The sequence below is a fragment of the Robbsia betulipollinis genome (assembly GCF_026624755.1).
Taxonomy (GTDB): Bacteria; Pseudomonadota; Gammaproteobacteria; order Burkholderiales; family Burkholderiaceae; genus Robbsia; species Robbsia betulipollinis.
This window is the reverse complement of sequence record NZ_JAPMXC010000005.1, coordinates 55,897-266,334: the sequence shown is the minus strand read 5'-3', so window position 1 is coordinate 266,334 and position 210,438 is coordinate 55,897. Positions and strand designations below refer to the sequence as shown.

Annotated in this window: 192 protein-coding genes, 11 tRNA genes, 1 other RNA gene and 3 pseudogenes; 123 read left to right on the top strand and 84 right to left on the bottom strand. The window is 65.8% G+C overall.

Going from position 1 to position 210,438, the window contains the following annotated elements; translation table 11 throughout:
* The 5 genes from OVY01_RS16060 to OVY01_RS16040 form a co-directional block, all read right to left on the bottom strand.
* On the bottom strand, window positions 1-248 hold a 248-nt coding region (locus OVY01_RS16060; RefSeq protein ID WP_267848568.1), incomplete at its 3' end, for a transposase.
* A gap of 192 nt (window positions 249-440) precedes the next feature.
* A tRNA-Met gene (locus tag OVY01_RS16055) sits at window positions 441-517 on the bottom strand.
* Window positions 518-649: 132 nt separating this feature from the next.
* The gene (locus tag OVY01_RS16050; protein ID WP_267848567.1) at window positions 650-2,308 is read right to left on the bottom strand and encodes an MFS transporter; all 1,659 of its coding nucleotides are present in this window, start codon (window positions 2,306-2,308) and stop codon (window positions 650-652) included.
* Between the two features lie 86 nt (window positions 2,309-2,394).
* A complete protein-coding gene (locus tag OVY01_RS16045) occupies window positions 2,395-3,981 on the bottom strand; it encodes a sensor histidine kinase (RefSeq protein ID WP_267848566.1) in 1,587 nt (528 codons plus the stop codon).
* Window positions 3,978-4,739, bottom strand: a complete 762-nt coding sequence (locus OVY01_RS16040) for a response regulator (protein ID WP_267848565.1) — start codon at window positions 4,737-4,739, stop codon at window positions 3,978-3,980. The genes OVY01_RS16045 and OVY01_RS16040 overlap by 4 nt, the downstream gene beginning before the upstream one ends.
* A 185-nt stretch (window positions 4,740-4,924) precedes the next feature.
* On the opposite strand from OVY01_RS16040, the gene recA reads away from it, so the two are divergent.
* From recA to OVY01_RS16010, 6 genes are all read left to right on the top strand, one after another.
* Window positions 4,925-6,016, top strand: a complete 1,092-nt coding sequence (recA, locus tag OVY01_RS16035; protein WP_284700904.1) for a recombinase RecA — start codon at window positions 4,925-4,927, stop codon at window positions 6,014-6,016.
* Between the two features lie 489 nt (window positions 6,017-6,505).
* A complete protein-coding gene (gene recX / locus OVY01_RS16030; RefSeq protein ID WP_432422259.1) occupies window positions 6,506-7,054 on the top strand; it encodes a recombination regulator RecX in 549 nt (182 codons plus the stop codon).
* Between the two features lie 511 nt (window positions 7,055-7,565).
* Complete coding sequence (sucC, locus tag OVY01_RS16025; RefSeq protein ID WP_267848564.1) at window positions 7,566-8,732, top strand: ADP-forming succinate--CoA ligase subunit beta; 1,167 nt, start codon at window positions 7,566-7,568, stop codon at window positions 8,730-8,732.
* 195 nt (window positions 8,733-8,927) lie between these two features.
* Window positions 8,928-9,809, top strand: a complete 882-nt coding sequence (sucD, locus tag OVY01_RS16020; RefSeq protein ID WP_267848563.1) for a succinate--CoA ligase subunit alpha — start codon at window positions 8,928-8,930, stop codon at window positions 9,807-9,809.
* 266 nt (window positions 9,810-10,075) lie between these two features.
* Window positions 10,076-10,774: a TerC family protein gene (locus OVY01_RS16015; protein WP_267848562.1), complete on the top strand. Its 699-nt coding sequence runs from the start codon at window positions 10,076-10,078 to the stop codon at window positions 10,772-10,774.
* Between the two features lie 116 nt (window positions 10,775-10,890).
* Complete coding sequence (locus OVY01_RS16010) at window positions 10,891-11,427, top strand: pilin (RefSeq protein WP_432422258.1); 537 nt, start codon at window positions 10,891-10,893, stop codon at window positions 11,425-11,427.
* Between the two features lie 163 nt (window positions 11,428-11,590).
* On the opposite strand, the gene OVY01_RS16005 is transcribed toward OVY01_RS16010, so the two are convergent.
* Both OVY01_RS16005 and OVY01_RS16000 read right to left on the bottom strand, forming a co-directional pair.
* Window positions 11,591-11,794, bottom strand: coding sequence for a cold-shock protein (locus OVY01_RS16005; protein WP_267848560.1), 204 nt, complete (start codon window positions 11,792-11,794; stop codon window positions 11,591-11,593).
* A 223-nt stretch (window positions 11,795-12,017) separates the two neighbouring features.
* A tRNA-Ser gene (locus tag OVY01_RS16000) sits at window positions 12,018-12,107 on the bottom strand.
* A gap of 164 nt (window positions 12,108-12,271) precedes the next feature.
* Here OVY01_RS16000 and OVY01_RS15995 point away from each other — a divergent pair.
* Complete coding sequence (locus OVY01_RS15995) at window positions 12,272-12,688, top strand: CesT family type III secretion system chaperone (RefSeq protein WP_267848559.1); 417 nt, start codon at window positions 12,272-12,274, stop codon at window positions 12,686-12,688.
* Window positions 12,689-12,787: 99 nt separating this feature from the next.
* Here OVY01_RS15995 and hemW read toward each other — a convergent pair whose 3' ends face one another.
* From hemW to rph, 3 genes are all read right to left on the bottom strand, one after another.
* On the bottom strand, window positions 12,788-13,960 hold the full coding sequence (gene hemW / locus OVY01_RS15990; protein WP_267848584.1) for a radical SAM family heme chaperone HemW: 1,173 nt from the start codon (window positions 13,958-13,960) through the stop codon (window positions 12,788-12,790).
* A 128-nt stretch (window positions 13,961-14,088) separates the two neighbouring features.
* Entirely contained in the window at window positions 14,089-14,736 is a 648-nt protein-coding gene (gene rdgB, locus OVY01_RS15985) for an RdgB/HAM1 family non-canonical purine NTP pyrophosphatase (RefSeq protein WP_267848558.1), read from the bottom strand.
* Entirely contained in the window at window positions 14,729-15,490 is a 762-nt protein-coding gene (gene rph / locus OVY01_RS15980) for a ribonuclease PH (protein ID WP_267848583.1), read from the bottom strand. Before rph ends, rdgB begins: the two co-directional genes overlap by 8 nt.
* A 220-nt stretch (window positions 15,491-15,710) precedes the next feature.
* On the opposite strand from rph, the gene OVY01_RS15975 reads away from it, so the two are divergent.
* The 4 genes from OVY01_RS15975 to OVY01_RS15960 all read left to right on the top strand — a co-directional run bounded on the left by OVY01_RS15975 (window position 15,711) and on the right by OVY01_RS15960 (window position 20,230).
* Window positions 15,711-16,649, top strand: a complete 939-nt coding sequence (locus OVY01_RS15975) for a YicC/YloC family endoribonuclease (RefSeq protein ID WP_267848557.1) — start codon at window positions 15,711-15,713, stop codon at window positions 16,647-16,649.
* A gap of 104 nt (window positions 16,650-16,753) precedes the next feature.
* Window positions 16,754-17,365, top strand: a complete 612-nt coding sequence (gene gmk, locus OVY01_RS15970) for a guanylate kinase (protein WP_267848582.1) — start codon at window positions 16,754-16,756, stop codon at window positions 17,363-17,365.
* 48 nt (window positions 17,366-17,413) lie between these two features.
* Window positions 17,414-17,620 carry a DNA-directed RNA polymerase subunit omega gene (gene rpoZ / locus OVY01_RS15965; RefSeq protein WP_267848556.1) on the top strand — a complete coding sequence of 69 codons (207 nt, stop codon included), beginning with the start codon at window positions 17,414-17,416 and terminating at the stop codon, window positions 17,618-17,620.
* 105 nt (window positions 17,621-17,725) lie between these two features.
* Window positions 17,726-20,230 carry a RelA/SpoT family protein gene (locus OVY01_RS15960; protein WP_267848581.1) on the top strand — a complete coding sequence of 835 codons (2,505 nt, stop codon included), beginning with the start codon at window positions 17,726-17,728 and terminating at the stop codon, window positions 20,228-20,230.
* Window positions 20,231-20,242: 12 nt separating this feature from the next.
* On the opposite strand, the gene greB is transcribed toward OVY01_RS15960, so the two are convergent.
* Entirely contained in the window at window positions 20,243-20,809 is a 567-nt protein-coding gene (gene greB, locus OVY01_RS15955; RefSeq protein ID WP_267848555.1) for a transcription elongation factor GreB, read from the bottom strand.
* A gap of 155 nt (window positions 20,810-20,964) precedes the next feature.
* Here greB and OVY01_RS15950 point away from each other — a divergent pair.
* From OVY01_RS15950 to OVY01_RS15930, 5 genes are all read left to right on the top strand, one after another.
* Window positions 20,965-21,041 (top strand) — tRNA-Arg (locus OVY01_RS15950).
* 76 nt (window positions 21,042-21,117) lie between these two features.
* The gene (locus tag OVY01_RS15945; RefSeq protein WP_267848554.1) at window positions 21,118-21,411 is read left to right on the top strand and encodes a hypothetical protein; all 294 of its coding nucleotides are present in this window, start codon (window positions 21,118-21,120) and stop codon (window positions 21,409-21,411) included.
* Window positions 21,412-21,435: 24 nt separating this feature from the next.
* Window positions 21,436-21,512: transfer RNA gene (locus OVY01_RS15940), tRNA-Arg, on the top strand.
* A gap of 413 nt (window positions 21,513-21,925) precedes the next feature.
* Window positions 21,926-22,252, top strand: a complete 327-nt coding sequence (locus OVY01_RS15935) for a hypothetical protein (RefSeq protein WP_267848553.1) — start codon at window positions 21,926-21,928, stop codon at window positions 22,250-22,252.
* A 116-nt stretch (window positions 22,253-22,368) separates the two neighbouring features.
* Window positions 22,369-22,542, top strand: a complete 174-nt coding sequence (locus OVY01_RS15930; protein WP_267848552.1) for a hypothetical protein — start codon at window positions 22,369-22,371, stop codon at window positions 22,540-22,542.
* A 127-nt stretch (window positions 22,543-22,669) separates the two neighbouring features.
* On the opposite strand, the gene OVY01_RS15925 is transcribed toward OVY01_RS15930, so the two are convergent.
* Window positions 22,670-23,833 (bottom strand): porin, encoded by a 1,164-nt coding sequence (locus tag OVY01_RS15925; RefSeq protein WP_267848551.1) that lies wholly within the window; start codon window positions 23,831-23,833, stop codon window positions 22,670-22,672.
* 454 nt (window positions 23,834-24,287) lie between these two features.
* On the bottom strand, window positions 24,288-24,551 hold the full coding sequence (locus OVY01_RS15920) for a hypothetical protein (protein WP_267848550.1): 264 nt from the start codon (window positions 24,549-24,551) through the stop codon (window positions 24,288-24,290).
* A gap of 377 nt (window positions 24,552-24,928) precedes the next feature.
* Between OVY01_RS15920 and OVY01_RS15915 the strand changes: the two genes are divergently transcribed.
* Window positions 24,929-25,060 (top strand): hypothetical protein, encoded by a 132-nt coding sequence (locus OVY01_RS15915; protein ID WP_267848549.1) that lies wholly within the window; start codon window positions 24,929-24,931, stop codon window positions 25,058-25,060.
* Window positions 25,061-25,105: 45 nt separating this feature from the next.
* Complete coding sequence (locus tag OVY01_RS15910) at window positions 25,106-25,429, top strand: hypothetical protein (protein ID WP_267848548.1); 324 nt, start codon at window positions 25,106-25,108, stop codon at window positions 25,427-25,429.
* A gap of 69 nt (window positions 25,430-25,498) precedes the next feature.
* Here the strand turns inward: OVY01_RS15910 and OVY01_RS15905 are convergent, their stop codons facing one another.
* From OVY01_RS15905 to pepN, 6 genes are all read right to left on the bottom strand, one after another.
* Complete coding sequence (locus OVY01_RS15905) at window positions 25,499-25,885, bottom strand: hypothetical protein (protein WP_267848547.1); 387 nt, start codon at window positions 25,883-25,885, stop codon at window positions 25,499-25,501.
* 133 nt (window positions 25,886-26,018) lie between these two features.
* The gene (locus OVY01_RS15900) at window positions 26,019-26,519 is read right to left on the bottom strand and encodes a chorismate mutase family protein (RefSeq protein WP_267848546.1); all 501 of its coding nucleotides are present in this window, start codon (window positions 26,517-26,519) and stop codon (window positions 26,019-26,021) included.
* Window positions 26,520-26,863: 344 nt separating this feature from the next.
* Window positions 26,864-27,013 (bottom strand): hypothetical protein, encoded by a 150-nt coding sequence (locus OVY01_RS15895; RefSeq protein WP_267848545.1) that lies wholly within the window; start codon window positions 27,011-27,013, stop codon window positions 26,864-26,866.
* Window positions 27,014-27,341: 328 nt separating this feature from the next.
* Window positions 27,342-27,417, bottom strand: a tRNA-Thr gene (locus tag OVY01_RS15890).
* Window positions 27,418-27,492: 75 nt separating this feature from the next.
* Window positions 27,493-28,497, bottom strand: coding sequence for a class 1 fructose-bisphosphatase (locus tag OVY01_RS15885; RefSeq protein WP_267848544.1), 1,005 nt, complete (start codon window positions 28,495-28,497; stop codon window positions 27,493-27,495).
* A gap of 121 nt (window positions 28,498-28,618) precedes the next feature.
* Window positions 28,619-31,351 carry an aminopeptidase N gene (gene pepN, locus OVY01_RS15880; RefSeq protein ID WP_267848543.1) on the bottom strand — a complete coding sequence of 911 codons (2,733 nt, stop codon included), beginning with the start codon at window positions 31,349-31,351 and terminating at the stop codon, window positions 28,619-28,621.
* 242 nt (window positions 31,352-31,593) lie between these two features.
* On the opposite strand from pepN, the gene OVY01_RS15875 reads away from it, so the two are divergent.
* Window positions 31,594-32,325 (top strand): DUF4136 domain-containing protein, encoded by a 732-nt coding sequence (locus OVY01_RS15875; protein WP_267848542.1) that lies wholly within the window; start codon window positions 31,594-31,596, stop codon window positions 32,323-32,325.
* A gap of 70 nt (window positions 32,326-32,395) precedes the next feature.
* Here the strand turns inward: OVY01_RS15875 and OVY01_RS15870 are convergent, their stop codons facing one another.
* The 3 genes from OVY01_RS15870 to OVY01_RS15860 form a co-directional block, all read right to left on the bottom strand.
* Window positions 32,396-33,427: an adenosine deaminase gene (locus OVY01_RS15870; protein ID WP_267848541.1), complete on the bottom strand. Its 1,032-nt coding sequence runs from the start codon at window positions 33,425-33,427 to the stop codon at window positions 32,396-32,398.
* Between the two features lie 82 nt (window positions 33,428-33,509).
* Window positions 33,510-34,574 carry a xanthine dehydrogenase accessory protein XdhC gene (xdhC, locus tag OVY01_RS15865; protein ID WP_267848540.1) on the bottom strand — a complete coding sequence of 355 codons (1,065 nt, stop codon included), beginning with the start codon at window positions 34,572-34,574 and terminating at the stop codon, window positions 33,510-33,512.
* Between the two features lie 10 nt (window positions 34,575-34,584).
* Window positions 34,585-35,106: a disulfide bond formation protein B gene (locus OVY01_RS15860; protein WP_267848539.1), complete on the bottom strand. Its 522-nt coding sequence runs from the start codon at window positions 35,104-35,106 to the stop codon at window positions 34,585-34,587.
* 205 nt (window positions 35,107-35,311) lie between these two features.
* Between OVY01_RS15860 and OVY01_RS15855 the strand changes: the two genes are divergently transcribed.
* The 3 genes from OVY01_RS15855 (at window position 35,312) to OVY01_RS15845 (ending at window position 39,970) form a co-directional block, all read left to right on the top strand.
* Window positions 35,312-37,072: a cation:proton antiporter gene (locus OVY01_RS15855; RefSeq protein WP_267848538.1), complete on the top strand. Its 1,761-nt coding sequence runs from the start codon at window positions 35,312-35,314 to the stop codon at window positions 37,070-37,072.
* Window positions 37,073-37,238: 166 nt separating this feature from the next.
* Window positions 37,239-38,537, top strand: coding sequence for a gamma-glutamyl-gamma-aminobutyrate hydrolase family protein (locus OVY01_RS15850; RefSeq protein ID WP_267848537.1), 1,299 nt, complete (start codon window positions 37,239-37,241; stop codon window positions 38,535-38,537).
* Window positions 38,538-38,680: 143 nt separating this feature from the next.
* Complete coding sequence (locus OVY01_RS15845; protein ID WP_267848536.1) at window positions 38,681-39,970, top strand: MFS transporter; 1,290 nt, start codon at window positions 38,681-38,683, stop codon at window positions 39,968-39,970.
* A 66-nt stretch (window positions 39,971-40,036) separates the two neighbouring features.
* Here OVY01_RS15845 and OVY01_RS15840 read toward each other — a convergent pair whose 3' ends face one another.
* The 5 genes from OVY01_RS15840 to ompA all read right to left on the bottom strand — a co-directional run bounded on the left by OVY01_RS15840 (window position 40,037) and on the right by ompA (window position 44,789).
* The gene (locus OVY01_RS15840; protein ID WP_267848535.1) at window positions 40,037-42,166 is read right to left on the bottom strand and encodes a tetratricopeptide repeat protein; all 2,130 of its coding nucleotides are present in this window, start codon (window positions 42,164-42,166) and stop codon (window positions 40,037-40,039) included.
* 21 nt (window positions 42,167-42,187) lie between these two features.
* Window positions 42,188-42,517: a transfer-messenger RNA gene (gene ssrA / locus OVY01_RS15835) on the bottom strand.
* The gene (locus tag OVY01_RS15830) at window positions 42,492-43,208 is read right to left on the bottom strand and encodes an HAD-IA family hydrolase (RefSeq protein ID WP_267848580.1); all 717 of its coding nucleotides are present in this window, start codon (window positions 43,206-43,208) and stop codon (window positions 42,492-42,494) included. Before OVY01_RS15830 ends, ssrA begins: the two co-directional genes overlap by 26 nt.
* 19 nt (window positions 43,209-43,227) lie before the next feature.
* Complete coding sequence (gene ubiG / locus OVY01_RS15825) at window positions 43,228-43,923, bottom strand: bifunctional 2-polyprenyl-6-hydroxyphenol methylase/3-demethylubiquinol 3-O-methyltransferase UbiG (protein ID WP_267848534.1); 696 nt, start codon at window positions 43,921-43,923, stop codon at window positions 43,228-43,230.
* A 188-nt stretch (window positions 43,924-44,111) separates the two neighbouring features.
* Window positions 44,112-44,789: an outer membrane protein OmpA gene (ompA, locus tag OVY01_RS15820; protein ID WP_267848533.1), complete on the bottom strand. Its 678-nt coding sequence runs from the start codon at window positions 44,787-44,789 to the stop codon at window positions 44,112-44,114.
* Between the two features lie 461 nt (window positions 44,790-45,250).
* On the opposite strand from ompA, the gene gyrA reads away from it, so the two are divergent.
* From gyrA to cysM, 15 genes are all read left to right on the top strand, one after another.
* Entirely contained in the window at window positions 45,251-47,869 is a 2,619-nt protein-coding gene (gene gyrA, locus OVY01_RS15815) for a DNA gyrase subunit A (protein ID WP_267848532.1), read from the top strand.
* A 116-nt stretch (window positions 47,870-47,985) separates the two neighbouring features.
* Window positions 47,986-48,594, top strand: a complete 609-nt coding sequence (locus tag OVY01_RS15810; RefSeq protein WP_267848531.1) for a DUF2059 domain-containing protein — start codon at window positions 47,986-47,988, stop codon at window positions 48,592-48,594.
* 201 nt (window positions 48,595-48,795) lie between these two features.
* Window positions 48,796-49,875: a 3-phosphoserine/phosphohydroxythreonine transaminase gene (gene serC / locus OVY01_RS15805; RefSeq protein ID WP_267848530.1), complete on the top strand. Its 1,080-nt coding sequence runs from the start codon at window positions 48,796-48,798 to the stop codon at window positions 49,873-49,875.
* Window positions 49,875-50,972, top strand: a complete 1,098-nt coding sequence (gene pheA, locus OVY01_RS15800) for a prephenate dehydratase (RefSeq protein ID WP_267848529.1) — start codon at window positions 49,875-49,877, stop codon at window positions 50,970-50,972. The genes serC and pheA overlap by 1 nt, the downstream gene beginning before the upstream one ends.
* Complete coding sequence (locus OVY01_RS15795; RefSeq protein ID WP_267848528.1) at window positions 50,962-52,107, top strand: prephenate dehydrogenase; 1,146 nt, start codon at window positions 50,962-50,964, stop codon at window positions 52,105-52,107. The genes pheA and OVY01_RS15795 overlap by 11 nt, the downstream gene beginning before the upstream one ends.
* Window positions 52,104-53,468 carry a 3-phosphoshikimate 1-carboxyvinyltransferase gene (aroA, locus tag OVY01_RS15790; protein ID WP_267848527.1) on the top strand — a complete coding sequence of 455 codons (1,365 nt, stop codon included), beginning with the start codon at window positions 52,104-52,106 and terminating at the stop codon, window positions 53,466-53,468. Before OVY01_RS15795 ends, aroA begins: the two co-directional genes overlap by 4 nt.
* A complete protein-coding gene (gene cmk, locus OVY01_RS15785) occupies window positions 53,465-54,133 on the top strand; it encodes a (d)CMP kinase (RefSeq protein WP_267848526.1) in 669 nt (222 codons plus the stop codon). The genes aroA and cmk overlap by 4 nt, the downstream gene beginning before the upstream one ends.
* 240 nt (window positions 54,134-54,373) lie before the next feature.
* Window positions 54,374-56,083 carry a 30S ribosomal protein S1 gene (gene rpsA / locus OVY01_RS15780; RefSeq protein WP_267848525.1) on the top strand — a complete coding sequence of 570 codons (1,710 nt, stop codon included), beginning with the start codon at window positions 54,374-54,376 and terminating at the stop codon, window positions 56,081-56,083.
* Window positions 56,084-56,093: 10 nt separating this feature from the next.
* The gene (locus OVY01_RS15775; protein WP_267848524.1) at window positions 56,094-56,417 is read left to right on the top strand and encodes an integration host factor subunit beta; all 324 of its coding nucleotides are present in this window, start codon (window positions 56,094-56,096) and stop codon (window positions 56,415-56,417) included.
* Between the two features lie 222 nt (window positions 56,418-56,639).
* The gene (locus OVY01_RS15770; protein ID WP_267848523.1) at window positions 56,640-56,933 is read left to right on the top strand and encodes a LapA family protein; all 294 of its coding nucleotides are present in this window, start codon (window positions 56,640-56,642) and stop codon (window positions 56,931-56,933) included.
* A 33-nt stretch (window positions 56,934-56,966) separates the two neighbouring features.
* On the top strand, window positions 56,967-58,142 hold the full coding sequence (lapB, locus tag OVY01_RS15765; protein ID WP_267848522.1) for a lipopolysaccharide assembly protein LapB: 1,176 nt from the start codon (window positions 56,967-56,969) through the stop codon (window positions 58,140-58,142).
* A 23-nt stretch (window positions 58,143-58,165) separates the two neighbouring features.
* Window positions 58,166-59,188 carry a D-glycero-beta-D-manno-heptose-7-phosphate kinase gene (rfaE1, locus tag OVY01_RS15760; RefSeq protein WP_267848521.1) on the top strand — a complete coding sequence of 341 codons (1,023 nt, stop codon included), beginning with the start codon at window positions 58,166-58,168 and terminating at the stop codon, window positions 59,186-59,188.
* An 89-nt stretch (window positions 59,189-59,277) separates the two neighbouring features.
* Window positions 59,278-60,270 carry an ADP-glyceromanno-heptose 6-epimerase gene (rfaD, locus tag OVY01_RS15755; protein ID WP_267848520.1) on the top strand — a complete coding sequence of 331 codons (993 nt, stop codon included), beginning with the start codon at window positions 59,278-59,280 and terminating at the stop codon, window positions 60,268-60,270.
* A gap of 129 nt (window positions 60,271-60,399) precedes the next feature.
* Window positions 60,400-60,666, top strand: a complete 267-nt coding sequence (locus OVY01_RS15750) for a ComEA family DNA-binding protein (RefSeq protein ID WP_267848519.1) — start codon at window positions 60,400-60,402, stop codon at window positions 60,664-60,666.
* A gap of 175 nt (window positions 60,667-60,841) precedes the next feature.
* Entirely contained in the window at window positions 60,842-61,744 is a 903-nt protein-coding gene (gene cysM, locus OVY01_RS15745) for a cysteine synthase CysM (RefSeq protein ID WP_267848518.1), read from the top strand.
* Window positions 61,745-61,882: 138 nt separating this feature from the next.
* Here the strand turns inward: cysM and mltB are convergent, their stop codons facing one another.
* Window positions 61,883-63,112, bottom strand: coding sequence for a lytic murein transglycosylase B (gene mltB, locus OVY01_RS15740; protein ID WP_432422257.1), 1,230 nt, complete (start codon window positions 63,110-63,112; stop codon window positions 61,883-61,885).
* A gap of 114 nt (window positions 63,113-63,226) precedes the next feature.
* On the opposite strand from mltB, the gene OVY01_RS15735 reads away from it, so the two are divergent.
* The 7 genes from OVY01_RS15735 (at window position 63,227) to OVY01_RS15705 (ending at window position 70,821) form a co-directional block, all read left to right on the top strand.
* Window positions 63,227-64,150 carry a histone deacetylase family protein gene (locus OVY01_RS15735; protein ID WP_267848517.1) on the top strand — a complete coding sequence of 308 codons (924 nt, stop codon included), beginning with the start codon at window positions 63,227-63,229 and terminating at the stop codon, window positions 64,148-64,150.
* 184 nt (window positions 64,151-64,334) lie between these two features.
* On the top strand, window positions 64,335-65,366 hold the full coding sequence (locus tag OVY01_RS15730) for a methionine ABC transporter ATP-binding protein (RefSeq protein WP_267848516.1): 1,032 nt from the start codon (window positions 64,335-64,337) through the stop codon (window positions 65,364-65,366).
* Window position 65,367: 1 nt separating this feature from the next.
* A complete protein-coding gene (locus tag OVY01_RS15725; RefSeq protein ID WP_267848578.1) occupies window positions 65,368-66,021 on the top strand; it encodes a methionine ABC transporter permease in 654 nt (217 codons plus the stop codon).
* A gap of 9 nt (window positions 66,022-66,030) precedes the next feature.
* Window positions 66,031-66,843 carry a MetQ/NlpA family ABC transporter substrate-binding protein gene (locus OVY01_RS15720; RefSeq protein WP_432422256.1) on the top strand — a complete coding sequence of 271 codons (813 nt, stop codon included), beginning with the start codon at window positions 66,031-66,033 and terminating at the stop codon, window positions 66,841-66,843.
* Between the two features lie 164 nt (window positions 66,844-67,007).
* Complete coding sequence (locus OVY01_RS15715; RefSeq protein ID WP_267848515.1) at window positions 67,008-67,760, top strand: electron transfer flavoprotein subunit beta/FixA family protein; 753 nt, start codon at window positions 67,008-67,010, stop codon at window positions 67,758-67,760.
* On the top strand, window positions 67,760-68,707 hold the full coding sequence (locus OVY01_RS15710; RefSeq protein WP_267848514.1) for an electron transfer flavoprotein subunit alpha/FixB family protein: 948 nt from the start codon (window positions 67,760-67,762) through the stop codon (window positions 68,705-68,707). Before OVY01_RS15715 ends, OVY01_RS15710 begins: the two co-directional genes overlap by 1 nt.
* A 158-nt stretch (window positions 68,708-68,865) precedes the next feature.
* The gene (locus OVY01_RS15705; RefSeq protein ID WP_267848513.1) at window positions 68,866-70,821 is read left to right on the top strand and encodes an acyl-CoA dehydrogenase; all 1,956 of its coding nucleotides are present in this window, start codon (window positions 68,866-68,868) and stop codon (window positions 70,819-70,821) included.
* A 24-nt stretch (window positions 70,822-70,845) separates the two neighbouring features.
* Here OVY01_RS15705 and OVY01_RS15700 read toward each other — a convergent pair whose 3' ends face one another.
* Window positions 70,846-72,138, bottom strand: a complete 1,293-nt coding sequence (locus OVY01_RS15700) for a D-amino acid dehydrogenase (protein ID WP_267848512.1) — start codon at window positions 72,136-72,138, stop codon at window positions 70,846-70,848.
* Between the two features lie 154 nt (window positions 72,139-72,292).
* On the opposite strand from OVY01_RS15700, the gene OVY01_RS15695 reads away from it, so the two are divergent.
* On the top strand, window positions 72,293-72,784 hold the full coding sequence (locus OVY01_RS15695; protein ID WP_284700902.1) for an Lrp/AsnC ligand binding domain-containing protein: 492 nt from the start codon (window positions 72,293-72,295) through the stop codon (window positions 72,782-72,784).
* Between the two features lie 36 nt (window positions 72,785-72,820).
* The gene (locus OVY01_RS15690; RefSeq protein ID WP_267848510.1) at window positions 72,821-74,026 is read left to right on the top strand and encodes a PA0069 family radical SAM protein; all 1,206 of its coding nucleotides are present in this window, start codon (window positions 72,821-72,823) and stop codon (window positions 74,024-74,026) included.
* 36 nt (window positions 74,027-74,062) lie between these two features.
* Here the strand turns inward: OVY01_RS15690 and OVY01_RS15685 are convergent, their stop codons facing one another.
* On the bottom strand, window positions 74,063-74,530 hold the full coding sequence (locus OVY01_RS15685; RefSeq protein WP_267848509.1) for a TM2 domain-containing protein: 468 nt from the start codon (window positions 74,528-74,530) through the stop codon (window positions 74,063-74,065).
* 334 nt (window positions 74,531-74,864) lie between these two features.
* Between OVY01_RS15685 and rpsP the strand changes: the two genes are divergently transcribed.
* The 6 genes from rpsP (at window position 74,865) to OVY01_RS15655 (ending at window position 79,090) form a co-directional block, all read left to right on the top strand.
* The gene (gene rpsP / locus OVY01_RS15680; protein ID WP_267848508.1) at window positions 74,865-75,131 is read left to right on the top strand and encodes a 30S ribosomal protein S16; all 267 of its coding nucleotides are present in this window, start codon (window positions 74,865-74,867) and stop codon (window positions 75,129-75,131) included.
* Entirely contained in the window at window positions 75,128-75,973 is an 846-nt protein-coding gene (gene rimM, locus OVY01_RS15675) for a ribosome maturation factor RimM (protein WP_349293529.1), read from the top strand. Before rpsP ends, rimM begins: the two co-directional genes overlap by 4 nt.
* Window positions 75,974-75,995: 22 nt before the next feature.
* Window positions 75,996-76,754: a tRNA (guanosine(37)-N1)-methyltransferase TrmD gene (gene trmD, locus OVY01_RS15670; protein ID WP_284700910.1), complete on the top strand. Its 759-nt coding sequence runs from the start codon at window positions 75,996-75,998 to the stop codon at window positions 76,752-76,754.
* 131 nt (window positions 76,755-76,885) lie between these two features.
* Window positions 76,886-77,269 (top strand): 50S ribosomal protein L19, encoded by a 384-nt coding sequence (gene rplS, locus OVY01_RS15665; RefSeq protein ID WP_267848507.1) that lies wholly within the window; start codon window positions 76,886-76,888, stop codon window positions 77,267-77,269.
* A gap of 54 nt (window positions 77,270-77,323) precedes the next feature.
* On the top strand, window positions 77,324-78,013 hold the full coding sequence (locus OVY01_RS15660; RefSeq protein ID WP_267848506.1) for a CoA pyrophosphatase: 690 nt from the start codon (window positions 77,324-77,326) through the stop codon (window positions 78,011-78,013).
* Between the two features lie 114 nt (window positions 78,014-78,127).
* Window positions 78,128-79,090 carry a CobD/CbiB family protein gene (locus tag OVY01_RS15655; RefSeq protein WP_267848505.1) on the top strand — a complete coding sequence of 321 codons (963 nt, stop codon included), beginning with the start codon at window positions 78,128-78,130 and terminating at the stop codon, window positions 79,088-79,090.
* A 50-nt stretch (window positions 79,091-79,140) separates the two neighbouring features.
* Here OVY01_RS15655 and rsgA read toward each other — a convergent pair whose 3' ends face one another.
* Together rsgA and OVY01_RS15645 are read right to left on the bottom strand one after the other, a co-directional pair.
* Window positions 79,141-80,208 (bottom strand): ribosome small subunit-dependent GTPase A, encoded by a 1,068-nt coding sequence (gene rsgA / locus OVY01_RS15650; protein ID WP_267848504.1) that lies wholly within the window; start codon window positions 80,206-80,208, stop codon window positions 79,141-79,143.
* Window positions 80,205-81,479 carry a M48 family metallopeptidase gene (locus OVY01_RS15645; RefSeq protein ID WP_267848503.1) on the bottom strand — a complete coding sequence of 425 codons (1,275 nt, stop codon included), beginning with the start codon at window positions 81,477-81,479 and terminating at the stop codon, window positions 80,205-80,207. Before OVY01_RS15645 ends, rsgA begins: the two co-directional genes overlap by 4 nt.
* Before the next feature lie 66 nt (window positions 81,480-81,545).
* On the opposite strand from OVY01_RS15645, the gene orn reads away from it, so the two are divergent.
* Window positions 81,546-82,202: an oligoribonuclease gene (gene orn, locus OVY01_RS15640; protein ID WP_267848502.1), complete on the top strand. Its 657-nt coding sequence runs from the start codon at window positions 81,546-81,548 to the stop codon at window positions 82,200-82,202.
* On the opposite strand, the gene mog is transcribed toward orn, so the two are convergent.
* A complete protein-coding gene (gene mog, locus OVY01_RS15635) occupies window positions 82,199-82,807 on the bottom strand; it encodes a molybdopterin adenylyltransferase (RefSeq protein ID WP_267848501.1) in 609 nt (202 codons plus the stop codon). The two genes, orn and mog, sit on opposite strands and share 4 nt — an antisense overlap.
* Entirely contained in the window at window positions 82,788-83,432 is a 645-nt protein-coding gene (gene yjgA / locus OVY01_RS15630) for a ribosome biogenesis factor YjgA (protein ID WP_267848500.1), read from the bottom strand. Before yjgA ends, mog begins: the two co-directional genes overlap by 20 nt.
* A 125-nt stretch (window positions 83,433-83,557) precedes the next feature.
* Between yjgA and pmbA the strand changes: the two genes are divergently transcribed.
* On the top strand, window positions 83,558-84,919 hold the full coding sequence (gene pmbA / locus OVY01_RS15625) for a metalloprotease PmbA (protein WP_267848499.1): 1,362 nt from the start codon (window positions 83,558-83,560) through the stop codon (window positions 84,917-84,919).
* A gap of 24 nt (window positions 84,920-84,943) precedes the next feature.
* Here the strand turns inward: pmbA and OVY01_RS15620 are convergent, their stop codons facing one another.
* Window positions 84,944-85,468 carry a dihydrofolate reductase gene (locus OVY01_RS15620; protein ID WP_267848498.1) on the bottom strand — a complete coding sequence of 175 codons (525 nt, stop codon included), beginning with the start codon at window positions 85,466-85,468 and terminating at the stop codon, window positions 84,944-84,946.
* 230 nt (window positions 85,469-85,698) lie between these two features.
* Between OVY01_RS15620 and OVY01_RS15615 the strand changes: the two genes are divergently transcribed.
* The 3 genes from OVY01_RS15615 (at window position 85,699) to OVY01_RS15605 (ending at window position 87,323) form a co-directional block, all read left to right on the top strand.
* Entirely contained in the window at window positions 85,699-86,535 is an 837-nt protein-coding gene (locus tag OVY01_RS15615; RefSeq protein ID WP_267848497.1) for a thymidylate synthase, read from the top strand.
* 77 nt (window positions 86,536-86,612) lie between these two features.
* On the top strand, window positions 86,613-86,771 hold the full coding sequence (locus tag OVY01_RS15610; RefSeq protein WP_267848496.1) for a hypothetical protein: 159 nt from the start codon (window positions 86,613-86,615) through the stop codon (window positions 86,769-86,771).
* Window positions 86,772-86,888: 117 nt separating this feature from the next.
* Window positions 86,889-87,323 (top strand): hypothetical protein, encoded by a 435-nt coding sequence (locus OVY01_RS15605; RefSeq protein WP_267848495.1) that lies wholly within the window; start codon window positions 86,889-86,891, stop codon window positions 87,321-87,323.
* Between the two features lie 58 nt (window positions 87,324-87,381).
* On the opposite strand, the gene fumC is transcribed toward OVY01_RS15605, so the two are convergent.
* A complete protein-coding gene (fumC, locus tag OVY01_RS15600; RefSeq protein ID WP_267848494.1) occupies window positions 87,382-88,791 on the bottom strand; it encodes a class II fumarate hydratase in 1,410 nt (469 codons plus the stop codon).
* Window positions 88,792-88,889: 98 nt separating this feature from the next.
* Window positions 88,890-90,554 (bottom strand): phospholipase D family protein, encoded by a 1,665-nt coding sequence (locus OVY01_RS15595; protein WP_284700901.1) that lies wholly within the window; start codon window positions 90,552-90,554, stop codon window positions 88,890-88,892.
* Window positions 90,555-90,916: 362 nt separating this feature from the next.
* Between OVY01_RS15595 and OVY01_RS15590 the strand changes: the two genes are divergently transcribed.
* Both OVY01_RS15590 and OVY01_RS15585 read left to right on the top strand, forming a co-directional pair.
* Window positions 90,917-90,991 (top strand) — tRNA-Arg (locus OVY01_RS15590).
* 277 nt (window positions 90,992-91,268) lie between these two features.
* Window positions 91,269-91,397: a hypothetical protein gene (locus OVY01_RS15585; protein WP_267848492.1), complete on the top strand. Its 129-nt coding sequence runs from the start codon at window positions 91,269-91,271 to the stop codon at window positions 91,395-91,397.
* 23 nt (window positions 91,398-91,420) lie between these two features.
* Here OVY01_RS15585 and OVY01_RS15580 read toward each other — a convergent pair whose 3' ends face one another.
* Window positions 91,421-91,603, bottom strand: coding sequence for a rubredoxin (locus OVY01_RS15580; protein ID WP_267848491.1), 183 nt, complete (start codon window positions 91,601-91,603; stop codon window positions 91,421-91,423).
* A 267-nt stretch (window positions 91,604-91,870) separates the two neighbouring features.
* On the opposite strand from OVY01_RS15580, the gene OVY01_RS15575 reads away from it, so the two are divergent.
* The 4 genes from OVY01_RS15575 to OVY01_RS15560 all read left to right on the top strand — a co-directional run bounded on the left by OVY01_RS15575 (window position 91,871) and on the right by OVY01_RS15560 (window position 99,094).
* Complete coding sequence (locus OVY01_RS15575; protein ID WP_267848490.1) at window positions 91,871-93,826, top strand: ATP-binding cassette domain-containing protein; 1,956 nt, start codon at window positions 91,871-91,873, stop codon at window positions 93,824-93,826.
* 428 nt (window positions 93,827-94,254) lie between these two features.
* Window positions 94,255-96,240 carry a DNA topoisomerase IV subunit B gene (locus tag OVY01_RS15570; protein ID WP_267848489.1) on the top strand — a complete coding sequence of 662 codons (1,986 nt, stop codon included), beginning with the start codon at window positions 94,255-94,257 and terminating at the stop codon, window positions 96,238-96,240.
* A 16-nt stretch (window positions 96,241-96,256) separates the two neighbouring features.
* The gene (parC, locus tag OVY01_RS15565; protein WP_267848488.1) at window positions 96,257-98,548 is read left to right on the top strand and encodes a DNA topoisomerase IV subunit A; all 2,292 of its coding nucleotides are present in this window, start codon (window positions 96,257-96,259) and stop codon (window positions 98,546-98,548) included.
* 90 nt (window positions 98,549-98,638) lie between these two features.
* Window positions 98,639-99,094, top strand: coding sequence for a CopD family protein (locus OVY01_RS15560; protein ID WP_267848487.1), 456 nt, complete (start codon window positions 98,639-98,641; stop codon window positions 99,092-99,094).
* 94 nt (window positions 99,095-99,188) lie between these two features.
* Here the strand turns inward: OVY01_RS15560 and OVY01_RS15555 are convergent, their stop codons facing one another.
* The 5 genes from OVY01_RS15555 to OVY01_RS15535 form a co-directional block, all read right to left on the bottom strand.
* Window positions 99,189-101,603, bottom strand: coding sequence for a bifunctional diguanylate cyclase/phosphodiesterase (locus OVY01_RS15555; protein ID WP_432422264.1), 2,415 nt, complete (start codon window positions 101,601-101,603; stop codon window positions 99,189-99,191).
* Between the two features lie 389 nt (window positions 101,604-101,992).
* Entirely contained in the window at window positions 101,993-102,463 is a 471-nt protein-coding gene (locus OVY01_RS15550; protein WP_267848485.1) for a RidA family protein, read from the bottom strand.
* A gap of 36 nt (window positions 102,464-102,499) precedes the next feature.
* On the bottom strand, window positions 102,500-103,699 hold the full coding sequence (locus OVY01_RS15545; protein ID WP_267848484.1) for an aminotransferase-like domain-containing protein: 1,200 nt from the start codon (window positions 103,697-103,699) through the stop codon (window positions 102,500-102,502).
* Between the two features lie 85 nt (window positions 103,700-103,784).
* Window positions 103,785-104,459 (bottom strand): VOC family protein, encoded by a 675-nt coding sequence (locus tag OVY01_RS15540; RefSeq protein WP_267848483.1) that lies wholly within the window; start codon window positions 104,457-104,459, stop codon window positions 103,785-103,787.
* Between the two features lie 89 nt (window positions 104,460-104,548).
* Window positions 104,549-104,890, bottom strand: a complete 342-nt coding sequence (locus OVY01_RS15535; protein ID WP_267848482.1) for a DUF2917 domain-containing protein — start codon at window positions 104,888-104,890, stop codon at window positions 104,549-104,551.
* 185 nt (window positions 104,891-105,075) lie between these two features.
* Between OVY01_RS15535 and OVY01_RS15530 the strand changes: the two genes are divergently transcribed.
* The 7 genes from OVY01_RS15530 to mctP all read left to right on the top strand — a co-directional run bounded on the left by OVY01_RS15530 (window position 105,076) and on the right by mctP (window position 112,970).
* A complete protein-coding gene (locus tag OVY01_RS15530; protein WP_267848481.1) occupies window positions 105,076-106,539 on the top strand; it encodes an aminotransferase-like domain-containing protein in 1,464 nt (487 codons plus the stop codon).
* 147 nt (window positions 106,540-106,686) lie between these two features.
* Window positions 106,687-108,573: a molecular chaperone HtpG gene (gene htpG, locus OVY01_RS15525; protein ID WP_267848480.1), complete on the top strand. Its 1,887-nt coding sequence runs from the start codon at window positions 106,687-106,689 to the stop codon at window positions 108,571-108,573.
* A gap of 8 nt (window positions 108,574-108,581) precedes the next feature.
* Complete coding sequence (locus OVY01_RS15520) at window positions 108,582-109,343, top strand: chorismate--pyruvate lyase family protein (RefSeq protein WP_432422255.1); 762 nt, start codon at window positions 108,582-108,584, stop codon at window positions 109,341-109,343.
* Window positions 109,307-109,852: a DNA-deoxyinosine glycosylase gene (locus OVY01_RS15515; protein WP_267848479.1), complete on the top strand. Its 546-nt coding sequence runs from the start codon at window positions 109,307-109,309 to the stop codon at window positions 109,850-109,852. The genes OVY01_RS15520 and OVY01_RS15515 overlap by 37 nt, the downstream gene beginning before the upstream one ends.
* A gap of 122 nt (window positions 109,853-109,974) precedes the next feature.
* Complete coding sequence (locus OVY01_RS15510; RefSeq protein ID WP_267848478.1) at window positions 109,975-110,949, top strand: class I SAM-dependent methyltransferase; 975 nt, start codon at window positions 109,975-109,977, stop codon at window positions 110,947-110,949.
* Window positions 110,950-111,180: 231 nt separating this feature from the next.
* Entirely contained in the window at window positions 111,181-111,423 is a 243-nt protein-coding gene (locus OVY01_RS15505; RefSeq protein ID WP_267848477.1) for a DUF3311 domain-containing protein, read from the top strand.
* Window positions 111,420-112,970, top strand: coding sequence for a monocarboxylate uptake permease MctP (mctP, locus tag OVY01_RS15500; protein WP_267848476.1), 1,551 nt, complete (start codon window positions 111,420-111,422; stop codon window positions 112,968-112,970). The genes OVY01_RS15505 and mctP overlap by 4 nt, the downstream gene beginning before the upstream one ends.
* A gap of 201 nt (window positions 112,971-113,171) precedes the next feature.
* Here the strand turns inward: mctP and tal are convergent, their stop codons facing one another.
* On the bottom strand, window positions 113,172-114,128 hold the full coding sequence (gene tal / locus OVY01_RS15495; RefSeq protein WP_267848573.1) for a transaldolase: 957 nt from the start codon (window positions 114,126-114,128) through the stop codon (window positions 113,172-113,174).
* A 241-nt stretch (window positions 114,129-114,369) separates the two neighbouring features.
* Between tal and OVY01_RS15490 the strand changes: the two genes are divergently transcribed.
* Both OVY01_RS15490 and OVY01_RS15485 read left to right on the top strand, forming a co-directional pair.
* Complete coding sequence (locus OVY01_RS15490) at window positions 114,370-114,723, top strand: c-type cytochrome (RefSeq protein ID WP_267848475.1); 354 nt, start codon at window positions 114,370-114,372, stop codon at window positions 114,721-114,723.
* A 46-nt stretch (window positions 114,724-114,769) separates the two neighbouring features.
* On the top strand, window positions 114,770-115,132 hold the full coding sequence (locus tag OVY01_RS15485) for a c-type cytochrome (RefSeq protein ID WP_267848474.1): 363 nt from the start codon (window positions 114,770-114,772) through the stop codon (window positions 115,130-115,132).
* 19 nt (window positions 115,133-115,151) lie between these two features.
* Here OVY01_RS15485 and OVY01_RS15480 read toward each other — a convergent pair whose 3' ends face one another.
* The 3 genes and pseudogenes from OVY01_RS15480 to rsxB all read right to left on the bottom strand — a co-directional run bounded on the left by OVY01_RS15480 (window position 115,152) and on the right by rsxB (window position 117,239).
* Complete coding sequence (locus tag OVY01_RS15480) at window positions 115,152-115,586, bottom strand: DUF1841 family protein (RefSeq protein ID WP_267848473.1); 435 nt, start codon at window positions 115,584-115,586, stop codon at window positions 115,152-115,154.
* Window positions 115,587-115,815: 229 nt separating this feature from the next.
* Window positions 115,816-116,451 (bottom strand): annotated as a pseudogene (nth, locus tag OVY01_RS15475) (endonuclease III); the annotation flags it as partial.
* On the bottom strand, window positions 116,448-117,239 hold the full coding sequence (gene rsxB / locus OVY01_RS15470; protein ID WP_267848472.1) for an electron transport complex subunit RsxB: 792 nt from the start codon (window positions 117,237-117,239) through the stop codon (window positions 116,448-116,450). The gene rsxB and the pseudogene nth, both read right to left, overlap by 4 nt.
* Window positions 117,240-117,322: 83 nt before the next feature.
* Here rsxB and OVY01_RS15465 point away from each other — a divergent pair, with 83 nt between their 5' ends.
* On the top strand, window positions 117,323-117,973 hold the full coding sequence (locus tag OVY01_RS15465) for a TetR/AcrR family transcriptional regulator (RefSeq protein ID WP_267848471.1): 651 nt from the start codon (window positions 117,323-117,325) through the stop codon (window positions 117,971-117,973).
* Window positions 117,974-118,045: 72 nt separating this feature from the next.
* Here OVY01_RS15465 and OVY01_RS15460 read toward each other — a convergent pair whose 3' ends face one another.
* Window positions 118,046-119,965: a glycoside hydrolase family 15 protein gene (locus OVY01_RS15460; protein WP_267848470.1), complete on the bottom strand. Its 1,920-nt coding sequence runs from the start codon at window positions 119,963-119,965 to the stop codon at window positions 118,046-118,048.
* Between the two features lie 763 nt (window positions 119,966-120,728).
* On the opposite strand from OVY01_RS15460, the gene OVY01_RS15455 reads away from it, so the two are divergent.
* The gene (locus OVY01_RS15455; protein ID WP_267848469.1) at window positions 120,729-121,769 is read left to right on the top strand and encodes a CorA family divalent cation transporter; all 1,041 of its coding nucleotides are present in this window, start codon (window positions 120,729-120,731) and stop codon (window positions 121,767-121,769) included.
* 158 nt (window positions 121,770-121,927) lie between these two features.
* Here the strand turns inward: OVY01_RS15455 and OVY01_RS15450 are convergent.
* Both OVY01_RS15450 and fdxA read right to left on the bottom strand, forming a co-directional pair.
* Window positions 121,928-122,003 (bottom strand) — tRNA-Asn (locus OVY01_RS15450).
* A 120-nt stretch (window positions 122,004-122,123) separates the two neighbouring features.
* Window positions 122,124-122,447: a ferredoxin FdxA gene (gene fdxA, locus OVY01_RS15445; protein ID WP_267848468.1), complete on the bottom strand. Its 324-nt coding sequence runs from the start codon at window positions 122,445-122,447 to the stop codon at window positions 122,124-122,126.
* Between the two features lie 312 nt (window positions 122,448-122,759).
* Between fdxA and pncB the strand changes: the two genes are divergently transcribed.
* The 4 genes from pncB (at window position 122,760) to OVY01_RS15425 (ending at window position 128,155) form a co-directional block, all read left to right on the top strand.
* Window positions 122,760-123,938 (top strand): nicotinate phosphoribosyltransferase, encoded by a 1,179-nt coding sequence (gene pncB / locus OVY01_RS15440; RefSeq protein WP_267848467.1) that lies wholly within the window; start codon window positions 122,760-122,762, stop codon window positions 123,936-123,938.
* A 112-nt stretch (window positions 123,939-124,050) separates the two neighbouring features.
* Window positions 124,051-125,571 carry a sodium:proton antiporter gene (locus OVY01_RS15435; RefSeq protein ID WP_267848466.1) on the top strand — a complete coding sequence of 507 codons (1,521 nt, stop codon included), beginning with the start codon at window positions 124,051-124,053 and terminating at the stop codon, window positions 125,569-125,571.
* A 17-nt stretch (window positions 125,572-125,588) separates the two neighbouring features.
* Window positions 125,589-126,578 carry a 2-hydroxyacid dehydrogenase gene (locus OVY01_RS15430; protein WP_267848465.1) on the top strand — a complete coding sequence of 330 codons (990 nt, stop codon included), beginning with the start codon at window positions 125,589-125,591 and terminating at the stop codon, window positions 126,576-126,578.
* Window positions 126,575-128,155: a DNA recombination protein RmuC gene (locus tag OVY01_RS15425; protein WP_267848464.1), complete on the top strand. Its 1,581-nt coding sequence runs from the start codon at window positions 126,575-126,577 to the stop codon at window positions 128,153-128,155. The genes OVY01_RS15430 and OVY01_RS15425 overlap by 4 nt, the downstream gene beginning before the upstream one ends.
* A 22-nt stretch (window positions 128,156-128,177) precedes the next feature.
* On the opposite strand, the gene OVY01_RS15420 is transcribed toward OVY01_RS15425, so the two are convergent.
* The 6 genes from OVY01_RS15420 to OVY01_RS15395 all read right to left on the bottom strand — a co-directional run bounded on the left by OVY01_RS15420 (window position 128,178) and on the right by OVY01_RS15395 (window position 136,404).
* Window positions 128,178-128,681, bottom strand: a complete 504-nt coding sequence (locus OVY01_RS15420) for a GNAT family N-acetyltransferase (RefSeq protein ID WP_267848463.1) — start codon at window positions 128,679-128,681, stop codon at window positions 128,178-128,180.
* An 8-nt stretch (window positions 128,682-128,689) separates the two neighbouring features.
* On the bottom strand, window positions 128,690-128,977 hold the full coding sequence (locus tag OVY01_RS15415; protein WP_267848572.1) for a hypothetical protein: 288 nt from the start codon (window positions 128,975-128,977) through the stop codon (window positions 128,690-128,692).
* 164 nt (window positions 128,978-129,141) lie between these two features.
* Complete coding sequence (moeA, locus tag OVY01_RS15410; protein ID WP_267848462.1) at window positions 129,142-130,458, bottom strand: molybdopterin molybdotransferase MoeA; 1,317 nt, start codon at window positions 130,456-130,458, stop codon at window positions 129,142-129,144.
* Window positions 130,459-130,861: 403 nt separating this feature from the next.
* Window positions 130,862-131,473, bottom strand: a complete 612-nt coding sequence (gene mobA / locus OVY01_RS15405) for a molybdenum cofactor guanylyltransferase MobA (RefSeq protein WP_267848461.1) — start codon at window positions 131,471-131,473, stop codon at window positions 130,862-130,864.
* On the bottom strand, window positions 131,473-132,594 hold the full coding sequence (gene moaA, locus OVY01_RS15400; protein WP_267848460.1) for a GTP 3',8-cyclase MoaA: 1,122 nt from the start codon (window positions 132,592-132,594) through the stop codon (window positions 131,473-131,475). The genes mobA and moaA overlap by 1 nt, the downstream gene beginning before the upstream one ends.
* A 294-nt stretch (window positions 132,595-132,888) precedes the next feature.
* Window positions 132,889-136,404: an Rne/Rng family ribonuclease gene (locus tag OVY01_RS15395; RefSeq protein ID WP_267848459.1), complete on the bottom strand. Its 3,516-nt coding sequence runs from the start codon at window positions 136,402-136,404 to the stop codon at window positions 132,889-132,891.
* Between the two features lie 648 nt (window positions 136,405-137,052).
* Here OVY01_RS15395 and OVY01_RS15390 point away from each other — a divergent pair.
* The 3 genes from OVY01_RS15390 to OVY01_RS15380 all read left to right on the top strand — a co-directional run bounded on the left by OVY01_RS15390 (window position 137,053) and on the right by OVY01_RS15380 (window position 139,811).
* Complete coding sequence (locus OVY01_RS15390; protein ID WP_267848458.1) at window positions 137,053-138,078, top strand: RluA family pseudouridine synthase; 1,026 nt, start codon at window positions 137,053-137,055, stop codon at window positions 138,076-138,078.
* Window positions 138,059-138,718 carry an HAD-IA family hydrolase gene (locus OVY01_RS15385; RefSeq protein WP_267848457.1) on the top strand — a complete coding sequence of 220 codons (660 nt, stop codon included), beginning with the start codon at window positions 138,059-138,061 and terminating at the stop codon, window positions 138,716-138,718. Before OVY01_RS15390 ends, OVY01_RS15385 begins: the two co-directional genes overlap by 20 nt.
* 85 nt (window positions 138,719-138,803) lie before the next feature.
* Window positions 138,804-139,811, top strand: a complete 1,008-nt coding sequence (locus tag OVY01_RS15380) for a S49 family peptidase (RefSeq protein ID WP_432422254.1) — start codon at window positions 138,804-138,806, stop codon at window positions 139,809-139,811.
* A gap of 18 nt (window positions 139,812-139,829) precedes the next feature.
* On the opposite strand, the gene OVY01_RS15375 is transcribed toward OVY01_RS15380, so the two are convergent.
* Together OVY01_RS15375 and OVY01_RS15370 are read right to left on the bottom strand one after the other, a co-directional pair.
* Window positions 139,830-140,555: an SAM-dependent methyltransferase gene (locus OVY01_RS15375; RefSeq protein WP_267848456.1), complete on the bottom strand. Its 726-nt coding sequence runs from the start codon at window positions 140,553-140,555 to the stop codon at window positions 139,830-139,832.
* Window positions 140,552-141,169: a Maf-like protein gene (locus tag OVY01_RS15370; RefSeq protein ID WP_267848455.1), complete on the bottom strand. Its 618-nt coding sequence runs from the start codon at window positions 141,167-141,169 to the stop codon at window positions 140,552-140,554. Before OVY01_RS15370 ends, OVY01_RS15375 begins: the two co-directional genes overlap by 4 nt.
* A 223-nt stretch (window positions 141,170-141,392) precedes the next feature.
* On the opposite strand from OVY01_RS15370, the gene OVY01_RS15365 reads away from it, so the two are divergent.
* From OVY01_RS15365 to fabD, 5 genes and pseudogenes are all read left to right on the top strand, one after another.
* A complete protein-coding gene (locus tag OVY01_RS15365) occupies window positions 141,393-142,232 on the top strand; it encodes a DUF177 domain-containing protein (protein WP_267848454.1) in 840 nt (279 codons plus the stop codon).
* A gap of 102 nt (window positions 142,233-142,334) precedes the next feature.
* Window positions 142,335-142,514 carry a 50S ribosomal protein L32 gene (rpmF, locus tag OVY01_RS15360; RefSeq protein WP_267848453.1) on the top strand — a complete coding sequence of 60 codons (180 nt, stop codon included), beginning with the start codon at window positions 142,335-142,337 and terminating at the stop codon, window positions 142,512-142,514.
* Between the two features lie 173 nt (window positions 142,515-142,687).
* Window positions 142,688-143,719 (top strand): annotated as a pseudogene (gene plsX, locus OVY01_RS15355) (phosphate acyltransferase PlsX); the annotation flags it as partial.
* A 68-nt stretch (window positions 143,720-143,787) separates the two neighbouring features.
* Window positions 143,788-144,777: a beta-ketoacyl-ACP synthase III gene (locus tag OVY01_RS15350; protein WP_267848452.1), complete on the top strand. Its 990-nt coding sequence runs from the start codon at window positions 143,788-143,790 to the stop codon at window positions 144,775-144,777.
* Window positions 144,778-144,878: 101 nt separating this feature from the next.
* Window positions 144,879-145,817, top strand: a complete 939-nt coding sequence (gene fabD / locus OVY01_RS15345; RefSeq protein WP_267848451.1) for an ACP S-malonyltransferase — start codon at window positions 144,879-144,881, stop codon at window positions 145,815-145,817.
* Here the strand turns inward: fabD and OVY01_RS15340 are convergent.
* Window positions 145,814-145,948, bottom strand: a complete 135-nt coding sequence (locus tag OVY01_RS15340; RefSeq protein WP_267848450.1) for a hypothetical protein — start codon at window positions 145,946-145,948, stop codon at window positions 145,814-145,816. The two genes, fabD and OVY01_RS15340, sit on opposite strands and share 4 nt — an antisense overlap.
* A gap of 16 nt (window positions 145,949-145,964) precedes the next feature.
* Here OVY01_RS15340 and fabG point away from each other — a divergent pair, with 16 nt between their 5' ends.
* From fabG to nagZ, 16 genes and pseudogenes are all read left to right on the top strand, one after another.
* Window positions 145,965-146,708 carry a 3-oxoacyl-ACP reductase FabG gene (fabG, locus tag OVY01_RS15335; RefSeq protein WP_267848449.1) on the top strand — a complete coding sequence of 248 codons (744 nt, stop codon included), beginning with the start codon at window positions 145,965-145,967 and terminating at the stop codon, window positions 146,706-146,708.
* Between the two features lie 115 nt (window positions 146,709-146,823).
* Window positions 146,824-147,063, top strand: a complete 240-nt coding sequence (gene acpP / locus OVY01_RS15330; RefSeq protein WP_041754094.1) for an acyl carrier protein — start codon at window positions 146,824-146,826, stop codon at window positions 147,061-147,063.
* 94 nt (window positions 147,064-147,157) lie between these two features.
* Window positions 147,158-148,417 (top strand): beta-ketoacyl-ACP synthase II, encoded by a 1,260-nt coding sequence (gene fabF / locus OVY01_RS15325; protein ID WP_267848448.1) that lies wholly within the window; start codon window positions 147,158-147,160, stop codon window positions 148,415-148,417.
* Window positions 148,418-148,571: 154 nt separating this feature from the next.
* The gene (locus OVY01_RS15320; RefSeq protein WP_267848447.1) at window positions 148,572-149,060 is read left to right on the top strand and encodes a hypothetical protein; all 489 of its coding nucleotides are present in this window, start codon (window positions 148,572-148,574) and stop codon (window positions 149,058-149,060) included.
* Window positions 149,061-149,133: 73 nt separating this feature from the next.
* Window positions 149,134-149,733 carry an RNA polymerase sigma factor RpoE gene (gene rpoE / locus OVY01_RS15315; RefSeq protein ID WP_267848446.1) on the top strand — a complete coding sequence of 200 codons (600 nt, stop codon included), beginning with the start codon at window positions 149,134-149,136 and terminating at the stop codon, window positions 149,731-149,733.
* Window positions 149,734-149,792: 59 nt separating this feature from the next.
* On the top strand, window positions 149,793-150,413 hold the full coding sequence (locus OVY01_RS15310) for a sigma-E factor negative regulatory protein (protein ID WP_267848445.1): 621 nt from the start codon (window positions 149,793-149,795) through the stop codon (window positions 150,411-150,413).
* A gap of 136 nt (window positions 150,414-150,549) precedes the next feature.
* Window positions 150,550-151,632, top strand: a complete 1,083-nt coding sequence (locus OVY01_RS15305; RefSeq protein ID WP_432422263.1) for a MucB/RseB C-terminal domain-containing protein — start codon at window positions 150,550-150,552, stop codon at window positions 151,630-151,632.
* Between the two features lie 29 nt (window positions 151,633-151,661).
* Window positions 151,662-153,392 (top strand): DegQ family serine endoprotease, encoded by a 1,731-nt coding sequence (locus tag OVY01_RS15300; protein WP_267848443.1) that lies wholly within the window; start codon window positions 151,662-151,664, stop codon window positions 153,390-153,392.
* Between the two features lie 328 nt (window positions 153,393-153,720).
* The gene (lepA, locus tag OVY01_RS15295; protein ID WP_267848442.1) at window positions 153,721-155,514 is read left to right on the top strand and encodes a translation elongation factor 4; all 1,794 of its coding nucleotides are present in this window, start codon (window positions 153,721-153,723) and stop codon (window positions 155,512-155,514) included.
* Between the two features lie 31 nt (window positions 155,515-155,545).
* Window positions 155,546-156,469: a signal peptidase I gene (lepB, locus tag OVY01_RS15290; protein WP_267848441.1), complete on the top strand. Its 924-nt coding sequence runs from the start codon at window positions 155,546-155,548 to the stop codon at window positions 156,467-156,469.
* 21 nt (window positions 156,470-156,490) lie between these two features.
* Window positions 156,491-157,207, top strand: a pseudogene (gene rnc, locus OVY01_RS15285) (ribonuclease III); the annotation flags it as partial.
* Window positions 157,208-157,472: 265 nt separating this feature from the next.
* Window positions 157,473-158,372, top strand: coding sequence for a GTPase Era (gene era / locus OVY01_RS15280; RefSeq protein WP_267848440.1), 900 nt, complete (start codon window positions 157,473-157,475; stop codon window positions 158,370-158,372).
* Complete coding sequence (gene recO / locus OVY01_RS15275) at window positions 158,359-159,150, top strand: DNA repair protein RecO (RefSeq protein ID WP_267848439.1); 792 nt, start codon at window positions 158,359-158,361, stop codon at window positions 159,148-159,150. The genes era and recO overlap by 14 nt, the downstream gene beginning before the upstream one ends.
* 106 nt (window positions 159,151-159,256) lie before the next feature.
* Window positions 159,257-160,027: a pyridoxine 5'-phosphate synthase gene (gene pdxJ / locus OVY01_RS15270; protein WP_267848438.1), complete on the top strand. Its 771-nt coding sequence runs from the start codon at window positions 159,257-159,259 to the stop codon at window positions 160,025-160,027.
* Window positions 160,024-160,482: a holo-ACP synthase gene (gene acpS / locus OVY01_RS15265; RefSeq protein ID WP_267848437.1), complete on the top strand. Its 459-nt coding sequence runs from the start codon at window positions 160,024-160,026 to the stop codon at window positions 160,480-160,482. Before pdxJ ends, acpS begins: the two co-directional genes overlap by 4 nt.
* Window positions 160,469-161,557, top strand: coding sequence for a beta-N-acetylhexosaminidase (nagZ, locus tag OVY01_RS15260; protein ID WP_267848436.1), 1,089 nt, complete (start codon window positions 160,469-160,471; stop codon window positions 161,555-161,557). Before acpS ends, nagZ begins: the two co-directional genes overlap by 14 nt.
* 50 nt (window positions 161,558-161,607) lie before the next feature.
* On the opposite strand, the gene OVY01_RS15255 is transcribed toward nagZ, so the two are convergent.
* The 4 genes from OVY01_RS15255 to earP all read right to left on the bottom strand — a co-directional run bounded on the left by OVY01_RS15255 (window position 161,608) and on the right by earP (window position 165,876).
* Window positions 161,608-162,969, bottom strand: a complete 1,362-nt coding sequence (locus tag OVY01_RS15255) for a sigma-54-dependent transcriptional regulator (protein WP_267848435.1) — start codon at window positions 162,967-162,969, stop codon at window positions 161,608-161,610.
* Between the two features lie 8 nt (window positions 162,970-162,977).
* The gene (locus OVY01_RS15250) at window positions 162,978-163,337 is read right to left on the bottom strand and encodes a BON domain-containing protein (RefSeq protein WP_267848434.1); all 360 of its coding nucleotides are present in this window, start codon (window positions 163,335-163,337) and stop codon (window positions 162,978-162,980) included.
* 650 nt (window positions 163,338-163,987) lie between these two features.
* A complete protein-coding gene (gene efp, locus OVY01_RS15245) occupies window positions 163,988-164,545 on the bottom strand; it encodes an elongation factor P (protein ID WP_267848433.1) in 558 nt (185 codons plus the stop codon).
* 89 nt (window positions 164,546-164,634) lie between these two features.
* Complete coding sequence (earP, locus tag OVY01_RS15240; RefSeq protein WP_267848432.1) at window positions 164,635-165,876, bottom strand: elongation factor P maturation arginine rhamnosyltransferase EarP; 1,242 nt, start codon at window positions 165,874-165,876, stop codon at window positions 164,635-164,637.
* Between the two features lie 56 nt (window positions 165,877-165,932).
* Between earP and uvrC the strand changes: the two genes are divergently transcribed.
* The 6 genes from uvrC (at window position 165,933) to OVY01_RS15210 (ending at window position 170,981) form a co-directional block, all read left to right on the top strand.
* Window positions 165,933-168,254, top strand: coding sequence for an excinuclease ABC subunit UvrC (gene uvrC, locus OVY01_RS15235; RefSeq protein ID WP_267848431.1), 2,322 nt, complete (start codon window positions 165,933-165,935; stop codon window positions 168,252-168,254).
* A gap of 147 nt (window positions 168,255-168,401) precedes the next feature.
* Window positions 168,402-169,013 carry a CDP-diacylglycerol--glycerol-3-phosphate 3-phosphatidyltransferase gene (gene pgsA, locus OVY01_RS15230; protein ID WP_267848430.1) on the top strand — a complete coding sequence of 204 codons (612 nt, stop codon included), beginning with the start codon at window positions 168,402-168,404 and terminating at the stop codon, window positions 169,011-169,013.
* 201 nt (window positions 169,014-169,214) lie between these two features.
* Window positions 169,215-169,290 (top strand) — tRNA-Gly (locus OVY01_RS15225).
* A 101-nt stretch (window positions 169,291-169,391) separates the two neighbouring features.
* Window positions 169,392-169,467: transfer RNA gene (locus OVY01_RS15220), tRNA-Gly, on the top strand.
* Between the two features lie 95 nt (window positions 169,468-169,562).
* A tRNA-Cys gene (locus OVY01_RS15215) sits at window positions 169,563-169,636 on the top strand.
* Between the two features lie 298 nt (window positions 169,637-169,934).
* The gene (locus OVY01_RS15210) at window positions 169,935-170,981 is read left to right on the top strand and encodes a site-specific integrase (protein WP_267848429.1); all 1,047 of its coding nucleotides are present in this window, start codon (window positions 169,935-169,937) and stop codon (window positions 170,979-170,981) included.
* Between the two features lie 86 nt (window positions 170,982-171,067).
* On the opposite strand, the gene OVY01_RS15205 is transcribed toward OVY01_RS15210, so the two are convergent.
* The 3 genes from OVY01_RS15205 to OVY01_RS15200 form a co-directional block, all read right to left on the bottom strand.
* Window positions 171,068-171,697 carry an NMCC_0638 family (lipo)protein gene (locus tag OVY01_RS15205; protein WP_267848428.1) on the bottom strand — a complete coding sequence of 210 codons (630 nt, stop codon included), beginning with the start codon at window positions 171,695-171,697 and terminating at the stop codon, window positions 171,068-171,070.
* Between the two features lie 71 nt (window positions 171,698-171,768).
* Window positions 171,769-172,038, bottom strand: a complete 270-nt coding sequence (locus OVY01_RS23335; protein WP_432422262.1) for a hypothetical protein — start codon at window positions 172,036-172,038, stop codon at window positions 171,769-171,771.
* Complete coding sequence (locus tag OVY01_RS15200) at window positions 171,951-172,475, bottom strand: hypothetical protein (RefSeq protein ID WP_267848427.1); 525 nt, start codon at window positions 172,473-172,475, stop codon at window positions 171,951-171,953. Before OVY01_RS15200 ends, OVY01_RS23335 begins: the two co-directional genes overlap by 88 nt.
* A 78-nt stretch (window positions 172,476-172,553) precedes the next feature.
* Here OVY01_RS15200 and OVY01_RS15195 point away from each other — a divergent pair, with 78 nt between their 5' ends.
* Together OVY01_RS15195 and OVY01_RS15190 are read left to right on the top strand one after the other, a co-directional pair.
* Window positions 172,554-172,913 carry a hypothetical protein gene (locus OVY01_RS15195; protein ID WP_267848426.1) on the top strand — a complete coding sequence of 120 codons (360 nt, stop codon included), beginning with the start codon at window positions 172,554-172,556 and terminating at the stop codon, window positions 172,911-172,913.
* A gap of 476 nt (window positions 172,914-173,389) precedes the next feature.
* Window positions 173,390-174,088, top strand: a complete 699-nt coding sequence (locus OVY01_RS15190; protein ID WP_267848425.1) for a hypothetical protein — start codon at window positions 173,390-173,392, stop codon at window positions 174,086-174,088.
* A 618-nt stretch (window positions 174,089-174,706) separates the two neighbouring features.
* Here the strand turns inward: OVY01_RS15190 and OVY01_RS15185 are convergent.
* Together OVY01_RS15185 and OVY01_RS23095 are read right to left on the bottom strand one after the other, a co-directional pair.
* Window positions 174,707-175,030 carry an addiction module antidote protein gene (locus tag OVY01_RS15185; protein WP_267848424.1) on the bottom strand — a complete coding sequence of 108 codons (324 nt, stop codon included), beginning with the start codon at window positions 175,028-175,030 and terminating at the stop codon, window positions 174,707-174,709.
* A 59-nt stretch (window positions 175,031-175,089) separates the two neighbouring features.
* Window positions 175,090-175,314, bottom strand: a complete 225-nt coding sequence (locus OVY01_RS23095) for a type II toxin-antitoxin system RelE/ParE family toxin (protein WP_349293530.1) — start codon at window positions 175,312-175,314, stop codon at window positions 175,090-175,092.
* A 166-nt stretch (window positions 175,315-175,480) separates the two neighbouring features.
* On the opposite strand from OVY01_RS23095, the gene OVY01_RS15175 reads away from it, so the two are divergent.
* Window positions 175,481-175,936, top strand: a complete 456-nt coding sequence (locus OVY01_RS15175; RefSeq protein ID WP_267848423.1) for a GNAT family N-acetyltransferase — start codon at window positions 175,481-175,483, stop codon at window positions 175,934-175,936.
* Here the strand turns inward: OVY01_RS15175 and OVY01_RS15170 are convergent.
* From OVY01_RS15170 to OVY01_RS15160, 3 genes are all read right to left on the bottom strand, one after another.
* Window positions 175,891-176,766, bottom strand: coding sequence for a cytochrome c oxidase assembly protein (locus OVY01_RS15170; protein ID WP_267848422.1), 876 nt, complete (start codon window positions 176,764-176,766; stop codon window positions 175,891-175,893). The two genes, OVY01_RS15175 and OVY01_RS15170, sit on opposite strands and share 46 nt — an antisense overlap.
* Before the next feature lie 79 nt (window positions 176,767-176,845).
* On the bottom strand, window positions 176,846-177,433 hold the full coding sequence (locus tag OVY01_RS15165) for a copper chaperone PCu(A)C (protein ID WP_267848421.1): 588 nt from the start codon (window positions 177,431-177,433) through the stop codon (window positions 176,846-176,848).
* Between the two features lie 11 nt (window positions 177,434-177,444).
* On the bottom strand, window positions 177,445-178,065 hold the full coding sequence (locus tag OVY01_RS15160) for an SCO family protein (protein WP_267848420.1): 621 nt from the start codon (window positions 178,063-178,065) through the stop codon (window positions 177,445-177,447).
* Between the two features lie 255 nt (window positions 178,066-178,320).
* Here OVY01_RS15160 and otsB point away from each other — a divergent pair, with 255 nt between their 5' ends.
* Window positions 178,321-179,067 carry a trehalose-phosphatase gene (gene otsB, locus OVY01_RS15155; protein ID WP_267848419.1) on the top strand — a complete coding sequence of 249 codons (747 nt, stop codon included), beginning with the start codon at window positions 178,321-178,323 and terminating at the stop codon, window positions 179,065-179,067.
* A gap of 53 nt (window positions 179,068-179,120) precedes the next feature.
* The gene (gene otsA / locus OVY01_RS15150) at window positions 179,121-180,497 is read left to right on the top strand and encodes an alpha,alpha-trehalose-phosphate synthase (UDP-forming) (protein ID WP_267848418.1); all 1,377 of its coding nucleotides are present in this window, start codon (window positions 179,121-179,123) and stop codon (window positions 180,495-180,497) included.
* Between the two features lie 93 nt (window positions 180,498-180,590).
* Here otsA and OVY01_RS15145 read toward each other — a convergent pair whose 3' ends face one another.
* Window positions 180,591-182,468, bottom strand: a complete 1,878-nt coding sequence (locus OVY01_RS15145) for an ABC transporter ATP-binding protein (protein WP_267848417.1) — start codon at window positions 182,466-182,468, stop codon at window positions 180,591-180,593.
* 436 nt (window positions 182,469-182,904) lie between these two features.
* Between OVY01_RS15145 and OVY01_RS15140 the strand changes: the two genes are divergently transcribed.
* Window positions 182,905-183,966, top strand: coding sequence for a glycosyltransferase family 4 protein (locus OVY01_RS15140; RefSeq protein WP_267848416.1), 1,062 nt, complete (start codon window positions 182,905-182,907; stop codon window positions 183,964-183,966).
* Window positions 183,967-184,225: 259 nt separating this feature from the next.
* Window positions 184,226-184,957 carry a hypothetical protein gene (locus OVY01_RS15135; RefSeq protein ID WP_267848415.1) on the top strand — a complete coding sequence of 244 codons (732 nt, stop codon included), beginning with the start codon at window positions 184,226-184,228 and terminating at the stop codon, window positions 184,955-184,957.
* 7 nt (window positions 184,958-184,964) lie between these two features.
* On the opposite strand, the gene OVY01_RS15130 is transcribed toward OVY01_RS15135, so the two are convergent.
* The 3 genes from OVY01_RS15130 to alkB form a co-directional block, all read right to left on the bottom strand.
* Window positions 184,965-186,773: an ArnT family glycosyltransferase gene (locus OVY01_RS15130; RefSeq protein WP_267848414.1), complete on the bottom strand. Its 1,809-nt coding sequence runs from the start codon at window positions 186,771-186,773 to the stop codon at window positions 184,965-184,967.
* 88 nt (window positions 186,774-186,861) lie between these two features.
* Window positions 186,862-188,031 (bottom strand): bifunctional DNA-binding transcriptional regulator/O6-methylguanine-DNA methyltransferase Ada, encoded by a 1,170-nt coding sequence (ada, locus tag OVY01_RS15125; protein WP_267848413.1) that lies wholly within the window; start codon window positions 188,029-188,031, stop codon window positions 186,862-186,864.
* Between the two features lie 161 nt (window positions 188,032-188,192).
* Entirely contained in the window at window positions 188,193-188,849 is a 657-nt protein-coding gene (gene alkB, locus OVY01_RS15120) for a DNA oxidative demethylase AlkB (protein WP_267848412.1), read from the bottom strand.
* 135 nt (window positions 188,850-188,984) lie between these two features.
* Here alkB and OVY01_RS15115 point away from each other — a divergent pair, with 135 nt between their 5' ends.
* Window positions 188,985-190,157, top strand: coding sequence for a GAF domain-containing protein (locus OVY01_RS15115; protein ID WP_267848411.1), 1,173 nt, complete (start codon window positions 188,985-188,987; stop codon window positions 190,155-190,157).
* Window positions 190,158-190,244: 87 nt separating this feature from the next.
* On the opposite strand, the gene OVY01_RS15110 is transcribed toward OVY01_RS15115, so the two are convergent.
* From OVY01_RS15110 to OVY01_RS15075, 8 genes are all read right to left on the bottom strand, one after another.
* The gene (locus OVY01_RS15110; protein WP_267848410.1) at window positions 190,245-191,390 is read right to left on the bottom strand and encodes an alpha/beta hydrolase; all 1,146 of its coding nucleotides are present in this window, start codon (window positions 191,388-191,390) and stop codon (window positions 190,245-190,247) included.
* A 208-nt stretch (window positions 191,391-191,598) separates the two neighbouring features.
* Window positions 191,599-192,501: a bestrophin family protein gene (locus OVY01_RS15105; RefSeq protein WP_267848409.1), complete on the bottom strand. Its 903-nt coding sequence runs from the start codon at window positions 192,499-192,501 to the stop codon at window positions 191,599-191,601.
* 11 nt (window positions 192,502-192,512) lie between these two features.
* Window positions 192,513-193,229: a carbonic anhydrase gene (locus OVY01_RS15100; RefSeq protein ID WP_267848408.1), complete on the bottom strand. Its 717-nt coding sequence runs from the start codon at window positions 193,227-193,229 to the stop codon at window positions 192,513-192,515.
* A 235-nt stretch (window positions 193,230-193,464) separates the two neighbouring features.
* Window positions 193,465-195,501, bottom strand: a complete 2,037-nt coding sequence (locus tag OVY01_RS15095) for a hybrid sensor histidine kinase/response regulator (protein ID WP_267848407.1) — start codon at window positions 195,499-195,501, stop codon at window positions 193,465-193,467.
* Window positions 195,502-195,782: 281 nt separating this feature from the next.
* Window positions 195,783-195,857, bottom strand: a tRNA-Val gene (locus OVY01_RS15090).
* Window positions 195,858-195,904: 47 nt separating this feature from the next.
* Window positions 195,905-196,657 (bottom strand): DNA polymerase III subunit epsilon, encoded by a 753-nt coding sequence (dnaQ, locus tag OVY01_RS15085; RefSeq protein ID WP_267848406.1) that lies wholly within the window; start codon window positions 196,655-196,657, stop codon window positions 195,905-195,907.
* Window positions 196,658-196,762: 105 nt separating this feature from the next.
* Complete coding sequence (gene rnhA, locus OVY01_RS15080) at window positions 196,763-197,215, bottom strand: ribonuclease HI (protein ID WP_267848405.1); 453 nt, start codon at window positions 197,213-197,215, stop codon at window positions 196,763-196,765.
* Window positions 197,215-198,096 carry a class I SAM-dependent methyltransferase gene (locus tag OVY01_RS15075; RefSeq protein ID WP_267848404.1) on the bottom strand — a complete coding sequence of 294 codons (882 nt, stop codon included), beginning with the start codon at window positions 198,094-198,096 and terminating at the stop codon, window positions 197,215-197,217. Before OVY01_RS15075 ends, rnhA begins: the two co-directional genes overlap by 1 nt.
* Before the next feature lie 149 nt (window positions 198,097-198,245).
* Between OVY01_RS15075 and gloB the strand changes: the two genes are divergently transcribed.
* The 5 genes from gloB (at window position 198,246) to greA (ending at window position 206,631) form a co-directional block, all read left to right on the top strand.
* A complete protein-coding gene (gloB, locus tag OVY01_RS15070) occupies window positions 198,246-199,088 on the top strand; it encodes a hydroxyacylglutathione hydrolase (RefSeq protein ID WP_267848403.1) in 843 nt (280 codons plus the stop codon).
* A 179-nt stretch (window positions 199,089-199,267) separates the two neighbouring features.
* A complete protein-coding gene (locus tag OVY01_RS15065; RefSeq protein ID WP_267848402.1) occupies window positions 199,268-201,130 on the top strand; it encodes a transglycosylase SLT domain-containing protein in 1,863 nt (620 codons plus the stop codon).
* Window positions 201,131-201,505: 375 nt separating this feature from the next.
* Window positions 201,506-202,660, top strand: coding sequence for a glutamine-hydrolyzing carbamoyl-phosphate synthase small subunit (gene carA / locus OVY01_RS15060; protein WP_267848401.1), 1,155 nt, complete (start codon window positions 201,506-201,508; stop codon window positions 202,658-202,660).
* Between the two features lie 105 nt (window positions 202,661-202,765).
* On the top strand, window positions 202,766-206,020 hold the full coding sequence (carB, locus tag OVY01_RS15055) for a carbamoyl-phosphate synthase large subunit (protein ID WP_267848400.1): 3,255 nt from the start codon (window positions 202,766-202,768) through the stop codon (window positions 206,018-206,020).
* Between the two features lie 134 nt (window positions 206,021-206,154).
* The gene (greA, locus tag OVY01_RS15050; RefSeq protein WP_267848399.1) at window positions 206,155-206,631 is read left to right on the top strand and encodes a transcription elongation factor GreA; all 477 of its coding nucleotides are present in this window, start codon (window positions 206,155-206,157) and stop codon (window positions 206,629-206,631) included.
* A 168-nt stretch (window positions 206,632-206,799) separates the two neighbouring features.
* On the opposite strand, the gene OVY01_RS23330 is transcribed toward greA, so the two are convergent.
* Window positions 206,800-207,549: a YhbY family RNA-binding protein gene (locus OVY01_RS23330; RefSeq protein ID WP_432422253.1), complete on the bottom strand. Its 750-nt coding sequence runs from the start codon at window positions 207,547-207,549 to the stop codon at window positions 206,800-206,802.
* Between the two features lie 84 nt (window positions 207,550-207,633).
* On the opposite strand from OVY01_RS23330, the gene OVY01_RS15040 reads away from it, so the two are divergent.
* Complete coding sequence (locus tag OVY01_RS15040) at window positions 207,634-208,314, top strand: RlmE family RNA methyltransferase (protein WP_267848398.1); 681 nt, start codon at window positions 207,634-207,636, stop codon at window positions 208,312-208,314.
* Window positions 208,315-208,537: 223 nt separating this feature from the next.
* Window positions 208,538-210,427: an ATP-dependent zinc metalloprotease FtsH gene (gene ftsH, locus OVY01_RS15035; protein ID WP_267848397.1), complete on the top strand. Its 1,890-nt coding sequence runs from the start codon at window positions 208,538-208,540 to the stop codon at window positions 210,425-210,427.
* The last annotated feature ends 11 nt before the right edge of the window (window positions 210,428-210,438 follow it).

Genomic DNA, 210,438 nt, shown 5'->3' with positions numbered 1-210,438 from the left:
CGTAGTTCCTTGACCTCGCGCTCCAGCGCCTTCAGGCGCTCTCGTTCGTCGCTTGACAGGCCTTCGCGCTGCCCCTTACCAACCTCGTCGCGCTTCACCCAATCCAACAGCGTCTGCGGCACGCAGCCTATCTTCGGCGCGATGGACTCGACCGCTGCCCACAATGACGGGTACTCACCACGGTGTTCCTGCACCATGCGCACGGCCCGCTCGCGCATCTCTGGGGAAAATTTGTTTGTCTTCGTCATGACACCATTCTCTCAAGAATTGGTGCCTCCTCAAAATCCGGGGCGATTCAGTCAGACGAAGATAGTAAACACCGAAACGATTGCGATAAAGATGGGGCAGCTTGTGCATGTGACTGGCTCACAAACCGGCTCACCGCACGGACAAAAGCAAAAGCCGCAGACCCGTGAAGGAATGCGGCTTTGCGGTGATGCTGGTGGCGAATCAGGGACTCGAACCCCGGACCCGCGGATTATGATTCCGTTGCTCTAACCAACTGAGCTAATTCGCCAGAAGCAGAATTATGCCGAGTCCCCAATGCCCTGTCAAGTCCCTTTTTGGGGACGATCAAGATCGCGCATCTTCTCCCGCGCACCCGGCCGCAAATCCCCGCAGCCTGGCCCGCGCCAGAACCGCCCCGTGGTCAATCCTCCGCGTAGATATCCCGATCCTTCGTCTCTTTGACGAACAGCATCCCGATGATGAAGGTCGCGACCGCTACCACAATCGGATACCACAGCCCCGAATAGATATTGCCGTTCGCGGCCACGATCGCGAAGGCGGTCGCCGGCAGGAAGCCGCCGAACCAGCCATTGCCGATGTGATAGGGCAGCGACATCGACGTATAGCGGATCCGCGTCGGAAACATCTCCACCAGCATCGCCGCGATCGGTCCATACACCATCGCGACATAGATCACCAGGATCGCGAGAATGACCACGGTCATCGGTTTGTTGATCTGTGCCGGGTCGGCCTTGAGCGGATAACCGTCGGCCTGCAGCGTGGTTCCCATGCGCTGCTCGAATGCCGCCGCCGTCGTTTTCGCGTCGGGCCTGCGCGCATCGTAGGCGGTGATCGTTTCATCGCCGATGCGGATCTGCGCGGGCATGCCGATCGGCCCGGCGACATTCCGATAGTTGAATCCGGCCTTCGACAGATAACTCTTCGCGACGTCGCAGGAAGACGTGAATTTCGACGTGCCCACCGGATTGAACTGGAACGAGCATTCGGCCGGGTCGGCGGTGACGGTGATCGGCGCACGCGCCTGCGCGGACTCGAGCGCGGGGTTCGCGTAATGCGTCAGCGCATGGAACAGCGGGAAGTAGGTCAGCGCGGCGATCAGGCAACCCGCCATGATGATGGGCTTGCGGCCGATGCGATCCGACAGGGAGCCGAAGATGACGAAGAACGGCGTGCCGATCAACAGGCCCAGCGCCATCAGGATGTTCGCCGTCGTGCCGTCGACTTTCAGCGTCTGCGTGAGGAAGAACAGCGCGTAGAACTGCCCCGTGTACCAGACCACGGCCTGCCCGGCGGTGATGCCGATCAGCGCGAGGATGACGATCTTCAGGTTCTTCCACTCGCCGAACGATTCGCGCAGCGGCGCCTTCGACGCCTTGCCTTCGTCCTTCATCTTCTGGAAGGCCGGCGATTCGTGCAGTTGCAGGCGGATCCAGACCGAGATCGCCAGCAGCAGGATCGACACCAGGAAGGGAACGCGCCAGCCCCATGCGGCGAAGGCGGTCTCGCCCACGGCGGTGCGCACGCCCAGGATGACGAGCAGGGACAGAAACAGCCCCAGGGTCGCGGTGGTCTGGATCCACGACGTGTAGGCGCCACGACGGTTCGCCGGCGCATGTTCGGCGACATAGGTGGCCGCGCCGCCGTACTCGCCGCCGAGCGCGAGACCCTGCAGCAGGCGCATCAGGATGAAGAGGACCGGGGCGGCGATTCCCATCGTCGCATAGCCCGGCAGCAGGCCGACGAAGAAGGTCGACGCGCCCATGATGAGGATCGTGACGAGAAAGGTGTATTTGCGTCCGACCAGATCGCCCAGACGGCCGAACACCAGGGCGCCGAAGGGCCGCACCGCGAAGCCGGCGGCGAAGCTGAGCAGCGTGAAGATGAAGCCGGCCGTCGGGTTGACGCCGGAGAAAAAGCTCTTGCTGATGAAGACGGCGAGCGAGCCCGCCAGATAGAAGTCGTACCACTCGAAGACCGTGCCGAGCGACGACGCGAAAATGACGCGCCGCTCCGCTCCGGTCATCGGCGCGTGTGAAACCTGCGTGCCCATGACAGCCATGTTTTGTCTCCTGCTTATTGGAATCATTGTGTGCGGATCGCGTTCCGGCCGGAACACGTCCGTGCAGCCATTATTGGCGTCGAAACTTACCGCTCGCTGACGCCGGGCGGCAGTGCGATCGCTGCCGGATCGGGCGGGGAGACGGGCAGCACGAGCCGGATCAGCGTGCCCGGGGACAGGGGATCTGCGGGGCACGCCGGTGTATCGATGGTCATGGATCCGCCATGCAGCGCGACGGTCTCGTCGACGATGGCCAGCCCCAGCCCGCTGCCGTCGCCTTCGCGCCCGAGAATCCGGTAGAACCGTTCCCGCACCTTGGCGCGTTCGCCCGCGGGAATGCCGGGGCCGGTGTCCTCGACCTCGATCACGACCGCCGGGAACAGGCGCGCGGTGGCGTGCACGCCGCTTTCGTGCGCGTCCCCGCGCGCGGCGTCGGCGTGGACGCGCACGGTGATGCGGCCGCCCGCGGACGTATAGCGAATCGCGTTGTCGACCAGATTGGCCAGCATTTCGCGCAGCATCACGGGCTGGGCGCGCATGACGCGGCCCGGGGGCGTGCCCGGCTCGGCGTCCTGTCCCTCGTAGCCCAGGTCCATGCGCTTGTCGAGCGCCCAGGGTGCCCAGTCCCGGACGACCTCGCGCGCCAACCGGTCGATATCCACCGCCTGCATGTCGTGCGCGGCCCCGTCGTTCTCGGCGCGGGCCAACGCCAGCAACTGCGTGACGAGACGGGCGGCCTGGCGCGAACCGCTGGCCATCTGTTCGAGGGAATGCCGTACGTCCGCGCCCATTGGCTGGCGCAAGGCCAGCTCGGCCTGCATGCGCAACCCCGCGAGGGGCGTCTTCATCTGGTGCGCGGCCTGCGCGATGAAGCGTTTCTGAACGAGCGCGTTCTCGTCGAGCCGGGCCAGCAGGGTGTTGAACGCCGCGAGGAGCGGTGCGATTTCGAGTGGCGCCTGCGCGGTCTCCAGCGGCGAGCGGTCGTGCGGGCGCCGTTCGCGGATGCGCTTTTGCAGGGTGTGCAGCGGCGCCAGCCCGCGTGAAAGCCCGAGCCAGACCAGCATGACCACCAGCGGCAGGATCACGAGCTGGGGCAGGAGGACGCCCTTGAGGATGTCGTTCGCGAGGTCCGCGCGTTTGTGCCGCGTCTCCGCGACCTGCACGAGCGCGAGGCGGACGTCGGCGCCGAGGGCGGGGTTGGCGTCGGCGAGCGCGACATGGGTATAGGCGATACGCCACACCTGCCCATCGAGGGTGGCGTCGCGAAAGCGAATGACGCCCGGCTGCGGCGGGTCGGGCGGCAGGGGGAGCGTCGCGCTGCCTTCCAGCAGGCGGGCGTCGGGTGCGCGCACCTGGAACAGCCGGATGTCTTCCGGATCGTGCAGCAGCCAGTCGCGCAGGGCGACGCTCAGCTGCAGGGTTGCGGCGCCGCGCGTGTCGATCTGACGGGCGAGGGCGTAGGCATGGTTGCCGAGCGCATGGTCGAACGGGGCGCTCGCGATCGCCTGCGCGACCAGATAGGTAACCGCGAAGCTCACCGGCCAAAGCAGTACCAGCGGGGCGAGCATCCAGCGAAGGATTTCACCGAACAGGGAGCGCGCGTCCGGGCCGGGCGGGGGCGCCGTCGTGACGGCCGCGTCGACCGGCAATTCGGGCGGTGCCGACGGGTTCATCGATGCGAGTCGGCGCGGTCGGTGCGACGGGGGGCGGCAGTCCCGGCAGTCCCGGCAGTCCCGGCGGGCGGCGCGTGATCGGGGGGAGGGAGCGTGGGACGATCCAGGCAATAGCCGATGCCGCGCACCGTCGTTACGCGGATGCCGCCGGGTTCGATTTTCTTGCGCAGGCGGTGCATATAGACTTCGATCGCATTGGTGCTGACTTCCTCGCCCCACGCGCACAGGTGATCGACCAGCTGTTCTTTCGAGACGAGGCGCCCGACGCGTTGCAGCAGCACTTCCAGCAATTCCAGTTCGCGGGCGGACAGATCGAGCGCGCGGTCGCCGAGCGTGGCGGTCCGGCCGACCTGATCGAAGCAGAGGGCGCCGTGGCGGATGATCGCCGCGCCGCCGCTCGCGCCGCGTCGCGTCAATGCACGGATGCGCGCCTCCAGTTCGGACAGCGCGAACGGCTTGGCCATATAGTCGTCCGCTCCCAGGTCGAGACCGGTGACGCGGGCCTCGATGCTGTCGGCGGCGGTCAGGATCAGCACCGGAACGGCCGTGCCCCGGCCGCGCAGGCGCCGCAGGACATCGAGACCGGACAGCTTCGGCAAACCGAGGTCGAGGATCAGCAGATCGTAGGTCTGCAGGGCGAGCGCACTGTCCGCCGCGCTGCCGTTGTCCACGCGATCCACCGCGTAACCCGTCTGGCGGAGGGAACGGATCAGGCCGTCGGCGAGTATGCTGTCATCCTCGGCAATGAGAATTCGCATCGGACATCCCTGTTGCCCTGCGCCCAACGCTGCAATGCCGGGCCGTCTCCGGGGTGTGCAAGAAAAGTAGCGGATTTACTTGCCACGCACACTGTTTTTTTATACAGTACTGTTTATATCGACGCTTGCAGGGAATGCCATGTTTTCGGCGCCCCACGCGGCCCCATCATAGCAAAGGACGATTCATGGAAGATAGCAAGAAAGGCCCGAGCGGAATGACTGCCGAGAAAGGCAAGGCGCTCTCGGCTGCGCTGGCCCAGATCGAAAAGCAGTTCGGCAAAGGGTCGATCATGCGGATGGGCGACAACGACAAGTTCGACGATATCCAGGTGGTGTCGACGGGCTCGCTCGGGCTCGACATCGCGCTGGGCGTCGGGGGCTTGCCGCGTGGTCGCGTCGTCGAGATCTATGGTCCGGAATCGTCGGGCAAGACCACGCTGACCCTGCAGGTCATCGCCGAGATGCAGAAGTCGGGAGGAACGTGCGCGTTCATCGACGCCGAGCACGCGCTCGACGTCCAGTACGCGAGCAAGCTGGGCGTCAAGGTGTCCGATCTGCTGATTTCGCAGCCGGACACGGGCGAGCAGGCGCTCGAAATCACCGATGCGCTGGTGCGCTCGAACTCGATCGACCTGATCGTCATCGACTCGGTCGCGGCGCTGGTGCCGAAGGCCGAAATCGAAGGCGAAATGGGCGACTCGCTGCCGGGTCTCCAGGCACGGTTGATGTCGCAGGCGCTGCGCAAGTTGACCGCCCTGATCCAGCGCGCGAACTGCACGGTGATCTTCATCAATCAGATCCGGATGAAGATCGGTGTGATGTTCGGCAGCCCCGAGACGACCACGGGCGGCAACGCGCTGAAGTTCTACGCCTCGGTCCGGCTGGATATCCGCCGCATTGGCTCGATCAAGAAGAATGACGAGGTGGTAGGTTCCGAAACGCGCGTCAAGGTGGTGAAGAACAAGGTCGCGCCGCCGTTCCGCGAGACGATCTTCGACATCCTGTACGGGGAGGGGATTTCCCGCGAAGGCGAAATCATCGACCTGGGCGTCCAGCACAAGATCGTCGAGAAGGCGGGTGCGTGGTACAGCTACAAGGGTGACCGTGTCGGTCAGGGCAAGGACAACGCACGGGAATTCCTGCGCGAGAATCCGGCCATCGCGCGCGAGATCGAAAACCGCGTGCGCGAGACCCTTGGCATCGCGGCGATGCCGTCGACTCCGGGCGCGGCACCGGCCGCACCCGCGGCGGCGGAAGAGCCGGGCAGCGACGACTGAGCAGCACGAACGTACGCGTCGCGGGGAGGCCCGTCCGGCAATGATGTCTGACAGCTCAAACCCTTGGCTGGCTTTCCCGACCGGCGCGTTGCCCGTCGTGTTGTTGACGGGATTTTCGGATGGCATGCCGCCATGAGTGGTAACCGTCCTTTCGGGCGTCCTTCGGGACGCCCTTTTAGCAAGCGGTCGTCGTTCGATGATGATGACGACGAGCCGTTCGAATCCGATCCGCGTGAGGCGGAAGCCGCCCGGCTGCGCGAACGGACTGCGTCCGAGGGCGTGAAAGCCAGACCCAGGCCGGGTGCCGAATCGGACTCCGAGCCTGGCTCCGAAGCGGGCTCCGAAGCAGAAAGCCTCTCCTACAGTCGCAACACGCGTCGCGCGTGGGGCGGCGGCGGTGGCCGCCGCGTTTCCCCGCGGGAAGAACGGCGTGCCGACCCATCCGTCGCTGAATCGGGCGGCGCCGTTCCGGCAGGCCTTCCATCGGCGGTGGCGGGCGCCGACGGCGCGCATACGACCACGCGTTCGCCACGACGCTCGGAACGGCAGGCCGCACGCGACGCGGCATTGGGTTTCAAACGCAGCCTGCGCGGCCGGGCACTGGGCTATCTATCCCGCCGCGAACACAGCCGCAGTGAGCTGGCGCGCAAGCTCGCGCCTTTCGTCGAGGAAAGCGACGGCGAGCAGGCCGTCGAACGGTTGCTCGATGCGCTCGCGCGGGAAGGCTGGCTCTCCGACAATCGTTTCGCCGAGAGCGTCGTCAACCGGCGCGCGGCGCGTTTCGGTGCCGCGCGTATCGTCGGTGAGCTGAAGCGGCACAAGCTCGATGGTGAACTCGTACAGGAACTGGGTGCGACGCTCCGGGAAACCGAATGGACGCGCATCCAGGACGTCTGGCGCAAGAAATTCGGCAGTCTCGCCACCACGCCCCAGGAGCGCGCGAAGCAGGCACGCTTTCTCGCCGCGCGCGGTTTCTCGCGCGACCTGATCATGCGGATCCTGAAAGTGGGCAACGACGCGTTGCCCGAGGAAGAGTAGGGCCGCGCTGCACGCCACCCGGATTCAGCGGCGGTTTGCCGCAGAGGCGGCGCGCGTGACCTATGTCAAAATTCGATTCTCGTCGAAGTTGTGAAATACAGGTCCAGTCCATCGGCCAGTATCGTCACGCCCGGATCCGGAAAATCCCTATGCTAGAATAGAGTTCTTCTGAACCCGGCGCCTGCCTTCGCATGCCGTTTTATATTCCTGTTGCAAGAATGCCACGCCATGGCCGGGGGGTCGCTACCGCCCAGGGCCGTCGCTCGCGAGAAAAAGCGCGCGGCGTGGCGGCATTTCCGACAGGTCCCGGATGCGCGATCCCCACGCCGCTGCCGTTCAGCCTTTCACCGTCGCCTTGTTGCGTGGCGCCGGTCGATCCAGGCACATCATCATCTGATTCACCATCCTCTTCGCGATGTGATGCAGGTCGGGCAGGCGCCTCTGGCGCCGGTCACGCGCCGTCCTTCGCGAACGCTTTTCAATTCCACTCTCAGACGGAAGGAAATCTCGCATGAAGATCCACGAGTATCAGGGGAAGGACATCCTGCGCAAGTTCGGGGTCGCCGTGCCGCGCGGCACGGCTGTCTTTAGCGTCGACGAAGCGGTCAAGGCCGCCGAGGAACTGGGCGGCCCGGTATGGGTGGTCAAGGCGCAGATTCATGCAGGCGGCCGCGGCAAGGGTGGCGGCGTGAAGGTCGCGAAGTCGATCGATCAGGTCCGCGAATACGCCGGCCAGATCCTCGGCATGCAACTGATCACGCATCAGACCAGCGAGGCAGGCCAGAAGGTCAGCCGCCTGCTGATCGAGGAAGGCGCCGACATCAAGAAGGAACTGTATATCGGCCTCGTCGTCGACCGCGTCACGCAGCGCGTGGTCGTCATGGCGTCGAGCGAAGGCGGCATGGAAATCGAGGAAGTCTCGGAAAAGACCCCGGAACTGATTCACAAGGTTGCCGTCGACCCGGTCTTGGGGTTGACCGATGCCGACGCCGACGACCTGTCGAAGAAAATCGGCATTCCCGACGGCTCGATCTCGCAGGCGCGCGCGATTCTCAAGGGCCTGTATCAGGCATTCTGGCAAACCGATGCATCGCTGGCGGAAATCAACCCGCTGGTGATCACCGGCAGCGGCGACGTGATCGCACTCGACGCGAAGTTCAATTTCGATTCGAACGCGCTGTTCCGTCATCCGGAGATCGTCGAGTACCGCGATCTGGCCGAAGAGGACGCCGCCGAGATCGAGGCATCGAAGTTCGACCTCGCCTACATTTCGCTCGACGGCAATATCGGCTGCCTGGTGAACGGCGCCGGTCTCGCGATGGCGACGATGGACACGATCAAGCTGTTCGGCGGCGAGCCGGCGAACTTCCTCGACGTGGGCGGCGGCGCGACGACGGAGAAGGTCACCGAAGCGTTCAAGATCATGTTGAAGAACCCGGAACTGCAGGCGATTCTGGTCAACATCTTCGGCGGCATCATGCGTTGCGACGTGATTGCCGAAGGCGTGATCGCGGCATCGAAGGCAGTGTCCCTGAAAGTGCCGCTGGTCGTGCGGATGAAAGGCACGAACGAGGAACTCGGCAAGAAGCTGCTGGCCGAATCGGGTCTGCCGATCATCGCCGCGGACAGCATGGAAGAAGCGGCCCAGAAGGTCGTGGACGCCGCCAAGGGCAAGTAACGGGTATCGGCGGGCCCTGACAGGTACCCACGTGCGTCGCCAGGCGCCGGAGGGTGCGCTCGGAGGCTCCCGAACGCCTGTCACTGCTCCTGAGCACCGGATCGAAAAACGTTGCCGACATCCCGCGCCCGGGCATGCGCTGCGCGAAACGCGCGCGCCCCGGGGGAGGGATGCATACACAGACAGAGGTCAAGCATGTCGATTCTGATCAATAAAGATACAAAGGTCATCACCCAGGGCATCACCGGCAAGACCGGTCAGTTCCATACGCGCACCTGCCGCGAATACGCGAACGGCCGCGAAGCCTACGTCGCGGGCGTCAACCCGAAGCGCGCGGGCGAGGACTTCGAAGGCATTCCGATCTTCGGCAATGTCCGCGAGGCGAAAGAGCAGACCGGCGCCACGGTGTCGGTCATCTACGTGCCGCCCGCGGGCGCTGCCGCCGCGATCTGGGAGGCCGTCGAGGCCGATCTGGATCTGGCGATCTGCATCACCGAAGGCATTCCGGTACGCGACATGATGGAAGTGCGCGACCGCATGCGCCGCGAGAATCGCAAGACGCTGCTACTCGGGCCGAACTGCCCGGGCGTCATCACGCCCGATGAGTTGAAGATCGGCATCATGCCGGGGCATATTCACCGCAAGGGCCGGATTGGCGTCGTGTCGCGCTCCGGCACGCTGACGTACGAGGCGGTCGGGCAACTCACGGCGCTGGGCCTGGGTCAGTCGTCGGCGGTGGGTATCGGCGGCGACCCGGTCAACGGTCTGAAGCACATCGACGTGCTGCGCCTGTTCAACGACGATCCCGACACCGATGCCGTGGTCATGATCGGCGAGATCGGCGGCTCGGACGAAGAGGAAGCGGCGGAGTGGGCGAAGGCCAATATGAAGAAGCCGGTCGTCGGTTTCATCGCCGGCGTGACCGCGCCTCCGGGAAAGCGCATGGGCCATGCCGGCGCGATCATCTCCGGCGGCAAGGGTACGGCCGACGAGAAGCTGGCGGTGATGGAAGCCTGCGGCATCAAGGTCACGCGCAACCCGTCGGAAATGGGTCGTCTGCTCAAGTCGGTGCTGTAAGGGAATGCCGGAATAGCGGGACGGGGCCACGATGCCGCCGAAAATGGCGTGTCGCCTGATTTGCGGCGCGATGAATTCGGAGGGAGAGTCGGCCTTCTGTTAATATCCTGAAATCATTCCGTAAGGCAGGGTAGTCGAGAGAGCGTCTGCGAAGCGCTCTCTTTTTTTTGCTTTTCGAGAAAGGGTGCGCCTGCATGCGAGGCGCGGCGCCACGACTCGCCGGCCTGGGTGCCGCCATGCCACCGCTTCACTCCTGACCCGACTCTATGCCAGAATTCCTGACGAGCATCCATTGGGGTGCCGTGTTCCAGATCGTCATCATCGATATCCTGCTAGGTGGCGACAATGCCGTGGTCATCGCGCTGGCATGCCGCAACCTGCCCCCGCAACAGCGTACGCGTGGCGTGCTGTGGGGGACCGCGGGCGCGATCCTGCTGCGGCTCGTGCTCGTGTCGTTCGCGGTTTTCCTGTTGGAAATTCCGTTCATCAAGCTCGCCGGCGGTCTGTTGCTGTTCTGGATCGGCATCCGCCTGGTGCTGCCGGAGCCGGAGAGTCACAAGGACATCACCGCGTCCCACCAGCTCTGGTCCGCGGTCAGGACGATCATCGTCGCCGATCTGGTGATGAGCCTCGACAACGTCATCGCGATCGCCGGCGCCGCGCAGGCCGCGGACGAGGTACACCGCATCGCGCTGGTCGCCTTTGGGCTGGTTCTCAGTATTCCGCTCATCATCTGGGGCAGTCAGATCGTCTTGAAGGCGATCGATCGCTTTCCGGTCATCGTCATCGCGGGTGCCGGACTGCTGGGCTGGATCGGTGGCGGACTGATCATCAACGATCCGGTGACCGACGGCTACCCGATACTCGACACCGCGTGGGCGCAATACTCCGCGCACGGCGTCGGCGCCGGTTTCGTCGTCGTGTGCGGTTTCCTGTTGAAACGGCGCCGCACGCGGCTTGCCTGAAACGGGCCGCGCAGCCGCCGTGCCCAGCCGCGCTGCTGGCGCCGACGCCGCATGCCATCCGGCCGACTGTTCTCCGCACGAAGCGTTGCCTAAGCTGGCACTTCGGACGTGTTCCTATGGGACGCGCGCAGCGGAGGGTGACGATGTCGGCGATTTCCCGTCGTATGGGTTTTACCTTGATCGAACTGATGATCGTGCTCGCGATCGTCGCCCTGACGGCGGCCTACGCGGTACCGGCCTATCAGGACTATGTCGCGCGCAGCCGGGTCGGCGAGGGGTTGTCGCTGGCCAGCATCGCGCGCCTCGGCGTGGCGGAGAATGCCGCCGCGGGCATGCGCTTCGACGCGGGATATGCGTCACCGCCCGTGACGGCGAATGTGCTGTCCGTGACGGTCGACCCCGGTAACGGCCAGATCGCGATTGCCTACACGGACCGGATCGCGCCCGCTGGTTCCAACACCCTGATTCTGCTGCCATCCGTGTCCGGCACTACCGGCGAACGGATCGCGCTGAGCGTGGGCGCCCCGCCTGCGGGAGCGATCGTATGGGAATGCTTCGCCGCGGAAAAGACGGTATCGGCCACCGGCGGACCCGCGCCGGTGGCGGCTGCGACGCTGCCCGGGCGGCTGACGGCGGCGGGATGCCGCGGATGAGACGGGCGGCCGGCCGGCCCGGATCGGTGGCAATACGGGCGGCATGGAAAGAGCGCTGCCGTAAACGACGATGGCCACCTTGTTCAGGTGGCCATCGTGAGAGCCGAAGCCCCGGTACTTACCTATGCAGCGGACCAGTCCGACTGGCCCACCATCTCGTGCCTTACAGCGGCGAGATGTTTGCTGCTTGCAGACCCTTCGGGCCGTGCTTGGTTTCGTACGTCACTTTCTGGTTTTCGGCGAGGGTCTTGAAACCTTCGGTGCGGATTTCCGAGAAATGCGCGAAGAGGTCGTCACCGCCTGCGTCCGGCGTGATGAAGCCAAAACCCTTGCTGTCGTTGAACCACTTGACGGTACCGGTATCCATGATAAATCCTTGAAGTAAAAAAGTTGCCACTGCCTTTCGGAGCGAAAGAAGTATCAAGGAAGAGAGAGGACAACGAATACCGCGGAGATGAGGCGGAAAATGATGAACAGCAATCAAGCTTCTTGAAAACTTCAAGCACGAGAGTACTTGGGCAGGGAAGACGTGTCAAGCGCTTTGTGCGAGGCCGGTTGGGAGCCGGCGGGCGCTGGTTATTGCCGTGTTCTGGCGGAGGGCGTGGGATTCGAACCCACGAAGACCGCGAAGCCTTGCCGGTTTTCAAGACCGGTGCAATCGACCACTCTGCCAGCCCTCCGAAGGCGGAATTGTACCCGTTTTCGAACGCCGAACCCATCCTTTTGCCGCTCGCCTGCCCGCCTCGATACGAGGGAACGCGGCGTTCGCCTGCGTTACCCACCTTGGCGATCGACGGGACCCTATGCGCACCGTCGCACTGGATCCATTGCCGGGGAAGCGAGCATGCAGGCGGACGAACAGGATGCGGGCGCGTACCAACGCCTGCTCGACGAAACCGGCGCGAAAGTCCGCATCGGCGGGCTGGTGCTCGACGAAGCCGGCATGTGCTGGCTGCGAGTAGGCGGGACGATAGTGGTCGTGCGGCAGGATTTGCGGCTACAGGGTCTGCTGCTGTTTCGTGAGGTGATGGAGTCGCCCCCGGATGCGCCGCCGCCACTGGCCGCCGGCGCATCGCTCCATCCCTTGCTGGATGGCATGCCGATGTTGTGCCGTCTGCCCGAGGACAATCGCCTGGTGTGCATGGCGTTTTTGCCATTGGTGGAGTTCGCGCCGTCGCGCCTGCTGCACCTGCTGGCGCGTTTGGTCGATTGGCGATCGTCCGCCTGCGCCGCGGCCACGTCGACGCGGGAGCGTGAGTGAACGCCCGTTACGATGTTTCGCCTGCGTCCAGGGGAGATACCGTCCTGCTCCAACGCACCGCGCACGGCTCGCGCCTCATCCCCTGTGCCGGATGGCGCGTCAGGGAGGCAGGAACAAGGCCTGCAGATCGTTCAGAAAGCGCCGGCCCAGCGGCGTGGGGGCGATCCGTTCATGGGTGCGGCTCAGCAGACCGCGTGCCACCGCGTCGCGCAGCGCGGGTTCGATCGCGGTCATCGTCAGCCCGGTGCGTTCGATGAAGCGATAGACCGGAAAGCCATCCGACAACCGCAGTGCATTCAACATGAATTCGAACGGCAGGTCGCGGGTGCCGATTTCGTTCGATTCCTGGATCGCGTCGCCGGCCAGCGCCTGCTGCATGTACGTGGCGGGCTGCTTGTAGCGCATCTGCCGTACGATGCGCTCCGGAAACGAGAGCTTGCTGTGGGCGCCTGCGCCGATCCCCAGATAGTCGCCGAACTCCCAGTAGTTCGTGTTGTGCGCGCTGCGCCGTTTCGGCCTGGCGAAGGCCGACACTTCGTAGTGCTCGTAACCCGCGCCGGTCATGCGCGCGTCGATCCAGTCCTGCATGTCGGCCGAGGCGTCCTCGTCGGGCAAGGCCTGCGGCGGAAATTTGTGGAACAGTGTGTTCGGTTCGAGCGTCAGGTGATAGAGCGACAGATGAGGCGGGGCATAGGACAGCGCGGTGTCGATGTCGCGCCGGCACGCGTCGAGGGTCTGCCCGGGAAGCGCGAACATCATGTCGAGATTGAAATTCTCGAACGTGCGGGCGGCAATATCGGCCGCGGTGCGTGCCTCGTCGCCGCCATGGATGCGGCCCAGCGCCTTCAGATGGCCGTCGTCGAAACTCTGGATGCCGACCGACAGCCGGTTCACGCCGCTGTCGCGGAACTGTGCGAACTTGTCGGCCTCGAAGGTGCCGGGGTTCGCCTCCAGGGTGATCTCGGCGGTGGGGTCGAGCGGCAACAAGGCACGCAGGTCGGCGAGCAGGCGGTCGAGTCCCGCGGCGGACAGCAGACTGGGCGTGCCACCGCCGATGAACACGCTGTAGATACGGCGTCCCCAGATCAGGGGCAGCGCCTGCTCCAGGTCGGCACGCAGCGCGTCGAGATAGGCCTGTTCGGGCAGGGCGCCGCCGCCGGTCCATTCATGCGAATTGAAGTCGCAATACGGGCATTTGCGCACGCACCACGGAAAATGCACATAGAGCGACAGCGGCGGCAGCGCGGTCAATCGTACCCGCCCCGGCGTCATGAAGGCGCGCACCACGACATCCGGGTGCCCGGCTTCCGGCAACGCCGCGTCCTGTGGCGGGGCGGCCGGGGAAACCGGTGCAGCCGAAGCGAGCGGCACGATCGGGATGGGCTTGCCGGTCGGCGCGCTCATAATGCGTTTGCCGCGTCGTCGAGCCTGGCGAGCAGCACGCGCAGCGCCTGCGCGCGATGGCTACAGGCGTTCTTCTGCGCGGCATCGAGTTCCGCGGCGCTTTTCCCCCGCTCGGCGATCCACAGCAAGGGATCGTAGCCGAAGCCGTGGTCACCCCGCGGCGCGTCGAGCAGCACGCCGTCCCAGCGGCCGTCGGCGATCAGCGGCTGGGGGTCGTCGGCGTGGCGCACCAGGACCAGCACGCAATAGAAATAGGCGCGGCGATCCGCGTGCGGGGCGATGTCGGCGAGCAGCCGGGCATTGTTCGCCGCGTCCGATTTTTCCCCGCCGCGCAGCGCCGCGTAGCGCGCCGAATGCACGCCCGGCGCGCCGCCCAGCGCCGCGACGCAGAGGCCGGAATCGTCGGCGAGGGCCGGCAGACCGGTGACGCGCGCCGCGTGACGCGCTTTCTCCAGAGCGTTCTCGACGAAGGTGGCGTGGGGCTCCTCGGCTTCGCCCACGCCCAGTTCGCCCTGTGGTACCAGATCGATGCCGGCCGCGCCGAGCAATGCGGCGAATTCGCGCAGCTTGCCGGCGTTGTTCGATGCGAGGACCACTCGGCGCCGCGTCGCGCCGGGGAGAGCGGAAAGCGACGCGTCAGGCAAGATCACGCTCCAGCGCGGCGCGTTGCGCGGCGATCAGTTGTGCGATGCCGTCGTGCGCGAGGTCCAGCAGTGCGTTCATATCGTCGCGCGAAAACGGCTCGCCCTCGGCGGTTCCCTGAACCTCGACGAAGCGGCCCTGGCCGGTCATCACGACGTTCATGTCGGTGTCGCACTGCGAATCCTCGCTGTAGTCCAGGTCCAGAAGCGGGGTGTTCTCGAGCATGCCGACCGATATCGCGGCGACGAAATCGGTGATCGGCGTTTCCGCGATGCGGCCGCTCTCGAGGAGCGTGCGTACCGCGTCGTGCGCGGCGACGAACGCGCCGGTGATGCTGGCGGTGCGGGTGCCGCCGTCGGCCTGGATCACGTCGCAGTCGATATGCAGTGTGCGCGGGCCGAGTTTCTGCAGGTCGAACACGGCGCGCAGCGCGCGGCCGATCAGGCGCTGGATCTCCTGGGTCCGGCCGGTCTGCTTGCCGCGCGCCGCCTCGCGGTCGCTGCGCGTATGCGTGGCGCGTGGCAGCATGCCGTACTCGGCGGTGAGCCAGCCTTCGCCGCGGCCGCGCAGGAATTCCGGCACGCGCTCGACGACGCTGGCGGTGCAGATGACCTGCGTGTCGCCGAACGCGACCAGCACCGACCCCTCGGCGTGCTTGGTAAAGCCGCGCGTGAGACGGACGGACCGCAGCGCGTGCGCCGCGCGGTCGTCGCGACGGGAAGGAGGCGAGGCAGGCGCGGCAGGGAGGAGAGTCATGGCGGAATCCGGAACGAGGCGATAAACCCGAAGTGTAGCCGAGGCGCCGCGGCATCGTCGGGCTGTCGCGCAGGCGATGCCGTGGCGATGCTCGGCCGCTGCAATGGGTTTCGACGAGGCTTCGATGAGATAATGCGGTTTTGGACGAGGAGCGGCCGCGCGCGGGCCTCCGGCGATCCGTTTCGCGCAGCGCGGGCCGCGCGATCTTGAGAGGCGACAGATGATTTTCAGCATGACGGGGTATGCGATCGCGACCCGTGAACTGACCCCGGCGACGGTGCCGGGCGGGGGGCAGCACGCGGGATCGACCAGCGTGTCGGTGGAACTGCGATCGGTGAATTCGCGTTTCCTCGATCTCCATTTCCGGATGCCGGACGATGTGCGGGCCTGCGAGCCGGCGTTGCGCGAAATGCTGATGGCCGATGTGGCGCGCGGCAAGGTGGAGATCCGCATCAACGTACAGCGCGCGGAAGCGGTATCGAGCGGTGGCCTCGACCATGCGGCGTTGACGCAGCTCGCGGCGTTGCAGGAGGCGGCACTCGCCGTCTTTCCGGGGGCGGCACGGCTGGGCATGGGCGAAATGCTGCGCTGGCCCGGCGTGATGGCCGATAGCTCGGTCGCCGGCGACGTGCTGCGCGCGGCAGTGCTCGCGTGCGGCCGCGAGGCGCTGACCGGACTGCTCGCCACCCGGGGCCGGGAGGGGCAGGCGCTGGGCGCCGTGCTGCGTGAACATGTCGCGGCAATGGAGGCGATCGTCGCCGACATCGGGCCGCTGGTGCCGGAGTTGGTCGCGCGTCACCAACAGAAGATCGTCGAACGGTTGCGGGAGGCGCTGGGCGTCGCACTGCAGGAGGGCGGCACGCCGACGATCCCGCGCGACGAGGTGATCGAGCGGATCCGTCAGGAGGTGACGGTGTATGGCGTGCGGATCGATATCGCCGAGGAACTCACCCGCCTCGCCACCCATCTCGCCGAAACCCGGCATGTGCTGGACAAGGGCGGCAAGGTCGGCAAGCGGCTCGACTTCATGATGCAGGAACTGAATCGCGAGGCGAACACGGTGGGTTCGAAAGCCGCCGCGAAGGAACTGGCGGACGCGGCAATGGCGCTGAAGCTGCTGATAGAACAGATGCGCGAGCAAGTGCAGAACCTGGAGTGAATGACACGATGCATAACGAACGCAACGAACGTCGCGAGTCCGATGGATTCCTTCCGCGGCAGACCGCGGGGCGCGGCAACGAGGCCTATCCGGGCAACCTTTTCATGGTGGTCGCGCCGTCGGGCGCGGGCAAGTCGACGCTGGTCAACGCACTGCTCGAGGGCGACCCGGGCATCATCCTGTCGGTGTCGTACACGACGCGGCCGCCCCGCCCGAAGGAACTGGACGGGCGCGAATATCACTTCGTGAGCGCCGAATCGTTCCTGGATCGGCGCGCGCAGGGGGAGTTTCTGGAAAGCGCCGAGGTGCACGGCAATTACTACGGCACGTCGCGGCTCTGGATCCAGGAGCAGATGCGCAACGGCCGGGATGTCCTGCTCGAGATCGACTGGCAGGGCGCGCAGCAGGTGCACCGGCAATTCGGCAACGCGGTGGGCATTTTCATTCTCCCGCCGTCGCTGCCGGCGCTCGAGGAGCGTCTCAAAAAACGTGGCCAGGACGAGGAAAACGTCATCGTGCGACGTTTGCTTGCCGCCGGCAGTGAGATCGCGCATGCGCCCGAGGCCGAGTATGTCATCATCAACGAGGACTTCGACACGGCCCTGGCGGAGCTGCGCCAGGTGGTCGCGGCCACGCGGTTACGGTTCGCCTCGCAGTATGCGAAGCACACGAAGCTCTTCGTCGAACTCGGGATTCATCTGCCGCAGGCGGATTGAGCCCGGCGTGATGTAAAATAGTGCAAATTCAAGAAGGATGGACCTGACATGGCACGTATCACCGTTGAAGACTGCATTGCGCGCGTTCCGAATCGCTTCGAACTGGCGCTGGCGGCTACCTACCGCGCGCGGCAACTCGCGCAGGGCCACACCCCGAAGATCGACAGCCGCGACAAGCCGACCGTCGTCGCGCTGCGCGAGATCGCCGCCGGTTACTTCACGGCCGAGGAGTTGTTGAAGAAGGTTCCGGTCTGACGTCTGCCGTCCGGCCCGTACCCGCGTTTTCTCCTCCCGTGCGGCGCGGCCCGCGCCGCCGACCACCCCCGCTTGCACTCTAGCCAGGAGGCGACCATGAGTCCTATCCCCTCGTCCGCCTCCGCGCCTTCCGACCTTTCGGACGCGCCGGTCTTCGTCTCCGATGAGAATACCCCGCCGGTGCCCCATCAGGACGCGCTGCCCGGGGACGCCGCAGACGGTCCGGACGCCGATGCCGATGCCGATGCCGATGCCGGCAATCCGCAGGGCACCGCGCGGCGTTACATCGATGCCGTGCTGGAACAGTCGTTCCGGCACCTGTTCGGCCCGACCAACACGCCCGAGCAGCCGCGCAAGCATGAAGTGGTGTCGATCGCCCGTCTCACGGGCATGCTCGCCGAATATCTGAGCGAATCGGAAATCCGCGAGATCAAGCTCGCCTTCCATTTCAGCGACGAATCCCACCTCGGCCAGTATCGGCAAAGCGGCGAACCCTACATCACGCATCCGGTCGCGGTCGCCGAGATCTGCGCGGGCTGGAAGCTCGACGCGCAGTCGATCATGGCGGCGCTGCTGCACGACGTCATCGAGGACACGGGGGTCTCGAAGATCGAGCTCGCGGAACGGTTCGGCCCGAAGGTGGCCGAACTGGTCGACGGTCTGTCCAAGCTCGACAAGATGGAGTTCCGCAGCCGCGAGGAAGAGCAGGCGGAGAACTTCCGCAAGATGCTGCTGGCGATGGCGCGCGACGTGCGCGTCATCATCGTCAAGCTCGCCGACCGTCTGCACAACATGCGCACCCTCGGCGCCGTGCCGCCCGCGAAGCGCCGGCGCGTCGCGCGTGAAACGAACGATATTTATGCGCCGATCGCCCATCGGCTCGGCCTGAACAATACCTATCGCGAGCTGCAGGACCTGAGTTTCGCGAATTCCCATCCGGGCCGCTACGCGACGCTGTTCAAGGCGGTGAAATCCGCGCGCGGCAACCGTCGCGAGGTCGTCGGCAAGATTTTGGAATCGGTGCAGCAGACGCTCGTCGACGCGACGCTGCACGCCGAGGTGACCGGCCGCGAGAAAACCATCTACAGCATCTATCACAAGATGCGCGACAAGCAGCTGTCGTTCTCGCAGGTGCTCGACGTCTATGGCTTTCGCGTGGTCGTCGAAGGCGCGCTCGACTGCTATACCTGTGTCGGAGCGCTGCATGCGCTCTACAAGCCGGTGCCGGGCAAGTTCAAGGACTACATCGCCATTCCCAAGGTCAATGGCTATCAGTCGCTGCACACCACGCTGCTCGGCCCGTTCGGCACACCGATCGAATTCCAGATCCGTACCCGTTCGATGCACGAGATCGCCGAGTCGGGCGTTGCCGCGCACTGGCTGTACAAGAACGGCAGCGCCGATCTGAACGACGTGCAGGCGCGGGCGCACCAGTGGCTCAAATCCCTGCTGGACCTGCAATCGGAGGCGGGCGACTCGACCGAGTTCCTGGAGCACGTCAAGATCGACCTGTTTCCGGACGCAGTCTACGTCTTCACGCCGAAATCGAAGATCATGGCGCTGCCGCGCAGCGCCACCGCGCTGGACTTCGCCTATGCGGTACACAGCGAACTGGGCAACCAGTGCGTGGCGGTGCGGATCAACAACGAACTGCTGCCGCTGCGCACCGAACTCAAGAGCGGCGATATCGTCGAGGTCATCACCGCGCCGTACTCGAAGCCGAATCCGGCCTGGCTGGGTTTCGTGCGCAGCGGCAAGGCGCGTTCGGCGATCCGGCATTATCTGAAGACGATGCGGTTCAACGAATCGATGCAGCTCGGCGAACGGCTGGTGGAGCAGTCTCTGAAGGCATATGGCCTGTCGCTCGCCAACGTCCTGCCGGAGGTGTGGGACAAGCTCGCGCTCTGGACGGGCAACAAGACGCGGCACGAAATCTTTGCCGACATCGGCCTGGGCCGGCGGTTCGCCGCCGTGATGGCGAAACGCATCGAGGTGCTGGTGAACGGCCATGAAAATGGCGGCGACAGCAGCCATGAGGCGGACGAAGAAGGCCGCAACGACGCGCTGTCGTCCATGCCTTTCGGTCCCAGCGGCGGGCCGCCCGTCGTCATCACCGGTACCGAGGGCATGGCGGTCCAGTTGTCCGCCTGCTGCCGGCCGATTCCGGGCGACGATATCATGGGGTACATCGGTATCGGACTGGGTATGGCGATCCATACGACCGACTGCCGCAACGCGCGCCGGATCCACCATCGGGATCCGAGCCGCTGGATCGACGTCGCGTGGGCGCCGCAGCCGGGTCGTCTGTTCGAGGTGGGGGTCAAGGTGCTAGTGCGCAATACGAAGGGCGTGTTCGCGCGCGTGGCCGCCGACATCACCACCGCTGCGAATATCGTGCACGTGGCGATGGACGAGAACCTCGAGCAGGAATCCACCACGCTGCGCTTCATCATCCAGGTGGGCGACCGCGTGCATCTGGCCAATGTGATGCGACGGGTGCGGACCAACCCGGATGTCATGCGCATCAGCCGCGAGAAACCGAGCGAGGATGCGCATGCCCGCCTGGACCCCCTGGGGCTGCGGGTCACCCGGGAACGCGCGGACTTCTGACGGCGCGGGGGCCTAATCCGTCCTGCGGGCAGGGTAGTGCACGTCGAGGATATCGAGTTGCTCGGCGCCTGCCGGCGTGTGCAGCGTAACGGCGTCGCCCACCCGGGCTTTCAGCAATGCCCGGGCGACGGGCGAAATCCAGCTGATGTGACCGTGGTCCAGATCGACCTCGTCGACGCCGACGATCGTCACCTGCCGTTCCTCGCCGGCGCGGTTCGCGTACAGTACGGTCGCCCCGAAGAATACCTGGTCGACATGCTCCTGCAGGCTGCTGTCGACGACCTCGGCGATATCCAGCCGTTTCGTCAGAAAACGAATGCGCCGGTCGATCTCGCGCAGGCGGCGTTTGCCGTAGATATAGTCGCCGTTCTCCGAGCGGTCGCCATTCGAGGCGGCCCAGGACACCATCCTGACGACTTCGGGCCGGTCGACATCGAGTAGACGCAACAGCTCGTCGCGCATCGTGCGATGTCCGGCAGGGGTCATGTAGTTCTTGGTGCCAGCGGGAATCGCGACGGCGCCGGTTTCCGGATCGTCGTCTTCGTCGCCGGTGGATTCCTTGACAAATGCCTTGTTCATGCGTGCCTGGCGAATGGCCGGCGTGGTGCGCCGACGAAGGGTGAAGGGAATGTCATCGAGATTACACGAAACCCCGGGACGCGTACCTGCAGCATAAATTCAAAAAAATACTTTTCTTTTTTCGCGAGATGGCTATAATTACGTCTCCAAGTCGTGCGGCTGTAGCTCAGTTGGATAGAGTACTTGGCTACGAACCAAGGGGTCGTGGGTTCGAATCCTGCCAGCCGCACCAGTTATACCGTAGTAAATCAGAGGCCTAGGTGCTCGCGCACCCGGGCCTTTGTTCTTTCGCCGCCTGGGAGTGGGTTGTGAACAAGTTCGATATCGAAAAGGGCAAGGGTCTGAAGTTGACCAATAGCCTGAAGGCCGGAGGGGCGTCGGTCCGGTTCGGACAAGAGGCGGCCCAGCCGAAGCCGGACAAGCGCGAACAGCGTCGTCTGGATCAGGAAAAGGGCTTGGTGCCGTTCGCATGCAAACTGGATGCGGAACTTGTCCGGCAACTGCAGGAGCGGGCAGCCGCGCATGCGGGCGACATGAGCGAAGCGCTCGCCGAGCTCCTGACCAAGGCGGGATTGCAGCCGCGCGCCTCGGCGGCGAAATAAATACCATTTTTACAGTTTTACCGTGCGGCTGTAGCTCAGTTGGATAGAGTACTTGGCTACGAACCAAGGGGTCGTGGGTTCGAATCCTGCCAGCCGCACCAATTCATGCCGTAAAGAAAAGCCCGGACGTCCAACGTTCCGGGCTTTTTTCTTATCGGGAACGGAACGTGCTACTTATAGGCCGCTGCGTACGGTTTACCACCGACAGTGGCCTGCGCCAAGCCTATTCTTGCTACAGGACGATCAGTCGCCTGCCAGCAAGCGTGCCGGCAAAAGCGCGGCAACATCCGTCCTGACGCCTTGCTGGAATCATGGTTTTTAGCGTCTAGGAAGCACTCTTGCCTTAACAGGAAGCGAGAGCCGCTTGGGAATGGGTCAGCCACTGTCTCGATAACCAATGTGAGACCCATGGTAAGCACTTCGGAAAAGACGTGCCGCCAAATCGATTGAATGCGAAGGGCGCGTATTGCATACTCGCCGACTGAAAATTCAACAAACCTAGAAGAGACCTGCCATGCATTTTCCCAAGCAACTCCTGCTCTGTTCCGCACTGCTGTCGACGCTGGCTGCCGGTGGTTGTGCACTCGGCCCGGGCGATCAGGCATCGAACGATCCGCCCCGGCTGGTGAACAGCTTCGGCAGCAACAAGCCGAACGTGTGGGACTTCGCCAGTTCGTTCGGCCCGGTACCCAGCACGCTGCAGGCCGAAGGCGATTCGCTGTGCCACAAGCAGGGCCTGAAGCGGGCCGTGGGCTACCATCCGAAGGCCGAGCATCCGGACGGCACGTCGTACGACGGCGGCGGTTTCCTGTGCGCGCGCCCGGACACGAACAACGGTTGATGTGCCCGCGTGGCGGCGTGCGTCGCTGTCGGACCACGCCAAGCCACCTAGCCTGCTAGACTGAAAAGTAGGCGAGCCGGCATCCCGGCTCGCATCCCTACAGGAGACAGCGGCCCATGGTGGATCTGGAGCGATTGAAGCAGCACCCGGAGCAGGCAACACCCGAGGACGTCAGCGAACTGATTCGCCTGCTCGAACTCGCGCGTGTCGCTTTGCCATCCTACGCGGATGGACAAACGCCCCGCCCGGATGGCGAGATCGGCGACATCAAGTCGGTTCCGCGGCAATAGGCAAGACGCCCGAATCGTGGGCAGCAGGCGAAAGCCATAAAAAAAGGCACTCCGGGGAGTGCCTTTTTTGCATTCCGCTGTCTGTCTCCCCGGAACGGGTCCGGAGAGGCATCATGCGGGAAGCTGCTTAGAAGCGGTGACGAACGCCAACCGTTGCGGCAACCTGCTTGTTCGTGCTCGACTGGCCGAGGCCGTTGATGGTCGCGCCGCCCAGGTTCGAAGTGCCGTTGACGCGAGCGTACACGCCTTCGACATACACGTCGGTACGCTTCGACAGCGAGTACGACGACATCAACGAAGCGGTGTGGTACTTCGGCGATTCGTCGCCAGCAGCAAAGCCCGACTCACGCGCTTGCGTGTACGTGTACTGTGCCGACAGGTTCCATGCCGGGGTCACGTTGTAGCGTGCGTTGACTTCGTAGTTGTTGAAGCGCAGGTAGGCGCCAGCCGGAAGGGCGGTCGCGGTTCCGTTCGGCGAGTAGGAGCCTGCGTTGTCGAACTTGCTCTGCGTGAACACGAAGCCGACGACTGCGGGGCCGAACGCATAGTTCACGCCGCCGCCGAACGTGCGCTGCTTGGCTGCTGCGATCGTTGCGTCGGTCACTGCACCCGTCGTACCCAGAGCCGTCGTCGCGCTGTTCAGCGAGTTGTTCAGCTGCAGGTACGCGCCGGCGAAGTTGAAGCCAGCGTACGAGTACGACACGCCGCCGCTGAATGCGCGGTTCGTTTCGAAACCGTTGGCGTTGTTCGAGAAGCCATACAGACCGCCGAACTTCAGGCCGTTGTAGTTTGCGCTCGAGAACTTGACCGAGTTGCTGATACGGAACGAGTTGTCGAGGTTGTCGTTGTCATACGGGTGAGCGGCGAACGTGCCGCCGTAGCCCGTACCCGTCAGCGACAGCGGGCCCATGAAGTCAACCAGCGAGTCGTATTGACGACCCAGGGTAGCGGTACCCCACTGGCTGCTCGACAGACCGACGAACGCCTGACGACCGAATTCACGGCCTTGCTGAGCGAATGCGCCGTTGGCGATCGAGAAACCGTTTTCCAACTGGAAGATGGCCTTCAGACCGCCACCCAGATCTTCGGCGCCGCGCAGGCCCCAACGGCTGCCGTTGATCCCGCCGCTTTGCAGCGCGTAGCGGTGACCGCTGTTGCCTGCCGTCGTACGGACGTTGTTGGTGTACGTCACGCCTGCATCGATCAAACCATACAGGGTCACGCTGCTTTGTGCGTTTGCAGCGGTGGCGAAAACGCCGGTCAAAGCAGCGACGACGAGAGTCTTTTTCATTGCGTTCTCACTCCAAGTGTAATCAGTGGTAAAGCCCCGGAAACAGCAGCCCCATTGTTTGAGGGGGCCGTGGGCTGCGCTGGCGGTGCGATGACTTCTGCATCACTCGGCCACCGGGTCCGTTTCCAGACAGAGGAGAGTGTAAGGACTCGTTTCCCCATGGCATATTCCTAAATGGGAAATGATATGTTGCTGAATGTGAAATAATATTGAAACACATTTATACCTATAAAAAACATAGGCTTATGTCGAAAAATTCGCGTGGTGCATGTCGCGTCAACCCTGAGCATGTTGTCTCTACACCACGAGACTTTAGGCATTTTTCTATGGGCCGACGTATTTTGGGTAGTTTTTCCGACAGTGAGGCCAGGTTAACATCTGTCACAAAGTTCAATTAATGAAAAAAGCCTGCTTTGGAAGCAGGCTCTTACGAATCCTTACATTGGAAGGAAGATTAACTATGGTGCTTCAGCGGACGGCCGGAAAAGGAGTCGAGGCGGGGGGTATCCTCGTCCGCCACGCTTTCCTGCGACCAGTCCTCGAGAAAGTAGCGCCTGCCTTCCATCGGACAGGTCGTCAGGTTCTGCAGATGGTCGCCGTGCCAGCTTCCGGCGAAGCAGGCGATCGGTTCGTGATGGGCAGGATCGATCGCAGCGGGTTTTTCATTGCGAAGGACATCCGCCAGATGAGCAAGTGCCTTGTTGATTCCATCGATCATCATGTGCTCCCGGAACATTGCGGCAGGTTCGGTCAATGCCCCATTTTAGTGCCGCAACATCGTGTTACAAGCCACGTAAACCCTTTTTTTGAATGATATGCCTGTATCCGAAGTGCGCCGGCTCGCGACAGGTAATTTTTGCACTATTTTTTCGCCTTCGCTGTCAGTACGCGGGAGTCGCGATATACAGCCAAGACACCTACCAGAAATACACATAATGTATTGATTTATATTAATTTAATCAAAATTAACTGTTTTCGGGGATGCCGCGCAATGGAAAATCTGTGCGTAAACCCTCCATAGCAGGCGGTGCGCGATTCCTGTATAAATTAATTCAGCCAGAGATTTTCGTTTAAGACCTCATTTAGAGATTCGCCGTGTGGAAATTTTTACTTGTTCTTACGATGCTTGAACTCGTGCTGGCTTTCGTCAGCTTTGCAATCGTCCGTGCTGGAGCAGAGCGTTACCCGGTGGAATCCGACGGCCACCGCGATATTCTGGAAGTTTGAGTGCGAAGCAGGATGGGGGCGGCGCGCGGCTGGTACGGATGGACGGTGGTGTTGTGGGTGTTGATCGTCACGCCGCTCACGTATCGTCTGAATGCCGCCCAGCTTGCTCCCGCAACACAGTATGCGGCGGCGCTGGAACGCGTTGACGCCCTGGGTTGGAACGAAACGACGGCTGGCGCGCGAACCGCGCTTACGCCGGATGCCTACTTGCTGGCACGTGCGGGGGAACGCGAGCGTTACAACGTCCTGCACGTTTGGCGGCTGCGAATGGCTGCCGGGGCGTTGGCGATGATCGCCGGTGGAACCCTTCCCTTTCTCTTTTTCGTTTTTCTTCGTCGTGCGCAGATCGGAACCGTTCGATCGCGATGAATTCCCTGCACCCTCATGCAAAAAGCCCGCAATACGCGGGCTTTTTGCATGGTACGTCCGGCAGCGGGGCTAGGGCTTGTCCGCCGTGCGCGGCATGAGCGCGGCTGTGCGGCGTTGCCCGGCGGCACTCGATCCGTACAGGGATGCACCGTAACTGTCGGCGCCGGACATTGCCGCGCCGGTGGTCTGTGCCGGCTCGTCGCCCACCTGGGCGCGGGAGTAGTATTGCGCTGCGTCAGCGGGCTGTGCGCGATTGGCGGCAAGCGGCGAAATGTCCGATTCGCTTGCGGCCGGCGCGGCCGCGACATCCTGTGTCGAACTTGACGTGGCGAGGTCCTGCGGGGTGGTGGCCGCGGCGGGGACGCTGCCTGGCGTTTGCGCATCGGCCTTTGCATGAGCAACGGCGGCAGCGGACGCGAGAGCGATGGAGCCGAACCAAAGGGTCATCTTTTTCATGGACATCTCCTAATTGAAGCGTTTCAGGGGAGCCGATCGAGCAGGCGACCAACGGTCTCAATGTAGCAAAGCAAGGTCTGCGCGATGTTAAAAGATGTAAGGGCCTGTGAAACTTCGCTTCAACCGACGATGTTCATGCGGTGCCGCCAGCGCTTCCCGTCGTGCAGACATTTTTCAGCGCGGTGCGCAGTGCATGGCTTTCCTCCGCACCCAGCGTCGTCATTTGCGTCGTCCACCGGGCCAACGCATGCGACAGGACGATGGGACAATCGTCGCGGTCACGCAAGGGGGCGACACGAACCAGCGCCGGCAACATGCTTTGCGAGATACGGTAGTTTTCCCCGCGCGACGATTCGAATGCGGAAGGGGCGACCTTGGCGGGCGCCGGACCGGTTTTCCAGCTGGCAAACAGTGCGCTCTGCAACTGCTTGGCGGCCTGGGTCTGGTCGTCGAAAAACGTTTTCGCGAAAACCGGATCGAGACCGTAATGCGGCGCGAGTTCGTCCATGCTTTGACGCAGGACGTCATCGGCCGTTCGATCCTGCACTGCTGTCTGGTGGTTCTGCCATTTCCACTGCGCTGTCGACCGCACCGCCGAGAGTCGCGCGGAGGCCAGCGAAATGAGATTCAACATGAGGCCTTCCGCCAATGGCGCATCCGTGGCTGCGCCGCATGGCAGGCTCCCCAATGCGAGTGCCCCCGCGAGGGCAAGGGCGATCCCGCGACCAGGCCGGCTGCGGCGGCGCGCATGCGCGTGCGAGACGTTGGCCGCGAGGAAACGGCGACGGATACGTAGGGGAAAGGACATGCGGAACCTGACGAAAGGGACATTGGCCTAGCATAGCCGATGTCCCGCGGTGCCGGGCACATGGGTGCCTGCCTGATATCGAATACGTCCCGCGCCCCGGGTCAGCCGTGGGGCAGCTTCCCGTTACGCTCACGAGCGCGCAGTGCGCACGGGCAGCGTAATGCAGGATGTCAGGTGGGGACGGCGCCCTTGAAAGTGACTTCCGCGAGGAACGCCTGGACGTGAACCGGCAATTCCGCCATCAGAAATTCCACTGCGGTGGGTTCCGGATCGGCTTTCGCGACATTGGCGGGCGGCGGGGCGACGGGGCGGGCTTCCATGATCTATCTCGACGGGGAATGGTTACATTCGGAACGGGTGAAGGGCAAATGTGCGGCGGCCTGATGGCGATTTCGCTTGACGCGTTTCGAATATAAACTTGTCAATGATTATCTTCCTCACATTCTGTTTCCGCCAGATGACACCGTGCGAAATCGTGGAATGCGTTGTTTTAAGGAGACGATTGAGGAGACGAATTCAGGGGCTTTGGCGAGGGCAGGTGCCGGCGGGAGGCATGTTCACCGCGAGGGGCGTTCGTGACGGTGCGAAAGCGCACCTGGAAAACAAAAAAGCCCAACCGAATGGGCTGGGCTTTCTTGCTTGAATCTCTGGTGCCGGAAAGAGGAGTCGAACCCCCGACCTTCGCATTACGAATGCGCTGCTCTACCAACTGAGCTATCCCGGCGACGAAGAAAAGAAATTATAGCTGGCTTTTTGAATTACGCAAGCATTTGGCTAAACTATTTCTCCGCAGCTGCGCTCAGGCCTCGTCGTGGTACCGGGTAACGCGCTCGACCTCGTTTTTCGAACCCAGGAACACCGCGACGCGTTCGTGCAGACGCTCGGGAACGATATCCATGATGCGGCGCTTGCCGTCGGTCGCCGCGCCTCCGGCCTGCTCGGTGAGGAACGCCATCGGATTCGCCTCGTACATCAGACGCAGCTTGCCCGGCTTGGACGGGTCGCGCTTGTCGGCCGGATACATGAAAATGCCGCCGCGCGTCAGTACGCGGTGAACGTCCGCCACCATCGAGGCAATCCAGCGCATGTTGAAGTCCTCGCCACGCGCGCCGTCGGCGCCGGCCTGCAACTCGTTCACGTAACGCGTGACCGGTGGATGCCAGTGCCGGGCATTCGACGCATTGATCGCGTATTCATGCGTGTCCTCGGGGACGCGCATTTGCGGCTGCGTCAATACCCACGAACCCAGCTCCCGGTCGAGCGTGAAGCCGTTGACGCCGTCGCCGGTCGTCAGCACCAGCATGGTTTGCGGACCGTACACCGCGTAGCCCGCGGCGACCTGCCGCGTGCCTGCCTGCAGGAAGGACTGGGTCGTCGTGTTGACGCCGTCGGGCGAGCGCAGCACCGAGAAGATCGTGCCGATCGAGACATTGACGTCGATGTTCGACGAACCGTCGAGCGGATCGAACAGCAACAGGTATTCGCCCTGCGGATATTCGCTCGGAATGGGATGGATTTCCTCCAGTTCCTCGGAGGCCATCGCCGCGAGATTGCCGCCCCATTCGTTCGCCTCGAGCAGGATCTCGTTGGAAATCACGTCGAGTTTCTTTTGCACCTCGCCCTGCACGTTCTCGCTGCCTGCCGAGCCCAGCACGCCGCCCAGCGCACCTTTGCTGACGTTGTAGCCGATGACCTTGCAGGCCCGGGCGACCACTTCGATGAGGAGGCGCAAATCGGCGGGCAGTTTCTGCGTCTTGCGTTGTTGTTCGATCAAATATTGGGTAAGCGTGGTACGACGTTGCATCACAGACTCCGCGAGCGTTTCAGTTAGACGGGATTCTACATGGCCGAGGGCCCGGCCCCGACATGATCGTTGTCGGCCCGGATGCGGTCGCCTGCGTGCGGGCGACCGCATCCGTGTGGGTTCAATCGGCCAATGCCTTTTCGACGATTTCCCTGACATCCTTCGAGCGAACCACCGCGTTCACCTGTTCCAGCGCCGCGCGCATCTTCTGCTGCAACGCCGGGGTGAACTTGCGCCAGCGTTCAAGCGTGCGGGCGAGACGTGCGGCGACCTGCGGATTCATGGCATCGAGCGCGATGACCTGCTCGGCCCAGAACGCGTAGCCGGAGCCGTCCGGACGGTGAAATTCCGCCAGGTTCGCCGCGCAGAAGCTGAAGATCAGGGAGCGCGCGCGGTTCGGATTGCGCAGCGTGAATGCCTGATGGGCGAACAGGCCGCGCACGATGCCGATGGTGGGAACATCCGGGCGGCCGGGCTGCGCCGCCTGCAGCGCGAACCATTTGTCGATCACCAGCGGCTCTTTTTCGAACATCCGGTAGAAGTGGTCGAGCGCAGTGCGGGCTTCGTCGCCGCCCAGATGCACCAGCGCCCCCAGCGCGGCGAAGCGGTCGGTCATGTTGTTCGCCACGTCGTACTGGTCGCGTGCGAGCGCCGCGGCCTCGCTGGCGTCGTCGAGTTCGACGAGGTAGGCGAGCGCCAGATTCTTCAGTGCCCGGCAGCCCGCGTCCTGCGGCGTCGGGCGGTAGTCGCCCAGCAGCCGGTTGGCCTGGTAGACCGCCAGCCAGTCTGCGCGCAGCGCGCCGGCCAGTTGCCGGCGCAGCGCCTGGCGCGCGCGGTGGATTGCGTCGGGGTCGGCGACGTCGAGCTGTTCGATCAGGTAGGCTTCGGACGGCAGCGTCAGGACCAGTTCGCGAAACGCCGGCGCGAGCGTGTGGTCGCGCAGCACCAGCCCGTAGGCATCGACGACGGCAGCATCGAAGGTCGGCGTCGCGCCGCGCGCGGCGGCGCGGGCCGCGGCGAGCAGCGCTCGCGTGGCAAGCCGCTGGCCCGCTTCCCAGCGGTTGAACGGATCGCTGTCGTGCGCGAGCAGGAAGGCCAGCTGCGCATCGGTGTAGTCGTACTCGACGACGACCGGCGCGGAGAAATCGCGCAGCAGCGAGGGCACCGGCTCGACCGGCACGTCGACGAAACGCAGGGTCGTGCGGGTTTCGGTCAGCTCGAACACGCGGCTGAAGACCGGAGTCGACGTGGCGGCCTCGCCATCGAGGCGCAACGGCAGGTCCGTCCCCGTGGGGCCGACGAGGCCGATCGTGAACGGGATCAGCAGCGGGTCCTTCGCGGTCTTGATCGCCGGATTGTCCGGATAGGATTGCGTTAGCGTCAGTTCATAGGTTCGCGCGGCCGGGTCATAGGCGCCACGCACCGCGACGCGCGGCGTGCCCGCCTGGCTGTACCAGCGCTCGAATTGCGACAGGTCGCGCTGGTTCGCATCCGCCATCGCGGCGCGGAAATCGTCGCAGGTCACGGCCTGGCCGTCATGACGGCGGAAGTACAGGTCCATGCCGGCGCGAAACCCCTCGCGCCCGAGCAGGGTCTGATACATCCGCACCACCTCGCCGCCCTTCTCGTAGATCGTGACGGTGTAGAAATTGTTGATTTCCTGATAGCTCTCGGGCCGTACCGGGTGCGCCATCGGTCCGGCATCCTCGGCGAACTGCGTCTGGCGCAGCATGCGCACGTCCTCGATGCGCTTGGTCGCGTGGGCGCTGCCGGTATCGCGGAGCCGGGCCGCGCCGCCGCTGTTTCCTTCGCCCGCCGCCATGTCGGCGGAAAACTCCTGATCGCGAAAGACCGTCAGCCCTTCCTTCAGGCTCAACTGAAACCAGTCGCGGCAGGTGATGCGGTTGCCGGTCCAGTTATGGAAATACTCGTGGCCGACGACGGCTTCGATGTTCGCGTAATCGGCATCGGTCGCGGTCTCGGGACGGGCCAGCACGTATTTCGTGTTGAAGATGTTGAGACCCTTGTTTTCCATCGCGCCCATGTTGAAATCGCTCACGGCGACGATCATGAAGCGGTCCAGATCCAGGCCCAGCCCGAAGCGGCGTTCGTCCCAGCGGATCGAATGGATCAGCGAATCGAGCGCGTGCCGCGTCTTGTCCAGATCGTGCGCCTCGACCCAGACCTGCAGGAGCTTGCGCTGGCCGCTGGCGTCGGTGATCGTTTCCTCGACGCAGGAGAGCTTGCCCGCAACCAGCGCGAACAGATAGCTCGGTTTGCGAAACGGGTCTTCCCAGCGGGCGAAATGCCGGCCGTCTTCCAGCATGCCGGTCTCGACCAGATTGCCGTTCGACAACAGCACCGGGTAGGCTTCGCGGTTCGCGCGCAGCGTCACGGTGTACACCGACATCACGTCGGGGCGGTCCGGGAAGAAGCTGATCTTGCGAAAGCCTTCCGCTTCGCACTGGGTGAAGAAGTTGCCGTTCGACACATAAAGCCCCGACAACGACGTGTTCTCGGCCGGCTTGCAGGCGGTGACGAGCGTCAGCTCGAAGGTCTCGGGCACATCGTCGATCACCAGGCCCGTGGCCGTGAGCTGCGACGCGCAGGCGTGACCGTCGATGCTGGCCGACAGGAGTTCGAGTTCCTCGCCCATCAGTTCGAGGCGGCGCGTGAAGACCGCGTCCGGGTTGCGCCGGATCGTCATCCGGTTGCGGGTGATCGTGTGATCGGCCAGCAGGTCGAATTCGAGATCGACGGTATCGATCAGAAAGGCCGGCGGCGCGTAGTCGTGCCGGCTGATGACGGGGTTGACGGCGGGACTGGCCGGCGAAGCGGTGCTGATATCGGGCATGATGATCCAGGCGGTCGGGAGCCGCGCGCTGAGCGCGGCGGGGCAATCGGTCCATTGTACAAAAGCTGGCCGATACCGGCCCGTGGTCATTTTTATTGCGTGAAAAAAACCGTGCGCGGCGGGATGGCATGCATTCCGGGGTCTGCCGGTTTGCGGCGATAATGGCAACGGATGCATTGCCGCGCGGGCTCGAACGATATCCGTGCACGCCCGTGCGATCTGGTTGGAGAAGGGACCCCATGATGACGATCGAACGTTGCCGCGGCCGCCTGCTGGCGGTCGTCACCATCGCGCTGAGCGGCTGCGCGAATTATCTGAGCGCGAACGTCACCGCCTTTCAGGACTGGCAGGGCAGCGACCGCGACCGGACCTATACGTTCGAGCGCACGCCCGCCCAGGAAAACGATCTGGAGCAGGCGGCGTACGAGGGACTGGTCGATCGGGAGCTGTCGACCTACGGCTTCCGGCGCGTCGCGCCGCCGCCGGAGCAGACGGGGGCGAAAGGTGGCGCTGGCGGCACCGGCGGTACCGGCGCGGCGGCGCACTATGGCGTCAGCCTCACCTACGGTCAGCGCGACACCGTCGCCTATGCGCCGCAGTTCCTGGATTACGGCGGTTGGGGTTTCGGCGGTCCGTGGGGCGGTGGCCGGGGCGCGTGGGCCGGACGGGGCGGCGCGTTCGGCGCCGGCTGGGGAACGGCGCCGATCGTCGACGTGCCGTACGCCGCATCGGCCTCGCAGTTGACGCTTCGTATCCGCGAGCGGCCGAGCGGACGCGAAGTCTACAAGGTGAGCGTGCGTTACGACGGCGAGCGAACCGCGCTGCCGGTCGTGATGCCGTATCTGGTGCGCGGCGCGCTGTTCGATTTTCCGATGCCGAACGGCACGAGTCGCGAGGTGCGCATCCCGTTGGGCAAACGCCACGCGAGCGCGACGAACGAGGTTGCGCTGCCGGCGTCCGGCCCGGCACGCTAGCCGCGCCCGCCGCGTGGCTGTCGTGCGCGCCGCACCGTCGTCCTGATACATTGCCGCACGCCGCAATGTTTTACTGCGCGGCGTCCCAGTGCCGGTCGAGCCGCGCCATCATGCCGGCGCGTTCGTCCGCGGAGATGAATGCCGCCTCGAAGCTGTTCGCGGCGATCGTGCGGACCTCGGCGGCGCTCAGCGTCAGCGCGTCCGCCGCGGCGATGTAGTTCGCGTTTACGTAGCCGCCGAAATAGGCCGGATCGTCCGAATTGATCGTGATCGCGACGCCGGCGTCGAGCAGGGACTTGAGCGTGTGCTTGCGCATGTCGTCGAACACGCAAAGTTTCAGGTTCGACAGCGGGCAGACCGTCAGGGCGATACGGCTGTCGGCCAGCCGCCGCACCAGCGCCGGGTCCTCGCTCGCCCGCACGCCGTGATCGATCCGGTCGACTTTGAGCAGATCGAGCGCCTGATAGATGTAGTCCGGCGGTCCTTCTTCCCCCGCGTGCGCGACGGCCCGCAGTCCGGCACGGCGCGCCTGCGCGAACACGCGCTCGAATTTGCTGGGGGGGTGCCCCAGCTCGGACGAATCCAGGCCGACACCGATCAACCGGTGGGCGTAGCGCCCGAGCAGCGGCAGCGCCTGCGCGAGCGCTTCATGCGCGGATTCCTCCGACAGATGCCGCAGGAAGCAGAGGATCAGGCGGCTGGAGAAGCCGTCGGCGCGTTCGGCCTCGGCCAGCGCCGCCTCGATGCCTTCGAGCATGGCGGCCATCGGCACGCCGCGTTCGGTATGCGTCTGCGGGTCGAAGAAGATCTCGGAGTGGATGACGTTGTCCGCGCGCGCGCGTTCGATGTAGGCGCGCGTCATCTGATAGAAGTCTTCCGCCTCGAGCAGCACGCCGGCGCCGGCGTAATACACGTTCAGGAAGGATTGCAGATCCGTGAATGCGTAGGCGGCGCGCAGGGCTTCGATCGACGCATACGGCAACGTGATGCCATGCCGTTCGGCGAGCGCGAAAATGAGCTCGGGCTCGAGCGAACCCTCGATGTGGATATGCAGTTCGGCCTTCGGCGAGCCGGCGATCTGATGCAGGAAAGTGGGATCCATGGTCGATTCCAGTAGGGGCGAAGGGAGGACGGGCGGAGCGTGGTTGAGTGTAGCCGTAGCGGGCATTGCCCTGCCGCCAGAATCAGTCGCGCCACTCGGTCCGGGAGGAGAACGCGGGCGTGCGGCCCAAACCCGGCCCGCCCGGCTGGCCTGGCGCGATCGCGGGCTGCACGTCGTGCCGATGACGTCGTTCGCGCACCTGCAGCAGTTGCGCGGCGATCGAGACGGCGATGATCTCCGGGGCGCCGCCCCGCACTGCCTCGATGCCGATCGGGCAATGCATGCTGCCGATCCGCAGCGGGTCGATGCCGCGCGCGGCGAACAGATGCGCCATCGCGTGGCGCTTGGCGTGCGAGCCGATCACGCCGAGGTAGGCATGGTCGCCGCGCCGCAGCACGCGTTCGGCCAGTACCTGATCGAGCGCGTCGCTATAGGTCGCGATGACGAAGCTGGACTGCGGCGGCGCGCTCGCGACGCACGCCGGTGGATCGTCGCACGCATCGGCGGTGACATTGGCCGGCAGACCGTCGCCGACGCGGGCGGCCAGTTGCGCCGGCCGGTCGTCGATCCAGCTCACCTGGCAGGGCAGGGTGGCGAGAATGCGCACCAGTGCCGCGCCCACGTGCCCGGCGCCGAACAGCATGACCGGGAAGGGCGCCAGCACGATGGTCTCGGTCAGGAGCGGGCCGGCGTCCCAGAGCAGGCAATCGGGCACCGCGGCGGGTTCGGCGTCGGACAGCAGCACCGGGCTCGTATCGGCGAAGCTGACGGTCCGCACGCTCGCCTCGCCGGCGCCGAAGCGCTTGCCCAGCGCGCTGACCCAGCCGAGATCGGCGATGGTCAGCCGTTCGAAGGCGAGCGTCGCCACGCCCCCGTAGGGTTCGTTCGAAGCGATCCGTTCGAGGCGGCGCGCCGTGCCGGGCGCGGTATCGCGCAGCAGCAAGCGGCCGATTTCGATGGCCCGCCATTCCAGCGGACCACCGCCGACGGTATGGAAGGCACGGTCGCGCGCGACGATCATCTTGACGCCGGTCTCGCGTGCGGCGTTGCCGTCCGTGGCGGCGACCGTGACCAGCACGGCGTCGTCGCCATGCACCAGGAGCTGCTGAAGGTCGCTCAGCCAGGCGTGCCAGCCCTGCATCGTCATGCCCCGTCGATCAGTCGCGGCCGCGGCCGCGTCGCGCCACCAGCAGCGCCACGCCGGCGGCGACGAAGCCGATCAGCGACCAGGTCGGCAGCGACAGGCCCAGCACCGGCGGATAGGGCGTCTCGCACAACCCCGCCGTGCGAAAGACCCCGGGCAGCCAGCGCGCCGGCGGCAGGCCGTCGACGATCGGCTGCAGTACGTCGAAGCCGCAACTGCGCATCGAGGCGAGGATCCACACATGGCGTGCCGCGGCGATGCCGCCGCCCAGCGCCGACAACAGCGCGAGCCAGACGAAGAGGGTGCGGCCGGCGCCACGCCGCGGGAACGCGGCGGCGCAGAAAGCGAACAGCGCGACCAACAGGAAACCATAGCGCTGCAGGATGCACAGGGGACAGGGGTCCTCGCCTCTGGCGTACTGGAAATACAGCGCGCCGCCCACCAGCGCGAGGCAGACGATGCCCAGCGCGATCAGGGCGCGACGGGGGCGGCGGTCGGTGGCGGAGGGCGTGGACGAGTAGGCGTTCAGGGTCATCGAAAGGGCCAGGTTGAGGGCGGCAGGCGCAGCGCCGCGCTGCCAGCGATTGTATCGCGGACCGGCGCCGCGTCCGGCGTCGCGCACGCGCGGCACGCGTTTTCTTGCATCGTGGTGCGATTCTTCAGTAAGCTTTCATTTTTCTTTCGCATCGATTGGCGGCCGCGCCGCTTCCGTCCGGACCTCATCGCCACAGGAGCGCGCCATGCATCATGCGATCGGTTTCATCCAGGACCTGGCGGTGATCATGGCGATCGCCGGCATCATGACGATCGTGTTCCAGCGGCTCAGGCAGCCGCTGGTGCTGGGCTACATCGTCGCCGGCGTGGTGATCGGCCCCTACACGCCGCCCTTCGCGCTGGTGCACGACCAGAACACGATCTCCACGCTGGCCGAACTCGGGGTCGTCTTCCTCCTGTTCTCGCTGGGGCTCGAGTTCAGTCTGCGCAAACTGTTCCGCGTGGGCATGACGGCGCTCGTCGTGGCGCTGGCGGAGATTGTCCTGATGCTCTGGCTCGGGTTCGAGATCGGCCGGTTCTTCGGCTGGAAAGCGATGGACGCGTTGTTCCTCGGTGCGATGCTTGCCATCTCCTCCACCACCATCATCGTCAAGGCGCTCGACGAACTCGGCATGAAGCGCGAGCGCTTCGCGCAACTGGTGTTCGGCATATTGATCGTCGAGGATGTGCTGGCGATCGCGATGATCGCACTGCTCTCGGGCGTGGCGAGCAGCGGCTCGGTCGACTCGTACGACGTCGCGGTGACGCTGTGCCGGCTGGTGCTGTTCATGACGGTGTCGCTGGTGGTCGGCATCTCCCTGGTGCCGCGGTTGTTGCACTACGTCGCCGGTTTCGGCAGCAACGAAGTCCTGCTGATCACCGTGCTGGGTCTGTGCTTCGGTTTCTGCCTGATCGTCGTCAAGCTCGACTACAGCATCGCGCTGGGCGCCTTTCTGATCGGCGCGATCATCGCCGAGTCGCGTCACGTGCAGGCGATCGAGCGCCTGATCGAGCCGGTACGCGATCTCTTCAGCGCGATCTTCTTCGTCGCCATCGGATTGATGCTCGATCCGCGGGTGCTCGCGCAGCACACGATGCCGATCCTCGTGATCTCGCTCGCGGTGATCGTTGGCAAGATCGTCAGTTGCGGTCTGGGCACTTTTCTCGCCGGCAACGATGCCCGCACGTCGATGCGGGTGGGCATGGGCCTGTCGCAGATCGGCGAATTCTCCTTCATCATCGCCTCGCTTGGCATGTCGCTCAAGGTCACCAGCCATTTTCTGTACCCGATCGCGGTCGCCGTCTCGGCGCTGACCACGTTCAGCACGCCCTATCTGATCCGCGGCGCGGATCCGCTGACCCGGCGTCTGGCGTGCACGATTCCGCCGTCCGTTGCGCGCGCCGCCGGTTTCTATACCCAATGGGTGCAGGGGCTGTCGGCGGTGGGCGAGAAGGCGCCGCTGCGCGACATGGTGCGGCGCGTCGTCAAGCAGATCGCGATCAACCTGGCGCTGGTGGCCGCCATCTTCATCGGCGGCGCCTATTTCTCGCCGACGCTCGAGGCCTGGATCGCGCCCTGGGTGCCGAGCGCGCGAGCGCGCAGCGCGCTGCTGTGGGGCGGGGCGCTGCTGCTGTCTATGCCCTTTCTGGTGGCGGTGTACCGCAAGCTGAAATCGCTCAGTCTGCTGCTGGCGGAAATCGGCGTGCAGCCCGCGCTCGCGGGACGCTTTACGAGCGGTCTGCGGCGCGCGATCGCCGAAGTGGTCGCGGGCGCGGCGATGCTCGGCGTGTTCGTGCTGGTGGTGGCGCTGAGCGGGCGCATCCTGCCGCCGGTCGATCTGCTGATCGCGGTGCTGGCAGGCGCGGCGGTCTTGCTGGGCGCGACCTGGCGGTGGTGGATACGCATCCATGCCCGCTGGCAGATCGCGCTGCGCGAGACCCTCGAACAGGGGGGCGACGACCGCTGATGCCGCGGGCGCGCGTTGCGCGGCCGTGAAGGCGGCTGTGACGGCGGCTGTGACGGCGCGGCAGACGCGCATCCTGGCGCGCGGGCCTGATTGCTGCTGTATCGGGGATTATGGATAATCGACGCATTGTTGCGTCCACCGTTATCCCGACAGGAGTGTCCCGCCCATGACCGAGAAACCCGTGGATCTGCCCGAAGAAATGGGGCCGCCCGCCGCGAACGCGCCGGTGTCGCCAACGCGATCGCCCGTGGCCGGCGATACCGATGCGCCGACGCAGCGTGCCGCTGCCTATGGCGCTGCCGCCTGGACGCAGGCGCATCCGGAAGGGATGGGAGGGCTGGAAGCCACGCCGCCTCACTCATCCGCCGCGCCCGCCGCCGCGCCGTCGGCAGCGCCATTGGAGGAACCCGCCGGCGCGCCGCCGCAGCGCGCCCCGGCGTATGGCGCCGCCGCCTGGACGCAGGCGCATCCGCAAACCGGCGCGGCATCGGGCGCGGCCCTGTCCGAGCACATGCCCGACGCCACGTCGCCCGCGCGCCCGCCGGCCGATCCGCCCACCGGGCCCGCCGCGGCGCCACGTTATGAAAAAAGCTCCGAGTCGGCCTGGACGGTGCTGGGACGCATCGTCAACGCCCGTGCCCGCTCGGTGTTCGATCGCGCCGGACAGCGCCTCACCCAGCGCACGCTGAAGATCGGCGTCTCGGCGCGGATCTTCCATCCCGAACCGGGCGCCAAGGGACTGCGCGGCAAGACGCTGCAATACCTGGAGGAGTCGATCTCGCACTGGGTGATGTCGCGCGACGTGCTGGTGTTCATGGTGCCCACGGTGGGGCAGCGCGGCATGCTGCACCCCAGCAATATCCGTCTGCGCGATTACGCGAAGCACCTCGACGCGCTGGTCCTGCAAGGCGGCGCCGACGTGTCTCCGCAATCCTTCGCCGGTTCGCCGGATGCGCCGGTGACCCAACCCGAATGGCCTGGCGACCGGGTGCGCGACATGTACGAACTCGAGCTGCTGCACGAGTTCATCGAGTCGGGCAAACCGGTGCTGGGGATCTGTCGCGGCTGTCAGTTGATCAATGTCGCATTCGGCGGCACGCTGTATCAGGACATCGCCACCGACGTCCCGAGCGCCGGCATCCATGTGAACGATCAATACGACCGGTTGAACCACGCGATCCGGTTTCCTGCGGATTCCACGCTGATGGGCATGTTCGGCGGTCGCGAGCATGCGCTGGTGAACTCGATCCATCACCAGGCGGTGTCGCAACTCGGCCGCGATCTGCGCGTCGAGGCGGTGTCCGAAGGCGACGGCATCGTCGAGGCGATCCGTTACCGCAAGGCGCCGTTCGTCGTCGGCGTGCAGTGGCATCCGGAGTTCCACCACCCCGACGGCACGGGCTTGCTCGATTGCTCGCCGCTGCTCGATCATTTCCTGCGCGCCGCCCGCGAGACGCGGTTGTAGGCACCGCCGCCCGTCATCCTATTTTTGACGGCGACATTCGGCCGCAGCTTGAATTATGATTGCGGGCACAAGGCATGACGGTACAACCGAGAGGACTTGCCGGCGCGTCACAACGGTTGTGGATATGGAGAGGAAGAAGAGACATGGCAGAAGCAGCGGTACAGGAAAACAAGGCCAGGACCGTTTTCCGCGTGGTCAGCGGAAACTTTCTGGAAATGTACGATTTCATGGTGTACGGCTATTACGCCTCGGCGATCGCCAAGGCGTATTTTCCGGCGAACAGCGACTTCGCGTCGCTGATGTTGTCCCTCTCGGTGTTCGGCGTCGGCTTCCTGATGCGTCCTCTGGGTGCGATCTTCCTGGGGGCGTATATCGATCATCACGGCCGGCGCCAGGGCCTGATCGTGACGCTGACATTGATGGCGGCGGGCACGCTGCTGGTGGCGGTGGTACCCAGCTATTCGACGATCGGCATTCTCGCACCGGCGCTCGTGCTGCTAGGGCGTCTGCTGCAGGGCTTTTCCGCCGGCGTGGAACTGGGTGGCGTGTCGGTGTATCTGGCTGAAATGGCCACGCCGGGCCGCCGGGGCTTCTACTGCGCATGGCAGTCGGGCAGCCAGCAGGTCGCGGTGATCTTCGCCGCGCTGATAGGCGTGATGCTGCATGCCTGGCTGCCGGTCGAGCAAATGACCAACTGGGGATGGCGCGTGCCGTTCATCGTCGGTTGCCTGATCGTACCCTTCATCTTCGCGATCCGTCGTTCGTTGCAGGAAACCGAGGAGTTCCTGGCCCGCAAGCATCGTCCGTCGGTCGGCGAGATCTATCGCTCGATGCTCACCAACTGGCGCATCGTGGTGGCCGGCATGATGATGGTCGTGATGACCACCGTCTGCTTCTACCTGATCACCGCGTACACCCCGACGTTCGGCCGCACCGAACTGCATCTGTCGAGCATCGATGTGCTGGTGGTCACCGTCTGCGTGGGCATTTCGAACCTGATCTGGCTGCCGTTGATGGGCGCACTGTCGGATCGCGTGGGCCGTCGTCCGATCCTGATCGTGTTTACCGTGCTGACGCTGCTGACGGCCTACCCCGCGATGCGCTGGCTGGTGGCGGATCCGTCGTTCGCACGCCTGCTCGAAGTGGAGTTGTGGCTGTCCTTCCTGTTCGGCAGCTATAACGGCGCGATGGTCGTCGCGCTGACCGAGATCATGCCGGTCGAGGTGCGGACCGCCGGCTTCTCGCTGGCGTACAGCCTGGCGACCGCGCTGTTCGGCGGTTTCACGCCGGCGATCTCGACCTTCCTGATCCACTGGACCGGGAACAAGGCCGCGCCCGGCCTGTGGCTGTCGTTCGCGGCGGCCTGCGGTTTGGTCGCCACCCTGATTCTGTTCAAGAGTCAGGAATCGCGGCAACGCTATAAACTCGCCTAGCGCGGCGGGCTGAAAACCCGCGCCCCGGTCGATCCATCGCGGATCGTCCCCCGCCCGGGGCAAGCATCAGCCGGACGATGCCTTGCCGACGGCGCCGGCCAGCATCTCGGCCACCGCCTGCACGACGTCGCTCCAGTCGCGGCGCGTGCGCTGACGAAACAAGCGGGCCGCCGGATACCAGAGGTTGTTGCCCGCCACGTCGCACGCGTCCCAACGCCAGTCCGCGGCGAGTGGCAGCATGATGGCGAGCGGCGCGGCCAGTGCGCCGGCGAGATGCGCGACCGAGGTATCGACGCTGAGCACCTGATCGAGCTGAACGATCGCGGCGGCCGTGTCGGCGAAATCCTGGAAAGCGTCGCTGGCGAAGACGAGGGACGCGCGCTCGGCCACGGTTGCCAACACCGCGCGGTCATCGGCATCGATCTCGGTTTGCAGTACGTGCCATTCGATGTCGCGCAGCGCGAACAGCGGCAGCAGCGCGTCGAGCGGCACGGCGCGTTTGTCGAAAGCGGGAGCGGAAGGGGCGTCCGGGGCGTGGCGCATGAGATCCGGGCGGCGCCCGGACCAGGCCAGCCCCACGCGCAGCGGGCCGACGGGACCGGTGGGATCAGTGGGGCGCGCAGTGCGCCGCCGCAGGCGTGTGGCGAGCCGGCCGGGCCACGCGCGTAGGACGGGAGCGCGGCCACCGGCCGCCGGGGCATCGGCCCGCAAGGTGGGTTCGCCGGGCAGCCAGAGATAAGGCGGCGCAGGCGGCGTCTCGCCGATTCCCAAGGCCAACGGCAGGCTCGTCAACGGACAGTGCGCATCCACCGGCGGCAAGGGGGCGTCCTCGTTCAGCAGCGTTACGCCGGCGGCATCGGCGGCCGGCACCAGGAGGCGCGACAGCGGCGCGGGCACCGCAAGCACCACGTGCGCGACGCGTGCCGCGACCAGCGGTACGAAGCGAAAGAACTGCAGCGTGTCGCCGAATCCCTGTTCCGCGTGCACCAGCAAGGTCAGCGGTGCACGGCCCCGCGCCGCGTCGACATCGGCCGGCAGGCCGGACCAGCGGGGCACGGCGAACTGCGCTTGCGTGGCCCATACGGCGAGCCGCGCTTCGTAATCCTGCCAGGCTTGTCGATCGCCGCCTTCCGCAAGTCGCAGCGTCGCGCGCGCGAAGCGTCCCATGGCCGACGCGGGCGCGAGGCGCAGGGCCTCTTCGACGGCGGCCAGCGCCGCGGCGCGCTCGCCCGTCTCGAAACGCGCGCTGGCGAGGTTCTGCCAGCCGAGCGCGAACTCGGGGTCGAGTTCGGTCGTCCGCACGAAATGTCGCGCCGCCTCCTCCTGGCGGTCCAGTGCGGCGTAAGCGCAGGCCAGCTCGTGGTGCGCGAGGGCGAAATCGGGCGCCAGCCGCACCGCGCGTTCGAGCGGCGCGCTCGCCTGATCGGGGTCGCCGCCCAGCGCCACCGCCTGTCCGAGATTGACCAGCGCCGGCACGAAGTCGGGATCGATGCGCAAGGCATCGCGAAAATGCCAGAGCGACTCGGCGAGATCGCCCTGTGCCTTGATGGCGAGCCCAAGGTTGTTGTGCGTACCGGCATGCCGGGGCCGGATCGCCAATGCCGCCCGGTGCGCCTGTTCGGCAAGGTCGTGGTGGCCGAGCGCCGCCAGCGTGACGCCGCGGCTGTCATGGACCGCTGCTTCTGCGGGCAGGATGGCCAGGGACGCGTCGAAACAGCGCAACGCATCCGCCGGACGTCCTGCGGCAGCCTCGTGACGGCCGAGTGCGGCATGCGCCGCGGCCGCGATTTCCGGCACGGCGGAGCGGGCGGTATGCGCGAACGCCTGGTGTGCGGCATCGCGATCGCCCAGGCTTTGCAAGGCATGCCCGAGATTGAGGCGGGCCGCGTCGTGGTCCGGCCGGCGCGCCAGCACATCGCGAAAACACACGCATGCATCGCCGGCACGCTGTCGTTGCAGATAGAGCACGCCGAGCCAGTATCGCGCCTCGGCCGGCTGCACCTCGGCCGGCCGCACCGCTTCCCCGCCATCGGTCGCGGAGGGCTGCGGCGCCGCGGTAGGGCGCGAGGGTGCAGCAGCCTCGGGGACGTTCGCCAGAATGGACAGATAGGCGCGTTCGGCCTCGTCGAGGCGGCCGGCGCGATGCGCGTCGAGGGCGCGCGAAAGAGGCGAGGGGGGGGACGAAGCGGCGGCCAAGGCGATCTCGGTTCGTAAACGGCAACGGCCCCCGAAGGGGCCGCAGTCCCTATTCTGTTGCCAAGCCGGGAAGGCTCCGTAAGCGGATTTAGGCCGCTACAGCGTAAATGTCATCATTAGCATTTACAAATTTGTGCGCATTACGTGCGTCACCTTTCGAGCCGTCCGCTTCCGTATCCTCACCCCGTCGAAACCAGGTCGACCCCATCAGATAACCGCGCAGTGGATGTGCGGCGCACGGGCATTTGGTGGAGCCGGGGGGAATCGAACCCCCGTCCGAAGCGCACCAACATGGCAGTCTTTGTACGACTATGCCGCTAGTCTATCACGACTTCGAATCGGTCAGGCCGCGCAGCAACGTGGTGAGCGCATCGGGGGAGTCGATCAGCAGGTCCGCGCCCCATTCAGCCGGCGGCAGGTCGTTGCCGCAATAGCCGTAGGCGGCCGCCACTGTATACATACCCGCGGCATGACCGGCCTGGATGTCGCGCAGGTCGTCGCCGACATACAGAATGTCGGCGGGCGCGACGCCGATCAACTCGGCGGCGTGCAGCAACGGCGCCGGGTGCGGTTTCGCATGCGCGGTGGTGTCGCCGCCGACCACGCAGCCCGCACTGGGTTGCAGCAACAGTTGCTCGACCAGCGGGCGCGCCAGCCGTTCCGCCTTGTTCGTGACGATGCCCCAGCGGATCTCGCGTTCGACGAGGGTTGCCAGCAGGGCGTCGATGCCGGGAAAGAGCGTCGTCTCGACACACAGGTCCGCGGTGTAGTTGGCGAGGAATTCGTCGCGCATCGGCAGGTAATCGGGGTGCTCCGGCATGATGCCGAACGCGACCCCGAGCAGTCCGCGTGCGCCGGACGACGCCACTTTGCGCAAGGCCTCGAGCGGCACCAGCGGCAAGCCGCGGTCGCGCAGCATGGTGTTGGCGGCGGCCGCCAGGTCCGGCGCCGTGTCGGCCAGGGTACCGTCGAGATCGAACAGGACGGCTTTCGCCAGGCCGATGGGTTTTTCGCTTACCGGCGCGGCTTCGGGGACCTGCATCAGGTCGGCATCGGACATGTCAGGCACTCCGCTGGCAGGCGAACATGTAATTGATGCTGGTGTCGTCCGACAGCGAGAAGCGCTGGCTGAACGGGCGGTAGGTGATGCCCTTGAAGCCATGCGGCGTGAGGCCCGCGGCGCGGGCGAAACCGGCGAGTTCGGACGGGCGGATGAAGCGCTCGTAATCGTGCGTGCCGCGCGGCAGCAGCCGGGCGATGTATTCGGCGCCGATCACCGCGAACAGATAGGCCTTCGGGTTGCGGTTCAGGGTCGAGAAGAAGACCCAGCCCCCCGGACGCACGAGCGTCGCGCAGGCCTGTACGATCGCGGCGGGGTGCGGCACGTGTTCGAGCATTTCCATACAGGTGACCACGTCGAAACTGCCCGGCTCGCGCGCGGCCAGCGCTTCGGCGGCGATTTCCTCGTACTCGACCGCGACGCCGGTCTCGAGCGTGTGGAGATCCGCCACCCCAAGGGCTTCGGAGGAGAGATCGATGCCCTTGACGCGTGCACCGGCGACCGCCATCGATTCGGACAGGATGCCGCCGCCGCAGCCGATGTCGAGCACGCGTTTGCCGGCGAGGGGCGCAAGCGTGTCGATCCAGCCGAGGCGCAGCGGGTTGAGTTCGTGGAGCGGACGGAATTCAGCGCGGGGATCCCACCAGCGGGAAGCGATATCGCTGAATTTTTGCAGTTCGTGGGGATCGGCGTTCATGGTGTCTGGAGGATTCACAATAAGTCCAGTATATCGCCAGGCAGGCCGGAGGTTCGCGCTGCGGGAGCAAACGCGACGGAAAACGCGACACGAGCGTACCGGTCAGTGTCGGGGGGAAAAGGGCGAGCAGGAAAAAAGGGCAAAAAAAAGCCCTGCCGAAGCAGGGCTTTTCGACGTCCTACCGCTGATTACTGCTGAGCGGGCTGCGTCGTTTGCGTTTGCTGCGTGCCGACCACTTCCACTTCCACGCGGCGGTTCGGTGCCAGGCACGAAATCAGCGCCTTGCGGTTCTTCTGGTTGCAGTTCGTCACAACCGGGTTGCGCTTGCCCTTGCCTTCCGTATAGATACGGTTGGCTTCGACGCCCTTGCTGACCAGATAGGCCTTCACGGCTTGCGCGCGACGCTGCGACAGGCGATCGTTGTAACGATCCGAGCCGATACGGTCGGTGTAGCCGGTGGCAACCACCACCTCGAGATTCAGACCCTGAATCTTCGTCGCGAGGTCGTCGATGGCGCGCTTGCCGGCCGGCTTCAGCACAGCCTTGTCGAAGTCGAACAGCGTGTCGGCCTGGTACGTCACCTTCTGGCTGGTGATGACCGGAGCCGGTGCCGCTTCGACCGGTGCCGGCGGCGTCGGTGCCTGCGCAACCAGGGCGCCGTCGCACTTCGCGTTGGCGGTCGCCGGGGTCCAGAACGCATCGCGCCAGCACAGTTCGTTCGTGCCGTTCATCCAGACGTATTCGCCCGTGCCGTTCACCCAGTTGTCATTCGTCGCCTGGCGCGAGGCCGGCACCGATTGCGCGAATGCCGAGGCTGCCGTCACTGCGGAAGCTGCGATGAAGGCGAGCTTTGAAAATTTATTCATATTTCTCCTCTCGAAATTGAGATTACCGCAGCTTTCCTGCGAGCCTGATCACGTGGACAAGTCTTAGACCGCTCGGAGTATAACACTGCTCCCGACCGGGGATAGAGCGGGAACATGCCGAGAAAAGTCTGACTTCTGCGACGCATTTTGCCATACGGCGATGACGCTTTCGATAAAAATATGGAACCTTTGCGGACGACGTTGGTCGCGGCTGTGGTGCGCTTGCAACATCGTGAAATATCCCATGGCGACCCTTGCGCGGGACGCCGTTCTGGTCTCTCCACGCCAGTCGTGCAGATCGCTTCTATCGGCCCGGAAGGCGGGCCCGGCGGCATCCTCATGGGTCCCTACAGGCGGGGCAGTCGATAGGCGCTGGAGACGGGTCTGCGCCATGTTAAAATCGCCGGATGTGGTTCACCAGGGCGGGCGCCGTGGCGCTCGTTCCGTCAACGATACGGACAATGGATCAATTCGCGAAAGAGACTATCCCCATCTCCCTTGAGGAGGAAATGCGCCGTTCGTATCTCGATTACGCGATGAGCGTGATCGTGGGGCGGGCGCTTCCGGATGTACGTGACGGCCTCAAGCCCGTGCACCGCCGGGTGCTCTACGCGATGCACGAGCTGAACAACGACTGGAACCGCGCCTACAAGAAGTCCGCCCGTATCGTCGGCGACGTGATCGGTAAATACCACCCGCACGGCGACACTGCGGCGTACGACACGATCGTGCGGATGGCCCAGCCGTTCTCTCTACGCTACATGCTGGTGGACGGCCAGGGCAACTTCGGTTCGGTGGACGGCGACAGCGCGGCGGCGATGCGCTATACCGAAATCCGCATGGCGAAGATCGGTCACGAACTGCTCGCCGATCTGGACAAGGAGACCGTCGACTTCGCGCCCAACTACGACGGTGCGGAGCGTGAGCCGGTCGTCATGCCGGCGCGCGTGCCGAACCTGCTGATCAACGGTGCGACCGGCATCGCGGTCGGCATGGCGACGAACATCCCGCCGCATAATTTGAACGAAGTGGTCGCTGCGTGCCAGCATTTGCTGCAGCACCCGGACTCCACCATCGACGATCTGATCGAATTCATCCCGGCCCCCGATTTTCCGACATACGGCATCATCTACGGCATCACCGGCGTGCGCGAAGGCTATCGCACGGGGCGCGGGCGCGTCGTGATGCGGGCGAAGACCCACTTCGAGGACATCGACCGCGGCCAGCGCGAATCGATCATCGTCGACGAACTGCCGTACCAGGTCAACAAGCGCACGCTGCTCGAACGCATCGCCGAACTGGTGCGCGAGAAGAAGATCGAAGGCATCTCCGATATCCGCGACGAGTCCGACAAGAGCGGCATGCGCGTCGTCATCGAGCTCAAGCGCGGCGAAGTGCCGGAAGTGATTCTGAACAATCTGTACAAGCAGACGCAGTTGCAGGACACGTTCGGCATGAACATGGTGGCGCTGGTCGACGGTCAGCCGAAACTGCTGAACCTGCGCGAGATGCTCGACTGCTTCCTGTCGCATCGCCGCGAAGTGGTCACGCGCCGGACGATCTTCGAACTGCGTCGCGCGCGCGAACGCGGTCACGTGCTGGAAGGACTGGCGGTCGCGCTGGCGAATATCGACGAATTCATCGCGATCATCAAGGCCGCGCCGACGCCGCCGGTCGCCAAGCAGGACCTGATGGTGCGGCCCTGGGATTCGGAACTGGTGCGCACGATGCTCGCGCGCGCCGAAGCCGAGACCGCCGGCGGGCGCGAAGCCTACCGGCCGGACAGTCTGCTCGCCATCTTCGGCATGGGCGACGACGGGCTGTACCGTCTCTCGGACGTTCAGGCGCAGGAAATCCTGCAGATGCGCCTGCAACGCCTGACGGGCCTGGAACAGGACAAGATCGTCGGCGAATACCGGGACATCATGGCGCAGATCGCGGACCTGCTCGATATCCTCGCCAAGCCCGAGCGGATCACCACGATCATCGGCGACGAGTTGAACGCGGTGAAGGGAGAGTTCGGCGACGCGCGCCGCTCGCACATCGAGCTGAACGCCACCGAACTCAATACCGAGGATCTGATCACGCCGCAGGACATGGTCGTGACGATGTCGCATACCGGCTACGTGAAGTCGCAGCCGCTGTCGGAATACGCGGCGCAGAAGCGCGGCGGGCGCGGCAAGCAGGCGACGCAGATGAAGGAGGACGACTGGATCGAGACCCTGTTCATCGCGAACACGCACGACCATATCCTCTGCTTCTCGAACTTCGGCCGCGTCTACTGGGTCAAGGTCTACGAGGTGCCGCAGGGCTCGCGCAATTCGCGCGGCCGGCCGATCGTCAATATGTTCCCGCTGCAGGCGGGCGAGAAGATCACGGTGGTGCTGCCGGTGCGCGAGTTCTCGGCGGACCGCTACGTGTTCATGTCGACGGCGCTCGGCACCGTCAAGAAGACGCCGCTCGAGGCGTTCAGCCGGCCGTTGCGCAAGGGCATCATCGCGGTCAACCTGGACGAGGGCGACTATCTGATCGGCGTGGCGATCACCGATGGCCAGCACGACGTGATGCTGTTCTCGGATGCCGGCAAGGCGGTGCGCTTCGATGAAAACGACGTGCGGGCGATGGGCCGCGAGGCGCGCGGCGTGCGCGGCATGCAGCTGGAGGAGGGGCAGCATTTGATCGCGATGCTGGTGGCGGGCAGCGGCGAGCAGTCGGTGCTGACCGCCACCGAGAACGGTTTCGGCAAACGCACGCCGATCGGCGAGTACACGCGCCATGGCCGCGGCACGAAGGGCATGATCGCGATCCAGACGTCCGAGCGCAACGGCCGCGTGGTGGCGGCGACGCTGGTCGAACCCACCAGCGAGATCATGCTGATCACCACGGCGGGGGTGCTGATCCGCACGCGCGTGTCCGAAATCCGTGAAATGGGGCGGGCGACCCAGGGTGTTACACTGATCAGTCTGGATGAGGGAACACGCCTGTCCGGCCTGCAACAGGTCGCCGAGACCGAAGCGGACGACGTCCTGCTCGACGAAGATACCGATGAAAATGAGAGTGACGTCGGCGCTGAAGAGTAGAATCTTGCCGGATGCGGTTTTCGGGAGAGCGGTTGCGAGCCGCGTCCGCCCTCCCGACGCACACAGGTTTGATCGAATACCCGGCCGATTCTCTGCGACTTTTATTTGGAGTGATGATGCAAACACGTTTTAAACATCTGGCGCTGCTCGCCCTGTTCGTTTCCCCGCTGTCGATGGCGCAAGCGCTGCAGGATCAAAGCGCCCCGGCACCGACCGTCGCGGTCGCGCCCGCCGACCCGGCGAAGGCCGCGGCGATCAAGGATCTGCTGAAGGCCATCGACGGCGACAAGCTGGCGAGCGCGATCGGCAACAGTGCGCAGATGCAGGCGAAGCAACTGGTCCCGGCGATTCTCTCGGACGCGCTGTCCGAGAACAAGACGCTGAACGACAAGCAGAAGCAGGCCGCCGTGCCGCAACTGCAAAAGACCGAAGTGCCGAAGCTGGTGGACGCGGCGGGCCAGGTTTTCGCGACCGAGAACTTCCGTCGCGAAGCGGTGACGGCGCAGCAGGACGCGTACAACAAGTACTATTCGACGCAGGAAATCAAGGACCTGACCACGTTCTACACGAGCCCGGCGGGCCGCAAGTTCATCCAGGTCCAGGATCAGGTCGGCCGCGACGTCGTCAATGGCCTGATGCAGAAGTACATGCCGCAATCGATCCAGGCAACGCGCTCGCAGGCGGATCGCGACGTTTCGGCGATCAAGCCGGCTGCGGCGAAGTAAGCGAATCCGCACGCCACCGGCCCTGTCGGGCGGCGTGCTCGTAGCCAACGGCTGCCACGGCAGCCGGCGATGGTGAGATAATGGCCGTTTGCGCGAAAGCGCAAACGGCCATTTTGTTTGGGCGGTTCCCGAGTCGGTTCCTCCGTCGGTCTTTCGACCGGTTCCTCCCGATGTACCGGCCGCAACGATTTCAGGTGCTTCATGCGAGCTTACAATTTTTCCGCGGGCCCCGCGGCGCTGCCTCTCGAAGTATTGCAGCAGGCCGCCGATGAAATGCTGGACTGGCAAGGTTCCGGCATGAGCGTGATGGAGATGAGCCATCGCGGGCGGGAATACACGTCGATCCACGAGGCGGCGCTCGGGGACCTGCGGGAACTGTTGGCGATCCCGTCCAGCCACCGGGTGCTGCTGATGCAGGGCGGCGGACTGGCGGAAAACGCGATCGTGCCGCTCAACCTGCTGGGCGCGCGCCGGCGTGCGGATTACGTCGTGACCGGCTCGTGGTCGGGCAAATCGCAGAAGGAAGCGCTGCGCTATTGCGACGCGCACGTCGCCGTGTCGACCGCCGCGGGCGGCTTCGTGCGCGTGCCGTCGCTGGACGAGTGGCAGCTCTCGCCGGACGCCGCCTATGTGCACGTCTGCACGAACGAGACCGTCAACGGGGTCGAATTCGCCGAGGTGCCGGCGCTGGGCGACGTGCCGCTGGTGGCCGACATCTCCTCGCACATGTTGTCGCGTCCGCTCGACATCGCGCGCTACGGCGCGCTCTATGGCGGCGCGCAGAAGAACGTGGGCATCGCCGGCCTGACCGTCGTCATCGTGCGCGAGGACTTGCTGGACCGGGCGCTGGCGATCTGTCCGTCGGCCTTCGAGTGGAAGACCGTCGCCCAGAACAACTCGATGTACAACACGCCGCCCACCTATGCGATCTACATCGCCGGTCTCGTCTGCCAGTGGCTGAAGCGTCAGGGCGGACTGGCCGAGATCGAACGGCGCAACATCGCCAAGGCGCGGCTGCTGTACGAAACCATCGATCGCAGCGCCTTCTACGCGAACCCGGTGCAGCCCGACGCCCGCTCCCGGATGAACGTGCCGTTCACGCTGGCGGACGAATCGCGTAATGCCGCCTTTCTGGACGGCGCGCGCGAACGCGGCCTGACCCAGTTGAAGGGGCACAAGAGCGTCGGCGGCATGCGCGCGTCGATCTACAACGCCATGCCGATGGCGGGCGTGGAGGCGCTGGTCGATTACATGACCGCATTCGAACGCGAGCAGGCCTGATGAAAGACCATTCGCAAACGCCCTCGCTCGAGGACCAGCTCGTCCCGCTGCGTGCCCGTATCGACAAGATCGACGCGGAGTTGATCCGCCTGCTCAACGAGCGGGCCGGCGTGGCGCACGAAGTCGGCGAGGTGAAGAAGGTGTTCGACGCGCCCGTATTCCGCCCGGAGCGGGAGCAGCAGGTGATCGCCCGCTTGCAGGGGTTGAGCCGGGGCCCGCTGCACGATACGCATATCGCCGCGATCTGGGGCGAGATCATGTCGGCGAGCCGGGCACTGGAAAAACCCACGGTGGTCGCCTTCCTCGGGCCGGTGGGCACCTACAGCGAGCAGGCCGCGCTCGATTATTTCGGCAATTCGGCGACCGGCCTGCCGTGCCCTTCGATCGACGAGGTATTCCGCTCGGTCGAGGCCGGCGCCAGCGAGTTCGGCGTCGTGCCGGTCGAGAATTCGACCGAAGGGGCGGTATCGCGCACGCTCGACCTGTTGTTGAGCACATCCCTGTCGATCACCGGCGAGATCGCCTTGCCGATCCATCACAACCTGCTCGCGCTCGGCACGGACCTGGCCGCCATCCGGGCGGTGTGCGCGCATCCGCAGGCCATCGCGCAATGTCAGCGCTGGTTGTCGACGCATCTGCCCCATGCCGAGCGCCGCGCGGTGTCGAGCAACGCGGAGGGCGCCCGGCTGGCGGCCGCCGATCCGACGCTCGCCGCGATCGCCGGCGACCGCGCCGCCGCGCACTACGGCCTGCAGACGCCGGCCGCGCAGATCCAGGACGATGTCCACAACCGCACGCGTTTCCATGTGATCGGCGGCACGCCGCCCGCGCCGAGCGGGGCCGACCAGACGTCCCTGATCCTGTCGGTGAAGAACGAAGCGGGCGCGGTCTACCGCATGCTCGAACCGTTCGCCACCTACGGCGTATCGATGAGCCGGTTCGAATCGCGCCCCGCGCGCAGCGGCAGCTGGGCCTACTATTTCTATATCGATATCGAAGGCCATCGCGAGGAACCGCGCGTCGCCGAGGCGATCGCCGCGCTCGACAGGATCGCCGCCTTCGTGCGCGTCGCGGGTTCCTATCCCCGTGCCCGCTGAGCATCCGGTGCCGGGAGCGCCGCGGGTATCGGACCGAGGGCCGGATTTCGCCTTCGATCGCGTGCTCGTCTGCGGTATCGGCCTGATCGGCGGATCGGTGGCGCGCGCGCTGCGGCGCATGCATCGCGAGGGCCGCGCCGGCGGCGCGGGCGTGATCGCCGCTGCCGATCCGCACGCCGCAGCGCTGACGCGCGCGCTGGCGCTGGGCATGATCGACGAAGCCTGCGTGCTGGCGCCTGTCGAGGGGTCCGGAGACGACGCCGCGCCGGTGGCGGCGGACGCTGGAGGGTGGGGCGAGGCCGAGGCCGCCGCGTTCGCGCGGCTGGCGGCGCGGGCGGACCTGATCGTCCTGGCGGCGCCGGTGGCGCAGACGCGGGCGCTGCTTGCGCATGCCGCGCCCGTGCTGCGCGCCGACGCGGTGTTGACCGATGTCGGCAGCACGAAAGGGCAGGTCTGCGACGCGGCGCGTGAGCTGTTGGGCCCGCGGCACGCGCGCTTCGTCGCCGCGCATCCGATCGCCGGAGGCGAGGCCAGCGGCGTCGACGCCGGCGATGCCGCGCTGTTTGCCGGGCGCGACGTGATCCTCTGTCCGGCGCCCGACACCGCGCCCGACGCCGTGACGCGCGTCGCGGCGATGTGGCGTCTCGCCGGCGCCCGCACCGCGTGCATGACGCCCGCGCGGCACGACCAGCTTTTCGCTGGCGTCAGCCATCTGCCGCATCTCCTTGCTTTTGCGTTCATCGAGCATATTCTTCAATCGGAAGGCGCGGACGAACGCCTGGCGTTCGCCGGCCCCGGCTTCCGCGATTTCACACGCATCGCGGCGTCGAATCCGCGGATGTGGCGCGATATCTGCCTGGCCAACCGCACCGCGGTGCTGGCGGACCTCGACCGATACCTGGCGGTGCTGGGCGGCGTGCGCACGGCGCTGGCCGAAGCCGACGGCGACACGCTGGAGGCCCTGTTCTCGCGTTCCCGCGCGGCACGCGAGGGCTGGCACCCCGGCGCGGCGCGTGTCGAATCTACCGCCGCGCCTGCCACCGCGCCTGCCGCCTCGCACGCAGGCAACCGAAACGAAACGGCCGACGACCTTTCGTCGACGGCCGGCAAGCCCATGAAGAACCGGAACATATGAAGCAGCTTGAACTAGGACCTTATTCCCGCGCGAGCGGCACGCTGGCGCTGCCCGGCTCGAAAAGCATCTCGAACCGCGTATTGCTGATGGCCGCGCTGGCCGAGGGCGAGACGCGGCTCGAGAATTTGCTTGAGTCGGACGACACGCGCGTGATGCTCGACGCATTGCGCCTGCTCGGTATCGAGTGGGCACACCTGCCCGCGGACGCATCGGATCCGTCCGATGCCGCGCAACATGGCGGAAAGGGTGCAAAGGGCGAAGCGTGGCGTGTGACCGGTGCCCCGGACGGCTTTCCGGTGCGCGACGCGGACATCTTCGTCGGCAATGCGGGCACGGCGGTGCGGCCGCTGACCGCGGCGCTGGCGCTGAACGAGGGCCGCTACCGCGTCAGCGGCGTGAAGCGCATGCACGAGCGGCCGATCGGCGATCTGGTCGACGGCCTGCTCGCCGTGGGCGCGCGCATCGACTACCTCGGACAGCCCGGCTTCCCACCGTTGCAGATTCACCCCGGCGCGACCGCCGGAGCAGGCGTCGCGCGGCCGATTCGCGTGCGGGGCGACGTCTCCAGCCAGTTCCTGAGCGCGCTGCTGCTGTCGTTGCCGCGGTTGTCCGCGCACGGGCGGGCCACGGTGGAAGTCGACGGCGAACTGATTTCCAAGCCCTATGTCGACATCACGACCGGCATGATGGCGCGCTTCGGCGTACCCGTCGAGCGCGAGGGCTGGCAGCGCTTCAGCGTCGCCGCCGGCAGCCGTTACCGCTCGCCGGGCACGCTCGTGGTCGAGGGCGACGCATCGTCGGCTTCCTACTTTCTCGCCGCCGGCGTGCTGGGCGGCGGGCCGCTGCGGGTCGAGGGCGTGGGCCGCGCCAGCATCCAGGGCGATGTGCGCTTCGCCGACGCATTGACGCAGATGGGCGCCAACGTGATGATGGGCGAGCACTGGATCGAGGTGCGCGGCGTCGATACCGGGGACGGGCGCCTGCGTCCGGTCGACATGGACTGCAACCTCATCCCGGACGCGGCGATGACGCTCGCGGTCGCGGCGCTGCGCGCGTCGGGGCCGTCGATCCTGCGCAATATCGGCAGCTGGCGCGTGAAGGAAACCGACCGGATCAGCGCCATGGCGACGGAATTGCGCAAGCTGGGCGCCGACGTGCAGGAAGGCCCGGACTGGCTGCGCGTGGTGCCGCCGACGCAACTGCGCGCCGGCGCGGTGATCGATACCTACGACGACCACCGCATGGCGATGTGCTTTTCGCTGGTGAGCCTGCTGGGCGTGCCGGTCACCATCAACGACCCGGACTGCGTCGCCAAGACCTTTCCCGACTATTTCGACCGCTTCGCGCAGGTGGTGCGGTGACGGACGCGGTGGGACACCCGGTCGTGACGATCGACGGGCCGACCGCGTCCGGCAAGGGCACGGTCGCTTCGCGCGTCGCCGCGGTCCTGGGTTTTCATCTGCTCGACAGCGGCGCCTTGTACCGGCTGACCGCGCTCGCCAGCGCCCGGCAGGGCGTGGCCGCCGACGACGCCGAATCCCTTGCCGGGATCGCCGCCACGCTCGATATCCGCTTCACCGGGAACGACGTGGTGTTGGACGGATGCGACGTTTCGCACGAGATCCGTGCCGAAGCGATCGGGCTGCGCGCCTCGGCGATCGCCGTGCATGGGCCGGTGCGCAATGCCTTGTTCGCACGCCAGCGGGCGTTTCGCGAAGCGCCGGGCCTGGTGGCCGACGGCCGCGACATGGGCACGGTGATTTTTCCGGATGCCCGGTTGAAGGTGTTTCTGACCGCGAGCGTCGAGGCGCGCGCGGCGCGGCGGCTTAAGCAATTGAGCGACAAAGGTTTTTCTGCTAACATGGATGATCTGCTAAAGGATTTGCGGGAACGCGATGCGCGCGATACGGCGCGGACCGTGGCGCCGCTGAAGCCGGCGGCGGATGCGTTCCTGCTGGATACCTCCGAAATGTCGATCGAAACTGCGGTCGACGCAGTGATCGGGTGGTACCGGCGAAGCGCCTGAAGCACGGGCGCCGCAGGCATGGGACGCAGGAGCACCAGGGCAACACCCGCAGGACCGCATGACCCGCCCGGCGCAACCGGGATTGTTTTCAACCACCAACCCCCGCGTCACGACGCCACCGGTGTAGTGGACAGGCCGATACGTTTTCGCATCGGCCGTCACGACGCAGAATCGTGCCGGCATGCCGCTTCAAAGGCATCACGGCATCGATGGCCAACCGAGACGCAGTTCACAATTTTTATGTCCGACCTCCAAACCGCAACCCCCAACACCGAATCTTTTGCCACGATGTTCGAAGAGTCGCTGACTCGACAGGACATGCGCGCTGGTGAAGTGATCTCGGCTGAAGTCGTCCGCATCGATCACAACTTCGTCGTCGTCAACGCCGGGCTGAAGTCCGAAGCGTACATTCCGATCGAAGAGTTTCAGAATGACGCCGGCGAAGTCGAAGTGGAACTGGGCGATTTCGTCTCGGTGGCCATCGACGCGCTCGAAAACGGCTACGGCGACACGATCCTGTCGCGCGACAAGGCCAAGCGTCTCGCTTCCTGGCTGCAGCTGGAAAAGGCGCTCGACAACGACGAGCTGGTCACCGGCACGATCACCGGCAAGGTGAAGGGTGGTATGACGGTCATGATCAACGGTATCCGCGCATTCCTGCCGGGTTCGCTGGTCGACGTCCGTCCGGTCAAGGACACGACCGCCTACGAAGGCAAGACGCTGGAATTCCGCGTCATCAAGCTCGATCGCAAGCGTAACAACGTCGTGGTGTCGCGCCGCGCGGTGGTGGAAGCCACGCAGGGCGAAGAGCGCGCGAAGCTGCTCCAGACGCTGAAGGAAGACGCGATCGTCGACGGCATCGTCAAGAACATCACCGACTACGGCGCATTCGTCGACCTGGGCGGCATCGACGGTCTGCTGCACATCACCGACATCGCCTGGCGTCGCGTGCGTCACCCGAGCGAAGTGCTGTCCGTCGGCCAGGAAGTGCGCGCGAAGGTCCTGAAGTTCGATCAGGAAAAGAACCGCGTCTCGCTGGGCATGAAGCAGCTGGGCGACGACCCGTGGGAAGGCATTTCGCGCCGCTACCCGGCGAACACCCGCCTGTTCGGCAAGGTCACGAACATCACCGAATACGGTGCGTTCGTCGAGATCGAGTCGGGCATCGAGGGCCTGGTGCACGTGTCCGAAATGGACTGGACCAACAAGAACGTCGCGCCGAACAAGGTCGTTCAGCTGGGCGACGAAGTCGAAGTCATGGTCCTCGAGATCGACGAAGACCGCCGCCGCATCAGCCTCGGCATGAAGCAGTGCAAGCCGAACCCGTGGGACGACTTCAGCCGTAACTACAAGAAGGGCGACCGCCTGCACGGCGCGATCAAGTCGATCACCGATTTCGGCGTGTTCATCGGTCTGCCGGGCGGCATCGACGGTCTGGTCCATCTGTCCGACCTGTCGTGGAACGAGACGGGCGAGGAAGCGGTTCGCAAGTACAAGAAGGGCGACGAAGTCGACGCGCTGGTGCTGGGCATCGACGTCGACAAGGAACGCATCTCGCTGGGCATCAAGCAGATGGAAGGCGACCCGTTCAGCAACTTCGTGGCGATGAACGACAAGGGTTCGGTCGTGCGCGGCACGGTGAAGTCGGTCGATCCGAAGGGCGCGATCATCAATCTGGGCAACGACATCGAGGGTTACCTCCGTGCGTCGGAAATCGCCCAGGACCGCGTCGAAGATGCACGCAACGTGCTGAAGGAAGGCGAAGAGGTGACTGCGGTCATCATCAACGTCGACCGCAAGTCGCGTGGCATCAACCTGTCGGTCAAGGCCAAGGATTCGGCCGAGACGCAGGAAACGGTATCGAAGTTCCAGGCGGAAAGCTCGGCTGCCACCGGCACGACCAACCTGGGCGCGCTGCTGAAGGCCAAGATGGAAGGCTCGAACTCGTAAGGAAAGAGGCATGACGCGATCGGAATTGGTGATCCAGCTTGCCTCGCGTTTTCCGCAACTGGTTGCCAAGGATGCGGATTACGCGGTCAAGACGATGCTCGATGCGATGTCCGAGGCCCTGGCCAACGGACACCGGATCGAAATCCGCGGGTTCGGCAGTTTTGCGTTGAATCGTCGGCCGTCACGCGAAGGGCGTAACCCGAAGTCGGGCGAGAAAGTGCTGGTGCCGGAGAAATTCGTCCCTCACTTCAAACCCGGCAAGGAGCTGCGCGAGCGCGTCGACCGGCGGTGCGGCGAACCGATCCAGGCGAAAGCCTCCGACGACGACATCTGAACGTCTGCACACGATGTGAAAAAAGCGCCTCCGGGCGCTTTTTTTTTGACTGCGCCGTATGCCTCGGACGGCGGCGCGGGATCATCCTTTACAATACGACTGATCCGGCTCGGCTCGGGCCGGCCGACCAGCGCCGCAATGCGTGCGCCGGCCATGCCGGGCGGAGCGGACCGTGCCGTCCAAGCGCGGCATGCCCCCGTCGACTACCAAGGGCTCGATCGCATGAAGTTTTTCGTCTGGCTGATTCGTATCCTGATCTTCATCGCGTTTCTCGTGCTGGCGCTCGCCAACCTGCAGGAGGGTTCGCTGAATCTGCTCGCGGGATATACATGGAGCGCGCCGATGATCCTGATCGGATTGGTGTTCTTCGTGATCGGCGCGCTCGCGGGACTGCTCGCCGCGTTGCCTGGCTGGTTCCGGCGGGGCCGCGAACTCGCGCGGCTGCGCCGCGAGCTGCAGGTGGCGCGCGAGGGCCGCGACCCCGCGGACCTGCCGCCGTTTCCGCCCATCATGTAATCCGCTTCACTCCCTCTAAGGCAGTACACGCGCATGGACCTCGATTTCTGGTGGTTGCTGGTCATTCCAGTGGTGTTCGGACTGGGCTGGATGGCGGCGCGCTTCGATCTCAAGCATTTGTTGTCGGACGCGGCGAATCTGCCGCGTTCGTATTTCCGCGGTTTGAATTTCCTGCTCAACGAGCAGCCCGACAAGGCCATCGACGCCTTCATCGAAGTCGTCAAGCTCGATCCCGAAACCACCGAACTGCACTTCGCGCTCGGCAGCCTGTTCCGGCGCCGCGGCGAGACGGAGCGGGCGATCCGGGTGCACCAGAACCTGCTGAACCGGGCGGACCTGCCCGTCAACGAGCGCGACCACGCGCTGTACGAACTGGGTCAGGATTTCCTGAAGGCGGGCCTGCTCGACCGCGCCGAACAGACCTTCGCGTCGATCGAGGTGGGGCTCTACCACACCGAGGCCGAACGCTCGCTGCTGACGATTTTCCAGACCGAGAAAGACTGGGCGCGCTCGATCGCGATCGCCCGCAAGCTCGAGGATGCCGGCTCGCCTTCGCTGCGCAAGGAAATCTCGCAATTCCATTGCGAACTGGCCGCCGATGCGCTGCAGCGCGGCGAGCGCGACGCCGCGCGCGAGGAATTGGCGAGCGCGCTGAAGACGAATTCCGGGAACGTACGCGCGACGATCCTGTTGGGCGATGTGGAGGCGGCCGCCGGCAACACCGCCGGCGCGCTGGGTTTCTACACCCGGGTGGAGAGCCAGAACGCGGTGTACCTGCCGCTGGTTGCAGAGCCGATCATGAAGGCCTATCAGGCCGAAGGCCGGGCGCACGAGGGCGCGGCACGGCTGGTCGATTACCTCGACAACCATCCGTCGATCGACCTGCTTGACGTCGCCTACAAGCATGTCAATGCCACGGAAGGCATCGAGGCCGCGCATGCGCTGGCGCTGCGGCAGATGAAGCGCGCGCCCAGCGCCTCCGCGACTCTGCTGCTGCTCGAGGGGCAGATCGCCACCAGCGAGGCGCCGCGCCGCGACGAGCTGGAATTGATGCGTAATCTGATCCGTCAGCGCACCCGCAATCTGCCGCGCTTCACGTGTCAGAATTGCGGTTTTCGCGCGCGGCTTTTCTATTGGCAATGCCCTGGCTGCGGTCATTGGGAAAGCTATGCGCCGCGGCGAACCGAGACGCTGGGCAGTTCCGCCTGACGTCGCCAGACAAGCTCCCGATCATGAATCCTGACTCCCACATCCCGCAGGCGACCCTGCCTTCCCTGCCATCCTCGACGCCAGCGCCGCCTCCGGCGGCACCGGAATCACTGTCCGTGGTCGACAGGGCGGTATTGGGCCGCTCGAAGGTGCTGGTCGTCGGCGACGTCATGCTGGACCGGTACTGGTTCGGCGATGTCAATCGCATCTCTCCGGAGGCGCCGGTGCCGGTGGTGCTCGCGCAGCGCAGCGAGGAGCGGCTCGGCGGCGCGGCCAACGTCGCGCGCAACGTCGCCGCCCTGGGCGGTGAAGGTTCGTTGCTGTGCGTGGTCGGCAACGACGAGCCGGGCGAACGCATCGTCAGCCTGCTGGAGGAAAGCCGCGTCATCGCGCATCTGGAGCGCGACGCCGCGCTCGCGACCACGATCAAGCTGCGCGTGCTCGCGCGGCAGCAGCAATTGCTGCGTATCGATTTCGAAAGCAGCCCCGCGCACGAGGTGCTGCTTGCCTGTCTCGGGCGTTTCGCGTCCCTGCTGCCCACCACCGATATCGTGCTGCTGTCCGACTACGCGAAGGGCGGTCTGACGCATGTCGGCAAGATGATCGCGATGGCGCGCGACGCCGGCAAGCCGGTGCTGGTCGATCCCAAGGGCAGCGACTGGTCGCGCTACGGAGGCGCCACGCTTCTGACGCCGAACCGCGCCGAACTGCAACAGGTGGTGGGGAGCTGGGCAAGCGAAGGCGAACTGCGCGAAAAGATCGATGCGCTGCGCGCGTCGCTGCGACTCGACGCGCTGCTGCTGACCCGCTCGGAAGACGGTATGAGCCTCTTCACCGCGGACGGTGTGCTGTCGGTGCCCGCGCAGGCGCGCGAAGTGTACGACGTCTCGGGTGCGGGCGATACCGTCATCGCCACGCTGGCCGTGATGCTGGGCGCGGGTCTGTCGCTGGCCGACGCCGTGCGTCTGGCGAACCGCGCCGGCGGCATCGTGGTCGGCAAGCTCGGCACCGCGACGCTCGGTTACGACGAGTTGTTCAATATCTGACCCGTGCCGCCTGATCTCCACCGCCCGACGTCCCGCGTCGTGCGCCTTTTTGCCGCCACGGGCGCGCCCGTGGCTTTGAACCGCACATCATGACCATCATCGTTACCGGCGCGGCCGGCTTCATCGGCAGCAATATCGTCAAGGCGCTGAATCTGCGTGGCGAGCGCGACATCATCGCGGTCGACAACCTGAGCCGCGCGGAGAAGTTCCACAACCTGGTGGATTGCGACATCGGCGATTACCTGGACAAGGAGGACTTCGTCGCGCGTTTCGCCCGGGGCGATTTCGGCGCCGTCCGGGCGGTGTTCCACGAGGGGGCCTGTTCGGACACGATGGAAAGCGACGGCCGCTATATGATGGAAAACAATTTCCGTTATTCGCGCGCGATCCTCGACAGTTGTCTCGAACAAGGCGTCGCCTTTCTGTATGCGTCGTCCGCCGCCGTCTACGGCGGCTCGGACGTCTTCGTCGAGTCGCGCGAATACGAGCGGCCGCTGAACGTCTACGGCTATTCGAAATTCCTGTTCGACCAGATCGTCCGCGAGCGTCTGCCGGCGGCCCGGAGCCAGATCGCGGGCTTTCGCTACTTCAACGTCTACGGCGCGCGGGAGTCGCACAAGGGACGGATGGCGTCGGTCGCCTTCCACAACTACAACGAATTCCGGGCGAACGGCCGGGTCAAGCTCTTCGGCGACTACAACGGCTATGCGGCCGGTGAGCAGACGCGCGACTTCGTATCGGTCGAGGACGTGGCGGCGGTCAATCTGTTCTTCCTCGACCATCCGGAGCGCTCGGGCATTTTCAATCTCGGCAGCGGCCGCGCGCAGCCGTTCAACGACATCGCGCGTACCGTCGTCAACACGCTGCGTGCGCAGCGGGGCGAGCCGGCGCTCGGTCTCGCGGAACTCGTCGCGGCGGGCCTGCTCGAATACGTGCCGTTCCCGGACGCCCTGCGCGGCAAATACCAGTGCTTCACGCAGGCCGACATCGGCACACTGCGCGCGGCCGGTTACGAGGCGCCCTTCCTCAGCGTCGAAGCAGGTGTGGCGCGCTATATCGATTGGCTCACCGCCCGCGCCTGAATCGCTGACGGCATAAGGATTAGACCGTCCGGATAACTTTTGCGCGACCGGGTGTCTCCCTAGACTGGTCACACCAGACGCCGCTTGATGTTGCGGTGACTGGTAACCCTTCTTGATCGGGAGACTGTCATGTTCAAAAACGTAGTCGCAACCGCAGTCCTTTGCTTTGCCGCACTGAGCGCCGCTCACGCGGTGGACATCAATAGCGCCGACCGGGAGGCCCTGACGTCGATCAAGGGCATCGGATCGGTCACCGCGCAGACGATCGTCGCCGAGCGGGAGGCGAACGGCGCTTTCACCGATGCGAAAGACCTCGCCGCCCGGGTGCGTGGCATCGGCGAGAAGATGGCGAAGCGCTTCACCGAAGGCGGTCTGACCTTCGGGCCGAAACTCTGAGGGTCGCGTCAGAGGTGGCGTCCGAGGCCACGCTGATGGCCGACACACGCGACCGGTGGCAGGGGCCACGCGCCTAGCGCGCGGGTGACCGGCCACCACCTTGCCCATCGGCCGCGTCAGCGCGGCCGATGGGCTACAATTCCTGCTCGGAAGCTTTTCGGAATCGGGCGCGACCATGAAATATCAAACCATCGAAGACACGATCGGCAACACGCCGCTCGTCCAGCTCGTTCGTCTCGTCGACGACGATATCCGTGAGCGCAACAACGTCGTGCTGGCCAAGCTGGAGGGTAACAATCCGGCCGGTTCCGTCAAGGATCGGCCCGCCTTGTCGATGATCAAGAAGGCGGAGGAGCGGGGCCGCATCAAGCCCGGCGACAAGCTGATCGAGGCGACCAGCGGCAACACGGGCATCGCGCTGGCGATGGCGGCCGCGATACGCGGCTACAAGATGGTGCTGATCATGCCCGAGGATCTGTCGATCGAGCGCCGGCAAAGCATGGCGGCCTATGGCGCGGAGATCGTGCTGACCCCGGTAAAGGGCGGGATGGAGTACGCGCGTGATCTGGCGGAAAACATGCAGCGCGATGGCGCCGGAGTGATCCTCGACCAGTTCGCCAATCCCGACAATCCGCTCGCGCACTACGAGAGTACGGGCCCGGAGATCTGGCGCGACACCGACGGCCAGATCACCCACTTCGTGTCGTCGATGGGCACCACCGGTACGATCATGGGTACGTCGCTGTTCCTGAAGGAAAAGAATCCGGACATCCAGATCGTCGGTGCGCAGCCCGCCGAGGGCGCGCGCATTCCCGGCATCCGCAAATGGCCCGAAGCCTATCTGCCGAAGATCTTCGACGCGCATCGCGTCGACCGCACGGAGTCGGTATCGCAGGGGGACGCGGAGACCACGATGCGCAAGCTCGCCACGGCCGAGGGCATTTTCGCCGGCGTGTCGTCGGGGGGCGCGGCCGCCATCGCGCTGCGCATCGCGCGCGAGGTCGAGAATGCGACGATCGTTTTCATCGCCTGCGACCGGGGCGACCGGTATCTGTCGACCGGTGTGTTTCCGGCCTGAAGCCATGGGGTCGCGCCGGCGCCTTGCCCGCGTCGTGGACAGGGCGCGGGACAGGACCGCCTGACCGAGATCGCCCGGTAGGACACCGCGCGCCTGGCCCGGCACGCGTTCCGTCCCGCGTTCCGGGAAACGCGCTTCTCAGGACCCGTCGCCGGCCTGCATCTTCGCCTTGATCGCCTGGGCAAGCTGATAGACCGAAGTCGCGTAGAAAAAGCTGTGGTTGTATTCCGTCAGCGCGTAGAAATTCTGCAGGCCAAGCTGGAATTGCGTCGGCTGGCCCGGCGTGGGCAGGTCGACGACCGCTACCGGCGTGCCGCGCTCGCTGTCGGCGTCGACACCGGGCTCGTTGAGCAGCATCCCGGCTTTCAGCAACTGGTCGAGCGACCAGTGCGGTTCGCGCTTGCCGTCGGCCGCGGCCTGCGCGATACCCTGGCTGCCGACGTCCGGGGCGATCTGCCACATCACGGGGCGACCCGGTTCCCAGCCGCTTTTTTTCAGGAAATTCGCGACGCTGCCGATCGCGTCGGGCGCGCTGTTGCGCAGATCGACCGCCTGATTCCCGTCGAAATCGACCGCGTATTTCAGGATGCTCGACGGCATGAATTGCGGAATGCCGATCGCGCCGGCGTAGGAGCCCTTGACCGTGGTCGGGTCCATGTTCGCCGTGTGCGTCCAGACCAGGAAATCCTCGAGGTTCTTGCGGAACAGCTGCTGGCGCGCGTCCCGGTTCGGCGTATCCGGATAATCGAAGGCCAGCGTCGTCAGCGCGTCGAGGATGCGAAAGTTCCCCATGTACTTGCCGTACAGCGTCTCCACGCCGACGATCGCGACGATAATCTCGGGCGGCACGCCGTACGTGGCGCTCGCGCGGTCCAGCCAGACCTGGTTCGCGCGCCAGAACTTCACGCCGCCATTGATCCGGATCGGTTCGATGAAACGGTTCTGGTAGACCCGCCAGTTCTTGATCGAGGGGTTCGGCGAGGGCGTCACCAGCTTCACGGCACTCGCCGAATAGCTGACCTGGTTGAAGATCGCGTGCAGCGTGGCGCCGTCGAAGTCGTAACGGGCGACGAGATCGTCGATAAATGCATTGACCGCGGCGTTGTTCGCATAACGCTGCGGCACGATCTCTTCCTCGAAGACCTGACCGGGAGCGGTGGCCGCCTCCGGCGCGCCTTGCGCATGGAGCCACGGCGAGAAGCCGGCCAGCGCGGCGAGAAGGGGCACACACAGGGGCACACACGAGGGCAGACGGGCGGCAGTGCGCAGGGCGGCGAATCCCGAGGGGACGGCGAGCGCGGAAATCGGACGGACCGCAGCGCGTGCTCGAACCCGAAACGCCTGGTAACGCGTCAAGGTCATGGTCATTTATCGATGCAGTGTTGTGTGGCAGTATAACCGACGCTGCGGTGCATTCCCTGACACCGCCGCACACCCATCGGGGGCGCCGAAGACGCGCTCTCCGCGACAGGCGCAAATGCGATGGCCACAGGCTTCTACACCCACCCGGATTGTCTGCTGCACGATACGGGCGACGGGCACCCCGAGCGGGCGGCGCGCCTGCAGGCAATCGAGGATCAATTGATCGGCAGCCGGATCGATATCGCGCTGCAGCGCGAAACGGCGCCGCTCGCGAGCGAGACGGCGCTGCTGCGTGCCCATTCGGCCGCCCACGTGGCGGCGATGCGCGCCTGCGTGCCCGCCACCGGGCAGGCCGAGATCGACGCCGACACCTTCGTCGGGCCGCACTCCTGGAATGCGGCGCTGCGTGCGGCGGGCGCCGCGCTGGCCGCCACCGACGCGGTGATCGACGGTCATCTCGACAATGCGTTCTGCTGCGTGCGCCCGCCCGGACACCACGCGCTGCGCGAGCAGGCGATGGGCTTCTGCCTGTTCAACAATGTCGCGGTGGCGGCGCTGCACGCGCTCGAGGCGCGGCATCTGGCGCGCGTCGCCGTCATCGATTTCGACGTGCATCACGGCAACGGCACCGAGGCCATCCTGGCCGGCGACCCGCGCGTGCTGATGTGCGGATTCTTCCAGCATCCGTTCTACCCGTTTTCCGGCGTGCCGCCGCTGGCGCCGAACATGCTCAATGTGCCGCTGGCCGCGCGGTCCGATGGCGCGGCGATGCGCGAGGCGGTCACGCGCGAATGGCTGCCGCGGCTGCGGGCGTTCGCGCCGCAGATGATCTTCATTTCCGCGGGTTTCGACGCCCATCGCGACGACGACCTGGGCAACCTCGGCCTGGTCGAGGCGGATTTCGCCTGGCTGACGCGCTGTATTCGCGAAGTGGCCGCGCATTCGGCGCAGGGGCGCATCGTCAGTTGCCTGGAGGGAGGCTATGCGCTCTCGGCGCTGGGCCGCAGCGTCGTCGCGCATGTGCGGGAACTGGCGGATCTCTGAACGCTCCCCGACCACAGATTTTTTGGCTATAAGCGAATCGCCAACGGTTCTGACCCCGCTCGAGGCCACGCGGTAGAATGCGGGTCTTCCCGGAGGAACCCTGGTGGCCGACGACCGGACGTCCCCGCATCGAACCGCGCCGGTTCGGCGCGCCGACGCCCGGCCCGGCTCCGCTTTGTCAGCAATGATCGAACTTAAAAATATCACGCAGCGCTTCGACGGTCCGCGCGGGCCGATCGATGCGCTGCACGCCGTCAATCTGTCGATCGCCGCGGGTGAAGTGTTCGGCATCATCGGCCGCAGCGGTGCGGGCAAGAGCACGCTGGTGCGCACCATCAATCTGCTGACCCGGCCGTCGGAGGGCAGCGTCAGCGTCGCCGGCCGCGAGCTGACCACCCTCAGGGCCGACGCGCTGCGCGGCGCGCGACGCGAGATCGGCATGATCTTCCAGCATTTCAATCTGCTGTCCTCGCGCACGGTCTTCGGCAACATCGCGTTGCCGCTGGAACTGGCCGGCATGTCGAAGGCGCAGATCGAGAAGACCGTGGCGCCCATTCTCGATCTCGTCGGCCTCGGCGCGCAGCGCGACCGCTACCCGGCGCAGATCAGCGGCGGGCAGAAGCAGCGCGTCGGCATCGCCCGTGCGCTCGCGACCCGTCCCAAGGTGCTGCTGTCCGACGAGGCGACCTCCGCGCTGGACCCCGAGACCACGCGCTCGATTCTCGATCTGCTCAAGCAGATCAATCGCGAACTGGGTCTGACCGTCGTGTTGATCACCCATCAGATGGAAGTGATCAAGCAGATCTGCGACCGCGTGGCGGTGCTCGAAGCCGGCCGGCTGGTCGAGACCGGGCGCGTCATCGACGTGTTCCTGCAACCGCGCCACGAGGTGACGCGCTCGATGATCGGCGACGTCATCGCCAACGAGCTGCCGCCGGCGCTCAAGGCGCGCATCGGCGAACGGCTGGTGGCCGGACGGGACCACCTGTTCCGGCTCGCGTTTACCGGTGACGGCGTGGGCGATCCGGTGATCTCGGAGACGATCCGGCGCTTCGCGATCGACATCTCGATCCTGCACGGGCAGGTCGACGAAATCCAGGGGCAGGCGTTCGGTTCGCTCGCCGTGCTCGCGAGCGGCGCGCCGGGCACGGTCGCCGAGGCCATGACATCGCTGCGCGAGCGCGGCGTGATCGTCGAGGAGTTGTCTCATGTTTAGCATGTCCAGCCAGATGACAGACCTGTTCCTCTCCTCGTTCTGGGAGACCCTGATCATGGTCGGCATTTCCGGCCTGATCGGCGCGGCCGCCGGCATCCCGCTGGGCATCGTGCTGTATCTGACCGACCGGCAGGGCGTGCTGCCGAACCGGGTGGTGTACGGCACGCTCGGCATCGTCGTCAATGCGGTGCGCAGTACCCCTTTCATCATCCTGCTGGTCGCGGTGATTCCGTTCACGCGCCTGCTCGTGGGGTCGTCGATCGGCACCGCGGCGGCGGTCGTGCCGCTGACGATCGCCGCCGCGCCCTTCGTCGCGCGCCTGGTCGAGACGGCGCTGCGCGAGGTCGACCGCGGCTTGATCGAGGCGGCGCAGTCGATGGGCGCGACCACCGGGCAGATCGTGCTCAAGGTCCTGCTGCCCGAGGCGCTGCCCGGCATCATCGCGGGGTTGACGATCACCTTCGTCAGCCTGGTCGGCTATTCGGCGATGGCCGGCGCCATCGGCGGGGGCGGACTGGGCGACCTCGGCATCCGCTATGGCTATCAGCGCTTTCTGCCGGAGGTGATGCTCGTGGTGGTGCTGATCCTGATCGTTTTCGTGCAGGCCGTGCAGTCGCTGGGCGACCTGCTGGTACGCCGTTTGAGTCACAAATAAGGAACCACAATGCAACGTCGATCATTCTTTCACCGCCTCGCCACGCTGGGCGGGGCCGTTGCCATGAGTTCGGTCGCGCTGTTCGCGGGCGCCGCCCACGCCGAGCAGACGATCCGTGTGGGCGTGACCGCGGGACCCCATGCGCAGGTGATGGAGGAAGTGAAGAAAGTCGCCGCGCGAGACGGGCTGAACATCAAGATCATCGAGTTCAGCGACTACGTCCAGCCGAACGCGGCGCTTGCCGGCGGCGACCTCGACGCCAACAGCTATCAGCATCAGCCCTATCTCGATGCGCAGGTCAAGGACCGCGGCTACAAGCTGGTGAGCGTCGCGCAGACCATCAACTTTCCGATGGGCATCTATTCGAAGAAAGTGAAATCCCTGGCCGAGTTGAAGGCCGGCGCCCGGGTGGCCGTGCCGAACGATCCGACCAACGGCGGACGCGCCTATTTGCTGCTGCAGAAGGCGAAGCTGATCACGCTGCGTCCGGATGCCGGGCTGAAGGCAACGTCGCTGGATGTGGTGGACAACCCGCGCAAGCTGAAATTCGTCGAACTGGACGCCGCGCAGATTCCGCATGCGCTGGATGACGTGGACATTGCCGCGATCAACACCAATTTCGCGTTGCAGGCGGGGTTGTCGCCGCGGCGCGACGCGATCGCCATCGATCCGCCGAACGGCCCGTACACCAATGTGCTGGTGGTGCGCGAACAGGACCGCGCGAAGCCGTGGGTCGCGACGCTGGTCAAGGCCTACCATTCGCCCGAGGTCAAGGCGTTCGCCGAGAAGACCTTCCAGGGCGCGGTCGTCACATCCTGGTGAGCGTTTTGCCAAACCCGCGTTTAGAGTGCGGACTCAAGCCTGTTGTAGAATTTCCCGAGCATTTGCCGTTAAAATAAAACGATCGTTCGCGAATGCGACGCCCGCCGGACACATCGGCGCATCGGCGCATCCGTTCGATCGTTCACCGTCTATGGAGCATGTGCATGAAAATCCTGGTGCCCGTGAAGCGCGTCGTCGACTACAACGTGAAGGTACGCGTGAAATCGGACGGCTCGGGCGTCGACATCGCGAATGTGAAGATGTCGATGAATCCCTTCGACGAGATCGCCATCGAGGAAGCGGTACGGCTCAAGGAAGCGGGCGTGGCCACCGAGATCGTCGCGGTGTCGTGCGGCGTCACGCAGTCGCAGGAAACCTTGCGTACCGCGCTGGCGATCGGTGCGGACCGGGCGATCCTGGTCGATACCGCCGTCGAGTTGCAGCCGCTGGCCGTGGCGAAGATTCTCAAGGCACTGGTCGAGCGCGAACAGCCGCAACTGGTGATCCTCGGCAAGCAGGCGATCGACGACGACGCGAACCAGACCGGCCAGATGCTGGCGGCGCTGACGTCGTTGCCGCAGGCCACCTTCGCTTCGAAGGTCACGGTCGACGGCGAGCGCGTGACGGTGATGCGGGAAGTCGATGGCGGGGCGGAAACCCTGTCTCTGTCGTTCCCGGCGGTCGTCACCACCGACCTGCGCCTCAACGAGCCGCGTTACGTGACCCTGCCTAACATCATGAAGGCGAAGAAGAAGCCGCTCGAAACCCTGACGCCGGAGGCGCTCGGCGTCGACGTGACGCCGCGTCTGAAGACCCTGAAGGTCGCGGAGCCGCCGCAACGCCATGCCGGCGTACTGGTGCCGGACGTCGCGACGCTGGTCGACAAACTCAAGAACGAAGCGAAGGTACTGTCCTGATGACCATTCTCCTGATCGCGGAACACGATAATCACGAACTCAAGGGCGCGACGTTCCCGACGCTGACCGCGGCGCGGCAGATTTCGCAGGCGGGCGGCGGCGACGTGCACGTGCTGATCGCCGGTCACGACGCGCGCGCCGTGGCGGACGCCGCCGCGCAGTTGCCGGGCGTGACCAAGGTGCTGCTCGCCGATGCGCCCCAGCTGGGCGAGGGCCTGGCGGAAAACGTCGAGGCGACCGTCCTGACGATCGCTTCGGCCTACGGGCACATCGTGCTGCCGGCCACCGCCTACGGCAAGAACGTCGCGCCGCGCATCGCGGCCCGGCTCGATGTCGCGCAACTGTCCGACATCACCGCGGTGGTCGACGCGAACACCTTCGAGCGGCCGATCTATGCGGGCGCGGCGATCGCCACCGTGCAGTCCGCGGACCCGGTGAAAGTGGTGACGGTGCGCGGCACCGCGTTCGATCCGAGTCCGGCAAGCGGCGCCCAGGCGACGGTCGAGACGATCGACGCGGCGGCCGACGTGGGTGCCGTGCGCTTTGTCGGGCGGGAACTCACGAAACTCGATCGGCCGGAACTGACCTCGGCGACCATCGTGGTCTCCGGCGGGCGGGGGCTGGGCAGCGGCGAGAACTATCAGCGCGTGCTCGAACCGCTCGCCGACAGGCTCGGCGCCGCGCTGGGCGCGTCGCGCGCGGCCGTGGACGCCGGTTTCGCGCCCAACGATTCGCAGGTGGGCCAGACCGGCAAGATCGTCGCGCCGCAGTTGTATGTCGCGGTCGGCATTTCGGGCGCGATCCAGCATCTGGCGGGTATGAAGGATTCGAAGGTGATCGTCGCGATCAACAAGGATCCCGAGGCGCCGATCTTCAGCGTCGCGGACTACGGGCTGTCGGCCGACCTGTTCGAAGCGGTACCGGCGCTGGTCGCCTCGCTCGGCTAGGATCGTCGGACTAGGCCAGACCGCGCCTGAGCCGGCCGCGCCTGAGCCGGCCGCGCCTGAGCCGGCCGCGCCTGAGCCGGCCGCGCCGGTCGGCAAGCCACGAGACAAAGGGCGCCGCTTCGTGGGCGCCCTTTTTTACGTCCTGCAGGAGGAGACAGATGGGATACAAGGCACCCGTAGAGGACATGCTGTTCCTGATGCGCGAACTCGAGGACCTGGACGGGTTGGCGCAGTTGCCGGGATACGAGGAGGCGACTCCGGACACCGTCGCGGCGATTCTCGCGGAGTCGGCGACGTTCTGCGAGCAGGTGCTCGCGCCGCTGAACGTCGTCGGCGACCGGGAGCCGCCGGTCTGGCAGGCGGGCGAGGTCACGACCACGCCGGGCTTCGCGGCGGCCTACCGGCAGTTCCGCGACGCCGGCTGGCAGGGGCTGCCGCATCCGGTCGAATACGGCGGGCAGGGCCTGCCGCGCCTGCTGGCCGCGGCGTGCAACGAGATGCGCAATGCCGCGAATCTGTCGTTCGCGCTTTGCCCGTTGCTGTCCGACGGGGCGATCGACGCCTTGCTGATCGCCGGCAGCCCGGCGCAGCGCGCGCGCTATCTGCCGCGCCTGGTGAGCGGCGAGTGGACGGGTACGATGAACCTGACCGAACCCCAGGCGGGCTCGGATCTGGCGCAGGTACGCACACGCGCGGTTCCGGACGGGGAGAGCCGGTACCGGGTATTCGGGACGAAGATCTTCATCACCTACGGCGAGCACGATTTCGCCGCCAATATCGTGCACCTGGTGCTGGCGCGCCTGCCCGACGCGCCGCCCGGCGTGAAAGGCCTGTCGCTGTTCGTGGTGCCGAAGTTCGTGGTGGACGCCGAGGGGCGGCCCGGCGCGCGCAACGACTTGCACTGCGTGTCGATCGAACACAAACTGGGTATTCACGGCAGCCCTACCGCCGTGCTCCAGTTCGGTGAACGGGACGGCGCGCTGGGCGAATTGCTGGGCGAGCCGAACCGGGGGCTGGAGACCATGTTCATCATGATGAACGCCGCGCGTTTCGGCGTCGGCGTGCAGGGCGTAGCGATCGCCGACCGGGCCTGTCAGGCGGCCCGCGCCTACGCGCTCGAACGGGTGCAGGGGCGGCCGGCGACGGCACAGGGGACGATCGGCCCGGCGCGTGTGGCGGGCGAGGATGGGGGGGCCGGCCATCCGGGGGCCGGCCATCCGGGGGCCGGCCATCCCGAGGCGCGGACGATCGTCGCGCATCCGGATGTGCGGCGGATGCTGGCGACGATGCGGGCGCTGACCGAGGGCGCGCGTGCGCTGGCCTTTCATTGCGCCGCGGCGAACGATCTGGCGCACCGCGCGCCCGGTGACGACGTGCGGCGCCGGATGGCGGCGCTCTGCGATTACTTGGTGCCCGTGGTCAAGGGCTGGGCGACGGAAATGTCGGTCGAGGTCGCGAGTCTCGCGGTGCAGGTGCATGGCGGCATGGGCTTCATCGAGGACACCGGCGTCGCGCAGTTCTATCGCGATGCCCGGATCCTGCCGATCTACGAAGGCACGACCGCGATCCAGGCGAACGATCTGGTGGGACGCAAGACGGTGCGCGACGGCGGGGCCGTGGCGCGCAGCCTGATCGGCGAGATCGACGCGACGCTCGCGGCGCTGCGCCGCGCGCCGTCCGCGGGCGTGCGGGATGCGGCAGCGGTGTCGCTGGCATCGATCGCGACGCAATTGCAGGCGGGACGCGACGCGTTCGCGGCGGTGGTGGCGTTCATCGTCGAACGCGCCGAGGCGGATCCCGCCGCCGTCTACGCGGGCAGCGTGCCGTATCTGAAACTGGCCGGCATCGTTCTGTCCGGCTGGCAACTGGCGCGGGCGGCGCTGGTCGTGTGCCAGGTGCCTGGCGACGGTGTGAACGAGAATGCGGGCGAGGGATCAGGCGTGGCCACCGTTCCGGGCGCCGTTCCGGAACCGGCCCGCTTCGCCGTCGTCAAGCTCGCCACCGTTCGTTTCTTCGCCGAGCAGATCCTGCCCCAGGCAGAGGCGCTGCGGGTGGCCATCGTCAGCGCGCGCGGCGGCGAGGGCGTATGGGGGCTGGCGGACGAACTCTGCTGAACCGCGCCATGCCTGCCACCGCGTTCACGCGTAGGCCGTGACGCCCTGGCGGCGCGAGGCGTTTTCGGGAAGGTAGCGGAAGACCGAGAGATCGTCGGCCGCGATGGCGGGCTGCTGTCCCGACATCAGATCGGCCAGCAGTTGGGCGGAACCGCACGACATCGTCCAGCCCAGCGTGCCATGGCCGGTGTTCAGGAACAGATTGCGGACCGGCGTCGGTCCGACGATCGGCGTGCCATCCGGCGTCATCGGCCGCAGACCGGTCCAGAAGCTCGCCTTGGCCGTGTCGCCCGCGCCGGGGAACAGGTCGTTGACGCACATTTCCAGCGTCGCGCGGCGCGCGGCCTTCAATTTCGTATCGAAGCCGACGATCTCGGCCATGCCGCCGACGCGGATCCGGTCGTCGAAACGGGTGATCGCGATCTTGTAGGTTTCGTCGAGCACCGTGGACACGGGCGCGAGCGCGGCGTCGCGGACCGGCACCGTCAGCGAATAGCCTTTCAACGGATAGACCGGCAGGTCGACCAGCCCCTTCATGAAGGGCGTCGAGAACGAGCCGAGCGCGACGACGATCGCGTCGGCGCGCACCAGTTCCGCCCCGCATTGCACGCCGATCGCCTTGCCGGCGGTGACCGCGAGCGCGTCGATCGGCGTGTTGTAGCGGAAACGCACGCCCAGCGATGCGCTCATCTCGGCCAGCCGTGTGGTGAACAACTGGCAGTCGCCGGTCTCGTCGTTGGGCAGCCGCAGCCCGCCCGTGAGTTTTTGGCCGGCGGCGCCGAGTGCGGGTTCGGCGCGCGCGAGCGCGTCGGACGCGAGTAACTCATACGGGACGCCCGCGTCTTTCAGTACCTCGATGTCCTTTGCCGCGCCGTCGAACTGGGCCTGCGTGCGGAACAATTGCAGCGTGCCGCCCTGGCGGCCTTCGTACTGGATGCCGGTGTCGTCGCGCAGTTGCCGGATGCAGTCGCGGCTGTATTCGGCGATCCGCACCATCCGTCCCTTGTTCGTCGCATAGCGCGCGGGCGTGCAGTTGCGCAACATCTGCCACATCCACTGCAACTGGGCCAGACTGCCATCCAGCCGGATCGCCAGCGGCGCATGTTCCTCGAACATCCACTTGAGCGCTTTCAGCGGCACGCCGGGCGCGGCCCAGGGCGACGCATAGCCGGGCGAGATCTGTCCGGCGTTCGCGAAGCTGGTTTCCAGTCCCGGGCCCGCCTGCCGGTCGAGGACCGTGACCTCGTGCCCGGCGCGCGCCAGATAGTACGCGCTGGTCGTGCCGACGACGCCTGCGCCAAGAATGACGATCTTCATGAGGGGTTCGTTTTCGTTTGGGAAACCGCGTATCGCGGCGCAGAAGCAGCAGTCGGGCCGACCGCAAGGCCGGCAGTATTTCCAGCTATACTATTTCGACAGCAATATATTTTGTTAATATATATAGACCGTTTTTCAGGATTTTTTCGTGCGAATGCAGCATAAATCGGTCAGGACCCTCGACCGGATCGACCGCAGGATCCTGACCCTGCTGCAGCAGGATGGACGCATGGCGATGAAGGATCTGGCGGAGCAGGTCGGCCTGTCGATCACGCCTTGCATCGACCGCGTCAAACGCATGGAGCGCGACGGCGTCATCACCGGCTATTACGCGCGGGTCGACCCGGCGCAACTCGGCGCATCGTTGCTGGTGTTCGTCGAAATCACGCTCGATCACAAGAACGGCAATATGTTCGAGAAGTTCCGGCGTGAGGTGATGAAGGTGCCGGAGGTGCTCGAATGCCATCTGGTATCGGGGGATTTCGACTACCTGATCAAGGCCCGCATCGGCGAGATGGCCGACTACCGCAAGATTCTCGGCAACGTATTGCTGCAGCTCCCGGGCGCGGTGCAGTCGAAAAGCTATGTGGTCATGGAGGAGGTCAAGGAAACCTTGACGATTCCGATCGCCGAACGGCCCGACTGACTGGTCAGGCGCGGGCATTCGGAGGATACTGTGCATATGTACAGTATCCGGGGCGTGCCGATGAACGATGGCGATGCGGCGAAAAGGGCGGGAGCGCAATCACGCCGTGCGATCGACGGGAGCGGTCCTGACGGTCCTGACGGTCCCGCCAACCTCGGCGGCACGGCCAGCATCAAGGGCCGGGGTGCATCGGGCAACGATCGCGTGCGCTTCGAGGCCTGGCAGCGCGTGCCGGACCTCACCCGCGCCGAGGCCGACGCCGCGCACGAAACGGTGATCCGTTTCCGTACCCACGTCACGGACCGGCACGCCCGTTCGATCATTTCGCGCAACGCTTCGCCGGATATCGGTTTCGACCGCTCGATCAATCCTTATCAGGGCTGCGAGCACGGCTGCATCTATTGCTTCGCGCGGCCGTCGCACGCGTATCTGGGCCTGTCCCCCGGACTGGACTTCGAGACGCGTCTTTTCGCGAAGACCAATGCCGCCGCCCTGCTCGAGACCGAGCTGTCGAAGCCCGGTTACCAGCCGGCGCTGATTGCGCTCGGCGCGAATACCGACCCCTATCAGCCGATCGAACGGGAGCGGCGCATCACGCGCGCGGTGCTGGAAGTGCTCGACGCATTCAACCACCCGGTAGGCATCACGACCAAATCGGCGCTGGTGCTGCGCGATCTGGACATCCTGCAGCGTATGGCGGCGCGCGACCTGGTGCGGGTGTATATCTCGGTCGCCACGCTGGACCGCGACATTGCCCGCGCGCTCGAACCGAGAGCCAGCACGCCCGCGCGCCGGATCGACGCGGTGCGCACGCTGGCGGCGGCGGGGGTGCCGGTCGGCGTGCTGGTCGCCCCCATCGTGCCGGCCCTGACCGATCACGATATCGAGAATGTGCTGCGCGCCGCCGCGGAGGCGGGGGCGGAAGCGGCGGGCTATGTGATGCTGCGTTTGCCGCTCGAAGTGCGGGATCTGTTCGTCGACTGGCTGGAACGCCATTATCCGTTGCGGGCCCGGCATGTGATGAGCCTGATCGAGCAGGTACGCGACGGCAAGCACAACGACTCGACCTTTGGCCAGCGGATGCGCGGCACCGGGACGCTGGCGACCCTGATCGCGCAGCGGGTGGCGATCGCGCGGCGGCGCTACGGTCTCGAGGGTGCGCGCCGTCCCCTGCGTACCGATGCTTTCGCCGTGCCTGCCGCGCGACGAACGCCCCCGCACCCGCAGGGCCGCCTGTTCTAGCGCGGCGCCCCAGGACGGGTATCCGGCCGGAAGCCGTCAGTTCAGGCCGCCATGCCCGAGTTGCGCCTCGAAATAAGTCTGGATGCCGATCGCCAGCCCGCCCATCAACACGGATGCGCCCACGAAAAGCGCGGCCATGACGAGCAGGACGACGGTCCAGCCGGAGGCGGAATGCCGCCCGTGCATGGCACTGCCGGCATTGAAGCGTGCGTCCCATTTCGCGTCCGGGCGCAGACCGTAGACGATGGCGGCGAGACATGCCGCGAGCACCGAGACATAGCCGGCGGCGGCGCAGAGCCAGCCGCCGCCGGACTGCAGGTGCGAGGCCATCAAGCGCTCGACGCCGACGACACCCAGGGCCGTCGCCGACAAATGAAGCCAGCCGAAGACGTCACGCGCGCCGTGCAGATAAAAACGATGTGCCCCGAGGCTGCCGAGGAAGAAGGCGAGCGCGGTGGCGAGCGTCTTGGATGTGAAGGCGGGAGGGGCGGCGTGAGCGGACATCGGGACAGGATTCGGCGAGATGGAAGGAGGAGGGCGGATGTGCCGCCCCTATGTTGCTTGGACGCGACGGCCGGGTCAATACGATCCGATGGGCTTGAAGCCGATGCCTTCGCGGGCCGGATCGTGGACGTCGCGGGTGGATCGTGTCTACGACTGCTGGATATTTTAAGCGGCACGGACCGACGTTTCACCGGGATCGGTCCTGCTACAATGCGCCCCAGCTTGGGTTTTCGCAGCAAAGGTCGACGCGACGCGTGCAAGTGTTTGGTGGAGCGGACTTTTCAGGCTATAATCGCGTGTTTTACGCTGCACACACGCTTTCTAGGAATCCAGCATGGTCATCATCCGCCTTTCCCGCGGCGGCGCAAAGAAGCGCCCGTTCTACAACATCGTTGCCACCGATTCGCGTAACCGTCGTGACGGCCGCTTCATCGAGCGCATCGGTTTCTACAATCCGGTTGCCCAGAAGGGCGAGACGCTGCGCATCGCGCAGGACCGTCTGTCCTACTGGACCGGCGTCGGCGCGCAGATGTCGCCGGCAGTCGCACGTCTGGCGAAGGAAGTGGGCAAGGCTGCCGTGGCGGCCCCCGCCGCTGCTTGAGTAAAGCTGCAGGCAAGGGCGTCGTGGGCGCCGGCGCCGCTGACGATGCCGGCCGGAAGACGGCCGAACGGCACGATGCCGATGGGAGGATGGCGGACGATACGTCGCCCGGCGCCTCCTTTGGCGCGTTCAAGCGCCGGGTGGTCGCGAAGGCGGCCCCGGGCCAGCCGGTTGCGCCGGACGGCGACGCAGCCGATGCCGTCGCGCCCCGGCCTGCCGACGACAGTCCCCCGTCCGCCAGCAAGACGCCCGCGACGGCGGACGTCGCGGCCTTGCCGGACGATCTGATCGAAGTCGGTGCGATCGCGCAGGCCTATGGCGTGCGCGGGCAAATCAAGGTCTTCCCGCACGCCAGCGTCGGTCAGGGCGGTGACGCACTGTTGGCCGCCCCCTATTGGTGGGTGTCCGGCGGCCGGCCTCGTTCGACGCGGCGCGTCAAGGTGCTGAGCGCGCGGGTGCATAGCGGTTCGATCGCCGCGGCGCTGAGTGGCAGCGACGACCGCGACGCGGCCGAGGCGCTGCGCGGGTCGACCGTGTCGGTGCGCCGTACGGACTTCCCGAAGCTGCCGAGCGGCGAGTACTACTGGGTGGACCTGATCGGGCTGGATGTGGTCAATCCGGCGGGCACCGCGCTGGGTCGGGTGACCGATCTGCTGGACAACGGTGCGCATTCGGTGCTTCGGGTGGGCTATGAAGTGTGCGGTGAAGCGAGCCCTGAAGCGGCCGATGCCACCGGCAAGGCTACGCTGGGCGAACGTCTGATTCCCTTCGTCGACGCCTACCTGCGCGATGTCGATCTCGCCGCGAAGCGGATCGTCGTCGACTGGGACGTGGATTATTGAAAGGACGATGAGGGCGGGAACGATGCGTTTCGACGTGCTGACGCTTTTCCCCGAGATGTTTCGGGCGCTGACCGACTGGGGCATCACTTCCCGAGCCGCGAAGCAGGGGCGCTATTCGCTCACGACCTGGAATCCGCGCGATTTCACGCAGGACGCGCACCGTACGGTCGACGATCGGCCGTATGGCGGCGGTCCCGGCATGGTGATGCTGGCGCGGCCGCTGGAGGCGACGATCGGCGCGGCACGGCAGGCGCAGCACGCGGCCGGCATCGTCGCGCCGCGCGTGGTGATGTTGTCTCCGCAGGGCGCGCCGCTCAATCACCAGCGGGTGCTGGAACTGTCGCGCGAGCCGGGTCTGGTGCTGCTGTGCGGCCGCTACGAAGCAGTCGACCAGCGTCTGCTCGAGCGCTGCGTCGACGAGGAAATCAGCGTCGGCGACTTCGTCCTGTCGGGCGGAGAGCTGCCGGCGATGGCGCTGATGGACGCGGTGATCCGCCAGTTGCCCGGCGTGCTGGGCGATGCGCAGTCGGCGGAGCAGGACAGTTTCGCCGATGGCCTGCTGGATTGTCCGCACTACACGCGTCCCGAGGAATACGAGGGCATGCGGGTGCCGGACGTGCTGCTGGGCGGCCATCATGCGCAGATCGTCGCCTGGCGCCGGCGGCGGTCGCTGTCGAAAACGCGTGCGCAACGCCCCGAACTGATCGCGGCGGCACGCGACAAAGGTTTGTTGAGCCGGGCCGATGAGGCCTGGCTCGCAAGTCCGGAATCGGCCCTGTAGGCCGGTTCGGGCACAAGGCGACGCGGGCTCCGGCCGGCGTCGATCATCATCCATCCTCTGCCGGGGCCCGCTGCTAAGTGAGATATGAAGCGCGGTATGCAACGCCGGCACGATGGTATCTGGAGTCGTAAATGAATCTGATCGATCAACTCGAACAAGAAGAAATCGCCCGTTCGCTGGGCGACAAGACCATCCCCACGTTCGCCCCGGGCGACACGGTGGTGGTCAGCGTCAACGTCGTCGAAGGCACGCGCAAGCGGGTTCAGGCGTATGAAGGCGTGGTGATCGCGAAGCGTAACCGCGGTCTGAATTCGTCGTTCATCGTCCGCAAGATTTCGTCGGGCGAAGGCGTCGAGCGTACGTTCCAGACGTATTCGCCGCAGCTGGCGAGCATCGTCGTGAAGCGTCGCGGCGATGTCCGTCGCGCGAAGCTGTACTACCTGCGCAACCTGTCGGGCAAGAAGGCGCGCATCAAGGAAAAGCTGGTTCGCAAAGAGCAGCCGGTTCAGGCGTAAAAGCAGTCAAGACAAGGCACCTTCGGGTGCCTTGTTCGTTTTGGGAGTCCCGCCATGCCGACCCGTCCGCTATTCGATCCCGAGCATCTGCCCGTCGAGCCGTCGCACGCCGGGCTGCCTGCCGTGCCGGCCGCGCGTCTGACGGCGGCGGCCCTGCGCGAACGCTTCGCCCGGCGGCCGGCCGTGGACTGGACGCCGGAGCGTGCCGAAGCGGCGCGCGAGCATGCCGGCGACCTGCGCCTCGCCGCCGTGCTGATCGGTCTGATCGACCGGCCGCAGGGCGTCACGGTGCTGCTGACCCATCGGGCCGCGCATCTGACCGACCATGCCGGGCAGATCAGTTTTCCCGGTGGGCGGTGCGACCCCGAGGACCGGGACGCCGCCGACACGGCGTTGCGCGAAGCGTGGGAGGAGGTCGCACTGCCGCGCGAACGCGTCGAGGTTCTGGGTGAGCTGCCGGATTACCTGACCGGCACCGGTTACGCGGTGAGGACGGTCGTGGGCCTGGTACATCCGCCTTTCACCGTCGCCGCGTGCGACGACGAAGTCGCCGAGGTGTTCGAGGTGCCGCTGGCTTTCCTGATGGACCCGGCGAATCACCAGATCCGGGTGTTCCATGCGGGGGACGACAGCCGTCGCTTCTTCTCGATGCCCTATCCCCGGGAGGAGGGCGCCGGCGATCACTTCATCTGGGGCGCGACCGCCGGGATGTTGCGCAATCTGTATCGTTTCCTGATCGCCTGACGGCCTTTGGTGGTATCGTAATGCGCACTCTCGCGCGTCCTGTGGCGCGAGCCCGTTGCGCGAGCCCGTTGCGCGAGCCCCGGGCAAGCCCCTTCGTCATTTCATTCTGAACGCATGACCTTCTTTTCCGTTCTCCTGGCGCTGGTGATCGAGCAGATGCGCGCGCTCGGATCGAACAATCCGGTGGCGGCGCTGCTGCGCTCGCATGCGGCCGGCGCCGGCCGCGGCTTCGATGCGGGGCGGGGGCGGCATGGCGTGCTGGCCTGGCTGGGCGTGGTGGTGCCGTGGACGCTTGGGGTCGGCGTGGTGTATTACCTGCTGTACCGGGTCAGCGTCGTTCTGGCGTTCGCATGGAACGTGGCGGTGCTGTATTTCACGCTGGGTTTTCGCCAGTTCAGTCACTATTTCACCGACATCCACCTCGCGTTGAACAATGACGACGTGCCGCTCGCGCGCGAGATCCTGCGGCAGTGGACGGGCGCCGATACGTCCGAGATGCCGGTCAGCGAAATCGTCCGCCATACCTTGATGTACGCGGTGATCAGTTCGCATCGTCATGTCTTTGGCGTCTTCTTCTGGTTTCTGATTCCGATCGGCCCGGCCGGCGCGGTGCTGTACCGGGTCGCCGCGCATCTGTCGGCGAGCTGGAGCGAGGCCGAGGTCGATCGCAGCGTGCCGTTCGCTGGCTTCGCGCGGCGGGCGTTCTTCGTCATCGACTGGATTCCGGTACGCCTCACCGCCCTCGGTTTCGCGATCGTCGGCAATTTCGAGGATGCCATCTACGCCTGGCGCAACCATGCGCGGCAATGGCCGGATTCGAACGAAGGCACCCTGCTCGCCGCGGGCAGCGGCGCGTTGGGCGCTCGCTTGAGCGGGCCGCTCGCCGAGCCCGCCGCCATCGACGTGCTGGCCGCGGCCGACGCGCAGACGGGAGCGGCAACCGGCACGACGGCGATGCCCGTCGGCGAGGACTGCACGCCGCGCACGCTGCAGTCGGCGGTAGGCCTGGTCTGGCGCGCGGTGATCCTCTGGATGATCCTGCTGCTGATGGTCACGCTGTCGGTCTGGCTCGCCTGAGCCCACCCGGCCGGTCTTCGGGCGCATCGCCCGGAAGACGCCAGGTCCGACTAGCGGACGATCTGTCCCGCTTCGTGCACCAATTGCGCGTACAGGGCATGCCGGGCCGGGGCGATGCGGCCGTCGGCGACCGCGTCCAGCAGCGCGCAGCCCGGTTCGTGCAGATGCCGGCAGTTGTAGAAGCGGCATTGCCCCAGCAATGGCCGGAATTCGGCGAAGGCCCGCTCCAGTTCGCCTTCGCTCAGATGATGCAGCCCAAACTCCTGGAAACCCGGGGAATCCAGCAGGCTGCCGCCATCGGGCAGCGCATAGCGCCGCGTAAAGGTGGTGGTGTGCTTGCCGGAATGAAGCGCCGCCGAAATCTCGCGCGTGGCCGCCAGCGCGCCCGGCACCAGCGCATTCACCAGCGTCGATTTCCCCATGCCCGATTGACCCAGCAGCAACGTCGAGCGTCCCGCCAGATAGGGCGCGAGCATGGCCGCGGTTGCCTCCGGCGCACTGCCTGCCGACGTCTCGATCACGGGGTAACCCAGCGCCTGATAAGGTGCCAGACGCGCCCGGGCGAGCGGCAGCGCGGCGGCTACGTCGACCTTGTTGAGGATGATCAGCACGCCCAGGCCGTGGGCGTCGGCGGCCACCATCGCGCGGCCGATCAGATCCTCGCTGAAATGCGGCTCGGTCGCGAGCACGATCATCAGTTGATCGAGATTGGCGGCGAACAGCTTGGACTTGTACTGGTCCGACCGGTACAGCAGATTGCGGCGCGGCAGGATGTCCAGGATGACGCCCTGGTTCGCGGACCGCGCGGCGAAACGGACCCGGTCGCCCACGGCGATCTCGCTTTTCTTGCCCCGCGGAAAGCATTGCAGCACGGGTGCGTCGCCATCCGGCGCGACCACATAGTGGCGGCCATGCGCTGCGATGACGATGCCCTCGGCAGTGGCGGCGCCGGTGGTCGGCAGGTCGTCCGAAGCGTCCGGACGGGCCGGGTCGTTTGCGTCATCCGGCAATGCGGCATGACCGGCGCCGGGCTTGCCCGCGGTGCCGCGCCGGGCGGCGCGGGGGCGCGGGCTGTCCGCTTCGGGCAGGAGATCGAGGTCCGGCTTAGAACGTGTCATGCGGCGGCGGGAGCGGACAGGGGAGCGGGTGAGAGCAGCAGCCTGTCGATGCGTTGCGAGGCGGGCGGGTGGGAATAATAAAAGGCCGAATAAAGCGGATCGGGCGTCAGTGTCGACGCATTGTCCTGGTAGAGCTTGACGAGCGCGCTGACGAGATCCTGCGCATCGGTCTGGGCGGCGGCGAAGGCGTCGGCCTCGAACTCATGCTTGCGCGAGGTGAGTGCGCTGAGCGGTCCGGCGAAAAACAGAAAGACCGGCATCACCAGGAAGAATAGCAGCAATGCGAGCCCCTCGTTGCCCCCGGTCGGCGAGGGCGTGGTGCCCAGCCCGGTGTAGAACCACGCCTGCTGCATGAGCCAGCCGAGCAGGCCCAGCATCACCAGACTCAGGCCGAAGACCGTCACCATCCGCTTCATCACGTGCCGGCGCTTGAAATGGCCGAGTTCGTGGGCGAGCACCGCCTCGATTTCCGCGCCATCCAGGCGCTCGATCAGCGTATCGAAGAACACGATCCGTTTCGCCGCGCCGAAGCCGGTAAAGTAGGCGTTGCCATGCGCCGAGCGGCGGCTGCCGTCCATCACGAACAGGCCTTTCGCCGCGAAACCGCAACGGCGCATCAGCGCCTCGATCCGCGTGCGCAGGGCCTGATCGTCGAGCGGCTGGAACTTGTTGAACAGGGGCGCGATCAGCGTCGGGTAGAACACCAGCACCAGCACGTTGAAGCCGACCCAGAGCAGCCACGCGTACCACCACCAGAGCGCACCGGCACGGGTCATCAGCCACAGCACCGCGAACAGCAACGGCACCGCGAATACCACGCCGATCGCGGTCGATTTCGCCAGGTCCGCGAAGAACAGCCCGCGCGTCATCTTGTTGAAGCCGAAACGCTCCTCGATGACGAAATGGCGCGCATAGTCGAACGGCAGGTCCACCAGGCTGGTGATGCCGACGACGATCGCGATCAGCGCGATTTCCTGCAGATAGCCGCGGCCCAGGACATGGGCGAGACCGGCATCGATCGCGCCGGCGCCGCCGAACAGCGTCAGCGCGGCGAGCACCACCGCGGCGACCAGCACTTCGGCCACCGTCAACCGCAGCCGCGCCACCGTGTAGTCGGCGGCGCGCTGGTGCGAGTGCAGCGAAATCGCGTCGGCGAAACGCGCCGGCACCGCGTCGCGATGCGCGAGGACATGCCGCATCTGGCGCTGGCCGAGCCAGAGCTTGGTCGCCACCATGGCGACCAGGGCAAGAGCAAACAAATACGTGAACATGAAAGGATCCCCTCCGGAGACTATGCGAGAATTATAGTTTCTTCCGCGTCATTTCCGTCGAACGCCATGTCCATCGAACCCGCTGTCCCGTCCCCCGTGTCTTCCCCCGCTCCCGAATCCGCCCCGGCATCGACGTCGACCGTGCTCGCCCGCAGCGAATTCAACCTGATCTGGGTGGATATGGAAATGACCGGCCTGATGCCGGACACCGATCGCATCATCGAAATCGCGGTCGTGATCACCGATCTGCACCTGAACGTGCAGGTGGAGGGGCCGGTCATCGCGATCCACCAGTCCGACGCGGCGCTCGACGCGATGGACAACTGGAACAAGACGACGCACGGGCGCTCCGGCCTGATCGACCGGGTACGGGCCTCTCCCTTCACCGAGCAGGACGCGATCGAACGGATCCGGGCGTTCGCCGGACAGTACGTGCCGCCGGGAAAGTCGCCGATGTGCGGCAATTCGATCTGCCAGGACCGCCGCTTCATGGCGCGCTGGATGCCCGAGCTCGAAACCTTCTTCCATTATCGGAACCTGGACGTCAGCACGCTCAAGGAATTGTGCCGGCGCTGGCGCCCGGAGCTGGTGAAGGGCTTTCAGAAACGGGCCGCGCACACGGCCCTGGCCGACATCGTCGAATCGATCGAGGAACTGAAGTACTACCGCGAGCATTTCATCCGCACGGAGGCGGGCGCACCGGCGGCGAACCCGGCAGTCTAGCGCCGTGCGCTTTTCGGCCGGAAGGCGTCGACGACCGTCGTGACCGTTTCCACGTAAGGCCCGCCGATCAGATCGATGCAGTACGGAATTGCCGCGAAGATGCCGGGCGTGGTCAGCGTGCCCGATGCATCCCGGGCGCCTTCGAGCGTTTCGCGGATCGACTTCGGCTGTCCCGGCAGGTTGACGATCAGTGCGGCGTGGTCGCCCGTGTCGCGGATCACGGCGACCTGCCGCGAGAGAATCGCCGTGGGCACGAAATGCAGGCTGATCTGCCGCATCTGCTCGCCGAAACCCGGCATTTCCCGGCTGGCCACCGCCAGCGTCGCCTCGGGCGTCACGTCCCGGCGCGCCGGGCCGGTGCCGCCGGTCGTCAGGATCAGGTCGCAGTTCATCCGGTCGACCAGCTCGACCAGCGTCGCCGAGATGGTCGGCGCATCGTCGGCGATCAGCCGCGTCTCGGCCCGCCAGGGGGTCGACAGCGCGGTACCCAGCCAGGCCTCGAGCGCCGGGATGCCGGCATCGGCATAGACGCCGCCGCTGGCCCGGTCGCTGATCGACACCAGGCCGACGACCAGCGTGTCGGCGTCAGTCATCGAAGTGCGCATGGTCGTCGTCCGCCTCGTCGTCATCCGTGCGCGCCGCGTCGTCCGCCTCGTCCTCGCTCCGCACCGCCGGCGAGACCGCGCTCTTCACCCACTGGAACAATTCGCGGTAATACCGTGGCGAGCGTTTCTGCTCGGCTTCGCGGCGCGCGTTGCGGATCAATGTGCGTCCTTCCTGGACATCGACACCGGGATAGCGTTGCAGGAAGTCCGTCAGCGCCTCGTCCGAAGCGATCAACTGGTCGCGCCAGCGCTCGATCGTATGCAGTTTCACCGTCTCCGAGCGGCTCAGCCCCTTGATGACGTCCAGCACGGCGCGCAGCGCCGCCACTTCCTCGTCCGTCAGGCGCCGCATCACCTTGCCGACGAACTGCATCTGCCGGCGCCGGCCTTCGTGGTCGGTAATCTTGCGCACGTCGGTCAGGGCGTCGAACAGGGCCTCGGGCAGAGGCAGTTTGCGGAAGGCCTCCTTCGGCAGTTCCGCCAGTTCCTTGCCCAGCACCTGCAGCGCGAGCATGTCGCGCTTGAGTTGCGATTTGCTCGGGCGATCATAGAGCGGCGCCTCGTCGGCGTCGTCCGCAGCGGGCTCGGCGATGCCGGCCCGGTCCAAATGTCTTTTTCGCGTCATGGGCGAATTGTACAGACCCGGCGGCGCGACGGGCACCCCCGATGCGCCCGATCGCGCGAGCGTCGTGCAGGAACTGTTGCTATGATCGAGCGCATAGAACGCCGTCCCAGGAGAACCGATTCCCCATGCCCGCCCATTCGCGTCTTTTTCCCCATTCCCAGGACCAGCTCAAGGACATCGCGAACGACATCCTGAAGTACGCGCGCGAACTCGGTGCAACCGATGCGGCCACCGAGATTTCCGAAGGCGACGGCCTGTCCGTCACCGTGCGGCGCGACGAGGTCGAGACGATCGAGCATAACCGCGACAAGACCGTCGGCGTGACGGTTTTCGTCGGCAACAAGCGGGGCAACGCGAGCACGTCGGACTTTTCAACGAAGGCGATCCGCGACACCGTGGCGGCCGCGCACAACATCGCGCGCTTCACCGCCGAGGACGACTGCGCGGGCCTGGCCGAGGCGGAACTGCTCGAGCGCGCGCCACGCGACCTGGACCTGTTCCATCCGTGGGACCTGAACGCCGACCAGGCGGTCGAACTGGCGCGCCGGGCCGAGCGCGCGGCGTTCGAGACCGACGCGCATATCGAGAATTCCGACGGCGCGAGCGTGTCCGCGCAGCATTCGCAATTCGTGCTGGCGACCAGCCGCGGTTTCCTTGGCGGCTTTCCGGTGTCGCGCCACTATATTTCCTGTGCGCCGATCGCCGGCCACCAGGGCCAGATGCAGCGCGACGACTGGCATTCGTCGCAGCGCCGCGCGAGCGACCTGCTGGAACCGGAGCGTATCGGCCGCTATGCCGCGCAACGGGCGCTGTCGCGCCTGGGCGCGCGCCCGATCGATACCTGCAAGGCACCGGTGCTGTTCGAGGCGCCGATCGCGATGGGCCTGATCAATTCGCTGGTGCAGGGCGCGAGCGGCGGCGCGCTGTATCGCAAGGCGACGTTCCTGGCGGACAGCGTCGACCGGCCGGTGCTGGCCGATCATCTGAGCATCCACGAGGACCCCTACGTGCCACGCGCGATGGGCAGCGCGCCCTTCGACGACGAAGGGGTGCGCACGCAAAAGCGCGCACTGGTCGAGGACGGCGTGCTGCGCGGGTATTTCCTGTCGACCTACTCGGCGCGCAAGCTCAAGCTGCCGACCACCGGCAACGCCGGTGGCGCGCACAATCTGTCGCTGACCAGCACGCTGACCGATCCGGCCGACGATCTGGACGCGATGCTGCGCAAGCTCGGCCGTGGCTTGTTCGTCACGGATCTGATGGGGCAGGGCGTGAACCTGATCACGGGCGATTACTCGCGCGGCGCGTCGGGTTTCTGGGTCGAGAACGGTGTGATCCAGTTCCCGGTCGAGGAAATCACGATCGCCGGCAATCTGGCGCAGATGTTGCGCCATATCGTCGCGGTGGGCGCGGACCGGCTGGTGCGCGGCAACAAGACCAGCGGCTCGATCCTGATCGAGCAAATGACGATAGCGGGGCGCGCCTAGCGGGGGGACCGCCGAGGTGCGCGCCTAGCGGCGTAAATACTCGACGAAGGCGAAGTCGAACGGCTCCGGCACGCCGCCCCGGTGGGAATCGCGTCGGCTCTCCCGCCAAATGGCCGGGTCCGGCGCGGCGAAGAACGCGTCGCCCTCGAAGTCCGCGTCGATCTGCGTCACTAGCAGGCGGTCCGCCCGGGGCATGCCGGCCGCGTAGAGTTCCGACCCTCCGATCAGAAACGCCTCCGGCGCCGCTTCGCGAACGCATGCCGTCAACGCCGCCTCGAGGCCGTGCACCACTTCGCAGCCGGTGAAACGCCGCTGCGTATCGCGCGTTATCACCAGATTGAGACGCCCGGGCAGGGGCCGGCCGATCGATTCGTGCGTCTTGCGGCCCATGATGACCGGCGCGCCCAGCGTCGTGCGCTTGAAGTAGGCGAGATCCTCCGGCAGGCGCCAGGGCAACCGGTTGTCGCGGCCGATCACGCCGTTGCGGGCACGGGCGACGATCAGGGTCAGGGTGGGAAGGGCAACGCGGGGCGGGGTGGCGGATGTCATCGGCATGCGGGGAAGCGCAGGAGTAGGGCAAGATGCCCTGTATTCTAGCGCGCCGCCCGAATGCCGCGCGACCGTCGCCGGCGCGCGGGTTCCGTACGTGTCCGCTGCCCGCCCCGCGTGGATTCCCCGGCCCCGGCGCAGCGGGTAGAATACTCGCCACGCACGTGCCGCCGCCCGTTGGCTTCCGGGAAAGGCGGCCCATCGCTTCACCGTCTCCAGGGTCATCTGAAATGGATCAGCAGTATCTCGCGGTTCTCCGGCGCCTGCTCGAACAGGGCACGATCCGGGAGGACCGGACCGGCACCGGTACGCGTTCGTTGTTCGGCGTGATGTACCGGCACGACCTGGCGCAGGGTTTCCCGTTGCTCACCACGAAGAAGCTGCACATCCGCTCGATTCTCCACGAGCTGCTGTGGTTTCTGCGCGGCGAAACGAATCTGCGCTACCTGCACGAGAACAAGGTCACGATCTGGGACGAGTGGGCGACGCCCGACGGCGAACTCGGTCCCGTCTACGGCGCGCAGTGGCGTCATTGGCGGAACGCCGACGGCACCACCACCGATCAGATCGCCGCGCTCGTCGCGTCGTTGCGGGACAAGCCGTTCAGCCGGCGGCACATCATCAACGCCTGGAACGTTTCCTACCTGCCGGACGAGGCGCGCTCACCCGTCGAGAACGCGGCGGCGGGCCGCATGGCCTTGCCGCCGTGCCACGTGATGTATCAGTTCTACGTCGCCGACGGCCGGCTGAGCTGCATGCTGACGCAGCGTTCGGGCGACTGGTTTCTCGGCGTGCCGTACAACTGCGCGTCGGTCGCTTTCCTGACGCACATGCTGGCGCAGCAGGTCGGGCTCGAACCCGGCGAAATCGTGCATTCGATCGGCGACGCGCATCTGTATGCGAATCACGTCGAACAGGCGCGCGAGCAACTGTCCCGTGAACCGCGCGCCTTGCCGCGTCTGCTGATCAGGCGCCGGCCGGCGTCGATCCTCGATTACCGTTTCGACGATTTCGAGATTCTCGACTACGCACCGCATCCGTCGATCGCCGCGCCGATCGCGATCTGAACCGCGCCGGGGCGGTCCCGCACCGGTCGCACCCGGCCCCTTCCGCAGCGCTTTTGCGGCATTTCCTGGATAACGACGTGAAACGATTCCCGAACCTGCTGACGCTGCTGACGCTGTTGACCTCTACCCTGCTCACCGCTGCCTGCGCGGGCGGCGATGGCCGATCCGCTGCCGGGTCGACGAGCAGCATGACGATGTACGGCACGATCGATACGGGCGTAGCGGTGCATAACTGAGCGATGCGAGGCGCTTCGGGCCGGTGGGAGGGGCGTGGCGGCGGGGTGCTCCGGGACGGGGTGCGAAGAAGGACCTGGCCCCGATGCGGGCGCGTCTGGTGCCGGAGCGTCGCGGGCGTGGCGGGCATCGTGCTGCTGGCTGCCTGTGCGGGGCCCGTCGGCACGCGCACGCCCGGGCCGAGGTTCGACGACGCGGGGCGGAATGACGCGCGGCACGACGGTCTGGTCACGGATGCGCGCCCGCGCGACGCCGACCCGCTCGACGTGCTGCCGGTCGCGCGCTTCACCAGCCTCGCGGCGGTCGACGATCTGTCGCGTTGCATCGGCGAGCGCTGGGCGCGGCTGTCGGTATTCGCGCCGGGCAAGGTCACGCTGCACCCGGGCTGGCGCGGGCTGATCGTCGACGTGAAGACGGCGCGCGATCCGCTCGCGCGCGCCTATGTCGAGATCTATCCGGCGGCGGGCGTGACCCATGCCGACTATTTCGTGCGCAGCTTCGTCAGCGACCCGGACGAGGACCTGCGGCGCCGGGCCCTGCAAAGCTGCTTTTGACGTCGCTGGCGGCTCGCACACGGCAGCACGGCATGCCGCGTGCGACCCGCCTCAGGCCTCAGGCCTGATTGCCGACCATGTCTTCCGGCTTGACCCATTCATCGAACTGCTGCTCGGTCACATGCCCGAGCGCGAGTGCCGCCTGCTTGAGCGTGGTGCCGTCCTTGTGCGCCTTCTTCGCGATCTGCGCGGCCTTGTCGTAGCCGATGTGGGGGTTGAGCGCCGTCACCAGCATCAGCGACTCGTTCATCAGCGACGTGATCCGCTCGCGGTTCGGCTCGATGCCCACCGCGCAATTGTCGTTGAAACTGAGCGCGCCATCGGCCAGCAGACGCACCGATTGCAGCACATTGTGCACGATCATCGGCCGGAAGACGTTGAGTTCGAAATTGCCGCTCGCACCGCCGAAATTGACCGCGACGTCGTTGCCGAACACCTGGCAGCACAACATCGTCACCGCCTCGGACTGCGTCGGATTGACCTTGCCCGGCATGATCGAGCTGCCCGGTTCGTTTTCCGGAATCGACAGTTCGCCCAGGCCGCAGCGCGGGCCGCTGGCGAGCCAGCGCACGTCGTTGGTGATCTTCATCAGGCTGGCGGCGATGGTTTTCAGCGCGCCGTGCGCGTGGACCAGCGCGTCCGCCGCGGCCATCACCTCGAACTTGTTCGGCGCGCTGACGTAGGGCAGGCCGCTCAGGCGCGCGATCTCCGCGGCGACCTTGTCGGCGAACTCGGGGTGCGCATTCAGGCCCGTGCCCACGGCGGTGCCGCCGAGCGCCAGTTCGTACAGATGCGGCAACGCCGCTTCGACGTGCCGGATGCCCTGGTTCAACTGCGCCACATAGCCCGAGAATTCCTGGCCGAGCGTGAGCGGCGTGGCGTCCTGCAGATGCGTGCGGCCGATCTTGACGATATCGCGGAACGCCTCGGCCTTGCCCTGCAGCGTATCGCGCAGGGTCTTCAGCGCCGGCAGCAGGTGATGCACGATCGCATCGGCTGCGGCCACGTGCATCGCGGTCGGGAACACGTCGTTGGACGACTGGCCGCGGTTGACGTCGTCGTTCGGGTGCACCTTGCGGCCTTCGCCGCGCTCGCCGCCCATCAGCTCGCTGGCGCGGTTGGCGATGACCTCGTTCAGGTTCATGTTCGACTGCGTGCCGGAACCGGTCTGCCAGACCGCCAGCGGGAACTCGTCCGGGTGCCGGCCCGCGATCACCTCGTCGGCCGCGGCGATGATGGCCTGGGCGCGGTCCGCGGGGAGCACGCCGAGCGCCGTGTTGACGGCGGCGGCGGCCCGCTTGACGATCGCCAGCGCGCGGATCAGTTCGGGCGACTGCTTTTCCGACGAAATCTTGAAATTCTGCAGCGAGCGCTGGGTCTGTGCGCCCCATAGCTTGGCGGACGGCACGGCGATTTCGCCGAATGTGTCGCGTTCGAGACGAACGTCGGATGGAGTGTGGTCGGTCATGAGAGGCTCCTTCAGTCAGAGGGGCACGGCGCCGGGGGCCGGCGCCGTGCCGTTTAGATAGGGTAGCGGACAATCGCGCGTGACGATCACGCCATGCATCAAAGCTGGTTCTTCACCGGCAGCACGAAGAATACGCCAGTCAGCAGATTGCGCCACAGGCCGGCGCCCGGGTCGAAGTTGTAGCGCATCGTCCTGCCGTCTTCCAGTGTCGTCCAGACCAGCGACGAGGTCGCCTTGCCCGCGGCGCTCATCGCGGCCAGCGTCGCCTTGTCGGCCAGCGTCACCTGAAAGCTCTCGTCGAGCGATGTCGCTTCGTCGAACAGCTTGACGACCTGCTGGGCCAGCACGGGGCTTTGTACCTCGATCGCCATTTCGGTGTTCAACCCCGCCGAGCGCGGGTCCAGGTTCATCGAGCCGATCAACAGAATCTGCCGGTCCAGGACATAGGCCTTGGCATGCAGACTCGCACGCGATTTCGAGCCGGTCATGCTGGCTTTCGGCCGGCCGTGCACGGGTTTGAATTCGTACAGCTCGACGCCCTTCTCGAGCAGCGGCACCCGGGCCGGCGCATAGCCTGCCTGGACCGCCGGCGCGTCGGTGGCCGCCAGCGAGTTCGTCAGCACGGCCACGCGCATGCCGCGTCCCACCATGTCGCCCAGCGCATCGATCCCTGTCTTGTGCGGCACGAAGTAGGGCGAGATGATCAGCAGTTCCGTCTTCGCCTGCGTCGACAATTCCTTCAGCCGCTCGACCGGCGGACTCACGTAGTCGTCCGTGGGCGCGACGATCTTGCGCGGCGTATCCGAATAGAAGGACGCCTGGGCCCAGGTCAGACCCATCTCGCCGGTGCGGATCTGACGCGCCAGCGGCGGCTCGTCCAGGTTCGGACCGCCGGTCACCGCCGACATCTCGTCCCAGTGGGCGTGCAGTTTCGCGCGCACGCTGGCGATATCGGCGGGATCGAAGCGCTGATTGTTCAGCGCCTTGAGCGGATAGGCCTCCTCGCTGTTCCAGAACACGTCGAAACTGTCGGAAATCTTCGGCACGATCGGGCCGACCGAGAGAATATCGATATCGCGGAAGGAGAGCGTCGGGCTGGCATCGAAGTACTCGTCGCCGACGTTGCGCCCGCCCGTGATGGCGGCCTGATTGTCCGCGATCATCGCCTTGTTGTGCATGCGCCGCGTCAGCGAATCGAGGTGCGTGACCACGTTCGCCATGCGTCGCAGGCCGGTTTCGTTATGCGTGACGAAGGGGTTGAAGACCCGGATCTCGATGTTCGGCGTCGAGTTCATCGTCGCCATCGTCGAGTCGATGTCCTTGAAATTCATGTCGTCGAGGAGCATGCGCACGCGCACGCCGCGCTGCGCCGCGCGCAGCGCCGCCTCGAGCAGCAGCTTGCCGGTATTGTCTTCCTCGGCGATGTAGTACTGGATATCGAGCGTCTTGCTGGCCGAACGCGCCAGCGCGATACGCGCGCTGAGCGCTTCCGATCCTTTCACCAGCAGGCGGAAGCCCGACTCGCCCGGGTGCGCGGCGCGCGGCGCGGCGAAGGAACTGGCGAGCGGTCCCGGCGTATCGGGCGCGATGGCGTGCGAAGGATCGCGCACGAAGCTGGAGGCCGCGGGGCGCGTCGTCGCGCAACCGACCAGCGCGAGCAGTGCGGCCGCGCCGAACGCCAGGGCCAGCGTGCGGATTGCAATGAAGGGGGAGGTGGTGCGGGGTTGTTCCTGACCTGCGACAGACACAGACTCATACGGCATTACGAAAACACCTATTATGTTGCGCACGAAATGAAGGCCGCCGTGCCCGTGCTGCGACGGTGGTCAGGCGTTCCCATGGAATCCTGAAGAAAGTGCGTCATTCTAAGAGAAATTCGCGAATCGGTTGTCGGTGCGTCGATTCGCGCGGGGTGCGCGCAACGGTGTCTGCCGACGTTCGCGCCCGATGTACGCGACGGTACCGACAATGCCTGCGTGCGGCATGTGCGTCGGGGCCCGACAATGCCATCCGGGCAGCGCGGTCTTTGCTATACTCTCGATTCGCGACGGCAGGACCCGCGCCGGGCAGTTCCGGCAAGGGTCCCGCTGTCGCGACAGCAGCGAAATGACGTCACACCGGTCCGCTCCCCGTAGTTCAACGGATAGAACAAGTGCCTCCTAAGCGCTAGATACAGGTTCGATTCCTGTCGGGGGGACCATGAAGTGCCCCGATAGCAGCAGCGTTTCACCATTGGAACCCCGTACAGCCTTGTGCCACGGGGTTTTTTTATTGGGCGATCCGCGACGTCAGCTGCCGGTATTTATGACCGAACCCCCCTTTCGATCACCTGGCGCCTGTATCTTTGTTGCGTCGAAGCCGCAATACGCAACGAAATCAGGCACTTTTACTGCCCGGTACACTCCGCACGGTATTTTTTTTACGGTAATGTTGGTGTCACGGGCAGCGATCAATCAACGGTTGGGGCGGAGGCGGCTATGGGCGTCGAATTTCTGGCAGGTGGCGTGGCGGTGATGGGTATTGCATTGATCACGGGGTGTCACGACGCGTGGCGCGGGCTGCGTCTCAGGCGCGCGGTCGGGTCGCTGCAACGCAAGCAGGGGTAAGCCAGCCGCGCGGTGTGGATCTCTCAGAATTCCACCGCGGCGAAATCCCCCTTGCCGACGTCGCACAGGGGGCAGCGCCAGTCTTCCGGGATGTCCTCGAAACGCGTGCCCGGCGCGATGCCTTCTTCCGGCAGACCTTCTTCCTCGTTGTAAATCCAGCCGCAAATCAGGCAGACCCAGCTTCTGTACTCGATGATGTCGCTCATTGCACCACGGTTTTTCAGGTAAAAGACGGGCCGGCGGCCTGGCCCGCACGAGACGACCCACCGGTTCAGCCGCGATCTTAGCCGATTTTTTCCGGGCGCTCCCGCCAGGAGGCGCCGTCCGCGTGCCCGCTCCCCCGGTTTTTCCCGCCGCGCCGACGCGCGCCACGCCGCATCCGGGCCAGGCCGAAAGACAGGTTGCCACCATACAGGCATCGCCGTGGCCCGCCGCCCGGTACAATGCGTATTTTCCCGAGCTTTGTCACGACCATGTCGATGTATTCCATCACCGGTGCACAACTGGCCTTCGGCCATGTCGCCTTGCTTGATCATGCCGATTTTTCGATCGAGACGGGCGAGCGCGTCGGTCTGATCGGTCGCAACGGCGCCGGTAAGTCGTCCCTGTTGAAAATCGTCGCCGGCCTCGCGCAGGCCGACGACGGTCTGGTGTCCCGGCAGCAGAACCTGCGCATGGTCTTCGTCGAGCAGGAACCTGTGTTCACGCCCGGCGAAACCGTGTTCGACGCGGTGGCGTCCGGCCTCGGCGATTCGATCCGCCTGCTCGCCGAATACGACGAGGTGTCGATGCAGCTCGGCGAAGCGGCGGACACCGATGCGCTGATGGAGCGCCTGACCACGCTGCAGGCGGCGCTCGATGCCCAGGATGCGTGGCAGTGGCGCCATCGCGTGGAGACGACGCTCGAGCAGTTGACGCTGGACCACACGCTGCGCGTCGAGGACCTGTCCGGCGGCATGCGCAAGCGGGTGGCGATCGCGCGCGCGCTGGTCAGCGCGCCGGATCTGCTGCTGCTCGACGAACCCACCAATCACCTGGACTTCGACGCGATCCGCTGGCTCGAGACGCTGCTGATCTCGCTGCGCACCAGCCTGCTGTTCATCACGCACGACCGGGCCTTTCTGGACCGGGTGGCCACGCGCATCATCGAACTCGACCGCGGCCGCCTGCTGTCCTACCCGGGCAATTTCGTCGCCTACCAGGAGCGCAAGGAACAGCAACTGGAAACGGAGCGCGTCGAGAACGCGAAATTCGACAAGCTCCTGGCGCAGGAGGAGGTCTGGATCCGCAAGGGCGTGGAGGCGCGGCGCACGCGCAGCGTCGGGCGGATCGCGCGGCTCGAATCGATGCGCGGCGAGCGCGCCGAGCGGCGCAACGTCCAGTCGAACGTGAAACTCGACGTGAGCCACGCGGACCGCTCCGGCAAGATCGTCTCGGAACTGACCGATGTGACGATGACCTACGGCGGGCGCACGCTGATCGAGAAGCTGTCGTGCACGGTGATGCGCGGCGACAAGATCGGGCTGATCGGGCCCAACGGCGCGGGCAAGACGACGCTGATCAAGCTGATGCTGGGCGAGATCCAGCCGGCTTCGGGCAGCCTGCGCACGGGCACCAATATCGAGGTCGCGTATTTCGACCAGATGCGCGCGCAACTGAATCCGGAAAGCAGCCTGGCCGATACGATCGCGCCGGGTTCGGACTGGGTGGAGATCAATGGCGCGCGCAAGCACGTGATGAGCTATCTCGGCGACTTTCTGTTCTCGCCGGAGCGCGCGCGCTCGCCGGTGAAATCGCTCTCGGGTGGCGAGCGCAACCGGCTGCTGCTCGCGCGTCTGTTCGCGCGGCCGTCGAACGTGCTGGTGCTCGACGAGCCGACCAACGATCTGGACATCCCGACGCTCGAACTGCTCGAGGAACTGCTGACCGACTATGCGGGCACCGTCCTGCTGGTGAGCCATGACCGCATTTTCCTCGACAATGTCGTCACCTCGGTGATCGCCTTCGAAGGCGAGGGCCGCTGGCGCGAATACGTCGGGGGCTTTTCCGACTGGCGCATCCAGTCCGCGCGCGCGGCCCAGCTGGCCGGCAGCGAGCAGCCTTCGGCACCGGCGCCCAAGGCGGCAAGTACGCCAGCGAGCGGCGCGGCGGCCACATCCGGTGCGGCGGCGGGCGCCGCGGCCGCACGCCCGGTCAAGCTGTCCTTCAAGGAGCAGCGCGAACTGGAAACGCTGCCCGCGGAGATCGCCGAACTCGAAACCGAGCAGAAGCACCTGTCCGGGTGCATCGAGGAAGGCAGCGTCTTCGTCAACGATCCCGCCGAGGGCACCCGCCTGACCGATCGCTTCGCCGAAATCGACGACGCGCTGTTCGCCGCGCTGGAGCGCTGGGAAACGCTGGAAGCGAAGTCGCGCGGCCTGAAGTCCTGACGCGGGCCTTGAAAGCGGGCCTTGAAGGCAAGCCTTGAAGGCAAGCCTTGAAGGCAAGCCCCGAGGGAACGTCTTGCCGCGGCGGCTGGTCAAATCGGGCGCTGCCTGGCCGTGCCGGGGTTGCGCTGCCGGCGCGCCGGCAGCGATGCGTCGCGTGCGCGGACGCGGCCTCGCCCGCGTGGCGAGATAGGACGCATCGAAGCGGCCGAGACAGTAGAATACCGCCCATGGCGAATCACGGCGGCACCCCGTCGCACGGCTGCGATGCGTCGACGGATGATGCCCCCGGCGCCCGTGGGTCCCCCGCATCGCGGACGCGGCGCGGGACACGCGGCGCATGCCGTGCGTCCGACGCCGCGTCCGGCCATGCCCTGAATTGAAAACCTTGTCCGCCAATCGGTTGCACCGGCGGCGGCCGATCTCGACTCATGTCCAAAAAATCCCCGAATCCCGCATATAGCGAAGCCTCGATCAAGGTCCTGAAGGGCCTGGAGCCCGTCAAGCAGCGACCGGGCATGTACACCCGTACCGAAAACCCGCTGCATATCATCCAGGAGGTGATCGACAACGCTTCCGACGAGGCCCTCGGCGGCAACGGCCACCGCATCGCCGTGACGCTGCATGCGAACGGCGCGGTCAGCGTGGAAGACGACGGCCGCGGCATCCCGTTCGGCATCCATCCGGAAGAGGGCGTCAGCGTCATCGAAATCGTCTTCACCCGGCTGCATGCCGGCGGCAAGTTCGACAAGGCCGCCGGCGGCGCCTATACCTTCTCGGGCGGCCTGCACGGCGTCGGCGTGTCGGTGACGAATGCCCTGTCCACGCAGCTGGACGTCACCGTCTGGCGCGACGGCAAGGTCGCCGACATCGGTTTCGAACACGGCGCGGTCACGCGCGCGCTGACGGTGCGCCCCGCCGCCCGGGGCGAGAAGCGCTCCGGCACCCGCGTCACCGCGTCGCCGGACCCCCGGTATTTCGATTCGCCCGGTCTGCCGCAGGCGGAGTTGCAGCGGCTGTTGCGCTCGAAGGCGGTGCTGCTGGCCGGCGTCGAGGTCGAACTGCTGATCGAGAAAACCGGCGAACGGCTGACCTGGCAGTACGAGGATGGCCTGCGCGGCTATCTGCTCGAAGGCCTGCAGGGCACCGAACCGCTCGTGCCCCTGTTCGAAGGCGAACGCTTCGCCGAACCGTCGCGCGGCGGCGAGGAAAGCTTCGCGCCGGGCGAGGGCGCGGCCTGGGTGGTCGCGTGGACCGAGGAAGGGTCCCTGTTGCGCGAATCCTATGTGAACCTGATTCCCACGCCCGCGGGCGGCACGCACGAATCGGGTCTGCGCGACGGTCTTTTCCAGGCGGTGCGCGGTTTCATCGAGATGCACAGCCTGCTGCCCAAGGGCGTGAAGCTGCTCGCCGACGACGTCTTCTCGCGCGTGTCCTACGTGCTGTCGGCGAAGGTGCTCGATCCGCAGTTCCAGGGACAGATCAAGGAACGCCTGAACAGCCGCGACGCGGTCAAGCTGGTGTCGGCCTTCACCCGTCCCGCGCTCGAATTGTGGCTGAACCAGCATGTCGAGTACGGCCGCAAACTGGCCGACCTGGTGATCAAGCAGGCACAGGCGCGTACGCGCGCCGGGCAGAAGATCGAGAAGCGCAAGAGTTCGGGCGTGGCGGTGCTGCCCGGCAAGCTGACCGATTGCGAATCGACCGACATCTCGCGCAACGAACTGTTTCTCGTCGAGGGCGATTCCGCGGGCGGTTCGGCGAAGATGGGACGCGACAAGGAGTTCCAGGCCATCCTGCCGCTGCGCGGCAAGGTGTTGAACACCTGGGAGACCGAGCGCGACCGGCTCTTCGGCAACAACGAGGTGCACGACATCGCGGTCGCGATCGGCGTCGATCCGCACGGGCCGAACGACATGGTCGACCTTTCGGGCCTGCGCTACGGCAAGATCTGCATCCTGTCGGACGCCGATGTCGACGGCTCGCATATCCAGGTGCTGTTGCTGACCCTGTTCTTCCGGCATTTTCCGCAGCTGATCGACCGTCTGAACGTGTATATCGCGCGTCCGCCGCTGTTTCGCGTCGACGCGCCGGCGCGCGGCAAGCGGCCCGCGCAGAAAATCTACGCGCTCGACCAGAGCGAACTCGAGGCGATCCTCGACAAGCTGCGCAAGGAGGGAACGCGCGAGACGCAATGGAGCATCAGCCGCTTCAAGGGGCTGGGCGAAATGAGCGCCGAGCAGTTGTGGGACACGACGATGAATCCCGACACCCGCCGGCTCGCGCCGGTGGCGCTGGGGGACTTCGATTTCGCGCGAACGGTCGAGATGATGACGATGCTCATGGGCAAGGGCGAGGCTGCGGCCCGCCGCCACTGGCTCGAGGAAAAGGGCAACGAGGTCGAGGCCGATATCTGATATGGAAGACACCACTATGGCAACCACCACGTCGCCCGACGGCGAATTGCTGACGCTGGGCGTCTACGCCGAACGAGCCTACCTGGACTACGCGGTCTCGGTGGTCAAGGGGCGCGCGCTGCCGGACGTCTGCGACGGGCAGAAACCGGTGCAGCGTCGCATCCTCTATTCGATGAGCGAGATGGGCCTCGCCTCGGACGCGAAGCCGGTGAAATCCGCGCGCGTCGTCGGCGACGTGCTCGGCAAGTTCCATCCGCACGGCGACCAGTCGGCGTACGACGCGCTGGTACGGCTCGCGCAAAGCTTTTCGATGCGCTATCCGCTGATCGACGGGCAGGGCAACTTCGGCTCGCGCGACGGCGACGGCGCGGCGGCGATGCGCTACACCGAGGCGCGACTGACGCCGATCGCGCGCCTGCTTCTCGATGAAATCGACATGGATACCGTCGATTTCATGCCGAACTACGACGGTTCCTTCGAGGAACCGCGCCTGTTGCCAGGGCGTCTGCCCTTCGTGCTGCTCAACGGCGCGTCCGGCATCGCGGTGGGTCTGGCGACCGAGATTCCGTCGCACAATCTGCGCGAAACCGCAGCGGCGGCCATCGCGCTGATCCGCAATCCGGCTGCTTCGTTGTCGGACCTGCTGGCGTTGATGCCGGGGCCGGATTTCCCGGGCGGCGGGCAGATCATCTCGAGCCCGGCGGAAATTGCCGCCGCGTACGAGGGGGGGCGCGGCTCGCTGAAGGTGCGCGCGCGCTGGAAGATCGAGGAGCTGGCGCGGGGACAGTGGAATCTCGTGGTCACCGAGCTGCCGCCGAACACGTCGGGGCAGAAGGTGCTCGAGGAGATCGAGGATCTCACCAATCCGAAGATCAAGCTCGGCAAGAAGGCGCTGACGCCGGACCAGTTGCAGGGCAAGCAGACCATCCTGGGCATCCTGGACGCCGTGCGCGACGAGTCGGGCAAGGAAGCGGCGGTGCGCCTGGTGTTCGAGCCGAAGTCGAGCCGCATCGACCAGACCGAATTCGTCAATACCCTGCTCGCGCACACCAGCATGGAGTCGAACGCACCGCTCAATCTGGTGATGGTCGGCGCCGACGGCCGGCCGCGGCAGAAAGCGTTGACCGACATCCTGCGCGAGTGGATCGCGTTTCGCCACCAGACCCTGACGCGGCGCACGCGGCACCGGCTGGACAAGGCGAACGATCGAATCCATATCCTCGAAGGGCGCCTGATCGTTTTCCTGAATATCGACGAGGTGATCCGCATCATCCGCGAATCGGACGAACCGAAGGCGGCATTGATCGAGGCGTTTCAGCTGTCGGAGCGTCAGGCGGACGACATTCTCGAGATCCGCCTGCGGCAACTCGCGCGCCTGGAGTCGATCAAGCTCGAGAGGGAATTGAGCGAATTGCGCGACGAGCGCAGGAAGCTCGAGGACCTGCTGGGCAGCGAGGCGGCGATGAAGCGCCTGATGATCCGCGAGATCGAGGCCGACGCGAAGCAGTTCGGCGACGAGCGGCGCACGCTGATCCAGCACGAGAAGCGCGCGCTGGCCGAGGCGCGCGTCGCCGACGAGCCGGTGACGCTGATCGTTTCCACGCGCGGCTGGGCGCGTACGCAGAAGGGCCATGGCATCGACACCGCGCACCTGAGCTTCAAGTCCGGCGACAGCCTGTACGGCGCGTTCGAGTGCCGCACGACCGACATGCTGATCGCCTGGGGCAGCAACGGCCGCGTCTATTCGACGCCGGTCGCGGGCTTGCCCGGCGGGCGCGGCGACGGCGTGCCGGTTACGTCGTTGATCGATCTCGAGGCGGGCAGTCATCTGCTGCATTACTACGCGGCGGGCCCGGAGCGCGCGCTGTTGCTGTCGACCAGCGGCGGTTTCGGCTTCATTGCCCGAATAAGCGATTTGGTCAGCCGCAACCGCACCGGCAAGGCTTTCATGACGATCGATGGCAACGCACAGCCGCTGATGCCAACCCCGGTGCTCGACGGCGCGACGCAGATCGCCTGCCTGGCGAGCGATGGCCGCCTGCTGGTTTTCGGGATCGACGAGATCAAGACCATGACCGGCGGCGGACGAGGTGTCGGGCTGATCGCGCTGGACGAAGGCCAATCGCTGCTGCATTGCGTGACCATCACCGCGGCGGGAGTCGTATTGGTCGGCGAGCGCAGCGGCAAGCCCGACACGGTTACGCTCGCGCGGACCGCGCTCGAGCCGCATCTGGGCAAGCGCGTGCGCCGCGGACGCACGCCGGCGACCCGTCTGAAAACGACCAGCCTGCGTCCCGTATTAAACTGATTGCAGCATTTGACCGGCACAATGCGAGCGTCTGCTGTCGACGCCCGCGGTGCGCCACCCCGATCACGGTGTTCCATTGAAGGTTCTTTTATGAATCACGCGGTCGATATCGCGCTGTTTGTCCATGTGCTGAGCATGACCGTCTGGGTCGGCGGCATGTTTTTCGCCCACTTCTGCCTGCGCCCCGCGATGAGCGACCTGTCACCGCAATTGCGGCTGCCGCTTTGGGAGGGCGTGCTCGGGCGCTTCTTCGTCTGGGTGGCGGTTGCGATCCTGCTGATCCTGCTCTCGGGCGGCTTCCTGATGTCGCGCTTCGGCGGCGCGCAGGCACCCTGGCCGATTCATGCGATGACCGGTCTCGGTGTCGTCATGATGCTGATTTTCGGGCATATCCGCTTTGGTCTGTATCCGCGCCTGCGGCGGGCGGTGCAGGGACAGAAATGGCCGGAAGGCGCGAAGGCGATCGGCGGCATTCGCCGTCTCGTGACGGTGAACCTCGTGCTGGGCATCGTGACGATCGCCCTCGGCGTGCTGGGCCGCGGCTGATCGCACGACGGCGGCTGCGCGGGGCGAACCGTCGATGCGCGAGAGGCGCCCGGTGTCCCGGGGCCGAGCGGGCGTGTACCGGCTTCGGCGGTGCTCAGCGCAATTGCAGTGACGGCAGGTCGCCGGCTGCATCGGCCGGTTTGAGCGGCTCGCGGGGCGCCGCGGTGTGGACAAGGGCGGGCAATGCGCGAGCCGACAGGCCGACCTGCGCGAGGATCGCGCTCGCATCCAGGGCGCTCAACGGGCGCGAGAACAGGAAACCCTGCACGTCGAGCGCCCCCAGGCGCGACAGCCAGGCCGCCTGCTCGTCGTTCTCGACCCCTTCGACCACCACGGCGAGCCCGAGCGAGACGGCAAGGCCGACGATCGCCGAGATCATCGAGCAGACGCTGCGATCGGCCGGGATCGCGTGTACGAACGAGCGGTCGATCTTCAGGGTGTCGACCGGAAACTGATGCAGGTAGGACAGCGACGAGTAGCCGGTACCGAAGTCGTCCAGCGCGATGCGCACGCCCAGCGCCTTCAGGGCCGTGATCTTCTCCGAGACCAGTTCCGGATGCTCGATCATCGCGGTCTCGGTGATTTCCAGTTCGAGTTGCGACGGCGGCACGCCGTGCTTGGCGATCGCGCGGCGCACGGTGTCCACCAGGTCACCCCGCCAGAATTGCACCGACGACACATTGACCGCCAGCGACAGCGCCGCGTAACCCTGTGCGCGCCACAGCGCGAGCTGCGCGCAGGCGGTATCGAGCGCGAAATCGCCGAGCGGCAAGATCAGGCCGGTGGATTCGGCGATCGGAATGAAGTCGCCGGCCAGGATCAGCCCCTGCTCGGGGTGCCGCCAGCGCAGCAGCGTCTCGAAGCCGCGTACGCGCCGGTCGGCGAGATCGAAGATCGGCTGATACTCGACGAAGAACTGCTTTTGCGCCAGCGCCACCCGCAGCTGCTGCTCCCATTTCATCAGCCGGTCGGCACGCCGCGCCAGATGCGGCGAGTAGAACTGGAAACAGGCCTTGCCCGCCTCCTTGGCGCTGTACATCGCGAGATCGGCCTTCTTCAGCAGGTCCGCTTCGTTCTCGTCGGCGTCCATGTGCAGGGCGATGCCCACGCTCGCGTTCAGCACGAAGGGAATGCCGCGCACGTTGAAGGGCGGTTGCAGGGCTTCGGCGATCGCCTCGGCGAGACGCGTGGCCTCGTCCTGCACGGACGGCCCCTTGAGGGCGATCAGGAACGCGTCGCCGCCGCTGCGCGCGAGGATGAAGACATCGCTCGACAGGCGCGCCGCGATGTCGCTCAGACGGCCCGCGGTCTTGATCAGTACCTGGTCGCCCGCCGCGTGCCCGAGTGAATCGTTGACGGTCTTGAAGTTGTCGAGCCCGACCATCAGCAAGGCGATCTGGCCGACGTTCTCCGGCACGCCCACCTGACCGCGCAGCAGCCGCAGACTCTGATAGCGGTTGGGCAGGCCGGTGAGGATGTCGGTTTCGGCGAGAATCGTCATCTCGCGCTCGCGGCGCATCAGCTTGCCGATCAGCAGCATCGCGGTCAGGAGAAAGCCGATGATCGCCACCGACATGAAGCCGGTCATCAGCAGATAGACATTGCGCGTGTGGCGGTAGGCGGCCAGTTCGTCGCGCACCGACAAGCCGGTCATGATGCCCAGCGGATAACCCTGGATATGCCGGTAGGACACGATGCGCAGGACATTGTCGAGCGGATCCTTGATGACGCCCGAGAGCTGCATGCGCGGGGGATAGCGCCCGCTCGCCGAGAAACGCTGCTTCGGGTCGGGACTGCCGGTGCGGCGCGCGAGCACCGTGCCGTCGTCGCTGATGACGGCGATGACGCCGTTTTCGCCCAGGGCCGCGGTGTTGTAGAAATCGGTGGTGAAGTAGCGCGGGTCGACCGACACGACGACGACGCCGGCGAAATGACCGTCCCGGTCGTTCAGCCGTCGCGTGAACTGCAGCGACCACTGCATCGAGATACGCCCCAGGATGGGCTTGCTGATGTATAGCGTGTCCGTATCGTGCGTGACGTGATACTTGAAGTGCTCGCGATCGGACAGGTCGACCGGCACCGAGTGCACGTCGTTCGGCAGGCGCTCTCCCGTGGAGTGTCGCAACTGACCGTCGGGGCCGATGACCGACACCTGCAGCAGGACGTCGCTTTGTACGAGACCCTTGCGCACGGCGTTTTCCAGGTCGAAATCGGCCGGTGCCTTCTCGAATTCGAATTTGGTGAAACGGGTGATCTGGTCGATCTGGTGGATCGCCTTGACGGTGTGCTGCTCCAGCGCCGACGACAGGATCGCGGCGGAGTTGGCCGAATCCTCGAAACCGGACGTGCGCTCGGCCGACAGCCGGGTGCCGATGACGCCCCACAAGACCATCAGCAGTACGAGACCCAGCACCGGAATGGCGAGCAGGGTGCGTTTCTTGGTCGAAAAAGCGGGGCCACGGCCGAGCGCGCGCGGAGGGCCGTCGCCCGGCGGCAATAACTGGGTCATATCGAATACAAGGCGGTTGCCGGTGCAGGGCGTGGGCACGGAGAGCCGACCGCTCTCCACCAGGGTCAGGTGCCGTTCGGGCGCATTGACGAAGCGTACGTAAGACATCGACGCATCGGGACCTCAAGATAGTACCCCAATGCGGAAAATTTTAGGAGGTGTGGACGAGCCGCCACGGTCGTCGAGAGCGCGGGATTGCGCGCAGCGGCGTGGCATGTCTCGGGCGCGGCGCGCCGGACGAGAGCGGCACGCCTTCCGGAAAATCGAAAAAAAGCTTTTTATTCAACGTGAAAGCGCAGGAAACAAGGGTGTCTCCCGGGCGCTGGCGGGCGGGTGCCAGCCCCCGTTTGGCGCTGATCGTGAGACGTTTTCCTAGCGGTAATAAATACTCAATTTGTCAGCAATTCAGCGATCATTTCGATTTCGACGCACACGCCGAAAGGCAATTGGGCGACGCCGAACGCGGAACGCGCGTGCTTGCCCTGCTCGCCGAACACCTCGACCATCAGTTCGGATGCGCCATTGGTCACCAGGTGCTGCTCGGTGAATGTCGCGTCCGAATGCACGAGGCTGACCAGCTTCACGACCCGCGCGACGCGGCCCAGGTCGCCCGTATGCGCGTGAAGCGTGGCGATGAGGTCGATCGCCACGCTGCGCGCCGCCGCGCGTCCTTCCTCGGTCGTGAGGGTGTCGCCCAGCCGGCCGACCCAGGGTTGCCCCGCCTTGCGGGCGATGTGTCCGGAGAGATGGACGACGTTGCCGGTTTGCGCGGCCATGACATAGGCCGCGGCGGGCGCGCCGGCGACCGGCAGGGTGATGCCGGCGGCGGCGAGCCGGTCATAGACGGAAGATTGCGACATCGGGGTGCTCCTTGAAAGAAGTGAGTGCAGCGAGGTTCAGCGCGGCCAGTCGGCGATCAGGCGGGCGAGAATGTCGACGCCGGCATTGATGCGCGCTGGCGATACCGTCGAGAAACAGAGCCGCAGCGTATGCTTCCCGGGATCGTTCGCGTAGAACGGTTCGCCCGGGACGAACGCCACATTTTGCGCCACGCTGGCCGAGAGCAGCGCCATCGAATCGATATGGGCGGGCAGCGTGAGCCAGACGAACATGCCGCCCTCGGGTGTGTTCCAGGTGACGCCCGGCGGCATCGCGCGCGTGAGCGCGGCGAGCATGGCGGCGCACTGCTCCCTGTAGAGCGCCCGCACCGTCGGCACGTGCTGCTCCAGGAAACCGTCCTTGATCGCCTCGTAGACGATGCGCTGCGTCAGGATCGGCGTGTGCAGATCCGTCGCCTGCTTGGCCTGCACCAGCTTGAAATGCAGTTCTTCCGGTGCGATCACATAGCCCACGCGCAGGCCCGGGGCGAGGACCTTCGAAAAGCTGCCGAAGTACACGATATGCTCGGGCGCGAGCGACAACAGCGTGGGCAAGGGCTCGCCGCGATAATCGAGCGCGCCGTAGGGGTCGTCCTCGATGACCGGGAAACGTCCCTGACGGGCGATCTCGGCCAGTGCCTGGCGGCGCTCGAGCGGCAGGCGGCGCGCGGTCGGATTCTGGAAATTCGGCTGCGTGTACAGCAGGCGGGCGCCATCGGTGAGCGACGCGGTCAGCGAGGCCGGAATCAGGCCTTGATCGTCCGATGGCACGGACGCATAGGCGGGCTCGTACATCGAGAACGATTGCAGCGCCCCCAGGTAGGTGGGCGTTTCGACCAGCACGCGGCTGTCCGGGTCGATCAGAACCTTGCCGATCAGGTCCAGCGCCTGCTGCGAACCGGTGGTAACCAGCACCTGCGTGGCGCGGATCGTCACGCCGCCGCTCGAATGGCGCGCGGCGATCCATTCGCGCAGGGGCATGTAGCCCTCGGTGGGGGCGTACTGCAACGCGGCGACGGGGTCGTTCGCGAATACGCGGTCGGTGGCGGCGCGCATCGCCGCGATCGGAAAGGTTTCCGGAGAGGGCAGGCCGCCGGCGAACGAAATGATCTCGGGACGTTCGGTGACTTTCAGGATCTCGCGGATCGCGGAACTCGTCAGCTTGCGGGCGCGCTGCGACAGCTGCCAGGTGGGTTGCGGTGCGTCATTCATGTTCATGGTCTCGTCCGGTAATGCTTCCAGGGCGCGCACCCCGTGCGCGGCTAGCCTGCTTCTGTCTGCTTCGTCTGCGCTTCCGCCGGGGTCATTTCAGCGTCCTGACGCCGGCGGGCGTGTCGAATTCGGCGAACAGGCTGGGTTCCACCAGCGTCGGCTCGACCGTCAACAGCGTATCGAGCCCGAGCCACCGGAGGTGCTCTCCGATCAGTTCGGGCGCGGGGTGAAAACCGTGCAGCGCCTTGAGGGCGATGCCGGTCTCGGGAAGCGATGCGGCGGGGTGGTGCGCATCGTCCCATTGCATCAGGGTGGGCAGCAGCCCGTCGCCGGCGCCGCGCCAGGCCGGAAATCCGCCGCCGGGTTCGAGCGCGGCGCTGGCCGAGCGTGCGCCGTGGCGGATCGTGCGCACCGGCGGGATGCGGCGTGGATACTGGGCGGCCCAGCGCTCGAGATGGCGCGGGCGCTCGACGCGCGCGACCCAATGCGCGAGAAACGGGCCATGGGCGGCGCGCAGGCGAATCGCGGTATGGTCCAGCCCGTGCCAGCGCGGCGCCTGCACCGGGGGCGTTTCGCTATCGGCGGCCACCACTTCCAGATACAGGCCTTGCCACAGCGCGAGGCGCGCGCTGTGGCTGCCCATCTCGGAGGCCGCTGCCACGATCGTGGGCGCGGCATGCAGGGCGTCGGCGACGTAGTCGATGCCTTCGGCAAGCGTACGGGCGATCACGATCAGGTGGTCGGGTTGGATCAGGCGGATGGTCATGCGAGGCAGCGTCGAGAGTCAGGCGGTGAGGCGGTGTGATGCAACGCGGCGCGCACGGAATGAACGCGCCCGCCCGGCAGTCTGCCGCGTCATGCGCCGGGATTCAAGCGCTGTGTGGTATTTCGATGCCACATCCGGACGTGGCGTCGCAGGTGCCGCGCCGATGCCCGGACCAGGGCCGTCAGGCGAGGGCGGGAGTCCTGCCGTTCCTGGAGGATGTCCAGACAGGTGTCGGCGCTGTCCGCGCCCAGCCAGACGCCGCGCCCCGCGGCGACGTCGAGACTGTCGCCCGCTGCCAGCCAGTGATCGGCGCTCTCGCCCTCGATCGTGACCCAGAGGTGTCCCTGCCCAAGGACGAATGTGGTTCGGGAACGCGTCTCGAACAGCGCGCACTGACGCGCGTCGAGCTGGTAATGCTGGATCTGTCGCATGAAGGTCTCCGGCGAGGGCTGCCGACGGCCCGTTGACGCCGGCCCGAGCGGACAAGAAGGTATGGCGAAAATCATAACGGCCAATGCCGTTACAGTAACGGTACACTTTTTGAGATAATCTGCGATACAGTTCGCCATGCGCGGCGCGCACCCGCACCGTACGAAGCGTTTTTTTGGATGAGATCATGTCGAGCCTGCTTGAAAATATCCCCGCGCCGGTCGGCTCGGACCAGCTGACGCTGGTGGAACAGCTGGTCCAGTGGGCGCGGCGGCGCATCGACGAACGGGTATTTCGTCCGGGCCTGCGGATGCCGTCGATCCGGCGGCTCGCGCTCGACAAGGGCATCTCCCGCTTCACCGTGGTCGAGTCGTATGAGCGGCTGGTGGCGCTGGGCTATCTCGAAGCGCGGCGCGGCTCGGGTTTCTATGTCCGGGAACGGACCGCCGCGGGCACGCCTGGCGCGTCGTCCCATGCGTCGCGCGGCGGGCGCGAAGGCGGCGCGTTACGCCCGCCGCCGCCCAGCATCGACGTGCCCTGGCTGCTGAACAACATGATGCACACCACCGCCTCGGACAAGGGGCCCGGGCTGGGCTTCCTGCCGGGCCGCTGGCTCGATGGCGACCTGCTGTCCAACGCGCTCAAGGCGTTGGGCCGGCTGGGGGGACAAACGCTGTTGCGCCACGGCACGCCGCAGGGGTTTCTGCCGCTGCGCCAGCAACTGCAGGTGCGGCTGGCGGAACTCGAAATCGGCGCGCGCCCGGAGCAGATCGTCCTGACCTCGGGCGTCACCCAGGCGATCGACCTGATTTCCCGGCTGTATGTACAGCCGGGCGACGCGGTGCTGGTGGGCGATCCGGCCTGGTTCCAGATGTTCGGACGTTTCGCCGCGCAGGGCGCGCGGCTGCTGGGGGTGCCCTATACCCCGGAGGGCCCCGACCTGGACGCGCTCGAATCGCTCGCCGAAACCTGGCGGCCGAAACTCCTTTTGTTGAATTCCCTGCTGCACAATCCCACCAGCACGTCGTTGAGCGCGGCGCAGGCGCATCGCGTGCTGCAACTTGCCGAACGCTACGATTTCATGGTGGTCGAAGACGACATTTTTGGCGATCTGCTGCCGGCGACGGTGCCGGGGACGCGCCTCGCCAGCCTGGACCAGTTGCGGCGGGTCATTTATCTGAGCAGTTTCTCGAAGACGCTCGCGCCGAATCTACGGGTGGGCTATATCGCCTGCGACGCGGCGCTGGCCGGAACCCTGGCCGACCAGAAAATGCTGGCCGGAATGACCAGTCCCGAAACCGGCGAGCGAATCGTCTACCGGATCCTGACCGAAGGCCATTACCGGCGTCACGTGGAACATCTGCGCGTGCGTCTGGACGAGGTCCGGGGCGTCACGGCGCGGGCGCTCGTGCAGGCCGGGCTGACGCTGTTCAATGAACCGCAGGCCGGCCTGTTTCTCTGGGCCGACGCGCATGTGGACAGCAGCGCGCTGACGACGGCCGGGTATGAGCGCGGCTATCTGCTCGCGCCAGGCGCGCTGTTTTCGCCCTATCAGACGCCTTCCACGTGGATGCGCTTCAACACCGCCAACTGCGGAGACCCCGACTTCCTCGCCTTTCTTGCGGCGTACATACAGCAGCATGGGGCGTGACGCGTCGCCTTGGTGCCCACGCCTGGTGCCCGACGCCTGGTGCCCGACGCCTTGAAAACCACAGGATGCGTCCCCATGTGCGCGGAATCAGGGGGTTCGCACGCCGGGCCGCCCATCTCCCTAACGACCGATATTTCAGGAACGAGCATGGCGCAAGAAACAATGAGTTTTCAGACGGAAGTGAAGCAACTTCTGCAACTGATGATCCATTCGCTGTACAGCAACAAGGAGATCTTCCTGCGCGAACTGGTATCCAATGCGTCGGACGCGGCGGACAAGTTGCGCTTCGAGGCGATCGCCGACGGCTCGCTGCTGGAGAACGACCCCGACCTGCGCATCCGCGTCACGCATGACGCCGCCGCCCGCACGATCACCATCGACGACAACGGTATCGGCATGAGCCGCGACGAGGCGATCGCCAATCTCGGCACGATCGCGAAGTCGGGCACGCGCGATTTCTTCGACCGGCTGTCGGGCGACCAGCAGAAGGACGCGGCGCTGATCGGCCAGTTCGGCGTGGGCTTCTATTCGGGCTTCATCGTCGCCGACCGCATCACCGTCGAGACGCGCCGCGCCGGCAAGCCGGCCGCCGAGGGCGTGCGCTGGGAAAGCGCGGGCGACGGCGAGTTCGCGATCGAGACGATCGAGCGCGCGCAGCGCGGCACCACCATCACGCTGCATCTGCGCGCCGACGAAGACGAACTGCTGTCGTCGTGGAAGCTGAAGTCGCTGATCCAGAAATACTCCGACCACATCGCGCTGCCGATCCTTATGCAGAAGGAAGAATGGGACGCGGAAAAAAGCGAGATGGTCGTGAAGGACGAATTCGAAACGGTCAACCAGGCGAGCGCGCTCTGGACCCGTTCGAAGAACGACATCGACGCCGAGCAGTACACGAGCTTCTACAAGCATCTGGCGCATACGCAGGACGACCCGCTGGCCTGGACGCACAACCGCGTCGAAGGGCGGACCGAGTACACCCAGCTGCTTTACCTGCCGTCGAAGGCGCCGTTCGACCTGTGGGACCGCAGCCAGCGCGGCGGCCTGAAATTGTATGTGAAGCGCGTGTTCATCATGGACGACGCCGAGCAGCTGCTGCCGTCCTATCTGCGTTTCATCCGCGGCGTGGTCGACTCCAGCGATCTGCCGCTGAACGTGTCGCGCGAGATCCTGCAGGAAAGCCGCGACGTGCGCGCGATTCGCGACGGCGTGACCAAGCGCGTGCTGTCGATGCTCGAGGAGCTGGCCGAGAACGAAGCGGACAAATACGCGACGTTCTGGGGCGAGTTCGGTCAGGTGCTGAAGGAAGGCATCGGCGAGGACAACGCGAACCGGGAGCGGCTTGCGAAGCTGGTGCGTTTCTCCAGCACGCACGACGATAGCGACGCGCAAAAGGTGTCGCTCGCGGAGTACGTCGGCCGCATGAAGGAATCGCAGACGAAGATCTATTACGTCAGCGCCGACAGCTGGCGCGCCGCGCGCAACAGTCCGCATCTCGAGGTCTTCCGCAAGAAGGGCATCGAGGTGCTGTTGCTGACGGATCGTGTGGACGAATGGATGCTGTCCTTCCTGACCGAGTTCGAAGGCAAGCCGATCGCCAGCGTCGCGCGGGGCGATCTCGATCTGGTGCCGGACGAAGCCGAGAAGGAAGTGCAGGAGCAGGTGGGCGACGCGCTGAAGCCGCTGGTCGAAAAGGCGAAGGAGGTGCTCAAGGACAAGGCCAAGGATGTGCGGCTGACGTTCCGTTTGACGGATTCGCCGTCGTGCCTGGTGGCCGACGACGGCGCGATGAGCGGCTATCTGCAGCGCATGTTGAAGGCGGCGGGGCAGAATGCCCCGGCGGCACAGCCGATCCTCGAGATCAATCCCGAGCATCCGCTGGTCAAGCAGTTGAGCGCCGATACGCCGCATATCGACGACTGGTGCCATCTGCTGTTCGACCAGGCATTGCTGGCCGAGGGCGGCAGCCTGGAAGATCCGAACGCCTATGTCCGACGGGCGAACAGCCTGTTGCTGGCTGCCGCCGGCAAGTGAGGGACGTCGTGCCGCCCGTGGGCATGACATTGTCCGCGCGTGGCGCGTCGCGTCATGCCGGGCGCCGGGCGACACGGCAGCGGCCGACGCGTGGCGATGCACTCGGTGCGGCGGGTGCCGCCGGGGCCTTCGCCATGCCGGCGGGCCGCGCGCGCTGGCGCGTGCGGCCCGGGCCGTTGCTCGACCCGGACCAGAAAGACTGGGTGAGCCGGGGCGGCTCGCTGACCGCGCATCTCGCCCAACTGGGCCCGGTCAGCGTGCGGGTCGTGCGCGAAACCATCGCCGCGGCCTGGCCGGATGAAAGCGCCTGCCTGCGATCCATCGATACAGGCGCCGGCATGCACGACCGCGCACCGCATGCGCTACGCGTGTGGACGCGCGAAGTCCTGCTCAGTGTCGGCGACGTGCCCTGCGTCGCCGCCCACAGCGTCACGCCGGTGGCGCATAGCCATGGCGTCTGGAAATCGATGCGGATGCTGCGTACGCGCCCCCTGGCCGACCTTCTGTATCACGATCGCGCCGTGCGGCGTTCGGCGCTCGTTTCGCGCCGGCTCGCCGCGCGGCGCGCGTATTCGCGCATGGATCCGCTCGCGGGTTTGCCTCCGACCGCGGACCGGGGCCGGGCGGAGGCGGGGGACCGGTCGCCCCGTCGTTACCCGGTCGTCGCGCGCCGTTCGCTGTTCGAGCGTCGCGGCGCGCCGCTGTTGATCACCGAATGCTTTCTTCCGGATCTATGGCCCCTGCTCGCAAACCGACGCCTGGCCTACTGAATGCGTCGGGCAAGACGGGTATCGGCGCTGCCGCGCTCGCGGGCTTTGCGCCCGTGCTCGACGCGCGGACCCGCACCCTGATCCTCGGCAGTTTCCCCGGTGTCGCGTCGCTGGGCGCGGCGCAGTATTACGCGCATCCACGCAATCAATTCTGGCGTTTGATCGGGACCGTGCTGAACGAGGACCTGGTGTCGCTTGCGTATCCCGAACGGCTGAACTGCCTGCTGTCCCACGGCATCGGGCTATGGGACGTGCTGGCGGCATGCCATCGCGATGGCAGCCTCGATGCCGCGATCCGCCATGCCCGGCCGAACGACTTCGCGAGCCTGCGCGCGCAGGCCCCGCAACTCGCGACGCTGGGCTTCAATGGCAAGACGGCCGGCCGGTTCGCACCGCTGTTGGCCGCAGCGGGCTATCGCACGCTCGTATTGCCGTCGTCGAGTCCGGCCAACGCGATGCTGTCGTTCGAGCAAAAGCTGGCGGCGTGGCGGGCATTGCCGCTCGGCTAGCGTCGGTGCCCATCGCACAAAGCCGGGCAAGCGGGTGCCGTCTTGCTTGCGCCCGGTGAGTGCTATGCTTTCGTTCGATCGGAAACCCGGCGCCTGGCGCGCCATAGCAGGATGGGAAACGTATGAGCAAGCTTATCAAGCGCGCCTCTGCCGAGGCGCGCGCATTCGGCCGGGGCATCCGCCGGGCGGCACCCGCCGCCGTATCCGACGACGAGGACGCGGGGGACGGGGCGGATACGCAAGCGGACACCGGTCCGACTTACGCCAAGCGCACGCAGCGCGAGGCGAAGCGCGAGATGCCGGCGGCGCTCGCGCAGGCCGACCGGCAAGTCCGCGCGCGCCAGCCGCGCTTCGCGCCGGTGACGTTTTCGGAACTGGCCGGCGTGCGCTATCTGCATTTCGGCACGGAGTGGGTGCAGGGGGCGATGCGCCTGCGCAAGCCCTTCGAGCTCGAACTCGAATACGCCGAGCAGATGATGGCCTGGCTGCTGTTTCTCAACGCGCCCGCGCGGGTCACGCAGCTCGGCCTGGGTGCGGCGGCGCTGACCAAATGGTGCTATCGCGAATTGCCGGAAAGCCGTGTCGAGGCGGTCGAGCTGAACCCGTCGGTGGTCATCGCCGCGCGCAGCATGTTCGCGCTGCCCGACGACGATGCCCGTCTCGCGGTGATCGAGGCGGATGCCTGGGACTATGTGAACGACGCACGGCAGCACGGTCAGGTCGGTGTGCTCCAGGTCGATCTCTACGACGCGACCGCGCGCGGTCCGATGCTCGACAGCGTGGCGTTCTACCGTGCCTGCCGCGCGACGCTTGCCGCCCCCGGCATGCTGACCGTCAACCTGTTCGGCGACCACCCGAGCTTCGAGCGCAATATGCGACACCTGAAGGCCGCGTTCGACGGCCGCGTGGTCGCGCTGCCGGAAGTGCACGAAGGCAACCGGATCGCCCTGGCGTTCAGCGGGCCGCCGCTCGATTTCGCCTGGTCCGACCTGCAGGTGCGCGCCGCGCATGTCGGCAAGCGCTACCGCTTGCCGGCGGGCCGCTGGATCACGGCGCTCAAGGCGGTCAGCCCCGCGGGCGAGCGCTTCGTCATCTAGCGGGCGTCGCCGGTCGGCGGTCGGCGATCGGCGGCGGTCGGCACTGCCATTCGCGGGCCCTGTATCGCCACGGCAACGCAATCACGCGGATCTTGACAAAGCCGCGCCAGGCAGCACGCTTGCCGCTTGACCGCGCTTCCCCCGCTCTTATACCCTTGCAGGCTTTGCTTCCTCCACCGGTCATCTCAGAAAACAATCGCCGGGGAGGGTGGACTGACTTGGGAGACCGCCATGGCACGCTCGGACGCACCCCACGCGAAGGCAAAGCATTGGCTTTGGCTCTTGCTGGTGCCGTATATCGCCCTGATGTGGGTGCCGTTTTACAATAGCATCGAACCCCTGCTGTGGGGCTTTCCCTATTTCTATTGGTATCAGTTGCTGTGGGTCGTGATCAGTTCCGCGATCACCGCGCTGGTGTATTTCAAGACCCGCCCGTACTACCGTGGCCGGCGTCAGGGCGGAGGCGCACAATGAATGCGACCGCCACCACCGTTTTCATCCTCTTTTTCGTCGGCGTCACCGTCATCGGTTTTCTCGCGGCGAACTGGCGGCGCGGGGATCTCGCGCTGCTCGACGAGTGGGGCCTGGGCGGACGACGCTTCGGCACGCTGATCACCTGGTTCCTGCTCGGCGGCGATCTCTACACCGCCTATACCTTCGTCGCGGTACCGGCCCTGGTGTTCGGGGCGGGCGCGACCGGCTTCTTCGCGATCCCGTACTCGGTCCTGATCTACCCGTTCGCCTTCGTGGTCTTCCCGAAGCTATGGATGGTAGCCAAGAAGCATGGCTACATCACCGCGGCGGATTTCGTCCACGCGCGCTTCGGCAGCCGTTCGCTGGCGCTTGCCGTCGCCTTCACGGGCATCGTCGCGACCATGCCCTATATCGCGCTGCAACTCGTCGGCATCGAAGTCGTGATCGGCGGCCTGGGCCTGGAAACCAAGGGCTGGCTGGGCGAACTGCCGTTGCTGATCGCCTTTCTGATCCTGGCGGCCTACACCTACACCAGCGGCCTGCGCGCCCCGGCGATGATCGCGGTGGTCAAGGATGTCCTGATCTATGTGACGATCGCCGCGGCGATGATCGTGATTCCTGCGCAACTGGGGGGCTTCGGGCATATCTTCAGCACGATTCCGGTGCAGAAGCTGCTGATGAAGGCGCCGGACGCCGGCAGCCTGAACGGCTATAGCGCGTATGCGACCCTGATGATCGGTTCGGCGGTTGCGGTGTTCCTGTATCCGCACTCCGTGACGGCCTTGCTGAGCGCCTCGTCGGGCGGGGCGATCCGGCGCAACATGGCGTTGCTGCCGGCCTATTCGATCGTGCTGGGGATGCTGGGTTTGCTCGGCTACATGGCACTGGCCTCGGGCGTCAAGGACATGCCGGAGTTCGTTCCGTACTTCAAGGTCTATGGCCCGAACTTCGCGGTGCCGGCGCTGTTCCTGCATTTCTTCCCGTCGTGGTTCGTCGGTGTGGCGTTCGCGGCGATCGGCATCGGCGCACTGGTGCCCGCGGCGATCATGTCGATCGCCGCGGCGAACCTGTACACGCGCAATATCCACCGCGTGTACTTCAACCGGAACATGTCGGGCAAGAAGGAAACCGACGTGGCGAAGTTCGTCTCGCTGCTGGTGAAGCTGGGGGCGGTGGCCTTCATCGTGTTCCTGCCGCTGCAGTTCGCGATCCAGTTGCAGTTGCTGGGCGGCATCTGGATCATCCAGACCCTGCCGGCGATCGCGCTCGGCCTGTTCACGCGCTTCCTCGACTACCGCGGCCTGCTGGCGGGCTGGCTCGCGGGCATCGTCACGGGGACGTCGATGGCCGGGTCGATGCATTTCAAGTCGTCGGTGTTCGTTCTGCATGTCGGCGACATGGCGGTGCCGGGCTACGCCGCGGTATGGGCGCTGCTGGTCAATCTGGCCGTGTCCGTCGCGGTCAGCATGGTGGTACGGGGGATGAACCTGAAGGGGCCGGAAGACCGCACGCGGCCGGAAGACTATCTGGACATGGCCGGGCATTGAGCGCGGGGTGGCTCTGACCGGGTCACGTTGACCGGGTCACGTTGACCGCGTCACGCTGACCGGGTCACGCTGACCGGGTCACGCTGACCGGGTCACGCTGACCGGGTCACGCTGACCGGGTCACGCTGACCGGGTCACGCTGACCGCGTCGCCTGCCGGCCCGGGCGCTGCGGCCGCATCGCCCGCGACGCCCGTCGCATCCTACTTCTGCAGTTCGAGAATGAGCTTCTCGAGCTTGAGCGCATCGGCGGCGAACTGACGGATGCCTTCGGCGAGCTTCTCGGTGGCCATCGCTTCGTCGTTGAGCTGGAAGCGGAACGCGGATTCGTCGATGCTGACGCGCTCGATCGATTCCTTCGTCGACGCCTGCGCATCGAGCTTGCGCGTGACGGGCTCGTCGGACTCGCTCAGCTTCTTCAGCAGGTCGGGGCTGATCGTCAGCAGATCGCAGCCGGCCAGTTCGGTGATCTGCGAGACCGTGCGAAAGCTCGCGCCCATCACCTCGGTCGGGTAACCGAACTTCTTGTAATACGAATAGATCCGCTTCACCGACGTGACGCCCGGATCATTCGCGCCGCCATCGCGCGCCTCGTCCCAATCCGCGCCCGCGCTCTTCTTGTACCAGTCGTAGATCCGGCCGACGAAGGGGGAGATCAGCTTGGCCTTCGCTTCGGCGCACGCGACGGCCTGCGGCAGCGAGAACAGCAGCGTCATGTTGCAGTCGATGCCTTCGCTTTGCAGCTTCTCCGCCGCACGGATGCCTTCCCATGTCGACGCGATCTTGATCAGCACCCGCTTCGGATCGACGCCATAGCCCTTGTAGATTTCGATCAGGCTGTGCGCCTTGTCGATGGTCGCCGCGGTATCGAAGGACAGGCGCGCGTCGACCTCGGTGGACACGCGGCCCGGGATGATCTTCAGGATTTCCTGGCCGAACGCGATGATCAGTTCGTCGATGATCTTGCCCATCGGCTGGCCCTTGTGATCCTGTACCGTCTTCTCGAGCAGCGGCCGGTAGTCGTCCTTCTGCACCGACTTGAGGATCAGCGACGGGTTCGTGGTGGCGTCCTGGGGCTTGTATTCCTCGAGCAGACGGAAGTCTCCGCTGTCGGCGACGACGGTGGTGTATTGCTTGAGCTGGTCTAACGATGTCATGATCGGGCCTCCTTGGCCGGTACGCGGCCGTGCCATCGCACATGCCATGGCGCGGCGTCATTTCCTGTCGATTTCCTTCCCATTGTAGACCGCATTCGGCCGTGCCATCGCCGGCCCGTCCGCATGGCAGGCGCAGCGAATAAGACGCTTTCGAGTCGCTTGGGTCAAGTGGACTCGGGTGCGGTGGAAGGTTACAATACCTCGGCTTTTTCGGCCTGTCCCCCTCATGCCCAGGTTGCGATATATGAAAAAATCCGTCATGGCGGTTGCGCTGACGCTGGCCGCGCTCGCCGCATCCGGCGCCCGTGCCGATCCGGTCGGCAACCCGGAGGCGGCGAAGTACAAGGTGGCGATGTGCATCGGCTGTCACGGTATCGAGGATTATCGGACCGCCTTCCCCGAGGTTTACCATGTGCCCAAGCTGGGTGGTCAGAACGCGGGATACATCGCCAGCGCCCTGCGCGAATACCGCCTCGGCAACCGCCATTACGCGACGATGCACGCGATCGCCGTTTCGCTGAGCGACCAGGACATCGCCGACATCGCCGCCTACTATGCGGCGCAGACGCCGACCAGCAAGGACAATGCCGTCAAATGACGGCGTCCCCGGTCCGATGGGCCGGACCGACGGGACAGGAGAATTCATGAAAAAGTTTCACGCGGCGCTCGTGGTACTGGTCGCGTCCGGCGCGGGCCTGGCGGCGCAAGCGGCGTTCGCCGCGGACATCGAGGCGGGGCGCGCGCTGGTCGAGGCGACCAACTGCGCCGCCTGTCACGGTGCGCGTCTGAACAACCCCGTCAGCGACGCCTACCCGAAGCTGGCCGGCCAGCACGCCGACTATACCTATTACGCGCTCAGGCAGTACCAGATGGGCAATGCAAATCCGGCGATCGGTCGCGACAATGCGATCATGCGCGCGCAGGTGCAGGGCATGTCGGAATCGGACCTGCGCAATATGGCCGCGTACATTGCGTCGCTGTCCGGCGACCTGACCGTACGCAAGTAGGGCGGCGCCGCGCCGATCGTCAACCGTGCGTGGCGCGCCGCTGGATGCGCTCGATGTACGCGCTGGAATCGAGAGGCGCGCCGCTGCGTTGCGCCTCCCAGAGCGTTTCTCCCAGGCAATCCATGATCTGATGCTGCGCCGCGTGCGACGATCCCAGGCGCGCCGCCAGGCGCTCGTGCGCCAGACGGATGCCGGGCGGCTGATCGATCGAGACCTGCTCGCTGATCGCGAGGTGCATCGACAGATGCAGGAACGGGTTGCTCTGGCCCTGCTCGGGCGTGTAGTCGCGATCGGCCGCTTCGTCGGCATCGTCCAGCGCGTCCCGGTATTCCGGATGCTCGACGATCCAGTCGGCGGCGATGGTTTCGAGCGGCGTGAGAATCTCCCTGGCGCGCTGCTTGCGCGCGATCGCGCAAAAGAACTGGCGGACTTCTTCTCGGCTGGGATTGAACATGGGCGGGCGGGGTACGCGATGAACGGGGCGGTCGGAGGCGAAAGGATCCGTTTCAGGAATCGATTGTACGCTTCGTGCCGCCGCGCCGTGCTGGCGCCCCGCGTGTAGCGGTGGTGGCGCCGGCCGGGGCGCCGACGGCGATTTTCACGCCGGCTTTGCGGGCGGCCTTGCCAGCGGGTTTGACGACATTGGCCACCTTGACCGTCTTTTCGTGGCGGGCGTCGTCACCGGGGGCGGGTGTCTTGTCCCGGAATTCGCATAGCGGCTCGATCGCGCAGTGCCAGCACTCCGGCCGGCGCGCCTTGCAGACATAACGCCCGTGCAGCAGCAGCCAGTGGTGGGCATCGTGCAAAAATTCGTCGGGCGTGACCCTGACGAGCGTTTCCTCAACGACGCGCACATCCTTGCCGGGAGCCAGTCCGGTGCGATTGGCGACCCGGAAGATATGGGTGTCGACGGCAATCAGCGGCTCGCCGAACGCCGTGTTCAGGATGACGTTGGCGGTTTTGCGGCCGACGCCGGGCAGTGCCTCGAGCGCCTCGCGCCGTGGCGGCACCTCGCCGCCGTGGTGTTCGATCAGCGCCCGGCAGGTCGCGATCACGTTCCGGGCCTTGGTGCGATACAGACCGATGGTCTTGATGTAGTCGGTGACGCCGGCCTCGCCCAGCGCCAACACCGCCGCCGGCGTGTTCGCCACCGGAAACATCCTGGCCATCGCCTTGTTGACCGAGACGTCGGTGGCCTGTGCCGACAGGAGCACCGCGATCAGCAATTCGAACGGCGTGGTGTAGACCAGTTCGGTCGTAGGGTGCGGATCGAGTTCCCGCAATGTTTCGTAGAGCGCCTGGCGCTTGTCTGCATTCATCGGGAGTCGCTCGATGGAGTATCCGCCAGGCGGCGCAGACGCGCGCGCTCGACGGCGGCCTGGATGATGGCCTGTTTGCGCGCCTGTGCCGCTTGGGCCTGCGCGTCGGCATCCCGGGCGCCCGCGTCCCGTGCCGCCGTGTCCTGCGCACCGGCGCCAGGCGGTGCGCCGTGCGCCACCGCGTTCGCCGCTGCGGCCTGCGCCATGCGTTCGGCCGCACGCTGGCGTGCCGCTTCCTGTTCGGCTGCCTGGCGCGCCAGGTGACGGTCGTGATGCGTGCGCGCCGCGTCCGCCTGCGCCTGGGTCCATGCCTGCCAGCCGGTGGCGTCGCCGGTTGCCGGCACCATGGCGATGCAATCGACCGGGCAGGGCGCCACGCACAGGTCGCAGCCGGTGCATTGCGCGGCGATCACCGTGTGCATCAGTTTCGCGGCGCCGGCGATCGCGTCGACCGGACAGGCCTGCAGGCAAAGGGTGCAGCCGATGCATAGCGACTCGTCGATGATCGCCAGCGGTCGCGGACGTTCCGCGCCGTTGGCGGGATTCAGCGGCAGCGAGGGCCGGCCGAGGAGGTGCGCCAGACGTGTCACGCCCTCCTGCCCGCCCGGCGGGCATTGATTGATCTGCGCGGTGCCCTCGGCGATCGCGCGCGCATACGGCGCACAGCCGGCGAAGCCGCACTTGGTGCATTGGGTCTGCGGCAACAGATTTTCGATCTGTTGCGCGAGTAACGTTATCACGGGGTGTTTTCCTGGACTTGCCGTCTTCTGGCCGTCATTATCCGGCATTTCCGCGATTCGGTCGTCCCCCGGGAGCGGCGTGCGATAATCGCCGGACGATCGATACCCCCAACCGGGGAGGGGACACGGCGATGAGACAGCCAGCAAAAAACAAACGGGATCCCGAAGGAACGCGCCGCCGCATTCTCGACGCCGCGACGACGGAGTTTCATCTCGGAGGTCTGGCCGGCGCGCGCGTCGACGGCATCGCGCGCCGCGCGTCGACGAACGAGAGAATGCTGTACTACTACTTCGGCAGCAAGGAGCAATTGTTCGTCGCGGTGCTCGAGAAAACGTACGATGCCTTTGTCTCGGCGCAGTCGGCACTGAGGCTGGACGACATGCCGCCCGTTCCGGCGCTGACGACTTTTGCCCAGTTCGTTTGGGACTACTATCGTTCTCATCCGGAGGTCGTTCGCCTCATCAACAACGAAAACCTGCACCGGGCGCGTTATCTGCGCCAGTCGCGCATCCGGCAATGCATGGCACCCGTGCTGTCGGTGCTGGTGGGCATTCTTGAAAAAGGAATGCGGGCCGGCGTTTTCCGTCCCGATATCGATCCGTTGCGCTGCTATGTCTCGATTTCCGCGCTGGGTTATTACGCGGTGTCGAACCGATACACGCTCGCCGAGACGATCGGACGCGATTTCTCGGATCCGGAAGAGCAGACACTGCTCGTTCGTCAGCATACCGACATGCTGCTGGCATATGTACGCGGCGATGGCGCGTGCGCGTCGGCCTGACGCCGATCGCGCGACCCAGCCGGCCGTGGAACCGCCGCGGACTTGCCGCGTGCCCCCGGCCACGGGCGGCCGCTACTGATGCCTGCTGCTACCCATGCCCGCCACCCCGTGCCGGTCGTCGCCGTCCGTGACGCTCTCCGCCGCAGGCGCGGCGTCCGATGCCGGCGCCGGGTTTTCCGGTTGACCGGTTGCGGCGCGCAGGAACACTTCGCCGTGTTTCATCAGATTCATCGCCGTGTGCGCGAGCGCCACATGCGAGAAGGCTTGCGGAAAATTCCCGATCAGACAACCCGCCTCGGTATCATATTCCTCGGCGAGCAGGCCCACGTCGTTGCACAGGCCGAGCAGCCGCTCGAAGAGTTCGGTCGCCTCCGCGTCGCGGCCTTGCTGGTGGTAGCTGTCCGCCAGCCAGAAACTGCAGGCGAGGAACGTGCCTTCGCCGGGCGGCAGGCCATCGGCGGTTTCCTCGGTGCGATAGCGCTGCACGAGACCATCGACGGTGAGCTCTTTCGCGATCAGCTCGACGGTGGACACCACGCGTGGATCGTCGGGCGGAAGAAACCCGACCGATGCGAGCAACAGCAGGCTGGCATCCAGCGCTTCACCGCCGTAGACCTGGACGAAACTGCCGATCTTCGCGTTATAACCCTTCGCGCAGACGTCGGCGTGAATCACGGCGCGCAGCGTGCGCCAGGATTCGATCGGACCCTCCAGATTGAATTCCTCGGCGGAGCGGATCGCACGGTCGAGCGCGACCCAGGCCATGACCCGGGAAAACGTAAAGTACTGGCGTCCGCCGCGCACTTCCCAGATGCCTTCGTCCGGCTGGTCCCAGACGGCGACCAGTCTTTCCACGAGCGCGCATTCCACGGCCCAGGCGCTCGCGTCGGTCGGCAGTCCGCCGATGCGCGCGACATGCAGCGCGCTCATGACTTCGCCGAACACATCGAGCTGCAGCTGGTCGACCGCGCCGTTGCCCACGCGCACCGGCTTCGAGCCTTCGTAACCCGGCAGCCAGTCGACTTCCCATTCCGGCAGGCGACGCTCCCCGCCGATGCCGTACATGATCTGCAACTGATCGGGCGAACCGGCGACGGCGCGGGAGAGCCAGGCGCGCCATGCCGCGGCTTCCTCGTAGTAGCCGCCGCGCATCAGCGCCAGCAGCGTGATGGTCGCGTCGCGCAGCCAGCAGAAACGATAGTCCCAGTTCCTCGGCCCGCCGGCCTTTTCCGGCAGGGAGGTGGTCGGCGCGGCGACGATGCCCCCGGTGGGTTCATAGGCCAGCGCCTTGAGCGTGATCAGCGAGCGCTTGACCTGCTCCGCCCATTTTCCCGATACCGTGCAACGGGAGGCCCAGTCGCGCCAGAAGGTCTGCGTACGCGCCAGGGCGGAATGCGGATTGGTGGCGGGCGGCACGCGTTGGTGGGAAGGCGCATAGGCCATGACGAAAGGAATCGTCTCGCCTTCGCGCACCGTGAAGGTCGCCTCGGTGTGCAGATCCTGCCCCGTCAGTTGCAACGGCGTGCGCAACACCACCCGGTCCGGTCCGGCCACCGCCTGGATGCCGGAGGCATCGTCAAGCTGGCTCACCCAGGGGACCGAGTGACCATAGTCGAAGCGCAGCACCAGTTCCATCGACATGTCGACCGTGCCGGACTTCCCCGTCACGAGTCGGATCAGTTCCGGCCAGCCGTTGCGCATCGGCATGAAGTCCGTGAGATGCACGGTCCCCGTGGGCGTCGTGAAAACCGTCTCCAGCACCAAGGTGTCGGACTGATAATACCGCCGGCTGGCTTTGACCGGGACGCCGTCCGCACCTGGCGTGGGGGCAATCTGCCAGCGTCCGTGCTCGGGCTCGCCCAGCAGCCCCGCGAAGCACGCGCCGGAGTCGAAGCGCGGCCAGCATAGCCAGTCGATCGATCCATCCTTGGAAACGAGTGCTGCGGTGTGACCGTCGCCGATCAGGGCGTAATCTTCGATTTTCGATGCCATTCGCGATCCCATGGGTAGTCCGCGTGCCTGGGCGCTTGTCTGCGGAGGGGACGGTATTCTTGCACGAAGCTTTCGGCGCAGGAAAAAAAACGGCCCGCAACGTTGCCGTTGCGGGCCAATAGCCGCCGTCTCACGGGGGCTTGACGGCGGGAGACCTGAAGAGTGGACGCGTGCAACGCAGCTGTGTTGCGTAACAAGCGTCAAGAGATCGCCCCGGCTCAGGCGCGAGATCGCAGCACACACCGGGGGTCTTCGTACAGGGAATAGAGCAAGCTGCATGCCTGGCGTCGATGACGCCACATGCGCGGATGTGCAATGCGACGGATTGCCGTCGGCCGGCGAGCCATTTCCGTCCACGGTGCGCAAACATCGCCATACGGGCGCTGTCGCGCATTGCACTTCCCACGGATGCGGCCGATCGGCTCCGGGTACACGCGATCCCCGGTGTGCTCAAGGATCGACGAGGACTGGGGGCAAGGTCTGGACGCGCAGCGCATGAGCGGCGGGAGTGCGCGTGCCGGGAGCGTACGCACCTGCGGGGACCCGATTCCTGGGCGTATAAACTTTGCCGTCGCCGCGCAGGAATTACGTGGCGTCCGGGTGTCGCCGTCGCTTGCCCGGGATGCGACCGGGCGTATGGGCGTCGTCATGCCCGCAAGGATGTTTTATGATCGATCTTCGCGGGCTGCCGCGCTGGCTTTCTGGTTTTCTGGTCGTGGCGCACGCCAACCGGAGCCGTTTTAAACCCTCCCACCGATACATTATGGAAAATGCGGCGACGAAAGAGCAGTTAGTGGAGGCCGCGGCGGCACAGGGCGAACGCGCGCTGGTGGTGCCCCAGGGCTTCGTCTGTGGCTTCGCATTTCAAGAAGGACGGGCGTCGGCGCTCGATTGGTCGCGTGCAGCCCGTCTGCCCGCCGACCCGGGGATACCGTTGTGGCTGCATTTGTCCGGGGCGGACCCGCAGATCCATACCTGGCTGCAGGGCGCGGACGCCTTGCCGTCCACCGTGCGCGAATTCCTGACGGGGAAAGATCGCCGCCCACGCGTGCATGTCGGCACGAGCTGCCTGTATGGGGTGATATCGGATTTTGAACTGGGCGGCGGGGCGGACATCGACAAGGGGAAGAGCGCGCTGCGTTTCTACATCGATGCGTCGCGCCTGATCACGGTACGGGCCTCGCCGCTCGAATCCACCGACCGGCTGCGCCTCGCCGCGCTTGACGGCGACGTGTTCCGCGACACGATCGATCTGTTCGCCTCGCTGATCCGTGGCCTGAACGAGACCTTCGCGGACAAGGTCAACGATCTGGCCGACCGTCTCGACGATATCGAGGAGGGCGTGCTGGACGGACGGCACAAGGATCAGCGCGTATTGCTGGGCGCGGTGCGTCGCGATCTTGTCGAACTCAAGCGCTATGTGGACCCCGAGCGCACGGCCCTGGCGCAATTGCTGGTGCCACGTCTGGAGTGGGCCAACCCGCGTTCGTCGGAAGCGCTGGTGCAGTCCATCCAGACATTGAACAGCATCGGCGGCTCGCTGGAGGCGTTGTATGAAAGATCCAAGCTATTGCAGGACGAAATGGCGTCGCTGCTCGCCGAGGATATCAACCGCAAGCTGCTGGCGCTGGCGATCATGTCGGCTTTGCTGTTGCCGGCATCGCTGATTTCGGGAATTTTCGGTATGAATGTCGCGGGCCTGCCGGGTATGCACGAACGTTACGCCTTCTGGATCGTAACCTCGGCCATGCTGCTGCTGGGGTTGGTGACCGTCGCCATATTGAAGCGCCTGCGGCTGTGGTAAGCGCGCGGGGGGACGGTAGCGGAGGGCGAGGCTTCTTCCCGCGTTTCGCCGGCCCCGTGACGCGCCGTCACCTTATTGGACGCATTGTGCCTTGGCCCCATAGCAAAAGGCCCCGTCGGAATCACTCGACGGGGCCTTTCGTTTTACGACAAATTCTTTGGCTCCCCGACCTGGACTCGAACCAGGGACCTGCGGATTAACAGTCCGTCGCTCTACCAACTGAGCTATCAGGGAACAACTCAAACAACCGAGAAAGAGATTATATGCATGAACATCTCTTTCGTCAACTTTTTTCGCACGACTCGATCAAAAAAAGGTTTTGCCACATACCTTGCGGCGATTTCCCGCTGCTTTTCAGCGCTCGAGCAACTTGAGCTTGTCTTCCTTGTCTTTCCATTCGTCGGCGTCGGCCAGCGGCGCCTTCGTTTTCGTGATGCTCGGCCAGGCGCGTGACAATTCCGCGTTCAGCTCGATGAAGGCCTGCTGATCGCCGGGAACGTCTTCCTCGGCATAGATCGCATTGGCCGGGCATTCCGCGACGCAGACGGCGCAGTCGATGCACTCGTCCGGATCGATGGAGAGAAAATTCGGGCCTTCCCTGAAGCAATCAACCGGGCATACATCGACGCAGTCGGTGTAGCGGCACTTGATGCAATTCTCGGTCACGACGTGCGTCATTCAGACTCCTGCTACGTTAGAGCCGGGGTCGGCTTTTACGAAAGGCGTTATTGTAACCGAATGCTCGCATAAAAGCGCCGAGGCTGCTTGGCGCCCATCAGACAGAAACGTCATGCGCTTATGGGGATCCTGCCAGGTGCGCGTGCGGCGCGGCATGCCTGCCGTGGCTGTGATTTCGGTTACCATCGTTCTGGCGACGTCCCTGCGACAAGTTACCGCTGCCCCGGCGTCCCGCACGCCGCTGTCCGCCGCCTCGGCATCCCGGCATCCCGGCACAGCGCGCCGGACACCCGCGCCCCATCCGGAAAGCCCATGATCATCAATTCCTTGCTCGACACCGATCTGTACAAATTCACCATGATGCAGGTCGTGCTGCATCATTTTCCGGCGGCGGAGGTCGAATACCGCTTCCGGTGCAGGACGCCGGGTGTCGAGCTCGCCCCTTACGTCGATGAAATCCGCGCGGAGATCACCCATCTCTGCGCGCTGCGTTTCACTGCGTCCGAACTGTCCTATCTGCGACGGATGCGCTTCATCAAAAGCGATTTCGTCGACTTCCTGGCGCTCTTTCACCTGAACGAGAAATGCATCTCGGTGACGCCTTCGCGCGAGCGCGCCGGCGAGATCGAGATCGTCATCACCGGCCCCTGGCTGCACACGATCCTCTTCGAAATCCCGGTGCTGGCGATCGTCAACGAAGTCTATTTCCGCAACACCCAGCGCGAACCCGATTATCGCGAAGGCCGGGAGCGTCTCGAGGGCAAGATGGCGTTGCTGGGCGCAAGCCCGGAGTACGCGGATTGCAAGATCGCCGATTACGGCACGCGCCGGCGCTTCTCGCAGCAGTGGCACGAGGAAGTCCTGCTGACGCTCAAGGCGCGTCTGGGTTCGCAGCTCGCCGGCAGCAGCAACGTGCTCTATGCGATGCGGCACGACCTCACGCCGCTGGGCACGATGGCGCACGAATACCTGCAGGCCTGCCAGGGGCTCGGGCCGCGCCTGCGCGATTCGCAGATCTTCGGCCTGGAGATGTGGGCCAAGGAATACCGCGGCGATCTGGGCATCGCGCTGTCCGACGTCTATGGGATGAAGGCTTTCCTGAACGACTTCGACATGTATTTCTGCAAGCTGTTCGACGGCGCGCGCCATGACTCGGGAGATCCGTTCGAATGGGGCGAACGTCTGCTGAAGCACTACGAGGACAATCGTTGCGACCCGCGCACCAAGATCATGGTGTTCAGCGACGCGCTCGACATTCCGAAGGTGCTGCAACTGTACGAGCGCTTTCGCGGAAGGTGCAGGCTTGCCTTCGGTGTGGGCACCAACCTCACCAACGATCTGGGCTACCAGCCCCTGCAGGTGGTCATCAAGATGGTGCGCTGCAATGGGCAGCCGGTGGCCAAGCTGTCGGATTCGCCGGGCAAGAACATGTGCGACGACAAAGCCTATCTGGCCTATCTCCGGCAGGTCTTCGAAATACCTTCGGAATAGTCTGAGCGAAGTGCCGGGGCCGCGGCGGGACGTGGTCGGTATAATCTGGCAAAACGGTCGTTGGGCTGCGCATGGCCACCGACCGGCGCCCCGTCACCTTTCCCCGGAACGTATGTACCAGCCTCCGTCATGTCGCTTGGGTATCCTGATCATTCCCGCCGTGCTGGTGGTTTTGCTCGCGCCGGTTTCCGCGCGGGCCGCCGACATCGATGGCGCCGCGCTCGCGCCTGCGTGGGGTCTGCCGTTCGCGGCGATGCTGTTGTCGATCGCATTGATGCCGCTGCTGGCGCCCGCTTTCTGGCACGCGCATTTCGGCAAGCTCGCCGCAGGCTGGGCGATCGCCTTCGTCGTTCCGTTCGCCGCCGTATATGGCGCGGCGTATGCGGTGCATCTGATCGTCCATGCGCTGCTCGCGGAATACCTGCCGTTCATCGCCTTGCTCGCCGCGCTCTACACGGTCGCCGGCGGGATCTGTCTGCATGGAAGGTTGCGTGGCAGCCCCGGGCTGAACGTGGGGCTGTTGGCGCTGGGCGGTGCGCTCGCGAGCGTGACGGGCACCACCGGCGCGGCAATGCTGCTGATCCGGCCGCTGCTGCGCGCGAACGAGGGGCGGCCCCATGTCGCCCATGTCGTGGTGTTCTTCATTTTCATCGTCGCGAACGCCGGCGGGTCGCTGACGCCGCTGGGCGATCCGCCGCTGTTCCTGGGGTTTCTGAAGGGCGTCGGTTTTTTCTGGACGGGCCGCCATCTGCTGCTGCCGATGCTGCTGGTCTGCGCCGGTTTGCTGCTGCTGTTCTTCCTGATCGACGGGCATGTTTTCCGGCGTGATGCGACGCGGGGGAGCGATGTCGGGAATCGGCCGCGGCACGAAAGCCCGGGGCGCGAAAGCCCGGGGCACGAAAGCCCGGGGCACGAAAGCCCGGGGCACGAAAGCCCGGGGCACGAAAGCCCGGCGTCGAAGCTTCACCTCGACGGCAAGATCAATTTCCTGCTGCTCGGCTGCGTGATCGCGCTGGTGTTGATGAGTGGCGTCTGGCGGCCGGGCATCGTTTTCGACGTGCTGGGCACGCCGCTGCCGTTGCAGGATGCACTGCGCGACGCGCTGCTGTTCGTCGTGCTGCTCGTCTCGCTGCGGGTCACGCCGGTGTCGGCGCGGCGCGGCAATCAGTTCGACTGGGCACCGATCATCGAAGTGGCGAAACTGTTCGCGGGGATTTTCGTGACGATCGCGCCGGTCATCCTCATTCTGGGCGCCGGTTCGCGCGGCGCGTTCGCGCCTTTGCTGGCGCTGGTCAGCGACGCGCAGGGCCGCCCGATCGATGCCGCCTACTTCTGGGCGACCGGGCTGCTTTCCGGATTTCTCGACAACGCGCCCACCTACCTGGTATTTTTCAATACAGCGGGCGGCGACGCGGCCAGTCTCATGACCACCGGCGCGCGCACGCTCGGTGCGATTTCCGCGGGTGCGGTCTTCATGGGCGCGCTGACCTATATCGGCAACGCGCCGAATTTCATGGTCAAGGCGATCGCCGAGGAACGCGGTGTCGCCATGCCGGGATTTTTCGGTTACATGGCATGGTCGGTGCCGATCCTGCTGCCGCTTTTCGGCCTGGTGACCTGGCTGTTTTTCTAGAGAGAAAAGATAGACGCATGAAGCAAAAGATACTCGTCACCCGGGCGCTTTTTCCCGATGTCGTCGACCGGCTGCGCACGCACTTCGACGTCGAGACCAACGATCTCGGACGCGTCTTCACCGCCACCGAATTGACCGAGCGCATCGCGGACAAGGCTGGCCTGATGGTCATGGGCGACCCGATTTCCCGCGCGATGATCGCGGCCGCCCCGGCATTGAAGGCGGTCTGCAACATGGCGGTCGGCTACAACAATTTCGACCTGGCCGCGTTGAACGCGCGGGGCATCCTCGCGACGAATACCCCGGACGTGCTGAACGAAACCACCGCCGATTTCGGCTGGGCGCTGCTGATGGCAACCGCGCGGCGCGTCACCGAGGCCGAGCATTACCTGCGTGCCGGGAAATGGCAGGCCTGGCAGTACGACATGCTGACCGGCACCGATGTGTTCGGTTCGACGCTCGGCATCATCGGCATGGGGCGCATCGGGCAGGCGGTGGCACGCCGCGCGCAGGGCTTCGGCATGCGCGTGGTGTATCACAACCGTTCCCGCGTCGCCCCCGACATCGAGCGCGCGCTGAACGCGGAATGGGTCGAGAAGGACGCGTTGCTGCGGCAGGCGGATCACATCGTGCTGGTCGTCCCGTATGCGCCGGCGAGCCACCACACCATCGGCGCGCGCGAAATCGGCCTCATGAAGCCGACGGCGAACCTGATCAACATCGCGCGCGGCGGCATCGTCGACGACGCCGCGCTGATCGAGGCGCTCGCCGCCGGCCGCATCGCCGGCGCGGGTCTCGATGTCTTCGAAGGCGAGCCGCAACTGAACCCGGGGTTCCTGTCCCTGACGAATGTCGTGCTGGCGCCGCATATCGCCAGCGCGAGCGTGCCGACGCGGCGCGCGATGGCGAATCTGGCCGCCGACAATCTGATCGCCGCGCTCGGCGAGGGGCCACGTGCGGGAAATCCTCCGAACGTCGTCAATCCCGAAGCCCGCGGCATCCCATGAGCGCTGCGGGAGCGACGATGGCGGGAGACCTCTTGCCCTGGCTGGTCGGCAGCGTCGTATTGCTGGCGCTGGTCGCGCTCGTGGCGGTGGGCGCCCTGGCCGCGCTGATGCGGCGCACCCGGACGGGTGCCGGGCGCGACGACGCGCAATTCGACGCCCTGCTTGACGACGTCAATGCGTTTCGCGAGGAAAGTGCCCGTACCGCCGAGCGGCTCGATCGTTCCCTGCGCGGCGACATGACCGAGACCGCGCGCATCGGTCGCGCCGAAACCGGGGCGGTCCTCGGCCAGTTCCAGCAAACGCTCGCCGCGCAACTGAGCAGCATCGCGACGTTGCAGAACCAGAAGGTCGATGGGTTCGCGAAGGATCTGGCAAACCTGACGCACAGCAATGCGGCGCAGCTCGACACGGTACGCACGAGCCTGGCCGATCAGGCGCGGCAGGCCCGCGAGGAGCAGGGCGCGGCGCTGCGGCATGTCGGGGAAACGCTGAACCTGCAACTCGCCGGCCTCTCGCAGACCAACGATCTGCGCTTCGCCGAAGTGCGCGATACGCTCGAGCGCAAGTTGAAGGATATCGAGGTCAACAATGCGCTGAAGCTCGACGAGATGCGCCGCACCGTCGACGAGAAACTGCATGCGACGCTCGAGCAGCGGCTGGGCGAATCGTTCAAGCTGGTCTCCGACCGCCTCGAACAGGTGCATCGCGGGCTGGGCGAGATGCAGACGCTCGCGGCGGGCGTGGGCGACCTGAAAAAGGTTCTGACGAACGTCAAGACGCGTGGCACCTGGGGCGAAGTGCAGTTGGGGTCCCTGCTCGAACAGGTGCTGACCGCCGAACAGTACGCGAGCAATGTCGCGACGGTGCCGGGCAGCAGCGAACGCGTCGAGTTCGCGATTCGCCTGCCGGGCGGCGCATCCGGCGCAGCCGGCGCCCGGCGCGGCGATGGATCGGGGCCGCAGGGAACGCCCGTGTGGTTGCCGATCGATGCCAAGTTCCCGCGCGAGGACTACGAACGCCTGATCGACGCGCAGGAACGCGCCGATCCCGCTGGGGTCGAGGCATCGGGCCGCGCGCTGGATGCGCGGGTACGCCTGGAGGCGCGCCGGATCGCGGAGAAATATCTGGCGCCGCCGCACACCACGGATTTCGGCCTGCTGTTTCTGCCCACCGAGGGTCTTTACGCCGAAGTCCTGCGCCGTCCCGGTTTGAGCGACGCCCTGCAACGCGACTATCGGATCACGATCGCCGGACCGACCACGCTGACGGCCTTGTTGAACAGCTTGCAGATGGGGTTTCGCACGCTCGCCATCGAACAGCGCTCCAGCGAGGTCTGGCAGGTGCTGGGCGCGGTGAAGACCGAGTTTTTCAAGTTCGGCGACGTGCTGGCGAAAACCCGTTCGCAACTGGAAACCGTCGCGCGTTCGATCGACCTCGCCGAACGCCGCACGCGCGTCATGCACAAGACCCTGCGCGATGTCGAGGCCCTGCCGGGCGACGCGGCAGCGGCGCGGCTCGCCGGCCTGTCGGAGGACGATGCATCGCCGCCGGTCGATCCCGCCGACGCGTCGCGTTAGAGCCGCCGGACGTGCGGGGTGCTCAGCTGGCGGCCAGCGTCTCGAGCGCCGTGCCGGTCACACGCACGATGCGCCATTCCTTCAACACCGTCGCGCCCAGGCTTTCGTAGAACGCGATCGCGGACTGGTTCCAGTCGAGCACGCACCACTCGAAACGGGCGCAACCGCGCGCCAGCGCCAGCGCCGCCAGATCCGCCAGCAGACGCTTGCCGATGCGGGTGCCGCGGTGCGCGGGCCGCACGTACAAATCCTCCAGATAAAGACCGCGCCGCCCAAGGAAGCTCGAGAAATTCGTGAAGAACAGCGCGTACGCGATCACCTCGTCGTCGACGGTGGCGACACGCGCCTCGATCGCCGGCTGCGGGCCGAACAGGGCCAGTGCCAGGTCGGCTGCGCTGGCCACCAGCATTTCGCGCAGTTGTTCGAAGTCGGCGAGTTCGCCGATCAGCGCATGGATCGCGGTGACGTCGTCTGCCCGTGCGGGGCGGATGACGGCCGCGGCGGGGTAAGCGATCGCATCGGTCATGGGACCGCTCAGAGATCGTCGGGCGAATCGGACAGAACGATCTCGATCCCGCCGAAACGCGAGGCGACCCAGTTGTACGCCTGGCAGGCGATCCAGAGCAGGATGAAACCCACCACCGCGTTGATGATCAGCGCACTGAAGATGGCGCTGAAGACCGAGCCGATCTCCATCTGGCCATACTTGAGGAAGCCGACGAGGATCGCCAGCAGGACGATCGGCACGCTGAAGGTCAGGTAGATCAACATCAGCGCCTTCGCGGTCTGGCCAGGCGCGATATAGGAGATCTGTTTCTTGATTTCGGTGCCGGGCACGGAGGCGGAAAACAGCCTGTGCGACAGGTCTTGCAGCCCGTGCGCGCCGGTGCTGGCGCTTGCTTCCGCCGCGGTATGCGGATCGCCACCGGGAAAGTTCGCATCGTCTGCCGCAATCGGCGCGCTGCGGGAAGTATTCGGCGTGGTGGTCATATCAAACCCTCGAAAAACATGATGTCCAGTGAATCTCCGGCGTGCAGGTCGCCTTGCTCGTGTTCGAGGATGAGGAAACAGTTCGCCTCGCTCATGGAACTGAGCACGCCCGAACCCTGCGCGCCGGCAAGTGCCACCTGCCAGTCGCCCGTGACGGTACGTTGCGCCCGGCCACGGGCGAATTCGGTGCGTCCACGGCGTTTGCGAATCGGCGCAAGGGCGCTCGCACGCACCCGCGGGACCGGCTCGACGCGGGCGCCGGCGAGTGTCAGCAGCGCGTCCCGGACGATATGGTAAAACGCCGCCATCACCGCGACGGGATTGCCGGGGAGACCGAAAAACGGGATCCGGCGCGCCGTGGGGGCGGCGTTGGCGGGATCCCCGGCATTGTCCACGATCAATTGACCGAATGCAAAGGGCCGGCCCGGGCGCATCGCCAGCTTCCAGAACACCACGTCGCCGAGCGCGGCGAACACGTCGCGAACGAAATCGGCGTCGCCGGCGGAGACGCCTCCCGAACTCAGGATGGCATCCGCCCGGGACGCGGCGTCGCGCAGCGCCGCGGACAGCGCTTCGGGGTCGTCGCGCACGATCCCCAGGTCGATCGGCTCGACGCCCAGACGCAGCAGCATCGCATGCAGCGTATAGCGGTTGCTGTCGTGCACGCAGCCGGCCTCCAGGGGCTGGCCCACGGGACGCAATTCGTCGCCGGTCGAAAAATAGGCGACCCGCAGCCGGCGTCGTACCGAAATCTGCGCGAAGCCGAGCGACGCCAGCAGTCCCAGGTCCGATGCGCGCAGGATGCGTCCCGCGGGCAACACGACCGTCCCGCGGGCGAGGTCCTCGCCCGCCAGACGGCGATTCGCGCCCCGCCGGAAATTCGCGACCCGCAGCACGACCCGTGCGCCGACGCTGCTGGCCACCGCGCCGGGCGCCGCCGTGGCGGGCAGCGCGTATTCGTGCGGGATGACCGTATCGGTGCCCGGCGGAATCAGCGCGCCGGTCATGATGCGCACGCAGTGTCCCGGCGGCACCGATTCGCGCCATGGATGACCGGCGAAAGCCTGGCCGACGACCACGAATTCGCGTGTCGCGGGCGCGCCGTCGGCGTGCGGGGCGTCCCGCGCCTGCAGCGAGGCGCCGTCGAACGCATAGCCGTCCATCGCCGAGTTGTCGTGCGCGGGAACGTCGATCGGCGCGACCACGTCGCGCGACAGAATACGGCCCAGCGCAGACATCAAAAGGACGGCCTCTTCCTGTTCCACCGGCGTCATCCAGTCCCGCAACAGGTTCTGCGCAACGCGCACCGGCAAGGCGTCCGTGTCGTGTCCGGAGAGCGCCGCACAGGCTGACAGCGGGACTGACGGCGGGGCCGACGGCGGACGCGGTGACGGGCCGGATGCGTGCGAAGCGCAGGGGCGGGCAATCGGGTGGAGCGGATTCATGGACGTGAGGAAGGCCGGTAGATCGATCGCCATTATCAGCGGGGCGTACAGTCGCCCGGATGACCGACCGTATGAAAATGACGACGGACGACGCATGGCTGGTTGCCGACTGCCGGTCGCGACCGGTCGATTTCAGATGGCCGGCAGTGGACTGCGTGGTTCCAAACGGGCGTCCGCGGACGCCGGATCGCGACCGGCCCGGACAAGACCGGACGCCGGACGCGGCCATGCCGTCGCGATCCGGCGACGCACGCCGCCAGTCGAACCGGCGTCATCCCGCGTCGTCGAGGGCCTGCAAGGTGTTGACATTGTAAAACGCGTGTCCGTCCGGGAAGGGGACTTCGACGGCGTTGTGGTGCATCCGCCACGCGTTGAGGCGTCGTTCGCCGGCGCGCAGCGAGGCATCGAGCCGGGCTGCAATCGACGTACGCATCAAGGCGAAGACCGGATGACTACGCAGCGCGCCGCGTGCATCTTCTTCGGTATCGGGTGCGCATGCGGTTGCCAGTTCCAGCTGCGGATCCGTAAACGCCGCTGCCAGGCGCGCGACGAGATCGGTCGGAAAGAAGGGCGTATCGCATGGCACGCAGACGAGAAAGGGCGTCGTGGTGGCATGCAGGGCGGCCAGTATGCCGGCCAGCGGCCCGGGAAAATCCGCGAGGGTATCGGTCACGACCGGTGCCAGCTGGCGGTAGTCGTCCAGATGGCGGTTCGCGCTCACCAGCAGGTGCGCGACCTGTGGCGTGAGCCGGCGCGCGGCGCGGACCGCCAGGGCCTCCCCGCGAAATGTCTGCCGGCCCTTGTCGACGCCGCCCATGCGGCTGCCGCGCCCGCCCGCCAGGATGACGCCGGTCAGATCGGCGAGCGCGACGGGCGATGGCATCAGCCGCCGATATACGACATTTCGACGCGCGCCCCGGCCGGTCGCGGCGCGAGCGCGTCCGAGCCGCGCAATTCCGAATAGCGGTCGTCGCGTTGTTGCCAGATCTGCGCGAAGATGCTCGACAGGCGGGCGTCGTCGACATCGGGCGAACGCAACAGGGCGCGCAGATCGTGGCCCTGCGTGGCGAACAGGCACAGGAACAGTTTGCCTTCCGTGGAGAGCCTGGCCCGGGTGCAGGCGCCGCAAAACGCTTTCGTGACGCTTGAAATCACGCCGATCTCGCCGCCGCCGTCGGCGTAGATCCAGCGTTCCGCCGTTTCGGCGGCCTGTCGACGGCCGGTGGGGATCAGCGGCAGCGCCGCGCTGATGCGCTTGATGACCTCGCGCGACGGCAGGGTGTCGTCGAGGCGCCAGCCGTTCGACTCGCCAACGTCCATGTATTCGATGAAACGCAGGATCACGCCGCTGCCATGAAAGTAGCGCGCCATCGGCACGATCTCGTCGTCGTTGACACCGCGTTTCACGACCATATTGACCTTGATCGGTCCCAGGCCGGCGTCACGCGCCGCGGCGATGCCGTCGAGCACCTCCGCCACCGGGAAATCGACGTCGTTCATCCGCCGAAAGCGCGTTTCGTCGAGCGCATCGAGACTGACGGTGACGCGGGTCAGGCCGGCGTCGGCCAGTGCGCGTGCCTTGCGGCGCAGCAGGGAGCCGTTCGTCGTCAGCGTCAGTTCCGGCGCCCGGCCCGCGGGCGTGCGCAGGGCCGCCAGGCGGCCCACCAGATCTTCCAGGTTCTTGCGCAGCAGCGGTTCGCCGCCCGTGAGGCGGATCTTCTCGACGCCGTGGGCAACCGCGATGCGCGCCAGCCGTTCGATTTCCTCGAAGCTCAGCAGCGCGGCGTGAGGCAGAAAGCGGAAGTCCTTGCCGAATACCTGCTTCGGCATGCAGTACACACAGCGGAAGTTGCAGCGATCGGTCACCGAGATGCGCAGGTCCCGCAGCGGCCTGGCCAGACGGTCGCGTACCTCGCCGACGGGCACGACCGGTTCGTCCGACCAGCGTGGGGCGGCGATCCGTCCGGCCTCCGCTGCCACGATGGGGATGATTTTCTGACTCATATCTCGTTTGCAACCGAAAGTTCAGGGGCACGGACGCGCTCTGGAAGCATGTGTGACGCGTGCGTCCCGGCAACCTGTCATTCTATCGGATCGCTGCGCATGCCGTACGAAGCCGCCGAGACAACCCGGGATCGTTTCGGAGCAGCGTTGTACCGGCGCCGCAATCGTGGCGCGGCACCATGCGAAAAGGCGCCGCCCGGCATGCGGGAGGCGCCTCGGGACCGGATCGGTATCCGGTCGGAAAGAGCCGGTCCGGCGCGTCCGGTCGGGAACACCGGTCGCGCCGTGTGCCGGCTAGGGCTTCTGCGTCTCGATCTGCACCAGCGGTGCGTCGGCGACCTGCTGTCGCGGCTTGCGCAGGCGCGGTGCGTGCGCGGGTGCCGAAAGTTGCGCGGCCGCATCCGCGGCCTCGCGCAGCTTGTCTTCGTCGGTATTGACCCACACCAGGCCCGCGGCATCGAGCATCGGTTTGAAGCTTTCCGCCCGAGCGGCTGGCGGAACCGGAGCGGCGACAGGCACCGTGGCGGCCGGCAGTACCGCGGGCACGATGGCGTCCGTTTCCCCGGACGTGCCCGTTTCGACCGGCACCGATGGCGTGCCGGTGGACGACGGCCCTGCCTGCACGGGCGTTGCCGGGAAAGGCGCCGCGCCGTGCGCGATCGCCTCGGGCGCGGCGGCGGAGGGCGCCTCCACGGCATCGAGGTGCGTGGTATTGGCGGCAACGGTGGCCGTTTCGGCCGGCGCGTCGCTGCTTGCCGCCGCGTGCGGGATCAGCGACGACAGGGCCTGCGGTGCGGGTGCCGACGCCAACGTTTCCGCTACCGCCCGGTCCTCATCGGCAGCCTGGACGGGTGTCGCCGGGACCGGCTCCGCCGCCTCGACGGCTGTCGCGCTGGCCGCCGGGAAAGCGACGTGCGCCGGCGCGGTGACGGCGCTTTCGGCGGCCGGCGTGGCTGCGGGCGACGCCACTGTCGGATCATCGGACGCCGTCAGCGGCATCGATGCAGGGACGACCGGCGTCGCCGGATCGCTGACCTGCGTGCCGGGGTGACCCGACAGGTCGGCCAGGTCTGCGCGTGCCGCGTCCGGGCGTTGCAGCGTGCCGTCGGTGTGCCCGTCGTCCGGCGTTGGCACGCGGGCCACGGGAGCCTCGGTCCCGGCAGGATCGCCGGGGTTCGGCGCGAACGCGGGGGCGTCGCCATCCTCGGCCGGCTTGGGCGATGACACCGGCGCTATGTGGCCTTCGCCTTCTGCCAGATCGGCGGCGAGGTTCGCGTTCATGCCGTCCTCCTCGCGCTCGCGGCGTCCGCCACGGCGGCCGCGGCGGCGGCGGCGGCGTTCCTCGCCGTCACGCGCGAGGCCGTTTTCGTCGAGCGACAGGCCGTTCGCATCCTGCGCGGTTTCGTTCGCTTCGTCGGTTTCACGGGCGAGAACACCGGTTTGCGCCGGGCGCGGGTCCGCGACGGGATGATCGATGGGGGCCGCCGTGGGCGTGGGCAAAGCCTCGGCCTGTGGGGCCGGTTCCACGAAGCCCGCCTGCATGGCGCTCGGCTGCGTCGGGGTGTCAACGGGCGCGTCCGGCGTCCGCCGCTCGCGCCGTTCGCCGCGCACGCCGCGGTTGCTGCCTTCCACGCGCGGCGCGCGCTCGGCCTGCTCGGTTCCCTCGGGGCGATCCGCGAGGCGCGCGGCGTCGGCGGGGCGCTCGCCGCGTGCCCCCCGTTCGCCGCGCGGCGAACGTTCCGGGCGTTCGCCGCGTTCGCTACGTTCGCTACGTTCGCGCCGCTCGCCGTTCTCCGTGCGCGCGCCCAGCTCCTTCTCCGCCGTGCGTTCGACATTGCGTTCGCGGCCGTTGCGCGGCTCGCGCGCGTCCGGCGCACGCTCGTCGCGGCGGCCATTGCCGGTGCGGGCGACCGGTTCCGGACGGGCCGTTGCCGCGCCGGCGGCCGGGGCCGGACGGCGCTGGCCGCGCTCGGGACGCTCGCCGCGTTCCGGCCGCGCCGCGCGCGCGGGCGGGGTCTCGGGTGCCACGACCGGCGTCGCTTCCACCGGCATGGGGGCCGGTGCCAGACCCAACGCACGCTTGAACCAGGACACGAAGCCCGTTGCCGGCGCGCTCGGCGCGGGCGGCGGTGCGGTGGGCGGCGCCGGCGGCTGCACGTCGGCCGGACTCGGACGCGGCGCGGAGATCGGCGCCGGCTGGTCCGGGGTGATGCCCTTGACCGCGGCTTCCTGTTTCGGCTTCACGTCCGCCGTGCGGCGGCTGTAGCCGCTCTCCGCCTCGAGGGCGGTGGCGGCGCTTTCGGCCATCTGGTAACTGGTGCGCGGCTCTTCGAGACGCGTATCGTCGTGTCGCAGACGTTCGAGCTTGTAATGCGGCGTATCGAGGTGCTTGTTCGGAATCATCACGACGCCGACCTTGAAGCGCGTCTCGATCTTGTTGATTTCCGGGCGCTTCTCGTTCAGCAGGAAGGCCGTGACCTCAACCGGCACTTCGCAGTGGATCGACGCCGTGTTCTCCTTCATCGCCTCTTCCTGGATGATGCGCAGGACCTGGAGAGCGGACGATTCGGTGTCGCGGATGTGACCGGTGCCGTTGCAGCGCGGGCAGGTCACGTGGCTGCCTTCGGAGAGGGCCGGGCGCAGGCGCTGGCGCGACAATTCCATCAGGCCGAACCGCGAAATCTTGCCCATCTGCACGCGCGCGCGGTCGTGCTTCAATGCGTCCTTCAGACGCTGCTCGACTTCGCGCTGGCTTTTCGCGGACTCCATATCGATGAAGTCGATGACGATCAGGCCGCCGAGGTCGCGCAGCCGCAACTGGCGGGCGACTTCGTCCGCCGCTTCCAGATTGGTGCGAGTCGCGGTTTCCTCGATGTCGGCGCCCTTGGTCGAACGGGCCGAGTTGACGTCGATCGAGACCAGCGCCTCGGTGTGGTCGATCACGATTGCGCCGCCGGACGGCAGCGAAACGGTGCGTGCGTACGCGGTCTCGATCTGGTGTTCGATCTGGAAGCGCGAGAACAGCGGCACGTCGTCGCGGTAACGCTTCACCTTGTTCATGTTGCCGGGCATCACGACGCTCATGAACGCGCGGGCCTGTTCCTCGATTTCCTCGGTATCGATCAGGATTTCACCGATGTCCGGCTGGAAGTAATCGCGGATCGCGCGGATCACAAGACTCGATTCCAGATAGATCAGCAAGGGGCCCTGCATGCTCTCGGCGGCGCCTTCGACGGCACGCCATAATTGCAGCAGATAGTTCAAGTCCCACTGCAACTCCTCCGCGCTGCGGCCGATGCCGGCGGTGCGGGCGATCATGCTCATGCCTTCGGGCAGCTCGAGCTGCGCCATCGTCTCGCGCAGTTCCTGGCGGTCATCGCCCTCGATGCGCCGCGAAACGCCGCCGCCGCGCGGGTTGTTCGGCATCAGCACCAGATAGCGGCCGGCCAGCGAGATGAAGGTGGTCAGCGCCGCGCCCTTGTTGCCGCGTTCCTCCTTCTCGACCTGCACGATCAGCTGCTGGCCCTCGCGCAACGCGTCCTGGATGCGCGCGGTGCGCGTGTCGACGCCTTCGCGAAAATATTGACGGGCGACTTCCTTGAAAGGCAGGAAACCGTGGCGATCCTCGCCGTAGTTGACGAAGCAGGCTTCCAGCGAAGGCTCGATGCGGGTGATCACGCCTTTGTAGATATTGCCTTTGCGCTGTTCGCGTCCGGCGGCTTCGATGTCGATGTCGATCAGTTTTTGACCGTCGACGATCGCGACCCGCAGCTCTTCCTGCTGCGTCGCGTTGAACAACATGCGTTTCATGTACGGCTCCAGTGCGGCTCTGCCGGTTCGTCGTCGACGACGAACGAACGCTGGGCGGGCCGCGCTTTTTTGACTGCAAAACACGCGGAGTCGAGGTCAGGGCGGGAGAATTGCCGCGGGCGGGCATCGCCGCCTGCAGCAGGCGAACGACGGCGCGCAGCAGGTGCGAAGGCGGACGATCGTACCGGACAGGCACGCCGTACCGGCCCACGCCGCCGGATAGGCGGACGTCCGGCCGGCCGGGGCGCGCCGGACGGCGCGCACGGCTCGAGCGCACGGCGGATCCAGCGGGATCGACCCGTGCGGCTCTCTCGACTATCCGTTCGGTTAGGGGCGCGCCATACGGGCACAGCCGTTTCCCGGTCCCTGCATTTTCGCAATCGGCCAGCGCTCGCCGGACAGGCGGGCGCTGGCCTCTGAATTCTTTTTTGCCAAGACTTCGCACTCGGCGTCGAGCAATCTGGGCCGAACGCGCCTGTGGGCGCCATCCTTGCCGGTCCGCTCGACGTGCGTGCAACGTGCTGCTCTGGTCTATCGGGTGAGCAGCACCCCGTGGTGCAGTAGAATAGACGTTTGTCGCACCGGGACAATCCCGCGCCAGCCGGATCTGGCCGGTCGACGCAGCTTGCTGGGCAAATTATAGGCAGAATGAAAGAGTTAGGCAAAATGTCCCGGCATCAGACGTTCGCCGACCGCGTCGCCCTCGTCGTCATCGACGAGGACGACGCCGGCCAACGCATCGACAACTTCCTCATGCGCATCTGCAAAGGCGTGCCGAAGAGCCATGTCTATCGAATCCTGCGCTCGGGCGAGGTCCGCGTCAACAAAGGGCGGATCGACGCCGATTACCGGCTGGTCGCGGGCGATGCGGTGCGCGTGCCGCCGATTCGCGTCGCCGCCAATGCCGCCGACGGCGAGGGCGGGGCGGGCAGCAAGGCGGCGGTGCCGCCGGCGTCCTTCCCGATCGTCTACGAGGACGCGCACCTGCTCGTGATCGACAAGCCGGCCGGGGTCGCCGTGCACGGCGGCAGCGGGGTCAGCTATGGCGTCATCGAGCAACTGCGGCGCGCGCGTCCCGACGAACGTTTTCTCGAACTGGTGCACCGGCTCGACCGCGAGACGTCGGGCGTGTTGATGCTGGCCAAGAAACGCTCGGCGCTCACCTCGCTGCACGCGCAACTGCGCGACAACCAGACCGACAAGCGTTACCTGACCTGCGTGCATGGCGACTGGGCCGAGCCGCGCCGCGTGGTCAAGGCGCCGCTGCACAAATACGTCAACGCCGAGGGCGAGCGGCGGGTCACGGTCGACCCGAACGGTCAGTCCGCGCACACGATCTTTTCGCTGCTGGAACGCTTCGACGGCTATGCGCTGCTCGAAGCGCACCTGAAGACCGGGCGCACGCACCAGATCCGGGTGCATCTGAAGCACCTGGAGATGCCGATCGTGGGCGACGACAAGTACGGCGACTTTCCGCTGAACCGCGCGTTGTCGCGCGCCGGCGCGGTGCCCGGCATCAAGCGCATGTTCCTGCACGCGGCCCGGCTGCGCGTCACGCACCCCGCCACCGGCGAGGCGATCCTGTTCGAAGCGCCGCTGCCGCCGGAGTGCGCCCGTTTCGTCGAACAACTCCGTAGTCAACCCTCCCGATCCCATGGCCAGAAACCGCTTTGACCTGATTGCGTTCGACTGGGACGGCACGCTCAGCGACTCGACCGCGCATATCGCCGAGAGCCTGCAAAGCGCGTGCCGCGACCTGCGCCTGCCGGTTCCCGCCGCGGACGCGGCGCGCTACGTCATCGGGCTGGGGCTGCGCGATGCGCTGGAAACGGTGGCGCCGACGCTTGCCCCCGCGGATTATCCGCGGCTGGTCGAGCGTTATCGTTACCATTTTCTCTCCGGCGAGCCGGATCTGGCGCTGTTCCCGGGCGTGCGCGAGATGCTCGAAAGCCTGCGTTCGGCCGGGTATTTCCTGGCGGTCGCCACCGGCAAGAACCGCGTCGGCCTGAACCGCGCGCTCGCGCACTCCGGCGTCGCCTCGCTGTTCGACGCGACACGCTGCGCCGACGAGACGTTCTCGAAACCCCATCCGGCGATGCTGCACGAACTCGTACGCGAACTCGGCCAGGAGAACGCGCGCACCGTGATGATCGGCGATACCACGCACGACCTGCAAATGGCGATCAACGCCGATGTGGCCGGCATCGCCGTCACCTATGGCGCGCACCGTCCCGAGCCGCTGCGGGCGCTGAACCCCATCTTCTGCGCGGACAATGTCGCCGAACTGAGCGACTGGCTGCATACCCATGCCTGAACGGCCTGCTTGAACGGCCTGCCTGAGCGGCCTGCCTGAGCGTCATGTTTGAACGGCGTGCCTGAAAATCCTGTCAGAGAACCGAATGAGCGATAGCCCCTTGCCCCTGAATTCCGAGCACCGCGCGAACGATCCCCTCCCGACGATGGGGGGCACTCCCGGCTGGGAGCAGGAAGTGTTGCGCACGATCGCGCTGGCGGCGATCCGCGAACAACGTGCCGCGCGCCGCTGGCGGATTTTCTTCCGGCTGGTCTGGCTGATCATTTTTCTGGCCATCGTTGCTGGCGCGTATTTCTTTCTGGCAGCGGACAAGTCCGCTGGCGGCGAGCGTCATACCGCGCTGATTTCGGTGCGCGGCGAGATCTCGGCGAAATCGGAAGCCAGTTCGGAAAACATCGACGCGGCGCTCGAGGCGGCGTTCGCGGACCCGAATACCGCGGGCATCGTACTGCAGATCAACAGCCCGGGCGGCAGTCCGGTCGAGGCGGGCATCGTCTACCGGAACATCCGGCGTTTGCGTCAGGCGCATCCGAAGGTGCCGTTGTACGCGGTGATCGGCGATGTCGGCGCGTCCGGCGCCTATTACATCGCGGCCGCGGCGGACCGGATCTATGTCGACCCGGCGAGCATCGTCGGATCGATCGGCGTCATCATGGAGAACTTCGGTTTCACGGGGCTGATGGACAAACTCGGCGTCGAGCGGCGCGTGCAGACCGCGGGCGAGAACAAGGCCATCGGCGACCCGTTTTCACCGGAAAACCCGGTGCAGAAGCAGCATATCCAGCAGATGCTCGATCAGATCCACCAGCAATTCATCAAGGCGGTGAAGGACGGGCGGGGCGCGCGCCTGCACGAGACACCCGATATGTTTTCGGGCTTGTTCTGGACCGGCGAGCAAAGCGTGCGCATGGGACTCGCCGACGGTTTCGGCGATGCCGATTCGGTGGCCCGCGACGTCGTCAAGCAGAAGGATGTCGTGGATTTCAGCATCAAGGAGAGCCTGAGCGACCGTGTCGCACGCCGCTTCGGCACCGCGATGGGTGCCAGCGCGTTCGGCGCCGTGCTCGACGGCGCGGCGACGCGATTGCGTTGACGCGCTGCGTCGAGGGCCTCAGGCGAGCAGCAGGAAGATGGCTGGCCGCTTGCCCATCGCCGGGCGTTGCGTCTCCGGACACGTTTTCCATTCGGCCACGGTGCGGGTGGCCACTTCCTCGCCAGGCAATGTCAGGTCCGCGGCGAAGCAGATCGCCGTCTGCGGGGCGCAGTGAGCGAGCAGCGCGTCGAACATCGCTGCGTTGCGGTAGGGCGTCTCGATGAACAGTTGCGTTTGCCGCTGCTCGCGGGATTGCCGCTCGAGCTCGCGTAACCGCTGTCCGCGCTGCGCGGCGTCGGTCGGCAGGTAGCCGTGGAAAGCGAAACGCTGGCCGTCCAGTCCCGAGGCCATCAATGCAAGCAGGATCGAACTGGGGCCGACCAGCGGCACGACCCGTACACCGTTCGCGTGCGCGCGGCGCACGAGCAGCGCTCCCGGATCGGCGACCGCCGGGCACCCCGCGTCCGAGACGAGGCCGCCGTCGCTGCCGGCGAGGATCGGCGCGAGCAGGGCATCGATCGCGCTCGCGGGCGTCTGTACATTCAGCTCGCCGATCCGGATCTGCTGGATGGGCCGCTCGGGGCCGACGCGCTTGAGAAAGGCACGCGTCGCCTTCGCGTTCTCGCCCACGAAATAATCGAGGCGCGCGGCGGTGGCGCGTACCGGTTCGGGCAGCACGGCGCGCAACGCGGCATCGTCGCCGTCGCCCAGGGTGTTCGGAATCAGATAGAGAATACCGCTCATCGGGAACCAAAGAGATCGAGGCCCGCTTTCATCAGCAGGCGTGTGACGGTCACCAGCGGCAGACCGACCAGCGCGGTCGGATCGTCGCTGGCGACGGCTTCGAGCAGCGCGATGCCGAGACCTTCCGATTTCGCGCTGCCGGCGACATCATAAGGCGTTTCCGCGCGCAGGTAGGCCTCGAGCGCCGCATCGGGCAAATCCCGGAATCGCACCTGAGTGACGATATCGGCCTGATCGACCGCTCCGCCGGGACCGTCCACCACGCAGACGGCGGTATGGAAATCGACCCGACGGCCGCGCATCGCCTGCAACTGCGCGAATGCCGCCGCATGATGCCCGGGCTTGCCCAGTTGCTGACCGTCGCATACCGCCACCTGGTCCGAGCCGATCACGACGGCTTGCGGCTGGCGCGTGGCGATGGCCAGTGCCTTCTCGCGGGCGAGGCGCAGCGCCGTGGCCGAGGGCGTCTCGCCCGCATGCGGCGTTTCGTCGACGGCCGGGACCGCCACGGTGAAGGGGTAGCGCAGGCGTTCGAGCAATTCGCGGCGATAGGGGGAACTCGACGCCAGGATCAGCGGACGGCGCGACAGCGCGACAGGTTGGTCAGGAGACATGGGCGGCGGCAGGGCGTGGACGGAACGGGTGGGCAGGCGAATGGATGGGAGACGTGCGTACTCGAAGGGCGGCCCGACGACGGTTGGCGAACGGTGCACGGGGGCATGCTGCAAAGCGTTAAGTATTTGACCTGCAAAGAAAAACCGCGTAAAATTTGCCGTTTTTCGCGATTCCGCAGCGGGCCGCGCGGCCGGCGACGGACGATTCGACGAGGATCTATCGATGAGCAAGGATACCGCCGATCAGCACGGCGCGGCTGCAAGCGGCGCCGTACCCGAGGCCCGGCAGGGGCGCGACGATCTGCGCGCGTTCGATCTGACGGCGTTCATCCGGGCACGGCGCGAGATGCGCGGCACCGCGCAGCTGGGCGATCTGGCGCGCATGGTCGACGAACTGCCCGCCGACGCGCCGGCGAACGCGCGCGATGCGTTGCTCACCTGGTTCGTGCGGGGCGAGACGCGGCGCGAGGTTCGCCGCGAGGCGGCCGGCAACGGCGCGCTGACGACCAGCAGCCATACCGTCAGCCAGCCGTACCTGACCCTCGAGGCGCGGGGGCGGAGCTGGCTCGAATGCCAGCGCTGCATGCAGGCACTGGCCTTTCCGATCGAGATCGACACCGTATATCGCGTGATGGACAGCGATGCCGAAGCCGATGCCATCGCGCTGGACGACAGCGAGATCGAGGTCATCGTCGGCTCGGCGAGCTTCGATCTGATCGATCTGATCGACGAGGAGGTCGTCCTGTCCCTGCCGATGGTGCCCAAGCACGACGTCTGCCCGGCCGTGCACGAAAGCGTCGTCAGCGGTGCCGATGGCAGCCTGGGCGTCGAGAGCGTTGCCGATATCGACGCGCGGCTTGCCGCCGAGGAAGCGGTGGCGCTGGATCCCGTCGGCATGCTTGACGCCGATACACCCCTTGCCGATATGCCCGATGCCGCCGCGACGCCCGATGGCACGCTACCGAATGGCCGGGCCCGCGCCGACGGTGGCCGGCCGAATCCGTTCGCGGCGCTCGCGAGCCTGCGCGGCAAGTTGCCGTCCGACGACGACAAGAAACAGTAGCATCGGTCTGTGCCCGTATTGCAACGGCGCGCACGGATCTCAGGACACGCGTCGCATCGCGACGAGTTGTGATAGAATTCGCACCCTATTTAGGAGCATTTCATGGCAGTTCAGCAAAACAAGAAGTCGCCCTCCAAGCGCGGTATGCACCGTTCGCACGACTTTATCGACGGCCCGACGCTGGCGACCGAAGGAACCTCGGGCGAGACGCACCGCCGCCACCACATCAGCCCGAACGGCTTCTACCGTGGCAAAAAGGTCGTCAAGACCAAGAACGACTAAGCGGATCCGTGGTGCGCGGCAATTCGTCGACGGTGCTGACAGGGGTGCGCCCCGCATCGCGCGTCGGCAACCCGTGTCCCGTACGGATGGATCTCGAAATGGATGCGAATCGTCAGATAGGCGCCATTTCCCTGTCCCTCATCGGTGCCTGAACTCCCCAGCACGGCGCACGCATGACCGTAAAAATCACTATTGACTGCATGGGTGGCGATCACGGTCCTTCCGTGACGGTGCCCGCGGCCCTGGATTTCCTCCGTCACCACGCCGACGTCGAACTCGTCCTGGTAGGGCTCGAGGCCCCCATTCGCGCGCAACTCGCGAAACACAAGGCAGGCGACGAGCCGCGCCTGCGCGTCGTCGCGGCCTCCGAAATCGTCTCGATGGAAGATTCCGTCGAGGTCGCGCTGCGCCGCAAAAAAGATTCGTCGATGCGCGTGGCCCTCAACCTCGTCAAGGAAGGGCAGGCGCAGGCGTGCGTCTCCGCCGGCAACACCGGCGCCCTGATGGCCGTGTCGCGCTATGTGCTGAAGACCCTGCCGGGCATCGAACGCCCCGCGCTGGCCACCGTGATGCCGAACGTCAAGGGTTTCACGACGGTGCTGGATCTCGGCGCCAACGTCGATTGCGAGCCGCAGCATCTGCTGCAGTTCGCCGAGATGGGACACGCGCTGGTGGCGGCCGTCGAAGGCAAGGAGCGTCCGACCATCGGGCTACTGAACATCGGCGAGGAAGTGATCAAGGGCAACGAAGTGATCAAGCGCGCGGGCGAACTGCTGCGCGCCAGCACGCTCAACTTCTATGGCAACGTCGAGGGCAACGACATCTACAAGGGCACGACCGATGTCGTCGTCTGCGATGGTTTCGTGGGCAACGTCGCGTTGAAGACGTCCGAAGGCCTTGCGCAGATGCTGTCCCAGATGATCAAGGAAGAGTTCGGCCGGTCGTTGCTCACGAAAGCCGCGGCGCTGGTCGCCTGGCCGGTGCTGTCGCGGTTGCGCAAGCGCGTCGACCATCGCCGCTACAGCGGCGCGGCCTTGCTGGGCCTGCGCGGGCTCGTCATCAAGAGTCACGGCTCTGCGGACGCCTATGCGTTCGGCTGGGCGATCAAACGTGGGTACGACGCGGTCAGGAACGGCGTCCAGGAGCGGCTGACGAGCGCGCTGCAGGAGAACACCGATCCGCTTGGCACCGCCCTGGCCGACGCTGCCCTGGCCATTCCACCGGTCGTCAAGGCCGCGCCCGCCGTCGCGTTGGCGACGCTTTCTGCGAAGGCATGATGGCAAATTCCCCTTATTCCCGGATTACCGGTACCGGCAGCTATCTGCCGGCCAACCGCCTGACCAACCAGGCGCTCGCCGATCAGCTCGCGGCGCGCGACGTGGAAACCAGCGACGAATGGATCGCCGCGCGCACGGGTATCCGCGCCCGGCATTTCGCGGCCCCCGAAGAACGCACCAGCGATCTCGCAGTGCACGCCGCGCGTCGCGCGATCGAGGCCGCGGGCATCGACCCGCAATCGATCGACCTGATCATCGTGGCCACGTCGACGCCCGATTTCGTCTTTCCGAGCACGGCCTGCATCGTGCAGAACAAGCTCGGCATCACGAACGGTGGCGCGGCGCTGGACGTGCAGGCCGTCTGTTCCGGTTTCATCTACGCGCTGGCGACGGCCGACAGCTTCATCCGCAGCGGCCTGCACCGCAACGCGCTGGTGATCGGCGCCGAGGCCTTCTCGCGCATTCTCGATTTCAACGACCGCACCACCTGCGTGTTGTTCGGCGATGGCGCCGGCGCCGTGGTGCTGTCGGGCTCGGATGAGCCGGGCATCCTCGCGAGCGCGCTGCACGCCGACGGGAGTCACGCCGACATCCTGTGCGTGCCGGGCAACGTCAATGCCGGCGTGGTCGCGGGCAACGCCTTCCTGCGGATGGACGGCCAGGCGGTCTTCAAGCTGGCGGTGAACGTGCTGGGCAAGGTGGCCCTCGAGGTGCTCGAGAAGGCTGGCCTGAGCGCCGAGAGCGTCGACTGGCTGATTCCGCATCAGGCGAACATCCGCATCATGCAGAGCACCTGTCGCAAGCTCGGTTTGCCGGCCGAAAAGATGGTCGTGACCGTGGACGAGCATGGCAATACCTCGGCGGCGTCGGTGCCGCTGGCGCTCGACGTCGCCGTGCGCGATGGTCGTGTCCAGCCGGGTCAACTGGTGCTGGTCGAGGGCGTGGGCGGCGGTTTCACCTGGGGTGCGTCGCTGCTGCGCATGTAAAAAGGATCCGCTCCCCGGTCCGGCCGGGCGTCCGTGCGCTTTCGGCGCAATGCGGGACCGGCGTGGCGGTGTGTCACCTTCAACTCTTTGCGCGCTAGCTTATGAATTTCGCATTCGTTTTTCCGGGTCAGGGTTCGCAGTCGGTCGGCATGCTCGACGCGTTCGCCGACCATCCAGTGGTCCGCGAGACGGTGCAGGAAGCCTCCGATGCCCTGGGCCAGGACCTCGCGGCGCTGATCGCCGGCGGTCCGCTCGAAGATCTGAATCTGACGACCAATACACAGCCGGTGATGCTCACGGCCGCCTACGCGATCCATCGCGTCTGGCAAGCCGCGGGCGGTCCCGCGCCCAGCATCGTCGCCGGTCATAGTCTCGGCGAATACACGGCGCTGGTTGCGGCGGGAGCGCTGTCCTTCGCCGACGCCGTGCCGCTGGTGCGCTTTCGCGCCGAGGCGATGCAGTCGGCGGTGCCGGTCGGCATCGGCGGCATGGCGGCGATTCTCGGCCTCGATGACGACGCGGTGCGGGCGGTGTGCACCGAGGCGAGCAGCGCAGGCGTCGTCGAAGCGGTCAATTTCAACGCCCCGGCACAGGTGGTGATCGCCGGCGACAAGGCGGCAGTCGAAAAGGCCTGCGAACTGGCGAAGGCGAAGGGCGCGAAGCGCGCGCTGCCGCTACCGGTCTCGGCGCCGTTCCATTCGTCCCTGCTCAAGCCGGCGTCGGACCGTCTCGCCGAACGTTTGGCCGATGTCGAAATTCGCACGCCATCGATCCCGGTCGTGAATAATATCGATGTGGCGGTAACCAGCGACCCCGCGGCGATTCGCGACGCGCTGGTGCGTCAGGCGGCGGGACCGGTACGCTGGGTCGAATGCGTGCAGGCGATCGGCCGGCACGGTGCGGAGAAGGTGATCGAGTGCGGTCCGGGCAAGGTGCTGGCCGGCCTGGTCAAGCGCATCGACGGCCCTCGGGCCGGCGGCGCGATCACCGATCCCGCCTCGCTCGAGGATGCGCTCGCGCTGGTTCGCGGCGTCGCCTAGCCGGACGCCCGGTATAGGGACGCCCGGTATAGGGACGCCCGGTACAGGGACACCCGGTACAGGGACACCCGGTACAGGGACACCCGGTACAGGGACGCTCCTGAATCCATCATCTTGATTGCTTCATTCATTCGGTATTCGACGCACATGATTTTCGACAAGCAGGTTGCACTGGTCACGGGCGCGTCGCGCGGCATCGGGCGCGCGGTCGCCCTCGGGCTCGCGCGCGCCGGCGTCGAGGTGATCGGCACGGCCACCTCGCAGACGGGTGCCGACGGTTTCACCGCGGCGCTCTCCGAGGAAGGCCTGAAGGGCCGCGGCGCGGTGCTCGACGTCAACGACGCGCCGGCCGCCGATGCGCTGATCGACGAGATCGTCAAGGCGTCCGGACGGATCGACATCCTGGTCAACAACGCCGGCATCACGCGCGACCAGCTCGCGCTGCGCTTGAAGGACGACGACTGGGACGCCGTCATCGACACCAATCTCAAGTCGGTGTTCCGTCTGTCGCGCGCGGTGATCCGGCCGATGATGAAGGCGCGCAGCGGCCGCATCATCAGCATCACCTCGATCGTCGGCTCGACCGGCAACCCGGGACAGGCGAACTACGCGGCCGCGAAGGCCGGCGTCGCCGGGCTGACGCGCGCGCTGGCGCGTGAAGTCGGCAGCCGCGGCATTACGGTCAACTGCGTTGCTCCTGGCTTCATCGACACGGACATGACACGCGAACTCGGCGAGGCGCAGCACGCCGCGCTGAAGACGCAAATTCCATTGGGACGCCTGGGGAGCGGGGAGGACATCGCGCATGCGGTGGCTTTCCTGGCATCGCCCCAGGCGGCTTATATCACCGGCACGACGCTTCATGTGAACGGTGGGATGTATATGGGCTAGTGTGTTGACTGGCGCAATTTCCGCTGAAACCGCAGGGTCTGCATTTTTGCCGGTTCAAACCTGCTAAAATGCGCGCACTTGCAATTTGAACTTATTTTTCCTCGTGGAGGCCTGAATGGACAATATCGAACAGCGCGTCAAGAAGATTGTTGCAGAACAGCTTGGCGTCGCAGATGCGGAAATCAAGAACGAAGCCTCTTTCGTGAACGATCTCGGTGCGGATTCGCTGGACACGGTTGAGCTGGTAATGGCGCTCGAGGACGAGTTTGGAATGGAAATTCCGGATGAGGAAGCCGAGAAGATCACGACCGTCCAACAGGCCATCGATTACGCTCGCGCGAACGTCAAGGCGTAAGGCCGGCACGCTCAGCGGTCTTGAACCGGTTTGACAGGGCCACAGTTTTTTCGGGGCTTGCCCTGAAAAAACTGTGGCTTTTGTTTTTACTGATATGAATCAAGAGGTCAATGTGAGTCGCCGTGTCGTTGTAACGGGCCTGGGGCATATCTCCCCGGTCGGCAATACGGTTGCCGAGGGCTGGGCCAATCTGGTCGCCGGCAAGACCGGCATCGCCAATATCACGAAATTCGATGCGTCGAACTTCAGCACGCGCTTTGCCGGCGAGGTGAAGGGCTTCAATATCGAAGACTATATGCCGGCGAAAGACGCCCGGCATATGGACACCTTTATCCACTACGGCGTGGCCGCCGGCATCCAGGCGATGCAGGATAGCGGTCTGGTCGTCGCGCAGTGCGATGCCGAGCGCATCGGCGTCATCATCGGTTCCGGCATCGGCGGTCTGCCGATGATCGAGAACACGCAGAACGAATACACGAACCGCGGCCCGCGGCGGATCTCGCCGTTCTTCGTGCCGGCCTCGATCATCAACATGGTGGCGGGCCATCTGTCGATCATGTATGGCCTGAAAGGGCCGAACCTGGCGATCGTGACCGCCTGCACCACCGGCACGCACTCGATCGGCGACGCGATGCGCGCCATCGCCTACGGCGAAGTCGACGCGATGCTCGCGGGCGGCGCGGAGTCGACGATCTCGCCGCTCGGCATCGGTGGTTTCGCTGCGGCGCGCGCCTTGTCGCAGCGTAACGACGATCCGGCGACCGCCAGCCGGCCGTGGGATGTCGATCGCGACGGCTTCGTGCTGGGCGAAGGCGCCGGCGTGATGATGCTCGAAGAGTACGAGCACGCGAAGGCGCGCGGCGCGCACATCTATTGCGAAATCGTCGGCTACGGCCGCAGCAGCGATGCGTACCACATGACGGCGCCGCTCGAAGACGGCGATGGCGCGCGGCGCTCGATGGTCAACGCCATGCGCGACGCGAAGATCAACCCGGAGCAGATCGACTACGTCAACGCGCACGGCACGTCCACGGGCCTGGGCGACCTCGCCGAGACGGTCGCGATCAAACGGACCTTCGGCGAACATGCGAAGCGGACGGTGGTCAATTCGACGAAGTCGATGACGGGGCACCTGCTCGGCGCCGCCGGTGGCGTCGAGGCGATCTATGCCGCGCTCGCGATCAAGCACCAGGTTTCACCGCCGACGATCAATATCTTCAACCAAGATCCGGCCTGTGATCTGGATTACTGTGCGAACACCGCACGGGACATGAAGATCGATTACGCGCTGTCGAATTCGTTCGGTTTCGGCGGAACGAACGGCACGCTGGTCTTCAAGCGCCTCGCGGACTGAGCGAACGCCGCCCGGCGGATATCGGCCGAACCGGCGCCGCCGTGTCGCCACGGCGGCCGGGCGCGGCAGACTGAAGCCGGGTGTGCCATGCGTGTCGCGCACGTCGTAAGTGCAATGTCGCGCCGAACCGCGTGCCAAACCGCGTGGAGGACGCATGGAATATCGTCTGAACGCTTCGGCCGCGCGCGCCGCGCTGGCGGCCTTCTTCGTGGCCGTCGGGACCCTTGCCTGGGCCTCGCTGGCGGCCGTGCATGCCGATGACGGCTGGCGTCTCCCGGCGCTGCTGGGCGCGGCGCTGGCCTTCCTGGCCGTCTGCGCGTACGACTGGCGCGCGGCCGCCGGACGTCAACCCCGCGCGATCCGCCTGATGGGCGGGCAATGCGCCATTCTCTATTATTCCCGCCCACGCGGCGGGCCCGCCGCGCTGCGGGCCGTCGATGTCACGATCGAACGGGTCGTGCACTGGCCCGGGCGGCTGGCGGGCATGCGATTCGTGCCGGTTCCGGCGAATCCCCGCGCGCGCGGCGCGCCTGCGCGCGAGGTGCTGATCTTCGCCGATGCACTGCCGGCATCCCGTTTCCATTCGCTGGGTATCCATCTCCGGTGCATCGCGCGTGGCGTGACGCTCGTCGAGTATCGTTAACGTTTGCCCGGCGACCGAAACGCTACAATGTCCGCTCCACAAAGAAACCGGCTTGGAACAACGGACGCCTCACGTGAGTGAAAAAGATATCGACCAGTTGCTGGTCGAACGCGTACAACGGGGCGACAAGGCGGCGTTCGAACTGCTGGTCGCCAAATATCAGCGCAAGATCGTCAGGCTGATTTCGCGACTCGTGCGGGACCCGGCCGAGGTGGAGGATGTGGCGCAGGAAGCTTTCATCAAGGCCTACCGCGCCATTCCCCAATTCCGTGGCGAATCCGCCTTTTATACCTGGCTTTACCGGATTGCCATCAACAGCGCGAAGAACTATCTGGCGAGCCAGGGGCGACGCGCGCCGACGTCAACCGAAGCCGATGCAGAAGAAGCGGAAACTTTTGGCGACGGCGAGTTACTAAGGGACATCAACACGCCGGAATCGGTGCTGATGAGCAAGCAGATCGCGCAGACGGTGAATGCGGCGATGGCCGGTTTGCCCGAAGAACTGCGCATGGCGATCTCCTTGCGCGAAATCGAGGGTTTGAGTTACGAGGAGATCGCGGAAATGATGAACTGTCCGATCGGGACGGTCCGTTCCCGCATCTTCCGGGCGCGCGAAGCGATCGCGACGAAGCTGCGGCCCCTGCTCGATACGCAGGGCGGCCGCCGCTGGTGAAGCACGATGAACGAAGAGTCCATGAGACGGCGAGACCGTTCTAGAAAGGGAGCAGCATGATGCAAGGTTCGATGCGGCGCGGGCAGCAGGCAGGCGCGGCGGAGCAGTTGTCGGCGGCAATGGACAGCGAGTGGGACGAAGGCGGCGGGCCGTCGATGCCGCTTTCGACGGCGGACCGTCAGGATTGGTCGCTCTATCATCTGGTGGGTGACGCGCTGCGCTCCGACGATCTGGCGACGTCGCCGGCGGTCGCGCACGATTTCGCCGCCCGCTTCTCGGCGCGGCTCGCCAGCGAGCCGTCTTATGTGGCGCCGGCGCCACGTCATGCGGGCGCGAGCCGGGTGCCGGCGGTCCGCCAGCCGGGCTGGGGAGAGGGTCTGGGGCAGGCCGCGCGCCGCGTGCTGGGGCGTCGCATGATGCCGTCGTTCGCCGCGGCGGCCGCGGCCGCGACGCTCGCCTGGGTGCTGGTGCCGTCGCTGCATGGCGGCAGCGCCGCGCAGATGGCGAACCTGGCCGCGCCGGGCGACGGCACCCAGCTCGCGGCTGCGGACCATTGGCAGCGCGTCAACCTGGGCAGCGATCATCAGCTGGATCCTTATCTGGAAGCGCATCAGCAGTTCGCCTCCGATCGTGGCGGGCTGGGCTACGCCTACGCGGCACTCGCGCCCACGGGACGTTGAGCGGATGCGAGATCGACGCGAGCAGGAACGACGCGGTTTGTCACGGGCAGCACGAATTTTGGGACGGGGCGGGCTGAAACGCGCCGACGCCGCGGCGTCGAAGGCGCCGCGGCGGCGAGTCTGGTGGCAGGGGTTTCTGTTGCCGGCATTGCTGGCCTGCGCGCCGCTGGCGCTCGGAGCGCCTCCCGCCCAGGAGGGTGTCCCGTCCCTGCCCGCCTCGCTGCCGGCATCGTCCACGACACGGGGCACCGGCGATGTGACCGGGACCGCCGGCACGCCGCGCGATCAACGCGAAGCCGCGGCCTTGCTGGGCGGCATCAACGCGGCCGCGCAACGTCTCGACTACCAGGGCAGTTTCGTCTTCCAGCGCGGCGGCACCGTGCAGTCTTCGAGCATCGTCCACTTCGTCGATGGCGCGGACCAGTACCAGAAAGTCGACAGCCTGGACGGCAAGCCGCGCTCGGTGGTCCAGCACAACGACGATGTGCTGACCTTCCTGGCGGACAGTCACACGGTGATCCTGGACCATCGCAAGACGCAGGACAATTTTCCGGCCCTGTTGTCCGCCGGCAGTGCGCGCGTGCTCGACGTCTACCGCGCGGGGTTCGACGGCCGCGACCGCGTGGCGGGTATCGATTGCCGGATCATCATGCTGCGCCCGGTCGACGACTACCGTTTCTCCTACCGGTTGTACATCGATCCCGTCAGCGGGTTGTTGATACGCGCGCAGACGCTGGACGGGGACGCTCACGTGCTCGAGCAGGTGGCGTTCACGCAACTGCAGATCGGCGGCGTCGCGAACGAGAACCGTCGGGCGATCCGCAACAGCGTGCGGCAATTGAACGGCTGGAAGCAGGTGCGCGCGCCGGCCCAGCCGGTCGACATGGAGGCCGCCGGATGGTCCCTCGAACCGGGCGTGCGCGGTTTTGCCAAGATCCTCGAAATGCGCCGTCCGATGGCGGCGCGCGAGGCCGGCGCGCCACCGGTGCCGGTGGATCAGGCGGTTTTCACCGATGGCGTCACCGCCGTGTCGCTGTTCATCGAGCCGGTGGACAAGAGCGACCGCAAACCGGGCGAGGGCCGTTCCGGCGCGACGCACCTTCTCGCGGAGCAGCATGGCGCGTTCTGGGTGACGCTGATCGGCGAAGTGCCTGCCGCGACCCTGCGCCGTTTCGCCACGTCGATTCAATATCATCCGTCGAGTAGTTCCCTCAAGTAACCGCCTCAGGCAGACCTCCCGATTCGCCGATGAAGACCGTCTCCTCGATCCCCTTGCCGAATGCCGCCGCAGACGCGCGAACCTCGCCGCCGGCCATTTTTTCCGTCAGCCGGCGCGCGCGCATGGCGCGGGCCGCGTGCCGCCTGGTTCGCCGGGCGCTGCTGAGCATGGCGCTGTCGGGCGCGACGCTGGCACCCCTGTCGCTCGTGCAGGCCGCGCCGTCCGGCGTGGTGAACGCGGCGGCTTCGTCCGGCGCGAGCGTCGCGGTTGCCGCGGCCGCATCGGGCAGTTCTGCCCCCATTCCGGCGGCGCTCGCCGGCACACCCGGCGTACCCGCCGTCGCCGCGCCGCCGATCGCGTTGCCGGACTTTACCCCGCTGGTCGACAAGGTCGGTCCGGCGGTGGTCAATATCCGCACGACCGAGCGGGTAGGTATCGCCCGTGCCGGGGCCGCGCCGCGGGGCGGTGGGGCCGGAAGCGGCGAGGACGGCGAAATGGCCGATTTCTTCCGGCGTTTCTTCGGCATTCCCCTGCCGCCGGCTCTGCTGCCCGACAACCGCCGTCGGTCCCCGGAGGCACCCGGCGCCCCGTCGGACACCGAGCGGGACAACGGCCTGGGTTCGGGTTTCATCCTGTCGTCCGACGGTTACGTGATGACCAACGCGCACGTGGTCGAGGGCGCTGACGCGATCTACGTGACGCTGACCGACCGGCGCGAATTCAAGGCGCGGCTGATCGGCGTCGACAAGCCGACCGATGTCGCCGTCGTGAAGATCGACGCGTCGAAGCTGCCCGCGGTCGTCATCGGCGATTCGGAAAAGGTGCGCGTCGGCGAGTGGGTGCTGGCGATCGGCTCGCCCTTCGGTCTTGAAAATACCGTCACCGCGGGCATCGTCAGCGCGAAGAGCCGTTACACAGGCGAATACCTGCCTTTCATCCAGACCGATGTAGCGGTCAACCCGGGCAATTCGGGCGGTCCGCTAATCAATATGCGCGGCGAGGTGATCGGCATCAATTCGCAGATCTACAGTCGTACCGGCGGCTTCATGGGCATCTCCTTCTCGATCCCGATCGACGAAGCGATGCGCGTCGCGAACCAGTTGAAGACCACCGGCGTCGTCACGCGCGGGCGCATCGGCGTGCAGATCGGCCCGGTGACGGGCGATGTGGCCGAATCCCTTGGCCTGCCGTATTCGGAGGGCGCGCTGGTGAGCAGCGTGATCGCCGGCGGCCCGGCCGAAAAGGCGGGCGTTCTGCCGGGTGACATCATCCTGCAATACGACGGTCACGCGATCAATCAGTTCGGCGACCTGCCGCGGCTGGTGGGGGGAGCCCGGCCCGGCACGCAGGCGCCATTGGTCGTCTATCGCAAGGGACAATCGAAAACGCTGGTGGTGACGATCGCGCAACAGGCGTCCGACAAGGCAGCGCCCGCGGCCGCCACGCAGGCGGACCCGGCGGCGCCGGCGCGGCCCCGCAACCCGCTCGGTCTGACGGTCGGCGATCTGACGCCGGACCAGGCCCGCGCGCTGGGCAACCGCCCCGGCGTTCAGGTGCTGGCGAGCGAGGGACCGTCGCGTGGCGCGGGCTTGCTCAAGGGCGATCTGATCCTGCGCGTGGGCAACACCGACGTGGCCAGTGCCCGGGAATTCGACGCGGTGGTGTCGCGCCTGGGCGGGCGGCCGCTCGTGCCGCTGCTGGTCCAGCGCGGCGACGCGACGCTGTTCGTCGCGGTGCGGCCGCGAGCTGGCGCAAAGTAGGCGGCCCCACGCCGACGCCGACGGCGCGAAGGATCGCCCAATCGCCCGTCGCACGGGGTTTTCCGCTAGAATGCCGGGGTCTGCTCCCTGCACCGGGTTCACCCGGCGCAGGCGGCGTGCTCGCTTTGCGCTCCCTTTTCGCGCGTCTTCCGTATCGCCCATCGGCAGTCGGGCCATCGCTTGTCGTGCCGGACGGCCCCATCGGCGTCTCGTACCGGCGCCTGGCGCCAACGCCATGTCGCCGGTGCCGCATGCCGGCGTTCCGTGCCGGCGCCCGATCCGACGCTTCGATCTGACATTTCGCTTTTATTTTCTGAATCCCGCCCGAATGGATCACATCCGCAACTTCTCGATCATCGCGCATATCGATCATGGCAAGTCCACGCTCGCCGACCGCATCATTCAGCTCTGCGGCGGCCTGTCCGACCGTGAGATGGAAGCGCAGGTGCTCGATTCGATGGACCTCGAGCGCGAGCGCGGGATCACCATCAAGGCCCAGACCGCCGCGCTCAGCTACAAGGCGCGCGACGGTCAGGTCTACAACCTGAACCTGATCGATACGCCGGGACACGTCGATTTCTCGTATGAAGTCAGCCGTTCGCTGTCGGCCTGCGAGGGTGCGTTGCTGGTGGTGGACGCGAGTCAGGGCGTCGAGGCGCAGACCGTCGCCAATTGCTACACGGCGCTCGACCTCGGCGTCGAGGTGGTGCCGGTGCTGAACAAGATCGATCTGCCGGCGGCCGACCCGGACAACGCGATCGCCGAGATCGGCGACGTGATCGGCATCGATGCGACCGATGCCGTGCATTGCAGCGCGAAGACCGGACTGGGAGTGATCGACGTACTGGAGTCGCTGATCGCCAAGGTGCCGCCGCCCAAGGGCGATCCTGCCGCACCGTTGCAGGCGCTGGTCGTCGATTCGTGGTTCGACAATTACGTCGGCGTCGTGATGCTGGTGCGGGTGATGAACGGCACGCTGCGGCCGAAGGACCGCATCGAGCTGATGGCGACCGGCGCGCAGTTCCCGGTCGAGTCGGTGGGCGTGTTCGCGCCGAAGTCGCGCTCGCTCGAATCGCTGTCGGCGGGCCAGGTCGGCTTCATCATCGCCGGCATCAAGGAACTGAAGGCGGCGAAGGTCGGCGATACGGTGACGCTGGTCAACCGCCGCGCGCCGGCACCGCTGCCGGGCTTCAAGGAAGTCAAGCCGCAGGTGTTCGCCGGCCTGTATCCGGTCGAGTCGAACCAGTACGACGCGTTGCGCGAGTCGCTGACCAAGCTCAAGCTGAACGACGCGGCGCTGCAGTTCGAACCGGAAGTCTCGCAGGCGCTGGGTTTCGGCTTCCGCTGCGGCTTCCTCGGCCTGCTGCATATGGAGATCGTCCAGGAGCGGCTCGAGCGCGAGTTCGACATGGACCTGATCACGACGGCGCCGACGGTGGTCTACGAGGTGTTGCAGCGCGACGGCAAGGTGATCCTGGTCGAGAATCCGTCGAAGATGCCGGAGCCCACGCACATCGAGGAGATCCGCGAGCCGATCGTCACGGTGAATCTCTATCTGCCGCAGGAGTACGTGGGCGCGGTGATCACGCTGTGCACCAACAAGCGCGGTTCGCAGGTCAATATGTCGTACCACGGCAAGCAGGTACAGCTCACCTACGAAATGCCGATGGCGGAAATCGTCTCGAATTTCTTCGACCGCCTGAAATCCGTGTCGCGCGGCTATGCGTCGATGGACTACGAGTTCAAGGAATATCGTGGATCGGATGTGGTCAAGGTCGACATTCTCGTCAACGCGGAGCGGGTCGACGCGCTGTCGGTGATCGTGCACCGTTCGCAGGCGCAGTATCGTGGCCGGGAGGTGGCGGCGAAGATGCGCGAGATCATTCCCCGGCAGATGTACGACGTCGCGCTGCAGGCGGCGATCGGCCCGAATATCGTCGCGCGCGAGAACATCAAGGCGCTGCGCAAGAACGTTCTGGCGAAGTGCTATGGCGGCGATATCAGCCGGAAGAAGAAGCTGCTGGAAAAGCAGAAGGCCGGCAAGAAGCGGATGAAGCAGGTGGGTAGCGTCGAAATTCCTCAGGAAGCCTTCCTCGCGATCCTGCAGGTCGAAGACAAATAGAGCGCATCACACTCTCTGACGGAAGCACTGAATGAATTTCGAGTTGATATTGCTGATCCTGGTCGTCCTGACAGGTGTCGCGTGGGTCGCCGACCGTCTGCTGTTCCTGCCGCGCCGGCGCCTGGCCGCGGAAAATGCGGGAACGGAATTCGACCGGCAGCAACGGGCCGCGAGCGCGGTGGCGGGTGGCGGCGCGGTGGTGCTGACGGCCGACGAAGTGGCGGCGGTGAAGTTGCAGCGCACCCAGGTCCGCGAGGAAAAGCTCCGCCAGCCCTGGTGGCTCGAATACTCGGCGAGTTTCTTTCCGGTGATCCTGGCGGTGTTCCTGCTGCGTTCCTTCGTCGTCGAACCGTTCAAGATTCCGTCGGGATCGATGATCCCGACCTTGCTGGTCGGCGATTTCATCCTGGTCAACAAGTTCGATTACGGTTTGCGCATGCCGGTGCTGAATCGCAAGCTGGTGTCGCTGGGGGAACCGAAGCGCGGCGACGTGATGGTGTTCCGTTACCCGAAGGACGAATCGGTCGACTATATCAAGCGGGTGATCGGTCTGCCGGGCGATACGATTGCCTACGAGAACAAGCGCCTGACGATCAACGGCAAACCGGTGCCCGAGGCGCCGCTGCCCGATTTCTTCGACGAGGATCGCGTCGCGTATTCGAAGCAGTATCAGGAAGACATCGACGGCCGCAAGAACGCGATCCTCAATACGCCGCAGGTGCCGCCGTATATCCAGGGCGCGGAGGACTATCCGTACCGTGACAATTGCAGTTACAACAGCGAAGGCGTGGTCTGCAAGGTGCCGCCCGGGCACTATTTCATGATGGGCGACAATCGCGACAACAGCGCGGACAGCCGCTACTGGGGCTTCGTGCCGGACCGCAATATCGTCGGCCGCGCGTTTTTCATCTGGATGAACTTTTCGAGCCTGAAGCGGATTGGCCGATTCAACTAGCCATTCCCGCAGGAGAGGACGATGTCATTGACCCCGTTGGAAACACGGCTGCAATACCGCTTCGAGAAGCCGGAGTTGCTGCGCCAGGCGGTCACGCATCGCAGTCATAGCGCCAGCCACAACGAGCGTCTCGAATTCCTGGGCGACTCGGTGTTGAACTGCGTGGTGGCGACGCTGTTGTTCAGGGGCTATGCCACGCTCGACGAAGGCGACCTGTCGCGCGTGCGCGCCAATCTGGTCCGTCAGCAAACGCTGTACGAAGTCGCGCAACGCGCGAATCTCGCCGAATTCCTGCGCCTGGGGGAGGGCGAACTGAAGAGCGGCGGGATGAAGCGGCCGTCGATCCTCGCCGATACGCTCGAAGCCATCATCGGCGCGATCTATCTGGATGGCGGTTTCGCGGCGGCCGCGGCGGCGATCGCGTTGCTGTATCAGCCGATACTCGCGGATATCGACCCGCTGACGCTCGGCAAGGACGCGAAAACGTTGCTGCAGGAACACCTGCAGGGGCATCAACTCGCGTTGCCGCAGTATGTCGTGATCGCCACGCACGGCGCGGCGCATAATCAGCAATTCGAGGTCGAGTGCGCGATTCCGAAACTCGATATCCGCGTCCAGGGCACGGGCGCGAGCCGGCGCGCAGCGGAACAGGTGGCCGCGAAGCGTGCGCTCGAGCGCCTGCTCGCGGTAGCGCCGGCGGCGGCCGGCCCGCGTCGCGGCAAGGTGGGGCGGAGCGCGGCGGGGTCCCATGCGGCGGCGGGGGCGGCTGCGAGCCCCGCCGGCTCGTCCGACATGGCGGAAACGGCCGACACGGCGGCCAGGGCAGGCAGGGAGACGCCGGCGCGCCGCAGGATTCCGTTGCCGCCGCGCGTGCGCTCGTGAGCCACCGCGCGGGCAGCGCCCGGGCGAAGCCGGCCCGAACGGGCTGAACCCGCGCCGATCTGCCTGCGGTCCCCGCTGTCCTCTCTGTGACTTCTTTCTCATCCTTTTTTTCGAGACGACCTTGAACGCGCCCACTTCCAACGGTTTTCGCTGCGGGACCATCGCTATCGTCGGTCGGCCGAACGTCGGCAAATCGACATTGATGAATGCGATGGTCGGCCAGAAAGTCAGCATCACGTCGCGCAAGGCGCAGACGACCCGACATCGCATTACCGGCATCCAGACGCTCGACGACGCGCAGTACATCTTCATCGACACGCCGGGTTTCCAGACCCGCCACAGCAACGCGCTGAATCGCACCCTCAACCGCACGGTCACGTCGACGCTGGGCACGGTCGACGTCGTATTGCTGCTGGTCGAGGCCGGGCGTTTTCAGCCCGAGGACCGGCAGGTGCTCGACCTGATCCCGCCGTCGGCGAAAATCGTGCTGGTCACGAACAAGATCGACCGGATCAAGGACAAGGCCACGCTGCTGCCGTTTCTCGGCGAGGTCGGCGCGCTGCGCGATTTCGCCGAAATCGTGCCGCTGTCGGCGAACGATCCCGCCGACGTGCGGCGCCTGCTCGATACACTGAAGCCCTATCTGCCGGAAGGCGAGCCCGCCTATGGCGAGGACGAGATCACCGACCGCAGCGAGCGCTTCCTGGCCGCGGAGATCGTCCGCGAGAAGGTGTTCCGCTGGACCGGCGACGAGATTCCGTACACCAGCACGGTCCTGATCGACAAGTTCGAGCAGGAAGGGCAATTGCGTCGCATTTTCGTGACGATCCTGGTGGCGCGCGACGGCCACAAGGCGATGGTGATCGGCCAGAAGGGCGCGAAGCTCAAGCAGATCAGCACCGATGCCCGGGTGGATATGGAGAAGCTCTTCGAAGGCCCGGTCTATCTCGAGGTCTGGATCAAGGTGAAGAACAACTGGGCGGACAACGAAGCCGGCCTGCGCGCCTATGGCTACGACTGAAGGGGCGTCGCCCGCGTCATCCACGTCGCCTGCGCCACGCAAGCGGCGCGCGCCGAGCGGCCCCGTCAACCGGGTGCTGGAGCAGCCCGGTTTCGTGCTGCACAGCTACGCGTACCGCGAGACGAGCCTGATCGTCGACGTGCTCACGCGCGATCACGGCCGCATCGCGCTGGTGGCAAAGGGCGCGAAACGGCCGCACTCGGCGTTGCGCGGCGTGCTCCACACATTTCAGCCGCTGTCGCTCGGCTGGTCCGGCCGTGCGGAGATGCGCACGCTGACCCGCGCCGAGTGGGTCGGCGGGATGCTGCCGCTGGTCGGCGACGCGCTCGTCTGCGGCTTTTACGTGAACGAGTTGCTGGTGCGCTTCTGCGCCCGCGAGGATCCGCATCCCACGCTGTTCCAGCATTACCTGGTCACCCTTGCCCGGCTCGCGCACGACGAACCGGCGGTGCTGGTGCTGCGTTCGTTCGAGCGCATGCTGTTGCGCGAAACCGGCTATGCGGTGGCCTTCAGCGTGAATGTCGCGAGCGAGCCGCCGGTGGCGGATGCCTGGTACGTGTTCGACCCCGAGCGCGGGGCGCGTCTGCCGCGCGCCGGTGACCCGGATGTCTGGCCGCGCGTGCTGGGGCAGACGCTGATCGATATGGAGGCGGACGATTACAATAGACCGCGAACCCTGTCGCAAAGCAAGATCCTGATGCGCTTCCTGCTCAATCATCATCTTGGCGGCGCGCCGCTCAACACCCGGCAAATCATGATCGATCTGCAGAAGTTGTGAACGCGGCGGGTCGCGCCCGACGCGCGACCCGCCGCTTTGCACCGGAGTCCATGAACCGGAATCCGTGAATCCGAATGTGTGAATCCGAATGTGTGAGCCCGAATTTATGAACCCCTTCGCACCGCTACCGCTCGTCATCGGACTGGGCGTCAACATCGATCACGTCGCGACCCTGCGCAATGCGCGCGGTACCGTGTATCCCGACCCGCTACGCGCTGCGCTGCTGGCCGAGGACGCGGGCGCCGACGCGATCACCCTGCACCTGCGCGAGGACCGCCGTCATATCCGCGACGCGGACGTGCGCGCGATCCGGCCAGCGCTGCGCACGCGGATGAATCTCGAGTGCGCGGTGACCGCCGAGATGCTCGACATCGCCTGCGCGCTGCGCCCGCAGGACGTCTGCCTGGTGCCCGAGAAACGCGAGGAGCTCACCACCGAGGGCGGTCTCGATGTCGCCGGCCGTTTCGACGCGGTGCAGGCCGCGTGCCGGCAACTGGCCGACGCCGGTATCCGCGTGTCGCTGTTCATCGACGCCGACGCTGCCCAGATCGACGCCGCGGCCGCGGCAGGCGCGCCCGTGATCGAACTGCACACCGGCCGTTACGCGGACGCCGACGCCGCGGCGCAGCCCGCCGAATTCGCGCGCGTCGCGCAGGGCGTCGAGCACGGCCTGGCGCGCGGCCTGATCGTCAACGCCGGTCACGGGCTGCATTACACGAACGTCCAGCCGTTCGCCGCGCTCGAAGGCATCACCGAACTGAATATCGGTCATGCGATCGTCGCGCACGCGGTCTTCGTCGGCTGGGAAAACGCGGTGCGCGAGATGAAGGCCATCATGGTGAGCGCGCGGCTCGCGGGCCGCGGAGTCACGCGATGATCCATGGCATCGGCAGCGACATCATCGATATCCGGCGCGTCGCCGGCGTGCTCGAGCGTACTCGGGGCCGTTTCGCGGAAAAAGTGCTCGGCCCCGAGGAGCTGGCGATCTACGCGGCGCGCCGCGCGCGGTCGGCGCCACGCGGACTCGCCTACCTGGCGACGCGCTTCGCGGTCAAGGAAGCGTTCTCCAAGGCGATCGGCACCGGCATTCACTGGCCGATGACCTGGCGCGCGGTGCAGACCCTGAACGCGGCCAGCGGTGCGCCGCTGGTCGTGCCCAATGGCGCGTTGCGCGAATGGGTGGAGGCCCGTGGCCTGAGCTTCCATGTCACCCTCAGCGACGAACAGGACTATGCGATCGCCTACGTCATCGCCGAACGACGGGAAGCGCTGACGGAAACAGCGACGCAAGCAACGACGCAAGCAACGAGGCAGCCGCATGCAGCAAGCTAAACCGACTGCGCCGAACGCGGCGCTGGATCTGACGCGCCGCGGCCCGGGCCCGGTGATGATCGACGTGCCGGGCACCGCGCTCGATGAAACCGACGTCCGGCGCATCGCGCACCCGCTCACGGGCGGCGTGATCCTGTTCGCCCGCAATTACCAGAATCGCGCACAGCTTTCGTTGTTGACCCACCAGATCCGGATGCTGCGCCCGGACATTCTGATCGCGGTCGATCAGGAAGGAGGGCGCGTGCAGCGTTTTCGCACCGACGGCTTCACCACCCTGCCGCCGATGCGTCGTTTGGGAGAACTGTGGGACGAGGATGTCCTGACGGCGGTCGAGGCCGCGACCGCGACCGGTTTCGTGCTCGGCAGCGAACTGCGGGCGAGCGGGATCGATCTGAGCTTTACGCCCGTGCTCGATCTCGACTATGGCGTCTCCAAGGCGATCGGGTCGCGCGCGTTTCATCGCGACCCGCGCGTGGTGACGCTTCTCGCGCGCAGCCTCACGCACGGTCTGTCGCTCGCGGGCATGGCCAATTGCGCGAAGCATTTCCCCGGTCATGGCTATGTCGAGGCGGACACGCATCTGGGGCCGGCCATCGACGACCGGCCGCTCGATGAGATCCTGCACAACGACGCCCGGCCGTTTCTCTGGTCCGGGCTGGCGATTTCATCGGTGATGGCCGCGCACGTGGTCTATCCGCAGGTCGATGCGCTGCCCGCGGGCTTCTCGCGGATCTGGCTGCAACGGGTGCTGCGGCGCGAACTGGGCTTTCATGGGGCGATCTTCAGCGACGATCTGTCGATGGAAGGCGCCCGGGTCGCGGGAGACGTGGTACGGGGCGCGAAAATGGCGCTGGACGCCGGTTGCGACATGGTACTGGTCTGCAATTGCCCGGAAGAGGCGGAAAAGGTGCTCGACGGCCTGCGGCATACGGCGTCGCGGCAATCGGTACGGCGCATCCGGCGTCTACAGGCACGCGGCAAGGCCGTGCCGTGGAGCAAACTGCCGCGCCTGCCCGAGTACCAGATCGCACGCGCACGCGTGGAGGCGCTGGTCGCGGACGCGCCGCCGACGTAACGCTCCGCTGCCCGGGCACTCCCCTGTCGGGGCTGTACCGCAGGCCCGGTTCAGGCAAGCTTCATTTTCTGAAGCTTGTTGTATAGCGTCTTCGGGCTGATTCCCAGCATCGAAGCGGCCCGATGCCGCGTGCCGCCCACGGCGTCGAGCGTCGCCCGGATCAGCATCTCCTCGACTTCCTCGAGCGGCATGCCCACCGAGATCTCGACGGTGCCGGGGCGAATCACGCGTTTGCTGCCGCTGCCATTTTCCGGTACGTCGAGCGAATCGATGACGCCGTCCGAATGGCGGTACGCGATCTCGATCGACTCCCGCAATTCCTGCACATTGCCTGGCCATTCGTAGTCCGAGAATGCACGGATGGCGGCCGGTGCCAGCCTCTTTTGCGTGCCTTCCCGGGCGTTGAGCTGCTCGACGAAATAGTGGGCGAGCAGTTCGACGTCCTCCAGGCGTTCCCGCAGCGGCGGCATCGGCACCATATACGTGTCGATCAATCGATACAGCGCCTCATGCAGGCGGCCTTCGGCGACCGCCCGCTGCACATCGTCGCTGGTCGCGACGATCAGCCGGAAATCCGTGGGAATGTCGTGCGAACCGCCCACACGCCGGAACGTCCGGTTCTCCAGCGCTTCGACAAGCAGCCGTTGCTGTTCGAGCGGCAATTGCGTGATTTCATCGAGAAACAAGGTGCCGCCGGTGGCGCGTTCGAACGCACCCGTCGCACGGCCGTCGCTCAGTGCCGACATGGGCAGCGCGCTGCGCTCCTGCCCGAACAGCAGGCTGGACGACGGACGGCTCTCGGCCTGACGGCAATCGAAGGCCACGAACGGCGCCTTGCGGCGGCGGCTGCAATGATGGATGGCGCGCGCCACCGTTTCCTTGCCGGTGCCGATTTCACCCACCACGAGCACCGGCGATTCGCCCAGCGCCAGCCGCTCGATCGCATCGTAGATGTTCTGGATCAGTGGCGAGCGGCCGACCATCGGCCCGAAGCGCCCGAGGTGCCGCAGCATCGCCTTGAGCGACAGCACCTCCTCGGACAATTCGAAAGGGCGCGGGATGCGCGCGAGCAGGCTGCGCAGGCGCGGGATGCTGATCGGTTTGAGCAGATAGTCCCAAATGCCGTGCCGCAGACCTTCGATCGCGCTCTCGACGGTGGCGTTGCCAGTCATGACGATGACCGGCACCGTGCCGTCGGGCGGTTGCACGGGCAGGCTCGGCAGGAGGTCCAGCCCCTTGCCGTCCGGCAGGTTCAGATCGATCAGCACGACGTCGGGAATGAAACGCGTGAGGGCCCGCTTCGCTTCCGCGAGCGTGGCGGCGGTATCCACGGAAAAGCCGTCGGCGTCCAGGATCGCGGACAGGCCGGAAAGGCTGTTGGGATCGTCTTCTACGATAAGCGCGTGTGGCATGCTGCGCCCTAGTGTGATTTGACGTGCAAGTCGTTACGGAGTACTTCGACGCCATCGATATCACGCGTCACCGCAACGGCGCGCGCGATCTGATTGGCCGAATCGACCAGCCCCGATAGCGCGACCGCGCCGTCGTGGGTCTCGACCGTGATCGGCAGCGATGCCAGCGAAGCGTCGTCGGCCAGGGCCGCCCGTACATGGGCGGTTACCATGGCGTCGCGCGAGGATTGGCTCATCGTTCCTTTCGTGGCACTGCTCGCGCAGCCCGCAGCGCCCAGCACCACGGCGCCTGCGAGCATCGCCGCGGCCATCGCACGCGCCGGGCGGCGTCGCATGGGCGCGGACTGTCCGAAAGAAAAGAGTGCCATAGAAAGCCCTATGAGAAAGACGGTAAGGAAGCACGGCGGCCGGCAATACGGCAAGCCCTGCCTTGCCACCGGACAATGGCGAAAATGTCCGGGGTTCCCGAATCCCTGGATGAATGCGTGAACGGAGGTTCGGATCCAGCCGTAGCCGCGCCGCGCGGCAGGATCGGCTTCGTCGAACGGGAATCGGCCTGCCTGGGAAACGCATAAGGAGGCCACACCGACGTATCCTTTACTTCAAGCATAAGACGTGCCAATCCAGAGCAGCCCGGGCAGCGAGGGGACGCAATGTCGTTCATCGAGGCAATGCGCGCAATGTCCGGGCAAGACCGGTAAATTCGAACCATACGCGGTAAATATTTCTTCGTATGGTAAGACATCTAGGCCGTGGAGCAAAGTGCGATGGGGGGTGCACCTGATGGCGTGGGCGGGAGCGCTGCGCGGGCGGGGAACAAGGCGTCGCGACGTCGGCAAACGTAGTGGAAGCGTCTGTAAGGCGTGGAGGGCAAGAGGGGGGAAGCGGGAACCGGGAGACCGGACCCGACGCAATCGAATGCGGGAAGCCGGTCCGATGCCGGAGATGCCGGTCGGGGAAGTCCCGACGACCGACCCGCCGTCCGGCCCAACCGGCCGGCGGCGGGCGCTGTCAGGACTCAGGCGCGGCTGCGGTATTCGCCGGTACGCGTATCGATTTCGATCTTGTCGCCCGTCGCGCAGAACAGCGGCACCGGAATTTCCTTGCCCGTTGCAATCTTGGCGTTCTTCAGAACCTTGCCCGAAGACGTATCGCCCTTGACCGCGGGTTCCGTATAGACGATCTCGCGCACGACGGTGGTCGGCAGATCGACCGAGATCGCCTTCTCGTTGTAGAACACGACCTCGCACGCCATGCCGTCTTCGAGGTAGAACAGCGCGTCGCCCATGTTTTCGTTGTCGACTTCGTACTGGTTGTAGTCCGCGTCCATGAAAACGTACATCGGATCGGCAAAATACGAGTACGTCACTTCGCGGCGTTCCAGCATCACGACTTCAAACTTGTCGTCCGCCTTGTAGACCGATTCGCTTCCCGAACCCGTCAGCAGGTTCTTGAACTTCATTTTCACGACTGCGGAGTTGCGGCCGGATTTGTTGTAGTCGGCTTTCTGGATAACCATCGGATCATTGCCGATCATCACGACGTTACCGGTGCGGAGTTCTTGTGCGGTCTTCATAAATGGTTCCTGTGCAGGCGCGATCGCCCGGCGGAGGCCAGCGTCCGATGCCGCTGCTTATCCGGGGCATCAATCTTGTGGCAAACCGCTTATTTTAACCGACTTTCAACCAGTTCGGCCAGATTTGCCGCCAGCGAACCGGCCTGGCGCAGCGTGTCGACCCACGGCCGGGCGTGCGCCCGCAACGCGGCGTCGGATCGCCGCCACGCTTGCCAGTCGGGCGCCACGCTGGCGGGGGCGCACGTCGTATCGGGCGACGCACCGCCCGCGCAGGTTGCGCCGTTCCAGGCACGCCAAAACCCGGCGACGGCCGCCGCCGCCGCGTCCGGCAGGCCGCGTGTGTAGGCGCTCAGTGCGGCGTCGAGCTTGTCGAGATGGGCCGCGTCCGACTGCGGATAGATATGCCAGACAAAGGGCCGCTCGGCCCACTGCGCGCGCACGAACGAGTCCTCGCCGCGCACGAAATTCAGGTCTGCCTGCCAGAGCAGGCGGTCGTAGGCGGGTTGATCGATGAAGGGCAGCGCCTGCGCGCTCAGGCGGCCCCGTCGCGCCCGCGTGCCGGCCGCGAATGCCGGCAGGCCGAAAAAGCCCGCCACCGCGACGCTGATGCGTCCCTCCGGCACCAGCAACAGGATGTCCTCGTCGCCGCGGGACCATTGCGCAAGGAGGGAGGCGAGCGCGGGATTCTCGTAGGCGAACAGGGTGATCAGCCGGGTGGGCGCCGACGGCGGCGCGACGTCGAGCCGTTTCCAGAAGGCCGTGCGGGCCGCGGCGTCGCCGAGGAAGGCCTGGCGTTGCCGGTCGAAGCCGCGTTCACGTAACAAACCGCCGGTGCCCGGTGCGAAGCCGGGGAAGAAGAAGGTTTTCTCGAGCGCCAGGCGGGGGTGCGGCGAGCGTCCCAGATGGCACGACTTGACCCAGTCCTCGGCGCTCAAATAGTCGAGGTTGATCCAGACCGGCGCGCGTTCGCGTTGCGCCATCGCCTGCACGTAATGCGCGGGCAGCTCGCAGGCGAACGCCTCGATGACGACATCGGGCACCTGCGCGGCGGTATCCGGCGCAGCGCCGTTTCCCGTATTGGCGCGCGGCGCGGGCCAGGGTGCGACGATCACATCGTCGATGACGTGCCCGTCATGTGTTTCGGGTTCGTCCCGTAATGGCGGCAGCGAGGTCTGCAACAGCGCGGCGAGCGCTGCGGGCACGTCGATGAACAGGCGCACGCGCCAGCCGTACTCGTCGGCAAGCTGACGGGCGAGCCGCCAGCAGACGCCGGCATCGCCGTAGTTGTCGATGACCGTGCAGAAAAGATCGCAGCGAAGGGGTGCGGACATGGTGGAAGCGGATCGTCTAGAATCGGCATTTTAATCGAGCGGGGCCTTTCCTCCGAATGACCGATCCCGACGTTTTTTCCCCGAAAGAGCAGATCGCCCAGTTGCCGCACCTGCCGGGCGTCTACCGCTATTTCGACAGCGCGGGGCAGGTGCTGTACGTGGGCAAGGCGCGCGACCTGAAGAAACGCGTCTCCAGTTATTTCAATAAAAACCTGGCGTCGCCGCGCATCGCGATGATGGTCTCGCGCATCGCCCGGCTCGAAACCACGGTCACGCGCTCCGAGGCCGAGGCGTTGCTGCTCGAGAACAACCTGATCAAGGCGCTGGTCCCGCGCTACAACATTCTCTTTCGGGACGACAAGTCCTACCCTTTTCTCAAGCTCACCGGTCATGCGTTCCCGCGCATGGCGTATTACCGCGGTGCGGTGGATCGCAAGAATCAATATTTTGGCCCGTTCCCGAGCGCCTGGGCGGTGCGCGAGAGCATTCAGATCCTGCAGCGCGTGTTTCAGTTGCGCACCTGCGAGGATTCGGTGTTCAACAATCGCACGCGGCCGTGCCTGCTGCATCCCATCGGCCGCTGCACGGCGCCCTGCGTGGACGCGATCAGCGCCGACGACTACGCCCGCGATGTGCACAACGCATCGCGGTTCCTGCTCGGCCAGCAAAGCGAGGTGATGCGCGATCTCGAGGACAAGATGCAGGGCTTCGCCGCGGCGCTGAAGTTCGAGCAGGCCGCTCAGGTACGCAACCAGATGAGCGCCCTGTCCAAGGTGCTGCACCAGCAGACGGTGGAGACCGGGGGCACGAACGATGTCGACATCATCGCGGTCGTGGCCCAGGGCGGGCGGGTGTGCGTCAACCTGGCGATGGTGCGCGGCGGCCGGCATTTGGGCGACAAGGCGTATTTTCCGAGCCAGGTCGAAAGCGGCCTGGCGATCGCCAGCGGGCTTGTCGAGGACGTGCCCGACGACGCGCTGGCCGCGCCTGCGCCGGAGGATCGTCTCTCCGGCGCCGTGGACGGCGACAGCGAGCACGTAGAGCACGTCGCCGAGGGCGATAGCGGGGCGGCGTCGGACGTGTCCGATACGCCGGATGCGCTGGATGAGCCGGATGAGCCGGATGCGCCGGATGCGCCGGATGCGCCGGATGCGCCGGATGCGCCGGATGCGCCCGCGACAACGGCGGCGCTGGATGACCCGGCATCCGGGCCTGCCGGACGTCTCGAGGTCGAAGTGCTCGAAGCATTCATCGGGCAGCACTACACCGGGCAGGCGATTCCGCCGGTGCTGATCGTCAACCATCCCCTCGTCAATCGGGATCTGGTGGCGATGCTCTCGGAGCAGGCCCAGCGGCGCGTCACGGTCTTGCGCCAGCCGCAGGGACAACGCCGGGTATGGCTGACGATGGCCGAGCACAACGCCCGGCTGTCGCTCGCCCGCGTGTTGTCCGAACAGGGTTCGCAGGAGGCGCGCACCCGTGCCATGACCGAGACGCTCGGCATGGACAGCGACGATCTCGCCACGTTGCGGGTCGAATGTTTCGACGTCAGCCATACGATGGGCGAGGCGACCCAGGCTTCCTGCGTGGTGTATCACCATCACAAGATGCAGAACGGCGAGTACCGCCGGTACAACATCACCGGCATCACACCGGGCGACGATTACGCGGCGATGCGTCAGGTGCTGATGCGGCGTTACGAGAAAATGGTGGTGCAGGGCGACGCTGCGGAGCCGGGGGATGCATCTCGGGACGAGCCGATGCCGGCGCGCATGCAGGGCACGGTTGCGGACGGCAGCGCCGAAGTGTCCGCCGACCTCATGCCGGGGCATGGCGATGCGTTCGCCGCCGGCAGCCAGGGCGGCAACGCGGCGGCGGACGCATCGCCGCCCGAGCCGCCTCCGGGCGCGCGCCGTGTCGCCACCGTCGCCACGTTTCCGAACATCGTGCTGATCGACGGCGGTCGGGGGCAGGTCGAAATGGCGCGGCAGGTCTTCAGCGAACTGGGACTCGACATCGGGCTCATCGTCGGGGTGGCAAAAGGCGAGGGACGCAAGGTCGGCCTCGAGACCCTGATCTTCGCCGACGGCCGCGCGCCGCTCGAACTCGGCAAGGACAGCGCGGCGTTGATGTTGATCGCGCAGATCCGCGACGAGGCGCACCGCTTCGCCATCACCGGGATGCGCGCCAAGCGCGCGAAAGCCCGGCAGAGCAGCCGGCTCGAGGAACTCGACGGCATCGGCGCGAAGCGACGGCAGCGTCTGCTCGCGCGCTTTGGCGGACTGCGCGGCGTGATGGCCGCGAGCATCGACGAACTCGTCAGCGTGGAGGGTATCTCGCAGTCGCTGGCCGAACAGATCTACCAGCAATTGCATTGAAATGTTGGCGAAAGGGTGGGCCCCCGCCGCACCGTGTCATCGCGTGCGGGGCGCCTTCCCCTGCGCATTGCGTTTGGGTATGCCTTGTCCCCCCGAGGGGGACGCGGCACAATTGCACATTGCCTTTTCTCCGATACCGTCCCGCCGATGCCGTTCAATCTCCCGATATTTCTGACATGGCTGCGGATCGTGCTGATCCCGCTGATCGTCGGCGTCTTCTACCTGCCGGATGGCCTGCTCGGGCCATCCAGCAAGAACGGCATCGCGTGCGCGGTGTTCATCCTTGCCGCGCTGACCGACTGGTTCGACGGCTATCTCGCCCGCAAGCTCCATCAGACATCCGCTTTCGGAGCGTTTCTCGACCCGGTGGCGGACAAGCTGATGGTGACCGCGTCCCTGCTGGTACTGGTGCATCTGGCGCGCCTCGACGCCGCGATCGCGCTGGTCATCGTCGGTCGCGAGATCACGATTTCCGCGCTGCGCGAATGGATGGCGCAGATCGGCGCCTCGAAGAGCGTCGCGGTCAATTCGCTTGGCAAGATCAAGACGGTCTGTCAGATGGTCGCGATCCCGATGCTGCTGTTCTATGGCCGTCTCGACCCCGGCGCGCTGTTCGGGCAGGCAGGGCGGTTCACGATCGACGTGCGGCTCTGGGGCGGTTGGCTGATCTACCTGGCAGCCTTCCTGACCATCTGGTCGATGCTCTACTATATGAAGCTTGCCTGGCCGCAGATCCGCGAACGCACGCGCGAGGTCTGATCGGAAAAAGGGCAAGGTACCCACCGCCAAGCGCTCGAGAAAAGGCGCGTGGAAAAAATAGCGGAAAAAGTACCGAAACATTCTTGACACGATCTCGCCCCTTGGACATAATCTCGTTCTCCCGCGATCAAGCAGAAACGGCCCCGGGAAAGGCAGCAGACAAGCAGCAAGGTCGTACAACGCAGTAACAGGCATTACCATGCGGGAGTAGCTCAGTTGGTAGAGCGCAACCTTGCCAAGGTTGAGGTCGCGAGTTCGAGCCTCGTCTCCCGCTCCATATTTGTAGCTGTCGCTTCATCGAGTATCGGCGAAGCATGAAGTGGCAGTGTTGTACGTGTCGGCCAGGTGGTCAGGGTACGATGCGGCAGTAAGCGTTTTGCGGGAGTAGCTCAGTTGGTAGAGCGCAACCTTGCCAAGGTTGAGGTCGCGAGTTCGAGCCTCGTCTCCCGCTCCACACAAAAGGGGAAGCACTGCTTCCCTTTTTACTTTCACCGGGTATTGCGTCCGTACGCGTTTCGACAGCGTCCGCGACCCGGTCGAGTCTCCCCTGGCGGGGTGGCAGAGTGGTCATGCAGCGGCCTGCAAAGCCGTGTACGCCGGTTCGATTCCGACCCCCGCCTCCATAAAAGCCTTAAAGATCAACGGTTTCGCTGTTGAGTCTAGGCTACTTCCCATAGCAATCCTGCACCAAAACGGGTATAAAACGGGCTCCAGCCACTCCAAAAAAGTGCTCAGCCACGCGTGTAACGGCTATCTGGCCGTATACGTGAGCTTCGCCGCCCGCTCATGTCGACCAAACGCAAACGCCCCTCCGGCAACTGAGAATATGTCGTTCGCCGCAAAGGCATCCTGCCGAAGCCGCTGACCTTCACGTTCGGAACGGAGGCGGAAGGGGACGCCTACATAGGCCGCCTGGAGCAGATGCTCGACGCGGGTATCGTGCCCGACGAATTGATCGCCCAGCGCGATGCCTTCATTTCGATCGACGAGGCGATTCGGGCCTACCTGACATCCCATTCGCTTGTGACGTCCGAAATCGCGCTGCTTGGTCGCTTGATGGACCGATGGAAAAAGGAGCCGCTGACCTTGGTCAATTATCAGTGGGCCGAGTCCTGGATCCGCTCGATGAAGCGCGTCGACAACATGGCGCCGTCAACGATCCGCCACTACGTCGGAGCACTTGCGAGATGTTTCGATTGGGTAGTCACGTCCGGCTCCACCTTGTTGCCCGTCAACCCTCTCCGGCTGTTGCCTAAGCGGTATGCCACTTACAACGCCGAAGACGGCGCCGTGGTCAAGACCCAAAACAAGCTGGTGAAGGTCGATGTGTGTCGCGACCGACGTCTGTCGGTGGATGAAGAGAGCGCGGTGCGACGCATTCTCGCGGGCCATAAACCCGAAGGGCGGCAGCGTGCGTTGACGTTGCACTACGCGCCCGCGATCGCATTCCTGTTCGAGTTGGCGATCGAGTCGGCGATGCGCATGCGCGAGATGTACACCTTGACGCTCGATCAGGTTGATACGGGGCGCCGCACCATATTCCTGGACAAGACGAAAAACGGTAGCAAGCGCCAGGTGCCGATGACCTCGATCGCGATCGGCGCGTTCGAGAGCTATGTGGCCCGGGTGCAAAGCGGAGACCTCGCAATGCAAGGTTTCACGTTCGCTTCCGGTATGGTGTTTCCCTGGTGGCACGGCAGCAAAAACACCGAGCCGGACGCGATTCGGGACTTGAATTTGAGGAATGTGACGTTGCAACTATCGCGACAATACGCCCGGATCTTCGACGCGGCAGCCTGCGTCAATCTTACTTTTCACGATTTGCGGCATGAAGCAACGTCACGGCTCTTCGAGAAAACTTCGCTGTCCGATCTGCAAATCGCGAAGATTACCGGGCACACCGATCCCAGAGTGCTGATGCGGTATGCCAATCTGAGGGGAAGCGAGTTGGCCAGGATGCTGTGGTGACGTTCGGGACGGCGGTAACGCATGCCGACGAGGGACGACATTGCCCGTCCCCACGCTGCCTATGCGGGGTTTGACGCTTTTGGTCACTACGGTTGCGACGGGTGATCTTGCGTATCGGAAAACGGGTTCGCCGTTTTGGTAGGCTGTTCTCCCTCTTTCAGCATCGATGCAGATGCTATGGCCTGAATCTTTGCATCCGCGGCAGCGGACGTTGTCATCATGAACAGTATTTTCTTGTCTGTGTTTCCCGATACATCCCAGGTGTATGACACGGTGTGTATCTTGCCGTTGACAGGACTATTGGCATCGATCTCAGGGTGCTTCTCGACTACAACCGACGGCTTCGGCGAATGGGATAGGGTTCGATCGAAAAGCAAGGCGGCAGCCTGAACGTCCAAGCGACGCGCATACACCGCACAGAGCGGCTTGTCCGACGTCAGCACAAGCACGAAGTTGCCGATCTTGCCGTCATATGGCAAGGGCCAGGCGTCGCCAGGATGGCCCGCGAGAAAATGCCGGGCATTTTCCGGCGGAAGCTGGGGGAGCCGGCTGAGTTTCGCGCGCAGTGCCGAAGGGTCGGCTACGGACGCTGAGCACAAGGAAGAAAACGCCTGCATGAAAAACCGGGCCTCGGGCTCATCCGCTGCATTGGCATTGGGGCCGGCCCAGACAGAGGCGAATGCAAGCACCACGGCAAAATTTTTAGTGAAGTTCACAATTTGTTCTTGGATGAGTGGGCCGGCAGGAAGTGCCGGTTGTCTTAACAACGGCAAATGCCTAATTCTCTTTAGGGAAGAGGCAAAAAATCCGGGAGACGCGGTAGTGCCCGCTTTGGCCGGCCACGCTTGCGCGGCCTGTGCGGGCCGAACTCGGTGAAATCGCCGGAGCCGTCACTTGCCATCTGCCGGTCGAGCGCCGCTTGCAAGACCACGTCCGCCTCCCGAAATGCATCGCCATTCAACCGAGCGGTCAACTGATCCTTGATCCTTTGCCGCAGATAGGCGACGACGTCCTCCTCCAGGAACACCCACGCCCGCCCGATTTTCGCTCCCGGTATCTGACCTTCCTTCGCCAGTTTCTGGATGGTGCTGGCTCCGAGACCGATGCGAACGGCAGAAGCGCGTCTCGGATCACCTCGATCGTCGCTCCCAACAAATTTCCAACAGCAGGGTCGCGCAGTACGCACTGTCGTCCAGCCACCAACTTGACGACCTGACTGGAAGTTGCCTGCGCTGACGTGGCGGCGGCGATCTCGGCCGCCTTGACGCTGGGAGCAGGGGCCAGGCTTCGGTCGCTCGACTCAGTCTTGGCGATGTCCTTTTTGGTGATTCTGGTTTTGCCGCCTGCCTGGGCCGCTGCCAGCGTCTTTTCGAAGCGTTGCAAAGCCTTGTCATGGCCGTGCTCGCGAATCTCGCTGACCGCCAATGTGGAAGGGATCTCGCGGCACTCGCTCATCCTGCGCATGGCGGCCGGGGCATTGGCGAGGAGTAGCACGTCCCGGACGGTCTGGTGGTGATATTCAGCCGAGCGGTGATGTCATCCTGGCTCAGACCTTCCCGCTTCAGGGCTGTGATGACCCACGCCGCACGCGAAGTGCAGGCCGACGTCGGCGACATCAGCCGCATCATCGCGGAATCGGTCGTCGACAAGATCATCCACGCCGATGAACTTGCCCGCATCGAAAGCGCCTCCAAGGCCGCGCAATGCTCAATCCAGCGCTTGACCGAGACATCCCGTTACCTGCATCACGCGCGTGCAAAGCGTCGGCGCAAACTGCTGCGTTCTGACAATAACGAGACTGGTGCGGCGCAAGGGGACGTGAGATCGGCTGGCGTGCCGTGCGCTCACCGAATGGATCAACGATCGCTGTCCACAGTGCTGCGGCCGTGGCACGGTCAGTCAGGTGGCGTGCGCCGCCGGGGTGTCGCGTGAGATATGGGCCAAGCGCCGCGAGTCTCGGCCGGCATCGCCTGCATGCCAACTCTGTCCCACGTGCCGCGGCCCGGAAAAGCGCCGCGCGGACCATCCGGCACGGGCGAGGGCGTTGGGACTGTCGCTGGATCAGTACCAGCGGCACTGGGAACGACGCTTCGACTTTGCACTCGCTACGCTGGACCGCGTGGATGGTCTGGTCGCTGATCTGTTCAGGAGGCGGTATCGCGCATGAAAGCGACCACCGCAGCTCGCCGGCTGGAAAAATGTTCGTTACCACGGCAACGGTTTCGCATTTTCCGGCATGCCATGCGGTGACGTTTCGTAGCATAAAAATTATTTGCTGAAAATATATGGGTTGGCTTTTCAAGCAACATAATCTATGATTTTTATGAAAATCCGTTTCTGGTATTGTTTTTACAATTCATGGAAATTATTTTTGCTTGTTTGAATAATTCCTAGGCACGGAAATGCAAATGGTCAATCGAATCGCCCCGAAAATTACAGATGCCGCCGCGCCTGCTATCCCTTCAGACACGCAAAATTCCAGTCAAGGAACGAGCAGCACATCTGGTTCGACAAGATCTGCGGCTTCATCAGGCCCACTGGCGGGGTTGTTGCCTAGAAAATATAAAACGGTCGGCATGCTGAAGAACGCTGGTGCGCTTAAAGATGAAAATAACGCGAAGCAAGGAAGGCCGGTCAAGTACTTATCGGAAAGCGAACGAGACCAGTATCTTGTCATGGCCAAGGGAGGACGTCTATATCAGGGTCCAGAAGGACAGGAAAAACCATTGGACACTCGTGATGGGTCAAACCCCCGGGGCGCTTACCTGTTTGCCATGGATGGAAAAGGGGAGATATTCGCCGCGTCCTCGCAGACTGTCATGCATCATTCTGCGTTCCTAGCAGGACAGCCGGTTTCGGCAGCGGGATCTCTTACAGCTGAGGAAGGTCGCTTGGCGGGTGTCACGGATCGGAGTGGACACTACGCGCCGCCACTTGAGTATTCACATCAGTTTTCAAAAGAATTGGGGCGGCGCGGCGTTGACGTGAATAGCGTTGATACCCGATACGAAGGACGTCCTAAAAAATTCTTGAAGGAGAAAAACGCCGAGGCAAAAAGGGTTTTTGAACGTATCTACCCGGAAGGGATAAAAGAGAAAAAATATTAAGATTTGTATTGAGTGCAAGGGGATGCCCAGCTTGGGTACGACCTTGACAATCAAGTGGTTTCGGCATGGGGGCTCCAGAAAAACCGGAGGTCGCCCCTGAGCCGAAAGTCATGTTCAGCAGCGGTACGGGTATCGCTGGAAATAAGCCGTTGAGGTCTTGTCTTGCTATAGCCGGGAGTCTACAGCCGGCCTTCCGCACATCCAGTCGCGTCCAAGAATTTCTTATGCAGTGCTTGCAAACGAGGCATATTTCCATACATGGTGGCCCGTCGAGATGCGGATCAGTGAATCGCCCCGGATTTGAACTGACTTCCAAGGTTGTGTCCAACTCTTGGGGGGCAGTTCATACCCGGAGCGACTCATAGTTCATCGTCGGGAATGAACTCTACACCCTGTGCTCCGAGCATCGTCATCCGGAGTAATGTTCAATCGCAATCGTACGTAGGGATTCAAGCTCTCCTCGGGGAAAGAATTGAGAAACGTATACACGCCCGCGTCGGGCTAATCGTGGTTGGTTTAACCAGCAGCGTGTTTTTCATGGTACTGATCACGTTTTTAAATGTAAGTATCCTACGATGCTGGAGATTCCTGGCTTGTTGACAATTGAGTGGGATAAAATTATAAGACGAGCGCTTTGGAAGTGCTGTTGTTGGGCAGCGCTTTTGTAGTGATTTCGACTCCCAGCGCTTTCATTACCGCAAGTGTAGTCTTCAAAGTCGGGTTGCCATTTTCACTGAATGACCGGTAAAGCTGCTCTCGTGACAAGCCCGTTTCGCTTGCAATTTGGCTCATGCCACGTGCCCGCGCGACGATACCCAACGCCTTCGCGATATATCCTACGTCTCCGGTTTCAAATGCGTCCGCCATGAACACGGCGATTTCCTCACTGTCGACCAAGGCTGCTGCGGGGTCGTAGGTGGATAGTTTTTCGGACATTTTCATCACTCCATTCCTGCGCCAGTTTTTTTGCCATGACTATGTCGCGCGGCTAAGTACTTTTATCACCGCCGCATAGGAGGACCACACAGCGTGTTGCCGCGTTGCTGAACATAGAGGCGGTATCCCGGACCGTAGTGGATGCGGAGCTCACTCACTCCGTTTCCTACCGGTGCTATGTCTCCCGGCAGTCCCTCGGCCATGCGCATCACCCTGGCAGCGATCAAGGTTCGCGCTCGCTTATCCTCGAGCTTCGCTTCCCACGTGCGGAACGTCTCTGTCTGTTCGATCTCGACACGCCTTGCATGCCGGAATCGATGCGACGCACCATGCGATCTGGGTATTTTCCCGAAGTATTTGATTTTGATATACGATGAAACGCGAGGTCAGCCGCGGATCTTCCCGTATATTTCCGGTATCCGGCGACTGTCGCCAAGCCCGTAATGAGGATGAAGGATGATCGAGTGGTATTGGAAGCGGTTTTATGAGTTGTCGGTCAGCGAGCTGTACGCGATTCTGGACGCGCGCAGCACGGTGTTCGTGATCGAGCAACGGTGTGTCTATACGGATATCGACGGTCTCGACGACCGGGCCTGGCACCTGTTCGCGGTCGACACGGACTCGTCGCGCGCGCCGCTGGTGGCCTACGCGCGCATTTTCGCGCCGGACCCGGAAACCGGCGAAGCACGCATCGGGCGCGTGCTGACGATCGCGGAGTACCGCGACCGGGGTCTGGGCAAGGCGCTGCTGCAGCGCGCGTTGCAGCAGGTGGAAACCAATTGGACGGGCTCGGCCGTGCGCCTCAGCGCCCAGCAATACCTGCGGGTCTTCTACGAATCGTTCGGTTTCGCGAAGGTGAGCGGCCCCTATCTGGAAGACGGCATCCCCCATCTGGACATGCGCCGCAGTTGAGCGCCACGCGTGCCGGCGCGCAGCCGGCCGCGCGCCGACAGGCGCAGCCAATGACGTAGCGCGATCAGCGCGCCGACGGCGCTCATCATGGCGCCCGGAATCCACAGAATCAGCCCGCCCAGCTGCTGGTCGCGCAGGGCGCTCATGCCCACCAGCGCCCGCCCGCACAACGCATAGATCGGATAGCGGTCGTGCGTCGAGAAAAACACATAAGCGCCCAGCACGATCTGTGGCGGCGCCGCGGCGACGATGACCAGGATGCGTTTTCCGGGCGAGAGGCGTGCCGGCGGCGCCGGACGCCGGTCCAGTACCAGGCACCAGAACAACAGCCCGTCCACCGTCACGCTCCAGTTCATCACGCGGTACAGGCGCCAGTCGAGCATGGCGATGAAATGCACCGATGAGGCCAGCCAGAAATAGATGATCCCGGTGAACAGCACGACCGCCACCACCGGATGCAGCAGGACGTTCAGCAGATAACGCACCGGCGGCCAGCGCAGGAACGGGTTGAAGACACGCTGGCGCACGCGCACGGGCATGCCGGCGCGCAGCACGGCTCCCGGGTGGCCCAGCGCGATCAGGAAAGGCCCGAGGTGGTGCAGGACCAGATGCTGCAGACGATGCAGGAAGAACTGGCGTTCGAAGTAGTAGTCGAGCCGCGTATGCAGGGCGATGTAGATGCCTGCCATGCCGAGCCAGAAAGCCAGCTGACGGTCCAGCGAGACATGTTGCCGGCGCGTGCCTCGCAGATACAGCACGCTGAACGACAGGAAGACCGCGACGAACGTGGGCGACGGTTCCCAGGGAGACAGCCAGTGGAGGAGCGTCATCGGGGCGGAGTTCCGTGCGGGGCGGGGGGATGCCGTCTCATGCAAGGCAGGCGGGGCGCGATGCCGGACATCGGACGGGTCACTGGGTGCGCGTCGGCGCGCTGACCGGCACGGCGGTGCGCATCGCGGCGCCGTCCGAGAACCGCAGTTCCAGTTGCACGGTGGCGCCGGGCGCGAGCGCGCGCGTCGGTTTTTCCAGCATCAGATGATAGCCGCCCGGCGCGATCGCCACCTTCTCGTGCGGTGGCAAGGCGAGCGTGGGCGTCATCTCCATCGTCGTCGTCGCGCCGTTGCGCAGCGTGCGATGCAGCATCACATCGGCATAATCGGGGCTGGCGACGCCAATCAGATCGAGCGGACGCTCGCCGGTATTTTCGAGAACCATGTAGCCGGCGGCCGGCAATTGACTGGGCAGCCAGCGGATCCAGGCATGGGAGACGCGCACGGGCGACTGCGGCGCGGCGCGCTCCGGGGCATGCACGGCGCTTCGCGCGGTCTCGGCCGCGTGCGCGAGGCCGATCGACCCGACGCTGAACAGCAGGGCGGCCAGCAGCCGGCGGCGGGCCGCGGGCAAGGCGGCGCGGCGGCCCGCGCCCGCGTGCGCGCGGGATGCGGGGACAGGCGGGAAGGACGGGGCGGAAAGCGCGGGTGGACGAAAACGATGCATCGTGACGGGTCTCAGGAAGAAGTGGCGAGCAACAGGCGTAGATCGTGGGCGATCTTCTCGGGCGCGGCGTCGACGCTGGCGATCAGGCGGGCGTGGCCCGCGCGGTCGAACAGATAGACCGCGCCGCTGTGGGTGACCTCGTACTGGCCGGCGGCGTCGCGGCGTTCCGCGGCGTAGGCGACACGGTAACGTCTGGCCAGTTGCTCGACGTCGTCGGATGTGCCGCTCAGGCCGATCGCATGGGCGGCGTCGAAGGCGTCCACATAGGCATGCATCGATGCAGGATCGTCGCGCGCGGGGTCGACCGAGATGAAGGCGATCCGCGCATCGTTCGCCGCAGGGCCCACTGTTTTCAGCACGGCGCTCAGTTTCGCCAATGTCGTCGGACAGATGTCCGGGCAGTGGGTATAGCCGAAGAACACCATCACCACCTTGCCACGCAAGGCGTCCTGGTTCATTGCCTGGCCATTGTCGGCGACGAGCGCGAAACGCAGGTCCGGCAGGTGGCCGTCGATGTCCGTCAGCTGCCAGTTCTGCGGCGTGTGGCGCGCGCAGGCCGCCACCAGCAGCGCGGCGAGCAGTGCGCACCGCAGTGGCGCGACGGCCCGCAACCCGGACCTGTAAAAATGCATAACACCCTCCCGGCTATCGCCTGAATCGCGCCGACTGTAGCGCAAGGCGCCGCGTCGGCGGATCGAAAGCGTCGTTCGCAGGAACGTCGCGGCGGGCGCACGCCGCGGCACGCATGCGCGGTTCCGCGGGTTCACCGCTGGCGGCCCGTGTCGCGAGCGCCCACGTGGACACGCAATGTTACGCCTTTGCCTTCGTCAAAACGACCGCCCCGTTGTAAGATGCCGGCATTCCATTGCCAAATCAGACTCCGCGAAATGCCGTTCGCTTCCTCCCTGCCCGCGCTGGATTCCACCGCGTTCTTCTTCGATTTCGACGGCACGTTGTGCGCGCTCGCGCCCACGCCCGACGGCGTGCAGGTCGCGCCGCGCGTGCCGGTGCTGCTGGAAGCCTTGCGCGCGCGCAGCAATCAGGCGCTGGCCATCGTCACGGGCCGCCCAATCGACGATATCGACCGTTTCCTCGCGCCGCTGCGCCTGCCGATCGCAGGCTCGCATGGCGCCGAGCGGCGCGGGCTCGACGGAGAGACGGTGCGCGTCGGTTTCGGCGATCCGCGCCTGCTCGACATGCGCCGGCTGCTCGAGGACGTGGTCGCCGCGCATCCCGGGCTGCTGCTCGAAGTGAAGGGGGCCGGACTCGCGGTTCACTATCGCGCCGCACCGCGGCATGCGGCCGTTGCCGAGGATGCGGCGCGGCAGGCGGTGGCGCTGCATGGCGACGCCTTCGTGCTGCAGCCGGGCAAGATGGTGTTCGAGATCAAGCCGCAGGGCGTCGACAAGGGTCGCGCGATCCGTCACTTCATGACGGGCGCGCCTTTCGCCGGGCGCACGCCGCTGTTCGCCGGCGACGATCTGACCGATGAAAAGGGGTTTGCCGTCGTCAACGAACTGGGCGGCCTGTCGGTGAAGATCGGCGAGGGCGACACGCTCGCGACGCTGCGGCTGCCATCGGTCGACGCGTTCGTCGACTGGCTCGCCCAGGTCGTCGATGCCGCTGCTGCCTGAACTTCCCGCCGTTTTTCTTCTGAACCGCTTCTGAACGCGCCATCGGCCTGTCCATGACCCGACTGATCATCGTCTCGAACCGTGTCGCCCCGATCTCCGAGGGCGGACCGGCCGCCGGCGGCCTGGCCGTGGGCGTCTACGACGCGTTGCGCGAGACCGGCGGCATGTGGTTTGGCTGGAGCGGCGATATCGTCGACGACCATGCGCCGCCGCCGACGATGACCGTCGAGCCGCATGGTCCGGTGACGTTCGCGACGATCGGTCTGTCGCGCCGCGACTACGAGCAGTACTACCGCGGCTTCTCGAACGCGACCCTCTGGCCCACGCTTCACTATCGCAGCGACCTGACCGAATTCGATCGCGAGGAATACGAGGGCTACAAGCGCGTGAACGGCTGGCTCGCGGAGCAGTTGCTGCCCCTGCTGCGCCCCGACGACGTCATCTGGGCGCACGACTATCACCTGATCCCCTTCGCCGCGGCGCTGCGCGCGGCGGGCGTGCGCAACCGCATCGGCTTCTTCCTGCATACGCCGTTTCCGGCGGCGCAGGTGCTCGCGACGATTCCCCCGCACGCGGACCTGATGCGCGCGCTCTGTTCGTACGATCTGGTCGGACTGCAAACGGCGCCCGACCTGCGGGCCTTCGTCGACTATATCCAGCACGAGGCGGGGGGCACGGCCCAGGCCGATGGATCGATCGCGGCCTATGGGCGCACGCTCCGCGCACAGGCGTTCCCGATCGGCATCCATCCGGACGAAGTGGCGGCGCTGGCGGAGTACGGCAGCGACAGCGATGTGCTGCGGACGCTGCACCGCACGCTGGTCGACACCCGTCTGATCGTCAGCGTCGACCGGCTCGATTACTCGAAGGGGCTGGTCGAGCGCTTCAAGGCCTTCGACGTCCTGCTGGCGCGGTTTCCCGAGGAGCGGCAGCGGGTGTCCTTTCTGCAGATCGCGCCGCCGACCCGGGCCGACGTCGATGCGTACCAGAACATTCGCGACGCGCTGGAATCAGAAGCCGGACGGATCAATGGCCGCTATGGCGAAATGCACTGGACGCCCATTCGCTACATCCATCGTCAGTACGAACGGCCGGTGCTGGCGTCGGTATTTCGCGCCGCGCATGTGGGTTATGTGACGCCGCTGCGCGACGGCATGAACCTGGTTGCCAAGGAATACGTGGCGGCGCAGGATCCGGCGGACCCGGGCGTACTGGTGCTGTCCCGCTTCGCGGGCGCCGCGCAACAGATGAACGGGGCATTGATCGTCAATCCGCTGGATGTCGAAGGCATGGCCGAGGCGCTGGCGCAGGCGTTGCACATGCCGCTCGCGGAGCGCCAGGCGCGGTATGAGGACATGATGGCGATGCTGCGGCGTGACAATGTGTCCGCGTGGCGCGACGCATTCCTGCAGGCGCTGAACCCCGCATAGCGAGTCGGGCCGGCGCACCGTGTCCGTCCCGCCGTGTGCGCCGTGAACGGCAGCCGAGGCCGCGGCGCAGGGCGACCGGATGGCCTTCCGCCCTCAGCTGGTCTCGCGGATTTCCGTTTCGAGACGGAAGCCGTCCTGGCCGTCGCCCTCGATGGCGCCGCCCTGGCGGCTCAGCAATTCCCGATACAGTCCCGGCTGCGTGCGCAGCACCGACGGCTCGCCGTCGTCGATGACCTTGCCGTTGCTCATCACGACGATCCGGTCGAAATTCTGCAGGGTCGACAGGCGGTGCGCGATCGCGATCACGGTACGTCCCCGCATCAGCCGGTCCAGCGCCTGCTGAATGGCATCCTCGGACGCGCTGTCGAGCGCCGAGGTGGCTTCGTCGAGCAGCAGGATGGGGGCATTTTTCAGGATCGCGCGAGCGATCGCGATGCGTTGGCGCTGGCCGCCGGAGAGCTTGACGCCGCGGTCGCCGACGATCGTGTCGAAACCCTCGGGCATCGCCTCGATGAACTCCGTGCAGCGCGCCTCGCCCGCGGCCTGGTAGACCTCTTCGGCGGTGGCGTCCGGCCGGCCGTACTGGATGTTCTCGAAGACGGTGCGGTGAAACAGCGAGATATCCTGCGGCACCAGCGCGATCGCATGGCGCAGGCTGTCCTGCGTCAGCCGGGCGATGTTCTGGTCGTCGACGCGGACCTCGCCTTCCTGCGGATCGTAGAAGCGTTGCAACAGCGCGAGCACCGTCGATTTACCTGCCCCCGAGCGGCCGATCAGGCCGACGCGCTGGCCGGGTTCGATCGTCAGGTTGAAGTTCTCGAGGATCGGCTTGCGGCGCGGATAGGCGAAGGTGGTGTTGACGAAGTCGACACGGCCGCCCTGTTCCTGCAACGTGGTCGCGTTCGAATCGTCCGGCATGCCGTGCGGCTGCAACAGGGTCTCGACCGCCTCGGCGAGCCGCGCCACATGCTGCGTGACGTCGACGAGCGCCACGGCGAGGTCGCGCGTGCCGTGCAGGATGGTGAAGCCGAGCGAACTGACCAGCACGATGTCGCCCGATGTCGCCTGGCCACGCTGCCACAGCAGCAGCGCCCAGCCCAGCAGACCGGCCGAGAGCAGGGCGGTGACGACCGCGTGCAGCAAGCGCAGCTTCTCCAGGTACAGCAGGCTGCCCGTACGCGTACCCATCTCGTCGCCGATCTTTCCGGCAAAACGCTGTTGCTCGCGGAAGGTCGCGCCGAAGGCGCGCACCAGGCCCATATTGCCGATCACGTCGACCAGCTCGCCGTCGACCGCGGCCGCCCGGGAAGCGAACGCGTGGTGGCGCTGCGTACCGCGTCCGGCGAGTTTGTAGAGCACGAGGGAGAGAATCGCCGATGTGCCGAGCAGACCCGCCGCCATCATCGGGTTCACGGAGATGATCATGACGATCGCGCCGACCACCGCGATGCAGGGCGGCAGCACGTTCCACGAAAAGGTGTTTTCGGCGATGTAGATGGCGTTCGAGGTCGCGGTGATGCGGCTCGCCAGCATGCCCGGCTGTTTCTCGGCGAAGAAGTTCGGCGAATGCCCGCTTAGATAGCGGAACAGGTCGCGGCGCAGGTCGCCGGTGACCTGCACGAAGGTATGCGCGCCCACCCAGCCGCCGACGCGCCACGCCAGATTATCGGCGGCGATCAGGGCCACCAGGATCCCGAAGGCGCTCCACAGGGCGGTATTGTGATCGCGCCCCTGGCCGAGGACGTCGATCAGATGCTTGATCGCATATTGCGACGCCAGCGCGCAGCCGACGGCCACCAGCACGCTCGTCAGCACGATTCCGTGCGCCAGCGGATGCCTTTTGATGTAGCTCAGCAGAAAGGCGAGCGGGCGTTGCGCGTAACTCGCCATGTCCGCATAACGCGCATTGCGCTCGGCGGGAGACAGCTTTTCGAAAACGGTATCAGTCGGGCCGTTGTAGGTATTTGACATATCCAGGACCTGTTACGGATCGATGCGAAAATGAAACGACAAGGAATGCGGAAAACATCGCGCAATGACGGCGGCCGGGCGAGATGGGCAAACGGGCCGACGTGCGCCATCAATGTCGGCGGCGGGACCGACGCGTTTCATCGGTCCATGGGTGAGCGTGCGGTGGCTCGTAGCGCACCGGCAGGCGACAGTCTGCCATCGATTGCAGGCGACCGCGCGGTATCCGGCAGGGTTTCTTTCCTTACCGGAGGGATACTGTACCCCCTCGGGAAAGGCGCCAGAACGGCATAGTGTTTCATTAATGTAACAACGTAAATAGTTTGAAAGAAGCCCGCGACATGCGGATTATCCCCGGAGATAATCGCACCTGCCTAACTGTATTACGGCACGTCTCGCCCCAAAGCGTATCCCGACATATTCCGAAAGGGGAATTGCAATGCGAATCGCCCAGATCGCCCCGTTACACGAAGCAGTGCCGCCCAAGCTTTACGGTGGCACGGAACGGGTCGTATCTTATCTCACCGAAGCGCTGGTCGAACTGGGACATGAGGTGACGCTGTTCGCCAGTGGCGATTCGCAGACATCGGCCAAGCTGGACGCCGTCTGGCCGCAGGCGCTGCGGCTGGATCCGACCATTCGGGATACCGTCGCGCCGCATATGCTGCTGGTCGAGCACGTGCGCCAGCGCGCGGACGAGTTCGATGTCCTGCATTCCCACATCGATTACTACCCGTTTTCGCTGTTCAGCCGGCAGCAGACGCCGAACGTGACGACGATGCATGGCCGTCTCGACTTGCCGGAACTGCAGCCGGTTTTCCGGCAATTCAATCAGACGAACGTCATTTCGATCTCGGATCATCAGCGTCAGCCACTTGCCCAGGCGAATTGGCTAACCACGGTGCTGCATGGCCTTCCGGAAAAGCTGCTGACGCCGCGTACCGACATCAAGCCGGGTTATCTGGCCTTCCTGGGACGCGTCTCGCCGGAAAAGGGGCTGGACCGCGCGATCCGGATCGCGGCCAAGGCGGGTTTGCCGCTGAAGATCGCGGCGAAGCTCGACAATGCGGACCGGGCGTATTTCGAATCGCAGATCAAGCCGCTGCTGTCGCAGTCGCATGTCGAATTCATCGGCGAGATTTCGGAGGCGCAGAAGCCTGCCTTCCTGGGCGGCGCGCATGCGCTGGTGTTCCCTATCGATTGGCCGGAGCCCTTTGGCCTGGTGATGATCGAGGCGATGGCATGCGGCACGCCGGTGATCGCCTTCAATCGGGGTTCGGTGCCGGAAGTCATCGACAACGGCGTCTCCGGCTTCATCGTCGAGGACGAGATCGGCGCGGTGGCGGCGATCAACCGGCTGCACCTGCTGCCGCGCGCGGGCGTGCGGCGCCGGTTCGAGGAACGTTTCACCGCGAAGCGCATGGCGCAGGAGTATGTGCTGGCCTACGAGAAGCTGATCCACCAGCAGCGCCCCGCGCTGCGCGACGTGAAGGCCTGCTGATCGATCCCGGCCAGCGGCCCGGTACGCTGCCGGGCCCGGCCGACTGCCGCTGCGCACCGCTCCGCCCCGCATGGTCGCCCGCCTGCGGGGCGGCGTCGTACGCACCGCCGCCGTGCGCGAAAACAACGGCTGATCCCGCCGGTGCATGAATGGTTCCCGCCGGCATGCACGATTGGCGGTGCCGATCCTTATAATGCCAACCGTTGGCGTGGCCGCGCGAGCGCGCTCGGCGACGCGGGAAGCCATATCGGGAGAGTCTGTGCAGAGCCATCAGCGGGCACGTGAAAACGCGGTACCGGGAAGTGCCACGCTGTTCGCGCTGCGCGCGATCGGCATCCTGTTCATCGCGCGCTGGCTGTATTCGATGTCCGAGGCGGGTTTCGCCGAAATCCTGGATGACATCGGCTCCTCGCCGGTCGCGATTCTCCATCTGCTTTATCTGTTTCTGCTGGTTGCGCTCCCGGGCGCGCGTCCCGGCGCGGCGCATCCTTTCCAGCCCCTGCCGCGCTGGCTGCGGCAACTGCTGCGTGCGTTGTCGTTACTGGGCGGCGCCTTCGCGGTGTTGTCGATCGCCTTCTACGCGCTGCATGCCGGTTTCGGGGAACTCGCGGTGGCGGTGCGCGATTCCAATGGCTGGCTGGTGGTGGCGCCCCTGTTGTACTTCCTGGCCGCCTGGCTATGCCGCCGACGTGCGGTGTGGCGTACGCGCGCCACCGCGGGACGTTTCGCGATCGGCTGTTTCGGCGTCGAAATCGACCCCGATAGCCGGAATGCGACCGTCTGGGACCAGAACCGCAAGATCGGTCAGTATGCCGCCAGCGAACTCGCGGTCCGGCAGGAACGCGCATTGGCCGTCACCCGCATCGACCTGATCTGGTCGTCGCTCGCGGCGGCCGGCCACAATCGCCAGCGCGTGTTCCGCGTCCGGACGCTGGGGAATGCCGAGCGCGCCTCCGCCCGCGCGCTCGACACGGCGCTGCGACGCATCTGACGCGTGTTCACGGCGCGGCCGGTGCGGCGTCGAGGCGCTGCCCGACAGCCGGCCGATGGACCTGGCGCCCGGGCAGCGCACGATATACCACCAGCTGTTCCCGCGTGTCTCCTTGCCGCGCTCCGCGCCAATAGGAGGCCCACTGCGTCGGGGACACCTGTGCCTGGCTTTGCCGTCCTTGTACGATCATCCAGCGGCAGGACACAGGGGTGGCGGCTTTCCCCGCCACCGGGCGGTGCGGTATGCGGGTGAAGTAATACAGCATCGGCGCTTCCGACTCGCCGAGATGCACGCTTGCCATGCAGTCGTCCGTTCGCCAGTCATGTTGCAGGGCCGCGCCCAGCGCCCGGAACACCGGTCCATAGCTTTTGCCGCGGTCCAGCCAGGGCAGCAGCAGGGTCGTCAGCAGCCCCCAGACCAGCGTCACGCCCGCGAACCAGGACAGCACGCCGCGCCATCGTCCGTGCGCGGACAGCATCGCGACGCATCCCATCCAGGCGAGGGTCAACACCACGGCCGCCAGCACCGCGACCGGCTGCAACGGCAGGACGTAATCGAGCGGCAGCCAGCGCGCCGCGAAGCCGAGCGGAGAATGGGTCTCGACCGGTTGCCGCATGATGAACCAGGCGGCCCAGACGAGAATGGCGGCGGCGCCGAACAACGCGCGGCTGATCCAGTCCCAGCCGGTGGCGAGCGTTTGCGGCAGACGCGCCACGGCGTCCGCAGCGAGGATGGCGGCCGGCAGCATGAACGGCAACAGATAGAGTTGCCGCGCCGTGGCGGACACGCTCAATACCGCCAGACCGATGGCCAGAAACAGCGTGGCGATCAGATACGCGGGTTCCCGCAGACGGCGCCAGCCCCCGAGCGCGAGACTGGCGAGAGCCAGCGGTCCGGCGGGAAAGCCGGAGGTCAGCAGTGCCTGGACGACAAAGCCGCGTGCGTTTTCCGAACCCAATTCGGGCACGGAGAAGCCCAGGAAGCGGCCGACGTTGTTGTCCCAGAACCAGGTCATGAACAAGGTAGGGGACGCGCGATACAAGAGGGCGGGCCAGATCAGCAGGAACGGCAGGCTGACCAGCAGCGCCAGCGCGAGCGCGCTGAAATAGCGCCGTCGGCGGCAGGGCGGGTGGACGAGCGGCAGGACCGTCACCAGCGCGGCGAAAACGGCCGGAATAAACACGCCCTTGCTCATCAGGGCAATGCCGATGCCGATGCCCAGCGCGCAGCTGTCCGTCCGGCTTGGCCCGGTGCGGCGCGGGCCCGTGGGCGTGTCGCTTGCCCCGCCGGCGGCTACCACGCGCATGAGCGAGGCGAGTGCGATCGCCGAACCGGCCAGCAGGGCGACGTCGGAGAAGAGATCGTGCAGGTGCTTCACCAGCACCAGGGACCCCGCCATCAGCGCAACGGTGCCCACGACCACGGGCGCGTTTGCGCGCGCGTTCGCATTGGCGCTGCGTGCCGCGCTGGTGCCGAACGCCAGTGCGAGCGCGCCGAACAGAACGCTGGCCAGCCGCGCGCCGTCATGCGGCGGCAACAGCGGCTGGAACAGGTAGGCGAACAGACTCGACACCCACATGTAGAGCGGCGGCTTCTCCATGAAGGGCTGCCCGGCATTCATCGGAACCAGCCATTCGCCGGTCTTCAGGATGTGGTCGATGATGCCAAAGGTATAGGTTTCGTCCTGCTTCCACGGCTCGTGACCCAGTATGCCGGGCAGGAGATACATCATCGCGGCCAGGCCCAGCGCGAGGCGGGAAATCCGGCCCGCCTCGCCGGTGCCGAGGGGGGCGTGTCCAGGAGCAGAAAACGGCATGCGCATGCTTCGATCCGACGATGAAAAATGTCGGAAGCGAGGATAGCACTCTCATCGCCGCTTGCGGAATGCTTGGCAAATCAAGCGTTTATCGATCTTCGGCGGCGTTGTCGATGCCCAGGGGTTCGGCCTCGCGCACCAGCAGCGCCTGCTTGCGCTCCACGCCCCAGCGGTAGCCGGACAGCGCGCCGTCGGCGCGCACCACGCGATGACATGGAATCGCGACCGCGAGGCGGTTCGCGCCGCAGGCCCGTGCCACCGCGCGCACGGCGGTCGGTGCGCCGATACGCGCGGCGATGTCGGCGTAGCTCGCGGTCTGACCGGGGGGAATGGCCGCCAGTGCGCGCCAGACCCGCTCCTGGAACACGGTGCCGCGGATGTCCAGCGGCAGGTCGAGCCCGAGTGCCGGCGTCTCGACGAAGCCGACGACGAGGGCGACCAGATGCTCGAAAGATGCATCGGCGCCGATCAGCGCTGCTTCGCGGAACTGGTCCTGCAGATCGCGCGCGAGCCGATCCGGGTCGTCGCCCAGCAGGATCGCGCAGATGCCGCGCGGGCTTTGCGCGACGAGGATCGCGCCCAGCGAACACGCGCCGATCGCGAAGCGGATCGTGGTGTTGGCGCCCCCGGCGCGATAGTTCGATGGCGTCATGCCCAGCATGTGATCCGTGGCGGCATAAAAGCGGCTGTTCGATGCGAAGCCGGCGTCGTAGAGCACGCGCGTCACGGAGCCGGCGACCGGCAGGCCGGCATGCACCCTGCGGCGGCGGGCCGCCGCGGCGTAGGCGCTCGGCGTCAGGCCGGTCACGGCTTTGAAGAGGCGATGAAAATGACCGGGACTCAAACCGGCATGCGTCGCCAGCGTCGCGAGACAGGGCGCGACATCGGCGGCATCGATGCGCCGGCAGGCCTCGGTGACCAGCGCTGCCTGCCGGGCATCGCGCGCGGTGCGATCCGCCGCGGCGCGCCGGCTGGGACGGTAGCCCGCGGCCTCGGCAGCGGCGGCGCTGGCGAAGAAGACGACGTTCTCGCGGCGCGGCAGGCGGGCGCTGCCGCTGGGCCGGCCGTAGACGCCGGTGGTGCGCACCCCGTACACGAACAGCGCGTCGGCCGTATGGTCGCGGGCCTGGACGGCGGCCCAGCGCAGCTCGTCGGCCGCGGCGGTGCCCGCGGCGTCGGGGTCGGCCGCGGCGTCGGCGCTGTCGGTCGCGGCAGGAAGCAGGGCGGTGGCGTACGGCGGGCGCAAGGGTGCTGACATGGTGGCTCCCGGCAAAGGGTTCGGGGCGAAGCGTGGTTGAAGCATGGTGCCCGGACCGGTCCGCGGCACCCCGTCGCTTGCGGTCGAATTCAGAAGGTCGTGCGGTCGCCGCCGCTATCGCTATCGCTATCGCTATCGCTATCGCTGCGCGGCGTCCCGCCTCATCCCGCCTTGCGGAACGTCAGATTGATGCGCTGTTCACCCAGCGTCGCGTGTCGCGCCGTTTTGAGCGGCAGCACGCCGTGAAAGCGCAGCCGGTCGACACCGCCCCAGACCACCACGTCGCCGTGGAAGACCGGCACGCGCAGCGCCTTGTCGCCGCGCGCCATGCCGCCGAACTGGAACACCGCGGGGATGCCGAGCGAAACCGATACGATCGGCGCGCTGAAATCGCGTTCGTCCCGGTCCTGGTGCAACGACATCTTCGTCCCCGGCAGGTAGCGGTTGATCAGACAGGCGTCCGGCGCGAAGGCGTCGAACCCGGCCTGTACGGCGGCTTCGCGCGCCAGTTGCGAAAACGCGTCCGGCAGCGGCGGCCAGGCACGCCCGGTTCGCGGATCGATCCGCTCGTAACGGTAGCCATGACGGTCGGAGACCCAGCCGAGCATGCCGCAGTTCGTCAGCGCCACCGACATCGTCGCTCCTCCAGGTGTGCGCATCCGGCGAAACGGGGCCGCGGCCGCGATGTCGTGCAATGCCCCGATCAAACCGTCCGCGTGGGACAGGGCGAAGCCGCGCAACAGGTACGAAGCGGGGCCGATGGCTTCGACGGGTGGCAACGGCGACGCCATCGATTCGAACAGGTCTGCGGTGGTCATGCCGATATCTTACCGTTGCGCCGCATGGCAGGTGCCGATATGTAGCCCGCGTGCGTGTAGGCAAATCTTTCAATACTTTGTCGGTTGTAAGTTTGGATGTATCATTTTTTCTTTATCCCTACTGTGTAGGTTCTCTTGCCTCCTTCTACAGACGATCCGATCCTGACCACACGCCGGGCAGCCGAGCTGCTGGGCGTGTCCGTTCGCACCGCGCAAAACTGGATCGAAACCGGCGCGCTTGGTTCCTGGAAGACCCCTGGAGGGCATCGCCGCATCCGGCGCAGCGCCGTACAGGCGATGCTGGCGAAGGAGCGCAAGGACGTGCTCGACGACGCCTTCGTCTCGGCCGAGGTCATCGTCCTGGCCGCGCCTGCGGGTGGGCGTCTCGTCCAGGACGCGCTCGCTCCAGCCGGGGAATTCCTGCTGACCCTCTTCGAAGACGCGTTCGCGGCCCTGCTGGCGGTCGGCGCTTCCTCTCCGGCTTTGTTCATCATCGAGGTCGACATGCACCAACCCGAGCGTTTGGTGCTGTTGCAGCGGGTACTGGACGATCCCGTGCTGGGCCATCTGAAAATGCTCGCGATCTCCTCGCTGTCGACCGATGAACTCGTCGCCCGCTGCGGTGGGCATGGGCGTCTGAGCGCGCTTGCCCCCGCGGATGTGGCCGGGGGACTCGCTGCCTGGGTGCGGGGCGCATTGCCCGGCGCCCGCGCGCCGGCGACATCCGCCCCGGCGCCGGACGCCACGATACGCTATCCCTTGATGGCCAACGAAGCGTCGCGGGCGGCGGCGGTCGATCGCAGCGGCTTGCTGGATACCCTGCCGGAAGCATCGTTCGATCACGTGACCTGGCTGGCGGGCCACCTGCTCAAGATGCCGATGGCGGTGTTGTCCCTGCTGGCATCGGACCGGCAATGGTTCAAGTCACGCGTGGGCGTGGAAGAGATGGAAACATCGCGCGATGTGGCGTTCTGCAATCACACCATCATGCAGAAGGGCGTGTTTCTGGTGGAGGATGCGACGCTGGACGCACGGTTCGTCAATCATCCGATGGTGCGCGGCGCGGGGCGGGTCCGGTTTTACGCGGGGGCACCGGTGGTCGACGATCAGGGGTACGCCTTGGGCGCATTGTGCGTGCTGCACCCGGAACCTCGGACGCTCGATGCCCAGGAGGAGCGCGCGCTGGTGGCGCTGGCGAACGTGGCGTCGTCGGAGATTCGATTGCGGATCCAGGGGCGGAGGCTGCGCTCCGCGCTGTCGGCGCTCGCGGGGGACCATTCGCGGCTGACGGCTAACGCCAACAGTTAACGGCTGAGGCCAACAGCTGAACCGTGGCGGCGGCCCATGCCGCCGCCTCGCGCGGCCGGGAGCCTGACCGCCGCGGTCCTGCCTTCTTTACATGCCGCCCGTGCCGAAGGCCTGCTTCATCCGCTGCCCGGCATAGGCCTGCGCATCGCGTGCCTTCTGCACCACGGCCGCGGTACCGAAGAACTCGTGCGTCACGCCCTTGTACAGGCGACGTTCGACCGGACCATTCGCCGCTTCGATTGCCTTTTGCAGCATTTCGCCATCGTCGCGCAGCGGATCGATGTTCGCGTTGATGATCGTGACGGGCGGCAGGCCGGCCAGATTCGCGTGCACCAGATCGAGACGCGTATCCTTCTTCTGGTCCGGCGAGGCCAGCAGCTTGTCGAGGAACCACTCGATCATCGGCTTGTCGAGCGGCTTCGTGACTTCGTTTTCGAGGTACGACGCCGTGTTCAGGCTACCCGACTGGGCGACCGGATAGACCGCCAGCACCGCGAGCGGCATCGGTGCATGCGCATCGCGCGCGGCGATCGCCGTGGCGACAGCCAGGTTTCCGCCCGCGCTCTCGCCGGCCAGCGCCAACTTTCTCGGGTCGCCCCCGAGGCTGGCGGCATGGCTGGCCACCCAGCGGTACGACGCGAAGGCGTCATCCCAGGCAGCCGGGAATTTCGCTTCCGGCGCACGGCGGTAATCCACCGATACCACGATCGCGTTCGACGCTTTCGCCAGGCCGCGCGCGCCCGCATCGTAGACCTTGCGGTCGGCGATCACCCAGCCCCCGCCATGGAAGTAGGTGATCACCGGGAACGGGCCCGGGCCCATCGGCTTGTACACCGTGGCACCCAATGCGCCTGCGGGTCCCGGAATCGTGATGTCCTGGGTGGTGATGCCCGGTACCAGCGCGGTCGGCGAGGTCGAGCGTCCTTCGTTCTTCAGCACGATCTTGACGCCGTCGGCCACGCCGGGCTGCATGCGGGCGGTGGCCACGTCCACTTTCTCGATGGCATCCGGATGCAGGCTGGCCAGCGCATTGAGCACACTCAGCATGTCGTCGTCGGCGCGCACGTCGGCGGTGGTCTTCGCGACGGCGTTGGCCAGGGGAGAGGGCTTGTCCGAAGGCGTGCTGCAGGCGCCCAGCAGCAAGGTGGCGGTAGCCAGAATGACGGCGCTACTGGCCAGCCGGAGCCGGAAGACGCCATTGGAACGATCGTTGAGGTCTGAAGGCAAACGCATGGTTTTTATCTCTTTTCTAACGAAGGCGGAAACGGTTGAAAAATGACCGGCTGAGCCAGTGTGTTTTCCCCGTCCATCGCACCTGCGAAGGCAGGGCCGCGATTGAGCGGGATGGCATCTCCGAAAGCATTTTCCGTTCCCGGTTCGGCGTTGCCTCGGTGCCCGGGCGTACCGGAAGCCGGAAGCCGGAAGCCGTGCGTGCGGTGGCTTACCAGAGCACGCCGTCGACCGAATGCGCGGGCGTGGGTGCGGTTTCGCCGATGGATTCCATCAGGTCGATCTGAATCGTGCGGCAGATGGAATCCATCGGCACGTCATGGACGCTGTTGGTGAAGGGATCCTGAAGATCCGTTCCCATCTTGTCGATCGTCATCAGGATGAAACCGACGGCGGTGGACGCCAGCGGCGTGTAGTACAGCAGACTGTCCACCAGGCCGATCGGCAGCAGGATGCAGAAGGCGGTGACGAAGAAGCGCAGGTACTGGCCGTATTGTTTCGGCAATGGCGTGTTCTTGATGCGTTCCAGGCCGCCCTGCGCGTTGGACAGATCGACCAGCGTGGTTTCCAGTCGGATCCGGTCGTAACGGTCGAGCCAGCCCGCCGCGTGACAGTGGGCCATGTCGGCCGCGTGCCGGTTCAACAGGGCGTTCGGCACGTTCGAGAAGGCGTCGTACCGGGCGTCGCCGGTTTCTCCGGCGGACAGGACGCGCAGCGCGGGCGTGACATCCTGGCGCAACAGGTGCAGACGCAGTGCCTGCGCGTAAGCCACCTGACGGCGCACCATGCTCCGCTGCACGGCCTGCGCCGGGGCGGCGTCGCTCACCAGGTACAGCGTCTCGCGCGCGAAACTGCGCGATGCGTTGACGATCGCGCCCCACAGCGTGCGCGCCTCCCACCACCGTGCATAGGCGGCGTTGGTGCGTACGCCCAGGAACAGCACCAGCACCGAGCCGAACAGCGACACGGGCAGGGACGGCAATTCCAGGCTGCCGCCCCGGTGCAGCATGACATACGAGGCGGTGACCGCGACATCCCAGAAGAGCAGGGCCAGCAGCGGCCAGCCGAGATAGCGGACCAGCGAATTGAACCGGGAGCCGTGTTGTACCATCATCGCCGTAACGCTCAGCGCGCGGGCGGTTCGTGACGCAGATTGCTGATCCAGGCGCCGCTCGGATCGAGGACGGACACCCGGACTTCGGCGATGTCGAAGACCCAGCCGTAGACCCCGAGCGTGCCGTTCGCCAGCCCGGCGGCGACCGAGGGATGCGTGCGCAGATGCATCAATTGCGTGATGACGTTCTGGTAAGCCAGCGCGTGGGTCAGCTCCGCGGCGGGCGGATCCTCGGTACGCGTCGCCATGACCACCGAACGGGCGGATTCGGCATTGCGCAGCCAGGCGCGCACGGTCGGCATCGATTCGTCCAGCAGTTGCGGGCCGGCACTCAGCGCCTTCATCGCGCCGCAGTCCGTGTGACCGCAGATGACGATGTTCTTGACCTTCAGGCCGCAGACCGCGTATTCGATGACGGCCGATACGCCACCGAGCATTTCACCATAGGCCGGCACGATATTGCCGATGTTGCGGCACACGAAGATCTCGCCGGGGTCCGCCTGCGTGATCAGTTCCGGCGCGACGCGACTGTCCGCGCAGGTGATGAAGAGCGTGTGCGGCGCCTGTCCGGCGGACAGGGACTCGAACTGTCCGCGCAGTTCGGCATAGGCCTCCTGCTGGAAACGTCCGATGCCTTCCAGCAGGCGCGTCATCGACTCCGTTCCGCTTTCGGGCCCGGGGGACGCGACCGCGGTCGCGAGGGTGGGACGGGATGTGGCATCGCTCATAGGCGCTCCTGATGGATGTCGAGGCGCGGCGGAGAGACGGTCCGCCGCAGGGGCATACGGATGCACTGGCGCCTCGCGCCACCGGGCAAGGCGTGTCCGGTCGTGCAAACTGTCAGCTATTTGTAATAAATAATAGCGAAGTATCGTCGCTTCGCGCGGAAATCATCGTACCGCTTTGTAAGCAAGTGTTGCACGAATTGTTGAGGGGAAGGCATCCGCAACCCCTTCACAGGCGTCATTCTTCGGCGTTGCCGCCCGACATTCCACGCAGCGCCGGCGTGCCGAGCATCTGCTGTACGCGCTGGACGATTTTCTCGACGCTGAAGGGCTTGGTGATCATCTGCATGCCCGGTGCCAGGAAGCCGTCGTTGACGGCGGCCAGTTCGGCGTAACCCGTCGTGAACAGGATGCGCAGACCGGGCCGTCTCAGGCGTGCCGCGTCGGCCATTTGCCGGCCGTTCAGGCCCGGCAGCCCGACATCGCTCACGAGCAGGTCGATCCGCGCATCCGATTCGATGATGGCGAGCCCCGACGGCCCGTCGGTGGCGTGCAGGATGACATAGCCGCATTCGGCGAACAGGTCGATCAACAATTGCCGCACGTTCTCGTCGTCCTCGACCACGAGAATCGTTTCGCCCGCGCCGGTCTGGAGATCGGCGTGCTCGCTCTGCGCGTCGACGGTCGTCGCCTCGCCCTCGGTTTCGGGCAGATAGATGCGAATCGTCGTGCCCAGCCCGACGTGACTGTAGAGGGTCGCGAAACCACCGGACTGACCCGCGAAACCATAGACCATCGACAATCCCAGGCCGGTGCCCTGGCCGAGCGGCTTGGTCGTGAAGAACGGCTCGAACGCCTGCCGGGCGACATCGGGCGGCATGCCCTCGCCGGTGTCGGTCACCGCGATGCTGATATAGCGGCCCGGCTTCACGCCGCGCTGCGTCGCGGCGTATTTGCGGTCGATTTCCTCGTGCGCGGTCTGGATCGTGAGCGTTCCGCCTTCCGGCATGGCGTCACGGGCATTGAGCGACAGATTGAGCAGCGCGCTTTCGAGCTGGTTCGCGTCGCAGCGCGTGTGACAGGGGGCGGCGTCGAGCACCAGTTCGACGGGGACCTGTTCGCCGGTGGTGCGGCGCAGCAGGTCGCCCAGCGACAGGACCAGCGCGTTGGCGTCCACGTGTTTCGGATCGAGTGGCTGCCGGCGCGAAAAAGCCAGCAAGCGATGCGTCAGCGCGGCGGCCTTCTGCGCCGAGGACATGGCCATGCCGATGTAGCGTTCGAGATCCTGCGTGCGATGCAATGCGATCAGGCGGCGAACCAGTTCGAGCGGCCCCATCACGCCCTGCAACAGGTTGTTGAAATCGTGTGCCAGACCGCCGGTGAGCTGGCCCACGGCCTCCATCTTCTGGCTTTGCCGCAGTTGCTCCTCGAGCAGCCGCTGCGTCGTCATGTCGATGCCCACGCCCGTGCGGCGCATCGGCCGGCCTGCGGCATCGAAATAGGTATGGCCGCGCGAGAGCACCCAGCGGGTCGACCCGTCGGGATGGCACACCCGGTATTCGAGTTCCAGGTCGCCGCTGCGCACCAGGCCGCCGGCCATCGTCGTGCGCAGCGCCGCCAGGTCGTCGGGGTGCACGTTGGCGAGAAAGCGCGCGCGCTGGATGCCGGCTTGCGCCTCCGCCGTATCCACGCCATACACCTCGGCGATTGCGGCATCGCAGAAAAAGCGATCGCTGGCGACGTCGTAGGTCCAGGCGCCGACGCCGCTGACCGCCGCGAGGGCGAGCCGCGTGAAGTCCATCGAATCGCGCAAGGCGGTTTCACGCGCGCGCTCCTCGGTGATGTCCCGCGCGATGCAGAACCAACTGCCGTCCAGCGCCACCACCGTCCAGCTGAACAGGTGGAAGGTACCGTCGCGCGCACGCAGGCGGTGTTCGAACGCCGGCGTATCCTGGCTCGGCGATTGCCCTTGCAACCGCCGCGCCATCGGTTCGGCGGTATCGGGGTGCTCGAGCCAATCGGCCGTGCGGCCGAGAATCTGCTCGGGCGGCCAGCCCAGCGTGCGTTCCCATGCGGGATTGACGCGGGTCCAGACGCCGTGGCCGTCGGTCACGCCGAGCATGTCGGGGCTCGCCTGCCAGAACCCGTCGTGTTCCCGGGCGCGCGCGGCGACCTGCCGTTCCGCTTCATCGACCGATGGCGGCGCGGCGCGGTGCGTCTGCGAATGTTCGACGGCGGGCAGGCAGCGTGCAGCGGAAGACGAAGGCTCGGACATGGATGGTTCTTGGCGGAAGCGCTCGGGAAAGGCCTCGTGAATCCAGGAGGTGCCGGTTCGTCGCGGCGCGGAATCGCGGCGAAGCCCGGGCGCCGGACGATGACGGAGGCAGGTGGGAAAGCCCTGGATTTTCCCACAAGTTCGCGAAGTCATGCAGCGTGCCGGGCGGGGCGCCGCCGATCGTCCGGGCCGCCTGCATCGCGATCGGCAAAAGAAAAAGGCCCCCGGCTTGCGCCTGAGGGCCTTTCACTGCGGTGCATGCGGCATGCGTTCCGCGAATCTGGTGGGTAGTACTGGTTTCGAACCAGTGACCCCTGCCGTGTGAAGGCAGTGCTCTACCACTGAGCTAACCACCCGAAGAGGCGCAATTATGGCAGACGTTTTTTGACCCGTAAAGCGTTTTCTATACCGTGCCGATCGCGGCATCCACATCCACATCGTCGGGCGCCGGCGGTACCCGCCACACGCATGTGCCCTTGCGCGCCTTGTCGAGCGCGTCGAGGACGGTTTCGTGCTCGTGCGACTCCGTTTCCGAGGCCCGCAGCACCGGCAGCGCGAGCGCCGCGAACGATGCGGCGGCGCCGGCGGATCCGCTGCCCGGCAGGTCGTGCGCGTTGTCGTGATCGATCACCAGGCTTTCCTGGCCGCGCGTGAGCGACAGATAGACCTCGGCGAGCAGTTCGGAGTCGAGCAGCGCGCCATGCAGCGTGCGGTGCGCGTTGCTGATGCCGAAACGATCGCACAGCGCGTCGAGCGAATTGCGCTTGCCGGGGAACATCGCCTTGGCCTGCGCGAGGGTATCGATCACGCCGCTGCAGTGCTGGATGAAGCCGGGCAGCCGCAACAGCTTGAACTCCGCTTCGAGAAAGCCGATGTCGAACGGCGCGTTGTGGATGATCAGTTCGGCATCCTGGACGAACGCACGCAGTTGCTCGACGATGTCCGCGAACTTGGGTTTGTCCGAGAGAAATTCGGTGGTCAGGCCGTGCACGGCCAGCGCGCCCGGGTCGCTGTCGCGTTCCGGGTTGATGTAGAAATGCAGGTTGTTGCCGGTCAGGCGCCGGTTCACCAGTTCGACCGCGCCGATTTCGATGATGCGGTCGCCGGTGCGGGGATTCAGGCCGGTGGTTTCGGTATCGAGGACGAGTTGGCGCATGATGTGGGTTAGGAAGTGGAAGCCGAGGGGGAGCGGTGCCGGCAGGGCGGGCGCCCGCGGGCGTGCGGTCGTCCCGCCCGCCGGGTTCGCCCGCCCGAGCGTTCGCTAGCCGAGCGTGTTCAGCATGTCGACGCCGCGGTTCGCGAGCCGGTCCGCGCGTTCGTTGCCGGGATGTCCCGCGTGCCCCTTCACCCAGCGCCATTGCACCTCGTGCCGGGCCGCGACGACATCGAGTTCGCGCCACAGGTCCGCGTTCTTGACCGGGGCCTTCGCCGCGGTGACCCAGTTGCGCGCCTTCCAGCCGTGGATCCATTCGCTGATGCCTTTCTGCACGTATTGCGAGTCGGTCCACAGCACCACCTTGCAGGGCCGTTTCAGCAGACCCAGTGCCGAGATCACCGCCATCAGTTCCATGCGGTTGTTCGTCGTCACGGCCTCGCCGCCGCAGATTTCCTTCTCCTGTTCACCGAAGCGCAGGAACGCGCCCCAGCCTCCCGGGCCGGGGTTGCCTTTGCAGGCGCCGTCTGCATAGATCTCGACGCAATCCTTGTCTGCCATCATTTCCTGTTGCGTGTGTTCGGTGCGCCTATGGGCGCGAGCGCCGGCACCGGGACGGTCTTCTTTTTCCACGCCGGGCCGATCAGGCGCATGCGCCGCACGCGCTTGACGGCGGTGACCAGATACACGGCGCCGAAGATCGGCCACCAGCGGTCGCCGGCCGCTTCCATGAAGCCGCAGCGTTCGAGCCATTGCGGGTTGCCGAGCGGCGGCCGGTAACAGCCGAAACGGCCGCGGCTCAGCTCGAAGCCCAGCAGCTTGATCCAGTCCTTCAGGCGCGTGAACGCGATCAGATCGCTGTCCGGCGGCACGAAAGGGCGGTGGGTCAGGCGGCCGATCGATTGTCTCACGCCCCACAGGCTGAGCGAATTGAATCCGACGATGACCAGCCGGCCCTCGGGCACGAGCACCCGCTCGGCCTCGCGCAGCAGTTCGTGCGGCTCGCGCGTGAATTCGAGCGTATGCGGCATGACCAGCAGGTCCACGCTCTGGTTCTCGAACGGCAGTTCCGCGAAATCGCCCCACATCGTGCAGCGTCCGGGTGGCGCGTGCGGCGCACCCTGCACGACGGTGTGGCGGATCAGTTTCGGCGGCGTGCGGGCGTGTGCGGCCGCGGCGTGCGTCAACCGGTCCGCGCCCGGCCGGGTCTGCGGCAGGACGTAGGGCAGGCTCACCGAGCTGGCGGGGTCGAGCATCAGAATGCGCCCCGGCATCCGGTTTTCCCGCAAGGCGTCGAGTTGCGGCATGCCCAGCTGGATCGCGCGATAGCCGAAGATGTCGCCCACTACCCGATCGAGTTGCGCCTGCTCCCACGCGAGCACGTACTGCCCGGGAGCCGAATCCGTCCAGTCGGACCAGTCTATAATCGGTCGGTCAGACATGTCTACCTAGTGGGTGTTATGCGCTTCACAGGCGTGGGCGGCGTGCACGTGCCCCGGCGGTGATGCCGGCGTTGCCGATGCGTGCCTTTTGCCCGTCTTGTTCCGTGCGGTCCGTTCATGTCGTACGTTTTTCTTCACCGGATCTTGCCATGCTTTCCGTTTCCACCGCGTTACGCGATACCGCGCCGCTGCAAGTTCTTCCCGTCGCGGCGCTCGCCGACAACTATATCTGGCTGATCGGCGCCGGGCGCGAGGTCATCGTGGTGGATCCGGGCGATGCGCGCCCGGTCGTCGCGGCGCTCGCGGCGCGCGGCTGGACGCTGAGCGCTATTCTACTCACCCATCACCACGCGGACCATGTCGGCGGTGTCGCGGGACTGCTCGCCCACCACGCGGCGGCGCACGGCGCCCACGCGACGGTGCCGGTTTACGGCCCGGCCGGCGAGGACATCGCCCATGTCACGCACCGGCTGCGCGACGGCGACACCGTCGAGATCGCGCAGCCGGCGGCCCGCTTCACGGTCATCGACGTGCCCGGTCACACCCGCGGTCATATCGCGTTCCACCAGGCCGCGGCCGAGGGCGCGCCGCCGCGGGTATTCTGCGGCGACACGCTGTTCGCGACCGGATGCGGACGCCTGTTCGAGGGCACGCCGGCGCAGATGCAGGCTTCGCTCGACCGGCTCGCCGCGCTGGACGACGCGACCCGGGTGCATTGCGCGCACGAGTACACGCTGTCGAACATCCGCTTCGCGCTGGCGTGCGACGCGGACAATGCCGATCTCCACGCCTGGCATGCACGCGCGCAGGCGCTGCGGGAACAGGACGCGCCGACGCTGCCGACCACGCTGGGCGACGAGCGGCGCGTCAATCCCTTCCTGCGTACGGATGCCCCGGCGATCCGCGCCGCGCTGCATGCGCACCTCGGGCGTGCGGTGCGGGACCGTCTGGACGCTTTCACCGAATTGCGGGCCTGGAAGGATCGCTTCTAGGGCCATGGCGGGGCGGCATGCCCGCGTGCTCGGGCAAACCCGGTCGGCACTTTAATAACCGCTTCTAGTTCCTCAATTTCATTGAGTTTTTGTAACGGCGGTTGACGTTGCCGGAAGCTTTCCTTACCATCGCCTCACGACTTTTCCCTGATCTTCCCCGGATCACGAGACGCTTTCCTATGCGATTGATTTTCCCCGCGCTGCTGGCGCTACTCCTCACCGCATGCGCCGGCACCGCCGAGAATCAAGCCCAGCAGGGTTTGACGGATACCGACGCCTTCGCCACGAACCAGGATCACTCGAAAGACACGGCGATCCATCAGGCGCTGAAGAAGTCGAGCCCGAGCAAGACCATCGACCTCGACAACGGTTCCGTCGACTCGCTCGCGTCGAACGATGGCGATCTCTGGGGCCGGATCCGCAAGGGTTTCCAGATGGAGGATCTGAGCGGCGATCTGGTGGACGCGCAAACCCGGTGGTACTCGTCGCGCCCGGATTACGTGCAGCGGATGACCGACCGTTCGCGGTTGTACCTTTATCACATCGTCGAGCAGCTCGAGCAGCGGCACATGCCCACCGAGCTCGCGCTGCTGCCATTCATCGAGAGCGCCTACAATCCCCAGGCATTGTCCGTCGCGAAGGCGGCAGGCATGTGGCAGTTCATTCCCGGCACCGGCCGCGATTACAACCTGAAACAGAATATGTTCCAGGACGAGCGGCGCGACGTGCTGGCTTCCACCGATGCCGCGCTTGATTACCTCTCGCGTCTGCACGACATGTTCGGCGACTGGTATCTGGCGCTGGCCGCGTACAACTGGGGCGAGGGCAACGTGCAGCGCGCGGTCGCGCGCAACGCCGCCCAGGGCCTGCCCACGGACTACCAAAGCCTGCGCATGCCGGCGGAAACGCGCAACTACGTTCCCAAGCTGCAGGCCGTCAAGAACCTGATCGAGAACCCGGCGCAGTATGGGCTGACGTTGCCGTCGATTCCGAATCACCCGTATTTCGTGACGGTGACGACCGCGCGCGACATCGACGTCAAGGTGGCCGCCAAGCTCGCCGACCTGCCGCTCGACGACTTCAAGGCGCTCAACCCGTCGTTCACCAAGCCGGTGATCCTGGGCTCGACGCAGCCGCAGATCCTGCTGCCGTTCGACAGCGCCGAGACCTTCGAGCACAACCTGAAGACCTACAGCCAACCGTTGTCGAGCTGGACGACCTATCGGGTCAGCCAGCGCGAGCGTCCGAACGATCTGGCCGACAAGATCGGCATCGATGCGCAAACGCTGATCTCGGTCAACAAGATCCCCGCGGGCATGCGGCTGAAGCCGGGCTCGACGGTGCTGGTGCCGAAGGCCGACGGCGACGGCAACGGCGATATCAGCGCGGACATCGCGGAGAGCGCGGTGATGTCGGTGGAGCCGGACCGGCCCGACATGCGCCGCCTGACGGTGCGCCTGAGTTCGCGGGAGTCCGCCGCCTCCGTGGCTTCGCGCTATGGCGTATCGACCGCGCAACTGCATAGCTGGAATCGCACGCGCGCCAGTACCTTCCGCGCGGGCACCCGTCTGGTGATGTTCGTGCGGGCGGATCGCGACGATCTGCCGCGCGTGATGCCGCTGGAGACCGTGCCGGTCGGCGACGACGGTCCGAAACGCGGCATCATGCGCGCGTCGGCGCATGTCGAGGCGCCGGTGGCGCCGCCCGCACCGTCCGCGCCGCCCGTGAGCGAGCGTCGCGCGGGACGGTCGGCGGCAGCGTCCCGCACGTCGTCGCCTCGCGCGGCGGCCTCGCGCCCGGCGTCGTCCCGCATCGCGACATCCCGCCCGGCGGCGGCCGCGCCGCGTGCCGTGGCTGGGAAAGCCGGTACATCGGCCCGCACCGAAGCCGCCGCGGCGCGGCCCGCTGCGAAAGCTGCCGCAACCAGCGCGCGGCGCGCCGAGCCGGCCACCCGACCGCTCGCCAAGGCCACGCGCAGCGCACCTGCCGCCAAGGCCGACGCAGCGGACAAGCGCGGCCGCAAGATCACCGCTTCGCGCTGAGCACCGCGGCCGCGCCGAACGGACCCGGTCCGGTGCGGCTGGAGGCACGGCCTCGTCCCGCCCGGCCGACATGGCGCGCGGGCTGCTGCATTACGCCGCAGGACCGTTTGCGGCTGTCATTCCTGCGTCTATTAGGCTATAATCCGCTGGTTTAGCCCAATCAACACAAAGCCCTAGCGCCTACCTCCTTCCTTCATCGCCTTACCCGTTGCTTCCTGTCGTCCGATGCCCTCCAGGGCTTGGCCGGTCGAGGCGCATCCCCAGGACCCGAGCCGCTTGCAGCGCCGGTCGGGACGCAGCCCGCCGCGCGCGACGACGAGGCCAGTGGTCGACGGGACGGCAGGTCGGCCAGGGTGATCCATCAGGAGCCTCCCTGTGCTGCCGTCTCTTCCTCCTGCTTTGCTCGCACTCGCCGACGGCACGACTTTCCGTGGCTGGTCGATCGGAGCCGAGGGCCATACGACCGGTGAAGTGGTGTTCAACACCGCGATGACCGGTTATCAGGAAATTCTCACTGATCCGAGCTATGCCCGTCAGATCGTCACGCTGACCTATCCGCATATCGGCAATGTCGGCGCGAACGACGAGGATGCCGAATCGTTCAAGATCTTCGCTGCCGGCCTGGTGATCCGGGACCTGTCGCTGGTCGCCTCGAATTTCCGCAAGCAGCGCTCGCTGAGCGAATACCTGCGTGCCGGCAATGTCGTCGGCATCGCCGGCATCGACACGCGCCGTCTCACGCGCCTGTTGCGCGAGAAGGGCGCGCAGAACGGCGCGATCCTCGCGGGCGAGGACAATCCGGCACGCGCGATCGAACTGGCGCGTTCCTTCCCCGGTCTGGCCGGCATGGATCTCGCGAAGGAAGTGTCCGTCGCCGAATCCTACGAGTGGCAGCAGACCGAGTGGAAGCTGGGGCAGGGGTGCGGGCGGCTCGAACAGCCCAGATTCCGCGTCGTCGCCTTCGACTACGGCGTCAAGTACAACATCCTGCGCATGCTCGCCGAGCGCGGCTGCCAGGTGACGGTGCTGCCGGCGCAAAGCACGATCGACGACGCGCTGGCGCTGTCGCCGGATGGCATCTTCCTGTCGAACGGTCCCGGCGATCCGGAACCGTGCGATTACGCGATCCGCGCCACGCGCGAGAGCATCGCGCGCGGCATTCCGACGTTCGGCATCTGTCTGGGACACCAGATCATGGCGCTCGCCGTCGGCGCGAAGACCGTGAAGATGAAGACCGGCCATCATGGCGCGAACCATCCGGTCAAGGATCTGGACGACGGCCGCGTCGTGATCACCTCGCAGAACCACGGTTTCGCGGTCGACACGGACTCGCTGCCGGCGAACGCGCGCGTCACGCACGTCTCGCTGTTCGACAACACGCTCCAGGGTTTCGCCCTGACCGACAAGCCGGCGTTCTGCTTCCAGGGCCATCCGGAAGCGTCGCCGGGCCCGTCGGACCTGGCCTATCTGTTCGATCGCTTCATCGATTCCATGGTCGCGCACCCGTCGGCCGCACGCCAGCGGGCCTGATGACGGCACGCGCCGGCCGACCGGCGCCTGACGGCGCGCAGGACGCCCCGGGAATGTCCCGGAGCGCGTCGCGCGGCACACACACAGAATATTTTTAGCAAAGCCATGCCAAAGCGCACAGACATCAAGAGCATCCTCATCATCGGCGCCGGTCCGATCATCATCGGTCAGGCCTGCGAGTTCGACTATTCCGGCGCGCAGGCCTGCAAGGCGTTGCGCGAGGAAGGCTACCGGGTGATCCTGGTCAACAGCAACCCGGCCACGATCATGACGGACCCGGACACGGCCGATGTGACCTATATCGAGCCGATCACCTGGGAAGTCGTCGAACGCATCATCGCGAAGGAAAAGCCCGACGCGATCCTGCCGACCATGGGCGGCCAGACCGCGCTGAACTGCGCGCTCGAACTGCATCGTCAGGGCGTGCTCGACAAGCACGGCGTCGAGTTGATCGGCGCGAAGCCGAAGGCGATCGACATGGCGGAGGACCGCCAGAAGTTCAAGGAAGCGATGACCCGCATCGGTCTCGGTTCGGCGAAATCGGGCATCGCGCACTCGCTCGACGAGGCGTTGAAGGTACAGACGCAGATCGCCGCGCTGACCGGCGGCAGCGGCTATCCGACCGTGATCCGGCCGTCGTTCACGCTGGGCGGTTCGGGCGGCGGGATCGCCTACAACCGCCAGGAGTTCGAGGAAATCTGCAAGCGCGGGCTGGATCTGTCGCCCACGCGCGAGTTGCTGATCGAGGAATCCCTGCTGGGCTGGAAAGAGTACGAGATGGAAGTGGTGCGCGACACCGCGGACAACTGCATCATCGTCTGCTCGATCGAGAATCTCGACCCCATGGGCATCCACACGGGCGACTCGATCACCGTCGCGCCGGCGCAGACGCTGACCGACAAGGAATACCAGCTGCTGCGCAACGCGTCGCTGGCGGTCCTGCGCGAGATCGGCGTCGATACCGGCGGCTCGAACGTGCAGTTCGCGATCAACCCGGTCGACGGCCGGATGATCGTCATCGAAATGAACCCGCGCGTGTCGCGCTCGTCGGCGCTGGCATCGAAGGCCACGGGCTTCCCGATCGCGAAGATCGCGGCGAAGCTGGCGGTGGGCTACACGCTCGACGAATTGCGCAATGAAATCACCGGGGGCGCGACGCCGGCGTCGTTCGAACCGTCGATCGACTATGTGGTCGTCAAGGTGCCGCGTTTCGCGTTCGAGAAGTTCCGCGAGGCGGATTCGCACCTGACGACGCAGATGAAGTCGGTAGGGGAGGTGATGGCGATCGGCCGCACGTTCCAGGAGTCGTTCCAGAAGGCGCTGCGCGGGCTGGAAGTCGGCGTCGACGGGCTCGACGAGAAGACGATCGACCGCGACGAGATCGTCCAGGAGATCGGCGCGGCCGGCCCGGACCGCATCTGGTACGTGGGCGACGCGTTCCGCATCGGCATGAGCGTCGAAGAAATTCATGCCGAGACCGCGATCGACCCCTGGTTCCTCGCGCAGATCGAGCAGATCGTGCAGATGGAGAAGGCGCTGGGCGGGCGCACGCTGGACAGCCTGACCCACGACGAACTGCGCCATCTCAAGCGCAGCGGGTTTTCGGACCGGCGCCTCGCGCGCCTGCTGTCCGCCACCCAGACCGCCGTGCGCGAACGCCGGATCGCGCTGAAGGTGCGCCCGGTGTACAAGCGCGTGGATACCTGCGCGGCGGAATTCGCGACCGATACCGCCTACCTCTATTCGACGTATGAGGAGGAGTGCGAGGCGGCCCCGACCAACAACAAGAAGATCATGGTGCTGGGCGGCGGTCCGAACCGGATCGGGCAGGGCATCGAATTCGACTACTGCTGCGTGCACGCGGCGCTGGCGTTGCGCGAGGACGGCTATGAGACGATCATGGTCAACTGCAATCCGGAAACCGTTTCGACCGATTACGACACGTCCGACCGCCTGTACTTCGAGCCGCTGACGCTCGAGGACGTGCTGGAAATCGTCGACAAGGAGAAGCCGGTCGGCGTGATCGTGCAGTACGGCGGTCAGACGCCGCTGAAGCTGGCGCTCGACCTGGAAGCGAACGGCGTGCCGATCGTCGGCACGTCGCCGGACATGATCGACGCCGCCGAGGACCGCGAGCGCTTCCAGAAGCTGCTGCAGGATCTGGCACTGCGTCAGCCGCCGAACCGCACCGCGCGCGCCGAGAGCGAAGCGCTTGCGCTGGCCGAGGAGATCGGCTATCCGCTGGTGGTGCGGCCGTCGTACGTGCTGGGCGGCCGGGCGATGGAAATCGTCCATGAACCGCGCGACCTCGAGCGTTACATGCGCGAGGCGGTCAAGGTGTCGCACGACTCGCCGGTCCTGCTCGACCGGTTCCTGAACGACGCGATCGAATGCGACGTCGACTGCATCGCCGACGGCGAGGCGGTCTTCATCGGCGGCGTGATGCAGCATATCGAACAGGCAGGCGTGCACTCCGGCGACTCGGCCTGCTCGCTGCCGCCGTATTCGCTGTCCGAGGGGACGATCGCCGAACTCAAGCGCCAGACCGCCGCGATGGCGCGCGGGCTCAACGTGATCGGCCTGATGAACGTGCAGTTCGCCATCCAGCAGCAGCGCGAGGCGGACGGCTCGACGAAGGACGTGATCTACGTCCTCGAAGTCAATCCGCGCGCCTCGCGCACGGTGCCGTACGTGTCCAAGGCGACCGGTCTGCAACTGGCGAAGATCGCCGCGCGCGCGATGGTCGGGCAGACGCTGCGCGAGCAGGGCATCGAGAAGGAAGTGGTGCCGCCGTACTTCAGCGTCAAGGAAGCGGTGTTCCCGTTCACGAAGTTCCCGACGGTCGACCCGGTGCTGGGGCCGGAAATGCGCTCGACCGGCGAAGTTATGGGCGTGGGCCGTACCTTCGGCGAGGCCCTGTTCAAGTCGCAGCTCGCGGCCGGTTCGCGCCTGCCGGAATCCGGCACGGTCCTGTTGACGGTGATGGACAGTGACAAGCCGGCCGCGGTCGAGATCGCCCGGCGTCTGCACGAGTTGGGGTACACGATCGTGGCCACGCGCGGCACGGCCGCCGCGATCGCCGCCGACGGCTTGCCGGTGAAGGTGGTCCACAAGGTCAAGGACGGCCGCCCGCACGTGGTCGACATGATCAAGAACGGCGAGATTTCGCTGGTGCTGACGACGGTGGACGAGACGCGCACGGCCATCGCCGATTCGCGTTCGATCCGCATGAGCTCGCTCGCGAACAATGTCACCTACTACACGACGATCTCCGGCGCGCGCGCCGCGGTCGAGGGCCTGGCCTATCTGCGGGAGCTTGAAGTCTATGATTTACAAGGACTGCATGCTCGCCTAAACTAGGGCTTCGATCGACGAGATTCGAAGTCTTGGGGACGCCGATAACGATGCGTCCCTCGTCAGCCGCGGTTGGGCGGCGTTTGCCTGCGGGCAAACGCGACCTGCTGCGGCGATTTTTTTTGTATGGTTAATTTGCTATGAGTACCGTCCCGCTGACGAAACGTGGTGCAGAGCTGTTGAAAGACGAACTCCATCGACTGAAGTCGGTCGAGCGTCCGTCGGTGATCAATTCGATCTCCGAGGCACGCGCGCAGGGCGACCTGTCGGAGAACGCCGAGTACGACGCGGCCAAGGAAAAGCAATCGTTTGTCGAGGGCCGGATCATCGAGCTCGAGGGCAAGCTGTCCGCCGCGCAGGTCATCGACCCGGCGACGATCGATGCCGAAGGTCGCATCGTCTTCGCGGCGACGATCGATCTCGAGGATCTGGAGAACGGCGGCAAGGTCACGTATCAGATCGTCGGCGACGACGAGGCGGACCTGGAGCAGGGGCTGGTATCGGTGAGTTCGCCGATCGCCCGCGCGTTGATCGGCAAGTACGAAGGCGATGTGGCCGCGGTGCAGGCACCCAGCGGCGTGCGCGAGTACGAAGTGATCGCGGTGCGGTACGTCTGATCAGCGGTCCGCCTTTCCGATCTGCTTTTCAGTCCGCTCTTCAGTCCGTCTCCTGGTCCGGCCCAATACGACGACCTGAGCGGATCTGCCGATACGCGCCGGCCCGGTCCGCGCCGAAAAGGCCGCGGTCTCGCCCGCCGGCCCGGTCCTTTTTCCTGTCTACCGGGCTTATTTGTCCTGCTGGTGCATCCGCTTGGTGCTGACGACGCGGCGTTTCGCCTTCTTGACGTTGCCGCCGGCGGTCACGCGTTCATTGCCGCGGACCAGCACCTGCGTCGGACGCGCACGGCGGCGGTCGTTGCCGGTCGGCTTGACCACGGTCACCATGCGCGGCGCGCCGCCCTTGCCGGTACGGGGCGCTGCACCATCGGCGGCGGCATCGCGCGTGCGGGCGCGCTCGCGCGGCGCGGCGGTCGCATAGGCCGAGGCGGCCGACGTGGCCTGGCGCAGCGGCGTCTTGCGTGCCGGGCTGCGCGCGGCGGCGCCGGGAGTGGCACCGGCCCGGCCGCGCGGCGCGGGCGCGGCCGGGCGACGGCCGTTCGCCGGCGCGGCGGCGACACGGCGCGCGGTGGCGGCGTTCGACGACGGCCCGGTGGCACGACCGCGGGCGGTGGGTGCCGCCGCGATCAGGTCCTCGGCGTCGTCCGACGGGCGCCAGATCACCAGCAACTTGCCGATGTGCTGAACCAGCGCGGCGTCGAGCCGGGAGCACAAGGTGTCGGCGATTTCGACACGTGCGTCGCGGTCGTCGCCGAACACACGGATCTTGATCAGTTGATGCGAGTGCAATGCGCGCTTGGCCTCCGCCACGACAGGCTCGGTCAGGCCGTCGGCGCCGATGATGACGACAGGTTTGAGCGCATGGGCCTGCGCGCGAAGATCGGCGCGCTGGGCGGGGGACAGATTGAAGGCGGGCATGGAAGACTTGTCGGACGGTAAGGCGCCGGAATGGCACAAAAGCAGCGTATTATCCCCTAAAAGAGGGACTTTCAAGAAAGTTTCATGGCGAAGAATAGATCCAATCAATCCTGGCTGCACGATCATATCAATGATCCGTATGTGAAAATGGCGCAGCGCGACGGCTATCGCGCCCGCGCCGCGTATAAACTCAAGGAAATCGACGAGCAGGACAAACTGATCCGCTCCGGCCAGATCGTGGTCGATCTGGGCGCTTCGCCCGGTAGCTGGAGCCAGTACGTGCGCAACCGCTTCGGCAGCACCGCACGCAAGCCGGGCGCCGACGCGCCGGCGGAGGGCCGCGAGATCGCCGAGCTGAACGGCACCATCATCGCGCTCGACATGCTGCCGATGGAGCCGATCTCCGGGGTGCAGTTCATCCAGGGCGACTTTCGCGAGGACGACGTGATGGCGGCGCTCGAAAAACTGCTGGGCGGCGCCAAAGTCGACCTTGTACTTTCGGATATGGCCCCCAACTTGTCGGGAGTGGCGTCCGCCGACGCGGCCCGGATCGAGCATGTCTGCGACCTGGCCCTCGAGTTCTCGCAAAATCATCTGAAGCCGGACGGAGCGCTGCTCGTGAAGTGCTTTCACGGCAGCGGCTACAGCCAGATCATCGAGAAATTCAAGCAACAGTTCAAGGTGGTCGCGCCGCGCAAACCCAAGGCATCGCGCGACAAGTCGTCGGAGACCTTCATCTTGGGAAAACGTCTTAAAACCGTCTAGCCCGACCGGCTGGCCAGCGCGCATCCGTAACCAATATCGGTATCGCGCCGGAGCGGGTGTCGGGAGTTGCCTCGTTTTCCTGTCTGTTCGCCGGACATCATGCGCTGAAAGTGTGGCTTGCATGACGCGGTTGTCTATGGCAGGGGATCACGGAGTGGATTAGAATGCGTCGAACAGCCTTGTCGTTCCATGGGGCCGGCGATATCAGTGAAGGAGTGGTGCCTTGAACAACAATATGTTTTCGAAAGCAGCAGTGTGGCTGGTGATCGCACTGGTGTTATTTACGGTGTTCAAGCAGTTCGATAAGCCGCGGGTCCAGGAAGGCGTGCCGTATTCGCAGTTCATGGACGACGCGAAGAACGGCAAGATCAAATCCGTGACCGTGCAGGGCCGTAACCTGAATGTCACGCCGGCGGACGGCAACAAGTACTCGATCGTGCAGCCGGGCGACATCTGGATGGTCGGCGACCTGATGAAGTACGGTGTCCAGGTCAGCGGCAAGCCGGAAGACGAACCGAATCTGCTGGTATCGATCCTGACCTACGTCGGGCCGTCGATCCTGCTGATGGTGTTCTGGTTCTACATGATGCGGCAGATGCAGGGCGGCGGGAAAGGCGGGGCGTTTTCCTTCGGCAAGTCGCGTGCGCGGCTGATCGACGAGAACAACAACGCGATCAATTTCACCGACGTTGCCGGCTGTGACGAAGCGAAGGAGGAAGTCAGCGAACTCGTCGACTTCCTGCGCGATCCGCAGAAGTTCCAGAAGCTGGGTGGCCGGATCCCGCGCGGCGTGCTGCTGGTCGGTCCGCCAGGAACCGGCAAGACGCTGCTGGCGCGGGCGATCGCCGGCGAGGCGAAGGTGCCGTTCTTCAGCATCTCGGGCTCGGATTTTGTCGAAATGTTCGTCGGCGTGGGTGCGGCCCGGGTCCGCGACATGTTCGAGCAGGCGAAGAAGCACGCGCCCTGCATCGTGTTCATCGATGAAATCGACGCGGTCGGTCGGCATCGCGGCGCCGGCATGGGTGGCGGCAACGACGAACGCGAGCAGACGTTGAATCAGATGCTCGTCGAAATGGACGGCTTCGAAGCGAACTCGGGCGTGATCGTGATCGCCGCGACGAACCGTTCGGACGTGCTGGACAAGGCGCTGCTGCGTCCGGGCCGTTTCGATCGTCAGGTCTACGTCGGTCTGCCGGACATCCGCGGCCGCGAGCAGATCCTGAAGGTGCATCTGCGCAAGGTGCCGATTTCGGGCGACGTGGACGCCGCCGTGATCGCACGCGGTACGCCGGGGTTCTCGGGTGCGGATCTGGCCAATCTGGTCAACGAATCGGCACTGTTCGCGGCACGCCGTGGCAAGCGCATCGTCGAGATGCAGGATTTCGAGGATGCGAAGGACAAGATCTTCATGGGTCCGGAGCGTCGTTCCGCGGTGATGCGCGAGGAAGAGCGCCGCAACACGGCCTATCATGAGTCGGGCCATGCCGTGGTCGCCAAGCTGTTGCCGATGGCGGACCCGGTGCACAAGGTATCGATCATGCCGCGCGGCTGGGCGCTGGGGATCACGTGGCAATTGCCGGAACACGACCGCGTGAACCTGTACCGTGAGCGCATGTACGAGGAAATCGCCATCCTGTTCGGCGGGCGTGCGGCGGAAGACGTATTCATGAATTCGATGTCGACGGGTGCCTCGAACGACTTCGAACGCGCGACGAAGATGGCGCGTGACATGGTGACGCGCTACGGCATGTCGGACGTGCTGGGCACGATGGTGTATGTCGACACCGAGCAGGACGGCATGTTCGGCAAGATGTCGTCGAAGACGGTATCCGAGGCGACGCAGCAAAAGGTGGATGCGGAGATCCGCCGGATCCTCGACGAGCAGTATCTGCGTGCGCGCACGCTGCTCGACGAGAACCGGTCGAAGGTCGAGGTGATGGTGGGCGCCCTGCTCGAGTGGGAGACCATCGATGCCGACCAGATCGACGACATCATGGCCGGCAAGGATCCGCGGCCGCCGAAGAACCTGCCGCCGCCTTCCGGTGGCAGCCCGACCGGCGGCAACGGCGGTTCGGACGTGAAGACACCCAGCAGCATCACTGCACCGGCCTGACGGGTAGTGAT

Excerpts from the sequence above, each read along its gene's own strand:
- OVY01_RS16050 (WP_267848567.1), bottom strand. The coding sequence starts at position 2,308 with ATGGCTGTCATGGGCACGCAGGTTTCACACGCGCCGATGACCGGAGCG.
- OVY01_RS16045 (WP_267848566.1), bottom strand. The coding sequence starts at position 3,981 with ATGAACCCGTCGGCACCGCCCGAATTGCCGGTCGACGCGGCCGTCACG.
- OVY01_RS16040 (WP_267848565.1), bottom strand. The coding sequence starts at position 4,739 with ATGCGAATTCTCATTGCCGAGGATGACAGCATACTCGCCGACGGCCTG.
- recA (WP_284700904.1), top strand. The coding sequence starts at position 4,925 with ATGGAAGATAGCAAGAAAGGCCCGAGCGGAATGACTGCCGAGAAAGGC.
- sucC (WP_267848564.1), top strand. The coding sequence starts at position 7,566 with ATGAAGATCCACGAGTATCAGGGGAAGGACATCCTGCGCAAGTTCGGG.
- sucD (WP_267848563.1), top strand. The coding sequence starts at position 8,928 with ATGTCGATTCTGATCAATAAAGATACAAAGGTCATCACCCAGGGCATC.
- OVY01_RS16015 (WP_267848562.1), top strand. The coding sequence starts at position 10,076 with ATGCCAGAATTCCTGACGAGCATCCATTGGGGTGCCGTGTTCCAGATC.
- OVY01_RS16010 (WP_432422258.1), top strand. The coding sequence starts at position 10,891 with ATGGGACGCGCGCAGCGGAGGGTGACGATGTCGGCGATTTCCCGTCGT.
- OVY01_RS16005 (WP_267848560.1), bottom strand. The coding sequence starts at position 11,794 with ATGGATACCGGTACCGTCAAGTGGTTCAACGACAGCAAGGGTTTTGGC.
- OVY01_RS15995 (WP_267848559.1), top strand. The coding sequence starts at position 12,272 with ATGCAGGCGGACGAACAGGATGCGGGCGCGTACCAACGCCTGCTCGAC.
- hemW (WP_267848584.1), bottom strand. The coding sequence starts at position 13,960 with ATGACGCCGGGGCGGGTACGATTGACCGCGCTGCCGCCGCTGTCGCTC.
- rph (WP_267848583.1), bottom strand. The coding sequence starts at position 15,490 with ATGACTCTCCTCCCTGCCGCGCCTGCCTCGCCTCCTTCCCGTCGCGAC.
- OVY01_RS15975 (WP_267848557.1), top strand. The coding sequence starts at position 15,711 with ATGATTTTCAGCATGACGGGGTATGCGATCGCGACCCGTGAACTGACC.
- gmk (WP_267848582.1), top strand. The coding sequence starts at position 16,754 with ATGGTGGTCGCGCCGTCGGGCGCGGGCAAGTCGACGCTGGTCAACGCA.
- rpoZ (WP_267848556.1), top strand. The coding sequence starts at position 17,414 with ATGGCACGTATCACCGTTGAAGACTGCATTGCGCGCGTTCCGAATCGC.
- greB (WP_267848555.1), bottom strand. The coding sequence starts at position 20,809 with ATGAACAAGGCATTTGTCAAGGAATCCACCGGCGACGAAGACGACGAT.
- OVY01_RS15935 (WP_267848553.1), top strand. The coding sequence starts at position 21,926 with ATGCATTTTCCCAAGCAACTCCTGCTCTGTTCCGCACTGCTGTCGACG.
- OVY01_RS15930 (WP_267848552.1), top strand. The coding sequence starts at position 22,369 with ATGGTGGATCTGGAGCGATTGAAGCAGCACCCGGAGCAGGCAACACCC.
- OVY01_RS15925 (WP_267848551.1), bottom strand. The coding sequence starts at position 23,833 with ATGAAAAAGACTCTCGTCGTCGCTGCTTTGACCGGCGTTTTCGCCACC.
- OVY01_RS15920 (WP_267848550.1), bottom strand. The coding sequence starts at position 24,551 with ATGATCGATGGAATCAACAAGGCACTTGCTCATCTGGCGGATGTCCTT.
- OVY01_RS15905 (WP_267848547.1), bottom strand. The coding sequence starts at position 25,885 with ATGAAAAAGATGACCCTTTGGTTCGGCTCCATCGCTCTCGCGTCCGCT.
- OVY01_RS15900 (WP_267848546.1), bottom strand. The coding sequence starts at position 26,519 with ATGTTGAATCTCATTTCGCTGGCCTCCGCGCGACTCTCGGCGGTGCGG.
- OVY01_RS15895 (WP_267848545.1), bottom strand. The coding sequence starts at position 27,013 with ATGGAAGCCCGCCCCGTCGCCCCGCCGCCCGCCAATGTCGCGAAAGCC.
- OVY01_RS15885 (WP_267848544.1), bottom strand. The coding sequence starts at position 28,497 with ATGCAACGTCGTACCACGCTTACCCAATATTTGATCGAACAACAACGC.
- pepN (WP_267848543.1), bottom strand. The coding sequence starts at position 31,351 with ATGCCCGATATCAGCACCGCTTCGCCGGCCAGTCCCGCCGTCAACCCC.
- OVY01_RS15875 (WP_267848542.1), top strand. The coding sequence starts at position 31,594 with ATGACGATCGAACGTTGCCGCGGCCGCCTGCTGGCGGTCGTCACCATC.
- OVY01_RS15870 (WP_267848541.1), bottom strand. The coding sequence starts at position 33,427 with ATGGATCCCACTTTCCTGCATCAGATCGCCGGCTCGCCGAAGGCCGAA.
- xdhC (WP_267848540.1), bottom strand. The coding sequence starts at position 34,574 with ATGACGATGCAGGGCTGGCACGCCTGGCTGAGCGACCTTCAGCAGCTC.
- OVY01_RS15860 (WP_267848539.1), bottom strand. The coding sequence starts at position 35,106 with ATGACCCTGAACGCCTACTCGTCCACGCCCTCCGCCACCGACCGCCGC.
- OVY01_RS15855 (WP_267848538.1), top strand. The coding sequence starts at position 35,312 with ATGCATCATGCGATCGGTTTCATCCAGGACCTGGCGGTGATCATGGCG.
- OVY01_RS15850 (WP_267848537.1), top strand. The coding sequence starts at position 37,239 with ATGACCGAGAAACCCGTGGATCTGCCCGAAGAAATGGGGCCGCCCGCC.
- OVY01_RS15845 (WP_267848536.1), top strand. The coding sequence starts at position 38,681 with ATGGCAGAAGCAGCGGTACAGGAAAACAAGGCCAGGACCGTTTTCCGC.
- OVY01_RS15830 (WP_267848580.1), bottom strand. The coding sequence starts at position 43,208 with ATGCAGGTCCCCGAAGCCGCGCCGGTAAGCGAAAAACCCATCGGCCTG.
- ubiG (WP_267848534.1), bottom strand. The coding sequence starts at position 43,923 with ATGAACGCCGATCCCCACGAACTGCAAAAATTCAGCGATATCGCTTCC.
- ompA (WP_267848533.1), bottom strand. The coding sequence starts at position 44,789 with ATGAATAAATTTTCAAAGCTCGCCTTCATCGCAGCTTCCGCAGTGACG.
- gyrA (WP_267848532.1), top strand. The coding sequence starts at position 45,251 with ATGGATCAATTCGCGAAAGAGACTATCCCCATCTCCCTTGAGGAGGAA.
- OVY01_RS15810 (WP_267848531.1), top strand. The coding sequence starts at position 47,986 with ATGCAAACACGTTTTAAACATCTGGCGCTGCTCGCCCTGTTCGTTTCC.
- serC (WP_267848530.1), top strand. The coding sequence starts at position 48,796 with ATGCGAGCTTACAATTTTTCCGCGGGCCCCGCGGCGCTGCCTCTCGAA.
- pheA (WP_267848529.1), top strand. The coding sequence starts at position 49,875 with ATGAAAGACCATTCGCAAACGCCCTCGCTCGAGGACCAGCTCGTCCCG.
- aroA (WP_267848527.1), top strand. The coding sequence starts at position 52,104 with ATGAAGCAGCTTGAACTAGGACCTTATTCCCGCGCGAGCGGCACGCTG.
- rpsA (WP_267848525.1), top strand. The coding sequence starts at position 54,374 with ATGTCCGACCTCCAAACCGCAACCCCCAACACCGAATCTTTTGCCACG.
- OVY01_RS15775 (WP_267848524.1), top strand. The coding sequence starts at position 56,094 with ATGACGCGATCGGAATTGGTGATCCAGCTTGCCTCGCGTTTTCCGCAA.
- OVY01_RS15770 (WP_267848523.1), top strand. The coding sequence starts at position 56,640 with ATGAAGTTTTTCGTCTGGCTGATTCGTATCCTGATCTTCATCGCGTTT.
- lapB (WP_267848522.1), top strand. The coding sequence starts at position 56,967 with ATGGACCTCGATTTCTGGTGGTTGCTGGTCATTCCAGTGGTGTTCGGA.
- rfaE1 (WP_267848521.1), top strand. The coding sequence starts at position 58,166 with ATGAATCCTGACTCCCACATCCCGCAGGCGACCCTGCCTTCCCTGCCA.
- rfaD (WP_267848520.1), top strand. The coding sequence starts at position 59,278 with ATGACCATCATCGTTACCGGCGCGGCCGGCTTCATCGGCAGCAATATC.
- OVY01_RS15750 (WP_267848519.1), top strand. The coding sequence starts at position 60,400 with ATGTTCAAAAACGTAGTCGCAACCGCAGTCCTTTGCTTTGCCGCACTG.
- cysM (WP_267848518.1), top strand. The coding sequence starts at position 60,842 with ATGAAATATCAAACCATCGAAGACACGATCGGCAACACGCCGCTCGTC.
- mltB (WP_432422257.1), bottom strand. The coding sequence starts at position 63,112 with ATGACCATGACCTTGACGCGTTACCAGGCGTTTCGGGTTCGAGCACGC.
- OVY01_RS15735 (WP_267848517.1), top strand. The coding sequence starts at position 63,227 with ATGGCCACAGGCTTCTACACCCACCCGGATTGTCTGCTGCACGATACG.
- OVY01_RS15730 (WP_267848516.1), top strand. The coding sequence starts at position 64,335 with ATGATCGAACTTAAAAATATCACGCAGCGCTTCGACGGTCCGCGCGGG.
- OVY01_RS15725 (WP_267848578.1), top strand. The coding sequence starts at position 65,368 with ATGTCCAGCCAGATGACAGACCTGTTCCTCTCCTCGTTCTGGGAGACC.
- OVY01_RS15720 (WP_432422256.1), top strand. The coding sequence starts at position 66,031 with ATGCAACGTCGATCATTCTTTCACCGCCTCGCCACGCTGGGCGGGGCC.
- OVY01_RS15715 (WP_267848515.1), top strand. The coding sequence starts at position 67,008 with ATGAAAATCCTGGTGCCCGTGAAGCGCGTCGTCGACTACAACGTGAAG.
- OVY01_RS15710 (WP_267848514.1), top strand. The coding sequence starts at position 67,760 with ATGACCATTCTCCTGATCGCGGAACACGATAATCACGAACTCAAGGGC.
- OVY01_RS15705 (WP_267848513.1), top strand. The coding sequence starts at position 68,866 with ATGGGATACAAGGCACCCGTAGAGGACATGCTGTTCCTGATGCGCGAA.
- OVY01_RS15700 (WP_267848512.1), bottom strand. The coding sequence starts at position 72,138 with ATGAAGATCGTCATTCTTGGCGCAGGCGTCGTCGGCACGACCAGCGCG.
- OVY01_RS15695 (WP_284700902.1), top strand. The coding sequence starts at position 72,293 with ATGCAGCATAAATCGGTCAGGACCCTCGACCGGATCGACCGCAGGATC.
- OVY01_RS15690 (WP_267848510.1), top strand. The coding sequence starts at position 72,821 with ATGTACAGTATCCGGGGCGTGCCGATGAACGATGGCGATGCGGCGAAA.
- OVY01_RS15685 (WP_267848509.1), bottom strand. The coding sequence starts at position 74,530 with ATGTCCGCTCACGCCGCCCCTCCCGCCTTCACATCCAAGACGCTCGCC.
- rpsP (WP_267848508.1), top strand. The coding sequence starts at position 74,865 with ATGGTCATCATCCGCCTTTCCCGCGGCGGCGCAAAGAAGCGCCCGTTC.
- trmD (WP_284700910.1), top strand. The coding sequence starts at position 75,996 with ATGCGTTTCGACGTGCTGACGCTTTTCCCCGAGATGTTTCGGGCGCTG.
- rplS (WP_267848507.1), top strand. The coding sequence starts at position 76,886 with ATGAATCTGATCGATCAACTCGAACAAGAAGAAATCGCCCGTTCGCTG.
- OVY01_RS15660 (WP_267848506.1), top strand. The coding sequence starts at position 77,324 with ATGCCGACCCGTCCGCTATTCGATCCCGAGCATCTGCCCGTCGAGCCG.
- OVY01_RS15655 (WP_267848505.1), top strand. The coding sequence starts at position 78,128 with ATGACCTTCTTTTCCGTTCTCCTGGCGCTGGTGATCGAGCAGATGCGC.
- rsgA (WP_267848504.1), bottom strand. The coding sequence starts at position 80,208 with ATGACACGTTCTAAGCCGGACCTCGATCTCCTGCCCGAAGCGGACAGC.
- OVY01_RS15645 (WP_267848503.1), bottom strand. The coding sequence starts at position 81,479 with ATGTTCACGTATTTGTTTGCTCTTGCCCTGGTCGCCATGGTGGCGACC.
- orn (WP_267848502.1), top strand. The coding sequence starts at position 81,546 with ATGTCCATCGAACCCGCTGTCCCGTCCCCCGTGTCTTCCCCCGCTCCC.
- mog (WP_267848501.1), bottom strand. The coding sequence starts at position 82,807 with ATGCGCACTTCGATGACTGACGCCGACACGCTGGTCGTCGGCCTGGTG.
- yjgA (WP_267848500.1), bottom strand. The coding sequence starts at position 83,432 with ATGACGCGAAAAAGACATTTGGACCGGGCCGGCATCGCCGAGCCCGCT.
- pmbA (WP_267848499.1), top strand. The coding sequence starts at position 83,558 with ATGCCCGCCCATTCGCGTCTTTTTCCCCATTCCCAGGACCAGCTCAAG.
- OVY01_RS15620 (WP_267848498.1), bottom strand. The coding sequence starts at position 85,468 with ATGACATCCGCCACCCCGCCCCGCGTTGCCCTTCCCACCCTGACCCTG.
- OVY01_RS15615 (WP_267848497.1), top strand. The coding sequence starts at position 85,699 with ATGGATCAGCAGTATCTCGCGGTTCTCCGGCGCCTGCTCGAACAGGGC.
- fumC (WP_267848494.1), bottom strand. The coding sequence starts at position 88,791 with ATGACCGACCACACTCCATCCGACGTTCGTCTCGAACGCGACACATTC.
- OVY01_RS15595 (WP_284700901.1), bottom strand. The coding sequence starts at position 90,554 with ATGCCGTATGAGTCTGTGTCTGTCGCAGGTCAGGAACAACCCCGCACC.
- OVY01_RS15585 (WP_267848492.1), top strand. The coding sequence starts at position 91,269 with ATGGGCGTCGAATTTCTGGCAGGTGGCGTGGCGGTGATGGGTATTGCA.
- OVY01_RS15580 (WP_267848491.1), bottom strand. The coding sequence starts at position 91,603 with ATGAGCGACATCATCGAGTACAGAAGCTGGGTCTGCCTGATTTGCGGC.
- OVY01_RS15575 (WP_267848490.1), top strand. The coding sequence starts at position 91,871 with ATGTCGATGTATTCCATCACCGGTGCACAACTGGCCTTCGGCCATGTC.
- OVY01_RS15570 (WP_267848489.1), top strand. The coding sequence starts at position 94,255 with ATGTCCAAAAAATCCCCGAATCCCGCATATAGCGAAGCCTCGATCAAG.
- parC (WP_267848488.1), top strand. The coding sequence starts at position 96,257 with ATGGCAACCACCACGTCGCCCGACGGCGAATTGCTGACGCTGGGCGTC.
- OVY01_RS15560 (WP_267848487.1), top strand. The coding sequence starts at position 98,639 with ATGAATCACGCGGTCGATATCGCGCTGTTTGTCCATGTGCTGAGCATG.
- OVY01_RS15555 (WP_432422264.1), bottom strand. The coding sequence starts at position 101,603 with ATGACCCAGTTATTGCCGCCGGGCGACGGCCCTCCGCGCGCGCTCGGC.
- OVY01_RS15550 (WP_267848485.1), bottom strand. The coding sequence starts at position 102,463 with ATGTCGCAATCTTCCGTCTATGACCGGCTCGCCGCCGCCGGCATCACC.
- OVY01_RS15545 (WP_267848484.1), bottom strand. The coding sequence starts at position 103,699 with ATGAACATGAATGACGCACCGCAACCCACCTGGCAGCTGTCGCAGCGC.
- OVY01_RS15540 (WP_267848483.1), bottom strand. The coding sequence starts at position 104,459 with ATGACCATCCGCCTGATCCAACCCGACCACCTGATCGTGATCGCCCGT.
- OVY01_RS15535 (WP_267848482.1), bottom strand. The coding sequence starts at position 104,890 with ATGCGACAGATCCAGCATTACCAGCTCGACGCGCGTCAGTGCGCGCTG.
- OVY01_RS15530 (WP_267848481.1), top strand. The coding sequence starts at position 105,076 with ATGTCGAGCCTGCTTGAAAATATCCCCGCGCCGGTCGGCTCGGACCAG.
- htpG (WP_267848480.1), top strand. The coding sequence starts at position 106,687 with ATGGCGCAAGAAACAATGAGTTTTCAGACGGAAGTGAAGCAACTTCTG.
- OVY01_RS15515 (WP_267848479.1), top strand. The coding sequence starts at position 109,307 with ATGGCCCCTGCTCGCAAACCGACGCCTGGCCTACTGAATGCGTCGGGC.
- OVY01_RS15510 (WP_267848478.1), top strand. The coding sequence starts at position 109,975 with ATGAGCAAGCTTATCAAGCGCGCCTCTGCCGAGGCGCGCGCATTCGGC.
- OVY01_RS15505 (WP_267848477.1), top strand. The coding sequence starts at position 111,181 with ATGGCACGCTCGGACGCACCCCACGCGAAGGCAAAGCATTGGCTTTGG.
- mctP (WP_267848476.1), top strand. The coding sequence starts at position 111,420 with ATGAATGCGACCGCCACCACCGTTTTCATCCTCTTTTTCGTCGGCGTC.
- OVY01_RS15490 (WP_267848475.1), top strand. The coding sequence starts at position 114,370 with ATGAAAAAATCCGTCATGGCGGTTGCGCTGACGCTGGCCGCGCTCGCC.
- OVY01_RS15485 (WP_267848474.1), top strand. The coding sequence starts at position 114,770 with ATGAAAAAGTTTCACGCGGCGCTCGTGGTACTGGTCGCGTCCGGCGCG.
- OVY01_RS15480 (WP_267848473.1), bottom strand. The coding sequence starts at position 115,586 with ATGTTCAATCCCAGCCGAGAAGAAGTCCGCCAGTTCTTTTGCGCGATC.
- rsxB (WP_267848472.1), bottom strand. The coding sequence starts at position 117,239 with ATGCCGGATAATGACGGCCAGAAGACGGCAAGTCCAGGAAAACACCCC.
- OVY01_RS15465 (WP_267848471.1), top strand. The coding sequence starts at position 117,323 with ATGAGACAGCCAGCAAAAAACAAACGGGATCCCGAAGGAACGCGCCGC.
- OVY01_RS15460 (WP_267848470.1), bottom strand. The coding sequence starts at position 119,965 with ATGGCATCGAAAATCGAAGATTACGCCCTGATCGGCGACGGTCACACC.
- OVY01_RS15455 (WP_267848469.1), top strand. The coding sequence starts at position 120,729 with ATGGAAAATGCGGCGACGAAAGAGCAGTTAGTGGAGGCCGCGGCGGCA.
- fdxA (WP_267848468.1), bottom strand. The coding sequence starts at position 122,447 with ATGACGCACGTCGTGACCGAGAATTGCATCAAGTGCCGCTACACCGAC.
- pncB (WP_267848467.1), top strand. The coding sequence starts at position 122,760 with ATGATCATCAATTCCTTGCTCGACACCGATCTGTACAAATTCACCATG.
- OVY01_RS15435 (WP_267848466.1), top strand. The coding sequence starts at position 124,051 with ATGTACCAGCCTCCGTCATGTCGCTTGGGTATCCTGATCATTCCCGCC.
- OVY01_RS15430 (WP_267848465.1), top strand. The coding sequence starts at position 125,589 with ATGAAGCAAAAGATACTCGTCACCCGGGCGCTTTTTCCCGATGTCGTC.
- OVY01_RS15425 (WP_267848464.1), top strand. The coding sequence starts at position 126,575 with ATGAGCGCTGCGGGAGCGACGATGGCGGGAGACCTCTTGCCCTGGCTG.
- OVY01_RS15420 (WP_267848463.1), bottom strand. The coding sequence starts at position 128,681 with ATGACCGATGCGATCGCTTACCCCGCCGCGGCCGTCATCCGCCCCGCA.
- mobA (WP_267848461.1), bottom strand. The coding sequence starts at position 131,473 with ATGCCATCGCCCGTCGCGCTCGCCGATCTGACCGGCGTCATCCTGGCG.
- moaA (WP_267848460.1), bottom strand. The coding sequence starts at position 132,594 with ATGAGTCAGAAAATCATCCCCATCGTGGCAGCGGAGGCCGGACGGATC.
- OVY01_RS15395 (WP_267848459.1), bottom strand. The coding sequence starts at position 136,404 with ATGAAACGCATGTTGTTCAACGCGACGCAGCAGGAAGAGCTGCGGGTC.
- OVY01_RS15390 (WP_267848458.1), top strand. The coding sequence starts at position 137,053 with ATGAAAGAGTTAGGCAAAATGTCCCGGCATCAGACGTTCGCCGACCGC.
- OVY01_RS15385 (WP_267848457.1), top strand. The coding sequence starts at position 138,059 with ATGGCCAGAAACCGCTTTGACCTGATTGCGTTCGACTGGGACGGCACG.
- OVY01_RS15380 (WP_432422254.1), top strand. The coding sequence starts at position 138,804 with ATGAGCGATAGCCCCTTGCCCCTGAATTCCGAGCACCGCGCGAACGAT.
- OVY01_RS15375 (WP_267848456.1), bottom strand. The coding sequence starts at position 140,555 with ATGAGCGGTATTCTCTATCTGATTCCGAACACCCTGGGCGACGGCGAC.
- OVY01_RS15370 (WP_267848455.1), bottom strand. The coding sequence starts at position 141,169 with ATGTCTCCTGACCAACCTGTCGCGCTGTCGCGCCGTCCGCTGATCCTG.
- OVY01_RS15365 (WP_267848454.1), top strand. The coding sequence starts at position 141,393 with ATGAGCAAGGATACCGCCGATCAGCACGGCGCGGCTGCAAGCGGCGCC.
- rpmF (WP_267848453.1), top strand. The coding sequence starts at position 142,335 with ATGGCAGTTCAGCAAAACAAGAAGTCGCCCTCCAAGCGCGGTATGCAC.
- OVY01_RS15350 (WP_267848452.1), top strand. The coding sequence starts at position 143,788 with ATGATGGCAAATTCCCCTTATTCCCGGATTACCGGTACCGGCAGCTAT.
- fabD (WP_267848451.1), top strand. The coding sequence starts at position 144,879 with ATGAATTTCGCATTCGTTTTTCCGGGTCAGGGTTCGCAGTCGGTCGGC.
- OVY01_RS15340 (WP_267848450.1), bottom strand. The coding sequence starts at position 145,948 with ATGAATGAAGCAATCAAGATGATGGATTCAGGAGCGTCCCTGTACCGG.
- fabG (WP_267848449.1), top strand. The coding sequence starts at position 145,965 with ATGATTTTCGACAAGCAGGTTGCACTGGTCACGGGCGCGTCGCGCGGC.
- acpP (WP_041754094.1), top strand. The coding sequence starts at position 146,824 with ATGGACAATATCGAACAGCGCGTCAAGAAGATTGTTGCAGAACAGCTT.
- fabF (WP_267848448.1), top strand. The coding sequence starts at position 147,158 with ATGAATCAAGAGGTCAATGTGAGTCGCCGTGTCGTTGTAACGGGCCTG.
- OVY01_RS15320 (WP_267848447.1), top strand. The coding sequence starts at position 148,572 with ATGGAATATCGTCTGAACGCTTCGGCCGCGCGCGCCGCGCTGGCGGCC.
- OVY01_RS15310 (WP_267848445.1), top strand. The coding sequence starts at position 149,793 with ATGCAAGGTTCGATGCGGCGCGGGCAGCAGGCAGGCGCGGCGGAGCAG.
- OVY01_RS15300 (WP_267848443.1), top strand. The coding sequence starts at position 151,662 with ATGAAGACCGTCTCCTCGATCCCCTTGCCGAATGCCGCCGCAGACGCG.
- lepA (WP_267848442.1), top strand. The coding sequence starts at position 153,721 with ATGGATCACATCCGCAACTTCTCGATCATCGCGCATATCGATCATGGC.
- lepB (WP_267848441.1), top strand. The coding sequence starts at position 155,546 with ATGAATTTCGAGTTGATATTGCTGATCCTGGTCGTCCTGACAGGTGTC.
- recO (WP_267848439.1), top strand. The coding sequence starts at position 158,359 with ATGGCTACGACTGAAGGGGCGTCGCCCGCGTCATCCACGTCGCCTGCG.
- pdxJ (WP_267848438.1), top strand. The coding sequence starts at position 159,257 with ATGAACCCCTTCGCACCGCTACCGCTCGTCATCGGACTGGGCGTCAAC.
- acpS (WP_267848437.1), top strand. The coding sequence starts at position 160,024 with ATGATCCATGGCATCGGCAGCGACATCATCGATATCCGGCGCGTCGCC.
- nagZ (WP_267848436.1), top strand. The coding sequence starts at position 160,469 with ATGCAGCAAGCTAAACCGACTGCGCCGAACGCGGCGCTGGATCTGACG.
- OVY01_RS15255 (WP_267848435.1), bottom strand. The coding sequence starts at position 162,969 with ATGCCACACGCGCTTATCGTAGAAGACGATCCCAACAGCCTTTCCGGC.
- OVY01_RS15250 (WP_267848434.1), bottom strand. The coding sequence starts at position 163,337 with ATGGCACTCTTTTCTTTCGGACAGTCCGCGCCCATGCGACGCCGCCCG.
- efp (WP_267848433.1), bottom strand. The coding sequence starts at position 164,545 with ATGAAGACCGCACAAGAACTCCGCACCGGTAACGTCGTGATGATCGGC.
- earP (WP_267848432.1), bottom strand. The coding sequence starts at position 165,876 with ATGTCCGCACCCCTTCGCTGCGATCTTTTCTGCACGGTCATCGACAAC.
- uvrC (WP_267848431.1), top strand. The coding sequence starts at position 165,933 with ATGACCGATCCCGACGTTTTTTCCCCGAAAGAGCAGATCGCCCAGTTG.
- pgsA (WP_267848430.1), top strand. The coding sequence starts at position 168,402 with ATGCCGTTCAATCTCCCGATATTTCTGACATGGCTGCGGATCGTGCTG.
- OVY01_RS15210 (WP_267848429.1), top strand. The coding sequence starts at position 169,935 with ATGCTCGACGCGGGTATCGTGCCCGACGAATTGATCGCCCAGCGCGAT.
- OVY01_RS15195 (WP_267848426.1), top strand. The coding sequence starts at position 172,554 with ATGACCCACGCCGCACGCGAAGTGCAGGCCGACGTCGGCGACATCAGC.
- OVY01_RS15190 (WP_267848425.1), top strand. The coding sequence starts at position 173,390 with ATGGTCAATCGAATCGCCCCGAAAATTACAGATGCCGCCGCGCCTGCT.
- OVY01_RS15185 (WP_267848424.1), bottom strand. The coding sequence starts at position 175,030 with ATGAAAATGTCCGAAAAACTATCCACCTACGACCCCGCAGCAGCCTTG.
- OVY01_RS15175 (WP_267848423.1), top strand. The coding sequence starts at position 175,481 with ATGATCGAGTGGTATTGGAAGCGGTTTTATGAGTTGTCGGTCAGCGAG.
- OVY01_RS15170 (WP_267848422.1), bottom strand. The coding sequence starts at position 176,766 with ATGACGCTCCTCCACTGGCTGTCTCCCTGGGAACCGTCGCCCACGTTC.
- OVY01_RS15165 (WP_267848421.1), bottom strand. The coding sequence starts at position 177,433 with ATGCATCGTTTTCGTCCACCCGCGCTTTCCGCCCCGTCCTTCCCGCCT.
- OVY01_RS15160 (WP_267848420.1), bottom strand. The coding sequence starts at position 178,065 with ATGCATTTTTACAGGTCCGGGTTGCGGGCCGTCGCGCCACTGCGGTGC.
- otsB (WP_267848419.1), top strand. The coding sequence starts at position 178,321 with ATGCCGTTCGCTTCCTCCCTGCCCGCGCTGGATTCCACCGCGTTCTTC.
- otsA (WP_267848418.1), top strand. The coding sequence starts at position 179,121 with ATGACCCGACTGATCATCGTCTCGAACCGTGTCGCCCCGATCTCCGAG.
- OVY01_RS15145 (WP_267848417.1), bottom strand. The coding sequence starts at position 182,468 with ATGTCAAATACCTACAACGGCCCGACTGATACCGTTTTCGAAAAGCTG.
- OVY01_RS15140 (WP_267848416.1), top strand. The coding sequence starts at position 182,905 with ATGCGAATCGCCCAGATCGCCCCGTTACACGAAGCAGTGCCGCCCAAG.
- OVY01_RS15130 (WP_267848414.1), bottom strand. The coding sequence starts at position 186,773 with ATGCCGTTTTCTGCTCCTGGACACGCCCCCCTCGGCACCGGCGAGGCG.
- ada (WP_267848413.1), bottom strand. The coding sequence starts at position 188,031 with ATGTCAGCACCCTTGCGCCCGCCGTACGCCACCGCCCTGCTTCCTGCC.
- alkB (WP_267848412.1), bottom strand. The coding sequence starts at position 188,849 with ATGACCACCGCAGACCTGTTCGAATCGATGGCGTCGCCGTTGCCACCC.
- OVY01_RS15110 (WP_267848410.1), bottom strand. The coding sequence starts at position 191,390 with ATGCGTTTGCCTTCAGACCTCAACGATCGTTCCAATGGCGTCTTCCGG.
- OVY01_RS15105 (WP_267848409.1), bottom strand. The coding sequence starts at position 192,501 with ATGATGGTACAACACGGCTCCCGGTTCAATTCGCTGGTCCGCTATCTC.
- OVY01_RS15100 (WP_267848408.1), bottom strand. The coding sequence starts at position 193,229 with ATGAGCGATGCCACATCCCGTCCCACCCTCGCGACCGCGGTCGCGTCC.
- OVY01_RS15095 (WP_267848407.1), bottom strand. The coding sequence starts at position 195,501 with ATGTCCGAGCCTTCGTCTTCCGCTGCACGCTGCCTGCCCGCCGTCGAA.
- dnaQ (WP_267848406.1), bottom strand. The coding sequence starts at position 196,657 with ATGCGCCAACTCGTCCTCGATACCGAAACCACCGGCCTGAATCCCCGC.
- rnhA (WP_267848405.1), bottom strand. The coding sequence starts at position 197,215 with ATGGCAGACAAGGATTGCGTCGAGATCTATGCAGACGGCGCCTGCAAA.
- OVY01_RS15075 (WP_267848404.1), bottom strand. The coding sequence starts at position 198,096 with ATGTCTGACCGACCGATTATAGACTGGTCCGACTGGACGGATTCGGCT.
- gloB (WP_267848403.1), top strand. The coding sequence starts at position 198,246 with ATGCTTTCCGTTTCCACCGCGTTACGCGATACCGCGCCGCTGCAAGTT.
- OVY01_RS15065 (WP_267848402.1), top strand. The coding sequence starts at position 199,268 with ATGCGATTGATTTTCCCCGCGCTGCTGGCGCTACTCCTCACCGCATGC.
- carB (WP_267848400.1), top strand. The coding sequence starts at position 202,766 with ATGCCAAAGCGCACAGACATCAAGAGCATCCTCATCATCGGCGCCGGT.
- greA (WP_267848399.1), top strand. The coding sequence starts at position 206,155 with ATGAGTACCGTCCCGCTGACGAAACGTGGTGCAGAGCTGTTGAAAGAC.
- OVY01_RS23330 (WP_432422253.1), bottom strand. The coding sequence starts at position 207,549 with ATGCCCGCCTTCAATCTGTCCCCCGCCCAGCGCGCCGATCTTCGCGCG.
- OVY01_RS15040 (WP_267848398.1), top strand. The coding sequence starts at position 207,634 with ATGGCGAAGAATAGATCCAATCAATCCTGGCTGCACGATCATATCAAT.